Origin of the sequence: Glacieibacterium arshaanense (assembly GCF_004681125.1) — a bacterium.
GTDB lineage: Bacteria > Pseudomonadota > Alphaproteobacteria > Sphingomonadales > Sphingomonadaceae > Polymorphobacter_A > Polymorphobacter_A arshaanense.
The window spans coordinates 171,574-396,357 of the sequence record NZ_SIHO01000002.1 but is presented as its reverse complement, the minus strand read 5'-3'; the positions used below and the strand labels follow the sequence as shown (position 1 = coordinate 396,357).

The 224,784-nt window shown below is 65.9% G+C and carries 213 protein-coding genes, 2 tRNA genes and 1 pseudogene (2 of these 216 cut by a window edge); 86 read left to right on the top strand and 130 right to left on the bottom strand.

Annotated features, from left to right (window positions below):
* On the bottom strand, window positions 1–186 hold the 5' end (the start) of the coding sequence (locus EUV02_RS08095; protein WP_135245739.1) for a hypothetical protein. 282 nt of this gene lie to the left of the window's left edge; 186 of the gene's 468 nt are visible here — the first part of the coding sequence; the start codon lies at window positions 184–186; the stop codon falls past the left edge of the window.
* Window positions 187–360: 174 nt separating this feature from the next.
* On the opposite strand from EUV02_RS08095, the gene EUV02_RS08090 reads away from it, so the two are divergent.
* Window positions 361–1,683, top strand: a complete 1,323-nt coding sequence (locus tag EUV02_RS08090) for an MmgE/PrpD family protein (protein ID WP_135245738.1) — start codon at window positions 361–363, stop codon at window positions 1,681–1,683.
* A 1-nt stretch (window position 1,684) separates the two neighbouring features.
* Window positions 1,685–2,989: an amidase gene (locus tag EUV02_RS08085; protein WP_135245737.1), complete on the top strand. Its 1,305-nt coding sequence runs from the start codon at window positions 1,685–1,687 to the stop codon at window positions 2,987–2,989.
* Window positions 2,990–3,161: 172 nt separating this feature from the next.
* Here EUV02_RS08085 and EUV02_RS08080 read toward each other — a convergent pair whose 3' ends face one another.
* Genes EUV02_RS08080 through argB form a run of 7 tightly spaced genes read right to left on the bottom strand, consistent with a single transcriptional unit; the run spans window position 3,162 to window position 9,443 of the window.
* A complete protein-coding gene (locus EUV02_RS08080; RefSeq protein ID WP_135245736.1) occupies window positions 3,162–4,232 on the bottom strand; it encodes a DUF2235 domain-containing protein in 1,071 nt (356 codons plus the stop codon).
* A 20-nt stretch (window positions 4,233–4,252) separates the two neighbouring features.
* Window positions 4,253–4,750 (bottom strand): NUDIX hydrolase, encoded by a 498-nt coding sequence (locus EUV02_RS08075; RefSeq protein ID WP_135245735.1) that lies wholly within the window; start codon window positions 4,748–4,750, stop codon window positions 4,253–4,255.
* The gene (locus EUV02_RS08070) at window positions 4,747–5,952 is read right to left on the bottom strand and encodes an acyl-CoA dehydrogenase family protein (RefSeq protein WP_135245734.1); all 1,206 of its coding nucleotides are present in this window, start codon (window positions 5,950–5,952) and stop codon (window positions 4,747–4,749) included. The genes EUV02_RS08075 and EUV02_RS08070 overlap by 4 nt, the downstream gene beginning before the upstream one ends.
* A gap of 9 nt (window positions 5,953–5,961) precedes the next feature.
* Complete coding sequence (locus EUV02_RS08065; RefSeq protein WP_135245733.1) at window positions 5,962–6,990, bottom strand: phosphotransferase family protein; 1,029 nt, start codon at window positions 6,988–6,990, stop codon at window positions 5,962–5,964.
* The gene (locus EUV02_RS08060; RefSeq protein WP_135245732.1) at window positions 6,987–7,487 is read right to left on the bottom strand and encodes a GNAT family N-acetyltransferase; all 501 of its coding nucleotides are present in this window, start codon (window positions 7,485–7,487) and stop codon (window positions 6,987–6,989) included. Before EUV02_RS08060 ends, EUV02_RS08065 begins: the two co-directional genes overlap by 4 nt.
* Window positions 7,484–8,560, bottom strand: coding sequence for an acyltransferase family protein (locus EUV02_RS08055; RefSeq protein ID WP_166430560.1), 1,077 nt, complete (start codon window positions 8,558–8,560; stop codon window positions 7,484–7,486). The genes EUV02_RS08060 and EUV02_RS08055 overlap by 4 nt, the downstream gene beginning before the upstream one ends.
* Window positions 8,547–9,443 (bottom strand): acetylglutamate kinase, encoded by an 897-nt coding sequence (gene argB, locus EUV02_RS08050; RefSeq protein WP_135245730.1) that lies wholly within the window; start codon window positions 9,441–9,443, stop codon window positions 8,547–8,549. Before argB ends, EUV02_RS08055 begins: the two co-directional genes overlap by 14 nt.
* A 27-nt stretch (window positions 9,444–9,470) precedes the next feature.
* On the opposite strand from argB, the gene EUV02_RS08045 reads away from it, so the two are divergent.
* Complete coding sequence (locus EUV02_RS08045) at window positions 9,471–9,893, top strand: DUF3052 family protein (protein WP_135245729.1); 423 nt, start codon at window positions 9,471–9,473, stop codon at window positions 9,891–9,893.
* Here EUV02_RS08045 and EUV02_RS08040 read toward each other — a convergent pair.
* The 5 genes from EUV02_RS08040 to EUV02_RS08020 all read right to left on the bottom strand — a co-directional run bounded on the left by EUV02_RS08040 (window position 9,865) and on the right by EUV02_RS08020 (window position 12,767).
* Window positions 9,865–10,329 (bottom strand): hypothetical protein, encoded by a 465-nt coding sequence (locus EUV02_RS08040; protein WP_135245728.1) that lies wholly within the window; start codon window positions 10,327–10,329, stop codon window positions 9,865–9,867. The genes EUV02_RS08045 and EUV02_RS08040 overlap by 29 nt on opposite strands.
* Complete coding sequence (locus EUV02_RS08035) at window positions 10,329–10,724, bottom strand: hypothetical protein (RefSeq protein ID WP_135245727.1); 396 nt, start codon at window positions 10,722–10,724, stop codon at window positions 10,329–10,331. The genes EUV02_RS08040 and EUV02_RS08035 overlap by 1 nt, the downstream gene beginning before the upstream one ends.
* The gene (locus tag EUV02_RS08030) at window positions 10,721–11,590 is read right to left on the bottom strand and encodes a 3-hydroxybutyryl-CoA dehydrogenase (RefSeq protein ID WP_243445826.1); all 870 of its coding nucleotides are present in this window, start codon (window positions 11,588–11,590) and stop codon (window positions 10,721–10,723) included. Before EUV02_RS08030 ends, EUV02_RS08035 begins: the two co-directional genes overlap by 4 nt.
* Window positions 11,591–11,686: 96 nt before the next feature.
* The gene (locus tag EUV02_RS08025; RefSeq protein WP_135245725.1) at window positions 11,687–12,001 is read right to left on the bottom strand and encodes an alkylphosphonate utilization protein; all 315 of its coding nucleotides are present in this window, start codon (window positions 11,999–12,001) and stop codon (window positions 11,687–11,689) included.
* A 67-nt stretch (window positions 12,002–12,068) separates the two neighbouring features.
* Complete coding sequence (locus tag EUV02_RS08020) at window positions 12,069–12,767, bottom strand: Crp/Fnr family transcriptional regulator (protein WP_135245724.1); 699 nt, start codon at window positions 12,765–12,767, stop codon at window positions 12,069–12,071.
* A 108-nt stretch (window positions 12,768–12,875) separates the two neighbouring features.
* Here EUV02_RS08020 and EUV02_RS08015 point away from each other — a divergent pair, with 108 nt between their 5' ends.
* Window positions 12,876–13,814 carry a transporter gene (locus tag EUV02_RS08015; protein ID WP_135245723.1) on the top strand — a complete coding sequence of 313 codons (939 nt, stop codon included), beginning with the start codon at window positions 12,876–12,878 and terminating at the stop codon, window positions 13,812–13,814.
* A gap of 682 nt (window positions 13,815–14,496) precedes the next feature.
* Here the strand turns inward: EUV02_RS08015 and EUV02_RS08010 are convergent.
* Window positions 14,497–19,233, bottom strand: coding sequence for an NAD-glutamate dehydrogenase (locus EUV02_RS08010; RefSeq protein WP_135245722.1), 4,737 nt, complete (start codon window positions 19,231–19,233; stop codon window positions 14,497–14,499).
* Window positions 19,234–19,404: 171 nt separating this feature from the next.
* Window positions 19,405–20,034, bottom strand: coding sequence for a hypothetical protein (locus EUV02_RS08005; protein ID WP_135245721.1), 630 nt, complete (start codon window positions 20,032–20,034; stop codon window positions 19,405–19,407).
* A gap of 107 nt (window positions 20,035–20,141) precedes the next feature.
* Here EUV02_RS08005 and EUV02_RS08000 point away from each other — a divergent pair.
* Window positions 20,142–20,217 (top strand) — tRNA-Thr (locus tag EUV02_RS08000).
* Between the two features lie 93 nt (window positions 20,218–20,310).
* Here the strand turns inward: EUV02_RS08000 and EUV02_RS07995 are convergent.
* Entirely contained in the window at window positions 20,311–20,784 is a 474-nt protein-coding gene (locus tag EUV02_RS07995; RefSeq protein ID WP_135245720.1) for a TspO/MBR family protein, read from the bottom strand.
* A gap of 54 nt (window positions 20,785–20,838) precedes the next feature.
* Here EUV02_RS07995 and EUV02_RS07990 point away from each other — a divergent pair, with 54 nt between their 5' ends.
* Genes EUV02_RS07990 through EUV02_RS16015 form a run of 4 tightly spaced genes read left to right on the top strand, consistent with a single transcriptional unit; the run spans window position 20,839 to window position 24,552 of the window.
* The gene (locus EUV02_RS07990) at window positions 20,839–21,798 is read left to right on the top strand and encodes a magnesium chelatase ATPase subunit I (protein WP_424022183.1); all 960 of its coding nucleotides are present in this window, start codon (window positions 20,839–20,841) and stop codon (window positions 21,796–21,798) included.
* A complete protein-coding gene (locus tag EUV02_RS07985) occupies window positions 21,795–23,552 on the top strand; it encodes a magnesium chelatase subunit D (protein ID WP_135245718.1) in 1,758 nt (585 codons plus the stop codon). Before EUV02_RS07990 ends, EUV02_RS07985 begins: the two co-directional genes overlap by 4 nt.
* Entirely contained in the window at window positions 23,549–24,424 is an 876-nt protein-coding gene (bchO, locus tag EUV02_RS07980) for an alpha/beta fold hydrolase BchO (RefSeq protein WP_135245717.1), read from the top strand. Before EUV02_RS07985 ends, bchO begins: the two co-directional genes overlap by 4 nt.
* Complete coding sequence (locus tag EUV02_RS16015) at window positions 24,421–24,552, top strand: hypothetical protein (RefSeq protein ID WP_279379510.1); 132 nt, start codon at window positions 24,421–24,423, stop codon at window positions 24,550–24,552. Before bchO ends, EUV02_RS16015 begins: the two co-directional genes overlap by 4 nt.
* Window positions 24,553–24,558: 6 nt before the next feature.
* Here EUV02_RS16015 and EUV02_RS07975 read toward each other — a convergent pair whose 3' ends face one another.
* The gene (locus EUV02_RS07975; RefSeq protein ID WP_341533706.1) at window positions 24,559–25,491 is read right to left on the bottom strand and encodes a hydratase; all 933 of its coding nucleotides are present in this window, start codon (window positions 25,489–25,491) and stop codon (window positions 24,559–24,561) included.
* Complete coding sequence (gene crtD, locus EUV02_RS07970; protein WP_135245716.1) at window positions 25,392–26,945, bottom strand: 1-hydroxycarotenoid 3,4-desaturase CrtD; 1,554 nt, start codon at window positions 26,943–26,945, stop codon at window positions 25,392–25,394. Before crtD ends, EUV02_RS07975 begins: the two co-directional genes overlap by 100 nt.
* Window positions 26,946–27,004: 59 nt before the next feature.
* On the opposite strand from crtD, the gene EUV02_RS07965 reads away from it, so the two are divergent.
* From EUV02_RS07965 to EUV02_RS07915, 11 genes are all read left to right on the top strand, one after another.
* Window positions 27,005–28,129: a methyltransferase gene (locus tag EUV02_RS07965; RefSeq protein WP_135245715.1), complete on the top strand. Its 1,125-nt coding sequence runs from the start codon at window positions 27,005–27,007 to the stop codon at window positions 28,127–28,129.
* Between the two features lie 95 nt (window positions 28,130–28,224).
* Entirely contained in the window at window positions 28,225–29,151 is a 927-nt protein-coding gene (gene bchC, locus EUV02_RS07960; RefSeq protein ID WP_135245714.1) for a chlorophyll synthesis pathway protein BchC, read from the top strand.
* Window positions 29,148–30,131: a chlorophyllide a reductase iron protein subunit X gene (locus EUV02_RS07955; protein ID WP_135245713.1), complete on the top strand. Its 984-nt coding sequence runs from the start codon at window positions 29,148–29,150 to the stop codon at window positions 30,129–30,131. Before bchC ends, EUV02_RS07955 begins: the two co-directional genes overlap by 4 nt.
* Window positions 30,132–30,229: 98 nt before the next feature.
* On the top strand, window positions 30,230–31,666 hold the full coding sequence (gene bchY, locus EUV02_RS07950) for a chlorophyllide a reductase subunit Y (RefSeq protein ID WP_135246448.1): 1,437 nt from the start codon (window positions 30,230–30,232) through the stop codon (window positions 31,664–31,666).
* Window positions 31,663–33,108 (top strand): chlorophyllide a reductase subunit Z, encoded by a 1,446-nt coding sequence (gene bchZ, locus EUV02_RS07945; RefSeq protein ID WP_135245712.1) that lies wholly within the window; start codon window positions 31,663–31,665, stop codon window positions 33,106–33,108. The genes bchY and bchZ overlap by 4 nt, the downstream gene beginning before the upstream one ends.
* A 139-nt stretch (window positions 33,109–33,247) precedes the next feature.
* Complete coding sequence (gene pufB / locus EUV02_RS07940; RefSeq protein WP_135245711.1) at window positions 33,248–33,403, top strand: light-harvesting antenna LH1, beta subunit; 156 nt, start codon at window positions 33,248–33,250, stop codon at window positions 33,401–33,403.
* Window positions 33,404–33,448: 45 nt separating this feature from the next.
* The gene (pufA, locus tag EUV02_RS07935; RefSeq protein WP_135245710.1) at window positions 33,449–33,628 is read left to right on the top strand and encodes a light-harvesting antenna LH1, alpha subunit; all 180 of its coding nucleotides are present in this window, start codon (window positions 33,449–33,451) and stop codon (window positions 33,626–33,628) included.
* Between the two features lie 128 nt (window positions 33,629–33,756).
* Complete coding sequence (gene pufL / locus EUV02_RS07930; protein WP_135245709.1) at window positions 33,757–34,581, top strand: photosynthetic reaction center subunit L; 825 nt, start codon at window positions 33,757–33,759, stop codon at window positions 34,579–34,581.
* Window positions 34,582–34,596: 15 nt separating this feature from the next.
* On the top strand, window positions 34,597–35,571 hold the full coding sequence (gene pufM / locus EUV02_RS07925) for a photosynthetic reaction center subunit M (protein WP_135245708.1): 975 nt from the start codon (window positions 34,597–34,599) through the stop codon (window positions 35,569–35,571).
* Window positions 35,568–36,689 carry a photosynthetic reaction center cytochrome PufC gene (pufC, locus tag EUV02_RS07920; protein WP_135245707.1) on the top strand — a complete coding sequence of 374 codons (1,122 nt, stop codon included), beginning with the start codon at window positions 35,568–35,570 and terminating at the stop codon, window positions 36,687–36,689. The genes pufM and pufC overlap by 4 nt, the downstream gene beginning before the upstream one ends.
* Window positions 36,690–36,746: 57 nt before the next feature.
* Window positions 36,747–38,000, top strand: a complete 1,254-nt coding sequence (locus EUV02_RS07915) for a DUF3422 family protein (RefSeq protein WP_135245706.1) — start codon at window positions 36,747–36,749, stop codon at window positions 37,998–38,000.
* Window positions 38,001–38,111: 111 nt separating this feature from the next.
* On the opposite strand, the gene hemA is transcribed toward EUV02_RS07915, so the two are convergent.
* The 14 genes from hemA to bchF are packed head-to-tail and all read right to left on the bottom strand — an operon-like array spanning window position 38,112 to window position 53,446.
* Window positions 38,112–39,332: a 5-aminolevulinate synthase gene (hemA, locus tag EUV02_RS07910; protein WP_135245705.1), complete on the bottom strand. Its 1,221-nt coding sequence runs from the start codon at window positions 39,330–39,332 to the stop codon at window positions 38,112–38,114.
* Window positions 39,333–39,349: 17 nt separating this feature from the next.
* The gene (gene puhE, locus EUV02_RS07905) at window positions 39,350–40,132 is read right to left on the bottom strand and encodes a putative photosynthetic complex assembly protein PuhE (protein WP_135245704.1); all 783 of its coding nucleotides are present in this window, start codon (window positions 40,130–40,132) and stop codon (window positions 39,350–39,352) included.
* The gene (acsF, locus tag EUV02_RS07900) at window positions 40,129–41,199 is read right to left on the bottom strand and encodes a magnesium-protoporphyrin IX monomethyl ester (oxidative) cyclase (protein WP_135245703.1); all 1,071 of its coding nucleotides are present in this window, start codon (window positions 41,197–41,199) and stop codon (window positions 40,129–40,131) included. Before acsF ends, puhE begins: the two co-directional genes overlap by 4 nt.
* Window positions 41,196–41,492, bottom strand: coding sequence for a hypothetical protein (locus tag EUV02_RS07895; protein WP_135245702.1), 297 nt, complete (start codon window positions 41,490–41,492; stop codon window positions 41,196–41,198). The genes acsF and EUV02_RS07895 overlap by 4 nt, the downstream gene beginning before the upstream one ends.
* Complete coding sequence (gene puhC, locus EUV02_RS07890; protein WP_135245701.1) at window positions 41,489–41,974, bottom strand: photosynthetic complex assembly protein PuhC; 486 nt, start codon at window positions 41,972–41,974, stop codon at window positions 41,489–41,491. The genes EUV02_RS07895 and puhC overlap by 4 nt, the downstream gene beginning before the upstream one ends.
* Window positions 41,971–42,624, bottom strand: coding sequence for a photosynthetic complex putative assembly protein PuhB (gene puhB / locus EUV02_RS07885; protein WP_135245700.1), 654 nt, complete (start codon window positions 42,622–42,624; stop codon window positions 41,971–41,973). The genes puhC and puhB overlap by 4 nt, the downstream gene beginning before the upstream one ends.
* Window positions 42,621–43,388: a photosynthetic reaction center subunit H gene (puhA, locus tag EUV02_RS07880; RefSeq protein WP_135245699.1), complete on the bottom strand. Its 768-nt coding sequence runs from the start codon at window positions 43,386–43,388 to the stop codon at window positions 42,621–42,623. The genes puhB and puhA overlap by 4 nt, the downstream gene beginning before the upstream one ends.
* An 11-nt stretch (window positions 43,389–43,399) precedes the next feature.
* Window positions 43,400–44,905 (bottom strand): BCD family MFS transporter, encoded by a 1,506-nt coding sequence (locus EUV02_RS07875; protein WP_135245698.1) that lies wholly within the window; start codon window positions 44,903–44,905, stop codon window positions 43,400–43,402.
* The gene (gene bchM, locus EUV02_RS07870; protein ID WP_135245697.1) at window positions 44,902–45,588 is read right to left on the bottom strand and encodes a magnesium protoporphyrin IX methyltransferase; all 687 of its coding nucleotides are present in this window, start codon (window positions 45,586–45,588) and stop codon (window positions 44,902–44,904) included. The genes EUV02_RS07875 and bchM overlap by 4 nt, the downstream gene beginning before the upstream one ends.
* 1 nt (window position 45,589) lies before the next feature.
* Window positions 45,590–46,486: a ferredoxin:protochlorophyllide reductase (ATP-dependent) iron-sulfur ATP-binding protein gene (gene bchL, locus EUV02_RS07865; protein WP_135245696.1), complete on the bottom strand. Its 897-nt coding sequence runs from the start codon at window positions 46,484–46,486 to the stop codon at window positions 45,590–45,592.
* An 11-nt stretch (window positions 46,487–46,497) separates the two neighbouring features.
* Window positions 46,498–50,175 carry a magnesium chelatase subunit H gene (locus EUV02_RS07860; protein WP_135245695.1) on the bottom strand — a complete coding sequence of 1,226 codons (3,678 nt, stop codon included), beginning with the start codon at window positions 50,173–50,175 and terminating at the stop codon, window positions 46,498–46,500.
* On the bottom strand, window positions 50,165–51,736 hold the full coding sequence (gene bchB, locus EUV02_RS07855; protein ID WP_135245694.1) for a ferredoxin:protochlorophyllide reductase (ATP-dependent) subunit B: 1,572 nt from the start codon (window positions 51,734–51,736) through the stop codon (window positions 50,165–50,167). Before bchB ends, EUV02_RS07860 begins: the two co-directional genes overlap by 11 nt.
* A 4-nt stretch (window positions 51,737–51,740) precedes the next feature.
* Window positions 51,741–53,036 carry a ferredoxin:protochlorophyllide reductase (ATP-dependent) subunit N gene (locus EUV02_RS07850; RefSeq protein ID WP_135245693.1) on the bottom strand — a complete coding sequence of 432 codons (1,296 nt, stop codon included), beginning with the start codon at window positions 53,034–53,036 and terminating at the stop codon, window positions 51,741–51,743.
* Window positions 53,033–53,446, bottom strand: coding sequence for a 2-vinyl bacteriochlorophyllide hydratase (bchF, locus tag EUV02_RS07845; protein WP_424022182.1), 414 nt, complete (start codon window positions 53,444–53,446; stop codon window positions 53,033–53,035). The genes EUV02_RS07850 and bchF overlap by 4 nt, the downstream gene beginning before the upstream one ends.
* A gap of 332 nt (window positions 53,447–53,778) precedes the next feature.
* Here bchF and EUV02_RS07840 point away from each other — a divergent pair, with 332 nt between their 5' ends.
* From EUV02_RS07840 to EUV02_RS07810, 7 genes are all read left to right on the top strand, one after another.
* Window positions 53,779–54,684: a cobalamin B12-binding domain-containing protein gene (locus EUV02_RS07840; protein WP_135245691.1), complete on the top strand. Its 906-nt coding sequence runs from the start codon at window positions 53,779–53,781 to the stop codon at window positions 54,682–54,684.
* A 27-nt stretch (window positions 54,685–54,711) separates the two neighbouring features.
* The gene (gene ppsR / locus EUV02_RS07835; RefSeq protein ID WP_135245690.1) at window positions 54,712–56,142 is read left to right on the top strand and encodes a transcriptional regulator PpsR; all 1,431 of its coding nucleotides are present in this window, start codon (window positions 54,712–54,714) and stop codon (window positions 56,140–56,142) included.
* A gap of 68 nt (window positions 56,143–56,210) precedes the next feature.
* Window positions 56,211–57,119, top strand: a complete 909-nt coding sequence (chlG, locus tag EUV02_RS07830) for a chlorophyll synthase ChlG (protein ID WP_135245689.1) — start codon at window positions 56,211–56,213, stop codon at window positions 57,117–57,119.
* Window positions 57,116–58,441 (top strand): BCD family MFS transporter, encoded by a 1,326-nt coding sequence (locus tag EUV02_RS07825; protein WP_135245688.1) that lies wholly within the window; start codon window positions 57,116–57,118, stop codon window positions 58,439–58,441. Before chlG ends, EUV02_RS07825 begins: the two co-directional genes overlap by 4 nt.
* Window positions 58,438–59,622 (top strand): geranylgeranyl diphosphate reductase, encoded by a 1,185-nt coding sequence (locus EUV02_RS07820; protein ID WP_135245687.1) that lies wholly within the window; start codon window positions 58,438–58,440, stop codon window positions 59,620–59,622. Before EUV02_RS07825 ends, EUV02_RS07820 begins: the two co-directional genes overlap by 4 nt.
* Window positions 59,623–59,627: 5 nt before the next feature.
* Window positions 59,628–60,110 carry a TspO/MBR family protein gene (locus EUV02_RS07815; RefSeq protein ID WP_135245686.1) on the top strand — a complete coding sequence of 161 codons (483 nt, stop codon included), beginning with the start codon at window positions 59,628–59,630 and terminating at the stop codon, window positions 60,108–60,110.
* The gene (locus EUV02_RS07810) at window positions 60,094–60,390 is read left to right on the top strand and encodes a hypothetical protein (protein WP_243445824.1); all 297 of its coding nucleotides are present in this window, start codon (window positions 60,094–60,096) and stop codon (window positions 60,388–60,390) included. The genes EUV02_RS07815 and EUV02_RS07810 overlap by 17 nt, the downstream gene beginning before the upstream one ends.
* A 34-nt stretch (window positions 60,391–60,424) precedes the next feature.
* On the opposite strand, the gene EUV02_RS07805 is transcribed toward EUV02_RS07810, so the two are convergent.
* From EUV02_RS07805 to EUV02_RS07785, 5 genes are all read right to left on the bottom strand, one after another.
* Window positions 60,425–61,018, bottom strand: coding sequence for a c-type cytochrome (locus EUV02_RS07805; protein ID WP_135245684.1), 594 nt, complete (start codon window positions 61,016–61,018; stop codon window positions 60,425–60,427).
* A gap of 119 nt (window positions 61,019–61,137) precedes the next feature.
* A complete protein-coding gene (locus EUV02_RS07800) occupies window positions 61,138–65,586 on the bottom strand; it encodes a hypothetical protein (RefSeq protein ID WP_135245683.1) in 4,449 nt (1,482 codons plus the stop codon).
* A gap of 144 nt (window positions 65,587–65,730) precedes the next feature.
* On the bottom strand, window positions 65,731–66,369 hold the full coding sequence (locus EUV02_RS07795; RefSeq protein WP_135245682.1) for a response regulator transcription factor: 639 nt from the start codon (window positions 66,367–66,369) through the stop codon (window positions 65,731–65,733).
* Window positions 66,359–67,549, bottom strand: a complete 1,191-nt coding sequence (locus tag EUV02_RS07790) for a sensor histidine kinase (protein WP_243445823.1) — start codon at window positions 67,547–67,549, stop codon at window positions 66,359–66,361. Before EUV02_RS07790 ends, EUV02_RS07795 begins: the two co-directional genes overlap by 11 nt.
* A gap of 32 nt (window positions 67,550–67,581) precedes the next feature.
* On the bottom strand, window positions 67,582–68,394 hold the full coding sequence (locus EUV02_RS07785; RefSeq protein WP_135245681.1) for a universal stress protein: 813 nt from the start codon (window positions 68,392–68,394) through the stop codon (window positions 67,582–67,584).
* Window positions 68,395–68,518: 124 nt separating this feature from the next.
* Between EUV02_RS07785 and EUV02_RS07780 the strand changes: the two genes are divergently transcribed.
* The gene (locus EUV02_RS07780) at window positions 68,519–69,007 is read left to right on the top strand and encodes a CinA family protein (protein WP_135245680.1); all 489 of its coding nucleotides are present in this window, start codon (window positions 68,519–68,521) and stop codon (window positions 69,005–69,007) included.
* An 87-nt stretch (window positions 69,008–69,094) separates the two neighbouring features.
* On the opposite strand, the gene EUV02_RS07775 is transcribed toward EUV02_RS07780, so the two are convergent.
* The 7 genes from EUV02_RS07775 to rpmF form a co-directional block, all read right to left on the bottom strand.
* The gene (locus EUV02_RS07775; protein WP_135245679.1) at window positions 69,095–69,490 is read right to left on the bottom strand and encodes an MAPEG family protein; all 396 of its coding nucleotides are present in this window, start codon (window positions 69,488–69,490) and stop codon (window positions 69,095–69,097) included.
* A gap of 39 nt (window positions 69,491–69,529) precedes the next feature.
* Window positions 69,530–70,261 (bottom strand): ParA family protein, encoded by a 732-nt coding sequence (locus EUV02_RS07770; protein ID WP_135245678.1) that lies wholly within the window; start codon window positions 70,259–70,261, stop codon window positions 69,530–69,532.
* 32 nt (window positions 70,262–70,293) lie between these two features.
* Complete coding sequence (locus tag EUV02_RS07765; protein WP_135245677.1) at window positions 70,294–70,761, bottom strand: MerR family transcriptional regulator; 468 nt, start codon at window positions 70,759–70,761, stop codon at window positions 70,294–70,296.
* Between the two features lie 10 nt (window positions 70,762–70,771).
* Window positions 70,772–71,098, bottom strand: coding sequence for an integration host factor subunit alpha (locus EUV02_RS07760; protein ID WP_135245676.1), 327 nt, complete (start codon window positions 71,096–71,098; stop codon window positions 70,772–70,774).
* A 43-nt stretch (window positions 71,099–71,141) separates the two neighbouring features.
* On the bottom strand, window positions 71,142–72,113 hold the full coding sequence (locus EUV02_RS07755; RefSeq protein WP_135246446.1) for a beta-ketoacyl-ACP synthase III: 972 nt from the start codon (window positions 72,111–72,113) through the stop codon (window positions 71,142–71,144).
* A 2-nt stretch (window positions 72,114–72,115) separates the two neighbouring features.
* The gene (plsX, locus tag EUV02_RS07750; protein WP_135245675.1) at window positions 72,116–73,195 is read right to left on the bottom strand and encodes a phosphate acyltransferase PlsX; all 1,080 of its coding nucleotides are present in this window, start codon (window positions 73,193–73,195) and stop codon (window positions 72,116–72,118) included.
* A 91-nt stretch (window positions 73,196–73,286) separates the two neighbouring features.
* Window positions 73,287–73,466: a 50S ribosomal protein L32 gene (rpmF, locus tag EUV02_RS07745; protein WP_135245674.1), complete on the bottom strand. Its 180-nt coding sequence runs from the start codon at window positions 73,464–73,466 to the stop codon at window positions 73,287–73,289.
* 241 nt (window positions 73,467–73,707) lie between these two features.
* Between rpmF and EUV02_RS07740 the strand changes: the two genes are divergently transcribed.
* Entirely contained in the window at window positions 73,708–74,091 is a 384-nt protein-coding gene (locus tag EUV02_RS07740) for an MAPEG family protein (protein ID WP_135245673.1), read from the top strand.
* Window positions 74,092–74,094: 3 nt separating this feature from the next.
* On the opposite strand, the gene EUV02_RS07735 is transcribed toward EUV02_RS07740, so the two are convergent.
* Together EUV02_RS07735 and EUV02_RS07730 are read right to left on the bottom strand one after the other, a co-directional pair.
* Window positions 74,095–74,757, bottom strand: coding sequence for an MBL fold metallo-hydrolase (locus EUV02_RS07735; protein ID WP_135245672.1), 663 nt, complete (start codon window positions 74,755–74,757; stop codon window positions 74,095–74,097).
* A 618-nt stretch (window positions 74,758–75,375) separates the two neighbouring features.
* The gene (locus EUV02_RS07730) at window positions 75,376–76,683 is read right to left on the bottom strand and encodes a metal-dependent hydrolase family protein (protein WP_135245671.1); all 1,308 of its coding nucleotides are present in this window, start codon (window positions 76,681–76,683) and stop codon (window positions 75,376–75,378) included.
* Window positions 76,684–76,797: 114 nt separating this feature from the next.
* Between EUV02_RS07730 and EUV02_RS07725 the strand changes: the two genes are divergently transcribed.
* From EUV02_RS07725 to EUV02_RS07705, 5 genes are all read left to right on the top strand, one after another.
* Complete coding sequence (locus EUV02_RS07725; protein ID WP_166430559.1) at window positions 76,798–78,885, top strand: toll/interleukin-1 receptor domain-containing protein; 2,088 nt, start codon at window positions 76,798–76,800, stop codon at window positions 78,883–78,885.
* 130 nt (window positions 78,886–79,015) lie between these two features.
* Window positions 79,016–79,597: a hypothetical protein gene (locus EUV02_RS07720; protein WP_135245669.1), complete on the top strand. Its 582-nt coding sequence runs from the start codon at window positions 79,016–79,018 to the stop codon at window positions 79,595–79,597.
* 74 nt (window positions 79,598–79,671) lie between these two features.
* Window positions 79,672–81,420 carry an aminodeoxychorismate synthase component I gene (gene pabB, locus EUV02_RS07715; RefSeq protein ID WP_207790143.1) on the top strand — a complete coding sequence of 583 codons (1,749 nt, stop codon included), beginning with the start codon at window positions 79,672–79,674 and terminating at the stop codon, window positions 81,418–81,420.
* 31 nt (window positions 81,421–81,451) lie between these two features.
* Complete coding sequence (locus EUV02_RS07710; protein ID WP_135245668.1) at window positions 81,452–82,654, top strand: pyridoxal phosphate-dependent aminotransferase; 1,203 nt, start codon at window positions 81,452–81,454, stop codon at window positions 82,652–82,654.
* A gap of 140 nt (window positions 82,655–82,794) precedes the next feature.
* Window positions 82,795–84,729, top strand: coding sequence for an alpha/beta hydrolase family protein (locus tag EUV02_RS07705; RefSeq protein WP_135245667.1), 1,935 nt, complete (start codon window positions 82,795–82,797; stop codon window positions 84,727–84,729).
* A gap of 10 nt (window positions 84,730–84,739) precedes the next feature.
* On the opposite strand, the gene EUV02_RS07700 is transcribed toward EUV02_RS07705, so the two are convergent.
* The 5 genes from EUV02_RS07700 to EUV02_RS07680 all read right to left on the bottom strand — a co-directional run bounded on the left by EUV02_RS07700 (window position 84,740) and on the right by EUV02_RS07680 (window position 92,777).
* Window positions 84,740–85,867: a lipase family protein gene (locus tag EUV02_RS07700; RefSeq protein WP_135245666.1), complete on the bottom strand. Its 1,128-nt coding sequence runs from the start codon at window positions 85,865–85,867 to the stop codon at window positions 84,740–84,742.
* Window positions 85,868–85,958: 91 nt separating this feature from the next.
* Window positions 85,959–87,035 (bottom strand): sensor histidine kinase, encoded by a 1,077-nt coding sequence (locus EUV02_RS07695; RefSeq protein ID WP_135245665.1) that lies wholly within the window; start codon window positions 87,033–87,035, stop codon window positions 85,959–85,961.
* Between the two features lie 149 nt (window positions 87,036–87,184).
* Window positions 87,185–88,435, bottom strand: a complete 1,251-nt coding sequence (locus EUV02_RS07690; protein WP_243445822.1) for a DUF445 domain-containing protein — start codon at window positions 88,433–88,435, stop codon at window positions 87,185–87,187.
* 52 nt (window positions 88,436–88,487) lie between these two features.
* Window positions 88,488–91,586 (bottom strand): efflux RND transporter permease subunit, encoded by a 3,099-nt coding sequence (locus EUV02_RS07685; protein ID WP_135245664.1) that lies wholly within the window; start codon window positions 91,584–91,586, stop codon window positions 88,488–88,490.
* A 21-nt stretch (window positions 91,587–91,607) separates the two neighbouring features.
* The gene (locus tag EUV02_RS07680; protein WP_135245663.1) at window positions 91,608–92,777 is read right to left on the bottom strand and encodes an efflux RND transporter periplasmic adaptor subunit; all 1,170 of its coding nucleotides are present in this window, start codon (window positions 92,775–92,777) and stop codon (window positions 91,608–91,610) included.
* A 241-nt stretch (window positions 92,778–93,018) separates the two neighbouring features.
* On the opposite strand from EUV02_RS07680, the gene EUV02_RS07675 reads away from it, so the two are divergent.
* The 3 genes from EUV02_RS07675 to EUV02_RS07665 all read left to right on the top strand — a co-directional run bounded on the left by EUV02_RS07675 (window position 93,019) and on the right by EUV02_RS07665 (window position 95,035).
* The gene (locus EUV02_RS07675) at window positions 93,019–93,261 is read left to right on the top strand and encodes a GlsB/YeaQ/YmgE family stress response membrane protein (protein ID WP_135245662.1); all 243 of its coding nucleotides are present in this window, start codon (window positions 93,019–93,021) and stop codon (window positions 93,259–93,261) included.
* Between the two features lie 82 nt (window positions 93,262–93,343).
* On the top strand, window positions 93,344–94,048 hold the full coding sequence (locus EUV02_RS07670; RefSeq protein ID WP_135245661.1) for an SIMPL domain-containing protein: 705 nt from the start codon (window positions 93,344–93,346) through the stop codon (window positions 94,046–94,048).
* An 18-nt stretch (window positions 94,049–94,066) separates the two neighbouring features.
* Window positions 94,067–95,035, top strand: a complete 969-nt coding sequence (locus EUV02_RS07665) for an MBL fold metallo-hydrolase (protein WP_135245660.1) — start codon at window positions 94,067–94,069, stop codon at window positions 95,033–95,035.
* On the opposite strand, the gene EUV02_RS07660 is transcribed toward EUV02_RS07665, so the two are convergent.
* The gene (locus EUV02_RS07660) at window positions 95,032–95,808 is read right to left on the bottom strand and encodes an SDR family NAD(P)-dependent oxidoreductase (RefSeq protein WP_135245659.1); all 777 of its coding nucleotides are present in this window, start codon (window positions 95,806–95,808) and stop codon (window positions 95,032–95,034) included. The two genes, EUV02_RS07665 and EUV02_RS07660, sit on opposite strands and share 4 nt — an antisense overlap.
* A 131-nt stretch (window positions 95,809–95,939) precedes the next feature.
* Here EUV02_RS07660 and EUV02_RS07655 point away from each other — a divergent pair, with 131 nt between their 5' ends.
* Window positions 95,940–97,151: an MFS transporter gene (locus EUV02_RS07655; RefSeq protein ID WP_166430558.1), complete on the top strand. Its 1,212-nt coding sequence runs from the start codon at window positions 95,940–95,942 to the stop codon at window positions 97,149–97,151.
* Window positions 97,152–97,259: 108 nt separating this feature from the next.
* Here EUV02_RS07655 and EUV02_RS07650 read toward each other — a convergent pair whose 3' ends face one another.
* From EUV02_RS07650 to EUV02_RS07615, 9 genes are all read right to left on the bottom strand, one after another.
* Window positions 97,260–98,030, bottom strand: a complete 771-nt coding sequence (locus EUV02_RS07650) for a proteasome-type protease (protein WP_135245657.1) — start codon at window positions 98,028–98,030, stop codon at window positions 97,260–97,262.
* Window positions 98,031–98,103: 73 nt separating this feature from the next.
* Window positions 98,104–98,934 carry a transglutaminase family protein gene (locus EUV02_RS07645; RefSeq protein WP_135245656.1) on the bottom strand — a complete coding sequence of 277 codons (831 nt, stop codon included), beginning with the start codon at window positions 98,932–98,934 and terminating at the stop codon, window positions 98,104–98,106.
* 25 nt (window positions 98,935–98,959) lie between these two features.
* Window positions 98,960–99,901, bottom strand: a complete 942-nt coding sequence (locus EUV02_RS07640; RefSeq protein ID WP_135245655.1) for an alpha-E domain-containing protein — start codon at window positions 99,899–99,901, stop codon at window positions 98,960–98,962.
* Between the two features lie 12 nt (window positions 99,902–99,913).
* A complete protein-coding gene (locus EUV02_RS07635) occupies window positions 99,914–101,332 on the bottom strand; it encodes a circularly permuted type 2 ATP-grasp protein (RefSeq protein ID WP_135246443.1) in 1,419 nt (472 codons plus the stop codon).
* A 136-nt stretch (window positions 101,333–101,468) separates the two neighbouring features.
* Window positions 101,469–102,698, bottom strand: coding sequence for a DUF6600 domain-containing protein (locus EUV02_RS07630; protein ID WP_135245654.1), 1,230 nt, complete (start codon window positions 102,696–102,698; stop codon window positions 101,469–101,471).
* Between the two features lie 63 nt (window positions 102,699–102,761).
* Window positions 102,762–105,842, bottom strand: a complete 3,081-nt coding sequence (locus tag EUV02_RS07625) for an efflux RND transporter permease subunit (RefSeq protein ID WP_135245653.1) — start codon at window positions 105,840–105,842, stop codon at window positions 102,762–102,764.
* Complete coding sequence (locus tag EUV02_RS07620; RefSeq protein WP_135245652.1) at window positions 105,839–107,044, bottom strand: efflux RND transporter periplasmic adaptor subunit; 1,206 nt, start codon at window positions 107,042–107,044, stop codon at window positions 105,839–105,841. The genes EUV02_RS07625 and EUV02_RS07620 overlap by 4 nt, the downstream gene beginning before the upstream one ends.
* A gap of 169 nt (window positions 107,045–107,213) precedes the next feature.
* Window positions 107,214–107,381, bottom strand: coding sequence for a hypothetical protein (locus tag EUV02_RS15640; RefSeq protein WP_166430557.1), 168 nt, complete (start codon window positions 107,379–107,381; stop codon window positions 107,214–107,216).
* 158 nt (window positions 107,382–107,539) lie between these two features.
* Window positions 107,540–108,124, bottom strand: a complete 585-nt coding sequence (locus EUV02_RS07615; protein ID WP_135245651.1) for a hypothetical protein — start codon at window positions 108,122–108,124, stop codon at window positions 107,540–107,542.
* Window positions 108,125–108,232: 108 nt separating this feature from the next.
* Between EUV02_RS07615 and EUV02_RS07610 the strand changes: the two genes are divergently transcribed.
* On the top strand, window positions 108,233–109,030 hold the full coding sequence (locus EUV02_RS07610) for a DUF1295 domain-containing protein (protein WP_135245650.1): 798 nt from the start codon (window positions 108,233–108,235) through the stop codon (window positions 109,028–109,030).
* Between the two features lie 98 nt (window positions 109,031–109,128).
* Here the strand turns inward: EUV02_RS07610 and EUV02_RS07605 are convergent, their stop codons facing one another.
* From EUV02_RS07605 to EUV02_RS07590, 4 genes are all read right to left on the bottom strand, one after another.
* Window positions 109,129–110,301, bottom strand: coding sequence for an alanine racemase (locus EUV02_RS07605; RefSeq protein ID WP_207790142.1), 1,173 nt, complete (start codon window positions 110,299–110,301; stop codon window positions 109,129–109,131).
* Window positions 110,302–110,401: 100 nt separating this feature from the next.
* The gene (locus EUV02_RS07600; protein WP_135245648.1) at window positions 110,402–111,808 is read right to left on the bottom strand and encodes a D-arabinono-1,4-lactone oxidase; all 1,407 of its coding nucleotides are present in this window, start codon (window positions 111,806–111,808) and stop codon (window positions 110,402–110,404) included.
* A complete protein-coding gene (locus tag EUV02_RS07595) occupies window positions 111,805–112,137 on the bottom strand; it encodes a c-type cytochrome (protein ID WP_207790141.1) in 333 nt (110 codons plus the stop codon). Before EUV02_RS07595 ends, EUV02_RS07600 begins: the two co-directional genes overlap by 4 nt.
* 5 nt (window positions 112,138–112,142) lie before the next feature.
* Window positions 112,143–112,511: a DUF427 domain-containing protein gene (locus EUV02_RS07590; RefSeq protein WP_207790140.1), complete on the bottom strand. Its 369-nt coding sequence runs from the start codon at window positions 112,509–112,511 to the stop codon at window positions 112,143–112,145.
* 123 nt (window positions 112,512–112,634) lie between these two features.
* Here EUV02_RS07590 and msrB point away from each other — a divergent pair, with 123 nt between their 5' ends.
* Complete coding sequence (gene msrB, locus EUV02_RS07585) at window positions 112,635–113,045, top strand: peptide-methionine (R)-S-oxide reductase MsrB (RefSeq protein ID WP_135245646.1); 411 nt, start codon at window positions 112,635–112,637, stop codon at window positions 113,043–113,045.
* A 135-nt stretch (window positions 113,046–113,180) separates the two neighbouring features.
* Here msrB and EUV02_RS07580 read toward each other — a convergent pair whose 3' ends face one another.
* The 9 genes from EUV02_RS07580 to EUV02_RS07540 all read right to left on the bottom strand — a co-directional run bounded on the left by EUV02_RS07580 (window position 113,181) and on the right by EUV02_RS07540 (window position 124,204).
* Window positions 113,181–114,902 carry a DUF4153 domain-containing protein gene (locus EUV02_RS07580; RefSeq protein WP_135245645.1) on the bottom strand — a complete coding sequence of 574 codons (1,722 nt, stop codon included), beginning with the start codon at window positions 114,900–114,902 and terminating at the stop codon, window positions 113,181–113,183.
* A 60-nt stretch (window positions 114,903–114,962) separates the two neighbouring features.
* On the bottom strand, window positions 114,963–116,609 hold the full coding sequence (locus EUV02_RS07575) for an amidohydrolase (protein ID WP_135245644.1): 1,647 nt from the start codon (window positions 116,607–116,609) through the stop codon (window positions 114,963–114,965).
* 64 nt (window positions 116,610–116,673) lie between these two features.
* Complete coding sequence (locus tag EUV02_RS07570; RefSeq protein ID WP_135245643.1) at window positions 116,674–116,949, bottom strand: hypothetical protein; 276 nt, start codon at window positions 116,947–116,949, stop codon at window positions 116,674–116,676.
* 239 nt (window positions 116,950–117,188) lie between these two features.
* Window positions 117,189–119,117, bottom strand: coding sequence for an amidohydrolase (locus EUV02_RS07565; RefSeq protein ID WP_135245642.1), 1,929 nt, complete (start codon window positions 119,115–119,117; stop codon window positions 117,189–117,191).
* Between the two features lie 244 nt (window positions 119,118–119,361).
* Window positions 119,362–120,093 (bottom strand): GlsB/YeaQ/YmgE family stress response membrane protein, encoded by a 732-nt coding sequence (locus tag EUV02_RS07560; protein WP_135245641.1) that lies wholly within the window; start codon window positions 120,091–120,093, stop codon window positions 119,362–119,364.
* 1 nt (window position 120,094) lies between these two features.
* Window positions 120,095–121,309 carry a toxic anion resistance protein gene (locus EUV02_RS07555; protein ID WP_135245640.1) on the bottom strand — a complete coding sequence of 405 codons (1,215 nt, stop codon included), beginning with the start codon at window positions 121,307–121,309 and terminating at the stop codon, window positions 120,095–120,097.
* A gap of 149 nt (window positions 121,310–121,458) precedes the next feature.
* The gene (locus tag EUV02_RS07550; protein ID WP_135245639.1) at window positions 121,459–122,040 is read right to left on the bottom strand and encodes a TetR/AcrR family transcriptional regulator; all 582 of its coding nucleotides are present in this window, start codon (window positions 122,038–122,040) and stop codon (window positions 121,459–121,461) included.
* Window positions 122,041–122,106: 66 nt separating this feature from the next.
* Complete coding sequence (locus tag EUV02_RS07545; RefSeq protein WP_135245638.1) at window positions 122,107–123,777, bottom strand: sulfatase-like hydrolase/transferase; 1,671 nt, start codon at window positions 123,775–123,777, stop codon at window positions 122,107–122,109.
* A gap of 49 nt (window positions 123,778–123,826) precedes the next feature.
* Window positions 123,827–124,204, bottom strand: coding sequence for a DUF4345 family protein (locus tag EUV02_RS07540; RefSeq protein ID WP_135245637.1), 378 nt, complete (start codon window positions 124,202–124,204; stop codon window positions 123,827–123,829).
* 114 nt (window positions 124,205–124,318) lie between these two features.
* Here EUV02_RS07540 and EUV02_RS07535 point away from each other — a divergent pair, with 114 nt between their 5' ends.
* From EUV02_RS07535 to EUV02_RS07525, 3 genes are read left to right on the top strand one after another with little or no spacing between them, the layout of a single operon-like run.
* Window positions 124,319–124,621 (top strand): SCP2 sterol-binding domain-containing protein, encoded by a 303-nt coding sequence (locus EUV02_RS07535; RefSeq protein WP_135245636.1) that lies wholly within the window; start codon window positions 124,319–124,321, stop codon window positions 124,619–124,621.
* Window positions 124,622–124,647: 26 nt separating this feature from the next.
* Window positions 124,648–124,929, top strand: a complete 282-nt coding sequence (locus EUV02_RS07530; protein WP_135245635.1) for a hypothetical protein — start codon at window positions 124,648–124,650, stop codon at window positions 124,927–124,929.
* 4 nt (window positions 124,930–124,933) lie between these two features.
* The gene (locus EUV02_RS07525; RefSeq protein WP_135245634.1) at window positions 124,934–126,022 is read left to right on the top strand and encodes an MBL fold metallo-hydrolase; all 1,089 of its coding nucleotides are present in this window, start codon (window positions 124,934–124,936) and stop codon (window positions 126,020–126,022) included.
* Between the two features lie 96 nt (window positions 126,023–126,118).
* Here EUV02_RS07525 and EUV02_RS07520 read toward each other — a convergent pair whose 3' ends face one another.
* The 6 genes from EUV02_RS07520 to EUV02_RS07495 are packed head-to-tail and all read right to left on the bottom strand — an operon-like array spanning window position 126,119 to window position 131,439.
* Entirely contained in the window at window positions 126,119–126,772 is a 654-nt protein-coding gene (locus EUV02_RS07520) for a 2-hydroxychromene-2-carboxylate isomerase (RefSeq protein WP_135245633.1), read from the bottom strand.
* Window positions 126,769–127,923 (bottom strand): glutathione S-transferase C-terminal domain-containing protein, encoded by a 1,155-nt coding sequence (locus EUV02_RS07515; RefSeq protein ID WP_135245632.1) that lies wholly within the window; start codon window positions 127,921–127,923, stop codon window positions 126,769–126,771. Before EUV02_RS07515 ends, EUV02_RS07520 begins: the two co-directional genes overlap by 4 nt.
* Window positions 127,923–128,765 carry an enoyl-CoA hydratase-related protein gene (locus EUV02_RS07510; RefSeq protein ID WP_135245631.1) on the bottom strand — a complete coding sequence of 281 codons (843 nt, stop codon included), beginning with the start codon at window positions 128,763–128,765 and terminating at the stop codon, window positions 127,923–127,925. The genes EUV02_RS07515 and EUV02_RS07510 overlap by 1 nt, the downstream gene beginning before the upstream one ends.
* Window positions 128,762–129,778 (bottom strand): glutathione S-transferase N-terminal domain-containing protein, encoded by a 1,017-nt coding sequence (locus EUV02_RS07505; protein WP_243445821.1) that lies wholly within the window; start codon window positions 129,776–129,778, stop codon window positions 128,762–128,764. Before EUV02_RS07505 ends, EUV02_RS07510 begins: the two co-directional genes overlap by 4 nt.
* A 20-nt stretch (window positions 129,779–129,798) precedes the next feature.
* The gene (locus EUV02_RS07500; RefSeq protein ID WP_135245629.1) at window positions 129,799–130,770 is read right to left on the bottom strand and encodes an NAD(P)H-dependent flavin oxidoreductase; all 972 of its coding nucleotides are present in this window, start codon (window positions 130,768–130,770) and stop codon (window positions 129,799–129,801) included.
* Window positions 130,771–130,803: 33 nt separating this feature from the next.
* Window positions 130,804–131,439 carry a hypothetical protein gene (locus EUV02_RS07495; protein WP_166430556.1) on the bottom strand — a complete coding sequence of 212 codons (636 nt, stop codon included), beginning with the start codon at window positions 131,437–131,439 and terminating at the stop codon, window positions 130,804–130,806.
* Between the two features lie 131 nt (window positions 131,440–131,570).
* Between EUV02_RS07495 and EUV02_RS07490 the strand changes: the two genes are divergently transcribed.
* Both EUV02_RS07490 and EUV02_RS07485 read left to right on the top strand, forming a co-directional pair.
* Window positions 131,571–133,958, top strand: a complete 2,388-nt coding sequence (locus EUV02_RS07490) for an arylsulfatase (protein WP_166430555.1) — start codon at window positions 131,571–131,573, stop codon at window positions 133,956–133,958.
* Entirely contained in the window at window positions 133,958–134,947 is a 990-nt protein-coding gene (locus EUV02_RS07485) for an alpha/beta fold hydrolase (RefSeq protein ID WP_135245626.1), read from the top strand. The genes EUV02_RS07490 and EUV02_RS07485 overlap by 1 nt, the downstream gene beginning before the upstream one ends.
* A gap of 135 nt (window positions 134,948–135,082) precedes the next feature.
* Here the strand turns inward: EUV02_RS07485 and ppc are convergent, their stop codons facing one another.
* The gene (gene ppc / locus EUV02_RS07480) at window positions 135,083–137,776 is read right to left on the bottom strand and encodes a phosphoenolpyruvate carboxylase (protein ID WP_135245625.1); all 2,694 of its coding nucleotides are present in this window, start codon (window positions 137,774–137,776) and stop codon (window positions 135,083–135,085) included.
* A 358-nt stretch (window positions 137,777–138,134) separates the two neighbouring features.
* Here ppc and EUV02_RS07475 point away from each other — a divergent pair, with 358 nt between their 5' ends.
* Together EUV02_RS07475 and EUV02_RS07470 are read left to right on the top strand one after the other, a co-directional pair.
* Entirely contained in the window at window positions 138,135–139,103 is a 969-nt protein-coding gene (locus EUV02_RS07475) for a helix-turn-helix domain-containing protein (RefSeq protein ID WP_135245624.1), read from the top strand.
* A gap of 4 nt (window positions 139,104–139,107) precedes the next feature.
* Window positions 139,108–140,856, top strand: a complete 1,749-nt coding sequence (locus EUV02_RS07470) for a DUF885 domain-containing protein (RefSeq protein WP_135245623.1) — start codon at window positions 139,108–139,110, stop codon at window positions 140,854–140,856.
* Between the two features lie 54 nt (window positions 140,857–140,910).
* Here EUV02_RS07470 and EUV02_RS07465 read toward each other — a convergent pair whose 3' ends face one another.
* The gene (locus EUV02_RS07465; RefSeq protein WP_135245622.1) at window positions 140,911–141,357 is read right to left on the bottom strand and encodes an NfeD family protein; all 447 of its coding nucleotides are present in this window, start codon (window positions 141,355–141,357) and stop codon (window positions 140,911–140,913) included.
* Window positions 141,357–142,355 (bottom strand): SPFH domain-containing protein, encoded by a 999-nt coding sequence (locus EUV02_RS07460; RefSeq protein ID WP_424022181.1) that lies wholly within the window; start codon window positions 142,353–142,355, stop codon window positions 141,357–141,359. The genes EUV02_RS07465 and EUV02_RS07460 overlap by 1 nt, the downstream gene beginning before the upstream one ends.
* A 78-nt stretch (window positions 142,356–142,433) precedes the next feature.
* On the opposite strand from EUV02_RS07460, the gene EUV02_RS07455 reads away from it, so the two are divergent.
* Window positions 142,434–143,285, top strand: a complete 852-nt coding sequence (locus tag EUV02_RS07455; protein WP_135245621.1) for an HpcH/HpaI aldolase/citrate lyase family protein — start codon at window positions 142,434–142,436, stop codon at window positions 143,283–143,285.
* Between the two features lie 12 nt (window positions 143,286–143,297).
* Entirely contained in the window at window positions 143,298–143,693 is a 396-nt protein-coding gene (locus EUV02_RS07450; protein ID WP_135245620.1) for a globin, read from the top strand.
* Window positions 143,694–143,698: 5 nt separating this feature from the next.
* Here EUV02_RS07450 and EUV02_RS07445 read toward each other — a convergent pair whose 3' ends face one another.
* The 3 genes from EUV02_RS07445 to EUV02_RS07435 are packed head-to-tail and all read right to left on the bottom strand — an operon-like array spanning window position 143,699 to window position 146,274.
* Window positions 143,699–144,862, bottom strand: coding sequence for a dipeptidase (locus EUV02_RS07445; protein ID WP_207790139.1), 1,164 nt, complete (start codon window positions 144,860–144,862; stop codon window positions 143,699–143,701).
* Between the two features lie 12 nt (window positions 144,863–144,874).
* On the bottom strand, window positions 144,875–145,372 hold the full coding sequence (locus EUV02_RS07440; protein ID WP_135246439.1) for a dihydrofolate reductase: 498 nt from the start codon (window positions 145,370–145,372) through the stop codon (window positions 144,875–144,877).
* The gene (locus EUV02_RS07435; RefSeq protein WP_135245619.1) at window positions 145,372–146,274 is read right to left on the bottom strand and encodes a thymidylate synthase; all 903 of its coding nucleotides are present in this window, start codon (window positions 146,272–146,274) and stop codon (window positions 145,372–145,374) included. The genes EUV02_RS07440 and EUV02_RS07435 overlap by 1 nt, the downstream gene beginning before the upstream one ends.
* Before the next feature lie 73 nt (window positions 146,275–146,347).
* Between EUV02_RS07435 and EUV02_RS07430 the strand changes: the two genes are divergently transcribed.
* From EUV02_RS07430 to EUV02_RS07415, 5 genes and pseudogenes are all read left to right on the top strand, one after another.
* Window positions 146,348–146,977: an acyl-homoserine-lactone synthase gene (locus EUV02_RS07430; RefSeq protein ID WP_135245618.1), complete on the top strand. Its 630-nt coding sequence runs from the start codon at window positions 146,348–146,350 to the stop codon at window positions 146,975–146,977.
* A gap of 154 nt (window positions 146,978–147,131) precedes the next feature.
* A complete protein-coding gene (locus EUV02_RS15915) occupies window positions 147,132–147,368 on the top strand; it encodes a hypothetical protein (RefSeq protein WP_243445820.1) in 237 nt (78 codons plus the stop codon).
* Window positions 147,369–147,380: 12 nt separating this feature from the next.
* Window positions 147,381–148,547, top strand: a pseudogene (locus EUV02_RS07425) (glycosyl transferase family protein); the annotation flags it as partial.
* Window positions 148,544–149,392, top strand: coding sequence for a hypothetical protein (locus tag EUV02_RS07420; RefSeq protein WP_135245617.1), 849 nt, complete (start codon window positions 148,544–148,546; stop codon window positions 149,390–149,392). The pseudogene EUV02_RS07425 and the gene EUV02_RS07420, both read left to right, overlap by 4 nt.
* Entirely contained in the window at window positions 149,359–149,763 is a 405-nt protein-coding gene (locus EUV02_RS07415; RefSeq protein WP_135245616.1) for a hypothetical protein, read from the top strand. The genes EUV02_RS07420 and EUV02_RS07415 overlap by 34 nt, the downstream gene beginning before the upstream one ends.
* Here the strand turns inward: EUV02_RS07415 and EUV02_RS07410 are convergent, their stop codons facing one another.
* The 3 genes from EUV02_RS07410 to EUV02_RS07400 all read right to left on the bottom strand — a co-directional run bounded on the left by EUV02_RS07410 (window position 149,764) and on the right by EUV02_RS07400 (window position 154,230).
* On the bottom strand, window positions 149,764–150,462 hold the full coding sequence (locus tag EUV02_RS07410; protein ID WP_135245615.1) for a MerR family transcriptional regulator: 699 nt from the start codon (window positions 150,460–150,462) through the stop codon (window positions 149,764–149,766).
* Window positions 150,463–150,518: 56 nt separating this feature from the next.
* Entirely contained in the window at window positions 150,519–151,280 is a 762-nt protein-coding gene (locus tag EUV02_RS07405; protein ID WP_135245614.1) for a DUF3313 family protein, read from the bottom strand.
* Window positions 151,281–151,341: 61 nt separating this feature from the next.
* On the bottom strand, window positions 151,342–154,230 hold the full coding sequence (locus EUV02_RS07400; RefSeq protein ID WP_243445818.1) for a M16 family metallopeptidase: 2,889 nt from the start codon (window positions 154,228–154,230) through the stop codon (window positions 151,342–151,344).
* 104 nt (window positions 154,231–154,334) lie between these two features.
* Between EUV02_RS07400 and EUV02_RS07395 the strand changes: the two genes are divergently transcribed.
* Window positions 154,335–155,987 carry a M28 family metallopeptidase gene (locus EUV02_RS07395; RefSeq protein ID WP_135245613.1) on the top strand — a complete coding sequence of 551 codons (1,653 nt, stop codon included), beginning with the start codon at window positions 154,335–154,337 and terminating at the stop codon, window positions 155,985–155,987.
* A gap of 96 nt (window positions 155,988–156,083) precedes the next feature.
* Here the strand turns inward: EUV02_RS07395 and EUV02_RS07390 are convergent, their stop codons facing one another.
* The gene (locus tag EUV02_RS07390) at window positions 156,084–157,175 is read right to left on the bottom strand and encodes a PQQ-dependent sugar dehydrogenase (RefSeq protein ID WP_135245612.1); all 1,092 of its coding nucleotides are present in this window, start codon (window positions 157,173–157,175) and stop codon (window positions 156,084–156,086) included.
* 81 nt (window positions 157,176–157,256) lie between these two features.
* On the opposite strand from EUV02_RS07390, the gene EUV02_RS07385 reads away from it, so the two are divergent.
* The 3 genes from EUV02_RS07385 to EUV02_RS07375 all read left to right on the top strand — a co-directional run bounded on the left by EUV02_RS07385 (window position 157,257) and on the right by EUV02_RS07375 (window position 162,302).
* On the top strand, window positions 157,257–157,694 hold the full coding sequence (locus EUV02_RS07385) for a hypothetical protein (RefSeq protein ID WP_135245611.1): 438 nt from the start codon (window positions 157,257–157,259) through the stop codon (window positions 157,692–157,694).
* A 55-nt stretch (window positions 157,695–157,749) separates the two neighbouring features.
* Window positions 157,750–160,326: an ATP-dependent chaperone ClpB gene (gene clpB, locus EUV02_RS07380; RefSeq protein ID WP_135245610.1), complete on the top strand. Its 2,577-nt coding sequence runs from the start codon at window positions 157,750–157,752 to the stop codon at window positions 160,324–160,326.
* A gap of 167 nt (window positions 160,327–160,493) precedes the next feature.
* Window positions 160,494–162,302, top strand: a complete 1,809-nt coding sequence (locus tag EUV02_RS07375; RefSeq protein ID WP_166430554.1) for a putative 2OG-Fe(II) oxygenase — start codon at window positions 160,494–160,496, stop codon at window positions 162,300–162,302.
* Between the two features lie 866 nt (window positions 162,303–163,168).
* On the opposite strand, the gene EUV02_RS07370 is transcribed toward EUV02_RS07375, so the two are convergent.
* The 5 genes from EUV02_RS07370 to xseA all read right to left on the bottom strand — a co-directional run bounded on the left by EUV02_RS07370 (window position 163,169) and on the right by xseA (window position 170,223).
* Window positions 163,169–166,102 carry a TonB-dependent receptor domain-containing protein gene (locus EUV02_RS07370; protein WP_243445817.1) on the bottom strand — a complete coding sequence of 978 codons (2,934 nt, stop codon included), beginning with the start codon at window positions 166,100–166,102 and terminating at the stop codon, window positions 163,169–163,171.
* Window positions 166,103–166,414: 312 nt separating this feature from the next.
* The gene (locus EUV02_RS07365) at window positions 166,415–167,716 is read right to left on the bottom strand and encodes an aspartyl/asparaginyl beta-hydroxylase domain-containing protein (RefSeq protein WP_135245607.1); all 1,302 of its coding nucleotides are present in this window, start codon (window positions 167,714–167,716) and stop codon (window positions 166,415–166,417) included.
* A complete protein-coding gene (locus tag EUV02_RS07360; RefSeq protein ID WP_243445816.1) occupies window positions 167,713–168,561 on the bottom strand; it encodes a M23 family metallopeptidase in 849 nt (282 codons plus the stop codon). The genes EUV02_RS07365 and EUV02_RS07360 overlap by 4 nt, the downstream gene beginning before the upstream one ends.
* Window positions 168,561–168,782 (bottom strand): DUF2093 domain-containing protein, encoded by a 222-nt coding sequence (locus tag EUV02_RS07355; protein ID WP_207790138.1) that lies wholly within the window; start codon window positions 168,780–168,782, stop codon window positions 168,561–168,563. Before EUV02_RS07355 ends, EUV02_RS07360 begins: the two co-directional genes overlap by 1 nt.
* A 10-nt stretch (window positions 168,783–168,792) precedes the next feature.
* Window positions 168,793–170,223, bottom strand: coding sequence for an exodeoxyribonuclease VII large subunit (gene xseA, locus EUV02_RS07350; RefSeq protein ID WP_135245606.1), 1,431 nt, complete (start codon window positions 170,221–170,223; stop codon window positions 168,793–168,795).
* Between the two features lie 96 nt (window positions 170,224–170,319).
* Here xseA and purD point away from each other — a divergent pair, with 96 nt between their 5' ends.
* The 4 genes from purD (at window position 170,320) to EUV02_RS07330 (ending at window position 174,802) form a co-directional block, all read left to right on the top strand.
* Window positions 170,320–171,585 (top strand): phosphoribosylamine--glycine ligase, encoded by a 1,266-nt coding sequence (purD, locus tag EUV02_RS07345; protein ID WP_135245605.1) that lies wholly within the window; start codon window positions 170,320–170,322, stop codon window positions 171,583–171,585.
* Entirely contained in the window at window positions 171,582–172,658 is a 1,077-nt protein-coding gene (locus EUV02_RS07340; protein ID WP_135245604.1) for a phosphotransferase, read from the top strand. Before purD ends, EUV02_RS07340 begins: the two co-directional genes overlap by 4 nt.
* A 70-nt stretch (window positions 172,659–172,728) precedes the next feature.
* Entirely contained in the window at window positions 172,729–174,426 is a 1,698-nt protein-coding gene (locus tag EUV02_RS07335; protein ID WP_135245603.1) for a M20/M25/M40 family metallo-hydrolase, read from the top strand.
* A 10-nt stretch (window positions 174,427–174,436) separates the two neighbouring features.
* Window positions 174,437–174,802 carry a hypothetical protein gene (locus EUV02_RS07330; protein ID WP_135245602.1) on the top strand — a complete coding sequence of 122 codons (366 nt, stop codon included), beginning with the start codon at window positions 174,437–174,439 and terminating at the stop codon, window positions 174,800–174,802.
* A gap of 50 nt (window positions 174,803–174,852) precedes the next feature.
* Here EUV02_RS07330 and EUV02_RS07325 read toward each other — a convergent pair whose 3' ends face one another.
* Both EUV02_RS07325 and EUV02_RS07320 read right to left on the bottom strand, forming a co-directional pair.
* Window positions 174,853–175,632, bottom strand: a complete 780-nt coding sequence (locus tag EUV02_RS07325) for a DODA-type extradiol aromatic ring-opening family dioxygenase (protein ID WP_135245601.1) — start codon at window positions 175,630–175,632, stop codon at window positions 174,853–174,855.
* Window positions 175,629–176,945: a hemolysin family protein gene (locus tag EUV02_RS07320; protein WP_135245600.1), complete on the bottom strand. Its 1,317-nt coding sequence runs from the start codon at window positions 176,943–176,945 to the stop codon at window positions 175,629–175,631. The genes EUV02_RS07325 and EUV02_RS07320 overlap by 4 nt, the downstream gene beginning before the upstream one ends.
* Before the next feature lie 209 nt (window positions 176,946–177,154).
* Between EUV02_RS07320 and EUV02_RS07315 the strand changes: the two genes are divergently transcribed.
* The gene (locus EUV02_RS07315; RefSeq protein WP_243445815.1) at window positions 177,155–177,838 is read left to right on the top strand and encodes a YiaD family glycine zipper/OmpA-like lipoprotein; all 684 of its coding nucleotides are present in this window, start codon (window positions 177,155–177,157) and stop codon (window positions 177,836–177,838) included.
* A 137-nt stretch (window positions 177,839–177,975) separates the two neighbouring features.
* Here the strand turns inward: EUV02_RS07315 and pheT are convergent, their stop codons facing one another.
* From pheT to rpmI, 4 genes are all read right to left on the bottom strand, one after another.
* Complete coding sequence (pheT, locus tag EUV02_RS07310; RefSeq protein ID WP_135245599.1) at window positions 177,976–180,366, bottom strand: phenylalanine--tRNA ligase subunit beta; 2,391 nt, start codon at window positions 180,364–180,366, stop codon at window positions 177,976–177,978.
* Complete coding sequence (gene pheS / locus EUV02_RS07305) at window positions 180,363–181,436, bottom strand: phenylalanine--tRNA ligase subunit alpha (protein WP_135245598.1); 1,074 nt, start codon at window positions 181,434–181,436, stop codon at window positions 180,363–180,365. The genes pheT and pheS overlap by 4 nt, the downstream gene beginning before the upstream one ends.
* Before the next feature lie 129 nt (window positions 181,437–181,565).
* Window positions 181,566–181,946, bottom strand: a complete 381-nt coding sequence (rplT, locus tag EUV02_RS07300; RefSeq protein WP_135245597.1) for a 50S ribosomal protein L20 — start codon at window positions 181,944–181,946, stop codon at window positions 181,566–181,568.
* A gap of 12 nt (window positions 181,947–181,958) precedes the next feature.
* Window positions 181,959–182,165, bottom strand: a complete 207-nt coding sequence (gene rpmI / locus EUV02_RS07295) for a 50S ribosomal protein L35 (RefSeq protein WP_135245596.1) — start codon at window positions 182,163–182,165, stop codon at window positions 181,959–181,961.
* Between the two features lie 193 nt (window positions 182,166–182,358).
* Here rpmI and EUV02_RS07290 point away from each other — a divergent pair, with 193 nt between their 5' ends.
* Complete coding sequence (locus EUV02_RS07290; protein ID WP_166430553.1) at window positions 182,359–184,323, top strand: AsmA family protein; 1,965 nt, start codon at window positions 182,359–182,361, stop codon at window positions 184,321–184,323.
* Here EUV02_RS07290 and EUV02_RS07285 read toward each other — a convergent pair.
* Window positions 184,320–184,910 carry a YqgE/AlgH family protein gene (locus EUV02_RS07285; RefSeq protein WP_424022180.1) on the bottom strand — a complete coding sequence of 197 codons (591 nt, stop codon included), beginning with the start codon at window positions 184,908–184,910 and terminating at the stop codon, window positions 184,320–184,322. The genes EUV02_RS07290 and EUV02_RS07285 overlap by 4 nt on opposite strands.
* An 81-nt stretch (window positions 184,911–184,991) precedes the next feature.
* Here EUV02_RS07285 and EUV02_RS07280 point away from each other — a divergent pair, with 81 nt between their 5' ends.
* Window positions 184,992–185,477: a peroxiredoxin gene (locus tag EUV02_RS07280; RefSeq protein WP_135245594.1), complete on the top strand. Its 486-nt coding sequence runs from the start codon at window positions 184,992–184,994 to the stop codon at window positions 185,475–185,477.
* A gap of 141 nt (window positions 185,478–185,618) precedes the next feature.
* On the opposite strand, the gene EUV02_RS07275 is transcribed toward EUV02_RS07280, so the two are convergent.
* The 5 genes from EUV02_RS07275 to EUV02_RS07255 form a co-directional block, all read right to left on the bottom strand.
* Complete coding sequence (locus EUV02_RS07275; protein ID WP_135245593.1) at window positions 185,619–187,463, bottom strand: M2 family metallopeptidase; 1,845 nt, start codon at window positions 187,461–187,463, stop codon at window positions 185,619–185,621.
* Window positions 187,464–187,521: 58 nt separating this feature from the next.
* Entirely contained in the window at window positions 187,522–188,358 is an 837-nt protein-coding gene (locus tag EUV02_RS07270; protein WP_166430552.1) for a PEPxxWA-CTERM sorting domain-containing protein, read from the bottom strand.
* A gap of 90 nt (window positions 188,359–188,448) precedes the next feature.
* The gene (locus tag EUV02_RS07265) at window positions 188,449–189,222 is read right to left on the bottom strand and encodes an alpha/beta fold hydrolase (protein ID WP_135245591.1); all 774 of its coding nucleotides are present in this window, start codon (window positions 189,220–189,222) and stop codon (window positions 188,449–188,451) included.
* A complete protein-coding gene (locus EUV02_RS07260; protein ID WP_135245590.1) occupies window positions 189,219–189,656 on the bottom strand; it encodes a GFA family protein in 438 nt (145 codons plus the stop codon). Before EUV02_RS07260 ends, EUV02_RS07265 begins: the two co-directional genes overlap by 4 nt.
* Entirely contained in the window at window positions 189,653–190,681 is a 1,029-nt protein-coding gene (locus tag EUV02_RS07255; RefSeq protein ID WP_135245589.1) for an aspartate-semialdehyde dehydrogenase, read from the bottom strand. Before EUV02_RS07255 ends, EUV02_RS07260 begins: the two co-directional genes overlap by 4 nt.
* Before the next feature lie 274 nt (window positions 190,682–190,955).
* Between EUV02_RS07255 and EUV02_RS07250 the strand changes: the two genes are divergently transcribed.
* Entirely contained in the window at window positions 190,956–191,450 is a 495-nt protein-coding gene (locus EUV02_RS07250; protein ID WP_135245588.1) for a hypothetical protein, read from the top strand.
* Here EUV02_RS07250 and leuB read toward each other — a convergent pair.
* The 4 genes from leuB to leuC all read right to left on the bottom strand — a co-directional run bounded on the left by leuB (window position 191,447) and on the right by leuC (window position 195,031).
* Window positions 191,447–192,520: a 3-isopropylmalate dehydrogenase gene (gene leuB, locus EUV02_RS07245; RefSeq protein WP_135245587.1), complete on the bottom strand. Its 1,074-nt coding sequence runs from the start codon at window positions 192,518–192,520 to the stop codon at window positions 191,447–191,449. The genes EUV02_RS07250 and leuB overlap by 4 nt on opposite strands.
* Window positions 192,521–192,539: 19 nt before the next feature.
* A complete protein-coding gene (leuD, locus tag EUV02_RS07240; protein WP_135245586.1) occupies window positions 192,540–193,142 on the bottom strand; it encodes a 3-isopropylmalate dehydratase small subunit in 603 nt (200 codons plus the stop codon).
* Between the two features lie 35 nt (window positions 193,143–193,177).
* Window positions 193,178–193,525 (bottom strand): hypothetical protein, encoded by a 348-nt coding sequence (locus EUV02_RS07235; RefSeq protein WP_135245585.1) that lies wholly within the window; start codon window positions 193,523–193,525, stop codon window positions 193,178–193,180.
* A gap of 93 nt (window positions 193,526–193,618) precedes the next feature.
* Window positions 193,619–195,031, bottom strand: coding sequence for a 3-isopropylmalate dehydratase large subunit (gene leuC / locus EUV02_RS07230; protein WP_135245584.1), 1,413 nt, complete (start codon window positions 195,029–195,031; stop codon window positions 193,619–193,621).
* A gap of 196 nt (window positions 195,032–195,227) precedes the next feature.
* Here leuC and EUV02_RS07225 point away from each other — a divergent pair, with 196 nt between their 5' ends.
* Complete coding sequence (locus EUV02_RS07225) at window positions 195,228–196,049, top strand: bestrophin-like domain (protein WP_135245583.1); 822 nt, start codon at window positions 195,228–195,230, stop codon at window positions 196,047–196,049.
* Between the two features lie 132 nt (window positions 196,050–196,181).
* Here EUV02_RS07225 and ruvB read toward each other — a convergent pair whose 3' ends face one another.
* Window positions 196,182–197,216, bottom strand: coding sequence for a Holliday junction branch migration DNA helicase RuvB (gene ruvB, locus EUV02_RS07220; RefSeq protein WP_135245582.1), 1,035 nt, complete (start codon window positions 197,214–197,216; stop codon window positions 196,182–196,184).
* A gap of 290 nt (window positions 197,217–197,506) precedes the next feature.
* On the opposite strand from ruvB, the gene EUV02_RS07215 reads away from it, so the two are divergent.
* Window positions 197,507–197,582 (top strand) — tRNA-Lys (locus EUV02_RS07215).
* Window positions 197,583–197,631: 49 nt separating this feature from the next.
* On the opposite strand, the gene ruvA is transcribed toward EUV02_RS07215, so the two are convergent.
* The 7 genes from ruvA to EUV02_RS07180 form a co-directional block, all read right to left on the bottom strand.
* Window positions 197,632–198,231, bottom strand: a complete 600-nt coding sequence (gene ruvA, locus EUV02_RS07210) for a Holliday junction branch migration protein RuvA (RefSeq protein ID WP_135245581.1) — start codon at window positions 198,229–198,231, stop codon at window positions 197,632–197,634.
* A complete protein-coding gene (ruvC, locus tag EUV02_RS07205; protein WP_135245580.1) occupies window positions 198,228–198,725 on the bottom strand; it encodes a crossover junction endodeoxyribonuclease RuvC in 498 nt (165 codons plus the stop codon). The genes ruvA and ruvC overlap by 4 nt, the downstream gene beginning before the upstream one ends.
* A 3-nt stretch (window positions 198,726–198,728) precedes the next feature.
* Window positions 198,729–199,472, bottom strand: a complete 744-nt coding sequence (locus tag EUV02_RS07200) for a YebC/PmpR family DNA-binding transcriptional regulator (protein WP_135245579.1) — start codon at window positions 199,470–199,472, stop codon at window positions 198,729–198,731.
* A gap of 75 nt (window positions 199,473–199,547) precedes the next feature.
* A complete protein-coding gene (locus tag EUV02_RS07195) occupies window positions 199,548–200,333 on the bottom strand; it encodes an FAD binding domain-containing protein (protein WP_135245578.1) in 786 nt (261 codons plus the stop codon).
* Window positions 200,326–200,805, bottom strand: a complete 480-nt coding sequence (locus EUV02_RS07190; RefSeq protein WP_135245577.1) for a (2Fe-2S)-binding protein — start codon at window positions 200,803–200,805, stop codon at window positions 200,326–200,328. Before EUV02_RS07190 ends, EUV02_RS07195 begins: the two co-directional genes overlap by 8 nt.
* 54 nt (window positions 200,806–200,859) lie before the next feature.
* On the bottom strand, window positions 200,860–201,105 hold the full coding sequence (locus EUV02_RS07185; protein WP_135245576.1) for a DUF2312 domain-containing protein: 246 nt from the start codon (window positions 201,103–201,105) through the stop codon (window positions 200,860–200,862).
* A gap of 98 nt (window positions 201,106–201,203) precedes the next feature.
* Window positions 201,204–201,359: a YdcH family protein gene (locus EUV02_RS07180; protein WP_243445814.1), complete on the bottom strand. Its 156-nt coding sequence runs from the start codon at window positions 201,357–201,359 to the stop codon at window positions 201,204–201,206.
* A 242-nt stretch (window positions 201,360–201,601) separates the two neighbouring features.
* Between EUV02_RS07180 and EUV02_RS07175 the strand changes: the two genes are divergently transcribed.
* Both EUV02_RS07175 and EUV02_RS07170 read left to right on the top strand, forming a co-directional pair.
* Window positions 201,602–201,799 (top strand): YdcH family protein, encoded by a 198-nt coding sequence (locus EUV02_RS07175; protein WP_135245574.1) that lies wholly within the window; start codon window positions 201,602–201,604, stop codon window positions 201,797–201,799.
* 97 nt (window positions 201,800–201,896) lie between these two features.
* A complete protein-coding gene (locus EUV02_RS07170) occupies window positions 201,897–202,475 on the top strand; it encodes a tetratricopeptide repeat protein (protein ID WP_135245573.1) in 579 nt (192 codons plus the stop codon).
* A gap of 68 nt (window positions 202,476–202,543) precedes the next feature.
* Here the strand turns inward: EUV02_RS07170 and EUV02_RS07165 are convergent, their stop codons facing one another.
* Window positions 202,544–203,032 carry an Hsp20 family protein gene (locus EUV02_RS07165; RefSeq protein ID WP_135245572.1) on the bottom strand — a complete coding sequence of 163 codons (489 nt, stop codon included), beginning with the start codon at window positions 203,030–203,032 and terminating at the stop codon, window positions 202,544–202,546.
* A gap of 182 nt (window positions 203,033–203,214) precedes the next feature.
* On the opposite strand from EUV02_RS07165, the gene EUV02_RS07160 reads away from it, so the two are divergent.
* Genes EUV02_RS07160 through EUV02_RS07150 form a run of 3 tightly spaced genes read left to right on the top strand, consistent with a single transcriptional unit; the run spans window position 203,215 to window position 204,427 of the window.
* On the top strand, window positions 203,215–203,610 hold the full coding sequence (locus EUV02_RS07160; RefSeq protein WP_166430551.1) for a DUF1465 family protein: 396 nt from the start codon (window positions 203,215–203,217) through the stop codon (window positions 203,608–203,610).
* Complete coding sequence (locus tag EUV02_RS07155) at window positions 203,607–204,017, top strand: VOC family protein (protein WP_135245570.1); 411 nt, start codon at window positions 203,607–203,609, stop codon at window positions 204,015–204,017. The genes EUV02_RS07160 and EUV02_RS07155 overlap by 4 nt, the downstream gene beginning before the upstream one ends.
* Before the next feature lie 11 nt (window positions 204,018–204,028).
* Window positions 204,029–204,427, top strand: a complete 399-nt coding sequence (locus tag EUV02_RS07150) for a DUF2147 domain-containing protein (RefSeq protein ID WP_135245569.1) — start codon at window positions 204,029–204,031, stop codon at window positions 204,425–204,427.
* A gap of 36 nt (window positions 204,428–204,463) precedes the next feature.
* On the opposite strand, the gene EUV02_RS07145 is transcribed toward EUV02_RS07150, so the two are convergent.
* Entirely contained in the window at window positions 204,464–205,495 is a 1,032-nt protein-coding gene (locus tag EUV02_RS07145) for an AraC family transcriptional regulator (RefSeq protein WP_135245568.1), read from the bottom strand.
* 89 nt (window positions 205,496–205,584) lie between these two features.
* Here EUV02_RS07145 and EUV02_RS07140 point away from each other — a divergent pair, with 89 nt between their 5' ends.
* The gene (locus EUV02_RS07140; protein WP_135245567.1) at window positions 205,585–206,433 is read left to right on the top strand and encodes a TauD/TfdA dioxygenase family protein; all 849 of its coding nucleotides are present in this window, start codon (window positions 205,585–205,587) and stop codon (window positions 206,431–206,433) included.
* A gap of 22 nt (window positions 206,434–206,455) precedes the next feature.
* Window positions 206,456–207,307, top strand: coding sequence for an alpha/beta fold hydrolase (locus tag EUV02_RS07135; RefSeq protein ID WP_135245566.1), 852 nt, complete (start codon window positions 206,456–206,458; stop codon window positions 207,305–207,307).
* 50 nt (window positions 207,308–207,357) lie between these two features.
* On the opposite strand, the gene EUV02_RS07130 is transcribed toward EUV02_RS07135, so the two are convergent.
* A complete protein-coding gene (locus tag EUV02_RS07130) occupies window positions 207,358–208,500 on the bottom strand; it encodes an acyl-CoA dehydrogenase family protein (RefSeq protein WP_135245565.1) in 1,143 nt (380 codons plus the stop codon).
* A 177-nt stretch (window positions 208,501–208,677) separates the two neighbouring features.
* Between EUV02_RS07130 and EUV02_RS07125 the strand changes: the two genes are divergently transcribed.
* The 3 genes from EUV02_RS07125 to EUV02_RS07115 all read left to right on the top strand — a co-directional run bounded on the left by EUV02_RS07125 (window position 208,678) and on the right by EUV02_RS07115 (window position 211,904).
* Window positions 208,678–209,805, top strand: coding sequence for an acyl-CoA dehydrogenase family protein (locus EUV02_RS07125; protein WP_135245564.1), 1,128 nt, complete (start codon window positions 208,678–208,680; stop codon window positions 209,803–209,805).
* Window positions 209,806–209,818: 13 nt separating this feature from the next.
* Window positions 209,819–211,075 carry an acyl-CoA dehydrogenase family protein gene (locus EUV02_RS07120; protein WP_135245563.1) on the top strand — a complete coding sequence of 419 codons (1,257 nt, stop codon included), beginning with the start codon at window positions 209,819–209,821 and terminating at the stop codon, window positions 211,073–211,075.
* Window positions 211,076–211,256: 181 nt separating this feature from the next.
* Window positions 211,257–211,904 (top strand): PEPxxWA-CTERM sorting domain-containing protein, encoded by a 648-nt coding sequence (locus EUV02_RS07115; protein WP_166430550.1) that lies wholly within the window; start codon window positions 211,257–211,259, stop codon window positions 211,902–211,904.
* 54 nt (window positions 211,905–211,958) lie between these two features.
* On the opposite strand, the gene accC is transcribed toward EUV02_RS07115, so the two are convergent.
* The 3 genes from accC to aroQ are packed head-to-tail and all read right to left on the bottom strand — an operon-like array spanning window position 211,959 to window position 214,309.
* On the bottom strand, window positions 211,959–213,338 hold the full coding sequence (accC, locus tag EUV02_RS07110; RefSeq protein WP_243445813.1) for an acetyl-CoA carboxylase biotin carboxylase subunit: 1,380 nt from the start codon (window positions 213,336–213,338) through the stop codon (window positions 211,959–211,961).
* Window positions 213,338–213,817 carry an acetyl-CoA carboxylase biotin carboxyl carrier protein gene (accB, locus tag EUV02_RS07105; RefSeq protein ID WP_243445812.1) on the bottom strand — a complete coding sequence of 160 codons (480 nt, stop codon included), beginning with the start codon at window positions 213,815–213,817 and terminating at the stop codon, window positions 213,338–213,340. The genes accC and accB overlap by 1 nt, the downstream gene beginning before the upstream one ends.
* Before the next feature lie 48 nt (window positions 213,818–213,865).
* Window positions 213,866–214,309 (bottom strand): type II 3-dehydroquinate dehydratase, encoded by a 444-nt coding sequence (aroQ, locus tag EUV02_RS07100; RefSeq protein ID WP_135246431.1) that lies wholly within the window; start codon window positions 214,307–214,309, stop codon window positions 213,866–213,868.
* Window positions 214,310–214,384: 75 nt separating this feature from the next.
* Between aroQ and thiS the strand changes: the two genes are divergently transcribed.
* Window positions 214,385–215,362 carry a sulfur carrier protein ThiS gene (thiS, locus tag EUV02_RS07095; protein WP_135245561.1) on the top strand — a complete coding sequence of 326 codons (978 nt, stop codon included), beginning with the start codon at window positions 214,385–214,387 and terminating at the stop codon, window positions 215,360–215,362.
* A gap of 30 nt (window positions 215,363–215,392) precedes the next feature.
* Window positions 215,393–215,854: a hypothetical protein gene (locus tag EUV02_RS07090; protein ID WP_135245560.1), complete on the top strand. Its 462-nt coding sequence runs from the start codon at window positions 215,393–215,395 to the stop codon at window positions 215,852–215,854.
* On the opposite strand, the gene panD is transcribed toward EUV02_RS07090, so the two are convergent.
* A complete protein-coding gene (gene panD / locus EUV02_RS07085; protein ID WP_243445811.1) occupies window positions 215,851–216,204 on the bottom strand; it encodes an aspartate 1-decarboxylase in 354 nt (117 codons plus the stop codon). The two genes, EUV02_RS07090 and panD, sit on opposite strands and share 4 nt — an antisense overlap.
* Before the next feature lie 243 nt (window positions 216,205–216,447).
* Here panD and EUV02_RS07080 point away from each other — a divergent pair, with 243 nt between their 5' ends.
* From EUV02_RS07080 to EUV02_RS07065, 4 genes are read left to right on the top strand one after another with little or no spacing between them, the layout of a single operon-like run.
* Window positions 216,448–217,257, top strand: coding sequence for a DUF6662 family protein (locus EUV02_RS07080; protein ID WP_135245558.1), 810 nt, complete (start codon window positions 216,448–216,450; stop codon window positions 217,255–217,257).
* Between the two features lie 14 nt (window positions 217,258–217,271).
* Window positions 217,272–217,814, top strand: coding sequence for an FMN-binding protein (locus EUV02_RS07075; RefSeq protein WP_135245557.1), 543 nt, complete (start codon window positions 217,272–217,274; stop codon window positions 217,812–217,814).
* Window positions 217,811–218,560 carry an FAD:protein FMN transferase gene (locus EUV02_RS07070; RefSeq protein WP_166430549.1) on the top strand — a complete coding sequence of 250 codons (750 nt, stop codon included), beginning with the start codon at window positions 217,811–217,813 and terminating at the stop codon, window positions 218,558–218,560. Before EUV02_RS07075 ends, EUV02_RS07070 begins: the two co-directional genes overlap by 4 nt.
* On the top strand, window positions 218,557–219,078 hold the full coding sequence (locus EUV02_RS07065) for a DUF4405 domain-containing protein (RefSeq protein ID WP_135245555.1): 522 nt from the start codon (window positions 218,557–218,559) through the stop codon (window positions 219,076–219,078). Before EUV02_RS07070 ends, EUV02_RS07065 begins: the two co-directional genes overlap by 4 nt.
* On the opposite strand, the gene EUV02_RS07060 is transcribed toward EUV02_RS07065, so the two are convergent.
* Genes EUV02_RS07060 through EUV02_RS07045 form a run of 4 tightly spaced genes read right to left on the bottom strand, consistent with a single transcriptional unit; the run spans window position 218,981 to window position 222,694 of the window.
* On the bottom strand, window positions 218,981–219,505 hold the full coding sequence (locus tag EUV02_RS07060; protein ID WP_135245554.1) for an RNA pyrophosphohydrolase: 525 nt from the start codon (window positions 219,503–219,505) through the stop codon (window positions 218,981–218,983). The two genes, EUV02_RS07065 and EUV02_RS07060, sit on opposite strands and share 98 nt — an antisense overlap.
* Window positions 219,502–220,134, bottom strand: a complete 633-nt coding sequence (locus EUV02_RS07055) for a hypothetical protein (protein WP_135245553.1) — start codon at window positions 220,132–220,134, stop codon at window positions 219,502–219,504. Before EUV02_RS07055 ends, EUV02_RS07060 begins: the two co-directional genes overlap by 4 nt.
* On the bottom strand, window positions 220,131–221,078 hold the full coding sequence (locus EUV02_RS07050; RefSeq protein ID WP_135245552.1) for an alpha/beta hydrolase: 948 nt from the start codon (window positions 221,076–221,078) through the stop codon (window positions 220,131–220,133). Before EUV02_RS07050 ends, EUV02_RS07055 begins: the two co-directional genes overlap by 4 nt.
* Window positions 221,079–221,104: 26 nt before the next feature.
* Entirely contained in the window at window positions 221,105–222,694 is a 1,590-nt protein-coding gene (locus EUV02_RS07045; protein ID WP_135245551.1) for a S10 family peptidase, read from the bottom strand.
* A 175-nt stretch (window positions 222,695–222,869) separates the two neighbouring features.
* On the opposite strand from EUV02_RS07045, the gene EUV02_RS07040 reads away from it, so the two are divergent.
* Together EUV02_RS07040 and EUV02_RS07035 are read left to right on the top strand one after the other, a co-directional pair.
* Window positions 222,870–224,747 (top strand): 2-oxoacid:acceptor oxidoreductase subunit alpha, encoded by a 1,878-nt coding sequence (locus EUV02_RS07040; RefSeq protein ID WP_243445810.1) that lies wholly within the window; start codon window positions 222,870–222,872, stop codon window positions 224,745–224,747.
* A gap of 4 nt (window positions 224,748–224,751) precedes the next feature.
* Window positions 224,752–224,784, top strand: the start of a protein-coding gene (locus tag EUV02_RS07035; protein ID WP_135245549.1) for a 2-oxoacid:ferredoxin oxidoreductase subunit beta. 1,011 nt of this gene lie beyond the right edge of the window; 33 of the gene's 1,044 nt are visible here — the first part of the coding sequence; its start codon is at window positions 224,752–224,754; its stop codon lies off the right edge, out of view.

The following is a 224,784-nucleotide window of genomic DNA, read 5'->3' as shown; positions in this document are numbered from 1 at the left end:
CGAACGCACGCGCGGCTGCGTCGTGTCGGTGGGTGCAGGCTTGAGCATGGTCGGCGCGGTGGATGCCGGTGTCGCGCTGGCGGGCGCGCGGTCGAGCGGCTGCGCCGCCAGATCCGACGGGCTCGGCGGCGGCGCCGGCTGCGCGGCGACGGGCACCGGCAGTGCCGCCAGCAGCCACAAACCCAATAAAACTCGACGCATCGCACCACTCCAGCCGCTTGCTTTGGCGCACCCTAGCAGAGACATAGCGCCGGGGTCAGTGGATAATTCGCCACTGTCCGCCAGAATCCGCAGCGCAGCTGCCACTGTCGGCATTCGCGGCTTGACCGACGGCGTGCCGCTGTCGGACAAATTGCCGCCATGACACCAACGCAGTCGATCCTCGCCTTTGCCGCCGCAGCACACACGCTGCCCCCCGAAATCGCCGCTGCCGCGACGGCGCTGCTCGGCGACACGCTGGCGGTCGGTGCTGCCGGGTCAAGCGCGCCGGGGGCCGACGGGGTTTATGCTGCCGCACAGCTGTGGGGGGCGGGTGATGACGCGCCGCTGCTCGGCCGCGCCGGCCGGCTGCCCGCGCCGGCGGCGGCGTTCGCCAACGGCTTCCAGATCCACAGCCTCGAATGGGATGCGGTCCACGAAGTCGCGGTGGTGCACGCGATGTCGGTGGTGACCGCGGCCCTGCACGCGGTGTGCGCGCGGGCTGCGGCGCGCGGCGCGCCGGTGGCACCTGACCGCGCGTTGGTGGCGCTGGCGGTGGGTGTCGATATCGCCTGCGGGCTCGGGCTCGCCGCGACCGAGGGCATGCGGTTTTTCCGCCCGGCGACCGCGGGGCTGATCGGCGCGGCGCTGGCGTGCGCGCGCGTCGCCGGCACGCCGCCCGCGGCGTTCGCCGATGTGCTCGGGCTGGCGGTTTCGCAGGCGAGCGGCACGATGCAGGCGCATGTCGAAGGCTCGCAGGCGCTGCCGTTGCAGATTGCCGCCGCCGCACGTGCGGCAGTGACCGCCGTTGATCTGGCAAACGCCGGGCTGACCGGGCCGCACGACGCGCTCGAGGGGCCGTTCGGCTATTTCAAGCTGTTCGAAGGCGGTGTCATCGAACGCTACAGCGCCAGCATCGGCAGCGGCTGGCGCATCGGCGAAGTCAGCATCAAGCCCTGGCCGTCAGGGCGCGCCGCGCATGCGACGCTCGGCGTGCTGGCAGCGATGATCCGCGATGCCGGGGTGACGGCAGCGCAGGTCCACGAGGTGCAGGCGCATGTGCCGCCGCTGGTGGGCCGGATGATCGGCCGGCCGTGGGTGCCGCAAATGACGCCGGCCTATGCGCGGCTGTGCCTGCCGCTGCTGGCGGCGCTGATGCTGAGCGAAGGCCGCATCGATCCGCGGCGCTTCGAGGCCGCGACCTTCACCGACGCCAATCTGCGCGCCATCGGCGACCGCGTGCGCGTCATCGAAGTCGCGGGCGACGCCAATGCGCTGTCACCGCAACGCATCGTCGTGATGCTCAGCGATGGCCGCGTGCTCGACCGCCAGGTGCCGGCAACGCCGGGCCACCCCGCCAACCCGCTGCCCGCCGCCGACCAGGCGGCGAAGCTGCGGTTCGCGCTGTCGCTGGCGGTCGGCCCGGTCGATCCGCGCATCCGCGACAACCCGCTGGCGTGGCTGGTCGACCAGGGGGAACGATAGCATGGCGCTGCACACGCTTTCGGTCGCCGGCGTGCGCGGGGCCGATGCCGTCGCGGTCACCGAGGCCTACCTCGGCCGCATCGCGCGGTTCAACGGCGAACTCAACGCGTTCACCATGGTCGATGCGGCGGGGGCGCGTGCCGCCGCAGCGCAATCGGCGCGGCGGATTGCGGCGGGCGATGCGCGCGCACTCGAAGGCGTGCCGATCGGCATCAAGGCCAATATCGATATTGCCGGTTTCGCCACCACCGCCGGTGTCGAAGCGCGGCGGGGCGCCGTAGCGACGGCCGATGCGCCGGTTGTCACGCGGCTGCGCGAAGCGGGCGCGGTGATCCTCGGACATCTCAACATGCACGAGGCGGCGATGGGCGCTACGTCCGACAATGCCGCGTTCGGGCGCGTCAACAACCCGCACAATCCGGGCCATACGCCGGGCGGATCGAGCGGCGGTTCGGGTTCGGCGGTGGCGGCGGGCCTGTGCCTCGCCGCACTGGGCACCGACACGCTGGGATCGATCCGCATTCCGGCGGCGTACAACGGCGTCTACGGGCTTAAGCCGACGCACGGGTTGGTGTCCGATGACGGCGTTGTGCCGATGTGCCGCCGGCTCGACAGCGTCGGGCCATTGGCGCGCTCGGTTGCCGATCTCGGCGCGGTGATGCGCGTGCTGGCACCGATCGGTGAGGCAGCGCCGCTCAGCCGCGTCGCGACGCTGTCGGTGATCGACGATTTCGCCCGGACCGACGTAGCGGTGCGGTCGGCCTATTTGCTGGCGCACGACCTGATCGAAGGGCTGGGCCTGAGCGTGACGCGTTATGATGCTAGCGACGTCGATCTTCGGACTGCGCTAACGGCCGGATTTATCGAATCGGCGCGCGAAGTCGGGGAATTCTACGCCGCAGATTATGCGCGGGATGATGGCGGCCTGTCGCCCGAACTTCGCGGCTATATTGCCCAGGGTCGGGCGGCGACGCCCGACGCGCTGGCCGCCGGCAATGCCGCGATGGCAAAGGCGGCGGCGCGGTTGCACGCGGTGTTGCAGATGGCCGACGTCATCCTGATGCCTACCGAGCCGCAGCCGGCGTTTGCGCATGGCCCCGCACCCGTCGGCCAGGCGCTGTTCACCGGACTTGCCAATCTTGCCGGCCTGCCGGCGCTGGCGTTGCCGGCGGGCTGGAGCGCCGAGGGCATGCCGGTCAGCGTGCAACTGGTCGGCCGCGCCGGCTCAGAAGCCAGTCTGCTCGCGCTGGCGGCGAAGCTTGACCAGGTGCTGCGCGGCTACAGCCCGCCGCCCGCCTATAGTTGAAAGCCGGTCAGCTCGGCTTGATCATGCCCTTTGTCGACGGGTTGGCGGCGATGGTCTTGACCTTCTTCGCCTTGGGTTTTTTGGTTTCCTTGTTGCTTTTCATCTGACCCTTGGCCATCGCGCGTCTCCTGTCGGTTGATTGTCGATTGTAGCGCGTATCGCGCGTTGGGGGTCAATTTTCGCCATAGACGCGGTAATCGGCGGGCAAATTCACCGGCGCATAGCCGATGCCGGCGTTCAGCCGCGCCGCAACGCTGGCATGCACCACCGCACCCGGCGCGATGTAGCGCGGCTCGCCGAGCGGCAGGAACAGCGCCTTGTGGCCGTCGGGGGGTCGCCGGCCCCATTTCGGGATGATTTCGGGAATCAGATTGACCAGCCCGTGGATGCGGTTGTGCAGCGGTGCCAGCGGATCGGGCTGCCCCGGCAGCGCCGCGCGCCGCGCCGGATCGACCAGCAGGCCATGCACCACCGCCTCGTCGAGCATCCAATCGAGCGCAATCCGGCTCAACCCCGACGCCTCGGGCGGGTAGCTGCCGCCGATGTCGCAATGGCCGCCGGCAAACCAGACCTGTGCAACATCCTGCCCGGGCAATGCGTGCCACAAATTGGTGCGGAAGAACCGGCGCTTTTCATCGATGGAAACCGCGTGGCGAACGACATCGACCTTGTCGTTGTTCAACGTGAAGGGCAGCGACACGCCGCTGACCTCCGGCGGCCAAAGCTCGACGGCGAACACCGATTTGACGGTGTCCCACAGCCCGAGGAAATTGATCCGCGCGTCGCGGTGGCAGAAGGTCTGCGCGAACGATTCGGCCAGTTCGGCATTGTCGGGGTCGGCATAGAGCTTGATGGCATAGGGCAGCAGGTTGGCGCGCAGCGGGTCGAGGATGCCGATCTTGGCGACCATCCCGGCGAGTGCGCGCACGATATAGGCGCCGCGGCTGAAGCCGAACAGCATCAGCCGGTCGCCGGGCTGATACGCCGCCATCAACAATGAATAGGCGTTGCCGATCTTGTCATAGATGCCGAGCCCGATGCCGAGATCGAACAGCTTGAGCACTTCACTTTCGCCGAGCAGACTGTGCGTCGGCTTGCCCTGAGTGCCGACGCCGGGGTCGTAATAGACATGCTGCGCGTCGCCCCGGCCGACCGCGACCGTCGCCAGCCGCAGCACATTGGTGGCGTTGACCTGGATCTGGTCACCCGTCCCGTCGATACAAATGACGATGGTCTTCGCCATGGCACCCCCATGGCGCGAGGCTAGACCAGTCCGAGCCCGACAACCAGCCGGCAATCGATGACGCAGCCGCGCTGGCGTTGCGCCGCGAGCCAATCGGGGAGGTCGGACAGGGCCACGACATGCACGGATATGGCCTCTTCGGGCGTGCCGCCGCCGGTGCCAGTGCGCGTCAGGCCGGTGGCGCGGAACAGCCGGAAGCTCTCGCTCGACATGCCCGGCGACGTGGCGAATTCGCCAAGGTCTTCCCAGTGCGCCGCCTCGAACCCGGTTTCCTCGTGCAGCTCGCGCGCCGCGCTGGCAGCTTCGCCCTCGCCCGCGACTTCATCGCCGACCAGCCCGGCGGGCAGTTCGATGCACGGACGCCCGAACGGCACGCGAAACTGTTCGACCAGCACGATTTCGCGTGCATCGGTCACTGCGAGGATGACCGCCGCGCCGATGCTGCGCGTGCGCGCGGCATATTCCCAAGTGCCCTCGCGGTGCACCTCAAGGAATTTGCCGCGCCACTGTAGCGTCATGCAACCATCGCCGTGCCGTGGCGCATCAAGGTGCGCGCGATGGCGAATTTGTGGACTTCGGTCGGGCCGTCATACAGGCGGAACGGCCGCATATCGCGGAAGATCATCTCCACCACCGTCTCGTCGGTGACGCCGATGCCGCCGAGGATCTGCACGCAGCGGTCGGTGACCTTGAACAGCTCCTCCGACACGAAGCACTTGACGATCGAGCTCTGGTGGCGGGCGCTGAAGCCCTTCGGCGCCTCACCCTTGTCCATCATCCAGCAGGCGTTCCACACCGCGAGGCGGCAGGTCTGCAGCGCGATTTCATTGTCGGCCAGCATGAAGCCGACGCCCTGGTGCTCGCCGAGCGGCTTGCCGAACGCGGTGCGGGTGCGGGCGTGGTCGATGGCGATGCTGTGCGCGCGCGTCGCGGCACCGATCCAGCGCATGCAGTGCGTCAGCCGTGCCGGCGCGAGGCGCATCTGCGCGTACTGGAAGGCGTTGCCGACTTCACCGAGCAGCTGGTCGGGCCCGAGGCGCAGGTTATTGAACTTCACCACCGCATGGCCTTCGACATAGTTGCGGTCCATCGAGTTCATCACGCGCTCGATCTCGATCCCCGGCGTGTTGCCGTCGCACAGGAACAAGGTCGGGCCGTCGGGGCCGTGCGGGTTCGGCGCAACGCGCGCCATGATGATCCAGGTCTTGGCGCCATTGGCCCCGGTGATCAGCCACTTGCGGCCGTTGATGACATAGTCGTTGCCGTTGAACACCGCTTCGGTGCTGAGCTGCGCGGGGTCGGAACCGGCGCCGTCGGGCTCGGTCATCGCGAACACCGAACGCTGGTGGCCGTCGACCACCGGCTGCAGGAATTCCTTGATCTGGTCGGGACGCGCGATCTTCGACAGGATCAGCATGTTGCCTTCGTCGGGCGCGGCGCAGTTCATCGCTACCGGGCCGAGCGTCGACCAGCCGGCGGCTTCGAGCGCCACGGCGTGGCCGATGTGGTCAAGCCCCATGCCGCCGAGTTCACGCGGCACCTGGATCGACAGCAGCCCGGCCTTGCGCGCCTTGGCGATCATTTCCTGGCGCAGCTCATCGGTCGGACCGTGCTGCGTCAGGCGCGGGTCGCGTTCATAGGGGACGATTTCGTCGATGACGAACTGGCGGATCTTGTCGCGCAAAGCCGCCAGATCAGCGGGGATTTCAAAGTCGATCATCGTTCGTCCTCACAAGGTTGCAGCGACATGGCCCAGAATCGCCAGCGCCAGTTTTTCAAAATCCAAATAGCGGTTGCCGTGCACGGCACCCGCCTGCCAGCGTCGATAAAGCTGCATCCACGCCACCGCCAGCCGGAAACGTGCCAGCGCCAGATGAAAATCGAGCGGCACCGGCGCCCGCCCGCTGGCGGCAAAATAGGCGGCGGCAACTTCGGCGCGCGTCGGGAAGCCGGGTTCGAGCGACGGGACTTGCGCCAGCGCGTGCAACGCCTGCGGGTCGCCGGGCTCGATCCAGTACGACAGCAGCACGCCGAGATCGAACAGTGGATCGCCGAGCGTCGCCATGTCCCAGTCGATGACGGCTTTCGCTTCGAGCGTGGCCGAATCGACGAGCATGTTGTCGAACTTGAAGTCACTGTGGATCAGTGATGCAGGCGCATCGGCCGGCAGGTTGGCGCGCAGCCATGCAACGATGTGCGCGACGCTGGCGGGCGCATCGCCGTCGGGCCAGACGGCAGCGGCACGGCGCGCCCAGCCTTCGACCTGACGGCCGAGGAAACCCGTCGGCTTGCCCAGCCCTTCGAGTCCGACGCTGGCCGGGTCGAGCCCATGCAGCGCGGCCATCGCGGCGATCAGCGCGCTGGTCAGCCTTGCGGGGGCGTCGGCGGGCAGTCCGGCAGGCAGGCTACCACCGATGGCGATGCCGGGGCGGTATTCGATGAGCTGGAACGGCGCGCCGAGTACCGCCACATCCTCGCAGAACGCGATGCCGCGCGGTGCCAAGGGGAAGCCGGCGTTGAGTCGCGACAGCACGCGCCATTCGCGTGCCATGTCGTTGGCGCCCTCGGCAGCCGGCCCCGGCGGCGGGCGGCGCAGCACCGCGGGGGCACCGTCGAGGCTCACCAGATAGTTGAGGTTGGCGAGCCCGCCGGCGAACTGGCGCGGCGGCGTATCAAGGTCGAGCCGGTGCCCCGCCGCACCCAGCCAATCGGCCAGGCGCGGCCAATCCTGCGGGATGGTGGCATCACGGAAACTCATAGGTTGAGCCGCATGGCGCAACGCCATTCAGGTTTCAACCCGGCCTGGGCCTCGTGGCGCAAAATAGCGCGCAGCCAGGCCGGCGTGGTTTCCGGCGTCAGCATGGCAAAGCCGTTGCGTGCATAGAAGGGTGCGTTCCACGGCAGCGTGCGGTCGGTGGTCAGCGTCAGGCTCGCCAGTCCGCGCCCGCGCGCGCCGGCAATCGCTGCCGCCAGCAGCGCGCTCCCGATGCCGCGCCGTTGTGCGATCGCCGCCACCGACAGCTCGAGAATGTGGAGGTCGTCGCGGCTGGCTTCGGCGAGCAACAGCCCGTTGCACCGCCCGGCGTCGTCGCTGACCCACAGTGTCGCATCGGCGCAAGCCGCTTCGAAATCGGCGAGCGGCGTCGGCGGGTGGTCGGCGGCGAAATCCATGTGCGTGCCGCGAAACAGCTCGCCCGCCGACAGTTGGATATCGGCAAGAAACGGCAGGTCGGCGCGACGTGCGAGGCGGATCATCTCCCCAGACCCAGCCGGACGGTCAACCAGCGCCGCGCCGGACTGTCGAACCAGCGGCTGAGCGGCCGGCACAGCGCAATCAGCAGCACCAGCAGCACGAGCAACGGCGCTGACGGCACCGCCTCGCCGTCGAGGCCGTGCTTGGCAGCGAGCGCCGCGACCAGCGCCATCAACGGGCCGTGGACAGCGTAAAGCGGGTAGGAAATCTCCCCCAGCCAGTCGAACAGCGGAGCCGTCGCGGGCACCTCGGCCGCATTGACGCCGAGCACCAGCAGCACCGGCAACACCAGCAGCACGACGGCGACATCGCGTGCCGCCTCATACGGCAGGCCTTCGGCCGGCATCGCCATCACCGCGATGATGACCGCCAGGATCACCCACACCGGCACGCGCCAGCGCAGCAGCACGCCATCGCGGAAGCGCCGATAGACCAGTACGCCGAGCGGGAACGAGAACGCCACGCGCGCGCTGGCGACGCCGAAACCGTCCCAGGCCCAACCACGCTCCATGCTCTGCTGCTGCTGCGTCGATACCAGCAGCGCCACGGCGGCGACGCCGAGAATCAGCAGCAGCACGCGTGTCGACAGCCAGCGGTGGATCAGCACGAAGCCAAGGTTGGCGATCAGTTCGAACAGCAGCGACCATGCCGGATCGTTGAGCGGATACAGCGTGCCATGGTCATCGACGGGCTCGCCGCCGGGCATCGGCATCGGCAGCATCAGCAGCGCGAACACCAGCGCCAGCCGGAAACCGGCGGCGCTCCAGCTGGTATCGAGGCCGGTCGCCACCATCGCCACCGACACCAAGGTGCCGAGCAGATAGAGCGGATAGAGCCGGATGAAGCGCATCGCCATGAAGCGCCTCGCGCCGAGCCCGGCGGCAATGCGCTGGTCATAGGCGTGGGCGATGACGAAGCCACTCAATGCGAAGAACATGTCGACGGCAAGATAGCCGCTCGGCAGCCAGCTCGTCCCGGCAACTTTCGCCCAGTGCATCAGCGCGACGCCGATCGCGGCCACGCCGCGCATGGCGTCGAGGCTGCGGAACCGTGTTACGCGGCTACGCGTGGACAAGCGTGCCCACACCCGCGCGGGTGAAGATTTCGAGCAGCATGGCGTGCGGGATGCGGCCATCGAGGATGACCGCGGCGTCGACACCGCCTTGCACCGCGCCGACGCAGGTTTCGATCTTGGGGATCATGCCGCCGGAAATCGTGCCGTCGGCGACCAGCGTCTCGATCATCGGCGGCGTCAGGTCGGTGAGCAAGACACCGTCCTTGCCGAGCACGCCGGCGACATCGGTGAGCAGGAACAACCGCGCCGCGCCGATCGCGGCGGCAATCGCGCCCGCCATCGTGTCGGCGTTGATGTTGTAGGTGTGGCCGTCGGCGCCGACGCCGACGGGGGCAATGACCGGCACGATGTTGGCGGCGGTCAGCACGTCGATGACGGTGCGGTCGATGGTTTCGGGTTCGCCGACAAAGCCCAGATCGACGACCTGTTCGATCAGGCTGTCAGGATCGCGCTTGGTGCGCGTCACCTTGGTGGCGGTGACGAGGTTGGCGTCCTTGCCCGAAATACCAACCGCCTTGCCGCCCGCTGCATTGATCCAGGCGACGAGTTCCTTGTTGATCGCGCCCGACAGCACCATTTCGGCGACTTCGGCAGTCGCGGCGTCGGTGACGCGCAGCCCGTCGATGAACTCGCTCTTGATCTCGAGGCGCTTGAGCATCGCACCGATCTGCGGGCCGCCGCCGTGCACAACGACGGGGTTGATACCGACCGCCTTCAACAGCACGATATCTTCGGCGAAATCGCGTGCCAGTTCGGGGTCGCCCATCGCATGGCCGCCGTATTTGACGACAAACGTCTTGCCGGCATAGCGTTGCAGATACGGCAACGCCTCGATCAGCGTCTCGGTCTTGACCAGCAGGTCGGGGTGCGGGGCATTGCTCATGCACCCCCTATAGGGCGGGAGACGGAGATGGCAATCACTAGCGCGCCCGCCCCCGCGGGCTATTCGGGCATGCCGCTGCGCCGCAAACTCGGGGTCGCGTCGGGCCAGCGCACGCTGCGCCATGCCATGCCCGCCGGCGTCGCGGCGGAGATCGACGACGGCGCGCCGCCGCCTGACGGCGCCCCGCCGTGGGACATGGTGCATTTGTTTTGCGACCGTCGCGTCGAGCTTGAGACGCTGCTGGTGCGGCTGCGCGGCGAGCTCGCGCCCAAGGGCATGATCTGGGTGTCATGGCCCAAAAAGGCGTCGAAAGTCCCGACCGACATCACCGAAGACACCATCCGCGCGATCGCGCTGCCGCTGGGGTTTGTCGACGTGAAGGTCTGTGCGGTCGACGCCGTGTGGTCGGGGCTGAAGTTGGTTATCCGCGTGTCGGAACGTCAAGGCTGAGCGTCAGGCTGTTGCCCACCGCCACCGCCTGCCACGCTGCAGTAAGCGCCGCCAACCGGGCGCGTATGGCCGCCAGCGCCGCAGCGTCAAGGTCGAGCGGCTGGTCGCCGCGCGCGTCGCAGGTCAGCCGGTACAGGTCGAGAAATTCGGCATCGGGCGTCGGCGCCCCCGCCCAGGCTTCGGCCTGCACGGTTTCGACGAGCCGCTCGACGGCACGCGCGTGCGGGTCATCGGCGGCACCGAAGTCCGCACCGCCGCCCGCCGCGAGATTGCCGAGGAACCCCACGCCGACAACTTCAGCCTCGACGGCAAAATGCACCATGTCGTGCGGGATGATGCCCTGCTTGGGGCAGTCGATGCTTTCGGTCGTGCCGTCGGCGCGGCGCAGTTCAAGCCGGTCGAACTTGCCGGCGCCCTTGGTGAAAACCAGCTGCATCAGCGCCACCAGATCAGCGTCAGCCCGGCCGTGAACACGAAGTCATAGACGGCGCAGAACGGAATATACCAGCGCGGCATCTGCGTATCGACAAGGCGGTGGTGCGCGGCGTCCCACAGCCCGTGCGCGACGAACGCCGCCGGAATTGCCCAGGGCGTGACGAGCAGCCCGAGCGCGCCCGCCGCGAAAAACAACATGCCGACGACGCATTCGATACCGATGTTGCGCCCCCGACCGTCGCGCAGCGCAAAGCCGATATAGATCGCGCCGACCGCCGATACGGCCAGCGCCGCCAGCACCACCGATGTTGCATGCGTCACCAGCAGGTGCAGCGGCAGCGTCGCCAGCGCCAGCACCGCGCCGATCGTCCCCGCCGTGGCCGGGCGAAAATTCACCGCGTCGGCACCGGCGCTTCGCCGCTGTAGTCGTAGAAACCGCGGCCCGATTTGCGGCCGAGCCAGCCGGCTTCGACGTACTTCACCAGCAGCGGTGCCGGACGATACTTCGAATCGCCGGTCGTTGCCTGCATGACCTGCAGGATGCTGAACAGCGTATCGAGCCCGACGAAATCGGCGAGCGCCAGCGGTCCCATCGGGTGGTTGGCGCCGAGCTTCATGCCCATGTCGATATCGACAACCGAGCCCAGCCCGTCACCAAGCGCGAAGATCGCCTCGTTGAGCATCGGGCACAGGATGCGGTTGACGATGAACGCCGGCCGGTCTTCGGATTCGATGCCGGTCTTGCCGAGCGCCGCCACGAAACGGTGCATCGCGGCAGTAGTTTCGGCGCTGGTGGCGAGGCCGGGGATGATTTCGATGAGTTGCATCACCGGCACCGGGTTGAAGAAGTGCAGCCCGGTGAAGCGGTCGGGACGGTCGGTCGCCGCCGCCAGCCGGGTAATCGAAATCGACGAGGTGTTGGTGGCGAGCAAGGTTTCGGCACGCAGCTTGGGCGACAGTTCGGCGAAGATCTTGACCTTGATGGCCTCGTTCTCGGTCGCCGCCTCGATGACCAGATCGGCCGCGACGAACGCCGCGGTGTCGGTGGTCAACGTGATGCGCGCCAGAATCGCCGCAATCGTCGCCTCGTCGATGGTGCCCTTGGTCAGCCCCCGCGCCAGATTTTTGGCGATGGTCGCCTTGGCGGCCTCGGTGCGGTCGCTCGACACATCCGACAAAATGACCTTGTAGCCCGATGCAGCCGCGACATGCGCGATGCCGTTGCCCATCAAACCCGCACCGATAACGCCGATTGTCTGCACGCCTAGCTCTCCTGAATGACTGGCGTCACTCCTAGGCAAGCGCGGCCCGCGCGGCAACTGCTGCATTGCAGCAAAGTTGCCAAAACGTTCGGGTCACTAGCGCTTCTTGACGAACTCGGCGCGCAGCACCAACCCCTTGATGCCTTCGTAGCGGCAGTCGATTTCCTGGTCGTCACCGGTCAGCCGGATCGACTTGATGACGGTGCCGCGGCGCAGCGTCTGCCCGGCGCCCTTGACGGTGAGGTCCTTGATCAGCGTCACGCTGTCACCGTCCGCCAGCAGATTGCCGACCGAATCGCGCACTTCGACCTGGCCCGCGGTCGACGCCTTGGCCGCAGCTTCAGCACCGCTGATCCACTCGCCGCTGGCTTCGTCATAGACGAAATCATCATCGCCGGGCTGGTCGCTCATCATCTTCTCCAGCGCCAGCAACGGCGCGCCGCCTCCCTAGCGCATCGCAGGCGGTGCCTGCAAAGACTCAGTCGGCTTCGGCGGCCTTGCGCAGGCGCTTGGCGTCGAGAATCGCGATGCGGCCGTAGCGTGTATCGATCAGCCCCTCGGCCTCCAACCCGCGCACCACCTTGCCGACGGTGTTGCGGCTGAAGGCGCAGGCGCCGGCGAGGTGCTCCTGCGTGCAGATGAAGGCGTCAGGCGGCGAAAGGCGGTAGCGCCGGTGTCGCCAGCCGCCAAGGCGCAGGATTGTCGCCGCAACGCGGCGCCGGCTGTCGCCGATCAGCATGTCGGCATGCGCGCCGACCGCCATGACGAACTGATCCGATATCACCAGCGCGATCTGCTCCCAGTCGCCGGGGTGCGCTGCCAGCCGGGCGCGCAGCGCCTGCAGCCGCACAGCGCCGCACAAAGAATCGGTGGTTGCAACTGCCGAGCCGATGTAGACGCCGCCGAGTAGCGGCGCATGGCCCCACCAGCCACCGGGCAGGCCGAAAAATGCCGTGCCGACATCGGCCATGCCGATTCCGGTGACGAAGTGCACCTGGCCGTCGCCGACGCAGTAAACGGCGCCATCGGCATCGCCGGCGTGTGTCAGCCCCTCGCCCGGGGCATAGACGCGCCACTGGGTGTTGGCGACCATCCAATCGCGGAACGCCGGCGCGCAGCCGCCCAGCCAGCCGGTAGTGGAAATCAGGGTGCTGGCGGCTTGTTCGCGACTCGTCATTTCAGGGTTTATGGCAATGTCCGGTGGCCGCGACAATTGAACAATTCTTGTCAGTAGTTGGCGCCGCACCTCGTTAGGAATCGCGTACAAACTCAGGGGAATTCTGCAATGCGTCGATGGATGAAGATGGTGGCGCTCGCCACGCTGGCGGGTATCGCAGTGCCGGCGCTGGCGATTGATGACGGGCCGCGCGCCTATTTCCCGCTGCCGGTCGGCAGCAACAATTTCAACCTGATCGGCATTTTCGAGGATTCGAACAGCTCGCTCGACCCGTCGACGGCGATCAAGGGCCTCGACGGCAGCGTCGACGTCGGCGTGCTGCAATACACCCGTACCGTCGCCATCGGCGGCAATGCCGCGGGCCTCGTCGTGGCGATGCCGTTTGGCCGCGTTAAGGGCCAGGTGACGCTCGGCGGCCCGTTCGGCAACACGTTGGTGCGTTCGGGCGAAAGCAGCGGCCTCGGCGACCTGACGGTGATGGGGGTGTTCGGCGTTATCGGTTCACCGGCGCTGACCAAGGCGCAATATGTCCAGTACAAGCCGGGGTTCTCGCTCGGCGTGCTGGCGCAGGCGACGGCGCCGACGGGCGAATATGACGACACCAAGCTGCTCAACCTCGGTACCAACCGCTGGGCGTTCCGGCTCGGCATGCCGTTCGGCTGGATGCTCGGCGGCTCGTATCTGTCACCGAAGCTGACGACGATCGAAGTCGTCCCGAGCGTCATTATGTACACTCCCAATGACGCGCCGTTCCGCGCCGGCCGGCGCACGCAATCGGCGCTGTTCCGCATGGAGGGGCATCTGACGCACAACTTCAACCGCGCGCTCTGGGCCTCGCTCGACGGCGGCGTCAACAGCGGCGGCGCCACCACCACCGACGGCGTCGCCGACAACAACAACAAACAATGGCTCGGGCTCGGCGTCTCTGTCGGGCTCAACCTGTCACCGGCGTTCGGCGTGGTCGCAACCTATGGCGGCCCGGTGACCGGCAATGCCAGCGCGCCCGAAGGCAGCGGCTTCCGCATCAACCTGCGCGGGACGTTCTAGGGATAAGGAAATCGCCCTAAGCGCGATTTCACTTGACATAACGAACCGAACCGGTTAGTGATACTCTCAAGGCGGCGAGGAATGGGAGTTCCTCGTCCAACCTGTCCGGAACCATGATCGCCACTTGCTTGGCCGGACGTGACGCATCACCGCCGCGCTTTTTAGCCCCGCGCTCTGTTAGATCGGGAACTTCAGCTCCAAGTGTTCCAAGGAGGACACCTCTACCCTAGTGCTAAACTTTGTACTGAAACCAGTGCTGACCCTAGTGCTAGCGGCCTAAGATACCGCACAAACGTCCTCCGACCCCGGCTATCCCGATCAGCGTCACAAAGCCTGCCTCTTCCCGATGACCCAGCAACCCTCCCAAGGACGCCGTCATCGGGAAGAGGATAAATCTCCACCGTGGCGGTGGGGGTCAGTACCCAAGGACGATGGACCGGGGCGGGGATATCCGCTGGCCGGAAATTCGTCGTGTCTGTGCGCCTTGCCTTAGACCGGTTCAACACCACCAAACCCCGCTCATCCCGAGCGAAGTCGAGGGACAAACCCACCGCTGGGCGTGTCCCTCGACTTCGCTCGGGATGAGCGCGGTGGAGTTTGGTTCAAGGATGCACGCGTTGAGAAGGCGCACCCCAAAAATCGGGTGCAGGGCCAAGGCCCTGCCCGCCGGAGGCCCTTTATCCTACCCCGCCAGCACCGCGCGTGCCTGACTGGCGACATGCGCGAGCATTGCCGTCGTCACCGCACCGCTATGGCGCGCGCGCGATACCAGCGCACAGACGCGATTGGCGCGGGCGTGGTTGGCGGCGAGCCAGGTGTTGACCTCTGCCACCGGATCGCCGCCGGGCTTGACGATGCGGCGCATCAGGTCGAGCCGCAGCTGTTCGAAGTCGCGCACCAGCCCGGCCTTGAGCAGCCGTTCCCACGGGTCGTTGGGGGCGAGCAGCAGCGCGGCACCCTTGGCCCAGTCGAGCCCGAGCGTTTCACCGAGGTGCGTATAGCCCATGGCGACCTGTGCCTCGTCGCCGCCGAGGTCGGCGGCGAGCAAGCCGATGCCGACCGAGCCGTCGAGCGCGTGCATGCGCACCAGCCGGTCGGCGACGTCGCGCGGCGCGCCGGCGCGGTTGAGCGTCGCGGCGAACCAGTCGATCTGCGCCTGCGGTTCGGGGCGCAGCAGCTGCGCGATGCGTTCGCCGAGCCGGTCGAGGCCGGGCTTGAGGCGGCTGACCAGTGCTGACGGATCGCCGACGCCGGCGCCGACACGCAGCAGGTCGGCCATTTGCGCGCGCATGGCCTCGATCGCATAGCTGTGGAGTTCGAGCTGGACCGGGCCGGGCACTTCGGCGCTGTCGATGGCGTCCCACAGATCGCGGAAGTCGAACAGTTCGCGCCCGGCGACGAACGCGCCGCCGACATCCGCCAGGCTGACGCCGAGTTCTTCGGCGAGTTCGAACGGCAAGGTCAGCCCGCCGCGGTTGATCAGTTCGTTGGTCAGCTTGGTGGCGACGAGTTCGCGGCGCAGCCGGTGGGTCTCGATTGCCGCCGGGAACCGCGCCGCCATCGCATCTGGGAAGGCCCCCATCAGATCGGGCAGCAGCAGCGCATCGTCGCACACCGGGCTGACGACCAGCGCGTCGTAAACCGCCATCTTGGCATAGGCCATGATGACCGCCAGCTCAGGGCGTTCGAGGCCGTCGCCGGCCCGGCCGCGTTGGACGAGGACATCGTCACTGGCGAGGCCTTCGAGGCTGCGATTGAGTTCGGCGGCGCTGGTCTCGAGCGTCTGGATCAGCCGGATGTAGCGCGGAATCGCGGCTGCACCGCCGCGTTCGGCAATCGATAGCGCCTGCGTCTGCATGATGTTGTCGTGGAGTACGAGTTCGGCGACTTCGTCGGTCATCTCGACGAGCAGCGCGTTGCGCGCCTCCTCGGTCAGTCGGCCGGCGGCGACCTCGCTGCCGAGCGCGATCTTGATGTTGACCTCGTTGTCCGAGCAATCGACGCCGGCGCTGTTGTCGATGAAATCGGTGTTAATGCGGCCGCCGTGTTCGGCGAACTCGATGCGCCCGGCCTGCGTCAGCCCGAGGTTGGCGCCTTCGCCAACGACCTTGGCGCCGAGCTGGTCGCCGGTGACGCGATGCGCGTCATTGGCGCGATCGCCGACATCGACGTTGCTTTCGAAATTGGCGCGGACATAGGTGCCGATGCCGCCGAACCAGAACAGGTCGACCTTGGCCTTGAGGATGGCGACGATCAGCTCGGTCGGTGACAGCGCATCGGCGGTGATGTTGAGGCTGAGCCGGATTTCGGGGGTCAGCGGGATCGACTTCTGGCTGCGCGGGAAGACGCCGCCACCCTTTGAAATGACCTTGCGGTCATAGTCGTCCCATGACGAGCGCGGCAGCGCGAACAGCCGCTGGCGTTCGGCAAAGGCCTTCTTCACATCGGGTTCGGGATCGAAGAAGAAGTGGCGGTGGTCGAACGCCGCGACCAGCTTCATCGATTTCGACAGCAGCATGCCGTTGCCGAACACGTCGCCCGACATGTCGCCGCAGCCGGCGACACGCACCGGTGCGGTCTGCACATCGACACCGAGTTCGCGGAAGTGGCGCTGCACCGAAATCCACGCGCCGCGTGCGGTGATCGCCATCGCCTTGTGGTCATAGCCTACGCGCCCGCCGCTGGCGAAGGCGTCGCCGAGCCAGAAGCCGCGGCCGTCATCATGCGCGAGGCTGATGGCATTGGCGGTGTCGGAGAAGGTCGCGGTGCCCTTGTCGGCGGCGACGACCAGATAAGGGTCGGGCGCGTCATGGCAGACGACATCGTCGGGCGGAATGTTGGCGCCGGCGGCATCGAGGTTGTCGGTCAGCGACAGCAAGGCGCGGATGAAGATCGAATAGGCCTCGATGCCTTCGGCGGCATAGGCCTCGCGGTTCGACGGCGCCGGCAGTTGTTTGGGGTAGAAGCCACCCTTGGCGCCGGTGGGCACGATGACGGTGTTCTTGACCTTCTGCGCCTTGACCAGCCCGAGCACTTCGGTGCGGAAGTCGTCGCGGCGGTCGGACCAGCGTAGCCCGCCACGCGCGATCGGCCCGCCGCGCAGGTGGATGCCTTCGACGCGCGGGGAATAGACCCAGATTTCGCGGTACGGCACCGGCGGCGGCAGGTTGGGAACTTCGTGGCTGTCGAGCTTGAAGGCCAGCGCTTCGGGACCGCCGGGGACGAAGGCATTGGTGCGCAGCGTCGCATCGATGACCGACTGGTAGAGGCGCAGGATCGTGTCGTCGTCGATTGCGGTGACATTGGCCAGCCCGGCGTCGATGCGTTCGGCGGCAGCGGCGATTGCGGTCGCGCGGTCATCGACATCGAGCTCGAACTTGGCGCGGAACAGCGCGACGATGTCATCGGTGACCGCCGGATAGCGGCGCAGCGCATCGACGACGGTGGTCAGCCCGTAGGCGACGCCGGTCTGGCGCAGGTAGCGGAAATAGGCGCGTAGCCAGCCCGCGGTTTCGGCGCCGAGCCCGCAGCCGATGACCAGCGCGTTGAACGCGTCATTCTCCTGCTGGCCGAGCAGCACATGGCGCAGTGCCGGCTCGACGCGGGCGCGCAACACGTCGAGGTCGAGCGTCGCCGCCTCGCCCTGCACTTCAAGCAGGAAGTCGTGGATCCAGCCGAGGCGTCCGCCATCGAGGTCGAACGGGAACTCCTCGATAACACGCAGCCCGAAGTTTTCGAGCACCGGCACCGCGTCCGACAATGCGATGATCTGGCCGAGCCGGTAGATCTTGAGCCGCAGCGCGCGCGGCGCGTCACCAGCACGGCGATAAAGCAGCACTTCGCGGCCGGTGCTGTCCTCGAGCCGCGACAGCGCCAGCAGGTCGGTCGCCGCATCGGCCGCGCTATATTGCGCGCGGTAGCTCGGCGAGAACGCCTTGCCGTGCGTCAGCGTCAGGCGTGCCGCCCGCGCGGGACCGGCGACTTCGGCGAGCGCGGCTTCGATATGTTCATCCCAGCCGCGCACCATCGCATCGAGGCGGGCATCCAATGCGGCCTCGTCGAGCGTGACGTCGCCGCCCGGCGTGCCGATGATGTAGTGGACGCGCGCCAGGCCCTCGGCGCGCAGTTCGACTTCATAGCGCGTCAGCTTGCCGCCGAAGGTTTCGGTGAGCATGGCGCCGACGCGTTCGCGGACGCCGCTGGTATAGGCATCGCGCGGCACATAGACGAGCACCGAGACAAAGCGCCCATAAGCATCGGCGCGCGCGAACAGCTTGGGCCGCGGCCGGTCGAGCAGCGACAGCAGGCCGAGCGCCATCGACTTCAATCGCTCGGGACTGGCTTCGAACAGTTCCTCGCGCGGGAAGGCTTCGAGGACATGGACGAGCGCCTTGCCGGTATGGCCCTTGGCATCGAACCCCAGCGCGTCGATGACCTCGGCGACCTTGCGGCGCAGCAGCGGCACCATGCGCGGCGAGGTGGCGAGCGCCGAGCTGGTGAACAGCCCGATAAAGCGCGTCTCGGTGACCGCGCGGCCCTGGCGGTCATAGCCCTTGACCGAAATCATGTCGAAATTGACGTGGCGGTGCACCGTCGAAACTGCGCCGGTCTTGCTGACAAGCATCGGCTCGGGTGAGTCGAGGAACTTCTGCACCGGCGCCGGCAATGCGTCATCGCCCCACACCGCGAACTTCGGGTTGCGCAGCAAGCCAAGTCCTTCGACTTCACCGCCGTCGAGATCGGTGCGCGACACGCCGAGCAGCGTGAAGTTGTCGGCGGCGAGCCAATCGAGGAACGCCGTGGTTTCGGCGGCAGCGTGCGGCGCGACGGGCGGCGGATTGTCGGCCAGCGCCCGCGTCGCCGCCTTGAGCGCCGCGAGCATGTCGGCCCAATCGTTGACCGCAACGCGTACATCGGCGAGCACGCCGTGCAGCGTTTCAACGAGCGCGAGCCGCGCCTTGGCGCTGACGCGTTCGAGTTCGATGTAGATCAGCGACTCGCGCGCTTCGCCGAGGGCAGGCGCATTGGCATCGGCGGCGGAGATGGTGAGCAACCGACCCTTGTCGTCACGACGTACGGTGACGATCGGATGCAGCAGCCGGTCGATGCCGAGGCCGGCGCTGGTAATGGCCGCCGACACCGAATCCACGAGAAACGGCATATCATCATTGACGATCGCCAGCCCGAGGCGACGGCGACCACCCTGGCTGTCGATGGGGTCGAGCGAGATAGCCGGCGTGCCGGGGCTACGCTTGGCGGCGAGCGTCGCGACCTGCGCGACGATGCGGTCGGCGGCGGCAGCATCGATACTGTCGGCCTCGCCGGGCAGCGCCGTGGCAAACAGCAGATCGGCAAACAGCCGTCGGTTGGCGTTCTCGCCTGCCGGGGCTGGCGTATCGTCGCCTGCTCGTGCCGCCATTGCCTTGCTCCTCGCTTTCGCCGGATCCGTCACCGCTTATGCGTCGGGCGCGGCAATAGGACAATGCTATTGCTGTGCGCAAGCAATGATGGATTCTGCGAATTTTGTGTCGATTTTGGAGGGTTTGTCCACATTTTCGCATGGAATCAGCCCGTGGATTTGAAAAATTCGTCAGTTTTCGCGCACAGACTCCGGAATTGCCGACAAATGCCTGGAGTCACCGCGCAGTGCAAAATTGACCTCGCGCCGCAGACTTTCGGATGCCGCGCGGTCAAGCAGCTGCTTCCAGTTGAGCACGCCATGGACATAACCGAGCCCGCCCGCGTCGTCGGCCAGCGGCAGCAGCACGCCGCGCGTCAGCAGGCAGGCGCTGGTACTGCCGGCAAGCGCGGCATCGACCGGCACGACGGCGCGCCACAGCCGCATCAGCTCGCAGCTATCGAGCAGCAGTGCCGCCAACCCACCGTCGCAGCTGCTCGCCAAATAGCCCGGCGTAATGCCGAACGCCGCTGTCACCGCGGCACCGGCGAATAGCACATCGACGCGGTCGCCGCGCCGCAGGTCGAGCAGCAATGCATGCTCGGCAAATGCGCCTGCGGCGCCGGTCGCCATGTCGTGGTGACCGGGCATCGTGGCGTGCGGCGCCCGTGCCAACCGCCACTGCGCTTCGGCGCGCTGTGCCATGCGACGGTCATCGTCGCCGCCGAACACCGGCGGCAGATCGAAGCGCACGTCGTCGGCAGGCAGCGCATCACGAGCACTGCGCACCGCCTTGCCACGATTGACGCTGTCCTGACGCATGTCGCTGGTCCCTTTGACCGTCCCGCACAAATAACGACACGACCACAGCCCACTTGCGCCGCACGCCGCTTGTATATCGCGGGAGTCGCTGCTATTGCCCCCGCACCGCCGCTTTAGCTCAGCCGGTAGAGCACATCATTCGTAATGATGGGGTCAGGTGTTCGAGTCACCTAAGCGGCACCACTCCCCCCGAAACATTGTTGGACAATGCAGCCATCGAGGGGAAAGTTGCGCCCGGATCAAGTCCCCGCGGTAGCGCGCTGCGCCAAATTCTCGTCAGGCAAATGGGCGGTTCAAGCGCACAATTGCGCTGTTGAGCCATGAGGCGAAGCTGACCCATAGCAGGTACGGCATGATCAACAGGCTGGCCTGTTGCGAAATCGGCCATAGGCCCACGACCAGCGCGACCAGCGAAGCCCATAAGAAAACCACTTCGATCAGCGCCCAGTCCGGCCGGCGCAAGCGAAAGAACAGCGGGCTCCAGAGTGCATGGAATACGGCGTTGGTCGCGAACAGGATGACGACCGTCGTTCGTGCCGCGGGACCGGGCGCAGCCTCCCAGGCGACAACCGCCGACCAAGCGGCGAGACCGAGAATGATCGTCCAGGCGGGCCCGAACAGCCAGTTCGGCGGTTGCAGCGCCGGCTTGCGCAAATTCCGGTACCAGTCGCCGATCGGCGTCATCAGTCCGCCAAACCCGCCAAGAAATATCGCGACAGCGGCGGCGATGATGATCGGGGGCCAGTTCAACTGAAATGTCCATCTTGTGGCGTGTCCAACTCATGTTACAGATTATCCGTGCGCATGTCCTTTCCCTTTTCCGCGATCGTCGGCCAGGACGAGATGAAACTGGCGCTGCTAATTGCCGCGGTGGACGCACGGATTGGTGGCGTCATGGTGTTCGGCGACCGCGGCACGGGTAAATCAACCGCGGTGCGGGCACTTGCCGCGCTGCTGCCGTCGGTTCCGGCAGCTCACGCCGGCTATCAGGACGGCACGGCGCGCAAGGGGCAGGTGCCGGTGCCTTTCGTCGACCTGCCCTTGGGCGCGACCGAAGACCGCGTGGTGGGCGCGCTCGACCTCGAACGAGCGCTGGGGTCAGGGATCAAGGCCTTCGAGCCGGGGTTGCTGGCGCGCGCCAATGGCGGCTTTCTCTACATCGATGAAGTCAACCTCCTCGAGGATCATATCGTTGACCTGCTGCTCGATGTTGCGGCTTCGGGCGAGAATGTCGTCGAGCGCGAGGGACTGAGCATTCGTCACCCCGCCCGCTTTGTGCTGGTCGGCAGCGGCAACCCCGAGGAAGGCGAGCTGCGCCCGCAGTTGCTCGACCGCTTCGGGCTTTCGGTCGAGGTGAGGACGCCGCAAGACCTGACGCAGCGTGTCGAGATTCTGAAGCGCTGCGATGCCTTCGAGCGCGATCCCGCTGCGTTCACCGAAATCTGGCGACGGTCGCAGCGCAAGACACAGAATCGCATCGCGCACGGGCGGGCGATGCTTTCCGGCGTGACGATCCCCGACGCGGTGCTGGCGTACGCTTCGCGGCTGTGCATGGCGGTGGGGGCCGATGGCCTGCGCGGCGAGCTGACACTGATGCGATCGGCGCGGGCGCTTGCGGCGCTCGACGGCGTCGAGAACGTCGGCACGGTACATGTCCGGCAAGTGGCGCCGCTGGCGCTGCGCCACCGCCTGCGGCGCAACGTGCTCGACGAGACCGGGTCGACTGCGCGGATCGAGCGGGCGCTGGAGGAATTGGCGGCGTGAACAGCGCGGGCGACGTTGCGCCCGATGCCTTTCAGGATGCGCTGATTGCCGCGCGGCTGTGCGCCATCGATCCCGAACTCGGCGGCATCGTGCTACGTGGCGGCGGCGAGTTGCGCGACGCGGTCATTGCAGAGTTGCGCACGGGGTTGCCCACGTCGGCGCCGGTACGGCGCTTGCCGTCACACATTGATGATGAGCGGCTGCTGGGCGGCATCGATCTGACCGCGACGTTGGCGCAGGGCAAGCGGGTGACGCGGGCCGGGCTGTTCGCCGAAGCCGACGGCGGGATCATCATCGTGCCGATGGCGGAGCGGCTGTCCGACGCGACTGTCGGCAGGATCACGGCAGTGATGGATGCCGGCACGGCCGCTACCGAGCGCGACGGGGTTGCCGCGCGCTACGGCGCGCGCTTTCTAACGGTGGCGTTCGATGATGGCATCGAACCCGAGGAACGCGCGCCGGCCGCACTGATCGAGCGGGTTGCGTTCTGGATCGACCTGACGGCATCGCGTGCGCTGTCGCTGCACGGCGGTGATTGGGCACTGGATCCACCAGCGACCGAAGCGCTGCTCGCGATACAGCGATTTTACGGCGGCACGCCCGCGGTCCAGGCCCCGGACGAAATAGTATCGGCGCTCGCCACCACCGCAGCGGCACTGGGGATCGACTCAGCGCGTGCGCCGCTGTTCGCGCTACGCGCCGCGCGCGCGAGTGCCCGGCTTGCCGGACGCACGACGGTCGCCGATGAAGACGTCTTGTTGGCCGCGCGACTTGTGCTGGCGCCGCGGGCGACGCGCCTGCCGATGGCACCGGCAGAGCCGGAGGCCGACTCGACGCCCCCGCCACCGCAGGACAGCGACGCGGGCGAAGACGAAAATGGCGAGCAAGCGCCGCTCGAGGATTTGGTACTTGCCGCCGCGCTGGCGTCGCTGCCCAAGGATGTTCTCGCCCGGATAGCCGCAGGCACCGTCCGGCGCGGGAGGCCAAACAATGTGCGCGGCGCCGGTGCGCGCCAAAAGTCCGGCGTGCGCGGCCGGCCGATGGGGGCACGTGCCGGCATGCCCGGCGGTGGACAGCGCCTGAGTCTGATCGATACGTTGCGCTCCGCGGCACCCTGGCAAAAATTGCGCGGCACTGACGGACGCATTGCGGTCCGCCGCGACGATCTCCGCGTCCGCCGCTTCGAGACGCGCGCCGAGGCGTTGACGATTTTTGCCGTCGACGCTTCCGGATCGTCGGCGCTGGCGCGGCTCGCCGAGGCCAAAGGTGCGGTCGAACTGCTGCTTGCCGAGGCCTATGTCAAGCGCGCGCAGGTGGCGCTGATCGCGTTTCGCGGCACGTTGGCCGAGGTGCTGCTGCCGCCGACGCGGTCGCTGGCGCGCGCGCGGCGGTCGCTGGCTGAGCTGCCGGGCGGTGGTGGTACGCCGTTGGCGGCGGGGCTCAACGCCGCGCGCGAGCTTGCCGAGGCGGCACGCGCGCGCGGCCAGACGCCGTTCATTGTCGTATTGACCGACGGCCGCGCCAATATCGCCGCCGATGGCGGTAGCGTTCGCGCCGCCGCCGAGGCGGACGCGAAAGAGGCGGCTAAGGCCATCGGCACCGCCGGAATTGCCGCAGCGTTCGTCGATATTTCGGCGCGGCCCCGTCCCGAGGGCGCGGCGCTCGCGGCCGCTATGCGCGCGCGCTATCTGCCGTTGCCGCGGGCCGACGCGACGACGATGCATGCCGCAGTCAGTGCGGCGCAGCGTGCATGACGGCGCCGCGCTGGTCGGTCGAAGGCAAAGGCTGGCCGAACAGCGCGCATAGTCGGTTCGTCGAGTCCGGCAGGCTGCGCTGGCATGTCCAGGTCATGGGGGCGGGGCCGGCGCTGCTGCTGCTGCATGGCACCGGCGCCGCGACGCACAGCTGGCGCGCGCTGGCGCCGTTGCTCGCCGAGCATTTCACCGTGGTTGCGGTCGACCTGCCCGGCCACGGCTTCACTTCGTGGCGGCCTGCCGACGGCATGTCGATGCCGGCGATGGCGCGGACGGTCGGCAACCTGCTGCGTCGGTTGGAGATCGCGCCGGATGCCATTGTCGGTCATTCGGCGGGTGCGGCAATCGCGTGTCGCATGGTGCTCGACGGACAGGCGACCCCCGACGCGATCATCGGGCTGAGTGCTGCGCTGCTGCCGTTTCCGGGGCTCGGCGCGAAGCTGTTTCCGTCGCTCGCCCGGCTGTTGTTCGTCAACCCGCTGGCGCCGCATTTCCTCGCCCGTCTGGCGCGGACGCGCGGCGAAACTGCGCAGTTTTTGCTGCGCAGCACGGGGTCGCGCATCGATGACGCGGGCGTTGCATTTTATCAACGCCTGTTCGCGACTTCGGGCCATTGCGCGGGGGCGATCACTATGATGGCCAACTGGGATCTCGACGCGTTAGCGCGCGACCTGCCGCTACTGCAGACGCGGATGCTGCTTGTCCACGGCAGCGCGGATGCGGCGATCCCCATTTCGAGCGCGCGCAGCGCTGCGGCGCTCGTCGGCGATGGGCGGTTGACGGCGCTCGTGGGACTCGGCCACCTTGCCCATGAGGAGAAACCGGAGGTGGTCGTCGAAGCGATCAGGGAGTTTGTAGGAGGACGCGGATGAGTAACCAGTATCTCAGCCTGTTCGACATGGCGATTGGCGGTGTGCCGGTGCTGATCTTTTGCATCTGGCAGCTGATTTCGGTCAACCGCGAGATCAAGAAGGACAAGAAGCCGCCCGACGCGCCCTGAGCCGCTTCACCAAAGCGCGCGCGGCATCCGGTAGGGCAGCATCGACTGGACTACCGGCGAGCGAAACCGGCCGAGCGACAGGCTTTCGTGGACCGCCCGCGTGTTCTCGCCAAACAACCGCGTCGATAGTGCCGTTCGCGCATAAAATGGCGCGTCGATCCAGGTCTTGATCACCTGCGGCGCATGCCCAGCATCGGCTCGGGTCCGGCGCTTGACCAGCCAGCCGGTGCGGGGAAGTGCGGCGGGCGCCGGTTGCATGACATCATGCCAGCGCCCTTGCCGGTCGAAGCGCAGCGCGAGTTCGAACGGTGTCCCGTCGCGACGCCGACCTTCGTAGAGCACCGCGACATCATTCTTCAGATGCGCGCGCGACCAGTGCCAGTCGTCGAAGCCGTCCTCGAGCGGCTCATCGCCGAAGTTCGAATCGAAATAGCCGTCACCGCGCCAGCTTGTGCCTGGATGCGTCATCGACACTTCGACATGCGCGCGCGGCGCGACTGGGTGCCAGCGATGCCGTCCGGCAGGATCGAGCGCGAACGCCGTCGTACCGATCATCTCCGGGGTCACGCGCACCGACCCGCGCACCCGGTACGGCAGCGGCGCCGAAATCTCGTCGATATCGATGACCAGCGTATCGCCGTCCCAGCGCATAGCACTGGGGCCGACGGCGAAATGGTCGGCGCCACGATCGACGCGCCGCGAAGGTCGCTCGGTCATCGCCCACGCCGAGCCGCGCGGGCCCGTCAACGCGACGTTGATCGCACAGTGGTTCTCCGGATGCCCGCGCCCGCTCCATTTGTAGTAGGGCGAAAAAACGCTGCCGATGAACGCAATGATCGTCAGCCCATGGGCGCCGTCGGCGCTGGTTGCGTCGATATACCACCACGCATACCCGTTGGGCGCGACCGCAACATCGAAGCGCGGTCCCTGAGCAGGCATTCGGCGGCTCGTTGGCCGGAAAGCGCCGCCATCGGCACGCCCGCGCCGGGGTGTGTGCTCCCGCCCGCGCAATAGAGCCCAGGGATCCGTGTCCGGCTGCCCTGGCGGCGGAAGGAGGCCGCCCACCCGTGCGAGGCCGGTCCATAAAGGGCTCCACCCGTCGAGGGAAACATCGCCTCGAAGTCGTGCGGCGTCGTTAGCACCATCGAAGGCGCCAGATCGAGCGAAAGCCCCGCCCGCGAAACGCTGTCCAACATTCGCAACCTGCATGTGTCGATCTCCGCTGGGGTGAAGGCGGCGCCGTCGCCAACAGGCGGCGCATTGACGATGATCTGAAGGCGTTCCTGGCCGTCGGGCGCAGTGTCGGCGGCGTCGCGGTCCTGCGCGCAGACATAGACACTTGGCGCGTTTGCAAGCCGTCCGGCGCCAAGCGCGGCGAACTCTGCCGGATAGTCATCCGAAAAGAACACATTGTGGCGCGCCAGCGGGAAACCGGTTGCCGTGGCACGTGCCGTCCAGACCATCGCGCCGAGCGAGCGACGGTGCGGCGCCACCGGCGACGTCGCGCGCCGGGCAGCATCACCGTAGCCGCCTGCGCCGATGGCGGCGGGATCGGCGTTGCACACAACCGAAGCAGCAGTGATGCGTTCGCCGCTGCGCAGCTTCACGCCGACCGCACGGCCGTGTTCGATGAGGATTTTGTCAACGGGCGCATCGTAGCGGAAGCGCACGCCGTTACGTTGTCCCACCGCCTCGAGCGCCCGCGCCAGCCGGTGCATGCCGCCATCGATCAGCCACACGCCGCTGGCTTCGACATGCGCGATCAGCATCAGCGTTGCCGGGCACTGAAATGGCGAGGAGCCGCAGTAGGTGGCGTAGCGACCGAACAACTGGCGCAGCCGCGGATCGCGGAAATAGCCGCCGAGCGCGCGCCATAGCGAGGTATAGGGGCGCAGCGTGCAATAGTCCGCAAAGCCGGCGGCGCCCATGCGCCAGCCGAGGCGCAGCGGGTCGGCCTTGGTATCGCGCAGGAATGGCCGGTCGAGCGCGTCGAACAGCCGCTTCGCTTCAAGCCGAAATGCGCGGTAGCCGCGCGCTTCGGCAGCGCCGGCGAAGGCGCCGATTGCCGCTTCGCTGGCGGTCGGATCGGCGAACAGGTCGAGCCGGGCGTCACCCCAGGCATGGCGCGCCAGCGTGGTCGCGGGCCGCATCGTGACATGCGCATCGAGCGAGTCACCGCACGCCGCAAAAATCTCCTCGAACACCCCGCGCATTGTGAACACCGTCGGCCCGCCATCGATCGCGGCATCATCGACCATGACGGCCCGCAGCTTGCCGCCCGGGCCGCCGGCCGCTTCGAGCACCGTCACGTCGCAACCACGCGCTGCGAGGCAGGCGGCACTTACCAGTCCACCGACGCCAGCCCCGATAACGATCACGCGGTCGTCTGGCATACGCCAGCATCCTCCAGCCAATTGACGTGACGCTAACATGTGTCCACACGTCTTGACACATGATTTCGTCCAACCGCGAAGAATTGGGGTGGCGCGGGCGCTGGGTCGCCTGGCGCAACGCCGTGCTCGCATCGCCGCGCTTCCAGCAGTTCGCCGCGCGCTTCCCGCTGACGCGGCCGATCGCGCGGCGCCGGGCGCGAGCATTGTTCGATCTCGTCGCCGGCTTCACTTACTCGCAGATCCTTGCCGCCTGCATCAAAACCGGCCTGCTCGACGTGCTCGCCGAGGGGCCGACCAGCACAGATGCGGTGGCGACGCGAATCGACCTGCCCGTCGCCGGCGCTGAACGCCTGTTGCGCGCCGCGGCCGCGCTGGGGCTGGCCGAGCGGCTGGGAACGGCGTGGGTGCTCGGCAGCGACGGCGCGGCACTGCGCGGCAATCGCGGCATCGCCGAAATGGTGGCGCATCACGACTTGCTCTATGCCGATCTTGCCGATCCGGTCGCGCTTTTGCGCCGTGGCGGGGGCGGCGGGCAATTGTCGGCACTTTGGCACTATGCCGAATCGGCAGGCACCGGCGATGGTGCCGCGGTCGCCGCGTATTCGGCGCTGATGGCGGCGTCGCAGCCGCTGATCGCCGCGCAGGCAATCGACGCCTACCGCTTTGACCGGCATCGCCGGTTGCTCGATGTAGGCGGCGGCGAGGGTGCATTTCTGGAAGCGGTGGCAGCGCGCGTCCCCGGCCTCGAGCTGGCGCTGTTCGATTTGCCGGCGGTGGGGGAGCGCGCGCGGGGGCGATTCGAATTGGCGGGACTGACCCCGCGCACCAGCGTGTATGGCGGCAACTTTCTCGCCGACCCGCTGCCGCAGGGCTTTGATATCATCTCGCTGGTGCGCGTCCTGCACGATCATGACGATGCGCCGGCACTGGCGCTGCTGCGCAATATCCGCGCCGCACTGGCCCCTGGCGGGGTACTGTTCATAACCGAGCCGATGGCGCTGACACCAGGCGCCGAACCGGCCGGCGACGCCTATTTCGGCTTTTATCTGCTGGCGATGGGGTCAGGGCGGCCGCGCAGCCCGGCAGAGATTCGGACGATGCTCAAGGCCGCCGGGTTTGCCCGTTCACGCCTTCTCCCCACGGCGATGCCGCTGACGACAAGGGCAATCATCGCGAATTGCTGACCTGAATGTCCAATCTATTTGACATTCAAACATGTCCATATAAAACTACACTTGCGATGAGGCTTATGCAGGGCCTCGAGCAGGGGAATGAGCCTATGAACGCAATGGCGGTCATACTCGAAGCGCCGGAAAGGATCGCGTTGCGGTCGCTTGTGCTCAACCCGATGACTGCTGATGACGTCTGCGTTGAAATCGACTGGAGCGGCGTTTCCTCAGGCACCGAAAAATTGCTGTGGACCGGTCGGATGCCGGACTTCCCCGGCATGGGCTACCCGCTGGTGCCAGGGTACGAGTCGGTCGGCCGTATTGTTGACGCCGGGTCGGACGCCCGCGCCCGGATTGGTGAATGGGTCTTTGTGCCCGGCGCGAACTGCTACCAGACGGCGCGCGGCCTGTTCGGTGGCACCGCGCGCACCGTGATAATTACAGCGGCGCGCGCTGTGCCGATTGCCGAATCGCTGGGACGCGATGGCATCCTGACCGCGCTCGCGGCGACCGCGCATCATGCTGTTTCCGGCGGCGCCGCACCCGACCTGATTATCGGCCACGGCATCCTCGGGCGGCTGTTGGCTCGGCTCGTGGTCGCGCGCGGCGCACCGCCGCCGACGGTCTGGGAGACCAATCCGGCGCGGCGCGATGCCAGCGGCTACAGTGTGATCGATCCAGAGGCTGACGACCGCCGCGATTATCACACGATCTGCGACGCGAGCGGTGCGGCTGACGTGCTCGACATATTGATCCCGCGGCTTGGCAAGGGCGGAGAGATCGTCCTCGCCGGCTTCTACGACCGGCTGTCTTTTGCCTTTCCGCCGGCCTTTATGCGCGAGGCGCGCCTGCGCATCGCCGCCGAATTCACCCCCGCTGACACCGCCGCCATCATCGCACTGACCGACACCGGTGCGCTCCGGCTCGACGGATTGATCAGCCACGCCCGCCCTGCCGCAGAGGCCGAGATCGCCTACCCCCAGGCGTTTACCGACCCTGATTGCCTGAAGATGGTCCTTGATTGGAGACAAATATGAGCATGCTCGATCCCGGACCGCTGCGCGACGAAGCGCATCAGGAACCTGATCCCGTCCACAGCGGCCCGGTGACCAAGGAAACCCAGATCATCGCGATCTACGGCAAGGGCGGCAGCGGCAAATCGTTCGCGCTCGCCAACCTCAGCTATATGATGGCGCAGCAGGGCAAGCGCGTGCTGCTGATCGGCTGCGATCCCAAAAGCGATACGACGTCGCTGCTGTTCGGCGGCAAGTCGACGCCCACGATCATCGAAACCAGCTCGAAGAAGAAGCTCGCGGGCGAGGAGATCGGCATCGAGGACGTGTGTTTCCAGCGCGACGGTGTCTTCGCGATGGAGCTCGGCGGGCCGGAAGTCGGTCGTGGCTGCGGCGGACGCGGCATCATTCACGGCTTCGAAACGCTCGAAAAGCTGGGGTTCCATGAATGGGGCTTCGACTATGTTCTGCTCGACTTCCTCGGCGACGTGGTGTGCGGCGGCTTCGGCCTGCCGATCGCGCGCGACATGTGCCAGAAGGTCATCGTCGTCGCCTCGAACGACCTGCAGTCGCTGTATGTCGCGAACAACGTCTGCAAGGCGGTCGAATATTTCCGCAAAATGGGCGGCAATGTCGGCGTCGCCGGCATGATCCTCAACAAGGATGATGGCACCGGCGAAGCCCAGGCGTTCGCCGAAGCCGTCGGCATACCGGTGCTGACCGCAATCCCGGCGAACGATGACATCCGCAAGAAGAGCGCCAACTACCAGATTATCGGCAAACCCGGCGGCCAATGGGCATCGCTGTTCGAGCAGCTTGCGATCAACGTCGCCGAAGCCCCGCCGCTGCGGCCGACTCCGCTCGATCAGGATGGGTTGCTCAACCTGTTCAGCGCCGACGTCACCGGTGCAGACTTCGCGCTACGGCCGGCAACGCAGGCCGATATGCGCGGTGCACCCTATGTCGCCAAGCCCAGCCTCGAAATCGTCTACGACGCGGTCTGATCGTGGATCTCGAAACTCCACCGCGTGATCGCGATCACATCGACCTCAGCCCGGCACCGGTTGCTGCCGTCGAAGGCGGCTGCGGTTCGAGCGGCTTAATGCGCGATGCGGCCGCGAAAGCCGGCAAATCCGAAATCCTCGATCGCTATGCTGCGGACTACCCACGCGGCCCGCACGACCAGCCGCAATCGATGTGCCCGGCGTTCGGCAGCTTGCGCGTCGGCCTGCGGATGCGCCGCACCGCAACTGTGCTCTCCGGCTCGGCGTGCTGCGTCTACGGGCTGACCTTTACGTCGCACTTCTACGGCGCCAAGCGCAGCGTCGGCTATGTGCCTTTCAGCTCCGAAACGCTCGTCACCGGCAAACTGTTCGAGGACATCAAGGAAGCGGTCGCAGGCCTCGCCGATCCGGCGCTGTACGACACCATCATCGTCACCAACCTGTGCGTGCCGACGGCATCGGGCGTGCCGCTGCAGCTGCTGCCCGACGCGATCAACGGCGTCCGCGTCATCGGCATCGACGTGCCCGGCTTCGGCGTGCCGACACATGCCGAGGCGAAGGATGTGCTGGCGGGCGCCATGCTCGCCTATGCCCGCCGCGAGGCCGAACAAGGCCCGGTCGCCGCACCGCGCGAGCGGTCGGACCGGCCGACGGTGACACTGCTTGGCGAGATGTTCCCCGCCGATCCGCCGGGTATCGGCCTGATGCTCGAGCCGCTTGGGCTGGCTGCCGGCCCGGTCGTCCCGACGCGCGAGTGGCGCGAGCTTTATCAGGCGCTTGATTGCGCCGTCGTCGGTGCGATCCACCCGTTCTACACCGCCAGCGTCCGCGAATTCGAGGCCGCCGGCCGCGCGGTCGTCGGATCGGCCCCGGTCGGAGCCGACGGCACGGCGGCGTGGCTCGATGCGATCGGGGCGGCGTGCGGCATCGCGCAGGACAAGGTCGATACGGCCAAGAACCGCTTCGTCCCGGCCATCCGCGGCGCGCTCGCCGCGAAGCCCATATCGGGCCGGATTACCGTTTCGGGCTATGAAGGCTCCGAGCTGCTGGTGGCACGGCTGCTGATCGAAAGCGGTGCCGACGTGCCGTATGTCGGCACTGCCTGCCCGCGCTCCAAATGGTCCGACCCGGACCGCGAGTGGCTCGAAGCGCATGGCGCCCGGGTGCAATATCGCGCCAGCCTCGAGGACGATATCGCGGCCGTCGAGGAGTTCGGCCCGCAGCTCGCGATCGGCACCACCCCGGTGGTCCAGCACGCCAAGCAAAAGGCCATCCCGGCGCTGTATTTCACCAACCTGATTTCGGCGCGGCCGCTGATGGGGCCGGCAGGCGCCGGCAGCCTCGCGATGGTGGTCAACGCGGCGCTCGCCAACCAGCATCGTTTCGACAAGATGACGGCGTTCTTCGAAGGCGTCGGCAAGGATGCGACCGCCGGTGTCTGGGAGAACACACCCGTCGACCGGCCCGACTTCAAGGCCAAGTTCGCCGCCCGGCGCATTGCCGCCGCGAAGGCCGAAGCGAGTATCGGCTCATGACGCTGATCATCGATCACGATCGCGCCGGCGGCTATTGGGGCGCGGTCTATGCGTTCACCGCGATCAAGGGCCTGCAGGTCATCATCGACGGCCCGGTCGGCTGCGAAAATTTGCCGGTCACTTCGGTACTGCACTACACCGATGGCCTGCCGCCGCACGAACTGCCGATCGTCGTCACCGGCCTCGGCGAGCAGGAGCTCGGCCGCGACGGCACCGAAGGCGCTATGAAGCGCGCGTGGAAGACGCTCGATCCCGATTTGCCGTGCGTGGTCGTCACCGGCTCGATTGCCGAAATGATCGGCGGCGGCGTCACGCCCGAAGGCACCAATATTGCGCGCTTCCTGCCGCGCACGATCGACGAGGACCAGTGGCAATCGGGCGACCGCGCGCTGACCTGGCTGTGGACGCAGTTCGGGCCGAAGAAGGTACCGCCGGTCAAGGCACCGCGCCCGGGCGAAAAGCCGCGGGTCAACATCATCGGACCGATGTACGGCGCGTTCAACATGCCGTCCGACCTCGCCGAAATTCGCCGGCTGATCGAAGGCATCGGCGCCGAGGTCGGGATGGTCTTTCCGCTCGGTAGTCACCTCGCCGATGTCGGAAAACTCGCCAACGCGCAGGTCAATGTCTGCATGTACCGCGAATTCGGCCGTGGGCTGTGCGAGGCGCTCGAGCGGCCATATCTGCAGGCGCCAATCGGGCTTGAATCGACGACTCTATTCCTGCGCAAGCTTGGCGAGCTGATCGGTCTCGACCCGGAACCATTCATCGAGCGCGAGAAGCATACGACCATCAAGCCGCTTTGGGATCTTTGGCGCTCGGTGACCCAGGATTTTTTCGGCACCGCCAGCTTCGGCATCGTCGCTACCGACACCTATGCGCGCGGCATCCGCAATTTCCTCGAAACCGACATGGGGCTGCCCTGCAACTTCGCGGTCTCGCGGTGTGCGGGGACCAAGTCCGACAACCAGACGATCAAGGATATGATCGCCGACAACCCGCCACTGGTGCTGTTCGGCAGCTTCAACGAACGGATGTACATGGCCGAAGCCGGCGGACGTGGCGTCTATATTCCCGCCAGCTTCCCCGGCGCGGTTATCCGCCGCCACACCGGTACGCCGTTCATGGGCTATAGCGGCGCGACCTACCTCGTCCAAGAAGTCTGCAACGCGCTGTTCGACGCGCTTTTCCACATCTTGCCGCTCGCCGGCCAGCTCGACAAGACAGAGGCAACCCCGGCGCGCATCGAGCGTGAAGTCATGTGGAATGATGAGGCCAAGGCCGAACTCGACGCTGTCGTCGAGCGCGCGCCAGTGCTGGTGCGCATTTCGATGGCTAAGCGCATCCGCGACGCCGCCGAGCGCGCCGCGCGCCGCGCCGGCGAGCCTTCCGTCACGTCCGAGCGCCTGGCGCTCGCCATTTCCGAAAGCCGCTCGGCATGAGCGCGCCACGCCTTTCCCGCACGATCCTCGCCGATCCACTGCGGGCACCAGAATCCCCCCGGGCAACCTGCCCGGGTGGATGCAACCGGGGAGCGCGTTTCACGCTCCTGCCCCTGTCGGGAACTATGGAGACGTAGAAATGAATGATCCAAATGAAAGGTTGGGGCCAGGGAGTTATCTGACCCCTGAAGAAGCCAAAGAATTTCACAAGCTGTTTATCAGCAGCTTCCTGATTTTCACAGTCGTGGCAATCGTTGCCCACTTCCTGGTGTGGAACTGGCGGCCCTGGTTCTGACCAGGCCACGGTAACATTTGACTGTAGAAAAGAAGGGACCACGACATGTGGAGAATTTGGCTGATTTTTGACCCGCGTCGAGCGCTGGTCGCATTGTTCATCTTCCTGTTTGTGCTGGCACTGTTGATTCATTTCATCCTGCTCAGCACGGATCGGTTCAACTGGCTTGATGGTCCGCATACGCCCGCAGTAGCGGGCTCCACTGCGACACCAGCGGGCAGCTAACCGGACAATGCCACCGCGTTAGCGCGCGAAATGCGGTGGACGGGGCCGGAACACAGGCCCGACCCCGTCCACCGAATACGACCCAACAGCAACGATCTGCGGCGCACGCCGTGGAACGGAGACATGCCATGGCACTGCTTAGTTTCGAGCGAAAATATCGGGTAAGAGGCGGCACCCTGATCGGTGGCGACTTGTTCGATTTCTGGGTCGGTCCGTTCTACGTCGGCTTTTTCGGTGTCACCACAGCGATCTTCGCGTCTCTGGGCACGGCGCTGATATTCTACGCCGCTTCGCTGGGGCGCACTTGGAACCCGTGGCTCATCAGCATCGCACCGCCGGACATCAGCTACGGCCTTGGCTTCGCGCCATTGCGCGAAGGCGGGTTCTGGCAAGTCATTACGATCTGCGCAATTGGCGCCTTTGTCTCATGGGCACTGCGCGAAGTGGAAATCTGTCGAAAGCTCGGCATCGGCTACCATGTGCCATTCGCCTATGGCTTCGCGATCTTCGCCTATGTCTCGCTAGTAGTGATCCGCCCGGTCTTGCTGGGCGCCTGGGGTTTCGGTTTTCCATACGGCATATTCAGCCATCTCGATTGGGTGTCGAACACCGGCTACCAATATCTGCATTTCCACTACAATCCAGCGCACATGCTGGCCGTGAGCTTCTTTTTCACCACCGGCGGCGCACTGGCATTCCACGGCGCACTTGTGCTGTCGTCGGTTAATCCGGCTCCGGGCGAAGCCGTCAAGTCGCCCGAATATGAAGACGCCTTTTTCCGCGACTCGATCGGCTATTCGATCGGGACACTCGGTATTCACCGGCTGGGGCTTTTCCTGGCGCTGTCTGCGGGTTTCTGGAGCGCAGTCTGCATCATCATCTCGGGGCCGCTGTGGACACGCGGCTGGCCCGAATGGTGGACGTGGTGGCTCAACCTGCCCATCTGGTCTTAAGGGGGGATCGGCGCGATGGCACGCTATCAGAACATGTTCACCCAAATCCAGCTGCGCGGGCCGCTGGAGGCCGGGCCACCGCTGCGCGACAGCAGTTTCACGCGCACTGGCGAGGGCTTCTACAGCTACTGGCTCGGCAAGCTTGGCGCGGCGCAGGTCGGACCGGTCTATCTCGGCACGCTGGGCATGGCCTCGCTGATTTTCGCCTTCCTCAGCTTCGAGATCATCGGGCTCAACATGTGGGCGAGTGTCAACTGGGATCCGATCCAGTTCGTCCGTCAACTGCCATGGCTCGCGCTTGAGCCGCCGGGGCCGCAATGGGGCTTCAAGCTGTTCGTGCCGTTGGCCCAAGGCGGCTGGTGGCAGATCGCCGGCTTCTGCATGACGGTGTCGCTGCTACTCTGGTGGTTGCGAACTTTCCGTCGGGCGCGCGCGCTCGGCATGGGCACGCATGTCGCCTGGGCTTTTGCCGCGGCTATCCTGTTGATCCTGACGCTCGGCTTCATCCGGCCGATGCTGATGGGCAGCTGGGCCGAAGCGGTGCCGTTCGGCATCTTCCCGCACCTTGACTGGACGGCGGCATTCTCGATCCGCTACGGCAACCTCTTCTATAATCCGTTCCACTGCCTTTCGATCGCCTTCCTCTACGGATCGACTCTGCTATTCGCGATGCACGGCGCGACGATCCTTGCGGTCGGTCGCTACGGCGGCGAGCGCGAGATTGAGCAGATCACCGATCGCGGCACTGCGTCCGAGCGCGCCGCTCTGTTCTGGCGCTGGACGATGGGCTTCAACGCGACGATGGAATCGATCCATCGCTGGGCCTGGTGGTTTGCGGTGCTGACGCCGCTGACCGGTGCAATTGGTATCCTGCTGACGGGTACTGTCGTCGACAACTGGTATCTGTGGGCAGTGATGCATGGCTATGCACCGAGCTATCCGGGTACCGGTGTCATTGATCCCGCAACGCTTCCGGGAGCGCCCCAATGAACCAGTTTCCGACTAGGATCGGCGTATTCGCAGTTGTGGGCCTGAGTGCCGCGCTGCTCGGCGGCTGCGAGTTCGGGCCAAAACAAACAACGCAAACCGGCCACCGCGGCACCGGCATGGATCAGATCGTCGCGGTCAACTACAGGGCGAAACAGGCAGCAATCCCGCCCGAGCCGTATCCGCTGCCGCCGGACGGTGGCCCTACGGCTGCCGAAAGCTATCAAAACGTCAAGGTGCTCGGCAACGTCAGCAAGGAGCGCTTCGATCACCTGATGGCAGAGATGAGCCAATGGGTGGCGCCCGAGACCGAAGGCTGCAACTATTGCCATAATCCCGAAAACCTGGCGTCCGACGAGAAATACACCAAGGTCGTGGCGCGTCGCATGCTGCAGATGACGCAGACGATCAATGCGCAATGGTCACCTCATGTGAAGCAGACCGGCGTGACCTGCTACACCTGCCACCGCGGCCAGCCCGTGCCGGCAAACAAATGGGCGATGGCTGACGCGATGCCCGCATCCATGTCGATCCTCGGCAACAAGCGCGGGCAGAATTCCCCCAGCCCCGAGGTCGGCTTCACGTCGCTGCCCTATGATCCGTTCACACAGTTCCTGGTGGTGCCGCAGCAGATCAGGGTGGCGGGCAGCGACCCGTTTCCGCAACCGAACCATGTTGTCTCGATCAAGGACACCGAGATGACCTATGCGCTGATGATGCATATGAGTTCGGCATTGGGCGTGAACTGCACCTTCTGTCACAACACCCAGTCGTTCCGCGCCTGGAACCTGAGCACGCCACCGCGCGGCACGGCCTATTACGGCATACGGATGGTCCGCGACATCAACGAGACCTATCTCGCGTCGCTGCAGAACGTATTCCCTAACAATCGAAAGGGGCCGCATGGCGATGTCTACAAGGTCAATTGCACCACCTGCCATCAGGGCGTGTCGAAGCCGCTGGGCGGCGTCAGCATGATAGCGCAGGCACCGGCGCTCAAGGGGCCGACGTTGGCGCCAGCTGCAGCTGCTTCGCCGGTCACGGCTGCCGCAGCGACAGACGCAGTGGCTGCGGAGCAAACCCCGTTGGGCGAGCCGGCGGTCATGACCGCACAGCAGTGACCATGTCCGTGCCGCTGGCGGCGCGGAACCGGCGGGCATCGATGCTGGTGGACGCAGATGCAGCTGCGTAGCCATCCGCTTCGCGCGGCGCTTTCGGCGGAGATGCACATCCGCCGCTTGCCGCGCTTTGCCGCACCGTGCCGGCTTGTGCAATTCGTGACGCTGCTCGACGGGGCCGCAGCCAGTCTGGCATACGCTCATATCGAAACGCTTGTCGCCACGGCACAGCAAGTCGTGCCATTTTCGACCAAATATGGCGTAGCGATGTTGGGCGGCATCAGCCTGGTGTGGGAACGCCACACCGAATTTGCGACCTATACCCTGCTGCGCCCCGGCGCCTTCGACACGCCGTTCGATCCCGGGCTGTTCGAACCCGTGCTGTCCGCTGTGCTGGAAAACATGCCGGGCGAGATCGTCCGCGCGACACAGATTGCGCTGGTCGCCTCTAACGATGCAGCGCCAATCACTGCAGACCTCGATCGCTGGTTCGAGCCCGAAGCGACAATCGTCTGCGACGTCGCGAGCGACACCGCGCGGATCGTCTCCGACTTCAAGCTACACGAAGACGGATTCGGGCGGTTGCTGGTGCAGGATCGCGGGCTAGCGCGTGATGAACCGGCGCAGCTGATGATGCGACTTCAGGAACTCGGCAACTACCGCAACATGGCGCTGCTTGGCTTGCCGCTGGCGCAGCAGCTGACGCCGGCGGTTACCGAACTCGAGGCGCGCTTGGCCGAACTGACGCACGCCGTCTCCGAGCGACGCTCCGAGGATGACCAGCTGCTGGATGAGCTGACGTTCTTGTCGGCCGAGCTCGCCCGTATTGTCGCGCAGACACGCTACCGAATGAGCGCAACGCGCGCCTATGCGCAGATCTGTTCGGACCGGCTTGCCAGCCTGCATGTCAGCGCCGTGCGCGGCTATCAGACCCTGGTCGACTTCACCGAGCGCCGGCTGGTCCCCGCGGTACGCACCTGCGACTCATTTTCAGCGCGGCTCGAGGATTTGTCGCAGCGCGCCGCCTGGACGAGCGAGCTTCTGCGCACCCGGATCGACATCGCGCTGGCCAAGCAGAACCGTGACCTGCTGGCGTCGATGGATCGTCGCACCAGTCTGCAGCTACGCCTGCAGCAAACCGTCGAAGGGCTGTCAGTGGCCGCGATCAGCTACTATCTGGTCGGGCTCGTGCGCTATCTGTTCGATGCGGTACCGGGACTCAACCATGAAATCGCCATGGCGGTTGCGGTGCCGGTGGTACTCGCCAGCGTGGCGCTGGTGCTTTGGCGGCTGCGCCGTCACGTCGCCGACTGAACTGCCCGTCGCCGATTGTCGGGGGTTGCGCCCGGTTTCGCGCTGAAATTGCCTATCACAACTTGGCCGGCACCGGCCATTCGCGGTGCCCGGCCATATCCTGCCGATGACCTAGGCCGCCAGCGACCGCCGTGCGAGCTCGCACTGCGACCAGATTTCCGACAGTGCCGTCACGAGTCGATCAATGTCCGCGTCGGTATGTACCGGCGACGGCGTCAGCCGCAGGCGCTCAGTGCCGACCGGCACGGTCGGATAGTTGATCGGCTGGACGTAGATGCCGTGATTTTCAAGCAGCCAGTCGCTGATGCGTTTGCACTTGTGCGCATCGCCGACCATCACCGGGATGATGTGGCTGGGATTATCCAGAGTTGGAATGCCGATCGCGTCGAGGCGGCGGCGGACTTGCGCGACGCGATCCTGCTGTCTCGCGCGCTCAACCCCGCTCTCTTTCAAATGGCGGATGCTGGCGGTAGCGCCGGCCGCCAGCGCCGGCGGCAGAGCCGTCGTGAAGATGAATCCGCTGGCGAAGCTGCGGACGAAATCGCATAGCGCCGCCGACGCCGCGATATAGCCGCCCATCACCCCAAATGCCTTACCCAGCGTCCCTTCGATGACCGTCACGCGGTCCATCAGGCCGTCGCGTTCGGCAACGCCGCCACCGCGCGCGCCGTACAGCCCGACACCATGAACTTCGTCGAGATACGACATGGCGCCATGCTTTTCGCAAACATCGATAATCTCGCCGATCGGCGCAATGTCGCCGTCCATCGAATAGACGCTTTCGAACGCGACCAGCTTGGGCCGCGCCGGATCGAGCGCTGCCAGGCGGCGATCGAGATCTTCGGGCGAGTTGTGCGCGAACTTCTGCACCTCGGCGCGGCTGTGCCGGATGCCTTCGATCATCGAGGCGTGATTGAGCGCGTCCGACAGGATGACGCAGCCGGGCAGGCGCGCGCCGAGCGTGCCGAGCGCCGCCCAGTTCGAGACATAGCCCGAGGTGAACAGCAGCGCGGCTTCCTTGTTGTGAAGGTCGGCAAGCTCCGCCTCAAGCACGACGTGACTGTGCGTCGTGCCCGAGATGTTGCGCGTGCCGCCGGCACCGGCGCCGCAGCGGTCGAGCATGTCGTGCATCGCGCCGATGACTTTGGGGTGCTGGCCCATGCCGAGATAGTCGTTAGAACACCAGACGGTCACCGACCGCCGGCCCTCGTCGACGACTTGCTCGGCGGCAGGGAAGGCACCGGCGCGGCGCTCGAGCTCGGCGAAAATCCGGTAACGACCATCGTTTTTGAGCGTGGCCAGTTCGGACTCGAAAAATGCCTCGTAGTTCATGCTATCTTCCCCGTTGGCTAATCGATGAGGGCGGCTTTTTCCGCCTTGGTTGAGGATGCAGAAGCCCAGCGCCACATTTTCGCGTCGCGCAGCGGCAGGACCAGGAACAGATGCTCGATGACGCCGAGTACGGCGAGACCCGCGAGCAACGTCGCGCCCGCCGAAGCGCCGCTGCCGGCGGGTGCGGCTTCGGCAGCGGTCCAGGCCCAGACAGCGATTCCGCTGCCCAGCAGGATCGAGACCGGAAACAGCGCGTTGCACCGCGCCTTGCGGAAATAGGTCTTGAGGTAGGCGAGATGCTCCGGGAACACTTCGTCGCTCAGGTTCGGCACGCCGAAGTACAGATTGAACTTCGCCGACAGCCGCAGCACGAACAGCAGCAGGAAGGTCAGTGGTGCGACCTGGTTCGGTTGGCCCCATGTGACGGCGAACAGGATAAGGGCTGTCGCCGCGATGGCGAGTTCATGATGGATGACCGTCGCGGTCGCTGCACTGAAACGCTGCCAGCCGGCCGCGCCGGGCGGACAGGGTTGCTTGTTCGGCCCCGCGACCTTGCCCATCAGGAAGCTCATCTCGTGCCAGCCCCAGATCACGATGCCGGCGGCAAACGCTGCATAGGCGCCGTTGATGCTGGTGTCGCCGGCCTTGGCCCAGACGAGCACCGTTGCCGCCATCGCGGCAAAACCCGCCAGCGTCAGGCTCGAGGCATAAGTGTCGCGCGGCCGGCTATCGAGCCAGACCACGGCGCCGGTGCCGATGAACCACATCAGCAGCGCGAAAAGGAGCGGCGGAATGGTCACCAGACCGGTGCCAGCCGTACCGCTGCGGGGGCGACGTTGCGCTTGACCGGCGTCAGGTACAGTCGCGCGAAGTTGACCGCGGCGGCCGCGACGAGACCGATGCGCTTGACGCCGCCCATCAGGCCGCCCTGCGCCTTCGCGGCGTCAATCGACCCCGAAATCAGCCGCATCCGCTCCAGACCGGCAGCGAACTGCGGGGCATCGGTGTCGAGCACGACCGGGAACACCTGGCGCGTGATTTCAGAGCAGATCGCAAAGACCCGATGGTCATAGGTCGTCGGGTCCATGCCTAGCGCCTTGTGGAACGCCGGGCGGTTGTGATCGCGCACATACATCGTCGCGTAGACGGCGACGAGGAAGAAGCGGATCCACAGCTTGTTGACGCCGGTGAGCAGCTTCGTGTCGGATCGCAGCAGCACTGCGAATGCCTCGCCGTGGCGGTACTCGTCGTTGCACCATTCCTCAAACCAGTTGAAAATCGGGTGGAAGCGCAGTTCCGGATGCTGCGCGAGATGGCGGAAGATCGTGATGTAGCGCGAATAGCCAATCTTCTCGCTGAGATACGTCGCATAGAAAATGAACTTCGGGCGGAAATAGGTGTATTTCTTGGTGCGCGTCAGAAAGCCGAGATCGACGCCGATGCCGGCATCCTTGAGTGTCTCGTTGATGAAACCGGCGTGGCGGCTTTCGTCGCGGCTCATCAGCTTGAAGAGCTGCTTGACGTCCGGATTGGTCGCCCGCTTGGCGATTTCGGCATAAAGGATACAGCCCGAAAATTCCGAAGTCAGCGAGCTGACCAGAAAGTCGATGAACTCTTCGCGCAGTTCTTCGGGCAGGCTCTCGATCACGCCTTCAAAGGCTTGCGTGCGCTTGAAATGGCGCTTGTTGGGATCATTGACCATCTCGGCAATCAGCGCGTCCCAATCGGCGCGCACCGCCGATACGTCGATCCGATCCATCGCGGCGAAATCGGTGGTGTAGAAGCGCGGCGACAGTATTGTCTCCGCACGGGCGATGCTCATGGTGTCGCCGGCGGTGTCACGGCTAATCGGTGTAATCGCGTTCATGGCATGGTCCGATCGCTAAAGCTGACTTCATAGAGTTCGGTCATTTTGAAATGGCCGGCGAACTTTGTCCAAAGCCGTTCGAGCGCGCCCGCGCGCTCGACGGTTGCAGTCCGCTCGACGACCCGGCGCTCGCCGAAACCGACGCTGATCGGGCTGCCATGTACACGCACCCTGTCGCCCGGCCCGATGGCGATGCCGCCGGCCAGTTCGACATGCGCACAGAGGTTCGCATCGCTGTGCTCGACCTCGACAGTGCAGGTCGTATCAAACGAGGTGCGGCGCAGCGCGATCATTCGGTCGGCCCCTTCTCGTCGAGCAGTGCGGCAAACGCGGCGCGGTTGGTTGATCCGAACGCGGTGAGTTCAATCGCCCGCCCGGTGGCATTGTCGGTCAGCGAGAGTTCGCCGTCCTGCCACAGCGTCAGGTTGAACGATGGGCCATCACCGATGCCGTGGCTGCGCCGCTCGCGCGCCAGCCCGCGCATTACGCCGCGTATGAAGCCGGTCGTTTGCCCCGGCGCGATGACCGATGCGGTCACGCCCTTGTCGGCATCCTCAATCAGCACGGCGCCGTCGGCGCGATCGATGAAGCGCAGCTCGCGCGACTTGACCGGCGCGATATGCGCCTGCTCGCGCATCGCGACTGGCGACGCAGCGGGCGGAATATTGGCGATGCGCACGACAGTCGTGACCGTCAGCGCGAACAGCACGAGTGCACCCGCGGTAATCAATGTCCCGCGCGGCAGCATGTCGCCGTGGCTGTGCGCGCTGCTCATGCCGCCGCTGCCGTGCTGAACACCGATGCCAGCGCCGGGGATGTGTCGGCAATGGCGATCCGGCCATGCGGATTGGCGGCCAGGCAGGTGCGCGCGATCAGCGCCGCCACGCCGATCGCATCAGGCACCGCGCGCAGCATCGGTTGCGGGGTGACGACCTTCCACGGTCGGGCATGCGGCCACAGCGCGAGATAGCCGAGCTTCTGCGGACCGGTGATGGTCAGCGGCACGTCGCCCGTGCCGTCTGGGTTGGTAGCGAGATCAACCGTGCCGACGAGGCCGAGCGGCAGATTGATGCATTTGGGCAGCGCAACGCCCAGACGCAGCACGATGCGGCGATTGGTCAGCGTGTAGATGGTCGTGCGCGCCGATGCCCAGGCGAGCAGATGCAGCAAGCCCACGCCGAGTGCGCCGACAAGCAATGTCATCGCGACACCGGCAAGGTCGCCCGCCGCATGGATACCGCCGCCGGCCAGCGCCGCGACCAGCGCCCAGACCGCGAGCAGCGCGAAGTAACCGGCGACCAGACGGGTATGGAACGCCGAGCGTGCCAGCGCGCGCCAGTCGGGTGATCCCTGCCACACGATGCGCTCGCCGGCCGGCGGGATGCCGGGCAGCCCGGGGATCGGCTCGTTCTCATATTCGGTCATAGGAATGGCTCCTGACGTGCCGGCGTGGCGTAGAGGTAGCCGCCGCCGAAATAGGCCTGAACGCGCTCTTCTTCGTACAGCGTGATCTGGTTGGGGGCCTCGAGCCGCGGCGCACCGGCGAACTGGCCGGCGAGCAGCGCGTCGACAACGACCTTGCGTTGGCGGCGATCGACCTTGGCCATCATCATCGGCGCCAGCACAGCGCCGTCGGCCACCCCGAGCTGAATGTAGCGCACCAGCCGGTCGGCGGTGTCAATCCACAAGTCGGTCACCTTGCCGGCAACAGCCCCGTCGGCACCGACGACCGGCCAGCCCGCCATGTCGGTATCGCCCCGCGCAATCGAGTAGCCCGCCGCGCCGCTGAGCGGAACGATGCGCGGATGCCCTTCCATATCGAGGTCGGGACGCTTGGCGCGGTTTGCCCAGGCCGCAGGCCCGATGCCGTCGGCCAGCGGGTTGCCGGTCGGCGCATAGGGCGCGCCGCCGAAGCGCTCAGTGCGGCGCGCGGCAATGTTGACCGGCTCGCGACCCTGGGTCGGTGCAGAGACCGTGCCGTGCCCGAACGGCAGCAGGAAATATTTGGTCGACGCCGTGCTGAGCACACCGCCGGGCGTATCGAGCCGTCCGGAGGTCTCGTCTTCGAGCGGGTAGCCCTCGCGTCGATCCTCGCGGCGAAGGTAGAAAATCAGGCCGATGAAGAACAGCACGAATGCGTTGAAGACCAGAAGCGCAACGTCGATGTGCGGGGTGATTTGAGGGTGCATGGTCGTCCCTTTCAGATCGGAAATTCGCTGAGGCCAAAACGCGTGTTTGTGGATACCGGTGTTGTCGTGCCGCGCTGGACGAGTGGGCCGAGCGCGACGAGCGTGCCCAGCAGCAGCAGGATTTCAATGCCATAGACAAAGGCGTAGCCGGTGCCCGGACCGGCCAGCGTCGACCCGAAGCCGCCGTTGACCGCCGTCGTCGACACCAGATCACGGACGAACGCGCCGAGCGCAATCGCCAGCCCGGCACACGTCGCCTGCACGGCACCCCAGGCCCCGAGCGCGAGGCCCGAGCGCGCGCCAGTCGAGGTATCGTCGGCAATCGCCATCGCCGCGGTGAGCGTACCGACCGAAAACAGTCCGCCGCCGAGCCCGATCAGCGTTGCGCCGACCCGCAACAGAGGCACCGACTGCAGCGGTCCGGCAAACAGCACGCTGAGGAACGCCACGATGCCGATGACGCCGCCGGTGCCGGCTAGCCGGTGCGGCTCGCCGCCATCGTCGAGGCGCCGCGCGGCGAAGGTGAAGCCCGCCAGCATGCCAAGCGCCCACAAGGCGGTCAGCGATGTCGTGGCGCCCACCGAAAGGCCAAGGACCTGGCCACCATAGGGTTCGAGCAGCACATCTTGCATGCTGAACGCCGCAGCCCCGAGCCCGACGGCGACGAGCAGACGCATCGTCCTGGGCCGTGCGATGAACAGCCCCCAGACCTCGCGGAACGCGGATTGAACCTCGCGCGCCGCGGTCGCGGCGCGGTTGCGCGCTTCCTGCTTCCACAGCGCAATGATGTTGAGCACCATCGTCAGCGCTGCCGCACCCTGAACGACTTGCACTAGCTTGGTCGGGGTGAAATCAGCGAGCAACCGGCCGATGATGATCGCGCTGATCATCGTGCCGACGAGCAGCATGACATAGAGCAGCGCCACCACACGCGGCCGGGCATGATCGGGCGCGAGGTCGGTCGCAAGCGCCAGCCCCGCGGTCTGCGTCGTGTGCATGCCCGCCCCCACCAGCAGGAAGCCCGCTGCGGCGCCGGCCTGGCCAACGACCATTGGGCCGGTGCCGCCGCCCGACATGATCAGCAGCGCAAACGGCAGGATCGCGAGTCCGCCGAACTGCAATAGCGTGCCGAACCAGATATAGGGCACGCGCTTCCAGCCGAGCAGCGAGGTATGATGGTCCGACTTGAAGCCGATGAGCGCACGCAGCGGCGCAAACAACAGCGGCAGCGACACCATCAGCGCGACCAGACTGGCCGACATGCCGAGCTCGATGATCATTACGCGGTTGAGCGTACCCGTCAGCAGCACCGCCGCCATACCCACCGACACCTGGAACAGCGACAGCCGCAGAATCCGCGCGAGTGGCAGGTCGTCGGTTGCCGCATCCGCGAACGGTAGGAAACGTGTGCCGAGGCGGCTCCAGAAAGCGCCGCTGCCCAGGCGGCCCGTGGCGGCAACGCCGTCACGGCGGCCGCGCGGCGCCAACGATGCTTTCAAGGCCGCCAGTTCATTCACCCGGCCAACACCTCGAGCGCGTGGCTGGTGTAGAAGCTTGCGGAAACACGGCGGTCGCGGCCAAGGCGCGCTTGCGGCAGCGCCGCCTCGATCGAGGTGCGCAGGTGGCGGTCGCGTACCGGCACAATCGTCGGCGAGCGGTCACTGCGCGGAAACAGTCGCCCAAGCCCAAGCATCGCCATCAGCAACGGCGTCTGCGGCGCGAAAGTGAAGGCAAGCGAGCCGCGCGTATTAGCCGCGAGTTGTCCGAGCACCGCGACAATATCCGACGGCTTGTAGTGGATGAGCGAGTCCATCGCGACGACGTGATCGAAGCTTCCGAGCCCAGGATCGAGCATGTCCCCGACCCGCCAGTCGATATCGAGCCCGGACGGTGCGCGGTCGCGCGCGATCCGGACGAGGCTGCCCGCTATATCGATGGCGACCACCGTGGCACCGCGCTGCGCCGCCTCGACCGCGAGCGCGCCGGTGCCGCAACCGGCATCGAGCAAGCGCAATCCGGTCATGTCGGCGGGCAGCCACGACAGCAGCGTATCGCGCATTTCGGTGCGGCCGGCGCGGACGGTGGCGCGGATGCCGCTGACCGGTGCGTCGGAGGTCAGTTGTTCCCACGCCCGCGCCGCAGTGCGGTCGAAATAGGTTTCGAGATTACCCCGAAATTGCGCGTAGGTCGCCGTCGTCATCTTATTCGAACCCCAGGAATTCAAAGATGTCGCGGTCCTTCATCGGCTGTGCGTCGAGCGGATCGCAACCCGCCCAGAGCAGCGCGGCAAGGCGCTTGTATTCGTCGCAAGCGGCTGCGACCTCGGGGGTCTGTTCCATTTCGAACAAGGTGCACTTCTTCAGCCGACTGCGGCGGATCGCATCGAGATCGGGGAAATGTGCGAGCGTCTTGAGCCCGGTCGCGGAATTGAAACGGTCGATCTCGTCGGTTGCAGCCGAACGGTTGGCGATGACACCCGCCATCCGCACATCATAGTTCTTCGACTTCGCCTTGATCGCCGCGACAATGCGGTTCATCGCGAAGATGCTGTCGAAATCGTTCGATGCGACCACCACGGCGCGCTCGGCATGCTGCAATGGCGCTGCGAACCCGCCGCACACCACATCGCCAAGCACGTCGAATAACACGACATCGGTTTCTTCGAGCAGGTGATGCTGCTTGAGCAGCTTGACGGTCTGGCCGACGACATAGCCGCCGCAGCCGGTGCCCGCCGGCGGACCACCCGCCTCGACGCACATCACGCCGTTATAGCCTTCGAACATGTAATCTTCGGGCCGCAGTTCCTCGGCGTGGAACTCGACAGTTTCGAGCACATCGATCACCGTCGGCATCAGCTTCTTGGTCAGCGTGAAAGTGCTGTCGTGCTTAGGGTCGCAGCCGATCTGTAGCACGCGCTTGCCGAGCAGCGAGAAGGCGGCGCTGAGGTTCGACGAGGTTGTCGACTTGCCGATGCCGCCCTTGCCATACACGGCGAACACCTTCGCCGTGCCGATCCGGTCGTTGGGATCGAGCCCGACCTGCACCGAGCCGTCGCCGTCGAGACCGGCCATGTTGCGAGGAGGATCAAGCAGCGCCATCATCGTTTCCTTTATGCCGCCACCGCGACGACACCCTCGAGACGATCCTCGAGTTCATCGCTGGCGGCATGGAGTGCGGCGAGCGTCGCCGCGTCGGGTTGCCAGTAATTGCGGTCGCTAGCCTCGATCAGCCGGTTGGCGACACGTGCCGCCGCGCGCGGATTGAGCGCGGCGATGCGCTCGCGCATCTCGGGATCGAGGACATAGGTTTCGCCGATGCGCTGATAGACCCAGGCATCGACTTCGCCGGTCGTCGCCGACCAGCCCATCGTGGTGGTGACGCTGCCTTCGATCTGGCGGACGCCTTCATAGCCGTGGCGCAGCAGGCCTTCGGTCCAGACCGGATTGAGGATACGCGTGCGTGTTTCGAGCGCGACTTGTTCCTGCAGGCTCCGCACCTTGCCCGCTCCCTGCGTCTGGTCGCCGATATAGACCGGTGCGGCGGTGCCTTTGGCACGGGTGACCGCACGGCTGATGCCGCCCAGCGCATCGACATATTGATCGATCGCGGTTATTCCGAGCTCGACGCTCTCGAGGTTCTGATATGCGCAGTCGACGGTCTTGAGCGCCGACGCCAGCAGCGCCGCCTGCCGCACCGGCGTGCCCTTGACGCCGTAGGCATAGCCCTTCTGCCGCTCGAAGCTGTCGGCCAATTCGTCGGGGTCCGTCCAGGCGCCGTTGTCGATCATCAAGTTGACGTTGGCGCCATAGGCACCTTCGGCATTCGAGAAGACGCGCAACGCAGCGGTTTCAATGCCGCAGCTGTGCTCGGCGTTGTGCGCCAACGTGTGGCGGCGAATGAAGTTCATCTCGACGGGCTCGTCGGCCTCGCTCGCGAGCAACGCGGCCTCGGCCATCATGCGCGTCTGCAGCGGCAGCAGGTCGCGGAACACGCCCGACAACGTGACGACGACGTCGATGCGGGGGCGGCCGAGTTCTTCGAGGCTGATCAGTTCGGCACCGGCGAGGCGGTTGTAGCTGTCGAAGCGCGGCCGTGCGCCCATCAGCGCCATCGCCTGCGCGATCTGAGCACCTTCGCTCTTCAGATTGTCGGTGCCCCACAGCACCATCGCCACGGTTTCGGGGATATGCCCCGAGTCAGCAAGGCTGCGGTCGATCAGCCGCTGCGCCTGCGCGGCCCCATCCCTGACGGCAAAGGCCGACGGCAGCCGGAACGGATCGAAGCCATGGATGTTGCGGCCGGTCGGCAGGATTTCGGGGTTGCGCAGCAGGTCACCGCCGGTGACGGGCGCGATATATTGGCCATTCAGCGCGCGGACGATGCCGTCGATCTCGGCGTTGGTCGACAGCGCAGTGTTGAGCGACGCCATGTCCCGGAGCAGCGGCGTATCGAGCTTGGCCGTGCCGTTGACAATTGCCGCGACCGTTGCCGCCGACAAGGCTTCGCCGCGTGCGCTCGCCGAGGCGGTGATCATTTCGGCGCGTTCATCAGGCGTCGCGGCAGCGCCGGCGACGTGCAGCCCTTGCGGAATGAGCTCGCGTTCGATTTCGTAGAGCCGTGCTCCCAGCGCGGCGATGTCGCTGCCATCGAGATCAAGCGCGGCGGCTTGATCGCCGATGAGTTCGGCAAGATCGCGGCATTCGTCGCTGCCCGGCTCGGCGACGCGCCAACGGTCGACCGACGCCTTGAGGTCGGCAAGGCCTTTGTAGACGCCCGAATTGGTCAGCGCCGGCGTCAGGTAGCTGATCAGCGTGGCGCCCGCGCGCCGCTTAGCCAGTACGCCTTCGGACGGGTTGCTCGCGGCATAGAGATAGATGTTGGGCAGGTCGCCGATCAGTCGGTCGGGCCAGCACTGCGCGGTCAGGCCGGTCTGCTTGCCGGGCATAAACTCTAGGCTGCCGTGCGTGCCGAAATGCAGCACGGCATGCGCGCGGAAATCTTCCTTGAGCCAGCGGTAGAAGGCGGCAAAGGCATGCGTCGGGGCGTAGCGACCCTCGAACAGCAGCCGCATCGGATCACCCTCATAGCCGATGGCGGGCTGGATGCCGACGAAGACGTTGCCGAACTGAGCGCCGAGGATGTGGACCGAGGCGCCGTCGGCTTGCAGCTTGCCGGGGGCCGGGCCCCAGGCGACTTCGATTTCCCGCAGCCATGTCTCGCGCTGGACGATCGTGTCGGCACTGACACGCGTGTGGACATTTGCATCGGCACCGTAGCGTGCCGCATTGCCGCCGAGGATGCGCTCGCGCAATGCGTCGACCGAGGCGGGCACCTCGACGGTATAGCCTTCGCGGGCGAGCCGCACGAGCGTGGCGTGAAGCGATTCGAATACCGCGAGGAATTGCGCGGTGCCGGCGGCCCCGGCGTTCGGGGGGAAGTTGAACAGCACCGCGGCAATGCGCTTCTCGGCGTTTTCGGCGCGACGCAGCTCGATGAGCTTGAGCACCCGCGCGGCGAGCATGTCGGCACGTTCACCGCAGCTCTGCATCGCCCGAACCTGGTCCGACGCTGCGAAGGTGCAGCCACGACCGCAGCCGGTGCATGCCGCGGCAGAGCCATCCGAGCGGCCGCCGAACACCATCGGCACGGTGCCGCCATCGAGTTCGGGAATCGCGATCATCATCGTCGATTCGAGCGGCAACAGTCCCTGGCGGTTCGCGCCCCAGGCCTGCAGCGTCTGGAACTCCACCGGGTGCGCGGCGATGTACGGCCGGTCGAGCTTGGTCAGCATCGCTTCGGCGGCGGCGGTATCGTTGTAGGCCGGGCCGCCGACGAGGCTGAAACCGGTCAGATTGACGACCGCATCGACGGTGGCGACGCCGTCCTTCATGAACAGGGCCTCGATTGCCGGGCGGCCATCGAGCCCGCCGGCAAATGCCGGGATCACGTTGAGCCCGCGTGCTTCCAGTGCAGCAATCACGCCGTCATAATGGCCTGCATCCTTGGCGAGCACATAAGAGCGCAGCATCAGCAGGCCGACGGTGCCCTGTGCATTACGCTGGCGCGGCAGGTCCTTGACGCCGTGCGCCATCCGCTGCGGCAAGGCCGGGTGATAGACGCCGACTTCGGGATAGTCGCGCGGCAGCGTCGCCTTCATCGTGCCGCGCAGCGCCCGGCGCGCGCCATCGGCATAGCGGTCAACGAGCGCGCGGATCATGTCGACGACATTGTCGTCTGATGCGGCGAGCCAGTATTGCATCGTCAGGAAATAGGCGCGCACGTCCTGCGCCGTGCCCGGCACGTATTTGAGCAGCTTCGGCAGCCGCCGCAGCACCGCCATTTGCCCCGCGCCCGAGCTGGTGCCGGCCTTGTTGGTGCCGCGCAGTTTCTTGATGATCGACAGCAGCCCGCTGGCGGGCTTGTCCATCCGGTAGTCGCCCATGCGCGTCAGCTTGACGACATCGCCCGCCGACATCAGGCCGATCATCGCGTCACATTCATTCTGCCGCGCCACTAGTTGCGGCAGCACGGCGCGGATGTGATCCTCGAGGAACAGCATCGTCATCAGGATGATGTCGCCGCGAGCTATGTCGGCGCGCGCCGCCTCAAGCGTTTCGGGCTTTTCTTCCCAGTCGGCAGCAGCATGGAAGCCGATCGTCACACCGGGGTAAACGCGCGCGAACTGTTCCTGCGCGCGCATCACCGCACCCGACAGATGATTGTCGAGCGTGATGATGACCACGCGCACCGGGATGTGCCCGGCGGGGGATGCTGCACTAGCGGGCATAATGCGCCTTCGCTTCGTAGAGCGTGTCGAGCGTGATCGCGGCGATGCCCTGCTCGGTGGCATAGCGCTCGGTGTTCCGCCGTGCCTTGCCGCGCACGAAGAACGGGATTTTGAGCAGTTCCTTTTCGGCATCGGCAGACCAGCCGGCGGGGGCAACTTCAATAATATGGGATGGCGCGGCGGGCATCGCGTCGGGCGCAGCATCGGCAATCGGCTGCCGGTCGGGCAGGGCGGCCGATCCGTGCCCGAGGTGCGAGGCACCCGCCGAATCGCTGAATTCGAAATCGTCGCGGAACATCGTCAGCAGATGCTCCTCGAGCCCCATCACCAGCGGATGGACCCAGGTATCGAACAGCACGTTCGCGCCCTCGAAACCCATCTGCGGCGAATAGCGCGCCGGGAAATCCTGCACATGGACGGGCGCCGAAATGACCGCGCACGGGATGCGCAAGCGCTTGGCGATATGGCGCTCCATCTGCGTGCCGAGCACCAGTTCAGGCTGCAGCGCCTGGATAGCTTCCTCGACCGCGAGATAGTCGTCGGTGATCAGTGGTTCAAGGCCATACAGCTTCGCCGCATCGCGGATCTCGCGCGCGAATTCGCGGTTATAGCAGCCCAGCCCGACCACTTCGAAACCCAGCTCGTCACGCGCCACGCGCGCGGCAGCGACGGTATGCGTCGCGTCGCCGAAGATGAAGACACGCTTGGCGGTAAGATAGGTCGAGTCGACCGAGCGGCTCCACCACGGCAGGCGCGAGGTGTCGAGTGCGGCGGCAGCATCGACGCCTGCCAGCGCCGCGACCTCGGCAATGAAATCGAGCGTCGCGCCGTGACCGATCGGGATCGTCCGCACCGTCTTCTGGCCGAAGCTCTTCTCGAGCCAGCGGCACGTCGTATCGGCGATTTCGGGATAGAGGCAGATATTGAAGTCCGCCGCACCAAGGCGCTTGAGGTCGGCGGGGCTGGCGCCGAGCGGGGCGACAACATTGACATCGACGCCCAGCGTGCCGAGCAGGCGGGTGATCTCGACGATATCGTCGCGGTGACGGAAACCGAGCGCCGTGGGCCCGAGTAGATTTGCCAGCGGGCGGCGCCCGTCGCGCGGAGCGGGCTTGGCTTCCCGGTCGGCGAGCGTCCGGACCAGCTGGTACAAGGTCTCGGCAGCGCCCCAATTCTCCTTGCGCTGGTAGCTCGGCAATTCAAGTGCAACGACCGGCACCGGCAGGCGCATCGCCTCGACGAGTCCGGCCGGATCGTCCTGGATCAGCTCGGCAGTACACGAGGCGCCGACCAGCATCGCCTGCGGTTGGAACCGCTCGAAGGCATCGCGCGCCGCAGACTGGAACAGCTGCGCGGTATCCTTGCCCAGATCGCGCGCCTGGAATGTGGTGTAGGTGACTGGCGGGCGCTTGCCGCGCCGCTCGATCATCGTGAACAGCAGATCGGCATAGGTATCGCCCTGCGGCGCGTGCAGCACATAGTGCACGCCTTCCATCGCCGTCGCGACCCGCATGGCCCCGACATGCGGTGGCCCTTCATAGGTCCAGACGGTCAGCTGCATGGCGCTAGACCTTCAGCACGTCGCGCCGCCGCAGCGGCCGCGCAAAAAGTTCGGCAAGGTCGCCCGCCTGGTCGAAACCGTGCACTGGCGAGAACACCAATTCGATCGCCCATTTGGTCGTCAGACCTTCGGCTTCAAGCGGGTTGGCGAGGCCGAGACCGCACACAGTGAGGTCGGGCTTGGCCGCACGCACGCGATCGAGCTGCCTGTCGACGTCCTGCCCTTCGCTGATAACCGTCGCGGCGGGCAACAGCGCGAGATCCTGCGCGAGGTTGCGGCGGTGCAGATAGGGCGTGCCGACTTCGATCGGCACCATGCCCAGTTCCTGCGTGAGGAACCGCGCCAACGGGACTTCGAGCTGCGAATCGGGCATGAAGAAAATGCTCTTGCCGCCGAGGCGTTCGCGGCAGTGTTCAATAGCGCGCTTGGCCCGTTCGCGACCCGGCGCGATGACCGAGCGGAAATGCATCTCGTCGATGCCGAACGCGACCGCTGCGGCATGCAGCCAGCTGGTCGTGCCCTCGGCGCCGAACGGGAACATCGCGTCAAGACGTACCGCGCCACGATCTTCGAGGCAGCGTGCCGTCTCGCCCAGAAACGGTTGGGCGAGCAGGAAGCGGGTGTTGGTGCCGACCGGCGGCATGTCCGCGGCGCGACGTGCGGGCAGGCAGCGCACCGTGGTGATGCCAAGCTGCGCGAACAGACGGAGAAACTGGTCTTCGACCACGTCCGGTAGCGCACCGACGATCATCAATTCGGGCGCAGCACCGGGTGCAGCATCGCGCAGCACGGGCACCAGCGCCGCGAGACAGGCGTCCTCGCCCTCGGTGAACGTCGTCTCAATGCCGCTCCCCGAATAATTCAGGACCTTGGTGGCGCCGGCGTGCTTGACCGACAGCCGTGCTGCGGCGCGCGACAGATCGAGCTTGATGACCTCTGAGGGGCACGACCCGACGAGGAACAGCAGCTTGATGTCGGGCCGCCGCGCGAGCAGCCGATCGACGACGCGGTCGAGCTCCTCGTTGCAATCGGCCATGCCGGCGAGGTCGCGCTCCTCGATGATCGCGGTGCCGAAGCGCGGCTCGGCAAACACCATCACGCCGGCGGCAGATTGCAGCAAATGCGCGCAGGTGCGCGAGCCGACAACGAGGAAGAAAGCGTCCTGCACCTTGCGGTGCAGCCAGATGATGCCCGTCAGGCCGCAAAACACCTCGCGTTGTCCGCGCTCGCGCAGAACTTCGCCGCGAATCGCCGGGGCAGCATCGCACCCCAGCGTCGCGGCGGAGACCGGTGCGTTCATGCTGTCACCACCATGCGCGCGGGTGCCGATTGCAGCCGCGCGGCGCGCAGTTTGAGCAGGAACTGCGTGGCGTTGATCGCATAGGTGGCATAGGCAACCAGCGCGAGCAGCATGCGTTCGCGCACGGTGCCATAGTCGCCGATCAGCATGACAAGATAGGCCGTGTGCAGCGACAGCACGAGCATGCTGAACACGTCCTCCCAGAAGAAGGCGGGCACAAACAGCCACTTGCCGAAGACGATTTTTTCCCAGATCGATCCAGTGATCATGATCGCATACAGCGCACAGGTCTTGACCACGATCGAGATCGTTGCCGCCGCAGCGCCGGTGCCGGTGATCAGATAATTGAGTACCAGTGCCAGGCTGATCAGAAAAATCAGGAACTGCACCGGCGCCAGAATTCCCTGCACCAGCGTCCAGCGTGACGAGTCGCGGCGTAGACGTTGTTCAGGCGTGTAAAGCGGGGCGGTGCCGCCACTTTGTAGCTCTGCGAAGGAAGGGTCGTTCGACCGCATCGCTGTCCCGCCTGCCCATTTCAACCAGGAGCAAGACTAGGCCGAGGCCCGCAGAAGTGTCAATAAAATATGACATCCAAAAAATTTGACACTTGCCGCAGCGCAGCATCGGATTGCTGTTGCCAGCGTCATCAAACAGACATACGCTGCGACTCGCCGGACAAATAAAAAGCCGACGCCGGCGCTTCGAATGCGAGGTTTATCAGCTAGGGTGGGGGATCCGGCTAATGGCGTCCATGCATCAGGCTACGGGCTACGTACAATCGTTTCCGAGCGATCGGCTGGACCGCAATATGGCGGTGAACCTGCAGCGGCTCGCTGCGCTGCGTGTCATTGTCGACACTGAATACGCGCAATCGCTGTCGTCGCTGATCGAAACCGAAATCATTCCCCGTTTAATGGTTGCCCACACCGCGACAGCACTTACAGCCGATATCGTCGCGACCGACCCGGGCATTGATGCGCTCGAAATCGAGGCCTTTGCGCCTATGGTCATGGCCGTCGAAGCCGATGTGCTGCTCGCGCATGTCGAGTCGATTCTGGCGCGCGGTGTCTCGCTCGAAACCCTGATGGTCGACTTCTTGGCGCCGACGGCGCGGCTGCTCGGTGAATTCTGGGAGGCCGATCGCTGCGATTTCGTCGATGTAACGATGGGATTGTGGCGCATGCAGGAAGTGGTGCACGAAATCGCCACGCAGCGTCAGGCCGAGCGCGCGTCGACAGGCGGCGGGCGCAGCGCGTTGTTCGTCACGATGCCGGGCGACCAGCATAGCTTCGGCACAGTTGTCATCGAGGAACTGTTTCGTCGTGATGGCTGGGTGACCGACCGCCTGAGCGAAGTCGAGTCGGCCGATCTGATGAAACGCGTCGCTAGTGACTGGTTCGACCTAATCGGATTGACGGTCAGTTGCGACTGCCATATGGCGGACCTCGCCTCGGTAATCGTTGCTCTGAGGAGCGTGTCGCGTAATGCGCGTGTCTGCGTAATGGTGGGTGGCAGGATTTTCAGCGCGGATCCAGATCTGGCTGCGCAGGTCGGGGCGGATGGTACGGCGCGGGATGCAAAGCTGGCGCTCAAAGTGGCTGTGGACCTCGTCCGCGAACGCGAAGCGGGGGCCGCAGCTTTGTCGTAACCTTGATGGGGAGCATGTCGCTCGTCGATGAACAAGCTGTCCGCCCCGTCCCGGAACACGGCTTTCAAAGTGCCCGGCGCAATGCCCGGTACATTGTCCGCAGATGTAGCTGCGGATCTGCTCGCCGCAGTCGGCGATGTGACTTTCATTCTTTCGGCAGACGGCACCATTCTCGACGCTGCGGTGTCGCAAGGCGATCTCGCCAATCACGGCTTTACCGACTGGGTCGGTGACCCATGGATCGACACGATGACGCCCGACAGCCGGCCCAAGGTCGTCGAAATGCTGGCCGATGCCACGTCCGGCGTGCCGACACGCTGGCGTCAGGTCAATCATCCCGCCGCCGGTGGCGATGTACCGGTGCGCTATCTGGTGATGGGGCTCGGCGACCATGACCGGTTGATTGCCATCGGCCGCGATATGCGCGGTGCAGCCGCGATCCAGCAGCGCCTGCTGCAGACGCAGCAGTCGCTGGAACGCGACTATATCCGCTTGCGCCAGGCCGAAACGCGCTACCGCCTGTTGTTCGACATGACATCTGAGCCGGTGCTGGTCGTGGATGCCGGGACGCGCCGGATCCGTGAAGCCAATCCGGCAGCGCACCGCCTGCTCGAGGCTACCGAGGGCGCGTTGATCGGCACGGCCATCGATACAATCGTCGATCCGAAGCATCGCGACGATCTGGTGGCTCATCTCGGCGCCGCTGAAATTGCCGACGATCTCGCGCCGCTGAAACTGGCGCTGCGCGACCGGCACGGTGACGCCAGCATTTCGGCACGGTTGTTCCGCCAGGCGCGGACGCCGCTGCTGATCGTTCGCATCGAACCCGCCAGGGCCGCGGCGGCCGACAGCCAATTGGACGCCACGCTCGACGCCGTCATCGAGCGGATGCCCGACGCTTTCGTGCTGGTCGATCGCGATCTGAATGTGCTCGCGGCGAATGCCGCCTTCGTTGAATTGACTACCATGCCGTCGATCGACCGCGTCATTGGCGAACGGCTTGGCAGCTGGCTCGGGCGCCCCGGCATCGATCTCGAACTCATTGTCGGGCAGCTGCGCGAACACGGCGCGGTGCGCAATGTCGCGACGATCCTGCGCGGCGCCGCCGGCGCACAGGAAGAAGTCGAGATTTCGGGCGTCGTCGCGCCGATGGGCAGCAGCGAATGCTATGGCTTCACCATCCGCAATGTCGGGCGCCGGCTGCGCGGTGTACCGGCGACGACGCGCGACGTCCCGCGCTCGGTCGATCAATTGACCGAACTGGTCGGCCGCATGTCGCTCAAGGAAATCGTCCGCGAAAGTACCGACCTGATCGAGCGGCTCTGCATCGAGGCGGCGCTGGTCTACACCTCGGACAACCGCGCATCGGCAGCTGAAATTCTGGGTGTCAGCCGCCAGAGCCTCTATTCGAAGATGCACCGTCACGGCGTCGGCAACCTATCCGCCGAAGACAGCTAGACCGACCCACCGCTCCAGCATGTCAATTTTGTTTGACGCCATGGTGCGTCAAGCATAGGTTTCGGGCCATGGATCGGTTGACCGCCCCGGGTATCGCGACTCAGCTTCCCGCGCCTCGGGATATCCTCGAACTGCTAAAGCCGGTCACCTGGTTTCCCCCAATGTGGGCCTTCATGTGCGGCGTTGTTTCGTCGGGCGTCGCGGTTGCAGATCGCTGGCCGTTTCTGATCGCCGGCGTGTTGCTCACCGGGCCATTGGTCTGCGGGACCAGCCAGGCGGTCAACGACTGGTTCGACCGTCACGTCGATGCGATCAACGAGCCAAACCGACCGATTCCCTCTGGTCGAATTGCGGGACGTTGGGGCCTGAGGATTGCCATCATCGGCACATTGCTCTCGTTGCTGGTGGCGTGGATGACAGGACCATGGGTGCTCGCCGCCACGGTTCTGGGGCTGCTCTGTGCCTGGGGCTATAGCGCCCCACCGTTCCGCTTCAAGACGAGCGGCATTTGGGGCCCGGCGGTCGTCGCGTTGACCTATGAAGGGCTGACCTGGTTCACCGGCGCCAGCGTCATGGCCGGCGCGCTGCCCGCGGTCCATGTCCTTATCATTCTCGCGCTCTACAGCTTCGGCGCGCACGGCATCATGACGCTAAATGACTTCAAGGCGGTCGAAGGCGATCGCGCCACCGGCCTGCGGTCGCTGCCCGTCCTGCTCGGCGTCGACCGCGCTGCGCGGCTCGCCTGCGTTGTGATGGCAGCGCCGCAAATTGTGGTCGTCGTGCTGCTCGCCCTATGGGGCCACCGTCTTGCCGCCGGAATCGTGCTGGCGTTGCTCATCGGCCAGCTCGCACTGATGCCGCGATTGCTCCGCGACCCGCGTGCACACACCCCCTGGTACAACGCCACCGGCACGACACTCTATGTGTTCGGCATGCTGGCTGCGGCGCTCGGGCTCGGCGGCGTGGTCGGGCTATGACCCCGGCGCCGCTCGGCTGGCTCGGCATCGTCCGGCTCGGGCTCGTGCAGAGCGCAATCGGCGCCATCGTCATGCTGGCGACATCGCTGCTCAACCGCGTGATGGTTGTCGAATATGGCCTCCCCGCCTCGCTGCCGGCGGGGCTGGTCGCGTGGCACTATGCAGTGCAGCTGTCGCGGCCGGTCTGGGGCTATGGATCGGATCGCGGGCGGCGGCGCACACCGTGGATAATCTTCGGGATGGGCACGCTGGCGCTCGGCGCGTTGCTGGCAATTGACGCGGTCAGCCTGCTCGCCGCACGCTCGCCCTGGGGGTATCTACTGGCGATTATCGCATTTTCGATGATCGGCGCCGGTGTCGGTGCAGCGGGCACCTCGCTGCTGGCGCTGCTCGCCACACGCGTTGCGCCCGAGCGGCGCGCTGCGGCGGCGTCAATCACCTGGGTCATGATGATTTCCGGGATCGTCGTGACCGCGGGTGTCGCCGGTTCATTGATCGATCCCTTCTCGCTACAACGGCTGGCGGTCGTCGCTTCGGGGGTTGCCGGCGTGGCGTTCGTCATATCGATGCTCGCCGTCTGGGGCATGGAGGGCGCGACGCAATCGACTCCAGCAGCTTCGCTACCTGCCGAACCAGCCCCGGCGTTCGGCACTGCCTTGCGCGAGATGTGGGCCGACGACGAGGCGCGCCGGTTCACCATCTTCGTCTTCCTATCGATGCTCGCCTATTCGATGCAGGACCTCATCCTCGAACCGTTCGCCGGGCTACTGTTCGGCTTTACCCCCGGACAGTCGACGCAATTGTCAGGCATGCAGCATGGCGGCGTACTGGCGGGGATGATCCTCGTCGGCGTCGGCGGCAGCGCGTTTGGCGGTCGTAGTTCCTCCGGCATGCGGCGCTGGATCGTCGGCGGCTGCATCGGCTCCGCACTGGCGCTGGCCGGCCTCGCGCTGGCGGCGCGCGTCGGTCCGGGCTGGCCACTGGCTGCCAACATTGCCGTGCTCGGCTTCGCCAACGGCGTGTTCGCGGTTGCGGCGATCGGCGCGATGATGGGGCTCGCCGGTGCCGGTGGCGGTGGTCGCGAAGGTATCCGTCTCGGGATATGGGGCGCGGCGCAAGCCATCGCCTTCGGGCTGGGCGGCTTGATCGGCGCGGTCGGCGTTGATGCGGGGCGCGCCATTACCGGATCGACGCCGCAGACGTTTACCGTCGTATTCGGTGTCGAGGCGCTGCTCTTCCTCGTCGCGGCCACGCTGGCGTTGCGCGCGCCGGCGAACGCCGCCCAAAGCGTCGCCGGCATCATGGATGCCAAGCCGACATGACCCAGCCGACATATGACTGCGTCGTGGTCGGCGGCGGGCCGGCGGGCGCTACCGCCGCCACCGTGCTCGCCGACGCCGGGCGGCACGTCATGTTGCTCGATCGCGGCGGCCGCATCAAACCGTGCGGCGGCGCCATCCCGCCGCGGCTGATGCGCGACTTCGCCATCCCCGACCATCTGATCGCCGGGCGTGTCGTCGCGGCCCGGATGATCGCCCCGTCGGATACCGAAGTCGACATGGCGGTGGGCGACGGCTTTGTCGGCATGGTCGATCGCGAGGTTTTCGACGAATGGCTGCGGGTGCGTGCCGCACGTGGCGGCGCCGAACGCCGCACCGGCACATTCGACCGGATCGAGCGCGATGACGATGGCTGTGCAGTCGTCGTCTATGCCGATACGCGCGACGGGCCCGAACATCGCATTCGTACGCGCTGCATCATCGGCGCGGACGGCGCCAACTCGCGTGTCGCGCGCAGTACGTTCAGCGATGCCGAACGCATGCCGTGCGTATTCGCCTATCACGAGGTGATCCGCTCGCCGGCTGTCAGCGATACCAGCTTCGACCGGGCGCGGTGCGATGTCTATTATCAGCAAGCCCTTTCGCCCGATTTCTATGCGTGGATCTTCCCGCACGGTGATACCGCGAGCATCGGCGTCGGCAGCGCGCAGAAGGGCTTTGCGCTGCGCGAGGCGGTCGGCCGGCTGCGCGCCCGCGAAGGGCTCGCGGCGTGCGAGACCATCCGCCGCGAGGGCGCGCCGATACCGCTGCGGCCGCTGCGCAAATGGGACAATGACCGCGATGTCATCGTCACCGGCGATGCCGCCGGCGTTGTCGCGCCGGCATCGGGCGAGGGCATCTACTATGCGATGGTGGCGGGTCAGGAAGCGGCGCATGCTACGGCGCGCTTCCTCGCCACAGGCAACCCCAGGTCACTACGTCAGGCGCGCCGCGCCTTCATGCGCGCGCACGGCCGGGTGTTCTGGGCGCTTGGGATCATGCAGCATTTCTGGTACCGCAATGATCGACGCCGCGAACGGTTTGTAGCAATGTGCGAGGATCGTGACGTGCAGAACCTCATCTGGCCAGCCTATATGAACAAGCAGCTGGTCTACGCCAAGCCGCTGGCCTATCTGCGCATTTTCCTGAAGGACATGCGCCATTTGCTGCAAACGGCGGGTTGACCGGCATGAACCGCGCCTGGCTGTTTCCGATCATCATCGCCGGCATTGCGGCGTTGATCGTCGCCGTGATCGGCATGACGATTGCCGAGTTCGGACCCTGGTATCACGGCCTTGTGAAGCCGCGCTGGGCGCCCTCTGACCCAGCCTATAGCGCGGCATGGACTGCTGTTTACAGCATCACGGCGCTCGCCGGCGTGACCGGCTGGCTCGCGATGCCGACATGGCGCGAACGCGAATGGCTGCTCGGCCTGTTGTGCCTCACCGGCTTCCTCAATATCATGTGGAGCCTGTTGTTCTTCCAGTTCCACCGGCCCGACTGGGCGCTGATGGTCATGCTGACGCTGTGGCTTTCGATCTTCGGGCTTTTGCTGATCGTCTGGCGCCGCACGATGGTCGGTGCGGTGCTGCTACTGCCCTATCTGTTGTGGGTCACCTTCGCCGGCTATCTCAACCAGGCGATTGTCCATCTGAATGGACCCTTCGCGTGACGGCCGGGAAATGACCTGGCTGTTCGCTAAAGGTCATGCTGTCGATATCGTACTGCTGGTAATGGCTATCGAGTTGAGCTGGCTGGTCCGCAAATATGACTGGCGCATTTCGGACGCCTGCCTGCGCTTGGCCCCCGGTGCGCTGATGTTGCTGGCGCTGCGCGCGGCGCTGACCGGTCAGGATTGGCGCTGGATTGCGTTGCCGCTGATCCTGTCGTTCCCGGTCCACCTCATCGATCTCGCAAGGTCGACATCACGGCTGTCAAAGGACGAAAAATAGCCCGTCAGTCGCTGCCGCCGGGCCGGCAAGTCGATCAGGAATGGGCCTGAAGATAGGCGATCACGTCCGCACGCTTCTGCGGATCGTCGAACCCAGCAAACGTCATCTTGGTTCCCGGTACAACGCGCTGCGGCTTTTCAAGATACTGGAACAACTTTTCAGGCGTCCAAGTGATCCCGCTGCCCTTGTTGGCATTGGAATATTTGAAATCGGGCACGGTTCCGGCCTTGCGCCCAATGATGCCATGCAACGACGGACCGATCTTGTTGACGCCAGCGTCGAGCGAGTGGCACGTCTGGCAAGTGATGAAGTCGACCTTACCCTTGGCGGCGTCGCCGGTGTAGCTCGCCAGTTTCACGCCGGTGATCGTGTCAGTATTGTCGGCGGCGGGTGCAGCCGGTGCCGCCGCTGCGCGGGCAGCTGCCGGCGCCGCAGCTTCCGGCACCAGTGCGGCCGAGACTACGGTGGTCGTGGTGGTAGCCGCCGGGGCACCCCCCGTATCGGCCGTGGTCTCTTCCTTCTTGGAACATGCCGTCAGCGCCAGCGCAGAAACCGCGATGCACAGTGCGAACCGGCCAACGCGTTTCGTCGATCCTGATCCAATTATTTCGCTGTTCTCCCTGGCCATCCCCTTTTAGCCAGGTCATATTTGTCCTTTTGTTGGTGACTGTCCAATATCTAATACGCTCCAGAAGAGCGGAACGCGCACACATGAGCAGCCTCGAAACCGCGCGGCCGACAGCGCGATCAGCTTTGCTTGCGACCGCCGCCGAAGGTGGCGAGCAGCGCCGGGCCGACACCGAGGATGACCGGGAACACTGTCGTAAAGCTTTCACCTGCCATCAGCGCCAACCCTGCCAGCAGGATGATCGCGCCCGGCAGCATGATTGCCAGTGGCAGCGCCGCCTTGTCCCAGCTGCTCTTGCCCTGCTCCATGCGCCACATCGCCATCGCTTCGGGGCGTTCGGCCTGACGTACGAACGCCGCAAAGCTGGCATTAATCAGCCGCGGCTCGGGATCGAGCACCACCAGCCCGCGGCGGATCAGCGAGCGCAGCGCCAGCGCGGCGCTGATATTGACGACGCGACCGCGCGCCAGATTATCGAGGATGACGCGCTCGGCGCGCGACGAGGCCACCCACAGGTGCTGGTAATGTTCGATCAGCGTGCCGCGCAGATAGTCGATCGCCGCCTCGCGCGTCGCCGGCCGCACCGACTGCGCCCAGTCCCAAACCGGCCGCGCGTAGAGCCGGCCATATTGGACGGTGCTGATCGGATAGGTCACGGAGAACAGCTTTTTCCAGGTCGCGGCGCTCGGCACGCGGCGCGGGTCGATCAGCGAATTGAGGACGACTTCGGGCAGGTAATGCGCCTCGCGCATCAGCTGGATGATACCGTCAGCCAGACTTTCGCCGGCGTGCGTGGTGTCGGCGATGTGCGCGAGCTGTTTGCGGCAGCGCCGTTCGACGCGGGCGTTCCAGGTGAACTTCGCCGTCGGCCGGAAGACGACGGTGGTGAAATCCTCGAATAACCGGCTCCAGCGCAGCTGCTGCTGGCGCGAAATCAATGGTACACCGGGCGCGGTCGCGGTCTCGCTTTGCTCGCGCTCATAAGCTTGCAGCACGCGGTCGAGCGGAGACAGGTCGGTCAGCACGACAACGCGCCCTTCGGCGACGCCGGAGTCCGAGCGCCGCTGGCGGTCGATCAACAGCGACATGTCTTCGAGCATCGACAGCGCCGCCTCGCCCAGCGCGCCATCGCGCAGCGCGATCTCGAGCCCGATGACGACAACCGTGCCGCCGCCAAGCAGGCGTTCGCGGTGGCCGCTGTAGCCCGATGCCGCTGCAGCCCTTTGCGCCTCGGTCTGGCCGACATCGAGCGCGTCGTTGGGGCCAAGAAGTTCAAGCTGCAGCGCCAGCGGCCCGTTGAGCACCACCGTGCGTTCGGGTAGTTCAAGCCGGCGGTCACGGCGCGACAGCCGCGGATAGGTCACCGCCTCAAGCGGCGTGCCGAAGCCGAACAGCGACCGCACCAGCGCATGGATGCTGTGGCGCAGGACAAACACCAGCACGCTCAGCGCAATCAGGCTGCCGATGACGCCGGGCCACCACAGCCCTTTGAGCGACAGCGGCGGGCGCCGGTTGCTATCGACGAGCCCAACGCGCGCATTGTCATCGACGCAGTAGACCGAAGTCGGCTCGAGCGTGCCGACGCAGCCGGCAACATCGACCGGGCGGCCGAGATTGGCCCAGTCGTGCAACAACCCGCTGAGCCCGGGCTTGAGCCGGTTCGGCGTCGGCTTCGCCGCCATCGCCAGACCCGGCAGGCCGGCGCGCTGCAGCGCCGCGAGTACCTCGGCATCGGGTTTTGCCCACGCCGCATTGACGGCATCGACAACCCCTGCGAGCGGCGGGTCGGGCAGCATGATGGACTTTAGCGCCGCGCGTGTCGCAATACGATTTTCTTCCCAGGCGGCCTCAAGGTGCACAATTTCATCGTTGTTCGCGCCGACGCGGGTTTCGCGCGCCGCGTCGCTCCACATCGCCAGCATCGGGAGCGCGCCAAAGCTCAGAAACAGCGCGACGATGAGCAGGCGGTGGCCGCGCTCGTCCGTCGGCATCAGCACGCCCGCCGGCCCGGGGCCACCTGCATGGCCGATGTGCCGCCAGGCAATGGCCGACGCCACGATCGGCATCAGCACTGCAAGCCACACCTTGTAGACTTCGATCTGGGTGGCCGGCACGATGATGATCAGCAGCGCCGCCGCCAGCGCCCCGTAGATTTCCAGCGCCGCACGCCGCGCCAGCGGGCCGACGCCGGGGCGCGGCCATAGCCACAGCCAGCTGCGCTTGCGCCACACCAGCCACGCCACGCCCATCACGAACGCCCCGACCAGCGCCAGACCGAACCAGCCGATCGCGGCGAAGCTGGCGGTTGCGGCCAGTTGCGCATCGACATCGCGCAGCGGCCGGTGAACGATCAGCACCCACGGCGTACCCTTCAGCCCACGCGCCACGAACTGCTGCGGCCGCCCTTCGAAGACCGCATCGAAACTCTGCGATTCGGCGGAATCGTCGACGCCGGTCAGCACGCCGCGCAGCCGCTCGCGGACCGTGGGATGCTTGGCATCGCGCGTGTCGATGCTCGCCGCCCGCGCCGCGCGTTCGATGGCGTCGATCGGCGCACCCGAACTGAACGCCGAGCCCAGCCCGTCGATGGCGATGCGGTGGGTATTCGAGCCCGCGACATAGGGCAGCCGCTTGTCGGACGCGTCGACAATGATGAATTCGACCGATGACGGAAGCACCGGCGCCAGGAAGCTGCGCGGCACCATCGTCTGCAGCATGATGCCACGGCGCAGCTTGTCATCCTTGATGCCGACGCCGGTGTTATCGAATGGCACCGCGATCGCGACTTTGTTGCCGCCATCAGATGACGAGCGGACGGCTTCGATGGTGTAATCGGACGCAAACTTGAAACCTTTGGGCGCGTTGAAGCGCGTGGCGTCAAAGTTGCCATGACTGACCCCGGCGAGTGCCGCGCGGAAATACTGGCGTTCGCCGATGCCAAGCCGGGTGATGCTGCCCTTGCAGCGATTCATGATTGTCGACGAGCCGACGAAACGGTTGCCCTTGGCATCCGATAGCGACAGGCTTTCGCGCAGCGGCCAGACCCAAGGGCCGCTGCCGCCCATGCCGGGCAATACCAGCCATTCGGTCGATGCCGTCGGCGGCACCGGGGTATTCGACCGGGCTTCGGTGCCGGAATTGCGGGGCTGCTTGGCCGCCGGCACCGCTGCTGCGGACGGCGGGCTGTCGGTGCATATCAGCGTCGCGCCGGCAGCGGGCGCCGCGCGCGGCTTGTCAGCAGCAGGCCAGATCGCCGCGGGCGTGTTGGTCAGCGCCAGCATGCTGGCAAACTCGATTTCGAACTGCCCTGCCATTTCCTGTGCGAGGCTTTCCAGCCGGGTCTGCGACCGGGCGTGCGACAGCAACGAGTTCCACACCAGCACCACCGCGAGCACCGCCAGTGCAAACGCTGCGACAATTCCGAAGATCGCCGCAATGACTTCGAGCGGCGTCATATGCCCTGCCGGGCCGAGGAAGCGCAGCTTCATCACCGGCACCAGCGCCACCGCCAGCGTCAGGAAAATGGCGGCGAGCGTCAGCAGGTCGGGCGACAGGCTCAGCGACCGCGCATAAGTGCCGCCGTCGGGCGCCAACCCGACAATCAGGCAGCCCTTGAGATCGCTCTTGTCGCTCGACTTGACGGCGCAGTTCGACGCCCAGGGTGCCGGGAAATTGAGCGGGCGCATGTACATGACATAGGATTCACCGGCGATGCTGACCGACACCGGCTCGGCATTGCCGCGCAGTGTCGGCGGCTGCGCAGCTTTCGAATCGCCGCCGCCGATGTCCTTGCCGCTGACCACGCGGGCGCTGGTCAGCAGCAGCGCACCAAGGTCGGCGTCATCGGCGATGATGTCCTTGACCGATGAAACCGGCAGCTTCTTGCCGCCCAGCGAGGCGACCACAAGGCCATCCTTGTCGACGACGAACACCGTCTCGAAATCCGGGGCACTGTCGGACAGCTTGGCAATGCCTTCGAGCGACAGATCGGCACTATATTGCAGCAGGCTTTCGTCGGGCAGGTCGACTCCTGACATATTCTCACCGGTCACGGTTTGAAGCAGCACTTTGTCAGTCGTCACGTTGCCGACGTCGAGTTCGGCAGCAACGAGGTCGCGTAACGGGATTTCGCCATAAACTGAAAGCTTGTTGTCGGTCGATTGGACACCGGCATACGGGTCGGGATCGCAGCTCGCCGGTTCCACCACTTCGCCCTTGGCGTCCTTCTCGGGTTCCTTGGGACAGGTCCGTACGCCATAGCGAATCTTGAACTCGCCAAGGTCGGGATGCGCGTAGTTGACCACGCCTAGTGCGCCGCGATCCTCCGAAAGCGCCGATGCGTGCTTGAGCTTGCCCGGCACGAAGTTCGACCGCGCCATCATTTCGATCTGTTTGGGCCAGCCTTCAACGGCGCGACCGACAATTTCGAGTTCGCGGTAGTTGCGCAGATGCTCGGCGGTAGCCCAGTCGCGGCCGCGCAGCAGCACCATCACCGCCAACGCCAGCACAAGGCCCGTCACTGCGAGCAGGACCAGCCGGATCCAGCCGCGGGCGCTGCTAGACGCCACGCGGCGCCCCGTCGCTGTACGATCGTAGCCGCTCTATTGTCCTGGCTTGCACGCGCATGTGCCCGGTCCCCACCATCGCGCGCCCCGGCGCTGGCGGAAGTCTAGCCGAGTTTCGGAGCAACGCCAAATGACAGCGGTGCGGGCCTATTCGGTGGACGGCGGGGCGCCGGTGCCGATCATCCGCGCCATAAAGGCAATGCGTAGCGCGTCCGACAGGCTGTGCGCTTCCAGCTTGAGCATCAGATTGGCGCGGTGGATTTCGACGGTGCGCGGGCTGATGCCGAGTGCATAGGCGATCGCCTTATTGGGTTGGCCGTCGACCAGCCCGTCGAGCACGTCGCGTTCGCGCGCCGTCAGCACGTTGAGCAGCACCCGCGCGCGTTCGGCCATCTGGTGGACTTCGGCCGCTTCGCCGTGGTGCTTGCACGCGATTTCGAGCGATTCGAGCAGTCGGGCCTTTTCGAACGGCTTTTCGATGAAATCGACTGCGCCGGCCTTCATCGCGCGCACTGCCAGTCCGACATCGCCGTGGCCGGTGATGATGATGACCGGCAATGCCAGCCCGCGTTCGCGCATTGCTGCCTGCACCTGTAGTCCGTCCATCCCGGTCATCCGGATGTCGAGCAGCACGCAGCCCATCGGCAGTCCGGGGGCGGCGCGCAGGAACGCCTCGCCCGATTCAAAGCTTTCGATGGCAAAGCCGGCGGTGCGCAGCATGAACGAAATCGAACGCCGCACCGCAGCTTCGTCATCGACCAGATAGATCTGCCGTTCAGTTGCCATCGCTGCCCTCCAGCGCACCTGCCATCAGCGTGAAATGGAATGCCGAACCGCCATTGTCGCCAGGCTGATACCAGATGCGGCCGCCGTGCGCCTCGACGATCGTGCGGCAGATCGACAACCCCAGCCCCATGCCTTCGGCTTTCGAACTCTGGAAGGGTTCGAACAGATGTCGAGCCGCCTCGGCACCCGGGCCGCTGCCGTCATCTTCTACCACCAGCTCAACCATTTCGCCTTCACACGGCTGTGCGGTGATACGGATGCGCTTGCGCGGCGTGTTGCCTCCAGCTTCGATGGCGTTGCGGAGCAGGTTGAACAGCACCTGCTGGATCTGGATGCGATCGACCAGCACCGATACTGGCGCACTGCCGAAATCGACCTGGATATCGACTTCGCCGTTGCCATTGCCGATCAGTGCCAGCGCCTGTGCCTCCGCGACCAGCTTGCCGAGCGGTTCGATGCGCTTTTCGGATTCGCCGCGCGCGATGAACTCGCGCAGCCGGCGGACAATCTGCCCGGCGCGGATCGACTGCCCCGCCGCCTCGGTCACCGCCTCGTGGATCAGCGCCTGGATGGCCGCGTCGCTGGTCTTGGCACCGGGCTGGGCGATCAGGTCGCGCGCCGCCTCGAGATAGTTGGCAATCGCGGTCAGCGGCTGGTTGAGTTCGTGCGCCAATGCTGCGGCCAGTGATCCCATCGCGCTGATTCGTGAAATGCGGCTGAGTTCAGCCTGCAGGTCCTGCAACCGCCGCGCCGCCGCCTGCCGCTCGGTCAGGTCGCGGACGAAGCCGGTGAAGACGCGGCCTTCAGGCGTCGCCGCCTCGCCGATCGACAGCTCGATCGGGAAGGTGGAGCCGTCACGGTGACGCGCGATCAGCACGCGGCCGATGCCGATGATACGCGGCACCCCCGATTCCAGATAGCGGGCCATATAAGCGTCATGTTTTTCGCGGTCGGGCGACGGCATCAGCAGGTCGACATTCCGCCCGCGCACTTCGGCCTCGCTGTAACCGAACAGCCGCTCGGCAGCAGCGCTGAACGACAGGATATGCCCCGCCGCATCGATAACCACCATCGCGTCGGGCACCGTCGACAGAATCGAACGCCAATAGGCATCGCTGGCCCCGAAGGTCAGCGCCGAGGCTTCGGGCGCGGTGGCGCCGGGGTCGGACTTGGCTTGCACGCATATAATGTGGGCCGGTGCGGCCCCCGGCGTCAATGCGCGAGCAGCAGCGGCAGATGGCTGGTCCGGATCAGGTCGCGCGTCACACCGCCCAAAATCGTCTCGCGCAGCCGCGAGTGACCATAGGCACCGAGCACCATGTAGGCGGCATCAAGTTCGACCGCGGCATGCAGCAGCGCGACATCGACCTTGCGGCCCTTCGCCGGCCATTCGTGCAGTTCGGAGGCGATGCCGTGGCGGGACAGATACGCCGACGCTTCGGTCGACGGCAGCCCGCGCGTGTCATCGCTGACTTCGACAATATGCACCATGCCGGCGTGGCGCAGCAGCGGCAGGCTGAGCCGCAGTGCATTCGCCGCCTCGCCCGAGCCGTTCCACGCCAGCATCGCATTGCCGGTGACATCGAAGCCCTTGGCTTTGGCACCGACGCTGAGCACCGGCGCGCGCGCATGGATCGCGACATCGCCACCAATGCCAAGCGGCGGGCGTTCGGCATCGCCGCCGGTATGCGGCTGGCTGAGCACGACGACATCCATCAGCCGCGACTGGTCGATCAGCGTCTGGATGACGTTGCCGTCGAACTTGCGCCAATCCCAGCTCACGCCCTCGCGCGCCAGTTGCGCCTCGATCCGCGTGCGCGCCTCGCGCTCGAGCGCCCGGATCGCATCGACAGCATCGGCAAAGGCGTAGACGCCGCCGAACGGGTCGCCGCCAGAGTAATACTCGAACGGCGTGACCTGCACGCAGCTGATGTGGCCGCTGCTGGCGCGCGCCAGATCAAGTGCAACTTGCAGCCGGGCTTCCTGACCGGCATCGTCGTGGATATGTACAAGTATCGACTTCATTATGTCCGTCCCCGCCTGCGACCGAATCGCTGCTTGTAAGGTCGCCGCCCTATTCTAGAAGAGCTCGACCGCCAGGTAATTACGCAACATTACGGATGGCGGCGCAAGCAACAGGATACGCACCATGGAACGACTCCGAAAATCTGCCGAAGCCGTCGCGGCTGCGTTGCGCGCCCGCAAGGCCACCGTTGCGGTCGCCGAATCGGCGAGCGGCGGGCTGATTTCGGCGGCGCTGCTGATGGTGCCGGGCGCCTCGGCGTTCTACCTCGGCGGCGGCGTCATCTACACGCCGCGCGCCCGCCACCGCCTGCTCGGCCTGCGCCGCGAAGACGTCCGCGGCCTCAAATCCGCCAGCGAACCCTATGCCGCCTGCCTCGCCACCACCGTCCGCGCGCAGTTCAAGGCCGACTGGGGTGTCAGCGAAACCGGCGCCGCCGGACCGACCGGCAACCCCTATGGCGACGCCGCCGGCCATAGCTGCATTGCGGTGGCCAGCCGCACCGGCTGCGTCGAAATGACGCTCGAAACCGGCCGGCCCGAACGGCTCGATAACATGGTGGCGTTCGCAGACGCGGCGCTGCAGCTGCTGTTAGCAGAGATCGAGAAGAGCTGAGCAGAGCCTCCGGCGGGCAGGGACGCGTCCCTGCACCCAATAATAGGGTGCAGGGGCTTAGCCCTTGCCCGCCGGAGGCCCTTAAACTCAGGCGGTCAGCACCGCGAAAGCAATCATGGCGAGACCGAGCGTGGCGACCATCCAGACCAGCGAGCGGATCTGCTTGACGCCGAAGGCATAGAGCGGAACGTAAAGGACCCGGCCCCAGAAATAGAGCTGCGCGCCGAGCACCGTGGTGCTGGTGTGGACGCCCGCGGCATGCGCGATCAGCACGAAGCCGATGAACAGCGGCAGCGTTTCGAACAGATTGTCCTGCGCGCGCTTGAGGCGCTCGGCCTCCGGCTTGAGCGGCGGCATTTTTTCATCACGCGCGCCGGTGTTCCATTTCAGCCCGTACTGGCCGGTGCGCGCGAAATCGAACAGCAGAATCTGGACGAACGCTAGGACAAGTGTCCAGGCCAGCAGTGTCAGTTCGGTCGTCATGGTCATTTCCCCAAATGAATTGCGTTGCGTGGTTTCTGTTTAGCCGAGCAACCGGCGTTCGACTTGTGTCCACAGTTCGCCAAAGGCGCGTGCTGCTGCCGATTTGGGCGCGGTAGCCCCCAGCGGCGCCTGCACGACGGCCATCTGCTCGATGGCGCTGGCATAGGGTATGGCGACAAGGTCGGGTGTCGCATCAACGGTGCTGCGGTGCAGTGCCTTGCGGCGGTCGACCATCGAATAGACGCCGATCAGCGGCGGCGCCTTGCCGGCGTGGTGCTTGGCGAGATGCGCCGCGAGCTGGTCGCGGGCGCGCAGCGACAGCGGCGACGGCAGCATCGGCACCACCAGGCAGTCGACGGCGCGGAACAGTTGCTCGGCGAGTTCGGTCAGCCCCGGGGGCGCGTCGATGATGATGCGGTCATAGTCATCCGACAGGCTGCGCAGCAGCTTGCGGATGCGCTTGGCCTTGTCATCGGCGGCGAGCTGGCGTTCGAGATGGCGCAGCGACTTGTCGGCGGCGAGCACATCGAGGTTGGCATAGTCGGTCGACTGGATAAGCCCGTCGAGCGCCGCGTCGCGTGCGATCAGCTTGCGTGCCGAGGCCCCCGCCAGCGGCCGCAAGCGCAGCGTATAGGTCGCCGCTCCCTGCGGATCGAGGTCCCACAGCAACGTCCGGCGCGCGCCGACGGTGGCGGCGGCATAGGCGAGGTTGACCGCCGTCGCGGTCTTGCCGACGCCGCCCTTGATGCTGAAAACCGCGACCGATTTCATGCCGCGCGAGACCTTGGCGCGGACTGTGTCATTCAGGCCGCGCGCGCCTCGGCCAGCGCACCGGCAAGGCGGTCGCGAATCGCATAGAGTGCCGAGATATCGAGCGCCGGCGTGGCGGCCGTTGCGGTCGTCGCCAGCGGCAATTCGGGGGCTTGCGCGTAGGGCTCAGCGGCCAATGCGGCAGCCGCCAGCGGCGCAGCAGGCGCGGCGGCCGCAGCCCCGGCCTCGAGACCGGTAATGCCCTTGTCGGCGATCAGCTTGAGCACGCCCTTGATGGTGTAGCCGTCGGTGTAGAGCAGCTTGTTGATCGCCTTGAGCAGCACGACATCGGCGGGCCGGTAATAGCGCCGGTTGCCGCCGCGCTTGAGCGGCTTCAGCGCCGGAAAGCGTGTTTCCCAGAAGCGCAGCACATGCTGCGGCACGCCGAGTTCTTCGGAAACCTCGCCGATGGTACGGAACGCGCCGGGCGCCTTGGCCACGGCCTTGTCGGAAACGGTCATCGCACCCCGGCTACTTGCGGTTGATCTGCTCGCGCAGCAATTGGCTCGGCCGGAAGGTCAGCACGGTGCGCGGTGCAATCGGCACTTCGACCCCGGTCTTGGGATTGCGCCCGACGCGCGCGCCCTTGCGGCGCAGCACAAAGCTGCCGAACGATGAAATCTTGACGTTTTCGCCGGCAATCAGCCGGTCGCCAACTTGGTCGAGCACCGATTCGACAAGCCCGGCGCATTCCGCGCGCGATAGCCCGATCGCCGCATGAACGGCGTCGGCGAGTTCGGCCCGTGTCAAAGTCGCCGAGTCGGCGGAAATTCCTGCAGCGTTTCCCGTATCAGCCATGCCCATTCGCTCCCCACCCAAGCTTTCCGGCGCACAAATGCCGCTAAAAACGAACTGCAGCTGCCCCCCAGGTAAAGCCACCGCCCATTGCTTCCAATAGCAACAAATCGCCGGACTTAATACGTCCGTCTCGCACCGCAGAGTCAAGCGCCAATGGCACAGAGGCTGCCGAAGTATTGGCGTGTTGGTCAACAGTGACGACAACGCGCTCGATCGGCAGGCCAAGCTTTTTCGCCGTGCCTTCCAGAATCCGCAGATTGGCCTGGTGCGGGACAACCCAGGCGACGTCGTCGGCGCTGACGCCGGCCGCCGCGAGCGTTTCGGTCATCACGCTGGCGAGATTGTTGACGGCGTGGCGGAACACCTCGCGGCCCTTCATGCGTAGCTTTCCGACGGTGCCCGTCGAGCCCGGCCCGCCATCGACATAAAGCAGGCTGTTGTAGCGGCCATCCGAATGCAACCGGTGCGCGAGAATACCTCGGTCAGCCGAGGTGCCGGTACCGGTCTGCGCGCGCAGCACGACTGCGCCGGCGCCGTCGCCGAACAGCACGCAGGTCGTGCGGTCTTCCCAGTCGAGTAGCCGGCTGAAGGTTTCGGCACCAATGACCAGCGCGGTGTTGGCGGCACCGGTGACGATCATCGCATCGGCAACGCTGAGCGCATACAGGAAGCCCGAACACACCGCCGCGACGTCGAACGCGACACCGTCGACCATGCCGAGCTTGTGCTGGATGACCGTCGCGCACGACGGGAAAGTCTGGTCGGGTGTCGCAGTCGCGACGATGATGAGGTCGACTTCGGCGGCAGTGATGCCGGCTGCAGTCAGCGCACGCTGCGCGGCCGCGGTGCCGAGGTCCGAGGTGAATTCATCGGCGGCGGCGATGTGGCGCTTGGCGATGCCGGTGCGCTCGACAATCCAGGCATCCGACGTATCGACGCGCGCCGCGAGCTCTTCGTTCGACAGGATGGTTGTCGGCAAATAGCTGCCGGTGCCGATGACGCAGGCCCGGCGCATGCTCAAGCGTCGCCCGCGGGCAGGTCGTCGCCGGCTTCGCCTTCGGGCGTAAGCACCGGACGATGCGCGCGGAAATTATCAAGGTCGTCCGAAATGCGCCGCGCGATGTCGCCGACAATCAGGTCATGCGCGACGCCGATGGCATTGGCGAAACCGCGCGCCGAAGCACTGCCATGGCTTTTGACCACCAGCCCGTTGAGGCCGAGGAACACCGCGCCGTTGTGCGTATCGGGGTCGATATGGCCGCGCAGCGCCCGCAGCGCCCCGCGCGAAAACAGATAGCCGAGCTTGGTCAGCCACGACGTGCGGAACGCATCCGCCAGCAGCCCGGTGACCAGCCGCGCGGTGCCTTCGATCGACTTCAATGCGATATTGCCCGAAAAGCCGTCGGTCACCACGACATCGATATCGCCCTTGCCGATGCCGTCGCCTTCGACAAAGCCCTCGAAGCTCATCGGCAGTTCAACGCCGCGCAGCAGTGCGGCGGCGTCCTTCAATTCGTCGGTGCCCTTGAGTTCCTCGACACCGATGTTGAGCAAGGCGACGCGCGGCTTGGGCAGCGCCAGCACGGTGCGCGCGAACGCTGCACCCATCACCGCGAACTGCACGAGATTTTCGGCGTCGCATTCGGTGTTGGCGCCCAGATCAAGCATGATCATGTCGGCCTTCGACGTCGGCAGCAGTGCCGCCAGTGCCGGGCGGTCAATGCCCTCCATCGTCCGCAGCGTCAGCTTGGCCATGGCCATCAGTGCGCCGGTATTGCCCGCCGATACGGTGGCATCGGCCTCGCCGGCCTTGACCGCCGAAATCGCCAGACCCATCGAGGTGTCGCGGCCGCGGCGGATGACCTGGCTCGGCTTGTCGGTGCCGAGCACCTGCTGGTCGGTATGGACGATGACGCTGTCGGCGGCGATGCGCGGCGCCTTGGCCAGCGCGGCGCGAATCGCGGCCTCGGGGCCATACAGCCGGAAGCGCAGCTTCGGGTAACGTTCGCGCGCGATTTCGGCGGCAGCAATCACCAGCGACAGGCCGGTATCGCCGCCCATCACATCAAGCGCGATGACGGGATTGGCTGTGCTCATCGGGCAGCGGCCATTACAGTCTTGGGAAATGCATCAGAGCGGCCCTGCGGCGTCGCGGTCATGTGCGCGCGTGCCCGGGCTGCTGCTGCGATCAGGCCTTGCTCTCGACGACTTCACGGCCGTTATAGTGGCCGCAAGCACCGCACATGTTGTGCGGCATCTTGAGTTCACCGCAGTTCGGGCATTCCTGGAATGCCGACGCGGTGAGCGCGTGGTGGCTGCGACGCATGTTGCGGCGCGAGGGCGAAGTCTTGCGTTTCGGAACGGCCATGCGGCACCTGTCTTCTTTGTCTGGTATGAAACCGGCAGACGACGGACAAGCGCCATCGCTGCGACTCCAAGGGTATGTCGAGCGCGGCAACATAGTGATTTCGGCCCGGCTTGCAAGCCAAAGCTTGTACCGCTGCCGGAATCATCGCGCCCCCCGTTGCCAGCCCGGTTTTCCGGCGAAACTTGCACTGGCGCCCAAGCTGCGCCACGAAGGGCGCAACACTTTGAGGGGAGCCCGATCAATGCCCATGCAAACCACGCTACTGACCGCCGGCCTGCTCGGGCTGATCTTCATCGCGCTCAGCGTGCGCGTCATCATGGTGCGCGGCTCGACAAAGGTCATGCTCGGCGACGGCGGCGACCAGACTTTGCTCAGCCGCATCCGCAGTCACGCCAACTTCGCCGAATATGTGCCGATCCTGCTGATCCTGCTCGGGCTGGTCGAATACATCAACGGCACCAACACGCTGGTGCAGGCCGCCGGCGCCACCATCGTCGTCGCGCGGCTGTGCCACGCCCTCGGCATGGCGCGCCCGGCACCCAATGTGTTCCGCATGGTCGGTATGCTCGGCACCTTCGTGCCGCTGGTGGCGCTTTCGGCCTGGGCCGTATTCCTGGCGATCTAGGCCCTACGCCAGCGCCGCATCCGCGACATAGGCGTTGGTCTGCCGCTCGGTACCGAACGTCGACATCGGGCCATGCCCCGGCACGAACGCCGTCGCATTGCCCAGCGGCCACAGCCGCGAGGTGATCGAAGTGATCAGCTGGTTGTAATCGCCCTTGGGAAAATCGGTGCGGCCGATCGAGCCCTGGAACAGCACATCGCCGACCATCGCCAGATGCGACGGCGCATGATGAAAAATCACATGGCCCGGTGTGTGGCCCGGGCAGTGATAGACGTCGAGCACCAGCTCACCCACCGTCACCTGATCGCCGTCGACCAGCCAGCGGTCGGGCGTGAACGCCGTCGCGCCGGCAAGGCCGTACTTGGCACCAGTGCCGGGCGCCTGGTCGATCCAGAACTTATCGTCCCGGTGCGGCCCCTCGATCGGCACGCCGAGCTGCTCGGCGAGCACCCCGGTCAGCCCGCAATGGTCGATATGGCCATGCGTCACCAGCAGCTTCTCGATAGTCACGCCATGCTGCGCCGCCACCGCCATCAGCTTTTCAAGGTCACCGCCAGGGTCGACAAACGCCCCGCGCATGGTCTTCGTGCACCAGAACAATGTGCAGTTCTGCTGGAGCGCCGTCACCGGAACGATGACCGCCTGGAGCGGGGGCTTGGTTGTCATACCGCAGATGTGGCGGCTCGGGCGGCGTGGTGCAAGAGGGAAGTGTGCAGGGCCTCCGGCGGGCAGGGCCTTGGCCCTGCACCCGTGTGTTGGGGTGCAGCCACGACGAATTTCCGGCCAGCGGATATCCCCGCCCCGGTCCATCGTCCTTGGGTACTGACCCCCACCGCCACGGTGGAGATAATCCTCTTCCCGATGACGGCGGCCTTGGGAGGGTTGCTGGGCCATCGGGAAGAGGCAGGCTTTGTGACGCTGATCGGGATAGCCGGGGTCGGAGGACGGGCGGATTCTTACGCCGCTAGTACTGTTTCAGTACTGTATGTCAGCACTAGGCTTCGTACAGGGTAGAAAGTGTCCTCCTGGAAACACTTGGAGCTGAAGTTCCCGATCTAACAGAGCGCGGGGCTAAAAAGCGCGGCGGTGAGACGTCACGCCCGGGAACGCAAGTGGCGATCGTGAGCCCGGACAGGTTGGACGAGGAACTCCCATTCCCCGTCGCCTTGAGAGCAACACTAACCGATTCGGTTCAATATGTCAAGTGAAATCGCGTTACCGGCGTATCACCGTAATAGCCTCACTGGAAAATTGAGGAATCAAGCCAGACCTGCCGCCACGTCGTCACTGCCCCTTCACCACCTTGCCGCCCTTCATCACGAAGCCGACCGATTTGAGCACCGTCACATCCGCCAGCGGATCGCCGGTGACGGCGATGATGTCGGCGACCTTGCCGGGTTCGAGGCTGCCGACATCCTTGTTGACGCCGAGCAGCGTCGCGGCGCCGGTGGTGGCGGCGACGATGGCGGCGCTGGCGGGCATGCCGTGCTTGACCATCAGCTCGAACTCGTCGGCGTTGCGGCCGTGTTTGGAGACGCCGGCATCGGTGCCGAACGCGATGTTGACGCCGGCGGGATAGGCGATTTCGAGGCTCTTGCCCGTCACCTTGAGCCGCCACTGGACCTTTTCATACACCGCCGGCGGATAGGCGTTGGGGTCGGCTTTCAGGCGTTCGATATAGCCGTTGACCGTTGACAGCGTCGGCACGTACCAGGCGCCGCTGGCCTTGAACAATTTGATGCTTTCGGCGTCGATCATCGTGCCATGCTCGATCGAGTCGGCGCCTGCCGCGAGCGCCATGTTGATGCCGTCGGTGCCGTGGGCGTGGACGGCGATCTTCTTGCCGTACAAATGCGCGGTATCGACCAGCGCCTTGACCTCGTCTGGGTAGATCTGCTTGCCGACGCCGGCGCCGATGACGCTGTTGACGCCCCCGGTGGTGGCAATCTTGATCACATCGACACCGCGGCGGATCTGCAGGCGCACCGCCTTGCGGCAGGCGTCGGCGCCGTCGCACAGATTGTCCTGCTGGACGACCGGCCAGAATTCTTCCGCCAGCCCCAGCGTCGCGTCCATATGGCCGCTGGTCGTCGAGATCGAATTGCCGGCGTCAATAATGCGCGGCCCGACCACCCAGCCCGCCGCAACTGCATCGCGCAGCGCCAGCGTGATGCCGTCCGCGCCGCCCAAATTGCGCACCGTGGTGAACCCCGCCATCAGCGTCTTGCGGCCGTTGACTTCGGCGCGGAACGCCCGCGTCGCGACGCTGTCGGTGACGCCTTCGACCAGCCCCGCCGTGCCGCCGGCATCCGATTCGAGATGGACATGGCTGTCGATGAGGCCGGGCAGCACGAAGCTGGTTTCAAGGTTGATCACCGTCGCCCCCGCCGGTGCCGCGGTGAAGCCGTCGGTGACGCTGACGATACGGCCGCCCTGCACAGTGACCGTCGACGGCCCGCGCGCCGGCTTGCCCGGCTGATCGAGCAATCGTCCGGCGTGGATGACGGTAAGCGGCGCAGCGGTTTGCGCGACAATCGGCGCCCCGAGCAGCGTCGTGCCGAGCAATGTGACGGCAATGGCGAATTTGGTCATGGCGAGCCCCCTGGGTGAATGCTGCCAGCCTAGCGGCGCCGTTGCGGCTTGTCACCGCAACCCAACGCTGGCGGTGCGCTTTCGTTACGGCGGTATTCGTGGCATATTGGCCGCGTGGCATCGACCTTATCCAGCGCCGCCGAAGGGGCGACCGGCGCGGCGGCGGCGCACGTTGCCGCCGGCCCATGGCGCTACGCCGCATTCCTGAGCTACAGCCATTCGGACAAGCGCGCCGCGGCGCGGCTGCACGACTTCCTCGAAAGCTATCGCATCCCGCGCGACCTCGTCGGGCGCGAAACCGCGCGCGGCATTGTGCCCGAGCGGCTGCGCCCGATCTTCCGCGACCGCGAAGACCTCGCGGCCGCCGACGACCTGAGCCGCGAAATTGATACCGCGCTCGGCGAATCGCGCGCACTGATCGTGCTGTGTTCGCCGCATGCCGCGGTGTCGCGCTGGACCAACATTGAAATCGAACGCTTCCGGCAGCTGCACGGCGATACCGGCATCTTTGCCGCCATCATCGCCGGCGAGCCGTTCGCCAGCGACCACCCGGCCCGCGCTGCCGATGAATGCTTCCCGCCTGCATTGCGCCAGCGTCCGACGCCAGACGGTCCGGTCCGCGCCGAACCCGTCGGCGCCGATCTGCGCCGTGAGGCGGACGGCGAGCACGCCGGGCGGCTCAAGCTGGTCGCCGGCATGCTCGGCGTACCGCTCGACGAGCTGGTGCACCGCGATGCACGCCGGCGCCACCGCCGAACGCTGGCGCTGGTGGTGGCGTTGCTCGTCGGCCTCGCACTGACCAGTGCACTGGCGTTGTTCGCGCTGCAGGCGCGCAACGAAGCGGTACGACAGCGCGCCGAAGCCGAAGGGCTGATCGAGTTCATGGTGACCGACTTGCGCCGCAAGCTCGAACCTATGGGGCGGCTGGGGGCGATGGACACGCTGGGTGACCGCGCGCTGGCGTTCTACCAGCGCCAGGACGTCGCCTCGCTCGATCCCGATTCGCTCGGTCGGCGCGCGCGCGTGGTGCGGCTGATCGGCGAAATCCAGGACCAGCGCGGCAACCTCGATACCGCGCTCGACAATTTCGAGACCGCCGCCGCCACCACCGCCGAGCTTCTGGCGCGCAGTCCCGACAATCCCGATCGCATCTTCGATCATGCGCAAAGCGTGTTTTGGGTGGGCTATATCGCCTATCGGCGCGGCAATTTCGAACGCGCCGAAACCGCGTTCCAGACCTATCTCAAACTGGCGCAGCGGCTGGTGGCGCAAGCGCCCGGCAACCTCGGCTATCGCGCCGAGCTCGGCTATGCCCAATCAAATTTGGCGACGCTGCGCTATGCCGAGGGGCAAAACGCCATCGCTGCCGAGCTGTTCGAAAGCGCGCTGGCGATTTCGCGCGAATTGGCGGCCGACACTCCCGATGAAGAGAGCGCGCAGCTCGATTATGCGCAGTCACTGGCATGGCTCGCCGATTCCAAGGAGCGGCTTGGCGCGCTCGATACTGCCGCTGCCGAACGCACGCAGGAGGCGGCGATTCTCGATGCAATGCTGCGCCGCAACGGCGAAAACCGCTCGGCACAGCTGGCGCTGGTAACATCGCGCCGCGCGCAGTCGCGAATTGCGCTGGCGCGCGGCGATACGGCGGCCGCCATCCGCCACGGCACCGGCGCAGTGGCGCTGTCGCGCGAACTGACCCAGGCCGATCCGGCGAACGCCGACTGGATGGCAGCGGCGGCGGCGACACTGCTGCAACTCGGCGATGCCGAGCTGGCGGCCGGCCATGTCGATGCGGCGCGGGCCGCGCTGATCGCGGCAGCGCAGCCGCTGAGCAAGCTCAACGCCCGCGATCGTAGCGTCGCCAAGTGGCAGATGCTGCGCGTGCGCGAACAACTGCTGCGCGCCGGCATCTTCGCGCGCGACGGTGCACCGGCGCAATCGCTGGCGGTGGCCAATGCCGCGCTGACGGCGCTCGGCGCGCTGACCGCCGCGGGCCGCGATGAGAGCGAGGTGCGCTGGCTGCGCAGCCGCGCGCTGCTGCTGGCGGCAAACGCGCGGCAGGCACTGGGCGATACGGCGGGCGCGGCGCATGACTTCGCGGTCGTGGCGCGCATCCGCACGCCCGCGGGGACCACCGAAGAACCGCGCATCGCGACCCTGCGCGCCGAAGCCGCCGCAGCTCAGCGCCATACAATGAAATAGGGCCGTCGTTCGGACAGAACTCGAACCGAATATTCATCGCCGTGAAAATTGTGTCGGTGCAAATGCCAAATCATGATAGAATACGGCGTATCTGCATAGTTGAGCGTGTCTATAGTGGGGGGAATGATCGATGACTAAACTATCGCTTTTTGTGCAAATCCCGCGGCTTTCGGATTCACCGTCGGTCTGCACTTTGATGGTGCAGCCGGCATCCACATCGGCTCCAACGCCCGGCGCTGCTTTGACAAAAGTGGAGCTGAATGGCGACATTCTGCAGACCGTAAAACAGTCATCGGGCTATGACGGGACGGTGATTACCTTTTTCTTGGCCGACCTGCGCTATACATTTGATACCATTAATCCGATTCAGATTTCCCAAAATGCACCCACCAATTGCAATCCGCCGGCAATTTCGACTTTTCCAGGTGGAATCCCGCAGCCGACCAATGTTTCACCGACAAGTTTCAAGCTTACCCTGCCGAGCACGGCGACGGTGGGCTCGAACGAATATTACTATTGGCTACAGGTGCACGGACCCGGCGGGACGAAATGGCTCCACCCGAAGATTCGCAACGATACGATTGCGATCATGCCGAACCGCCACCCGATCCTCCACTATTTTGCCGAACATCCGCTGATCGGGCTGAGCGCGATTGCGGCGGCGGTGCTGGCGGCGATGGCGTTCGGCTTCTTCATCGGGCGCAAAAGCTAGCGAAGCGCCGGCGGGCGTCGCGCTTGGGCGCCGCCCCCCGCGACAGCGCGCCCATGGCGCGCTATTAGCGGGCGATGGTAGAGTTTGACCCGACCCAGCCGTTCGTGCTGCTCGATGACGCCCGCGAACGCGGGGCGCGGGCGCGGTTGTTTACCGGGCTGGAAACGGTCATTCGCGCCGATAGCGCCGCCGAAGTCATGCCGGCGCTGGCGCAGTTGCGCGGCGATTCGGGGAATTTCGCCGGCTTCATCGGCTTCGAAGCGGGCTATGCGCTTGAGCCCAAACTCGCGCACCGCGCGCGCGTGCCCGAAGACGGCCTGCCGCTACTATGGTTCGGGCGGTTTGCGCAGGTCGCGCGTATCGGCGCCGAAACGCTCGACGGCTGGCTGGCGGTCGCGGGCGGCGCGCAGGTCGGCCATGTCGAACCGGGCATCAGCGAGGCCCAGCACGCAGTGATGATCGACCGGATCGCTACACTGATTGCGGCGGGCGACATCTACCAGGCCAATGCGACGTTTCAGGCGCAGCTTGCCGTTGGCGGCCATCCGCTGGCGCTGTACCGACGACTGCGTGGTGCGCAGGCAGCGCCCTATGGCGCACTGATTTATACCGGCACGCGCTGGATTTTGAGCTTTTCGCCGGAGCTGTTTTTCACGCTGCAGGACGGCCGGTTGAAGGCCAAGCCGATGAAGGGCACCGCACCGCGCGGCCCGACGTGCGCGCGCGACGATGCCGCTGCGACTGCGCTGGCCGCCGACATCAAGAACCGCGCCGAAAATCTGATGATCGTCGACCTGCTGCGCAACGACCTGTCGCGCGTTGCGCTGGCGGGCAGCGTCGCGGTGCCCGAATTGTTCAAAGTCGAACGCTATCCCACCGTGCTGCAGATGACCTCGACCGTCACCGCGCAGGCAGCGGTGGGCATCACCCCCGTCGATGTATTGACCGCGCTGTTCCCGTGCGGATCGGTCACTGGCGCACCCAAAATCCGCGCGATGGAGGTCATCGCCGACGTCGAGGCGACCCCGCGCGGCCTCTACACCGGCAGCATCGGCTATATCTCGGGCGACGAGGCGGCGTTCAATGTCGCAATCCGCACGCTCATTCTTGACGGCAATCACGCGCGCCTCGGCCTCGGCTCGGGCATCGTCGCCGACAGCACGGCAGCCGCCGAGTGGCAGGAATGTCTCGACAAGGCGGCGTTCGTGCGGCGCACCAGCCAGCGCGCCGATGTCATCGAAACGCTGCGCTGGGAACCCGGTACTGGACTGCTGCGCCGCGACCGGCATCTGGCGCGCGCGGCGGAAACGCTCGCGTATCTGGGCTATGCGGCGGACTTCGATGCCATCGGTGCGGCGCTTGATGCCGTGACATTCGACGGTCCGGCGCGCGTTCGCCTCCTAATCGCCGCGTCGGGCGCGTTCGCGGTGCAGGTCGATGCCGCGCCGCCGCGCATGGCCGAACCGGTGCGCGTCGCGCTTGCCCCTCTGCCCGTCGCGCCGACCGACTGGCGGCTGTTTCACAAAACCACCGACCGCGCCTTCTACGACGACGCCCGCCGCGCGTCCGGCGCATTCGAAGTGCTGTTCGTCCGTCCTGACGGCCACATCACCGAAGGCAGCTTCACCAACGTCTTCGTCGAACGCGACGGCGTACTGCTGACGCCGCGTGGGGCCGAAGGCCTGTTACCGGGCATTCTGCGCGCCGAATTGCTCGATTCAGGGCGTGCCGTCGAGGCTGACCTCACTATCGGCGACCTCGAACACGGTTTTCTTGTCGGAAATGCGCTGCGCGGGTTGATACCGGCCCGCTTGGGGGACTAGAACGCCCGCGCATCCACCGGAGTCCTCCCCCATGTCGTTCCTGTCCGCCGCCATCAACCGCATCCAGCCGTCGCCGACGATCGCCGTCACCAACAAGGCGGCGCAGCTGAAGCGCGAAGGCCGCGACATCATCGGGCTGGGCGCCGGCGAGCCCGATTTCGACACCCCCGACTTCGTCAAGGAAGCCGCGATCAAGGCGATCCGCGATGGCCAGACCAAATACACGCAGGTCGATGGCACCCCCGAACTCAAAGCCGCGGTGCAGGCCAAGTTCAAGCGCGACAACAACCTCGACTACGGCATCGACCAGATCACCGTGAACGTAGGCGGCAAGCAGACGATTTTCAACGCGCTGATGGCGACGCTCGATGTCGGTGACGAAGTCGTCATCCCGGCGCCGTACTGGGTGAGCTATCCCGATATCGTGCTGCTGACCGGCGCGACGCCGGTGATCGTGCCGTGCGGCATCGACGCCGGTTTCAAGCTGTCGCCGGCTGCATTGGACGCCGCGATTACGCCGAAGACCAAGTGGCTCATCCTCAACTCGCCGTCGAACCCGACGGGCGCGGCATATAGCGCGGCGGAACTCAAGGCACTTGCGGACGTGCTGCTGCGCCACCCGCAGGTCCATATCCTGACCGACGACATGTACGAACACATCGTCTACGGCGACTTCAAATTCGCCACCATCGCCTCGGTCGAACCAGCACTCTACGACCGCACGCTGACCGTCAACGGCGCGTCGAAGGCCTATGCGATGACCGGCTGGCGCATTGGTTTCGCCGGCGGCCCGGCGCCGCTGATCAAGGCGATTTCAAAGATCCAGTCGCAGTCGACATCGAACCCCTGCTCGATCGCGCAGGCCGCCTGCGTTGCGGCGCTGAACGGCGACCAGAGCTTCCTGGCCGCGCGCAACGCCGCATTCGAAGTCCGCCGTGACCTGGTGGTCGCCATGCTCAACCAGACACCCGGCCTCATCTGCCCGCGTCCCGAAGGCGCCTTCTACGTCTATCCCGATTGCAGCGGGCTGATCGGCAAGACCACGCCGCAGGGCAGCGTGCTAAAGGATGACGAAGCCGTCGCCGGCTATTTCCTCGAAGCCGAGGGCGTCGCGGTCGTCCACGGGGCCGCGTTCGGCGGCTCGCCGGCGTTCCGCATCAGCTATGCGACCGCGGATGCGTTGCTCGTCGAAGCCTGCACGCGCATCCAGCGCGCGGTCGGCAATCTGCGCTGACGCAATGCGGTAAACCGCAGCACTTTTCGGCCCCGGCCTTACTGCCAAAACGGACCCATCTGCATTTGCGGACGGCTTGGCCGGCGCGATAGCCTTTGCGGTGTCGCACGGGGGGTGCGGGCCGCAGGGGGTTGTTGGCGATGGCGTGGCGAGGCGTGCTGGCGGTGCTGGCGGCAGCGGGTGTAACAGCGGTGCCGGTGCACGGCGCACCCCTATCGGCCTATGGCGCGCTGCCCGGAATCGATCTGGTCAGCATTGCGCCCAGCGGCAACCGCGTCGGCATGGTCGGCGTCGTCGGCGATGCCCGCAATCTGGTCGTTCTCGATCGCGCCGAACAACCGGTGATGCTGTCGCCACTGGGTGACTTCAAGGTGCGCGGTGTCGATTTCGCCGATGATTCGCATGTGCTGGTGTCGCTTTCGAACACGCAAAAGCTGGGCTGGGACTTTGCGACCGACAAGTTCGAGGCGACGCAGGTCGTTGTCCTCAACACCGAGACGAAAAAGTCGCTGATCGTCTTTCAGGGCAAGGAATACAGCTTCGGCGGCGTATTCGACAGCTATGGCACCGCCACGGTGGACGGCAAGCTGAGCGGCTTCTTCAGCACCATCACCACCGAACGCACGCTCGGCTACGGTGAACGCGCCTGGACCGACAGCGTGCCCGACCTTTACCGCGTCGATCTCGATAGCGGGCGAACCAAGCTGTTGTCGAACGCCGGGCCGGCGTGGCGCGACTGGCTGGTTGACAGCGAAGGCAATGTCCTTGTTGCGCGCGATATCACGCGCGACACCGGCGCCTGGACGCTGCGCAATCCAGACAGCGGCCGCGAGCTGGCCAAGGGAACCGATCCGCAGGGCAAGGGCGGGCTGGTGTCGCTCGGCCGCACGCCGCGCACCGTGGTGCTGTCTACACGTGTGGGCGATGCCGAACACGAATGGGCGGAAATCAATGTCGATAGCGGTGCCAGCGAGCAGCTGCTCGACGACGTCGCGGTTTCCGAGGTGATCACCGCCACCGGCACGCGGCTGCTGATCGGCTATGTGGCCTCCGGCGATGCCCAGGCCGCCACTTTCTTCGACAAGCGCCGCGAAGCGCGCATGCGCGGCACCGTCAAGGCCTTCCCGGGACTGCGTGTCACCTATGTCGATGCCGACAGCGCCTTCGACCGCATCATCGTCCACACCGACGGCCCCGACGATTCGGGAACCTATTGGCGCGTCGATATTCCTACCGGCAGCGCCGACGAGCTCGGACACGATTACCCGACGATCAAGGCCGCAGACATCGGGCCGGTGTCGATGTTCGATTATCGCGCCGGTGACGGGCTAGACCTGCATGGCGTGCTGACACTGCCGCGCGGGCGGACGCCGAAGGGGCTGCCGCTGATCGTGCTGCCGCACGGCGGGCCGGCAGCGCGTGACTATCCCCAGTTCGACTGGTGGGCACAGGCACTGGCATCGCGCGGCTATGCCGTCTTCCAGCCAAATTTCCGCGGCTCGACAGGATATGGCGCCAAATTCCGCGCCGCCGGCTACGGACAATGGGGCAAGCTGATGCAGACCGACGTGTCCGACGGCGTCGCGGCGCTGGCGGCGCGCGGCATCATCGACCCGAAGCGCGTCTGCATCATGGGTGCAAGCTACGGCGGCTATGCGGCGCTCGCCGGCGTAACGCTGCAGCAGGGGCTATACCGGTGCGCCGTCGCGGTAGCGGGCGTGTCGGACCTCAAGATGATGTTCGCCGATGAGGTCGGCGCCACCGGCGACCGCACTCAGCGCCGCGCCTGGAAGTCCGAATTCGGCGCCGGTACCGATCTGGCGGCGGTGTCACCGGCCTATGCGGCGGCGCGCAGCGATGCGCCGGTTCTGCTCATCCACGGCCGCGACGATACCGTGGTGCCCTATGCGCAGAGCGAACGCATGGCGGCGCAACTGCGCGCCGCCGGCAAGCCGGTCGAACTGGTGACGCTCGCCGGTGAGGACCATTGGCTGTCGATCGGCACGACGCGCGTGCAGATGCTCGAAGCGGCGGTGGCGTTCGTCGAAAAGCACAACCCGCCCGGCGGGCACTAGCGCCGACGCGTCAGGGCAGCTTGCCGCAATCGCTCGGGGCGGGCTTGCCGGCGAAGCGGTCGGCCATCCAGGGCACGGCTTGCGCTGCCGACTTTTGCGCCGCGTCATTGTGGTTGCCGTCGGGCAGCCGCAGGTAATGCACCGTCGTGCCCGCCGCGCAGGCCTTTTGCGCATAGTCGTGCGTGACCGCGGGGGCGACGACGGGGTCGGTGTCTTCCTGCACGATCATGATCGGCACGGTGTAGCCGCGCGGTGACAGCGAGTTGCGCGTCATCAGTTCGCCCCACGGCGCGTCGGCGGACAGGTCGACACCCTTCATCGCCGCGATCATTTCCGCCAAGCCGATTTCGGTCGAGATCTTCGGCTTGCCGAGGTCGGTGCAGTTGTTCTGCGCCAGCCGGTGGATCAGGCCCTGCGTCGCCGGTGTCGCGAACACGGCGAGCGGCGCGTTGTAGAACGCCGACCAGCTATCGGCAGTGTAGGCGGTCAGGAAGGCGCGGATGGCGGCGTTCGAGCCGCCGGTGAGATTGGCCTTGAGGTCGGTCGGCGGCGCGGCAGCGGCGGCGCCCATCAGCTTGAGTTCGGGCGCGTAGGTCGGCGCGACGTGCGCGGTCCACAGCGACGCGTGCGCGCCCTGGCTTTCGCCCCAGGTCACGAAGCGCGCGCTGGGGCTCGCGCCGCTGACGCCCTTCGCGGCGCGGATTGCATCGAGCACCGAATGCGCGGTGCTGACGCCGGCGAGATACGGGTGCGGCCCGGGGTTGCCCAGTCCTTGGTAGTCCGACGCAACCACGAGGTAGCCGCGCGCCATCATGTCGGGCAGCCCGGCAATCGAGTCGAACAAGGTCGGCCACGGCGCGCATTTTTCGGCGACACCGTAGGTGCCGTGCGCCCAGGCGACGATGTCGCGGCCGCCCGCGGGTGCGGCGCCCGGCGGCACGATGACGGTGCCGGTGATTTGCTTGGGCGCGCCGAATTCGTCCTGCGACGTGTAGCGGATACGGTAGGCGGTGCCGCCTGCCGGCGCGCCGGGCAATGGTGTCGCCTCGAGCAAGGTACCGACCGACTGCGCGGTGGCGGGCAGCGCGCCCAGCATCGACAACGCACACGCAACGACAAACCGAACCGGCAATTTCATTTGAGGCCCCCTTATCTGCGCAAAAACTATCGCGCCGTGGGCGACATTCAAGCAAAATATATGGGAGCGCGCCGGTCGCCCCGGCGACGGATCAGGCTAAAGCGCTGCCCGACAGCTGCTCTGGCTGGCCTTCATCGCCATCGGTCGCCAGCGCCACCAGCAGCTGGCATTGCACGCCCTGCGGCCGGAACAGGATGCGCGCGCGCTGGCCATTGTTGCCGAAGGCGCGCTCGATCAACCGGGTGCCGAAGCCGCGATGGTGCGGCACTTGCACCAACGGCCCGTCGGTTTCGCACCAATCGACCGCGAGCATAGGCGCTTCAGCGCCATCGACCAGTCGCCAGCTAATATCGACGCGGCCCTGCGGCAATGACAGCGCGCCATATTTCGTCGCGTTGGTGGCGAGTTCATGCAAGGCCAACGACAGCGACACGACGGCATAGGCGCTGATGTCGACGTCCGGCCCGGCAATGTGGATACGGCCTTCATTGACCGGCCCATGCGGGCCGAGCGCTTCGCCGACGACACTGGCGATATCGGCGCCCGCCCAATGGTCGCCGGCAAGCATGTCGTTGGCGCGTGCCATCGCCATGATCCGCGCTTCGAAGCCCTGCCACGCGGTTGCATCGCTGGCTTCGTTACGTAGCGTCTGGCGCGCAATCGCCATGACCGCGGTCAGCGAGTTTTTGACACGGTGGTTCATCTCGGCAAGCAGCAGCTGGCGCTGCGCTTCGGCAGCCTTTTCGGCGGTGATATCGCGGCTGATGCCGCAAATGCCGATGACGTTGCCGCCGGCATCGCGCATCGGCGTCTTGGCGCTCTGGAATACCCGCGGCCCAACTGGGCCGGTCAGCACTTCCTCGACGCTTTCACCGATGCCGGTCGCCATGATGCGCGCGTCGGCCGCTACAAACTTGGCAGCCTCGACCGGATCGTCATGCCATTCAATGTCCGAACGGCCGCGGATTTCGTCCCAGCTCCGGCCGATATTGGCGAGCACGGCGGCGTTGGCGAACATCATCCGGCTGCCAAGGTCCTTGGCATAGATCATGTCGGGGGTAGCGTCGCCGATGCGCACCAGCAAGGCGCGGTTGAAGCCCGCCTCGTCCTGCCTCGCCTTAAATTCGGCAGCGTCAGTCAATGTCGCAACATGCGCCATTTCGGCCATTCCTTCCCTGCTCGATCACCTGGTGCAAGGATGCCATCACCTACATTGCCCGCGCATGACTGGCGCGTTTGGCGGCACAAATGCAACATCGCCCGGTCGCAGAGTCGGGTCATCCTGTCGCACTTGGCTCGCAATCGCAATAAGCGCTGTCAGCCGATGGCTTGCGACACCGTGTAGATCGCCAGCCCGACCAGCCCGCCGATCAGCGTGCCGTTGATGCGGATATACTGCAGGTCGCGGCCGACGGCGCTTTCGAGCTTGTCGGTGACGGTGCGCGCGTCCCAGCCGCGGATGGTGTCGCTGATCAGCGCGACGATGGCATCGCCATAGTCGTTGACCAGCCCGACGCCGGCGCGACGCGCATAGACGTTGACCGCGTGGCGCAGCGCTGGATCGGCCTCCAGCCGTTCGCCGAACTTGCGCATCGTCTCGCCGAAGCCGCCGCCGAGCGTCGCCTCGGGGTTGTTGATGGCGTTGACCAGTGCTGCCCGCGCATTGCCCCACAGCCCGTCGAGCCAGTCGCCGAGCGCCGGATTGTCGAGCAGGTCGAGCTTGATCGCCTCGACCTTGGCCTGGACGCGCGGCAGGTGGCGCAGGTCGAACGCGAAATCGCGCAGGCCTTCGGTGATCTTGATGCGCAGGGGGTGTTCGGGGCTGGCAGCTACTTCGATAAGTAGCCGGCGCAGTGCATCGACAATCGAATCCGCCAGCCGGTCATCGACCGAGGCGAGGCGCAGCAGCCACGAAGTACGATCGGTGACGAGGTCGCGGATCGTCGATTCCTCGGCATCGAGCGTGCGCGCTGCCCATTGGATCGCGACATCGACGACGGGCTCGTGGCGCTTGCCGTCGATTGCCGCCTCGACGACGCCCGCCAGCACCGGCGACAATTCCATCGCGCGCAGCTTCTTCGACGCGGCTTCGCGCACCATCTTGCCGATCGCTGCATGGTCGAGTGCATCGATCAGCCGCGTCGCCAGTTGCGGCAGACCGGTGCGGCGGCCGCCGGGGGCGCGCGGCGCCGTCAGCCAGCGCGCTGCGGCGCCGGCAATGTCGACCGATTCGAGCCGGCGCGCCACGACCAGCGGGGTCAGGAAGTTCGACCGGATGAAGTCGGCGAGCGCGTCGCCGATGCGGTCCTTGTTGCGCGGGATGATCGCGGTGTGCGGGATCGGCACCCCGAGCGGGTGGCGGAACAGCGCGGTGACCGCGAACCAGTCGGCGATGCCGCCGACCATCGAGGCTTCGGCAAACGCCCGCAGATAGGGGATCGCCGGATGCGCATCGACAAAGTGGCTGGCCGTCACGAACACCGCCGCCATGAACACCAGCAGCAACGTCGCAAACAGCCGCATGCGCAGAAACGGCGTTTCGGGATAGCGGAAGGGTGTCAGCGCCATGGCGCGTTACATGCCTGCTGCGGGGATGCGCGGCAACCCCGGCGCGTGCACGTCACTCGGCAGGCGCGGGCTTGGGCGGTGCGTGCGGGTCGGGCGCGTGCTTCGACGCCTTGGCGCTGCCGTTGGTGAGCAACCGGCTGAGCCGCGGCCCGAGCCAGTTTTCGACCCCGACCGCAAGGCTGAAGCTGGCCGGCACGATAAGCAAAGTCAGCGCCGTCGACACCGTCAGGCCGCCAATGACCGTGATGCCCATCGGCGCGCGCCAACTGCCGTCGCCGCCGAGCGACAGCGCCACCGGCATCATGCCCGCGACCATCGCCACAGTGGTCATGACGATCGGCTGGACGCGCTTGTGGCCGGCCTCCAGAATGGCTTCCTTGCGTTCGACGCCCTTGCTCATTTCCTCGATCGCCATGTCGACGAGCAGAATCGAGTTCTTGGCGACGATGCCGAACAACATCAGGATGCCGATGAACACCGGCATCGACACGGCGTTGCCGGTCAGATGCAGCGCAATTGCCCCGCCGAGCGGCGCCAGCAGCAGCGAACCCATGTTGACGAACGGCGGCAGCACGCGACGGTACAGCAGCACGAGCACCGCGAACACCAGCAGCACGCCGGCGACGACGGCGACCATGAAGTTGACGAACAGTTCGGCCTGCCACTTCTGCTGGCCAAGCTTGACGACTTCGACACCCGCCGGGAGGTTCTTGAGCGTCGGCAGCGCGTCGATCTTCGGCTGAACATCGCCAGTGACGAGGCCAGGCGCGAGGTCGGCGCCGATGACGACACGGCGCTGCTGGTTGAAACGGCGCAATTCGGTCGCACCCGCGCCGAAGCCGATATCGGCAACAACTTTGAGCGGCACCGATTTGCCACTGGCAGTCGGCACCGGCAGGTTTTCGATCGTCGACAGCGTCCGCCGCGATTCCTCGCTCAGCGATACGCGGATCGGGATCTGGCGATCCGACAGCGAGAATTTCGCGACGTTCTGGTCGATGTCGCCGATCGTCGCGATGCGGATCGTCTGGCTCAGCGCCGCGGTCGTCACGCCGAGTTCGGCGGCGAGGTCGAAGCGCGGCTTGATGGTGATTTCAGGACGCTGGAGGTCACCCTCGATGCGCGGCTGGCGCAGGCCTTGGATGCCCTTCATTTCGCGGACGACTTGCAGCGCGGTCTTTTCGAGCAGCGCCGGGTCGTCACCCGCCAGCATCGTCGACAGGTCGCGGCCGCCGGGGCCACCGCCGCCGTTCTGCGACTGGAAGGTGACGCGCGCGTCGGGGATTTCCTGCAGCTTCGGCGCCATCGCGCGCTCGAATTCGACACTGGTTGTCGGCCGGTTCTTGTTGAGCGTCAGATAGATGTCCGATTCACCGATGTTGACGTCGGCAAATGCAGCAGCCACCACCGGCGAGGCGCGCAGGATTGCCGAGACCTTTTCGGCCACCGCCTCGTTTTGCGCGAGTGTCGAACCCGGCGGCAATATGATGTGGACCTGGCTATAGTCGGTGTCGACCGTCGGCTGGAACGTCACCGGCAGCGTCGCATAGCCGAAGACCGTCGCCACCAGCGCCACCGCGCCAATGGCCATGGTCTTCCAGCGGTTGTCGAGCGTCCAGTGCAGCAGCTTCATGTACCAGCGGATCCAGGCGCTGTCGCCGTGCGCGGCCTGGCCATGGTCCTTGAGGAAATGCGCCGCGAGCATCGGCGTGATCAGCCGCGCGACGGCAAGGCTGAGCAGCACCGACACGACGACGGTGCCGCCGAAGTTCTTGAAGAATTGCCCGCTGATGCCGGGCATCAACGCGACGGGCAGGAACACCGCGACGATCGCCATCGTGGTCGCCACGACCGCGAGGCCGATTTCATCGGCGGCTTCCATCGCCGCCTGGTATGGCGTCTTGCCCATGCGCATGTGGCGCACGATGTTTTCGATTTCGACGATGGCGTCATCGACAAGCACACCCGCGACCAGGCTGAGCGCCAGCAGGCTCAGCGTGTTGAGCGAGAAGCCCATCAAATCCATGAAGAAGAACGCCGGGATCGCCGACAGCGGGATCGCCATGGCCGAAATCGCCGTGGCGCGCCAGTCGCGCAGGAACAGGAACACAACGACCACCGCGAGCACGGCGCCTTCGACCATCGCCATGATCGCCGACTTGTATTGCTCCTTGGTGTATTCGACGCTGGTGTAGAGCTGCGTGAACTTGATCTTGGGGTTTTCCTTGGCGATCTGGTCGAGCATCTTCATCGCGCCGTCATAGACGCTGACGTCGGACGAGCCCTTGGTCTTGGTCAATGAGAAGCTCAGCACCTGCCGGCCGTTCATCAGCGCGACGCTGCGCTGTTCGGCATAGAGGTCGCGCACCGTGGCAATGTCCGATAGCCGCAGCGTCCGGCCGCCGCTGGCGGCAATCTGCGTCTGGCCCAGCCCGTACGCGGTATCGGCATTGCCGACGACGCGGATATTCTGTTCGGAACCGGCGATTTCGGTGCGGCCACCGGCAGCGTTGAGGTTGGTCTGGCGCAGCTGCGCGTTGACCTCGCTCGCGGTCAGGCCGTACGCCTCGAGCCGCGACGGATCGAGAATGACGCGGATTTCTCGGCTGACGCCGCCGCCGCGCCCGACGCGCGCCATGCCGGGCACGCCAAGCAATTTCTTGGCAACGGTATTATCGACGAACCAGCTCAGTTCCTCGAGCGTCATGTCAGTCGATTCGACCGAGATATAGGCCAGCGGGCCGTTCGAAAAATCGACGCGCGTCACCTGCGGCTCGAGGATGCCATTCGGCAATTCGCTGCGGATGTTCGAAATCGCGTCGCGCACATCGTTGACGCCGCGGTCGACCGGCGTGCCGATGGCGAACTGCACATTGGTCTGCGACCGGCCTTCGCCGACCCAGGAGGTGATTTCATCGACGCCGTTGATGCTGCGCACCGCGGCTTCGACGCGCTGCGTGACCTGCGTCTCCATTTCGGTCGGCGCGGCACCCGGCTGGATGACGGTGATCGTCGCCGCCGGGAACGCGATGTCCGGCATGTCGTTGATGCTCATGTTGCGGAAGCTGACGAGACCCGCCAGCGTCAGCAGCACGAACAGCACGATCGGCGGAACCGGATTGCGGATCGACCAGCTGGAGATATTGCGCATAGGTCTGCCTCTGTCCGGCTATCAGCGCTTCGGGGCCGCAACCGGCGTGATCTTCTCGCCGGGATGCAGGAACGCAGCGGCGTTGAGCACGACGCGCTCGCTGCCCGTCAGCCCGCCGTTGATGCTGACACCGGCGTCGCTGACGGCACCGGTCTTGATGCCGCGCCGTGCCACGACGTTGTCGGGGCCGACGATCAGCACATAGCTGCCCTGCGAGTCAGCCTGCACCGCCGACTGCGGCAGCACCGGCTGCGTCGCTTCACCGGCGGCAATGTCGGCAGTGGCAAAGGCGCCGACGCGCAGGCCCGGCGAATACGGCAGTGCGATGCGCGCGATGCCCTGCCGCGACGTGACATCGATGACAGGGTCAAGCAACCAGACCTTGCCCTTGTAGCTGTTGTCGGCGCCGATCGGGATGACGCTGGCGGGCATGCCGACCTTCAGGCGCTCCATGTCCTGTTCGGTGACAGCGGCGCGAAGTTCGAGCACGCCACCTTCGGCGATGCGGAACAGCGGCGGCGAACCGGCACCGACGACCTGCCCGGCTTCGACCGAGCGCGCCAATACCAGACCGGCGGCCGGCGCGCGGACATCGAGGCGGCCAAGGCGCGCCTGCATTTCATTCGCCTGCGCGGTGGCGACGGCGACACGCGCCTGCGCGGCGTCACGCGCCGCGGTCTTGCGGTCGATATCGGCCTTCGAAATGAAACCCTTGCTGACCAGCGCCTGCGCGCGATCGAGCTCGGCCTGTGCCAGCGCCGCATCGGCACGCGCGCTGCGCGCACCCGCCTGCATCTGCGCCAGCTGCTGGGTTTGTACCGCGCTATCGATCGTCGCCAGCACCTGGCCGGCGCGCACGAACTGGCCGGCGTCGACGAGCACCGAGGTCACGCGACCGCCTTCGCCCTGCACGCCGACAGGCATGTCGCGACGGGCCGCAATGCTGCCGGTACCGCGCACGGTGGTTTCAACCATCGTGGTGCCCGGCACGCTGACCGTCACCACGGGCGCAGACTGCGGCGGCGGCGGCGGCGCATCCTTCTGGCCATAGAAAATCCACACGCCGACGCCGACCGCGACCGCGAGCAAGGCGCCGAACGCCGGCTTACTCCAGCGGCCAAGCCGCTCGGCAAGGCCCTGTGGTGCGTCCAAGACGCTCGAATCGCCGGGAGCCGGGACTTTGCTGTGCATATTCATGGCCGAATCGTCATCCTGGGGAGGTAGTCGGTGTATTATAGTAGTAACGCACTTCGCGCAAGTGCGATATAGCGCATAATTGTGGCACTGCGAAGGCTATGGTGTGCCACCGCAGTTTGTCGCACCTGCGTCGTGCCGGGGCCGTGCTGGCGCCGCCATCCAAAGCCGTGTAGATTGGCAAGTGTCGGGCGTTTTCAAGGGGAAGTGCGCCTGACCTTGTGGGAGGTTTTCGCTTATGGGTTGGATTGCAGCAGCCATTATCGGGCTTATCGCCGGCGCTATTGCCAAGGCCATCATGCCGGGCCGCGACCCCGGCGGCTGGATCGTCACGATGCTGATCGGCATCGCCGGCGCGGTGCTGATGACCTGGATCGGCCAGGCACTTGGCTTCTACGCGCCCAATGAAAAGGCCGGCTTCATCGCCGCGATCATCGGCGCCATTGTCCTGCTTGGCGGCTACCGGCTGATTAAGCGCTAGGCCGCGCGCAGCATTTCGTTCAGCCGCGCGCAATTTGGCGCGCGCTAGCGTCGCTGCGTTCAACAGTCTTGGGAGTATCCGCATGAAGACCCGCCACCTCGCCGCGATTTTTGCCGCCGCCGTCGCCAGCCTGCCCGCGCAGGCGCAGACCGTCGCCGCGCCAACCGTGACGCTGAGCGTCGAGGGCCGCGTTTCGCAGGCCCCAGACATCGTCGATATTTCGGGCGGCGTCGTCACTAGCGCGCCGACCGCTGCTGCCGCACTCGCCGATAATGCCACCCGGATGACCGCGGTGGTCGCCGCCGTCCGCAAGGCCGGCATCGCCGACCGCGACATCCAGACCAGCGGGCTCAGTCTGCAGCCGCAATACAAATACGGCGACAACCAGCCGCCGGTGCTGACCGGCTATCAGGCGAACAACACCATCAGCATCCGCGTCCGCAAGATCGACGACGCCGGCAAGCTGATCGACACGCTGGTCGCACAGGGCGCCAACCAGATTTCGGGCCCGACGTTCGGCATCGACAAGGCCGACGCCGCGCTCGACAGCGCCCGCGCGCAGGCGGTCGCCACCGGCCGCACGCGTGCCGACCTCTACGCCAAGGCCGCCGGCCTGCGTGTCCGCCGGCTGGTGTCGATCAGCGAAGGCGGCGCCGTCGAGCCCGGCCCGCGCCCGATGGTGATGATGGCACGCGCCGACAAGATTGGTGCCGCACCGCCGACGCCGGTCGCCCCCGGTGAAGTCGAACTGAGTATCACCGTGCAGATGGTTTACGAACTCGAATAATACCGAACGGGGGGAAAGATGTCGTATGCGCGCGGGCTGGTTGAAACCGGCAAAGGACTGTTTGCCTGGCTGCAACCCGATGGCAGCTGGGGCTGGTCGAACGCCGGGCTGATCGTCGACGGCGACCAGTCGCTGCTCGTCGATACGCTGTTCGATGTGCCGCTGACCGCCGAAATGCTGGCGGCGATGCGCGATGCCACCGGACTTGGCGGCGCCGACATCACCTGCCTCGTCAACACCCACGCCAACGGCGACCACACGCACGGCAACTGCCTGTGTTCGAATGCCGAAATCATCGCGTCCGCCGCCTCGGCACGCGAAATGGAGGGCTTCGGTGCCCACCAGATGGCGGCGATGAAGGCGGCCGGCGCCAGCGGGGCGCTCGGCGTCGCGGGGCGCTATTTCGCCGATATCTTCGCGCCGTTCGAATTCGCCGGCATCGAGGAACGTGCGCCGACGCGGACGTTTTCGGGGCAGCTCGACATCAAGGTCGGCGACCGCGACGTGAGCCTGATCGAAGTTGGCCCGGCGCACACCGCCGGCGACGTGCTGGTGCATGTGCCCGACGCGCGCACGGTATTCACCGGCGACATCCTGTTCATCGAAGGCACGCCGATCATGTGGGCCGGCCCCGTCGGCAACTGGATCAAGGCGTGCGAGCGGATTCTGGCGATGGATGTCGATACCATCGTGCCGGGCCACGGCCCGCTGACCGACAAGGCCGGGGTGCGCGCCGTCGCCAACTATCTCGAACATATCAACCGCGAAGCCCGTGCCCGCTACGACGCCGGCATGGACGCCGAAACCGCCGCACGCGACATCGCGGCGTCAGGCGGCCTCGGCCGCTTCGCCGGCTGGAGCGACGCCGAGCGCATCGTTGTCAACGTCGATACACTCTACCGCGAATTCAGCGGCGACAAGACGCCGCCCGACGCACTGGCGCTGTTCGACCGCATGGGGCGATTCTACTACGACCGGCGCGGCTAGACCGCGCTCACCCCGCCGTCGATGACGATGCTCTGGCCGGTGATGAATGCGCCGGCCTTGGTCGCCAGCAGCACTGCCATGCCGGCGATTTCATCAGGCTCGCCGATGCGCTGCAGTGGCGCGCGGCTGGTGCTGCCCTTCAGAATGTCGGGGTTTTCCCACAGCGCCTTGGCGAAGTCGGTCTTGACCAGCCCGGGGCAGATGGCGTTGACGCGGACGTTCGCCGGGCCATATTCGGCCGCCAGATTGCGCGCCAGTTGCATGTCCGCGGCCTTCGAAATGCAATAGGCGCCGATGACCGTCGAGCCCTTGAGCCCGCCGACCGACGAAATGATGGTGATGCTGCCCGATTTGCGCGCCGTCATCGCCGGCGCCACCATCGAAATCAGCCAATGGTTGGCGACGATGTTGTTCTGCAGGATTTTCGTGAACTGTTCGTCGGCAATGCCCGCCGCCGGGCCGAAATAGGGGTTCGACGCCGCGTTGCAGACCAGAGCGTCGATCTTGCCGAACTTGGCGATGGTGGTGTCGACCAGCCGCTGCAGATCGGCCTTCGACGCGATGTTGGCGGGGATGGCGAACGCCGCATCGCGGCCCACCGCCGCGTTGATTTCAGCGACCGCGGCGTCGCAGGCATCCTGCTTGCGCGAGCTGACGATGACAGTGGCGCCATGTTCGGCCATGCGGTGCGCGATGGCCTTGCCGATGCCGCGCGAGCTGCCGGTGATGACCGCGACCTGTCCGGTCATGTCGAAAAGTGCTGGAATGGTCATGTCGGATACTCCCCAATGTGATTTCGCGCCGGTTATGACAGCGGCGAATCAGCCTGTCACGCCTGCACATAGGCGGCAGCGCCTGCAATGCGACGGATGACATCGCCGACGCCACGCGCCATGGTAGCGGCGTGATCCGCGGGGCCAAATCCATTCCACCGACAACCGGCGATGCCGCGCTGCGCGTCACGCTGGTCGCGTGCCTGTTCTACGCGGCGTTCGGGGCGTTCCTGCAATGGTTCCCGGTCTGGCTGATCGACGCGCGCGGCTTCACCGGCGGCCAGCTCGGCCTCGCCATCGCCTGGGCCGGCATCGGCCGCATCTTCGTCGGCCCGCTGACCAGCGCCTGGGCCGAAGGCCGCCGCGACCGCCGCGCGCCGCTGCTGCTGCTCGCCGCGCTGACGATGGCCGGGCTGCTGGCGCTCGGCATGGGGCCCGCGTTCGGGATTTCGTTCGCGCTGGCGTTCGGGCTGGAAATCAGCTTCTGGGGCATCATCGCGTTTCTGGAGGCAGCGCTGCTGCGCCTTACCAACGCCACCACCCGCCCGCGCTACGGCGTCGCGCGCGGCCTCGCCAGCCTGGCGTTCGTCGCCGGGAACATCGGCGTCGGCATCCTCATCGATCACTTTGGCAACTGGGCCGTCTGGGTGTGGCTGGCGCTGACCATCTGGGGGCTGATCGCCGCTACCACCGCGCTCCCCGCCGAGCCGGTGCGGCGTGCCGTTGGCGTAAACTACAGCGCCCGCCTGTCGAGCGGCCTCGCCATGCTGCGCGTCCCCGATTTCGCGCTGCTGATCTTCGGCTGCGGGCTCATCCAGGCCGCGCACCAGTACTACTACATCTTCGGCACCAAGCTGTGGATCGCCGCCACCGGCATGTCGTCGGCGATGGCCGGCTGGCTGTTCGCGCTCGGTGTGATCGCCGAAGCTGGCCTGCTGATGGGCTTCGCCACCTGGCTCGAACGCTACCGGCCCGCGACGCTGATGATCGCCGGCGGCATCGGCGCGCTACTGCGCTGGACGCTGATGGCGCAAGACCCCGGCATCCCGCTGCTGGCGCTGTTGCAACTCCTCCACGCCGCCAGCTTCGCGCTGACCTTCCTCGGCGCCATGCGCGGCATCCAGTCGATGTGGGGCCACCAGCGCACCCCCACCGCACAGATGATGTTCATGGCGCTCGCCACCGCGCCGGCACAGGCGCTCGCCAGCTACGCGAGCGGGTTGTTGTATGAAGCCGGTTGGGGCGCACGCGGTTATCTGGCGATGGCCGGGTTTGCCGGCGCGGGGTTGGTGCTGGTGACGGTCTTGTGGTGGCGGGGAAGAGCCTCCGGCGGGCAGGCCTGAGGCCTGCACACATAAATTTGGCCGGTTGACCAATCGCCGGCGTCGGATATTCGGCACCGCCCCAAACATATGGGTGCAGGGGCAAGCCCCTGCCCGCCGGAGGCCCTGTTAAACCAATGACCCCTGAATCGGGTCTTCGCCATACGGCGGCAACGGGATCGCCGCCGCCGCAGCGCGCAATGCGCTCGACCAGCGCTCATTGAGTTCGCGGTAGTAGGCGTCTTCGCCGGTGATGCGGTGGTCGAGTTCGGGTGCCGAGACGCCGCTGCGCACGGTGACGAGGTCGATCGGCAGCCCGACCGCGAGGTTCGAGCGCATTGTCGAGCTGAACGAGATCAGCGCCACCTTGACGGCTTCGGCGAGCGGCGTGTCGAAGCGGATCATGCGGTCGAGGATGGGCTTGCCGTATTTGCGTTCGCCGATCTGCAGGTACGGCGTGTCCGACTGGCATTCGATGAAATTGCCTTCGCCGTAGATCAGGAACAGCCGTGGCTTGCGGCCGCCGATGCTGCCGCCGAACAGCAGCGACACACTAGTGGCGACTTCATCGTCGGCCATGCCGGCATCGATGACCTTTTTCGATTCGCGCAGCGCGTCGCCGATCAGCTGCGCGGCGCGGAACAGGCTGGGCACGGTGTCGAGTGTTTCGCGGGTTTCTTCGTTGTCGCCGGTAATGATCCGGCCTTCGAGGACGCGATTGATCGTCGCCTGCGTCACCGACAGGTTGCCGGCGCTGGAGATGACCATGACGCGGTCGGGCGCGGTGTCCATGATGCGCAGCTTGCGGTAGGTCGAGATGTTGTCGACCCCGGCGTTGGTGCGCGTATCGGCCATCATCACCAGGCCTTCGGCGACCAGCATGCCGACACAATAGGTCATGGTCTGAATATCCCCGTCAGTCTTGTTGTTGTGCGGTGCGCGCTGGCCGTGCTGCGGTGAGGTCACCACCGCTTCATTGCGACTGGCTTTGCGACTGCCCCGAGGCCACGTCAATGGCGCTGACCGACACTTCCATCGTTTCGTCACCGCCACCACGCCGTGCACCGCGCACCGGCGCCGCCGCGAGATAGTCATGCCCGACAGCGATGCGGACATAGGCTTCGGTCACCGAAATGCCGTTGGTCGGGTCAAAGCCGACCCAGCCGAGCGTGTCGTCCCAGGCCTCGACCCAGGCGTGGCCGGCGGGTTCGATGACGCTGCTGTCCTGTTGGACAAAGTGCCCCGAGACATAGCGCGCCGGAATCTCCAGATGCCGCGCGCAGGCGAGGAAGATGTGGCTGAAATCCTGGCAGACGCCGCGCTTCAGTCCGAACGCCGTCACCGCATCGGTGCCGGTACCGGTGGCTTCGGCGTCGAAGGTCATCGCGCCGTGGATGCCGGTGAGCATCGCGTGCAGTGTCGACAAAGTATCGTCGCGTCGGTGTTCGGCGGCGAAGCCGCGCAGCGCCGCATCGGGCGCGCTCAGCGGCGTCGTCCGCCGGTACAGCAGCGGCTGCATCGGTTCGATGCTGCCGCGCACGACGCCGTGGTTTTCGAACGTCGAAACTTCGCCGGTGACACGCAGCGTCAACGAATCGAGCGCGCGCTCGGCGTAGAAGATGTGCGTGATGTTGCCGTAAACGTCGAAGCCCGAACGCAGGCTGCCATCGGCATCGACTTCGAGCCGCCACGACAGGATGTGCTGGTCCTCGGTGGCGCGCGGCTGGACGCGCAGCAGCTGCACGACGTGGCTGGCGGGCAGCGCGTAGTCGTAGCGCGTCGTATAGTCGATGCGGATGCGCATGGGGTCGCCTGTTAACGTGTGGGGGCTAAAACAGATACTGTTCGGCGATGGCGTTGCCGAGACGGTTGTTTTCGCTGATGAAATTGCCGAGAAACTCGTGCAGGCCGTTACCAAATATGCGGTCGATGCTGGCACCTTCGAGCTGCCCCAGCCCATGCGCCGCGAGCCGGTGCGCCGGACCGCGGCGGCCGTGGCCGGCGGCCAACTGGTCGAGCCGGCGCAGGATTTCCTGATAGCAACTTGTCAGGCTGCGCGGGATCTGCGTGTTGAGGATCAGCAAGTCGGCGACCTTGAGTGGCTGCACGGCGTCGCGATAGACCCAGCGATACGCGGTGAGCGCCGACACGGTGCGCAGGATCGTCGTCCACTGGAAATAGTCGAGCCCGCCGCCGACGCTTTCGCCGTGCGGCAACAGCAAATGATACTTCACGTCGAGCAGCCGCGCGGTGTTGTCGGCGCGTTCGATCGCCGCGCCAAGCTGGATGAACCAATAGGCATCGCCGCGCAGCATCGTCCGGTGCGCGGCACCGTCGAACACCAGCATCGCCACCTTGACGGTATCGATCAGCTGCACGAGCTGCTCGCGGCTTTCGAGACGGGTGCCAAATTTCTGGACATCGAGCCAGGCGCCGTTGATCGCTTCCCACGCCTCGAGCGTCAGTGCGGTGCGGACGCTGCGCGCATTGGCGCGGGCGCGTTCAAGGCAGACGCGGATCGAGCTGGGGTTTTCGCTGTCGACGGTCAGGAAGGCGCTGACGCCCTGCTCGTCACCAGGGCGGCCGAGTTCTTCGTGCAGCGGCTTCATCCACGCCGCCGCCAGCGCGCTGTCCCAGGCGTTGCCGGCGCCACCATAGCTCGACGGCAGCGCCGCCAGCCGCAGCGTCGCCTCGATCAGCCGCGTCAGATATTCGGCGCGCTCGAGATAGCGCCCGACCCAATACAGGCTTCCTGCGGTCCGTGACAGCATCAGAGCACCCGATCAGTCATCGAGCACCCATGTATCTTTAGTGCCGCCGCCCTGGCTGCTGTTAACCACCAGCGACCCCGACTCCAGCGCCACGCGCGTGAGTCCGCCGGGGACAATCTGCACGCCGTTGGTCCCGGTCAAAACGAACGGTCGCAAGTCGACGTGGCGCGGCGCGACGCCGCTGTCGCACAGCGTCGGGCAGGTCGACAGTGCCAGCGTCGGCTGGGCGATGAACTTTTCGGGCGCGGCGCGGAGTTTTGCGGCGAACGCCTCGATCGTCGCGCGCGGCGCGTGCGGGCCCACCAGCATCCCGTAGCCGCCCGAGCCATCGACTTCCTTGACCACCAGTTCGGGCAGATGGTCGAGCACATAGGCCAGTGCTTCGGGTTCGCGGCAGCGGTGCGTCGGGACGTTCGACAGCAGCGGCTCCTCGCCGGTGTAGAATTTCACGATTTCGGGCATGTAGCTGTAGATCGCCTTGTCGTCGGCGACGCCGGTGCCGACCGCGTTCGCCAGCGTGACATTGCCCGCGGCATAGGCACTCATCAGCCCCGGCACGCCGAGCATCGACGCCGGATTGAACGCCAGCGGATCGAGGAAATCATCATCGAGCCGCCGGTAGATGACATCGACGCGCTGCGGGCCTTCGGTGGTGCGCATGTAGACGACGTCGTCGCGCACGAATAGGTCGTTGCCCTCGACGAGTTCGATGCCGAGCTTGTCGGCGAGGAAGCTGTGCTCATAGAACGCGCTGTTGTGCTGGCCGGGCGTCAGCAGCACGCTGTTCGGCTCGTCACCGGCACCCGGCGGCGCCACCGAATGCAGCGTTTCGAGCAGCTTTTCGGGGTAGGCCTCGACCGGTGCGACGTGCAGGTTGGCGAACAGCTCGGGCACCAGCTTGAGCATGACCTCGCGGTTTTCGAGCATGTACGACACGCCCGACGGCGTCCGCGCATTGTCTTCGAGCACGAAGAACTGGTTGGCATCGGTGCGCACCAGGTCGATGCCGGCAATCTGTACCCAGATGTCGCCGACCGGACGCTTGCCGATCTGGCTCATCGCGAACGCCGGGTTGAGTAGCACCAGTTCAGGTGGCACCAGTCCGGCGCGCAGAATTTCCTGCTTGCCGTAGATGTCGGCGAGGAAGGCGTTGAGCGCCCCGACGCGCTGCTTGAGGCCGGCTTCGAGGGCGGTCCATTCCTCCCGCGCGAGAATCCGTGGCACGATATCGAACGGGATCAGCCGCTCGGCGGCATCGGGGTCGCCGTAGACGGCAAAGGTGATGCCGATGCGGCGGAAGAACAGTTCCGCCTGGCGCCGGCGGGTTTCCATCAGCTCACGCGGGGAGCCTTCGAGCCAGTGGCGCAACGGCTGGTAGGCCGGACGCACGGTCCGCGCTGCAGCAAGCTCGGCGGCTTCAAAACCGAACATTTCGTCAAAGGCCAATGGTTGCGGCAATCAATACCCCCGAGGTTGTTGGCGCCATATTGTGCAGTGCGAAAGAAACGCGCAAGCCCCTTTGCGGCAAGCGCCGCAAATGAGGTAGCACGAGCCCAACTACCGAAGGCTATTCGGGTTCCTTGGCGGGAGCTTCGCGTGCGGGCGCCTTTTGCGGCGGTGGCGGTGGCGGGAGACTGCGCTGCGGTGGCGGTGCGGGCGCTGCGGCCACCGGTGGTGCTACGGGCATGGCTGGTGGCGCCGTCATCTGCGGTGCCGGGCGCGTGCCCTGCCCGCCGCCCTGCGGCTGTCCTCCGCCTAATCCACCGTGTCCGCCGCCATGGCTTTGACCGTTGTTGTTGCTTTGTCCGCCGTTGTAGCCCGGCGCACCACCGCGCGGCGGCTGACCATCATCCTGCGGCGGCGGCGCGGTGTTCTGGCCATAGGGATTGCGCGGCGGCCGATTGCCGCCTTGGCCGTTGCCTTGGGGGTAGGGCTGCGCGTTGGGCTGGCCGCCGCCCTGCCCATAGCCCGGGGGATAATAGGGGTTGCCCGGCCGGGTCCCGGGGTTGGCGCTGCCGCCCTGCTGCTGGCCGTAGCCGTTGTGTGTTTGGCCATAGCCACCTTGTGGCTGCCCGTGACCGCCGTTCGGCGGAGTGCCCTGCTGGCCGCCGCCCTGTGGTCGGCCCTGATAGCTGCCGCCTTGGCCGCCCTGATAATTGCCGCCGTGGTGACCCGGCTGCGCCGGCCGTGTCGCGTTCCACTGGTCACGGTCGCGGTCACGCGGGACGCGCGGCCGGTTCGAATAGGGCGCATAGATCGACCCGCGCGGCACATAGACCCAGCTCGGCGCATACCATTGGTCATAGCCCCAGCTGTCATAGGCAAAGCCGAGCGCCGCGCCGTAGCCGATCATCGGCGGCAGCGGTGCCCAGCCGGCGGTGTCGCTGCCGTCGCGCCACGCCACCCATGCCGGCGCCCATTGCGTGCCCGGCACCCACAGCCAGCCGAGCTGGTTGTCATAGCCCCAGCGGCCATAGTGATCGGTCGCCCAGCTCCACGGCTCGTCGCCCAGCCAGGTGCGACCGTAGTTGGGGTCATCGAGCCAGCGCCCGACGGTGTATGGCTGCCAGCCGGGGGCGACCTGCGGCTGCCAGACCAGCCCCCATTGCGGCGATTGTAGCCACTGGCCGAACGGCGCCAGCGCGTTCTGGAACTGGTCGACCGAGGTGATGTTGCCGGGTCCATAGGGAGGCGCATTGGCGACGGGTGTCGAGATATAGCCCTGCGCGCCGTAATCCACGCACCCGGCCAGCGCGGCCAACAATCCCGAAACCAACAACAAACGCGGTGCAATCATTCCAAGCCCTCCAGTGGCCAGCGAAGACTGCGCCCGCACCGCTTGCGGCACGATGAATGGCGTTTACTCGGCGAAAACCTTTTCGCGGCGCGCCAAAGCCCAGGCGCGGCGGCGTTGCGCAATGCCTTCGAGCGCGAGGAACATCACCGGCGTGATGAACAGCGTCAGGAACTGGCTGAACAGCAACCCGCCGAGCACCGCGACACCCAGCGGCTGGCGCAGTTCGGCGCCTGCCCCCAGCCCGAGCGCCAGTGGCAGCGCGCCGGCGATCGCGGCAGCCGTCGTCATCATGATCGGCCGGAAACGCTGGCGGCAGGCTTCGCGGATCGCCTTTTCGGGCGACCAGTCATTGTCACGCATGCCGCTCAGAGCGAAGTCGATCATCATGATGGCGTTCTTCTTGACGATGCCTATGAGCAGCACGACGCCGATGATGCCGATGACATCGAGCGGCATATTGAACACCCATAGCGCCAGCAGCGCACCGATACCCGCTGCGGGCAACCCCGACAAAATCGTGATCGGGTGGATGAAGCTTTCGTAGAGCACGCCGAGCACGATGTAGATGACCAGCACGGCGGCGAGGAACAGCCAGCCCATGCCCTTGTTTGATTCCTCGAACGCCTGCGCATTGCCCTGGAACGACCCCGAAATCGTCGACGGCGCCTGCAGGTCGGCGAGCGCAGCTTCAATCTTGGTCTGCGCGGCGCTCAGCGGCACGCCTTTCGACAGGTTGAAGCCGATGGTGACGGCGGGCAACTGGCTTTGGTGACTGACCGACAGCGGCACGCCTTCGATGACGGTGCGTGTCACCGCCGACATCGGCACGACGGCGCCGGTGTTGCCGCGCACGTACAGCGCGGCGATGGTGTCAGGGGTCATCTGCAGCTTGGGGTCGATCTCGAGGATGACTTCATAGCTGTCGACATCGGTGTAGATCGTCGAAATCTGCCGCGTGCCGAAACTCGAATACAGTGTGTCGCGGATCGCCTGCACCGGCACGCCGAGGCGGCTGGCAGCATCGCGGTCGATTTCGACACGCGCCTGCCGCGCCCCGCGCTGGAAGTCGGAAGTCACGTCCTCGAACCCCGGTGTCGCGCGCAGCGCCGCTTCGAACAGCGGCGCCAGCTTGTACAGCGCCTCCTGATCGACCGACGCCAGCGTGTACTGGAAGTTGCTCGGGCTCGAACGCCCGCCCAGCGTCAGGTTCTGCGGGATATTGGGGAACGCCGAAATGCCCGGAATGCTGTTGAGCTTCTTGCGCAGCCGCGCCTGCACGACATCCGCGCTGTCGCGTTCGGACCGCGGTGACATCTGCGCGAACAGACGCCCCGAATTGCCGCCGAAGACAATCGAATTGACGCGGATGATCGCCGGATCGTCGAGCAGGATCTTGGCAATCTTGTCCTGCTTGGCGAGCAGCGTCGAATAGGACGCATCGGGCGCGACTTCGGTGCCGACGAACATCACGCCGGTATCTTCGGTCGGGAAAAAGCCCTTGGGAATGGCGGTAAAGCCCCAGATCGCCACGGCGAGCGAGGTGGCGGTGAAGATCAGCACCGCCTTGCGGTGGCGCAGCGTCGAATCGAGCGCGCGCGCATAGGCACGGCCGGCACGGTCGAACATCCGCGTCGACCAGCGCGCGACGCGCCCCGGCTTTTCGTGGCCGTTCTTGAGCAGCCGTGCAGCCATCATCGGCGTCAAGGTCAGCGAGACGATAGCCGACACGCCGATGGCAATCGTCAGCACCAGCGCGAATTCGCGGAACAAGCGCCCGACAATGCCGCTCATGAACAGCAGCGGGATGAACACCGCGACAAGGCTCACCGAGATCGACACGACGGTGAAGGCGATTTCGTTGGTGCCGGCAATCGCTGCTGGCCGTGGCCGCTCGCCCTTTTCGACACGCCGCACGATGTTTTCGAGCACGACGATGGCGTCATCGACCACAAACCCCGTCGCCAAGGTCAGCGCCAGCAGGCTGAGGTTGTCGAGGCTGAACCCCAGCGCATACATGCCGGCGAAGGTGCCGATGGCCGCGACCGGCAACACCACCGCCGGAATCAGCGTCGCGCGCGCATCGCCGAGCGCCAGATAGATGACAAGGATGACCAGCAGCGCGGTGCCGATCAGCGTCATCTGCGCATCATGCACCGAATGACGGATCGACTGCGAACGGTCGACGAGCACGTCGAGCTCGGTGTTCGGCGGCAGCCCCTCGCGGATGCTTGGCAGTAGCGCGACGACGCTGTCGACCAGCGCCACGACGTTCGAGCCGGGCTGGCGCTTGATGCCGAAGGTGATCGAGGTTTCGCCGTTGAACTTGGTGCCGCCGCGCAGATTCTCGATCGAATCGAGGCTTGTCGCGACATCCGAAACGCGGATCGGCAAGCCGTTCTTGTAGCCGATGATGACGTTGGCGAAGTCGCTGGCGCGCTTCATCGTGCCGGTGGCGTCAAGGATATAGCTGCGCGGCCCCTCGGCGATCACGCCGACCGCCGAATTGCTGTTCGCCGCCGAAATCGCGGTGCGGATGTCTTCGGGCGTCAACCCGCGCACCGCGAGCGCCTGCGGATCGAACTGGATGCGCACCGCATATTTGCGCGCGCCATACACCTCGACGCGCGAAATCCCCGGCAGTGTCGAAATGCGCGGGATGATCGTCGTATCGGCAATCGTCTGCAGGTCGGACAGCGAGCGCGTCGGGTCGCGCAGCGCCAGAATTAGTACCGACTGGTCGGCGGGGTTGGTTTTTTCAAAGCTCGGCGGCGACGGCATTTCCTGCGGCAACCGGCGTGCGACCGCCGACAGCGCGGTCTGCACGTCGAGCGCCGCCGCATCGATATTGCGGTTGAGGTTGAACTGCACCGTCACCTGCGTGTTGCCCGTCGAGCTGACCGAAGTGATCTGCTCGATGCCGGCGATGCTGGTCAGCTGGCGCTCGATCGGCGTCGCCACCGCACTCGCCATCGTCGACGGATTGGCGCCGGGCAGATTGGCCTGGATCTGGATCGTCGGGAAATCGACCTGCGGCAGCGCCGCAACCGGCAGCTGGCGATAGGCGAACAGCCCGGCGAGCACGATCGCGATGGTCAGCAGGACCGTGGCGATAGGACGCTCGACCGCGGCGCGCACGAAGTTCACGCCGGCCGCTGCTGCTTGGCGTCGCCGGACTTGCCTTCGCCGGGCTTGCCACCCGTCTGTTTTCCGGCCCGCGTCTTGACCTTGCCGCCGGCCTTGAGCTTGGCGAGCGCGTCGGTGACGACTTGCGCGCCGGGCTGCAGCCCCGAAGCGATATAGGCATAGCCGTCGTTGCGGCCGGCGATGGTAACCTTGGTCAGCACCGCCTTGCTGTCGGCGCCGATGGTCCAGACATAGCTGAAGTCCTGGCCGTTCTGGATCGCCGATTCGGGCAGGCGGATCAGTCGCGTCGGCAGCGCCAGCGGCACGTCAAGTTCGACCAGCGCGCCGGGCCACAGCTCGTCGTTGGCGTTGACGAATTCGGCCTTGGCAGCAATCGAGCCATTGAGCGGATCGACGTTGTTGTCGAGGAACACCAGCTTGCCGTTGGCGACGACGCCACCGGTCTGGCCTTCTTCGGTGCCAGCGGTGCCGCGGCCATGCGCGCTGACCGCGACAGCGCCCGCAGCATAGCGGTCGCGCAGCGCCTGGATACGGTCGGGCGGCACGGCAAAGCGCACGGTAATCGGCGACAGCTGGTTGATCGTCACCAGCGGCGCGGTGTCATTGGCCTTGACCGTCGCACCGAGCTTGAAGCCGATTTCGCCGGTGCGGCCCGACACGGGGGCGTTGATGCTGAGGTACGACAACCCGGTTTCGGCCGCCGACAAAGCGCCGCGCGCGCCACCAATGCCTGCGCGCGCGCTTTCCGCTGCCGCACGCTTCTGATCGATGGTGGCACCTGAAATAAACCCGGATTTGACCAGCGCCTGGGCGCGCTTGTAATCGGCCTCGGCCTGCACAGCGGCAGCATTGGCACTGGCGAGCGCCGCACGCGCCTGCGCAACACTGGCACGCTGCGCACGGTCATCGAGCCGGAACAGCGGCTGGCCGGCACGGACATTGCTGCCTTCCTTGAACAGCACCGCGGTAATCTGGCCATCGACACGCGACCGCACCGCCACCGATTGCAGCGGCGTCACCGTGCCGAGCACCGTCAGCCGCGGCACATAATCGGCGAGCTGCGCGGTTTCGGCCGACACCATCATCGGCGGCTTGGGCTTGTTCGCGGCGTCATCGCGCCCGCACGCCGCCAGCGCCAGCAGCAGCGTGCCACACAGCGCAATTCGCGTTTGCGACAGGAAGCTTCTCGTCTTCGAATTCATTGCAGGGCTTTGTCTATTCCGGAATTTTCAAAGGCGTCGCATGCCCCTCGCACAGCAAAGGCCCGACTGCACATGAATTTTTCATTTACCGTCACAAAGCCGACGCGAAAATGTCACGCCCGTGCTGCGTCGCACCAAATTCCGGCCCCAGTAGACGACGCCGTTGCGGCTAGTGACTCACCCCCGGTGGCGGCAAACGGCGGCGCACCAATGCGACAACCACCACGCACAGCAGCAACGGCAACCACGCCGGCACGCCGAGCAGCGACACCCCGGGATTGAACCAGAGGAGCAGCAGCGCAGCGAGCGCAATGAAGCAGAGCAGCGAAAATCGCATGGGGGGCCTCGATCAACATTTCATATCGCGGCGCCAATCTGACCCCGTTAGCGAGCGCGATAGATCGCCAATGCCCGAAACTTGTGAAGTTTTGATGAATGAAAACACCGGCAATTGGCTGACAACACGCCAATATTTTAAATTTGGTGCGTTGCGGGTTAACGCTTCTTCTCCGGCACCGCTGCGCCGTCGCGGACCAGGTCGGTGCCGCTGCGCAGCGTCCACACCGCCTGCGGTGTCTTCGGCTGAACCTCGCTGCGCGTCGTCAGCGTGTTGCCGTCGCGCGTCTGCGTGACGCGGATCAGCGCCGGCTGGTCATTGTCGGTGCCGTCGCGGGTATAGACAATCGACCAGTGCAGCCCGTCGTCATAGCGCGCAATCTGCGCTGCCGAAGTCTCGCTCGATACCGGCTTGCCGCGACGGAATGACGCGGTGGTGACGTTCGCGGTCGCAGCATCGAACAGCGAAACATCGGTGATGGTGACGATGCCGGTCTTCGGGCCATCGGCAAATCGGTTGATGCTGATCACCGTTGCGCCGTCGGGCAGCGCGACGACTTCGCTGACCATCGGCAGCTTCTCCTGCGCGTTGCTGGTGTAGTCGCGGTAGCTCAGCGTCCCCGTCCAGCGGCCACCCAGCCCGCCAACCAGCGCGGCGGCATCGGGCGCGGCCAACGCCGGTGACAACGCCAGAGCGATGCCGGCAAACAGTGCGGCAGCGTGGAAAAATGCGACTGGTTTCATGTCTGGGGCCTTTCGGTTTGCCGGGCGCGCCGGATAAGGTATGTCATTGCGATGCAAGGACGCGGGCCGCTTGTCAGGGCTCCACGCGCCGCAGGGGGAGACTGATTGATGACCGGAATCGCATCGCTGCTATTGACCAACTTTGCCGTCGCCTTCGCGCTGTTCGTGGTGCTGTGGCTGGTCGGCATCATGCGCCGCGACCCGAGCCATGTCGATGCTTTCTGGGCGTTCGGCATGGTGCTGCTGGCGTGGACGACGCTGTTCCAGCTCGGCGAAACCACACCGCGCCGCCTGCTGCTCGTCGGGCTGTGCACGGCCTGGGGCCTGCGGCTGGGCGGCTATCTGCTGTGGCGGGTCACTAAGCACGGCGCCGACCCGCGCTACGTCAAGATGATGAGCAAAGCCGAAAGCCAGCGCGGCTGGGGCTTCGCCAAGGCATCGTTCATCATGGTGTTCGCGCTGCAGGCGCCGCTGCTGTGGATCGTCTGCCTGCCTGTCCAGCTCGGCCAGGTCAGCGCCGAGCCACTCGCCATCGGCGCGCTCGGCTGGCTTGGCGCCGCACTCGCCGTCATCGGCATCCTGTTCGAAACCATCGGCGACGCGCAGCTGACGGCGTTCAAGGCCAACCCCGCCAACAAGGGCAAGGTCATGGACAAGGGCCTGTGGCGCTACACCCGCCACCCCAACTATTTCGGCGACGCCTGCACCTGGTGGGGCCTGTTCCTGATCGCCGCAGAGACCATGCCCGGCCTGTGGGCGCTGCCCGGGCCGGTGCTGCTCACTTATCTGCTGACCAAATGGAGCGGCGTGCCGACCACCGAAGGCAAGCTGCGCCGCTCGCGCCCCGGCTATGAGGATTATGTGCGGCGCACGTCGGGTTTTGTGCCGATGCCGCCCAGGGCCTGAGAGAAAGGGCCTCCGGCGGGCAGGCCTGACGCCTGCACCCATTTGAAGCGCGCCAGAATGTCGGGTGCAGGGGCTAGCCCCTGCCCGCCGGAGGCCCTTCAAGCCGATATCTGGAACGTCGGCCAGCGCTCGGTGATCTCGCCGTTGTCGTAGACCAGCAGGTCGCCGAACTGCAGCAGCACCGCTTCGCTCTGCGTCGGGCGCAGGTAGACGAAATCGTCGGGGGCGAGGTGGACCTTGTTACTCGCGGTGAGCAGTTCCTGGTTCGACGAGCGGCCGTAGAGCTTCGAATAGTCGAGCCCGGCGGGATAGTCGGGCTTCGCCAGCCAGTGCCCGCCGTGGATGAAAAACGCCTGTTGCACGCCCGGGTCGAACAGCGCGAACAGCCCGGTCAGCTTTTCGAGGCTCGGCACCTGGACGCGGTCGAGCGCCTTGAGCACCGGCGTCGCGATGAACGCGGCGGGCACATGGTGCGCCAGCGTGTCGAGGTCGAAATCGGTGGGTTTGACGAACGCCGAGCCAATCGACACTTCGTTCGCCGCGGTTTCGGACGCGTGCAGCGCATAGGTCGGGCTGCCGGCGCTGTTGTAGGTGAAACGTGCGGGGTCACCGGGGCGCTTGGCCTCGAGCACGCCCTGCGCGTCGCGATACGCCTTGAGCATCCGCGCGAACGCACGGCTGCGGTCGGGAACCTTGGCGATGTGCGGGTCATAGCCCATCAGCCCGGTGACTTCGACGTTCGGCAAGGTCGCGGCGAGGTCGAGCACCTCCGCCAGCCTCGCCGCGTCGCCAAACCCGCCACGATGCAGCCCGACATCGATTTCGAGGTTGGCGCGCAGCGGCACGCCCGCCGCCGCGGTCAGCGCCGCATATTGCTTGAGGCGCGTCGGCGTATCGATCAGCCACTGCGGATTCAGCCGGCTGCTGCGGTAATATTCCGCCGCAGCGACCGCGGTCAGCGGCTTGCCCATCAGCACATCGGCCTGCGGAGTTTTCGCGGCGATCTCAGCCAGCATCGGCGTGTTGAACACCATGTAGCGGTTGGTGCCGCTACCTTGGGCGACGGCTTCGATCAGGTCGTGGCTCGGCAGCGACTTGACCACGACGCGCGTGCCCAGCCCGCTGCCCGCGAGCTTGGCCTTGACCGCCGCGATGTTGGCGTTGAGCCGGGCGCGGTCGATGACCAGCACCGGCGCGCCGACGCCGGCGCGCTTCAACGCTGCGGAAAGGCCATCGAAATAGCCGCTATCGATAGGTGCAGGCTCAGCCATGCGATTGGCCACCGCGACGCCGACGGCCGCCGTCGCCGCCACCCCGCCGCCAATCAACACGCTGCGTCGCGCCCATCCCTTTTTCTCCGGTTTTGCTGGTTCAGACACCGAACACCTTGCGTAGATACGGGTTGAGCAGCCGCCCCTGCGGATCGAGCGCGGCGCGCAGTTTCGCGGCGTCATCGAAGCGCGGGTAGAGCTGGCGGAAGTCCGCCGCGCCCAATGAGTTGAGCTTGCCCCAGTGCGGCCGGCCACCGTGCTTGCGCAGGATCGGCTCGATCAGTTCGAACAGGAACGCATAATCGTCCTTGTACCAGGCGTGCACCGCGATCGAGCCGCTTTCGCGCTGGTAGAATGGCGACAGCATCGCGTCATCGCGGGCGATGATGCGCGCTTCGATCGGGAAGAACACGTCGGGCCGGCGTGTTTCGATGGTAGTGATGACTTCGCGCAGCGCATCGATCTGCGCGTCGAGCGGCAGGTGATATTCCATCTCGTTGAACGGCACGCCGCGCACATTCGACAGCAGCTTCCAGCCTTCATCGACGGCGATTTCGGGCGGCGCATCCGCCGTCAGCCCCGACAGCAGCTTGCGCCGCAGCCATGGCGACCAGCCGAGCAGATCGCGTGCCTGGCGCAGCTGCTTGACGCCTTCGTCATCGTGGTCGACCCCGCGCGGCTTGACTGGCTCGCTGGTCTCGTCGTGGGTAATCAATATGCCGCGCCCGGTGAACGGGATCAGGTAGAATTCGGCGTTGCGGTGCGCGGTGCGAAGCGTCGGCCAGTCCGCCATCAACTTGTCGGCGTCGATCATGGTGACGCTTTTCTTGACGCGCGTCAGCGGCTTGTTCGCCAGCGTCATCCGCGTGACGATGCCGAACGCGCCGAGGTTGACGCGCGCCGCGTCGAACAGCTCGGGCTGCTTGTCGCGGCTCAGCGTCAGCGGCACGCCGTCGGCGGTCATCAGCGTCAGGTCGAGCAGCTTGCCGTGGATCGCCGTCAGCCCGTGGCCTGTGCCATGCGTGCCGGTAGCAATCGCACCGGCCAGCGTCTGCTTGTTGATGTCGGGCAGGTTGGGCATTTCCTGGCCGATGGCGGCGAGGCTGGCGCCCAACTCCCCCAGCCGCGTGCCAGCGCGGACTTCGGCGGTCACCGCGGCGGCGTCATGGCCGACCAGCCCGGTCATGCGGTCGAGCGTCAGCAGCGTGCCGTCGGTCGGCACCAGCGCGGTAAAGCTGTGCCCGGCACCCACCGCGCGGATCGGCGCGGGTGCCGAGGCCAGCAGCGCGGCGAGTTCGACTTCGTCGGCGGGCGCGGCGCGCGTCGCCGGATAACTGTGCTGGTTCCCCGACCAGTTGCGCCAGACCATATGACCCTGTGCGTCGGTCGCGGGCGGTGGCGGCGGCCCGGCCTTTTCCTGCAGCGCATGGTTGATGCCGACACCGGCGGCGACCGCGCCGACACCGACAACCGCCGCACCCGTCAATACGGCCCGCCGTGTCGTCATTGATGTGCCTCGCTCATGAACTTGGTCAGCGCCTTGAAATCATCGGGCGTGCAGGCGAAGCACTGGCCGCCCGCCGGCATCGCGTTCTTGCCCGAAATGACACTGGCGAGCAGCACGTCGGGCCCCTGCGCCAGCCGCGGTGCCCAAGCCTCTGCGTCCCCAACGAGCGGCGCACCGGTGGCGGGATCGGCATGGCAGGTCTTGCACGACTGGGTGTAGAGCCCCGCCAGCCGGGCATCGCCGGGCATGGCCTTGGCGGCGAACGCCGCCTTTTCGGCCGGCGTCGGCGCGGGGGCCGAGCATCCCGCGAGCAGTGCCAGCAATAACAAGGCCCTCACGCCAGCGACCCACCGCGCAGGTCAGGCTTGCCCGAGACAATGCTGTCGACACGGTCGGGGTAGAACGCCACATGCCCGGCAATCGCCGCGACTTCGGGCAGCGGGTTTTCGTAGCTCCACAGCGCGTTTTCGGCGCGGCGGTCGTGGATGACGATGCTGAAATGCACCGCGTCGCCCTTGTGCGGGCAGTGCGTGACATGGCCGGTCGGTGCGCACAGATCGAGGTCGACATCGGCGCGCGGGATATAGACCACCGGCGGCAAGTCACCTTCGACAAGCACCAAGGAGCGGATGCTTTCGGCGATGACATGCCCGGCGAAACTGACGCGGACATAGTTTGGATTGGGCGTGATGGTGATGGTCACAAAACAGACTCGCGGGTTGCGGTGGGACAGGCTGGCGCGCATGATAGCGAAGCCGGAAAACCGCGCAGCAAGATATTTCGCTTACGCTGTAACCGTAGCGCCCACCCGACCGAAAGACCCGTCATGAGCGAAACATTCCCGATCCAGAAAACCGATGCCGAGTGGCGCGCGCTGCTCGATCCCGACCAGTACGCCGTGCTGCGCGGCCACGGCACCGAGCGCCCCGGCACCTGCGCGCTCAACTATGAAAAGCGCAACGGCAGCTATGCCTGCGCCGGCTGCGGCAACGCGCTGTTCGCCACCGCGACCAAGTTCGAAAGCGGCACCGGCTGGCCCAGTTTCGGCGCGCCGATCGCCGGCTCGGTCGGGCTGACCGTCGACCGCTCGCACGGCATGGTCCGAACCGAAGTGCATTGCAGCCAGTGCGGCGGCCACCTCGGCCATGTCTTCCCCGACGGGCCGCCACCTACGGGGGAGCGCTACTGCATGAACGGTGTGGCGATGACGTTCACGCCGCAGGGCGGCGAGAACTAAGTCCCAATTTGCCGACGGCAAATTGGGACTTAGGGCGAGACTCGCCCCAGGCCGGCCGGCGGGGCGGGCGGAAACCCCGCCCGAACCCGTCCGACGCGCGGGCTTTGCCCGCGCCGCTAACTTACCTGCCCCCGCTCACTCGAACGGCTCCCCCACCGGCTCACCGCCCACAAACACCTGCCGACGTTCCACGGTCCGGATCTCCACCTGACCCGCGGCAAGCGCCGCGGCCTGCTGTGCATTGCGCTTGTCAATCTCAGCCACGGGTTCAGATTGGAAGCCCGTCGTCTCGTTCCATGCGCCAGCATATTCGCGCAACAGCCGCGCTTCCACCCGCTCGGCGCCCGCCCAAAGCCTGCCGACCAGCACCGCGCGGGTCGCACCGGGTTCATAGAACAGCACGCAGCGCGCGGTCTTGGTGCAGCCGGCATAGTCCGAAACCGACTGCCGCAGCGAGGCGGGCAATGGCACGGTCTGTGGCTTGATCACTAACCGCTCCTCGATACCGATCGCCGCCACCTGCTGGCGCTGCACATCATAGCGCGCATTGCGGTCGGCCTTCGCCGCCACGGCCGCCGCCGCGCGGATTTCCGGTGTCTTGCCTTCGGTCACCAGCCGCTTCACCGCCGCTTCACCCGGTGCACCGAAATCGAAGCGCAGCGCCGTCCAGTCGAACTTGTCCGCCGGCGTGCGGCCATTCGCCAGCCGCGCCAGCTGGTCGCGTGTCGATATCGCGCCGAAGTTGACCAGCGGTGTCGACAGCAGCAGCGCCACCCCGCACAGCCCTACCGCCAGCCGCAGATTGGCGATGCGCACCCGCACCGGCCAGCCACTGCGCGCGCGCAGCAGCGCCAGCAGATAGCCCAGCCCGTAAGCCTTGGCGAAAGCGATGAACACCAGCGCCCATAGCCGGTCGGGGGTAAGGCCGTACTGGTTGATGCGCAGCCCCGTCGACACCGCGGCAATGGCCGACAGCGGTAGCATCGCGAGTGCCAGCACGACCGCCGACCAGCGCAGCAGCGCCAGCCGCGACACATCCACGGGTCGGTCGCCGATGACGGCGTTGATCAGCAGCAGCGCGCCGATGATGCAGCTGAGCAGGATCGGCGTCGTCGATTTGGTCGCCTGCCACAGCGGCGCGAGGCCGGTGAACGGCAACGCCAGCAGGAACAGCAGCAGCCCGGCGGCGAGCACCGGCGCCAGCACCGACAGGATCGTCATCACCACGCGCTGCAAGGTGCTGATCACCGCCGACCGGTCGCGCAGCAACCCGACCGCACCGCCGAACGCACCGCCGACCAGCACCGCGCCGAACTGATCATTGCGCAGCAGCTTTTCGAGCGCATCGATGCCGATCAGGTTGAACAGCGCCGACAGCAGGAACATCAGCAACCAGACGATGCCGACGAACAGCAGCGCTGCCAGAAACAGCAGCACGTTGGTCCAGGCGTGGTCATGGACGGCAGGATAGGCCATGGCGAACCGCCCGGCACCCGGCGCGCGCGCATCGCGCCACGCCTGGAACAGCGGCGCGGCAATCGCCACCGTCAGCGCTGCGCAGACCAGCCGCCAGGTGTCGGAATAGCCCCAGCCGCCGTTCCAATAGACTACCGCCGCGATGACGGTACCGGCAGCGGCCGCGAACGCCGCACTCCAGTGCAGCCGCGTGCGCTCGATGACAAAGCCAAACGCCACGCCGCTGACCGCGAGCAACGTCGCCAGCGCTAGCTGGACATTCCCGGCCGGCGGCCCGCCCGGCGCGACCGCGACAAGCTGCTGCACCGCCAGCGCCACCAGCGCGCCCATGACGCCAAGCAGCAGCGACCGCAGCGGCCAGGCGTCAGTGGTTTCGGGCATCGCGGTAGCTCCCGGTTGCGTGCGCCGCATCATGTCGCAGCGTTGGTCGTTGCGCTAGAGCTAGTCGCGGTAGAACACCGGCTTGCCTGCCAGCCAGGTTTCCTCGACCAAAGTCCCACGAATGGCCGCCGGCGGGCCGGTGAAGATGTCGCGGTCGATGATGATAAAATCGGCCCATTTGCCCGGCGTCAGCGTGCCCGCGAAGCTATCCTCGAAATTGGCATAGGCGGCCCCCGTGGTGAATGCCGCGAACGCCTGTTCGATGGTCATCTTTTCGCCCGGGATCCAGCCGCCCGGTGGTGCATTGTCGGCGCCTTGGCGGGTCACCGCCGCATGGAGCCCATAGAACGGGTTGGGCGATTCGACCGGGAAGTCCGAGCCGCCGGCATAGCGCGCGCCCGACTTGAGCAGCGTCGCCCAGGCATAGGCGCCCTTGAGGCGCTCGGCGCCGATGCGCGCCTCGGCCATGTTCATGTCCGACGTCGCGTGCGTCGGCTGCATGCTGGCGATGACATTCAGCGACGCGAAGCGCGACAGGTCGGGCAGCGCCACCACCTGCGCGTGTTCGATGCGCGGCCGCAGCGCGGCGCGTTGTGCCGGCGTCAGTCGCGCGAAGCTGTCGAGCACCTGCGCGTTGGCGGCATCTCCAATGGCGTGGACATTGGGCTGGAAACCGCGCGCCGCCGCACTGGCGACGTTGGCGTCCATTTGCGCCTGCGTGCTGAAAAGCAGCCCATTGTTTCCCGGCGCATCGCTATAGGGCGCCAGCAGTGCCGCGCCGCGCGAGCCGAGCGCACCATCGGCGTAAAGCTTGACCGACATCAGCGCCAGCCGGTCGGTACCGCTCCATTTGATCGGGCCGTCCGGTGCAATTTTGGCGAGCGCCTCCATGCCGCCGGCCATCGCGTAGATGCGCGCGGTCAGCTTGCCATCGCGGTCGAACGCCTGCAGCCGCGCGAAGCCGCCCTGCGACACGCCGGCATCGCCGACCCCGGTCAGCCCGACCGAGGCCATGATGAACAGCGCCTTAGCCAGCGCGGCGTCGTCTTCAGCAGGCGTCGCCGGCGGGATGACGGCCTCGACAAGGTCGGTGGCAGCGTCGACAAGCACGCCGGTCGGGTTGCCTGCCGCACCGCGTTCGATGCGGCCACCGGCGGGATCGGCGGTTTTGGCGGTGATGCCCGCCGCCGCCAGCGCCTTCGAATTGAGCCAGATGGCATGGCCGTCGACGCGACGCAGCGCCACCGGCCGGTCGGGTACCACCGCGTCGAGCTCAGCCGCCGTCGGAAAGCGCCCAAGCTTCCAGATTTCCTGGTTCCAGCCGCCGCCCTGCAGCCAAGCACGTTGCGGGTTCGCCGCGGCATAGGCCTTGAGCGCCGCCTGCGCCGCCGCCAGCGTCGGCGTGGCCGTCAGGTCGAGCGCCAGCGCCTGCGCGCCGAGGTGTTCGACATGGCCATGCGCGTCAATCAGACCGGGCAGCAGCGTGCGGGTGTGGACATCGATGCGCTTGTCACCGGCCCCCAGCGGCGGCAGCGGCGCGCCCCTGGGCAAAGTCGCGCTGACCCGCCCGTCATCGTCGATCAGCAGCGTCGCGAAGCGCTGCAGCTTGCCCGCTGTATCCAGCGTGTAGCCATTGGCGTTGACGATCTGCGTTGCGGCATCGGCAGGCACCGCGCCCAGCAGAAGAATCGCTAAAAGTCGCTTCATGGCCAGCCCCCGTTTCGAACAGACGGGCACCATATACCGGGTCCTGTCGCGCTGTCGCGCGGTATCAAAAACGGATTCGGGTGGTCAGATTGAGCGCCGGGCCGCTGCTCGACAGCGACCCGCCACCGGGCTGCGCGTAGCCAGCCTTGCGCCACGTCACTTCGGTGCCGAGCACCCACCACGGCTGCACCGTCAGCAATACATTGCGAAACAGCGTCTGGTTGCGACCCGTGCTGCCGGGCGCGACGCTGGCCAGCTTCATCGACGGCAGCATGCTGCCCGACCTCACGCCGAAGCCACGCCGGCCGAACAGGACATCAGCCGCGCCGGTGTCGAACATGGCGGGCGCTGCGGGCTCACCGACGTTAGCGGGAGGGGGAAGATGTGGCGGGTTTGCGCCCGCCACATCCCCCGGAGTGCCAGCGGGGCTCGAAGCCGGCACTGCAACTGTTTTGGCCAACACCGCGAATTGGCGCTGCAGCCCTAAGATCAGCGGCCCCTGCGCGTCAGGCACTGCCTGTGCCCGGGCGCCGGTACCGGCGAGCACTGTCGCCAGCGCCAGTATCGCTGCGCCCCGCATCAGGGCCGCAGTGCGGCGGCTTGCAGCATGCCCAGGGTTTGCCGCGCCGTCGGTGACAGCGGCGCCGACGGTGCCGGCGTATGGGCATCGTCATTGTCCACAAGTTCGCTGTCTTGCGTCGCTGCTGCCTGCTGGCCAGTGGCGACATAGACCGTCTTGCCCTCCTTGATTGTCTCGACAACCTTGATCGACTTGATCGTCGTCGGCGCTACCTTGAGCGGGTTGCTTTCGAGAATGACCAGATCGGCAAGCTTGCCGACTTCAAGCGTCCCCTTGGTCTTTTCTTCCTTGATCTGGAACGCCGCGAAGCTGGTCACGGCGCGCAGGCCGTCATAGGGAGACACGCGTTCATCAGGCCCGATCACGCGGCCGCTCGCCGCGATGCGGTTGACCCCGGCATCGACGACTTCAAGGATCGACGGCGACGGCGTCACCGGCGCATCATGCGAAAAGGTGAACGGCAGGCCGGCACGGCGGAAGGTTTCGGCGGGGGCTGCGTGCGCGGCGCGTTCTGCACCCCACAGTTTGTCAGCGAGGTCGCCGGCTTTGGCAATCGACGGCGTCAGGAAGCTCGGTATCGCACCGTATTGGCGCATCTTTGCGATTTGGTCGGGGCGTAGCACGGTGGCGTGGATGAACACCGGGCGGTGGTCGCGCATGCCATATTTCGCCACCGCCTTGGCAATGGCGCTGAGTGCCTGGTCGGCGGCGGCATCGCCGTTCATGTGCATGTTTATTTGCAGGTTCGACGTCCAGAAGCGGTCGAATGCCGCGTCGAGCACGGCGTCGGGGATCTGCCGGTAGCCGCTGTAGCTGCCAGTCTTGCCGGGCGGGTTGACCGTGAACGGCTGGGTAAACCACGCTGTATCGAGGCTGCCGTCGAGCCAGAACTTGATGCCGCCAAGCCGCACGCGGTTGATGTAGCGCTTGTCGAGATCCGGCCGGGCGGCGAGCAGCTGTTGCGCACTGCTGCGCGCGACCCCGGCTTGGTCGAAGATTTCATCCTGGCGGCTGACCATCGCATTCGCCGAAGCCGGCGCGTAGGTGTCCGCGACATCCTTTGCCGAGGCGAGCAGCGCGTCGGTGACCGAATCCTTGGCACAGACATACAGGTCGATGGGCAGCAGGTTCTTGTCGATGGCATTGCGGACAATCGCGATGTCATCATTGCCCAGCCCGAGTCCGCAATCCTGCGCGGTGGTCTGGCCCATGCTCGCCCACAGCCGCGCGCCGCCAGTGATGACGTCGTCGGCAAGCTTGCCTGTGAAGGGCGGGCGCTTGGCGCGCACTAGGTTGAGCGCGGTTTCTTCCATCGGGCCGGCAAGCGACTTGCCATCGCTGTCACGTGCGAACACGCCGCCTTCGGGGTTGGGCGTTGCTGCCGTCACGCCGGCTGCTGCAAAGGCTGCGGCGTTGGCAGCACCCAGGTGTCCCGAGTTGTCGACGATCAAGACCGGGCGGCCCGGCGCCACAGTGTCGAGCTCTGCCGCCGTCGGGGTGCGGCCTTCACGCAGCTTGATCGCCGAATAGCCGAAGCCGACAATCCAGGCGTCGGCAGGCGTCTTGGCCGCCTGGACCTTCAAACGCGCCAGCACCTCTGCGACGTCGACGGTGCCTACCAAATCGGCATCAACAAGATTCTTGCCGAAATAGACCATATGTCCGTGGGTATCGATGAAGCCCGGCAGCAACGTGTGCCCGCCGAGGTTGACGACACGCGTCGACTTGCCGCGCGGGGCCCCCTTGAGTGTACCCGCATAGACGATCTTGCCGCCGCCGACGGCCAGCGCTTCGACATAGGCCGGTTTGGTACCTGCCATCGTCAGGATGTCGCCGCCGGTATAGATGGTCGTTGCGGTTGGCGCAGCGGCGTTGGCCACGCTACCCAAACTCGCCAGTGCCATCGCGGCGGCGGTGATCACCTTCATGCCAAAGCTCTCCACGGGGGCCTCGGCGATCTCAAGCCGCCGCCGTCACCCGCACCCATTCAACCAAATGTCAGGCAATAACCGTGCCAAATTTGGTGAAGTGGCGACTGCGGATGAGTCCCGAGATGGACACGCAGAATCAGCGTCGGACAGGGCGGGGCTGGCGTTGAATTTTGCAAAGCGAAGTTTGCAAAAGGCGAATTTCTTTGCGTTCCGCAAATCGGCTGGCGGGCGGCGGTGGCGTCTATTTGATCTCTTCGTTGCCGTAGCGACTTTCGAGGAAGCGTCCCTGAATCAGGAACGCGTTGCGGTCGCCTTCGGCCAGTTGTTCGGAGACGCGCGCCAGCTCGCTGTCGACGACATTGAGTCCGTCGATCAGCCGCTTTTCGATGTTGCTGCCATCGGGTGCCGCGACCTTGCGCTGCGCCACCGGCACCTTGGTATAGCGGTCAACGAGTTCGGGCAGATGCTGGCCGAGCAAGCGGTTCAAATCGGCCGCCACCGGATCATTCGCCGGCAGCGCTGCCAGCTGCGGTTCGAGCACCGCGAGCCGCGCCGAAATCGAATCGATCTGCGGCGCCGCAAGTGCCGGCAGTGCACGGCGGCGGCGGTCGAGCCAGGCGTCGGTCATTGCCGGCAGCTTCGCCGGGGCACTGCGCACGATGGTTGTCGCATCAGGCGCCGGCGGGCGCGGATAGATGCCGAGCAACACCAGAGCTCCGATGGTCGCCATGATGATCGCGAGCAGCACCGACGTGCCGATGCCGCCGGCAACCAGACCCCAGGCGATGCTGCCGACGATCACCGCAGCGACCAGCATGAGCATCCGCGTCAGCTTCGATGCCGCATCGCGGATGGCGCGCTGGCGGCGCCGCGATGCCGCCTGCACCTGCGCGGCGCGCGACACCGGGCCGACCGGCAATGCGCGGCGGCGCGCGTCCTGACGGCGCGCCTCTTCGGTCGCGTCGAATGCCATCTTAGCCGGCGAGCGCGGTGAACGGCGATTCGGACGCGGGCAGCGCCTTGGCGGTCGCGGCACCTTCGGCCCGCGCGATATAGCCGCGGCTCTTTTCGACTTCGGACGACAGCGTGCCGATGGTGGTCTTCATCGAATCGAGCGCCTTGAGCTTGAACGTGTCGATCGCATCCATCGTGTCATAGACGTTCTGGAACGCGCGCTGCAGCGTCTCGACCGGAATCGTCGAGCTGGCAGCGGCCTCGTGGATCTTGCCGGTCTGCGTCTTGAGCAGGTCGCCGGTCGAATCGATCATGCCGGCGGTGGTCTTGTTGAGCGCGCCGATCTGTTCGAGCACGAGGCGTTGGTTGGTCAGCGCCTGCGCGACGGTGACCGCGGTGCGCAGCGCCGACACGGTGGTGGTCGAAGCGCGGTCGACGCCCTTGACCAGTTCGACGTTGTTCTTCTTGACGAGGTCGAGCGCCAGATAGCCCTGCACGCTGACCGCCATCTGCGTCAGCAGGTCGGTGGTACGCTGGCGCACGTAGAAAAGCGCGCTTTCGCGGATCGCCTTTGCCTTCGCCGGCTCATTGTATTCGAGCTCGTCGGCCTTGGCTTCGAGCGCGGTATCGAGCGTCTTCGAGATGTGGATCATCTGCTCGAGCTTGCCCATCGTCGCCCACAGATTGGCGCGTTCCTGGTCGATGGCGGCATTGTCGTGGAGCAGCTCGTCCTTGCCCGAGGCGAGACGCGTCAGGATCGTCGAGATATGGCTCTGCGCCGACTTGTAGCCGTCGAAATACTGGCGGATCTTGCTGCCGCGCGGGATGATGCCGAACAGCTTTTTCGGCTGGAACATGTCCTGGCGCTTGCCGGGGTCGAGGTCCTCAATGGTGCGGCGCAGTTCGGTCAGATTGGCGCCGATGCCGGTGTCCGAATCGATGGCGCGCACCGGCCGGTCGAGGAAGCGGTTGCTGTGGCCCGCGGCTTCCTTGATCTCGGCGGCACCCAAATTGGTCAGTCGGTCGACTTCCGCACCGAACTCGGGCGAGTTGGCGTCCTTCGACACCAGCGTCTCGACATAGGCCGCGACATTGGCCTCGAGCTTGCTCGTTTGTTCGGGCTTCAACGGCACCAGACCGGCAGCCTTGCCGGGCGCGACCACCGCGACGGGGGTCGGCGGCGTCAGCACGATGGTGGGTTCGGCGGTTGCGGTAGCAGTCGGATCACTGGCCATTTCAGGCAAACTCCTTGGGGCAATAGCCTAGACTAGCAAAAGACCGGGCATGATGCGAGGTCTGGTGTGTTGTCATTACCATACACTTAGGAAGCCGGCGCGCAAGTTCAAGCACACCGCATGGCAATTTGGCGCTGCCAAAAGGCGTTTCAGCCCAGCAGTCGCGCCAGCGTGACGTCGACAACGCGGCGTGTCGCTACGGCGTCGAGGCCCTGGGTGTGGCGCAGCCGGTTCCAGCCCTCGAAACTCAGGATCATATCGAGCGCTTCGAGGCGGTCGGCGTCGAGCGCTTCGGCAGGCACCACATATTGCAGCCGCATGCGCAGGAAACGGTCGAGCTTTTCGATATCGTCCTGCAGCGCCGGCGAGCGCAGCCGGTAGCCATCGGCGGCGCGGCGGTACGGCGCGATGCTTTCGAACACCGAAAACCGCCGGTCGATCAGTTCGACGAGCTTGCCGCGCCAGTCGGGGCTGGTGAACGGCAGCTTCGCCGCCTGCATGAATTCGCTTTCGAGCCGTAGCGACATCTCGCGATACAGGCTCTCCATATCGTTGAAATGCCGGAAAACGCTACGGATGCCGACCTTGGCGGTCGCGGCAACTTCCTCCGCATTGGGTGTCGTCTTGCCGGCCAGCACCAGTTCGAGCAGCGCATCGACAATCCGGGCGCGACTGCGTTCGGAACGCCGGTGGCGACCATCAAGTGTTTCGGGTTTAAGCACTTCTGACATGACACATCCTTGGCTGGACGCGCCGCCTAGCTTGTCGCTGGCGCCGCGTCCACCCCACATTATGCCCTAGTTCGACCAGTAGATATAATCCTCATTCGGCTTGGCCGGGAAAGACAACGCCCGGTCGACGGGAATGGCGCTTTGCGTCAGACTGGGCCACATCGGCGGCTTCTGCTGGGCGTCCTGCGCGCGTTGCAGTGCGTTGAGTTCGGCGACCTTGGCGGGGTTACTGGCCGCCAGATTGACCCGTTCGGTCGGATCGACGGCGAGGTTGAACAGAAAGTCGCGACGCGGCAGGTCGAGGTGCTGGAGCTTCCAGCCGCCCGACTGGACGACGCGGTAGTCGCCCGAGCGCCAGAACAGCGCCTTGTGCGGCTCGCCGCTCGCCTTGCCCTGCGCCCAGGGCAACAGATTGACGCCGTCGATCGGCCGGTCGGCGGGTAGCGCGGCGCCGCCGGCGGCGGCCGCCGTGCTGAACAGGTCGAACGTCGACACTGGCACCGGCGAGGTCGAACCCGCGGCAATCTGCGCCGGCCAGCGGATACCGAACGGCACGCGGATGCCGCCTTCGAAGAAGGTGATTTTCCAGCCGCGATACGGGTGATTGATGTCGGGCAGGCCGATATAGTGCGGGCCGCCATTGTCGCTGGTGAACACCACCATAGTATTGTTGTCGAGGCCCTGAGCCTTGAGCTCGGCCATGACGCGCCCGATACCACGGTCGAGCGCCACCAGCATCGCGCCGTAGACGCGCTTGCGGTGACCCTCGGGGGTACTGTCATCGATCGCGGTCAGCGCATCATAGTCGGACTTCTTCGCCTGCAACGGCGTGTGCGGTGCATTATAGGCCAGATACATGAAGAACGGCCGGTTGCGATTGGCCTTGATGGCATCGACCGCCTGCGTCGTCAGATAGTCGGTCATATATTCGTTCGGCGCGAAGCGCTTGCCGCCATTGTACTGCACGCTGAACGGCAAATTGGCCCACAGGAACTTGTCGATCGGGTCGAAATCCTGCTTCGAATTGACGACATCGGGGGCATCCTTGGGCAGGTACATCTGCCCGCCGATGATGAAGCCCAGCGACTCGTCGAAGCCCTGCTCCTCGGGCCGCATGCCCTTGCCGCCACCGAGATGCCATTTACCGAGGTGGACGGTGTGATAGTCGCGCGCCTTGAGCAGCTCGGCGATGGTGATTTCGGAGGCCGGCACGCCCTGGTCGTCTTGCGGCGGCTGTCTGTCGACATTTTCTTCGTGGAAGATCGTCGGGTGGCCCATGTCGTTGGGGAACTTCGAAATGTAGCGCGCCATCGGCGTGCCGGTCGAGGTGAACTCGAAGCCGAAGCGCGTCGGGTAGCGGCCGGTCATCAGCGCGGCGCGCGTCGGTGAACAGGTCGCATTGCCGGCATAGCCGTTGGTGAACTGCACGCCCTGGCGCAGCAGCGCATCGATATTGGGAGTCGGCACCGCACCATTCGCCAGGCCGCCGCCGTTGACCGTGATGTCATTGAAGCCGAGGTCATCGGCGAGGATGTAGATGATGTTCGGCGCGCGCGCGTCGGGCGCGACCGTCGCGGTCGCAGGGCCCTGCTGCCACGGCACCGGATGGTTTGGCTCGACCTTCGGCGCGAGCAAGCCCGGCAGGTGCAGGAACAAATAGTCACGCGCCAGATAGGCGGCACCGCCGACCACGACGAGACCGACTGCTGTCGTGGCCAGCAGCTTCTTGAGCTTCATTTGGCGCCCTTTCGTTCGGGACATATTGTCGCGGCGTGCCGCGTGCGGATCAACGCGCCGGCAGCGTCCGGAAGCCGGTGACGACGATGAGCATCATCACGATTTCGGCCACGATCGGCTCGACCGAGCCGGGGACGACGCCGTCGACCATGAAGCTGACGAGGCGGCCGAAAATGGCGCACGCCAGCAGCGCAATCGGCACCAGCAGCGGCCAGCGCACCGACTTCCACGCCGCATAGAGCGCGAACAGCGCACCGCTGACGAAAAAGCCGAACATGTCGGCACGCAGTGTCGCGTGGCCGAGCAGCGACAACGGCGCCAGCGCGAAGTTCGCGGCGGCCTCGACCGGCCGCAGCAGGAACAGCGTCCCGACGAAAAGCATGAACAGCGCCTGGGCGGCAATTGCCAGCCGGATGAAAATTTGCATAAGTCCCCTCACTCCCCGATTTTATGAATATGACATTACATGTGTCGTTAGATTTGACAAGGGGCGAATGACGCGGCAATGGTGCCGCAAAATCAACCTAGGGAAGGATAATCCATGACTCTCGACGAAATCACCGCCGGTATGGCCGAACGCGTTGCTGCTAAGGGCGGCATCAAGGGCAAGGTCGTCAAGTTCAACTTCGGCGATGACGGCTGCGTGCGCATCGATGCCAAGGCCGATCCGGCTGTCGTCGACAACGCCAACTCGGACGCCGATTGCACCGTCAAGATCTCGAAGTCGGACTTCATCGACATGTCGACGGGCAAGCTCGACAGCATGAGCGCGTTCATGACCGGCAAGCTCAAGATCGAAGGCGACATGGGCATCGCCATGCAGCTCGGCACGATCCTCAGCTAAGCCAAACCGTACCACGGAGTATAATCATGTTCTGCAAGATCGCCGTGACCGGCATCCTCGCCGCTGCCGCAATTTCGGCGCCGGCATTCGCCGATGCCAAGTCGGCGGCCAGCTGCGCTGCCGGCCTCAATAAGGACGCGCAGCTGATCTACAACACGACGGCGCCCAAGGTCACGCCGACCACCAATCTGCAGGACACCATCAAGTCGACTACGCGCGGACTGGTCATGGGTGGCCAGATCGATCGCGCCAATGCCAAGCCGGCGGCTGAAGCTGCCGGCCAGTGCCTCGCCCAGCTGAAGGGCTAATTATATGCGCACCGTCACCAAGGTCATCGCCTCAGTTGCGGCGTTGGCCGTGGTGGCGGGCGCAGTTGCCTACAGCCAGCGCGGCGCCATCGCCCAGCGCATGTTCGTTCGCGGCGTCACCGCCGCGATGGCGACCGACCCCATCAAGCAATTGCCCGACGGGCTCCACGTCATCCTGTGCGGCGCCGGTTCGCCGCTGCCCGATCCGACACGCGCCGGGCCGTGCGTTGCGGTCGTTGCCGGCCAGCGGCTGTTCGTCGTCGATGTCGGTGACGGCGCGGTCCGCAAGCTGGGCATGATGGGCATCAACGCCAGCCGCGCCGAAGCGGTGCTGCTGACGCATTTCCATTCGGACCATATCGACGGCCTTGGCGGCTTCATGCTCCAGCATTGGGGCGGCGGCGCGTCGAAGGCCCCGCTGCCGGTGCACGGCCCGCAGGGTGTCGAGCAAGTCGTCGCCGGTTTCAACGAAGCCTATAAGCTCGATAGTGGCTACCGCATCGCCCACCACGGCCCCGGCGTCATGCCGCCGTCGGGCATCGGCGGCGTCGCGCTGCCGTTCCAGATCACCCAGGGCGGGCCGTCGGCGGTGCTGATCGATACCCCCGACCTCAAGGTGACCGCGTTCCCGGTCGACCATGCACCGGTCGAGCCGGCGGTCGGCTACAAGTTCGTCTACAAGGGCCGCACCGTCGTCATTAGCGGCGACAACAAGCCGTCGAAGCGCGTCGAGGCGGAAGCCAAGGGCGCCGATTTGCTGGTCCACGAGGCGCTGTCTCCCGAACTCGTCAAGATTCAGGAAACCGCCGCGCTCAAGGGTGGCCGCATCAACCTCGCGCATGTTTTTGCCGACATTCCGGGCTACCACACCTCGCCCACCGCCGCCGCGGCCATCGCACAGGCGGCCGGCGTCAAGATGCTGCTGCTCGATCACATCGTCCCGGGGCTGCCGTTCAAGGCGCTCGAAATCCCGTTCGTCGGTGATGCGCGCAGCAAGTTCTCGGGGCCGCTACAGGTCGGCCATGACGGCGACCGCGTCAGCCTGCCGGCGAACAGCGACAAGATCGAAACCGGCAGCGCGCTGCGCTTCTGATCAGGGCCTCCGGCGGGCAGGGCCTTGGGCCCTGCACCCGATCGAAGCGCGCCTAACAATTGGGTGCAGGGCCCAAGGCCCTGCCCGCCGGAGGCTCTACCCCCGCTTCTGCATGCCCTTGAGCTTCAACCGCCATTCAAGCTGGTCATACCGGTCCTGACCGAAGAACGGCTCGCCATCAACCGCCATCATCGGCACGCCGTAGTGGCCCGCCTCGCGCTGTGCGACCTGGCTGGCTTCAATGATGCCGTCGAGGCGTTCGGCGTCGCGCGCGGCGATAACGTCCATCGCGGCCAGGTCGAGCCCGGCGCGCGCTGCGGCGTTCGCCAGATGATCGCCCTCATGCCAGCCGATGACGCTGCCGTCCCAGATGACCTTGCTGACCTCGTCGAGGAACGCCAGGCCCTTGCCCATTTCGGTCGCCACTTGGCCCAACCGGGTCAGCCGGTGGATGTAGGGCTGTTCCTTGGGATATTTGCGCGTCGCAAAATCCATCACCACCGGATCGGGGCGCGGCCAATGGAACGGCAGGCCGAGAAACGCTGCGGTGCGGTAGGTATCCTTGGCGAGATAGGTGAACCACAGCGGGTCGGAATTGTCGAAGAACTCGGGCTGGCGCACCGCGATCGGGTAGACGACGCGGACGTTGCACTTGACGTCATAGTCGCGCTCCATCGCCACCAGCCGGCTGGTGACCAAGTACGAATACGGCGAACGGAACGACCAGAACAGGTCATAGTTCAAGGTCATTGCGCGTCTCCCCAGACTTCAAGATTATTGTCACGTTCGACGCGTCGTGCCGGCCGGCAGGCGAGTAGCGGCGTCAGGCCGGTGCGCGCGAACAGCGCATCGAGCCGCGCCCGCGCCGCCGCGTCGAGCGCGTCGGCGGCATCAAGGATGCGTTGCAGCAGGTACAGCCGGTACGGAAACACCCCGACCGTCAACCGCTGGCCGCGCCAGTCGAAACTGGTTTCGCCCATGACGCGAACGTTGGGTTTGACCGTCACCAGCGCGCCGGCCGTTACCGGATTGGCGGCGAGCCAGTCGTTGGCGAACGCCGTCATCGCGACGATTTCGGGCAGATAGTCCTCGGCGACATAGGCCAGCACATGCGCGAGGCTGTCGGGGATAGCGTCATCGGCGAACAGCGCCTCGCTGAAATCGCCATATTCGGCGGCGTCATGGTCGGGGGCGTTCATGCGCTCGGTCCAGCGCCAGACGCGCCAAGCCCTGGCCTTCATCAGCGCCGTCGGGTGCGGGTCGCGCCCCAGATGTGCATAAAGCGCGGCAATCAGCCCATAGTCTCCGATCGTCGGGCGGCCGCCGAGCAGATAGGGGCTGTGTTCGAGATGCGCATCGAAACGCGAGAGGAAATCGAGGTAGCTCGCTTCAATGGCCGGTGCGGTCTCCGGATTGACGCCGAATATCATCGTTGCCTTGCGCATGCGCTTCGAGGTCATGGCGATCTGCTCGGCCTGCGCCTGCGCGTCGGCCAGCGGCAACAGCGAGCCGGCAAAATCGCGCGCGCGGAACGCCTCATTGTCGCTATCGAAGTTCCAGCGATAGTGCATGGCCGGGCGCAACAGGCCCTCGCCGCCGAACAGTTCGAACAGCAGCGCAACGACGCGCTGGACGCCAGCGGGCGGCAGCGCCGGAAACCGCGAGGGGCCAAGCCCCTCGAAATGGTCGATGATGGCGCTGCCGTCCTGCACCAGATGACCGCCGGGCAGCTTGACCACCGGGATGATCCAGCGGCCGATGGCGGGTACGACGCTCTCGCGGAATTCGGGCATGCCGACGGCGCGTTCGACATAATCGATGCGCTGCTTGCGGAAATACGACCGCACCTTGCCGGTATAGAGCGACCCCGACATGCCGTAGAGGATGGGCAGGTCGGTCATCAGTTGCCCTTGAACGCCGGGGCGCGCTTGTCGCGCAGACTGGTGATGCCTTCGCGGAAATCCTGCGTTTGCGTCGCGCGGTCCTGCTCGAGGTCCGACGCGACAAAGCCCTGATCGTAGCAATCGTCTTGCGCCGTCCAGATCTGCGCCTTGATCGCGGCGAGCGAGCGCGGTGCCGAGTTGGCGACGATGTTGGCGGCGTACGCCGCAACATGCGGCATCAGTGCGTCATCATCGAGCACGGCGTTGACGATGCCCAAGCGCTCAGCCTCGGCGCCATCGAAGCGCCGCGCGCTGTAGAGCAGGTCGGCCGAACGCGCGGTACCGATCAACCGGCTGAGCAACCACGCGGCGTTCTTTTCGCCGGGGATGCCGAGCCGCGCGAAGGTCGCGTTGAACAGCGCCGAGCGCGCGGCAAAGCGGATGTCGCAGTGCAGTGACAGGATGAAGCCCCAGCCGAATACCGGTCCGTTGATCGCGGCAATCGTCGGCTTGCGCGAGGTGATCAGGCCATTCCAGCCGCCTGCAAAGAAGCGGCTCATGTCGGGGCCGATGTCGTCACCCCATTGCGGTGCGGGACGCGGCGCTGTCGGCGGCGGCGCACCGACGCCCTTGCCGCCGACACCGCTGCCGATGACCGCAAGGTCGAGCCCGGCGCAGAAGCCGCGACCGGCACCGGTGATGACGATGACGCGCACCGCCGGGTCGGCTGCGGCCGCATCGACATGCGCGAAGAACTGCCCGAGCATGGGCGGGGTTAGGGCGTTGAGCTTGTCAGGGCGGTTAAAGGTGATCGTCGCGACGCCGTCGGCGACGGCGTAGAGCATGTCGTTATCGCTCATGTGAAAAGCCTTTCGCAGCCGGTGCCAGCCAGCAGTGCATCGACGGTGGCACGCGCCTCGGCGGGCAGTGCATCGCGTTGTGCGCGCAGCGCCATCAGGCACTTGCCGTGATAGGGGAAAGTCGGCTGCGCCCAGCGCTGGCCGTCGATTGTCGTTTCAAAGTCCGCCGCCTGCGCCATCAGCGCCGCGCCGTTGGCGAGCAACACCGGCACATAGGTCCGGCCGATTTCGTTCAGCAGCGCCTTGAGCGTCGGTTGCGGCGCCTTGAGGTCGAGCCAGTCGCCGGGCTCGAGCCCCGACAAATCCTCGACGATATCGACCCAGGTGTAGACGCGCGGCGCCGTGGCCAGCGTCAGCGCCATCGGCGTCGGATCGAAATGCGTCAGCGCCGTCAACTGGCCGAAGAAGGCGAAGTCACCAGACCCAGGGCGTTCGCCGAGCAGGTAGGCATGCGCTTCGAGGTGCGCTGAAAACAGCTTCAGGAAGCGTTCGTAGCTGGCTTCGATCACCGGCGCGGTCACCGCGTTCGAGCCGACGACATAGAGCCGCGAAATCTGCCGCTCGCTGATGAACTTGCTCATCGTCGCAAGCTCGGCCTCGGAGCGCTTCATGCCGGTCCAGCGCGGCAGGATTTCACCGGCACGCGCGATATCGTCGGCATAATGCCAGCGGTAATGGAACATCGCCTTGGTCAGCCATTCATCGCCATAATCTTCGAGCAGCGCATCGATGAACGCCAGCGCCGGGTCGGCCGGGATGATCGGCCGATCCGGATACTCGCGCTCGAACCGCCGGATCAGCGGTGTCGAGTCGGTCACCGCCTGCACGACGCCATCGGCATCGGGCAGGAAGAACGTCGGCAGCAGCGGCACCTTGGGGCGCGGCAAGCCTTCAGGCGGGCCGCCCGACCCGCCCATCAGCAACCGGTACGGGATATGCCGGTAGCGCAAGACGGCGAGCATCTTGCGCGTGTACGGCGACCCCGGCACGCCCATAAGCTTGAGGGGGGCCAAGATGCTCGCCGCAGCCATGACTAGAGGAACCCCGGCAGGCGCTTGCGGATAATCGCTTCGGCTTCGGCCATCATGCCGTCGATCAGTTCCTTGCAGGTCGGGATGTCGTGGATCAGCCCGACGACCATGCCGCACGACCAGGCGCCGGCGTCCATGTCGCCGTCCATCATGATCTTCGGATAGACGCCCGCGACTTCGGCGATGATGTCTTCGAACTTGATGTTGGCGCCGAGTTCCTTTTCCTTGGCGATCAGGCGTTCGACGGCGGGGTTGGTGAGCACGCGCTCGGTGTTGCGCAGCGGCCGCATCACCAGCCGCGTGTCGAGTTCGGTGGCGCGTAGGATCGCTTGCTTCACATTCTCATGCACCGGCGCTTCTTTGGTGGCGATGAAGCGCGTCCCCATGTTGACGCCTTCGGCGCCGAGCGCGAGTGCGGCCACCAGCTGCTTACCGTTGGCGACGCCACCCGAAGCAACAAACGGAATCTTGAGCTCTTCGGCAGCGCGTGGCAGCAGGATCCAGTTCGGCACGTCATCTTCGCCGGGGTGGCCGCCGCATTCGAAACCGTCAACCGACACTGCGTCGCAGCCGATAGCTTCGGCCTTCAGGCTGTGCCGGACGGCGGTGCATTTGTGGATGACCTTGATGCCGGCTTCTTTCAGCGCCGGCAGCCACTTGACCGGATTGTTGCCGGCGGTTTCGACAGCCTTGACGCCGCCGTCGATGATCGCCTTGACGTAGCCGGGATAGTCGGGCGTCGCGAGGCCGGGCAGGAAGGTCAGATTCACGCCGAACGGCTTGTCGGTCATGTCGCGGCAGCGGGCGATTTCCTTCGCAAGGTCTTCGGGCGTGCGCTGCGTCAGGCCGGTGATGATGCCCAAACCGCCTGCGTTCGACACGGCGGCCGCCATTTCGGCAAAGCCGACAAAATGCATGCCGCCCTGGATAATCGGGTGCTCGATGCCGAACAGTTCGGTAATACGCGTCTTCATGGTCAATCTCCCCAGAATGAGTCGGTGCGGGCCTTAGTGGCTGAATGTCAGTTGCATCAGCGCCGCGCCGAGCGCAATCGCCAAACCGACCCACAGCCGCGGGCCGACAAACAGTCGCAGCATCGGCGACGTCGGGAACGAGAAGGTCAGCGGCGTCGACGCAATCTTGTACGGATGGATCGCCGCGAAGCGTGGATCGAGTACCAGCGCCGCCATGTCGCGGCGCGAGCGGTAGCGCATCAGCCCGACGATGCTCCAGCCCGGATCGGCCGGAACGCCCGGCCCCCAGGCATCGACATAGCCGCCCGCGGGCCGCGCGACATAGGCCGGGTGGCCGCCGCGCGCGAACAGCGCCTTGATGAACGGCTTCGAATAGCGCTGCAGCAGCACGCGGCCATCGGTCATGGCGCCGGTCACCGGATCGGCGGCCTCGCGCGCAATCTTGACCAGGTTGAGCATGACGAATTCGCGGCCGTCGTCGTTGTCCAGAAAGCTGCGGATGGTGTCGCGCAACTCGGCATTGTTGGCGCTTTCGTGGTCGGTCGCGGCGCGCGCGGTGAGCGCCGTCATGAACGCTTCGACCTCGGCGGGCTTCATCGGCCCACGCCAATTATCATACCACAGCCTGAACAGCAGATAGAGCGCCAGCGCCCCGAGCCAGATCATCATTTGCGCGCCTTCCCCGTCTGCTGCCACTTGCCATTGCGGCTTATTGACACTATTAATGTCAATAATAACCCGTGCCTGTCAATGGCCGATTGCACGCCGCTGCGCCGCACCGCTTCAAGGGGAGTATGACCATGGACGAACCCACCAAGAAAACCGGCCTTGATCGTCGATCGCTGCTCACCGGCGCTGCCATCGGTGCGGTTGGTGCCGGCGCGGTGGCGGTCGGTGTCGGCAAACTGCAGGCAACCCGCGCCAAGCTCGTCACCCCCGAAGCCGTCGAAGGCGGCCCGGCGCAGATCGGCGAGACCTTCGCCGACTCGCGCCCGTCATACACCGGCGAAGCCAAGGCCCCGGCGGGCGCGCCGAACATCATCGTCGTCATCATGGACGATGTCGGTTTTGCCGATCTCGGCTGCTACGGCGGCGAAATCGCCACGCCGGCGCTCGATGCGCTGGCGGGCTCGGGCGTCCGCTATTCGAAATTCCGCACCTGCGCGATGTGCTCGCCGACGCGCGCCGCATTGCTGACCGGGCTCAACCACCACAGCGCCGGCATGGGCTGGCTCGCCGACATCGACAGCGGCTATCCCGGCTACCGCGGCGAAGTGCCGACCGAAGTCGCGATGCTGCCCGAAGTGCTGCGCGGCGCCGGTTATGCGACCTTCCTCGCCGGCAAATGGCATCTGCTCAACGCTGCCAACACCGGCATCGCCGGGCCGTTCACCAACTGGCCGACATCGCGCGGTTTCGACCGCGCCTATTGGTACCAAGGACATTCGAGCGACTATTTCAAACCCGGCGAGCTGTTCGACGGCAACGCCCCCGTCGATACGCCGCAGGACAGCGATTATTACCTCAGCGACGACCTGACGACGCGCGCGATGACCTATGTCCGCACGCAGACCGCGGTCGCGCCCGACAAGCCGTTCTACCTGCAACTGGCGTTTTCGGCGGCGCACTCGCCGCTGCAGGTGCGCGCCAGCGACAGCGCCAAATATGCCGGCAAATATGATGCCGGCTGGGACGTGGTGCGCGCGGCAAGACTGGAACGGCAGAAAAAGCTCGGCGTCGTCCCCGCCGACACCAAGCTGCCGCCGCTGTCGTTCGGCGCCAAGCCCTGGGCCGAGTTGACGCCGGTCGAGCAAAAGGCCTTCGCACGCTACATGGAAGTCTATGCGGCGACGATTTCGGCGCTCGATGCCAATGTCGGACGGCTGGTGGCGACGCTCGAGGAACTCGGCATCCGCGACAACACGATGATCGTCGTCATGTCGGACAACGGCGGCTCGCCCGAAGGCACCGATGACGGCACCCCCAATGTCTTTGCCTCCGCCTATGGCCGGCCGGTGCCGGTGGCGCAGGCCGCCGCGATGCACGACATCATGGGCACGGATGCGACCTTCCCGCACTATCCGCGCGGCTGGGCCTGCGTGTCGAACACGCCTTTCCGGCTGTACAAGCAATATGCCCACCTCGGCGGCGTGTCGGACCCGCTGATCGTGAGCTGGCCCAAGCGCGTCACCGCCAAGGGCGCAGTGCGCACGCAGTTCGTCCATGTCGTCGATCTGTATCCGACGGTGCTCGAAGCCGCCGGTGTCGCGCGCCCCGCCGCATGGCAGGGCAAGAAGCTCAAGCCGCTCGAAGGCGCCAGCATCGTGCCGACGTTCGCCAATGCCACGGCCCCGACGCGCACGTCGCAATATTACGAACTCGGCGGCAACCGCGCGTATGAGGACGGCAAGTGGCGGCTGGTGACGCGCCACACGCGCGGCAGCAGCTTCGACAGCGACAAATGGGAACTTTACGACACCTCGCACGAAATCAACGAGCTGACCGACCTCGCTGCCGCCAACCCCGACATGGTCAAGGCGATGCTCGCCAAATGGGAGGCAGCCGCGCGCAAATACCAAGTCTATCCGCTCGATGACCGCGCATTGATCATCAAACTGTCGCAGGACAAGTTGCGGAGTGCCCGCAAGCAATGGGACATCCGCCCGCCCATCGACCGCCTCGGCCATGACGCCTCGCCTGCGGTCTGCGGCGCCAGCCATGTCATCGAGCTCGATATCGAGCGGCCGAAAGGTGGCGGCAACGGCGTGCTGCTGGCGCATGGCTCGCACCACGCCGGCTATGTGCTGTGGATCGACAACGGCCGGCTTATTTACGAAACTGCGCTGCTGCCGTTCCGCGAATCGATCGTCGCCGATAGGCTGCTCCCCGAAGGCCGGATGAAGCTGCGCTACGTCCAGAAGATGACGGCGCGGCCTTTCGACGGCAGCGGCAGCCTGTTCATCAACGGCACGCAGGTCGCGACGCACACCTTCGAACGCTGCCTGCTGGCGCCAGGCTATGACCCGTTCAGCGTCGGGTCCGATGTCGGCAACCAGGTGTCGGCGGGCTACACCGGCCCGAACCCGTTCGCCGGCAAGATCCACCGCGTGCTGATCGACATCGATACCAGCCCGATCGGGCCGATCGACACGATGAACTTCCTCAAGGCGACAGGGAACATGGGCTGATGCCGGTGACCGCTGCCGGCGTCGAATATCTGCGCACCCCCGACGCCAATTTCGCCGGGCTCGACGGTTATGACTTCGCGCCGAACTACCTCGAAATCGACGGGTTGCGGATGCACTATGTCGACGCCGGAACCAGGGACGGCCCTGTCGCGCTGCTGATGCACGGCATGCCGACGTGGAGTTTCCTCAACCGCCACATCATCAAGCGGCTGAGGGCAGCGGGCTGGCGCTGCATCGCCGCCGACCATTTCGGCTTCGGGCGCTCGGACAAGCCCGTCGATGACGGCTGGTACAGCATCGCGCGCCACATCGCCGCGCACCGCACGCTCATCGAAACGCTGAATCTCACCGACGTCACGCTGTTCGTGCAGGACTGGGGCGGGCCGATCGGGCTGGCGCAGGCCGTCGCGATGCCCGACCGCTTCAAACGGCTGGTGGTGATGAACACCTGGCTGCACCACGACGGCTACAGCTACACCAAGGGCCTGCGCGACTGGAACGCCGGCTGGCAACCGGGCGGCTTCTTCGGCCGCAACGTGCCCGACACCTTCGACCTCGGCAGCTTCATGCTGCTGCCGACCGCCCACGCCAAACCCGCCGACCTGATGGCGCTCGTGGCAAACGGCACGCCGATCCCGACCGATGCCGCGGGCGAAGCCGTGCGCGCCGGCTACGCCGCCCCCTACGTCGGGCTGGGCCGCGCCGGCCACGCCGGACCGCGCCGCTTCCCGCTCAGCCTGCCGTTCGACAATCCTGAAGGCGGCAACGCCGCAGCCCAAGCGCGCGACTTCGCCGCACTGGCGCATTGGCAAAAACCCATCGACTTCATCTGGGGCGGCGGCGACGACGTCTTCACCGAAGACTGGGGCCGCACCTGGGCCGCGCAGTTCCCGCAAGCCAGCTTCACGCTGTTGCCGGGCGCCGGGCACTTCCCGCAGGAGACGCGCGGGGCGGAGATTGCCGGATGGTTCTTGGAGTTGGTGGGTTAAGGACCTCCGGCGGGCAGGGCCTTGGCCCTGCACCCATATGTTGGGTCGGTGCCATCATATCCAGCGCCGGTTCATTTGGCGCCGGGCCAATTCATGGGTGCAGGGCCAAGGCCCTGCCCGCCAGAGGCCCTTCCCCTACCCGCTATTCCGTAGCCCTGCCGCAATCCCGTTGATCGTTAGGTGAATCCCCTCGGCAATACGCGGGTCTTCGTCACCGCCGCGCCGTCGACGGATCAGTTCGATCTGCAGTTCGTTGAGCGGGTCGATATAGGGCATGCGCAGCTTGACCGAGCGTGCGGTGGCCGGCTGGTTCGCCAGCAGCTCGGTCTGGCCGGTGAGCAGCAGCAACTGGTCGCGCGTGGTTTCCCAGCCTGACCGGATGCGGCAGAAGATGCGGTCGCGGAGTGCCGCGTCGGGGACCAGCGTCGCGTAGCGCGCGGCGACGCCGATGTCCGATTTTGCCAGCACCATTTCGAGGTTCGACAGCGTCGTAGCAAGGAACGGCCACGCTGCAACCATCTCGGCGAGCAGACCCCGGTCGGCGAAGTCGGCGAACGCTTGGCCCGTGCCGTACCAGCCGGGCAGCATGATGCGCGCCTGCGCCCAGCTGAACACCCAGGGGATGGCGCGCAGGTCCTCGATGCGGTCGGACTGCGTGCGGGAGGCGGGGCGCGAGCCGATTTTAAGGCCGGCAATTTCGGTGATCGGCGTGGCGGCGCGGAAGAAAGTATTGAACCCCGGCGTTTCATAGACGAGGTCGCGGTAGTGGCGGCAGGCGTCGGCGCTGATTCCCGCCATGGCGTCACGGAAGCGTGCGAACTCTGCGGGTGGCAGTTCGGGGGGCGCGAGGCTGGCGAGCAGCGTCGCGGCGGTCATTGCTTCCAGCCCGCGTGCGGCGACCGCCGGCGAGCCATATTTGGAGGCGATGACCTCGCCCTGTTCGGTGATGCGGATGCGGCCGCCGACCGAGCCTGCCGGCTGCGCGCGAATGGCCTCGAATGCCGAGCCGCCGCCGCGCCCGACGGCGCCGCCGCGGCCGTGGAACAGCTGCAACCGCACGCCGCGTGCGCCGAACACCTCGACCAGCGCGAGCGCGCCTTCGTGCAGCGACCAGTTCGACGTCAGATAGCCGCCGTCCTTGTTGCTGTCGGAGTAGCCGATCATCACTTCCTGGTAGCCGCGCGTCGCGACCAGCGCACGGACGCGTGGCCGGTCGAGGAAGTCGGCCATGACCTGCGGCGCGGCGACAAGATCGGCGATGGTTTCGAACAGCGGCACGGCCATGATCGGGCACACCGGCTGCTCGCCGGGGACGAACAACCCGACCTCCTTGAGCAGCAGATAGACTTCGAGGAGGTTGGCGACGCCGGTGGTTTTCGAGACGATATAGGCGCGGATGACATGCGGCCCGAAGCGCGCGTGCGCCGCTGCCGCCGCCCGCAGGATCGCGACTTCGCCGAGCGTTTCGTCGCTGTAGCTGAGGTAAGGACTGAGCAGCAGCCGCGTGTGGCCAAGTTCGCGCGCCAGCAGCGCGATGCGCGCGTCCTCGTCGAGAGCTTCATAATCGGCCTCGACGCCGGCGTGCCGCAGTAACTCCGCGACAACGCGGGCATGGACATCGGCGTTCTGGCGCAGGTCGAGTGTCGCGAGGTGGAAGCCGAAGCAGGCGACTGCCGCGCACAGGTTTTCCAACCGCCCTGCGCGCAGCACGCTGCCCGGCGCGCCCAGCGAGTCTGCAACGATGCGGAGGTCAGCGAGTAGTTCGTCGGCGCGGGCATAGGGTGCGCCCGGCACCGCAGCCACGCGGGTCGGCGGCTTGCCGGCGAGCGCCGCATAGGTCGCGGCGGTGCGCGCATAAATGCCGGTCAGCGCGCGGCGATAGGGCTCGTCGGCGCGCGACGGGGCGGCATCGCCCGATGCGTCGGCGAGCGCGCGCAGCGCCGGTGACGCGGGCGCCAGCGTTGCCGACAGCGACAACTCGGCACCGAGCGCGTTGAGTTCGTCGAGATAGTGACCGAGCGCCACCACTGCCTGCTTTGCCAGCGCCGCCTCGAGCGTCGCGGCGTTGACATTGGGGTTGCCGTCGCGGTCGCCGCCGATCCAGCTCCCCGGTCGCAGGAACGGCGGCAGTGGCGCGCCGAGCAGGCGTTCCCAGCGCGCGTGCAATCGCGGCAGTTCGGGGATGAAGCTGCGGACGAAATACGACAGCGCGTTATCGATTTCGTCGGTGACGACGGGGCGCACGGCGCGCAGCGGCTGCGTCTGCCACAGGATGCTGATTTCGCGCAGCAGCTGGGCTTCGACTTCGGATGCATCGGCGGCAGGAACGGCGCGCGCCATCAGCAGCGCCTCGATCGCCGCCTCGCGGTCGATCATACTCTTACGCCGCACCTCGGTCGGATGCGCGGTCAGCACCGGCGCGATCAGCGCGCGGTCGAGCAGTGCGGTGACCGCGGCAGTATCGATACCAGCAGCGGCAAGTTCGGCGACCGCCCCCGCCAGCGTCGCATCGGCGCGGGCATCGAGCGCGCTGCCGCGATCTTCGGCGAGATTGGCGAGCAGCGAGAACAGCAGGAAGCCGCGGATGAAGCGCAGGCTATCGCCGAGGTCGAGCTGGTCAAGCGCTTGCGCCAGCGTCGCCTCTGCCTGCGCGCCGGGCGTGCGGTGCACGGCGACCGAGGCCTGGCGGATCGCTTCAATGCGTTCGAACACCGCAATACCGTCGGTTTCGCGGATGACATCGCCGAGCAGCCGCCCGAGGTAGCGCAGGTCGCCGCGGTCAGGCTTGGCCCCCAGGTTCGATGGGCTCGCATTGGATGATCTGGGCATGGCGGCTCCCCGGTTCGCAACCGCAGCATAACCGCGTTTTTTGCAAACACGAACTGCGCGCGCGCACCGCTGGCATGAATACGTATGACCCCCGACAAAAGTCAGCCCGGACCTTGTGGGTCCGGGCTGAAAGTTGGGTCGTATCACTGCAAAACACATGCAGCAGCCGAGACGGACCATCGTGTCGGCCGCAAGATGCGCGCCGGGAACTCCGCGCCGCAACTGCGACGCATCAATGCGTGGAACACCGTGCACCGAACAGGTGCAGCGACGCGCAGCAAAATGCGCGGGGTTGCATGCAACGGTTGCACCCGTAACAAAATCTGGTCATAAGTTGTTGCGCTGAAGGGGGAAAGCCATGCCAAATAGCGATGCAACCGGCGGTTTTACCGCACGGCTCGAACTCATCCTGAAGGCGCTGTCGCTAACCCGCGGTCGCCTTGCCGCCGAGCTCGGCGTCGACAAATCGCTCGTCGGGCGCTGGGTGTCCGGGGCGGTCAAACCGTCGGCGCTCAACCTCGAACGGCTGACGGCGTTTGTCGCCAAGCGTCAGCCCGGGTTCACGCTGCTCGACTGGGACCGCGACCTTGATGCACTGGCGGAGAAGTTCGGCGTCGCCCCGCCCGGCCCGCCGGCGCCCGAAACACTGCCCATCGACGGTCTGCTGCCGGAATCGATGGTACGCGAATCGGCGGTCACCACGCAGCTGCGCGGCTGGGCCTATGAAGGCTTCTGGCGCACGACGCGCGCCTCGGCCGAAGTGCCCGGCAGCTTTTTCCACGACTATGTGATGATGCGGCGCAACGGCGAATCGATGCTCGAAATCCGCATGGGGGTATTCGCGCTGCGGCTGCAGGGCTGGGCGATCATGCTGCAGAACAAGATTTTCGCGGTGTCGACCGACCCCAACACCGGCACCTTCTCGTTCTCGATCCTCAGCGGCGTGGCGCGCCAGCGTGCCGATGTGCTCGACGGCATCTCGCTCGCCTGCCTGCGCGACGCCGGCGGCACCCCAATTGCATTCGCGACACTAATGGAGCGCATCGGCGCGCTGAGCGATGACCGCGACGCGGATGACGCGCGCTTCGAAGAAATCTGCCAGGGCGGCCCCTCGGTCGCCACCGCCGATGAAGTGCCGCCGCGTTTCCAGAAGCACCTGCTGCGCAACGCCGGCGCCGATGCTCTGGCGGCCGGTGGCGCGCCGATCCTGATGATACCCTTTGCACAATCGCTGTCGCGCGGGCCATTGTTCAAACTGATCGAGGACGCCGATGCCGCCGGCGGGGTGCCGTCGGTGGATACAGCGACGCACGCAACGGGGGACTGACCACATGAAATTGACCAAGGGCCTGGCGCTGGCGCTGCTGCTGGCCACCGCTTCGCCGACGCTGGCTGACGCTGCGACCGATGCGGCGTTCAAGGACATCTACAGCCGCGAATGGACGTGGCGGATGGACCAGTTCGACTATGACGAGGACAGCGCCGCCGGCCGCACCACCCTGCCCGATGTCGACGTCAAGACACAGGCCGCGCGGCTGGCCTATTGGCAGAATGTCATGGCGCAGCTTGATGCGCTCGATGCCAAAAAGCTGTCTCCCGCCGCCGCGGTCAACTACGGCGTCTATCGCAACCAGATAGCCACGCTGATCGCGTCGCAGCAGTACCGCGACTATGAAATGCCGCTCAATTCGGACAGCAGCTTCTGGGGCGACCTCGCCTCCACCGGCAACGCGCCGTTCAAGACCGCCAAGCAATACCGCAACTGGATCGCCCAGATGAACGCGGTGCCGCGCTATTTCGACCAGCAGACCGACAACATGAAGCTCGGGCTGGCGCGCGGCTTTACGCCGCCCAAGGTGACACTGCAGGGCCGCGATTCGAGCGTCGCGTCGGTGGCACAGGCCAAACGTGCCGAAGACACCGTCTATTACAAGCCGTTCGTCAAAATGCCGGCGTCGATCGCGCCCGCCGAACAGGCGCAGCTCCGCGCCGAAGCCGTCAAGGCGATCAACGACAACGTCATCCCGGCGCACGCCAAACTGCTGACCTATCTGAAGAACGATTACATCCCGAACGCCCGCGTACCGCTCGCCGCGTACAGCCTGCCCGACGGCAAGGCTTTTTATCAGTCGAAGATCGCCGAATTCACCACGCTCGACCTGACCCCCGAACAGATCCACCAGATCGGCCTCGATGAAGTCGCGAAGATCCGCGCGCAGATGCAGCAGGTGATGACGCAGACCGGCTTCAAGGGCGATTTCCCGGCGTTCCTGCACTTCCTGCGTACCGATCCGCAATTCTACACCACCGACCCGCAGGACCTGCTCAACCGCGCCGCCTGGATCGCCAAGCAGTTCGATGGCAAGGCCTCGACCTACTTCGGCCACAACCCGCGCGGCCGCTTCACCATCCGCCCGGTGCCTGCCGACATCGCGCCGTTCTACACCGCCGGCCGCGGCGGCACCGGCACCTATTTGCTCAATACCTATGACCTGCCGTCGCGGTCGCTCTATGCGCTGCGCGCGCTGACGCTGCACGAATCGGCGCCCGGCCATTCGTGGCAGATGTCGCTGGCGCAGGAAAACAAGGACATGCCCGACTTCCGCCGCAAGGTGTACATCTCGGCGTTCGGCGAAGGCTGGGCGCTCTATGCCGAAAAGCTCGGCGTCGAAATGGGCATGTACGAAACGCCGTACGACACCTTCGGCATGCTGAGCTACCAGATGTGGCGCGCCGCGCGGCTGGTCGTCGATACCGGCATCCATTCAAAGGGCTGGACGCGCGAACAGGCGCAGGCGTTCCTGCGCGACAACACCGCGCTGTCGAACCACGAAATCGAAACCGAAGTCGATCGCTACATCGGCTGGCCCGCCCAGGCACTCGCCTACTACCTCGGCGAAATGAGCATCGAAAAAAGCCGCGCCAAGGCCGAAGCCGCACTCGGCCCGAAGTTCAACATCCGCGCCTTCCATGACACCGTGCTCGCAATGGGCTCGGTACCGCTGCCGGTACTGGAGGCGCGCGTCGACGAGTTTATCGCCAGCGGCGGCGTTGGACCGTATCCGGAGGAAGAGAAGTAAGGGCATGCCGCGCGGGCAGGGCTGAGCCCTGCACCGGATAGTTTGAACGGACGCCTAGACCGCTTCGACCTTCAACGTCGCGCCGTCTACGTGGACGACCTTCGCCGCATCGCCCACCGCGAGGTTTGGTCCCGTCGCTGCCCAGGGGCTGTCGCCGACCTGCACGCGGCCCTTGCCGTGGACGAAGGCTTCGACGACCACGACGGTCGTGCCGACCAAGCGCTCGGCGCGGCGATTGAGGCCGGATTCGGGGGCGCGGTCGGGGCGGCGGCCGAAATATTTGCGTGCGGTGACGATGGCGACGACCGACAGCGCGACGAACAGCACAATCTGGATCTGCCAGCCGATCGGCAACAACAGCGCCAGTAGCGCGGTCACCACTGCGGCGCCAGCCAGCCAGATCATGAACGCGCCCGGCGTCAACATTTCGAGACCGGCGAGCAACGCCGCGGCGATCAGCCAGCTCCACGGGCTGAGCAGCCAGTCGGGCAGGCCGCCCATCACTGTGCCTCGTCTTCGGTGAACGGGTTGGCGCGCGGCGTGCGCGTCGGCTTGGGCGGTGTCGGCACGACTACGGGTGCGTCGCCTGTCGGGCGCACCGCCTTGACCAGCTCGCCGATGCCACCGAGGCTGCCGACGAGCGCGCTGGCTTCGAACGGCATGAAGATCGTCTTGGCGTTGGGCGAGGTGGCGAACGCGGTCATCGCCTCGACGTATTTCTGCGCGACGAAATAATTGATGGCCTGGGCGCTGCCGCCTTCGATGGCGGTCGAGACCAGTTCGGTCGCTTTGGCTTCGGCCTGCGCCGAGCGTTCGCGGGCTTCGGCATCGCGGAACGCGGCTTCGCGGCGGCCTTCGGCTTGCAGGATCTGGCCCTGTTTGGCGCCCTCTGCCCGCAAAATCTCGCTGGCGCGCATGCCTTCGGCCTCCAGAATATTGGCGCGCTTTTCGCGTTCGGCCTTCATCTGCCGGCCCATGGCATTGACGATGTCGGCGGGCGGGCGGATGTCCTTGAGCTCGACGCGGGTGATCTTGATGCCCCAGGGTTCGGTCGCGGCATCGACGACGGTAAGCAGCTTGGCGTTGATCGCGTCGCGCTTCGACAGCGTCTCGTCGAGGTCCATCGAGCCCATCACGGTGCGCAGGTTCGTCGTGGTCAGGTTGACGATCGCAGAGAACAGGTCGCTGACTTCATATGCTGCCTTCGCCGCATCAAGCACCTGATAGAACACCACACCATCGACCGAGACGATGGCATTGTCCTTGGTGATGATTTCCTGGCCGGGGATTTCGAGCACCTGCTCCATCATGTTGATCTTGCGGCCGATGCGATCGACGAACGGGATGATCAGCGTGAAGCCGGGGCGCAACGTCATCGTGAAGCGGCCGAAGCGTTCGAGCGTGTATTCATAGCCCTGCCGTACGGTGACGACCGCCTGCGACACCGCGAACACCGCGACCACCAGCAACACGACGAAGAAGATACTGCCGGCCATCATCACGCAAACTCCCGATACCTGTGCTTGGCATCATGCCACATAAATGGCACTGGCATGAGCAAATTGCGAGAGGTGGCCATGTCCGAAATTCTGCGACCGCGCCGTTCGGTGCTGTACCTGCCCGCCGCCAACCCACGCGCCATCGCCAAGGCGCGGACGGTCGATGCCGACTGCATCATCCTCGACCTTGAGGACGCCGTCGCGCCCGACGCCAAGGTTGAGGCACGCGCCGCAGCGGTCGCCGCGGTGGCCGAAGGCGACTGGGGCCACCGCGAGGTGCTGATCCGCGTCAACAGCCTGAACACCGTCTGGAGCATCGACGATTTCGCCGCCGTCGCCGCCAGCCACGCTGCCGGCATTGTCGTGCCCAAGGTCGATTCGGCGCGCGAGGCCGAGGAAGCGGTGGCGCGTAGCCACGGCAAGCCGGTGTGGGCGATGATCGAAACCCCGCGCGCCATCTTCGACGCTGCCGATATCGCCGCAGTAGATGGTGTCACCGCACTGCTTGCCGGCATGGCCGACCTGACCAAGGACCTGCGCGCCAAGCCGACGCCCGACCGGCTGGCGCTGGTGTTCGCGCTGAGCACGATCGTCATGGCGGCGCGGGCGGCGGAGATTCAGGCGTTCGACGGCGTCTTCACCGACATCGCCGACGAAGCTGGGCTAGAAGCCGAAGCCTTGCAAGGCGCGCAATTCGGCTTCGACGGCAAGACGCTGATCCACCCGAGCCAGATCGCTACCGCTAACCGGCTGTTCGCCCCCGATGCCGCCGAAATCGAGCATGCGCGCGGGCTGATCGCGGCGTTCGAGGCGGGGCAAGCCGCGGGCAAGGGCGTCACCACCTTCGGCGGCAAGATGATCGAACTGTTGCATGTCGGCGTCGCGCGACGGACATTGGCGGTGGCCGACGCGATAGCAGCGCGCGGCTGAAGGGGACCGATCATGTTCGACAGTGCCGCGATTCAATCAAGCCTGGAAACCGTGCTGGCGCGCGTGCCCGACCCGGTGCCGCTGGTTTACGAGCGGCTCTATGCCGACCATCCCGACACGGTTGCGCTGTTCTTCCTCGACCGCGACGGCCGGCGCCGCGAGCACATGCTGTCGGTAACATTCGAGACGCTGCTCGACTTCATCGGCGACAAGCATTTTTCGGTGAACATGCTGCACTGCGAGCGCATCAACCACGCCGAACTCGGCGTTCCGCCCGAAATCTACACGCGGTTTTTCTGGGTGGTGCGCGATGCGTTTCGCGACCAGTTGGGGGCGGAATGGACGCCGGCATATGAAACGGCGTGGAACGGATTGCTCGATGAGCTCGAAGTCGTCGTCCACGCCTGACTGCGCTATTGCGGCACCGTCCCTGCCCTCAGGATGCGGATGACATTACCGCCCATCACCGCCGCGATTTCAGCATCACTGAACCCGGCATCGAGTAGCGCTTGCGTCACCGCCGCCAATTCGGCGGTATCGAAACCGGTGGTTGTGCCACCGTCGAAATCCGACCCCAGCCCGACATATTGCACGCCGACGAGGTCGCGGACGTGCTTGATCGCCGCTGCGGTTGCCGCCGGCGTCGGCTTGCATACCGCCGCGTCCCAATAGCCGATGCCGATGACGCCGCCGTTCGCGGCGAGCGCGCGCAGCTGGTCGTCGGACAGGTTGCGCGTCGTGTTGCACGTCGCCTTGACGCCGCCGTGGCTGACCACCACCGGCCGCGTCGCGATCGCCAGCGTCTCGGCGAACGCCGCCGGGCTGGCGTGCGCGAGATCGACGATCATGCCGCGCCGCTCCATTTCGGGGACGACCTGGCGCCCGAGCGGCGTCAGCCCGTATTTCTTGAGCCCGTGCATCGAACCGGCGACATCATTGTCGAAGAAGTGCGCCAGTCCGGCCATGCGGAAGCCGGCGTCATGTAGCGTGCCGACATTGGCGAGCTTGCCTTCAAGGTCCTGAAGCCCCTCGATCGACAACAGCGCACCGGTGACCTGCTTGCCCGCCGAACGGTCGGCGAGCACGCGGTCGATATCGGCGCCCGAGCGCACGATGCGCAAGCGGCCATCGCTGCCGGCTTCGGCGCGACGCAGCTTCTCGGCGTGCCACAGCGAGCGTTCGAGCAGCGAGTTCCACGTCTTGACCGGTTGCAACTGCGCCACCGCCAGCAAGGTGATATTGTCGGTGTCGGCGCTGTTCGCCTCGTAATTCTGGCCCTTGGGGGTCTTGGTGACGCTCGAGAACACCTGTAGCGCGACATTACCCGATTCAAGTCGCGGCAGATCGACATGGCCGCGCTTGGCAAGCGCGTCGACATCGCGCTTCCACAGCAGCGTATCCGAATGCATGTCGGCAATGACCAGCGACTTGTGCAGCGCTGCAGCCTGCGCCGAAACCGGCCACGGCGCGGTGCGCTCGACCTTGTTCATGCCGCGCTCGACGATCCCGGGCCCGAGCGCGAAAAACGCCACGGCGGCCACCGCGACCAACGCCAGCAGCCACTTCAAAATCCGCATTCTCGCCTCCCCTTAAGTGCGCCGTTCCAGCGTCACGAAACTATAGCCCGGTGTGTCACCCGCCGCGTCATGGTCTTCGCGCGTCGTTTCGGCCCATACCGCCGGATCGAAAGGCGGCAGGACGGTATCGCCCGCTGGTGCTGCATGGACTTCGGTTAGATGGATACGGCGCGCCGAGGGCAGCGCCTCCTCAAACACCGCAACGCCGCCGATGACCATGATCTCGTCGGCACGCGCGCGCGGATCGAGCCCGGCGGCGGCAATCGCCTCGGCAAGGTTGGGCACGACGGTGACGCCCGCCGCCGTCCATTCGGGGTCGCGCGTCATCACGATATTGTGACGCCCCGGCAGCGGCTTGCCGATCGAGTCGTAGGTGCGGCGTCCCATGATAATCGGCTTGCCCACCGTCAGCGCCTTGAAGTGCTTGAGGTCGGCCGAGATATGCCACGGCAGTCCGCCGTCGGCACCGATGACGCCGTTCGTTGCGCGTGCGACGATCAGGCTGAGGATCACACCGACACCGGCGCCGCGATATGTGGGTGCGGGTCATAGCCGGTGAGTTCGAAGTCTTCGGGGCGGTAGTCAAGAATCGACTCTGGCCGCCGTGTCAGCGCCAGCTTCGGGAACGCCCGTGGCGCGCGCGACAGCTGTTCCTCGACCAGATGCGCGTGGTCGAGATAGACGTGGCAATCGGCGCCCATCCACACCAGCTCGCCGGGTTCGAGATCGCAATGCTGTGCAATCATCCGGATCAGCAGCGCTGCTTCGAAAATGTTGAAGGGGAAACCCAGCCCGAGGTCGCACGACCGCTGGTAGAGCGTGCCCGACAGCCGACCATTGGCGACGAAATACTGGTAGGTCATGTGGCACGGCGGCAGCGCCATTTGGTCGAGCTGCGCGACATTCCAGCCGGTGAAGATGTGCCGCCGCGACGCCGGATTGGCCTTGATGCCGGCAATCAGCGCGGCAATCTGGTCGACGCCGTCGGGGCTGCCGTCGGGCCAGTGTCGCCACTGGAAACCATAGACCGGGCCGAGATCGCCCCACTTTGCCGCGAAATCAGCGTCCTCGATGATGCGCGCTTCGAACGCGTCGCGGGACAGCGGTGCGTTTGCGGCGTTGTATTTGGCCAGCGGCCAGTCGGTCCAGATGTGGACGCCCTGCGCGACCAGCGGGCGGATGTTGGTGTCGCCCGACAGAAACCAGATCAGCTCCTTGACCGCGCTCTTCCAGAAAATCTTCTTGGTGGTCAGCAGCGGCACGCTGCCGTCGCTGAGGTCGAAGCGCATTACTTCGCCGAACAGCGCGCGCGTGCCGGTGCCGGTGCGATCGCTGCGTTCGACGCCGGTCTCCCAGGCTCGCCGCATCAGCGACAGATATTGTGCTTCGGGATGGGGGAGCGCGTCAGCCATTACCCCCTATCAGGGATATACCCGCACCAAATCAAGCGCCGCATAACGGTCCCAACGCAAAGGGACCCAATCCATGGCAACCGTCGTCACCCACAGCAACCGCCGCAGCCACGCTGCCTGCCTCGCCGGCATGCATGCAGACCGCAAGCGCGTGTTCATCGATACGCTGCACTGGGACCTGTCCGTGGTCGATGGCCGCTACGAAATGGACGAGTATGACACCGAGGAGGCGATTTACCTCGTCGTCCAGGATCCGACTTCCGGCGACCATCTCGGCTCGGTGCGGATCGTGCCGACGACCGGCCCGCACTTGCTCGGCGACAAGTTCGCCTTCCTGTGTGAAGGTCCGGTGCCGACCGGGCTCGATGTCTGGGAAATCACCCGACTGTGCACCGCGCCCGGCCTGCCGCGCGAGACCGCATCGCTGGTCCGCCAGCAGCTGGCCTTGTCGCTGGTCGAGTTCGCGCTGGTCGCCGGCATCAGCCGCTACACGATGATGACGCACATGGCGCTGCTGGCTGGCGTACTCGCCACCGGCTGGGATTGCGAGCCGCTGGGGATGCCTGCCGATGTGGGCGGCGACATGGTCGGCGCGCTGCTCGTCACGATCACCCCTGCGACGCTGGCCAAGCTGCGCAGCCAATGGAGTTTCAGTCAGCCGGTGCTCCGGCTCGACCTCAACGAATCGAGGCTGGCGGCATAACGGTGTTTTGACCCTGCACCGCTGTCACCAGCTCCGAGGGTGCCTCGGCTACGACGTCTCACGCATACGGCCCTCCCCGTCTGCTGAATCAACGTCGTATCGAGGCACCCAGTCCTTTTCCGCGGACGCGCCCCCGGTCATGACGAGGCCGTAGATGATCCAGTCCGGCCTTGTCGCTGCCACCGTCCTGCACTTGTTCACGCGTGAGTGGCTGGCGATTGCGGCGTTCGGCATCGCAGTGTCGAGCCTCGACGACCTCGTTATCGACACGCTGTTCTTCGGGCGCTGGAGCTGGCGCCGCCACTTCATCTACCGCCGCTATGACCGCGCCTGCGCCGAGGATCTGGTGCGCGCCGACCCCGGCTGGATGGCGATCTTCGTGCCGGCCTGAGACGAAGCCGCGGTCATCGGCACGATGCTCGCCGACCTGACCGCACGGCTCGACTATCCGCACTACCGGGTGTTCGTCGGCGTCTATCCCAATGACGCGGCGACCCTTGACGCGGTCGCCGGCGTCGGCGACGACCGCATCGCGCCCGTGGTGTGCCGGCTGCCGGGCCCGACGACCAAGGCCGACTGCCTCAACCATCTCTGGTGCGCGTTGCTGGCGGACGAAATCGCCGCCGGCCGGCGCTACAAGGGTATCGTGCTGCACGACGCCGAAGACGTCGTCCACGCGCTCGAACTGTCGGTCTATGACCATCTGCTGGGGTCGCGGCTGGCGATGGTGCAGCTGCCGGTGGTGCCGCTGGTCGACCGCGACTCGCGCTGGGTGGCGGGCCATTACCTCGACGAATTCGCCGAACTCCACACCAAGGATATCGTCGTGCGCGAAACGCTGGGGGCGGCGGTACCGAGCGCCGGGGTGGCGTGCGCCATCGACCGCGACATGCTGGCGCGCATCGCCGCGCTGGCGCCCGACGGCAGCGCCGAGCCGTTCGACGCGACCTGCCTGACCGAGGACTATGAGCTCGGCATCAAGATCAAACGGCTCGGCGGCCGCGGCGCGATGGTGCGCATTCGCTGCCGCGCCACCGGCGAGATCGTTGCGACGCGCGAGCATTTCCCGGCGACGCTCGACACCGCGCTGCGCCAGAAAGCCCGCTGGCTGCTTGGCATTGCACTGTCGGGCTGGGACCGCATCGGCTGGCACGGCGGGCTGACCGACCGCTTCATGCTGGTGCGCGACCGCAAGGCGATCGTCGCTGCGTTGCTGACGCTGGCGGGTTATGCCGCGGTGCTGCTGGTGTCGGCGGATACGGCGGTGCGCTACATCTGGCCGCAACTTACGCGGCAGGCACCGCTGGTGGCGCCGGGGTCGCTGCTCGAACTACTGCTGGCATTCAACGTCTTCGTGCTCGGCTGGCGACTGCTGATGCGGGCGCTTTACACAGGCAACGCGCATGGTGCGCGCGAAGGGCTTCGGGCGATCTCGCGGGCGCTGATCGGCAATGTCATCAACGTCGCCGCCGCACTGCGCGCTTGCCGGCGCTATCTGCGCATCGCGCAGGGGCGCAAGGCCAATTACTGGGACAAGACCGCGCACCGCTTCCCGCAAGCCGCCGAATGAACGGCCCGGCGCGCACGGTGTCGTTCGCGCCGCTCGCGTCGATCAAGCCGCTGCGTGCAGTGCTGGTGCTGGCGCTGCTCGATACGCTGTGGGTCGGCGCGCGTGCCACGGTGCTGGTCGACGATTTCCACGCCGCGATCGCGGCGCTGCAGACGCATACGGTCCGGCTGTTTCGCCCGCCGCCGCCGGCATTGCCCGCTGTGGTGCCGGTCGCAGTAGCACCGCATATGTCGCCAGCCGAACCCGCCGTGCCGGCCGAACGCGCGGTTGATTTCGCGTCGGTGGTCGATGCCGTTACGGACGCGCAGACCGCCGCCGCGCCGCCGCAAGCCCAGGGTTTCGGCAACATCAACCGCATGGTGTCGCAGGTCGTTGGCCTCAACGAGACCGGCTTCATGCTGGCATCCTATCACCCGCCGCGACGGCCACCGGGGCCGGGCGATGTCGCGCAACAGGCCTACGACAGCCTGGCGACCGGCGACCGGCGCGCAGCGGCGCAGGGCTTTGATACCGCCGCCGCGCTGGCCCCCGATGACTCGCGCGCGGCCGCCTGGAGCCGCGAGGCGGCCCGGCTGGGCCGGCGCTGGTCGGGGTCGGCGTACATCTTCGCGCGCGGTGCCGGGCCACCGGGGTTTGCCAGCGCGGCGCTGCTCGGCGGCGGGCAATCGGGGGCGACTCTCGCGTTCACGCCGTCACCGCTGGCGGCGCGGCCGCTGGCGCTGACGCTGCGCGGCGCGGCGCGGTCGCACATGACGGCATCGGCATCGATGACAATAGCGCGCAAGGCGCACTGGGGCTGCGCTGGCAGTTCATGCCGGGGCTGGCGCTGGCGGGCGAATGGCTGATGTCGAGCGGCACATCTGCGCCGTCGGGCTGGACGGCGCGGCTGAGCGGCGGCGCGTCGGGGCGCACGCGCGGGCTCGACTGGAACGGCTACGCCGAAGCCGGCGCCGTCAACGCCAACCCCTATGCCGCCGGCCAGGCCTTCGCCGGCTGGCGGCTGCCGGCGCACGGCGTCCGTGTGCAGGCCGGCGCCGGCGTCTGGGGCGCCGTGCAGGTTGACGGCAATACCGTCGACCGGCTCGACATCGGACCGAGCCTGCGGCTGCACGCCGGGACGCTGCCGGTCGATCTGATTGTCGATTACCGCTGGCGCGTCGCCGGCAACGCCAGCCCCGGCAGCGGTGTCGCCGTCACGCTGGCGGGCTATTTCTGATCAGGCGTTGTCGTTGGCGACGCGGCGCCGGACTTCGAGTTTGCGCAGGATGGCGCGCGTGCGCATCAGGCTGAGCAACTCGTTGATCGAGGCGATGCCGCGCTCGGCCATGTCGAGCGCTTCGGCTTCATCGACGCGACCGGCGGTGTGTTCGAAGAAGAAGCGCATTTCCTGCGCCGTCACCCACTCGACGAAATCGTTGTAGATCGGCATCATGCCGTCGCGGAAGTTGTGGCTATCGGTAAAGCCCGTTTCCCGCAATTCGTCGAGGACGCGCAGAATGGCGGCATCGCGCGCCGTCACCGTATCCTGGGCATCGACATCGATGAAACCCGATTCAACAAGTTCGGCGATTTCCTCACGCGAATGACCGAGTCCGGCAACTACGGTGTCCACCGGGATCCGTGCGGCGTCAGCATCGAGCCGCGCACGCAACATTGAATCGAGCTGCGGGAACGCCGCGGGTGCGAGCCAGCGCTCGCCGTCTTCGGCATCGAGCAGCGTCTTGATCACCGCCAGCGGCAGGAAGCGTTCATCCTGCAGCCGCTTGATGGCCTTCAGCCGTGCGACATGGTCGTCGTTATACGACGCCGAGTTGCGGCTGGCGCGATCGGGTTCGGGCAGCAGCCCTTCGCGGATATAGTAACGGATCGTCTCGCGCCCGACGCCCGTCCGCTTTTCAAGTTCACGCATACGCATGGGCAGCGCCTAGCACGAGATGCGGAGCCTGAGTACGCGAAAAAGTGCCTTTGCTGCTATTTTGATGTCGGCTTCGGCGGGGTCGCGGGTGCGGCTGTCGGCACCGCTGTCGGCGCCGCAGCACCGGGCGCTGGGCCATCGGGGCTTTCGCCGGCAGCTTCGCGCGCATGCTCGAGGCCGCGGCGGATCATGTTCGCCCATTGATCGATGACATAGTCGGCGGCCTGCAGATTGCCCGGGCCGGTCGACCACGACACGCCGCCGCCATCTTCCTCGCCGCCGGCAGCATCATAGATGCGCGCGATCAGCTTGTTGGTCATCGAGTCATAGACTTCGAGATATAGCGTCATCGACCCCGGCGACGACACGAACGACGTCACCCCCGGCTGCATCGTGTCGGGCGCGGTGATGTCGAGATCGACGATCGCCGGCCGCAGCACCATTACGTCGGGGCCGGTCATCGTGCTTTGCTGGAAGCCGCCCTTCTGGCTCATCACCTTGGCGAACTGCTGCTTGAACGCGGTCGCGAGTTCGGACGTCGTCTGGTCCATCCACTGCTTGCTGACCGAGAACGGCACCTGCTCGTTCTGCTCGTCCATATAGCCTTTCTTGAACTCGACGAAGCAATCGACGAGCGCATAGCGGTCATATTTGGCGAGGTTGGCGCCGGGCGCCAGATAGACCGCCGACAGCTTGGTGTTGGGCTGCAGCACCAGCCCGTCGGGTGTTGTCTGCGGCAGCTTTGACGCCAACACCGGCGTCGCGAGCAGCGTCGCAGCCAGCGCCGCCACCAGCCAAGGTCGTACCATCCGTGTCATCTGTTTTGCCCTCTACCCAATTCTGGCCATGATAGTCCGCGTGGCGTGCCGGTCAATGCGCCTAGGGCGCTTTGCGCACCTCGACCGGCAGCTTGAGCTTCGCCAGCTGCGGTTCGACGAGCTTGCGGTCACCCACCACGATCCATACCATCGCGCCGTCGGTCAGCTGCAATGCCGCGCGGTTGAGGTCGGCAGTGGTCAGCGCCTGGTAGCGCGCCGCGAGCGTCGCCTGATAGTCGTCGGGGCGGCCGAACACCGCGTTGCGCTCGATCGAGGTCAGCACCGCGCCGGCGTTTTCGAACTCGCCGGGCAGCGAGCGGACGCCGTTTTCGACGACCTTGTCGCGCTCTGCCGCGTCAATCGGCCGCGTCGTGCCGAATGCCTTCATGTCGGCGGCAATCGCCGCCAGCGCATCGCCGGTACGGTCGGTCTGCACGGGCGCGAACAGCAGGAACGGCAGTTGCTGCTGGACCAGCGAGGCGAGGCTCTGGACACCGTACGCCCAGCCCTTGGCTTCGCGGATGTTGAGGTTGAGCCGCGATGTAGACAGCCCCCCGAGCAGGTCGTTCGCCGCGACCAGCGGGAAGGCGGCGGTGCCGTTATCATCGCGGCCCTTCAGGCCAAGTACCTTGCCGCCGAGAATCAGCGACTGCGGTGACCCGGGCCGGTCGATCAGCACGATGCGTGCAGCCGTTGGCGCCTTGACGCTGGTGAAGCTCTTGGTGCCGCGCGCCGCCGCCGCATCGAGCTTCCAGTCGCCGAACGCGGTTTCGAGCAACGGCACGATCTGCGCCAGCGTCGTATCGCCCACCACGAACAGCGCCGCATTATCGGGCCGGATCCAGCGCGCGTGGAACGCCTGGAGGTCGCCGCGAGTCACCGCGGTCACGCCCGCCGTCGTGCCGGTGCCTGTGAACGGCACACCGTAGGGGTGGTCGGGCCCATAGATGATCGGCGGCAGTTCACGCAACGCGAGGGCCTGCGGGCTGGTCATTTCGGCCTTGATGCCCGCTAGCGCCTGACCACGCACGCGCAGCAGCTCGGCGTCGTCGAACTTCGGATTGCGTGCAATGTCGGCGAACAGATCGAGCGACGCCGCGAGGTTCGGGGTCAGCGTATCGAGCACGAGGCGCGTGCGGTCGATGCCCGCGGTCGCCGAGATGTTGGCGCCGAGCCGCTCCTCTTCCTCGCCGATGGCGGGGCCGGTGCGGCGCGTCGTGCCTTCGTCCAGCAGCCCGAGCATCAGGCTCTGCGTGCCGGGCTTGGCGCGGTCATCGGCCGAAATACCGGCGTCGAACGCCAGCATGACCTTGACCACCGGCAGTTCGGGGCGCCGCGCCAGCGTCACCTTGATGCCGTTGCTCAGCGTCGCGCGCTCGACGGCGGGGAAGGCCAGCGCCGGTGTCGCGCCGACCTTGGGCAGTGCCGAACGGTCGATCGGCGGCGACAGCGCGCCCGTCGGCGGCTGCGCGGGAATGGCCGCTGACGCCAGCTTCGGCGCGACCTTGTCGACTGCGAGGTCGCGGTCGGTGCGCTTGCCCGGCAGAACGGTGAGTTCGAAGCTGCCGCCGCTGAGCCATTTGCGGGCTGCTGCTGCGACGGCTTCGGGGGTGGCATTGGCGTAACGCGCCAGCTCGGTGCGGTAGAAATCGGGGTCGCCGGTATACAGTTCGCCTTCGGCCAGCGTCGACGCCTGGCCACTGGCGGCCTCCAAGCTGCGCACCGTGCCGGCCACCGCGCGCGTCGCGACGCGCTGGACCTCGTCGGCGGTCGGACCGGTCTTGAGGAAATCGTTCAGCACCGCGTCGAAGCGCGCCGCGACCTTGGCCGGATCGGCGCCGGGTTTGACGTCGATCTCGAACTCCAGAATTGACACTTTCTCATACGCCTGCACGCCGCCGCTGACGCCGACCGCGAGCTGATCGCGGCGCACCAGTTCATTGTACGCGCGCGACGAACTGCCGCCGGCAATGATGGTCGCGGCGACATCGAGCAGCGGCGTCACCGCATCGGCGCGGCCGGGCACGGCAAACGCGCGGGTGATGCGCGCGTTGCCGACGGCGTCGTACATCGTCTCGCGCTTGATACCGGTGGTGCGCGGAACCGGCGCTTCGTAACGCGCCGGCGTCGGGCCGGGCGGAATGTCGCCGAAATACTTCATCACCAGCGGCTTGGCGGTGGCGGCGTCGATGTCGCCCGACAGCACCAGCACGGCGTTGTTCGGGCCGTAGTTCGCCTTGAACCAGGCGTGGACGTCGGCGACGCTCGCGGCATTCAGGTCGGCCATGCTGCCGATGGCTTCGTGGCGGTATGGGTGGCCGGCGGGGAACAGCCCCTCCAGTATCGCATATTCCGAAAGACCGTAGGGGGCATTGTCGCCCTGGCGCTTTTCGTTCTGCACAACCGAGCGCTGCGCATCGAGCTTGGCCTGCGTCACCGCGCCGAGCAAATGCCCCATGCGGTCCGATTCGAGGAACAGCGCGAGGTCGAGCGCAGAGGTCGGCACGGTTTCGTAATAGTTGGTGCGGTCGAACCACGTCGAGCCATTGGCGTCGGTGGCACCGATGCTTTCCAACGGCTCGAAGAACAGCGCGTCATGGTTTTCGGAGCCGTAATACATAAGATGCTCGAACAGATGCGCGAAGCCGGTCTTGCCGAGCGGCTCGTCCTTCGAACCGATATGATACCAGACGCTGACCGCCACCACCGGCGCCTTGCGGTCGGTATGGACCACGACGCGCAGCCCGTTGGGCAGCGTGAAGCTTTCATGCTTGAGCGCTACCGAGGCGGCGAGTTCGGACAGTGGCGCAGGCGCGAACGCCGTCTGCGGCGCGGCGGCGGTGGTCTTGGCGGCGCTCGCCGGCGCGGCCTGCACGGGCAGCACAGGCGCCAGCACCAGCGCCATTGCCGCAAAACCTGCCCGACACACCTCACGCAACATCTGGCGCATTCGTCACTCCTGCCGCAACTTGACTATTCCAGTGCCATAGCTGTGTCGCTACCGTTGCACCAGATGTCGCCGGGGGCGGCGCGGCGTATGGTTTCGGAGCGACGATGAATTATTTGACACGTGCGGGTCTGGGCGGGATGGCCGCACTGTTGTTGTCGGGCGCCGTGTTCGCCGCACCGGCTGCGCCGCCACCGGGGAGCATTACCGCGGCCGAATTGCAGGCGACGGTGACCTTCCTCGCCGATGACCTGCTCGAAGGCCGGCAGATCGGCCGGCGCGGCCACGCCATCGCGATGCGCTACGTCGCCGCGCAGTTCAAGGCGATGGGGCTGGAGCCCGCCGGCACGCAGGGCTTTTACCAGCCGATCAGTTTCGAAGAACGCAGCTTCGCCTCCGACCGTGAAACGCTGACGCTGACGCGCGGCGACAAGACGTCGGTGTTCGTCAACGGTGTCGATCTGTCAGTCGGGCCGGGCAATGTCGTCGGCCCCGAAACCATCAGCGCGCCGCTGGTGTTCGTCGGCTTCGGGCTGGCGTCGAAGGAACTCGGCATCGACGATTATGCCGGACTCGACGTGCGCGGCAAGATCGTCGTCGCGCTCGCCGGCGCCCCCAAGTCGCTCAACAGCGAAATCGCCGCGCATCTGGCCCGCGGCAAAAGCGGCGAGGCGGCCGCACTCGGCGCCGTCGGGATGATCACCGTGCGCACCATCGCACAGGCCGAACGCGGCCCCTGGTCGAAAACCGCGAGCACCGCGCGGCTGCAGCGCCGCAACTTCGTCAACCCCGATGGCAGCGCCGGCGGCGACGCCGGCAGCCTGAAGTTTTCAGCCAATGTCGATGACGCCGCCGCCGCGCAACTGTTCGCCGGCAGCGCGATGAGCTTTGCCGCGGTGCAGGCCGCTGCCGATACCGGCGCGCCGCACGGCTTCGCGCTGACCGGCACCGCCAAGCTCGACCGCAGCAACGCCGTCACCACCATCACTAGCGCCAATCTGCTGGCGCGGCTGCCCGGCAGCGACCCGGCGCTGACCGACCAGCTCGTGCTGCTATCGGCGCACCTTGATCACCTCGGGATGCGCACCGGAGAAGGCGATACCATCTACAACGGCGCGCTCGACAATGCCTCGGGCGTGGCGACGTTGCTGGCGGTGGCGCGCAGCTTCGCCGCCGAGAAAAAGCCCCCCAAGCGCTCGCTGCTGTTCCTCGTCACCACCGGCGAGGAAGGCGGGCTGATGGGGTCGAGCTATTTCGCGCGCTACCCCACCGTCGGCATCGAACGCATCGTGTCGGAGGTCAACATCGACATGCCGATCCTGACCTGCGACTTCGCCGATGTCATTGCCTATGGCGCCAACCGCTCGACCATGGGCCCGATGGTCGCCGCCGCCGCCAAAAAACAGGGGCTGGGGCTGATGGCCGACCCGCAGCCGAGCGAGGCATTGTTCACGCGGTCGGACCATTACCCGCTCGTCCGCGCCGGCGTACCCGCCGTCTATCTGCGCACCGGCTGGCACGACACCCAGGGCGGCATGACCTGCCGCGACGCCGAAAGCCTGTTCCGCCGCACCCACTACCACGAACCCAGCGACGACCTGTCGCAACCGATCGACTGGAACGTCGCGGTCAAATTCGCGCGCATCAACGCCGAAATCAGCCGCACCATCGCCAACGCCCACGATGCGCCGCGCTGGTATTCGGGCGACTATTTCGGCGAGGTGTTCGCACCGGCGGCGGTCAAGGCCAAGCGTGAGTAGTAAAGGGCCTCCGGCGGGCAGGCCTGAGGCCTGCACCCGATTGAAGAGCGCCTAACAAATGGGTGCAGGCCTCAGGCCTGCCCGCCGGAGGCTCTTCTACTTCGGCGTTACGCGCAGCACCTTGCCCTCATCCTCGTCAGTCGAAATCCAGATCGCCCCATCGGGCGCGACGCGGACATCGCGGACGCGTTCGGTGATTTCGGGGAAGATGCGCGACTGGCCGATGACCTTGCCGTTGGCGTCCATGTCGATGCGTTTGACCTGCGGGATGGCGAGGGCGCCGGTGAGCAGGTCGCCTTGCCAGTCCTTGAACATCGCGCCGCGGTAGACGGCGAGCCCCGACGGGCCGATCGACGGCACCCAGACGACGATAGCGTCCTTCATGCCGGGGTAGGTTTTGTACGGCGAGATGGTCGCGCCGGAATAGTCGAGGCCTTTGGTGGCGACTGGCCAGCCGTAGTTGCTGCCGCGGGCGATGATGTTGATCTCGTCGCCGCCTTGCGGGCCGTGCTCGCTTTCATAGACGCGCCCCGTGACGGGATCGACGGCGAGGCCCTGTTCGTTGCGGTGGCCGTAGCTCCACGTCGCCTTGCTGGCGCCGGGTTTGTTCACGAACGGGTTGTCGGCGGGGATGGCGCCGGTGTCGGTGATGCGGATGACCTTGCCGAGGCCCGATTCGAGCTTTTGTGCCTGTTCGCGGAAGTCAAAGCCGTCGCCGACCGTCATCAGCAGCGTGCCGTCGGGCAGGAATGCCATGCGGCCGCCGTAGTGCACCGGCGTGTTTTTGGTCGGGCTGACGGTGAAGATGACCTTCACATCGGTCAGCGCGCTGCCGACAAGTTTGGCGCGCGCGATGTGCGTGGCGTTGGCCGATGGCGTGCCAGCGGCGTACGACAGGTAGATCAGGCCGTTGTCAGTGAACTTCGGGTGCAGCACGACATCGAACAGCCCGCCCTGGCTCTTTTCATAGACTTTGGGGACGCCGCTGATGCTGCCCAGCTTGCCCTTGTCGAGCACGCGCAGGCGGCCGGCGCGTTCGGCAATGAGCACGCGGCCATCGGGAAGGAATGCCATGCTCCACGGATGGTTGAGCCCCGTCGCCATCGGCGTGATCGTGTAGTCTGCGGCGATTGCGGGCGCCGCGACCATCGTCACCGCTGCGATTGCTGCCAAAAACTGCTTTTTCATGCCCATCTCCCGGTTGCCAACACCTATCGCGGTATCAGACCATATGTGTAAAGATGCTGGCGCAACAATGGGGACTTGTCGATGCGGATCGTTCGAATTCTGGTCAGCTGGCTGATTGCCGTTATCGTCACGACTGTCGGGATCAGCATCATCCACAGCCTGCGGATCCAGAACGGCCTCGCCGAACTTGGCGTGGCACTGCCGCTCGGGCTGCGGCTGTCGACTATCGGCCGCGACTTCGTGGGGCTTGCGCCGACGCTCGGCCCGGTGGTGGCGATTGCGCTGGCCATCGGTTTCGCGATTGCGGCGTTCCTGCGCCCGCGGCTGCCGTCGCTGGCGTGGATCGCCTATCCGCTAGCAGGCGCAGCGGCAATCGTGACGGCACTGGTCGCCATGAAGTTTTCGTACAACATCACGCCGATTGCCGGCGCACGTGGCCCGCTCGGGCTGCCGCTGTTCGCGCTCGTCGGTGCGGTCGGCGGCTGGATTTTCGCATGGAGACTCAAAACACGCGCCTGACCCTTGTGTTGCCGAATAGCAACACCATATCGGGCGGGACAGGAGATAGCCGCCCATGAATATCGAAAAGTTTACCGACCGCGCCAAGGGCTTTCTGCAATCGGCGCAGACCGTTGCCATCCGTAACGACAACCAGCGCGTCGCCCCCGAGCATCTGCTCAAGGCACTGCTCGAGGATGAGGAAGGCATGGCCTCGAACCTCATCCGCGCCGCCGGCGGCCGTCCAGAAACCGCCATGCAGGCGACCGATCTGGCCATCGCCAAGATCGCCAAGGTGACCGGCGCCGGCGCGCAGAATCTGCAGTGGGACAACGACACCGTCCGCATCCTCGACAATGCCGAACAGATCGCCACCAAGGCCGGCGACAGCTTCGTGCCCGTCGAGCGCGTGCTGATGGCGATTGCGCTCGCCACCACCACGGCGGCGGGCAAGGCGCTCGCCGATGCCGGCGTCACTGCCGTTGGCCTCAACAGCGCCATCGACAGCGTCCGCAAGGGCCGCACCGCCGACAGCGCCAACGCCGAAGCCGGCTTTGACGCGCTGAAGAAATATGCGCGCGATCTGACGCAGGCAGCGCGTGACGGCAAGCTCGACCCGGTCATCGGCCGCGACGAGGAAATCCGCCGCACCATCCAGGTGCTGGCACGCCGCACCAAGAACAACCCGGTGCTGATCGGTGAACCCGGCGTCGGCAAGACCGCCATCGTCGAAGGCCTCGCTTTGCGCATCGCCAATGGCGACGTGCCTGATGGCCTCAAGGACAAACGGCTGATGTCGCTCGACATGGGCTCGCTGATCGCTGGCGCCAAGTACCGCGGCGAGTTCGAAGAGCGGCTGAAGGCCGTGCTCGACGAAGTTACCGCCGACGGCGCCAATGTGCTGCTGTTCATTGACGAAATGCACCAGCTGGTTGGCGCGGGCAAAAGCGAAGGCGCGATGGACGCGTCGAACCTTTTGAAGCCGGCATTGGCACGCGGCGAATTGCACTGCATCGGTGCGACGACGCTCGACGAATACCGCAAGCATGTCGAAAAGGACCCGGCGCTCGAACGCCGTTTCCAGCCGGTGTTCGTCGGTGAACCCACCGTCGAGGACACCATCTCGATCCTGCGCGGGCTCAAGGAAAAGTACGAACTCCACCACGGCGTCCGCATCACCGACGGCGCGATTGTGGCGGCCGCGACCTTGTCGAACCGCTACATCGCCGACCGCTTCCTGCCCGACAAGGCGATCGACCTGATGGACGAAGCGGCGTCGCGTCTGCGCATGGAAGTCGAATCGAAGCCCGAGGAAATCGAGAACCTCGACCGCCGCGTCATGCAGCTCAAGATCGAGCGCGAGGCGTTGAAGCGCGAGACCGATCAGGCGTCGAAAGACCGGCTGGCGGCGCTCGAAGCCGAACTGTCGAACCTTGAGCAGCAGTCTGCCGAGCTCACTGCCAAATGGCAGGGCGAGAAGGACAAGCTCGCGGGTGCGACGAAGATCAAGGAACAGCTCGATGCCGCACGGCTCGAAGTCGAACAGGCGCAGCGGTCGGGCAACTATGCCCGCGCCGGCGAACTGACTTATGGTGCCATCCCCGACCTCGAACGCCAACTGGCCGAGGCCGAGGAAGCCACGTCGAGCGCGATGCTCAAGGAGGAAGTCACCTCCGAAGATATCGCCGGCGTCGTGTCGCGCTGGACCGGCGTGCCTGTCGACCGCATGTTGGAGGGCGAACGCGAAAAGCTGATGAACATGGAGGTCGACCTCGGCCGCAAGGTCGTCGGCCAGAACGAGGCGATCAAGGCGGTGTCGGCCGCGGTCCGCCGTGCCCGCGCCGGCTTGCAGGACCCCAACCGGCCGCTCGGCAGCTTCCTGTTCCTCGGGCCCACGGGCGTCGGCAAGACCGAGTTGACCAAGGCGCTGGCGCAGTTCCTGTTCGACGACCCGCACGCGATGGTGCGCATCGACATGAGCGAGTTCATGGAGAAGCACGCCGTCAGCCGCCTCGTCGGCGCGCCTCCGGGCTATGTCGGCTATGAGGAAGGCGGCGTTCTGACCGAAGCCGTGCGGCGCCGGCCGTATCAGGTCGTGCTATTCGACGAAGTCGAAAAGGCCCACCCCGATGTCTTCAACATCCTGTTGCAGGTGCTCGATGACGGGCGGCTGACCGACGGCCAGGGGCGCACGGTGGACTTCACCAACACGCTGATCATCCTGACGTCGAACCTCGGCTCGCAGTACATCGCCGGCCTGCGCGACGATCAGAATGTCGAGGAAGTCGAAGACCAGGTCATGGAAGTCGTGCGCGGGCATTTCCGCCCCGAATTCCTCAATCGCCTCGACGAGATCATCCTGTTCCACCGTCTCGGCATCGAGCATATGGGGCCGATCGTCGACATCCAGGTCGACCGCGTCGCCGCGATGCTCAAGGACCGCAAGATCGTCCTTGAACTCACCGACGGCGCGCGGCGCTGGCTCGGCCGTGTCGGCTACGACCCGGTCTATGGCGCGCGGCCGCTGAAGCGCACGGTGCAGAAGCATCTGCAGGACCCGCTCGCCGACATGATCCTGCGCGGGCAGATCCCCGATGGATCGACGGTGCGGGTGGAAGAGGGCGACGGGAAGTTGTTGCTCGAAGTGGTCTAAGGGCCTCCGGCAGGCAGGGACTAGTCCCTGCACCCGATACTTGGGGCGGTGCATCATAGCTGATGCGCCGCCCCAAACTTATGGGTGCAGGGCCTGAGGCCCAGCCCGCCGGAGGCTCTGCTCTCCCCCCGTTGCACTCGTCCGGTTTCCGCCCTACTCCGGTCGGCATGACGCTCGACCCGAACCAAAGCCTCGCGCAGGCCTATGCGCTGTTGCAACGCGGTGATGTGCGCGGCGCGCGCGGGCTGGTGGCCGGGGTGCTGCGGAGTTATCCGACGGCGCCGTCGGCGCTCAGCCTGATGGCGCTGGTCGAATTGACCGGGCTGCAGCGCCAGGGCGGCGATGCCAAGCCGGCGCTGGCGGCGTTTGCGGCCGCCATCAAGGTGGCGCCGCGCGATCCGCAATTGTTCAACAATCTCGGTAACTTGCACAAGACGCTGGGCGCGACCGACGACGCGCTCGCGGCGTATCGCAAGGCGATTTCGCTCAACCCCAATTTCGCCGATGCGCACGCCAACTACGGCATCGTTGCGCAGACTGCCGGGCTTTACGAGGACGCGCTGCCGGCGTTGCAAAAGGCCGCGACGCTGGCGCCGACAATGGCGCGGGCGTGGAGTTCGCTCGGGCTGTGCCTGCGTGAACTGGGGCAGCATGACGTGGCCGCCGAAGCGCTCGACCGGGCGCTGGCGCTCGATGCCAAGTCGCCGATTGCGCTGCGGGGCCGGGCGATTGTCGAGGCCGAACGCGGCGGACCGGAGGCGGCATCGCTGTATCACCGGGCGGCGCAGGCCTTGCCCGATGATCTGGAGGTTGCATTGGGCGCCGCGGTGGCGCGGCATGAGTCGGGCGACAGCGCCGGCGCGGTCGCGGCGCTCGCGGCAAAGGTTGCGGCGCATCCCGACTGGACGGCGGGGCATGAGGCGTTGGCGAAGCTGCGTTTCCAGGTTGGTGAAGCCGACAGTTTTACAAGCAGTTACGACGATGCACTGGCGCAGCGGCCGGGCGACAAGGCGTTGTGGCTCGGCGTTATGCGGACGCTGGCGCAGTCGCGGCGCTGGGAAGATCTGGCGGCGCGCGCCAAGGCGGCAAGCGCTGCGGCGGGTGCCGATCCGCTGTTCGATCTGGCGGCGGCGATGGCCGCGAGCGAGTTGGGCGACAAGGCCGGTGCGGCGTTCGAGGGGCTCGAGCCGGCGCTCGGCAAGGAGCGATTTTTCGCCACCGCCTGGGCGCGGCATTTGCTGCGGGCGCGGGAACCCAAGCGCGCGGCGGCGGTCATCGAGCCGTGGACCGGCAGCGGTGCAGCGTCGGACCAATTGGCCTGGGCGCTACTGGCGACGGCGTGGCGGATGGACGGCGACGCGCGCTACGACTGGCTCGCCGATACTGCGACACTGACCCGCGCCGTGGCGCTCGATATCAGTGCCGATGAAATGGCCGCGACCGCCGATGTGTTGCGCAAGTTGCACAAGGCGCGCGAGCATCCGTTCGACCAGACGTTGCGCGGTGGCACGCAGACCGAAGGCACGCTGTTCCTGCGCTCCGATCCGGCGATTGTGCGGCTGCGGCTGGCAATCGAGGAGGGCATCCGTACCTATATCGACGGGCTGCCGCCGGTGGATAGCGCGCACCCGCTGCTCGGGCGTCCGCGCGGCGGATTCCGTTTTACCGGGTCATGGTCGGTGCGGCTGCGCGCCGGCGGCACGCACGTCAACCACGTCCATCCCGAAGGCTGGCTGAGTTCGGCGTGCTATGTCGCGCTACCGGCGGGCGCTATGGGCGGGCCGAAGCATGCCGGCTGGCTGTCGCTGGGCATGCCGCCGGTCGAGCTCGACCTCGGGCTGCCGGCGCTGGCGATGATCGAGCCCAAGGTCGGGACGCTGGCGCTGTTCCCGTCGTATATGTGGCACGGCACCGAGCCGTTCGATGACGGCGAGCGGATGACGGTGGCGTTCGACGTGGTGCCCGACGCGGGCTGAGACACGCCCCTCGCTTCGGTGCGCTCCGCTGCTTCGCGTGGGGCATGAGCGGGGTTTGCGTTGTCGAGCCGTTCATCGATGATCCGCACGCACGACGAAATTCCGGCCAGCGGATATCCCCGCCCCGGTCCATCGTCCTCGCAATCTGTTCCCCCGCCGCCACGGTGGGGGAAATCCTCTTCCCGGTAACGGCATCCCTGGAAGTTTGCTGGGTTACCGGGAAGAGGCAGGCTTTGTGACGTTGATCGTGATAGCCGGTTGCGGAGGACGACGGCTTCCATAGCCGAACGCGTATATTACGCTGTAGTTCACGCGTTTTTTGGACGCATTTAGTGCAGACGTAAGTGCCCTCCTTGGAACACTTGGAGCTGAAGTTCCCGATCTAACAGAGCGCGGGGCTGAAAAGCGCGGCGGTGAGACGTCACGCCCGGGAACGCAAGTGGCGATCGTGAGCCCGGACAGGTTGGGTGGAGAATATCCAGTTCTCCACCGCCTTGAGAGCATCACTAACCGATTAGGTTCCTTAAGTCAAGTGAAATCGCGCATTCGTCCCCTCTCCCCGGTGGGGAGAGGGCGACTCGCGCGCTAGCGCGGCGGGGTGAGGGGGTACTTCGCCCGAGGCGGTAGCGCCCACGCCCCTAACCAACGACCGCTGAACCCCCTCACCCGGGCCGGCCCGCGACGTAGGTCGCATCCGCTCCGGGCCGTCTCTCGCCTCTCCCCAACGGGGAGAGGGCGCGTCCCTCGACTGCGCTCGGCATGAGCGGCGTGGGTTTGTGCGTGCCGGCTGCGATACCGTCGCGCATGGGCACAAAAAAGGGGCGGCAGGTTTCCCTGCCGCCCCGATTTTTGGTGCAATCTTCGACTTAGAAGGTTGCCGATGCGCCGATGAAGAAGCGGCGGCCGTACGGATCGTAGGTCGACGGATAACCGTTGGCCTGCTGGTTGTTGCCGTCGGCGATGATCGGCTGACCCTTGTTGAAGAGGTTGTCGATACCGAGCAGGAACGAGAAGTTCTTCGACACGTTCCACGAACCCGAGAGGTCGAAGTAGCTCGCCGCACCGAGGTGGGTCGTCGAGACGACACCGGCGGTGCCATCGTCGTCGGTGCCACCGATGTAGCGCCACAGCAGCGAGGTGGTGAGCGGACCGGTTGCCCAGGTCACGCGCGCCGAACCGCGCCACGTGCTGTACGGATCGCCGCAGGTAGCGCCGAACAGACCGGCGCAGTCATAGCGCAGGCTCGGGATGACCGAAATCGGGTTGTTTTCCCAGCTGATCAGGTAGGTACCCGACAGGCGGAAAGTGAACTTCGATTCGTTGGCAAAGCCGAAGTTGGCGTTCATGCCGTACTGCAGGTTGAAGTCGACGCCGGTGGTCGAAATCTGACCAGCGTTGGCGTTGACGTTCTGCAGACCGTCGACTTCGAAGGTCGTCGGGTCACGCGGGATGAGCGCGCAATAGGCAGTGTCGTACGGGGTGAAGTTGTTGCCCGAGTCACCGAAGCAAGCATCACGCACGTTGGTGGCACCGGGGCCAGCCGCCAAAATCGCGCTGTTGATGTCGATCGAGTAGTAATCAACGGTCAGCGACAGGGCCGGGATCTGGCTCGGAACGATGGCGACGCCAGCGGTCCAGGTGTTCGACGTTTCCGCTTCGAGCTGCGGGTTACCACCGAAGATCGCGCGGATCTGGGCGTTACCCGAACCGAACGCAGTGCCAACCACATTGGCAGGAACGCCATTGTTGATGCAGCTCTGCTTCAGAGTTGCGTTGGTCTGCGCCACTGCCTGGGTGCAATAGTCGGTGAAGCCCGGGAAGCCTTCCGACTGGCCGAGGTAGAGTGCCGAAATCGACGGCGCGCGCAGTGCGTGCTGGTACTGACCGCGGATGGTCAGGCCCTTGATCGGCGCCCACTGGCCACCGAGCGAGTAGGTGGAAGCGTTGCCTACGTTGTTGCTATACATCGAATAACGGTAAGCGCCGTTGAGTTCGAGGTTATAGAAACCGGGCTTGTCGGCGACGACCGGCAGGTTGATTTCGGCGAACAGGTCGGTCACCGAGTAGCTGCCGACGGTCTGCGTACCGCCGTTGAAGCCGACGACGTCACCCGACGACAGCGCCGTATCCGGGTTGAAATCGCCGAATTCCGAACGCCATTCGACACCGAACGCGATACCGACCGGGGCTGCGCCCCAACCGAAGTCGAACAGGTTGCCGTTGGTGATCGCCGCGTTGGCGACCTGTTCTTCGATCGTCGTGCCGTTCTGCGTGCTGATCGAGATGTAGTCAGCAGCGGCCGGGCTGATGTTGCCGGCACCGTAGATGTTGAGCGGCGCGCAAGCAGCACCGGCTGCCGGAGCGCCGGGGGCGCAAGCGACAGTACCGAGCGTCGTGCCGGTGGTGTTGAGGGCGGCTGCGAAGCGCGAGCGCGAAACGTTACCCGCCTGGGCTTCGTTGTTCGTGGTGCGCGCGAAGGTGTAGTAGCCGTCATAGCGCCAGTCGCCGGCGATCTCGCCGCGCATACCGACGAGGACGCGGTAGGCATCGCGGTTGTTCTTCGAGATACGCGGACCGACTTCGTTCAGACGACGGCCGATGGCGAGCGTGACGTAGCCGTCCTTCGGGGCATCGACGAGACCGTTGCTGGTGACGGTGTTGGTCTGCGCGGCGTCGGCAGCCAGGAAGTTCGCCTGGGTCGAGCCAGCAAAGAACGGGCTGTTGACCGGTACGCGGAAGTTGCCGCTGATCGGGGTCGCCGCGAGCTGCGTGTTGACCTGGTTGTTGACGAACGCCAGTTCGGTATAGGCTTCGGCGTGTTCGTTGATTTCATACTTGGCGAAGCCGCCCATGAACCAACGTTCCTGCGGAACCTGCAGATAGTTGGCCGGTGCGAAGTTGAACGCATCGGTCGCGCCGCAATAGGTGCGGAACGAACCATCGGTGTTGAACAGGTTGTTGCGGGTCGAAGCACCGGTAGCGCAACCCGGGGTCGGCGAAGCCTTGCTCTGGTTGACCTGGAAGCGGGTGCCCGGAACCGAGCCCGAACCACCGAGGAAGGTGCCGCCCGAACCGTCATCGCTGAGCGTGTACGACGTTGCCGAACGGTCAGCCTGGAAGATCGGGTCGCGCTGGGCGTAGCTGCCGTAAACGGTGACGTTGCCCTTGCCGTTGGCAAAGTTGGTACCGATGGTGGCCGAAACGTTGAACGTCGCGCCGTCACCCTGCTGGGTCAGACGGTAGCCGGCATCAACCTGCATGCCTTCGAATTCGTCGTTGAGGACGAAGTTGACGACGCCGGCGATAGCATCCGAACCGTAAACGGCGCCGCGGCCGCCGGTCAGCACGTCGGCGCGCTTCACGAGGCTGGCGGGGATGGTGTTCAAGTCGACGATCTGCGTGACGTCATAGCTCATCCAGCGACGGCCATTGACGAGAACCAGCGTACGGGCAGCACCGAGACCACGAAGGTCGGCGGTTGCGGCGCCATCGCCGGGGTTGTTCGAAGCGCCGGTCAGGCTGGGAACGATCTGCGGAAGGTCATACAGAACTTCTTCGACGTTCACGGCACCCGACAGCTGGAATTCCTGCTGGCCCAGCACCTGGATGGGGCTGGCGGTGTTGAGGTCAGGGCGCGCGATGCGCGAGCCGGTGACAATGATCGACTCACCGGTGTCGACGTCGGTCGCGGCAACTTCCTGCGCGAACGACGGGGTCGACATGATGCCGATGGCGAGGACGATCGACGCAGCACTGGTCTTCAGTGCAGCGCGCGAAAGCGATGCGGTTTTATTGATCAAGTCCCTGATCCTTCTATAATTGTTGTTCGAGACTGCATCCCGTTCGGTCATCCAGCGAATCACGAAAGCAGGTGAACCTGCTGCCCTGTTTCCCCTTCCCGGCTGACCCTCCGGAGGTGCAAAACCCCAGCCACTAATGGGCTTAAGGCTAGGTTCACCAAATCCCGACCGCCGTGTAAAGCGTTGTGGTGCGGTGCAGCGCGGGGTTTTTGGTGTGTGTGACGGTTTGGCAACAGTTACTTCGAGCGCAGTCACGGCAATTTGTCAGCCGCCGCGCAGCGACGTGCGGACACGCGAACCGCGTCGCGCAACCTAGCCTTCGAAACTGCCCGTGCTGCCGCTGCGGGCATCGATGGCGGCGAACAGTGCGCGGCACAGGTCGCGCTCCGCCAGCGTCAGGCAAGGGTTCCAGACATCGATGATGAGCAAGGCACGCAGTTCGTCGCCGTCGTTCCAGGCTTCGTGTTCGATGGTATCATCGAAGGCGAAGGCCTCGCCGATGTTCCACGGGCGGCTGGTGCCGCCGACACGGAAGCCACAGGCCGGCGGCACGATCAGCGGCAGATGGACGATGGTGCGGATGTTGGTGACGCCGGTGTGCGGCGGAATATGCGTGCGCGGCCGCAACAATGAAAAGAACGCGGCGGGCCCGCGCCCCGGTGCATCGAGCAGCGGCAGGCTGTCGAGCAGCGCCGCGGTTTGCGGGCAGCGCGCGCGGTTGTCAGCCTGCGGGACGCCGTCGCGCGACAGGAAGAAGGCGCTCCAGCGCACCGAGTTGTTGAGCTCCTCCCACTGATTGAGCGGGGTGCCGGGCGCGTTGGCGACGTACGGCGCGAAGCCGTCAATGTTGCCGTCGGGGCCGGGTGCGGCGAGCAGCGCGGCGAGTTCGGCCTGGATGACCGGCGTCGCGGCTTCGAAGCGTTCGAGCCAGTCGAAGTTGCTGCGGTCGAAGAATTCGATGGCGGGCAGAAACGGGAAGTGCAGCCCCGTCGGTTCGGGATGATAGACGCGTTGCCGGCCGAGCAGGACATCGACGGCGCGGTCGAAGCGGCGGGTGTCGGCAGTTGCGGGAAGCGCAGCGCGCGCCGCGTCGAGCGTCGGATCGAGTGCCTGCGCCAGCCCTTGCGCCTGCGCGGCAACGAAGTCGCGGGCATGGTCGACCGCCTGTGCCAGTGGCGCCGGCAGTTCGGCGTCGGGCGGCGAGGCCTTGAGCAGCCCGGTATAGGCGGCGGCGGCACCTGCCGCGTCGCCGCGACGTTCGAGCAACTGACCCTTCGCGAGCAGCGCGCGCAGCATATAAGGGTCGCGCGTCAGGCAGGCATCGAGCGCCAGCAGCTCGGCTTCAGAGTCGCCGGTGGCGCGGTGCGCGGTCGATAGGTTGTACCACAGCGGCGAGGCTTCGGGGTCGGCCGCTGCGGCGCGTTCGAGCAGCGCCACGGCGCGCACTGCGTCACCGCCGTGCAGCGCGCGCAGGCCGAGGCTGTTGAGGATGCGCGGGTTGGCGGGGTCAAGTTTGAGCGCCGCCTCCAGATGCGCGAACGCGGTGTCGCGCTGGCCGGCGGCCATGGCGGCGTCGGCGGCGGCCAGCAGGCGCGCGACTTCGTGGGCGGTCATGGCTTTGGATCCGTTGCCGGTTTGGGCGTTGACGACTTGGGTTGGGCGGCCAGCAATAGCGCCGGGTCGAGCCGCGTTGCCACCCAGTTGAGCCCCCAGTGCAGGTGCGGGCCCGAGGCACGGCCGGTGCCACCGACGAGGCCCAGCGCCTCGCCTTGTCGCACGCGCTGGCCGACTTTGACGTCGATGCGCGACAAATGCAGGAACGCCGACACCAGCCCGTAGCCATGGTCGAGCAGCACAAGGTTGCCCTCGAGCGTGAACGGGCCTTGCGCCAGCCGGACGATGCCGTCGGCGGGGGCGACCACGGGCGCACCGGCGGGGGCGGCGATGTCGAGTCCGGCGTGCGGGTTGCCGGGGACGCCGGCGAGGATGCGCTGCGAGCCATAGACGCCGCTGATGCGGCCTTGCGCGGGCTTGATGAAGACTTGCTGCCAGCCATCGACATCGGTGGTGAGGCCGGCGCGGGCGGCGGTGATGGCGGCGAGTTCGGCGGGGCGGCGGGCTTCGAACTCGGCGTCGGGCACCGGCACCTTAGCGACGCCGGGGAGCGACTGGATGTTGTAGGTACGCGCTTCGATGGTCAGCGGCGCGGTGACGACGCCTTGCGGTGTGGTCGCGGACAATGTCGCAGCGGTGGCGTCACGGCCGAAACCGATGATGAAGCTGCCGTCGGGCGCGACGGCGACGGGTTTGCCGTCAAGCGTCAGCCCGGTGGTGCCGGCGGGGACGTGGCCGCGCACCAGCGCGCCTTGCTGGAGCGGCGGGGTGGCGGGGCCATGCAGGTCGAACGGCTGGGCGCTCGCCAGCGCTGCGGCGACGGCCAGAACCGCAAGCGCCGGCATCAGATCTTGCCGAGGTCGCGCATCTCCGAATGGCGCTTCACTGCGGCTTCGGCGTTGACATAGGCTTCCTGGAACTCGGCCGACCAGTAGCGCAGATTGGCGAGCGGGATCGGTGTGCCGGTGACGGCGCACACGACATAGTCGCCCGGTGCAACGACGTGGAACGAGCCTGACAGATAGCGCAGGCGGGCGGGGCGGCCATTGGCGGTGGTGTTCAACATGGCGTGACCCTTACAATAATCTGCCCTGAAGCGGAACGCCCGTTGTGACGTCGAGCTTGCCGTCGGCAAAGGTCAGTACCAGCGCGTCATGCTGGCGCGCCTGTTCGGCAGCGGTGACGAGTTTGCCGGCCTTGTCGGTGACTACTGCATAGCCGCGCGCCAGCACGCCGAGCGGCGACAGCGAGTCGAGCAATCGACTGGCGGCTTCGAGGCGCGCCTGCGCGCGGGCGTGCTGCGCGGTCAGCAGATGCGGGCGCAGGCGCGCCGCGCTGGCGGTGAGCGTTTGCGCGTCGCGGGTGGTGACGCTGCGCGCGGCGGTCTGCAGCTGCGTCGTCGCGCGCGTCAGGTCGGCGGCAGCGCTGTCGCGGCGCTGGCGCAGCAATGCGGGGCGCAGTTGTGCGCGCGTCAGCCGTGTCGCCCAATGCTGCGCGGTGGCACGCAGCCCGCGCGGAAGTCGTTCGGCGAGGTCGTCGAAGCGTTGCTGGCGCAGTCCGAGCAGGTTGCGCAAGCTCGGCTGGCGTGCAGCAACGGCGTTCAGCCGTTCACGGCGCAGGTCGAGCAGGCGCAGCGCCGCACGGTCGGCGCGCAGCCCCAGCCCGGTCAACGTCAACCGCAGTTCGGCGAGCACCGGGACCGCGCGCTCGGCGGCGGCGGTCGGGGTCGGGGCGCGGTGGTCGCTGGCGAAATCGACGAGCGTTGTGTCGGTTTCATGGCCGACCGCGGTGATGATCGGGATGCGGCTGTTGGCGACGGCGCGCACGGTGACTTCTTCGTTGAACGCCCACAGGTCCTCGATCGAGCCGCCGCCGCGTGCAACGATGAGCAAGTCAGGGCGCGGAATCGGCCCGCCGCGCGGCAAGGCGTTGAACCCGGCAATGGCGGCGGCCACCTGCCCTGCGGCTGCATCGCCCTGCACCAGCACCGGCCACACCAGCACCGGACGCGGGAAGCGGTCGGCGAGGCGGTGGAGGATGTCGCGGATGACGGCGCCGGTCGGCGAGGTGATGACGCCGATGACGCGCGGGATATACGGCAGCGCGCGCTTGCGGTCGGCATCGAACAGCCCTTCGGCTGCGAGCTTGGCCTTGCGCGCTTCCAATTGCGCGAGCAGCGCGCCGACGCCGGCGGGCTCCATGCGTTCGATGACGATCTGGTATTTCGAGCGGCCGGGATAGGTCGTCAGCTTGCCGGTGGCGATGACCTCGAGCCCGTCTTCGGGGCGGAACGGCAAGGCGCCGGCGACGCCCTTCCACATGACGCCGTCGATGACCGCGGCGTCATCCTTGAGGCTGAGATAGACGTGTCCCGATGCGGCGCGCTTGAAGCCGGAGATTTCGCCGCGCACGCGGACATGGCCGTAGCTGTCCTCGACCGTGCGCTTGAGCGCATGCGCAAGCTCGCTGACCGAATATTCGGGGGTGTTGATCGCGGGCGCATCCATAGCGCCGTCTTACCCCAGCCATTTCACCGCGCAAGCGGCTTGCGGTCGCGCGCGACGCCGCGCTACAGCGATGCGGCTTGGAAAAGGGTTGATGCGTTGAACGTTCTGGTCATCGGCGGCGGCGGGCGCGAACATGCGCTGGCGTGGAAGTTGCGGCAGTCGCCGCGCGTCGAACGGTTGTTCGCAGCTCCGGGCAACGCCGGAATCGCGCGCGAAGCCGAATGTGTGGCGCTCGATGTTACCGACCATGCCGCCGTCATCGGCTTTTGCACGGCCAACGCCATTGAACTGGTGGTCATCGGCCCCGAAGGCCCGCTTGTTGACGGTCTCGGCGACAGCTTGCGCGCCGCCGGCGTGCGCGCCTTTGGTCCGTCAGCCGCCGCTGCACAGCTCGAAGGCTCGAAGGGCTTCACCAAGGATTTGTGCGCCAAGGCCGGCATTCCGACCGCTGCCTATAGGCGCTTCGATGATACCGCCGACGCCCGCGCCTATGTCGCCGCGCACGCGTTGCCGGTGGTCATCAAGGCCGACGGGCTGGCAGCCGGCAAGGGCGTCGTCATCGCCGAAAGCCATGCCGAGGCGGCTGCCGCGCTTGATGCGCTGGCGGGCGGGCCTGCGGTCATCGAAGAATGCATGACCGGCCCCGAAGCCAGCTTCTTCGTGCTCACCGACGGCACCCATGCGCTGCCACTGGCGAGCGCGCAGGACCACAAGCGCGTCGGCGACGGCGATACCGGCCCCAACACCGGCGGCATGGGCGCCTATTCACCCGCCGCGGTGTTGACCCCCGAACTTGCGGCGCGGGCGTTGAATGAAATCGTCAAGCCGACGATCGCGGCGATGGCAGCGGCGGGCACGCCGTTCCAGGGCGTGCTCTACGCCGGGCTGATGCTGACGCCGACGGGGCCGAAGCTCATCGAATATAATGCGCGCTTCGGCGACCCCGAGTGTCAGGTACTGATGGCGCGGCTGGACAGCGACCTGCTCGACCTGTTGATTGCGACCTGCGACGGCACGCTCGCCACGGCGGCGCCGGTGTGGAGCGATGATGCCGCGCTGGTCGTCGTGATGGCGGCCGAAGGCTATCCGGGCACGCCGACCAAAGGCACCGAAATTCGCGGCGTCGATGCGGCCGAAGCTACCGGCGCGGTGGTGTTTCACGCCGGCACGGTGCGCGGCGCCGACGGCGTGCTGCGCGCCGACGCCGGCCGCGTGCTCGGTGTCACGGCGCGCGGGAAAACGGTTTCGGATGCCGCGGTTGCGGCCTATGCGGCGGTCGACAGGATTGACTGGCCGGGCGGCTTTTGCCGTCGCGATATTGGCAAGCAGGCGATAGCTGCAGAGAAAATGGGGACGATATGACGACACCGACACGCCAGGAGCAATTTTCGGGCACCGATGCGGTCCGCGACGCGCACAAGTTCGACGAAGCGAAGCTCGCCGCGTGGATGGAAGCCAATGTCGAGGGCTATGCCGGACCGCTTGTCGTCGAACAGTTCAAGGGCGGCCAGTCGAACCCGACCTACAAGCTGCTGACGCCGAAGCAGAACTATGTGATGCGCCGCAAGCCACCGGGCGTGCTGCTGCCGAGCGCGCATGCGGTGGACCGTGAATACAAGGTCATCACCGCGCTGCACAACGCCGGCTTCCCCGCCGCCAAGACCTTCGGGCTGTGCACCGACGAAACCGTCATCGGCACCTGGTTCTACATCATGGACTGCGTCGACGGCCGCGTCATCTGGGACACGACCTTCCCCAGCGAACCCAAGGAAAAGCGCGCGGCATACTTCGATGCGATGAACGCCACGATCGCGCAGCTCCACATGATGGATTATCAGGCGATCGGCCTCGGCGATTTCGGCAAGCCGGGCAATTATTTCGCCCGCCAGATTGGCCGTTGGTCGAAGCAATATGTCGAGGACACCGGCGCCGGCCATTACGGCCCGATGGATCGGCTGGTCGAATGGCTGCCGACCGCGATTCCCGAAGGCGAGGAAGTCAGCATCGTCCACGGCGACTATCGCTGCGACAACATGATTTTCCACCCCACAGAGCCCAAGGTGCTGGCGGTGCTCGACTGGGAGCTGTCGACGCTCGGCCATCCGCTGGCGGATTTCTCCTACCATCTGATGATGTACCGCATGCCGGCTGTCGGCACGACGGGGCTGGCCGGTAACGACCTCAAAGCGATGGGCATTCCGACCGAGGATGAATATGTCGCTGCCTATTGCCGCCGCACCGGCCGCAATGGCATCCCCAACCTCGATTTCTACGTCGCCTACAACATGTTCCGGCTGGCGGCGATCATCCACGGCATCAAGGGCCGCGTCGTGCGCGGCACCGCTTCGAACGCGCATGCGGTCGCTTCCGCCGCGACGTTCGAGCCGCTGGCGGATGCAGCATGGGCACAGGCCTTGAAGGCCGGCGCCAGGTAGCAACAAGGCCGATTCCCAAGCCGCGCAAACGCGCCTAAGCTTCGCGCAAACAAGCGGGGAGGCGCGGAACATGCGTTGGCTGGCATTTGTGACGGCGCTGCTGGCGGCAGCGATCATCGGCTACGGCGCCATGCAACCACTGCGCGTGGCGCCGGCATCGGCGCCCGCAACCGCATTCTCCGCCGAACGCGCGATGGTCGATATTCGCGCGATGGCCGAGCGCCCACACCCGACGGGTTCCGCCGACAATGTCCGCGTCCGCGCGCTGCTTGCGGCGCGGCTGCATGCGCTGGGCTTCGAGGTGCGCGAGATGGCTGTCCCGGTCAGCGACGAGGCTAAGCGACGCCTTGCCAAGTTGCAGTTGGCAGCGCCCAAAAGCGCAGTCAATCTGATCGCGGTGCGGCCAGCGGGAGATACCGCAGCGCCACTGGTTGCGCTGATGGCGCATTATGACAGCGTGCCCGGTTCACCGGGTGCCGCCGATGACGCGTCAGGCGTTGCCGCTGCGCTTGAGATCGCCCGTGCGACCGCGAACGATCCCGTCAGGCGCGGACTGGCGATCATATTCACCGATGCCGAGGAACTCGGGCTCGACGGCGCGCGCGGCTTCTTTGCCGGCGACCCGCTGGTCCGCCGCCTCGGCATGATCGTCAATATGGAAACCCGCGGTGGTGGCGGCCGCGCGATGATGTTCGAAACCATCGGCCCCAACGGCAAGATGATCGACGTGCTGCGTGCGCATGTCCGCATGCCCAAGGCCAATTCGCTGTCGGTGCGCATTTACCAGATGCTGCCCAACAACACCGACCTGACGATGGCCAAGCCGACGTCGATTCCGGGCTATAACTATGCCTTCCTGGGCAACGCCGCGCTCTACCACTCGCCGCTGGCGACGCCCGAGAACCTCGACGCGCGCTCGGTACAGGACATGGGCGCACAGGCGCTCGACCTGACGCGCGCGCTGTTGACTGCGCCGGCGCTACCTGCGGCCGCGCCCGATGCGGTATTCTCGGATGTGCTCGGCGGCTTCGTTATCGCCTATCCGGTGTGGGTGGGCTGGGTCGTGCTCGGCGCAGCGCTGGCGCTGATCATCTTGGCGGCGCGGCGTACAGCGCGCGGCTGGCACGTCCGCGATATCGTCGCCGGATTGCTCGCCGGGCTGCTGGCGGTGGTGGTGGCGGGCGCGCTGCTCTATGTCTTCAACCTGTGGTCGGGTGCCGATGGCCCCACCAACTATTATGACCGGCTGGCGGCGCTTCCGCGCATCGAGCTTGCCGCGCTGCTGCTCTGTTTTGCCGGGCTGGCGGCAGTGCTCGTCGCCTTGCAGCACCCGCGCGAGCGCCAGGGCGGCTGGATCGGGCTGGCGCTGCTCAACGGTATCATCGCGGTCGCTATCCAGGTGTTGATCCCCGCCGCCGGGCCGTTGTTCGCATGGCCGCTGCTGCTGGCGGCGATCGCGATGGTGGTCGCGGCGTATGTGCCGATTTTCGGCACCATCGCAGCACTTGCGGTGGCGGCGCTCGGCCTGGCGATGGTGGCAGACTTCGGCCATTTCCTGTTGCTCGGCATTGGTATCACGACGCCCTCGGCGGTCGCCGTGCTGTTACCAATTGCCTTGCTGTTGCTTTGGCCGCTACGCCCGCCGCTTGGCCGCCGCAGCGCCTGGACCATTGTTTTGGTGCTGGTGATTGCCGCCGGCGCACTAGGCGCCTGGATACGTTTCGATCCCGTGGCGCCAAGCGTCGCCACCTACAGCAGCTTTCAATGAGGGTGCGACCATGACAGGTTGGCGACTGGCATTTTTTGCGGCGGCGCTGTTCAACTTCGCCGTCGGCCTGCCGATGGTGATAGCGCCGAACCTCGTCGCCGGCGGGCTTGGCATGGCGGCGGCGGACGCGCTGCCGGTGCGGCTGCTCGGCTGGATGATCACGACTTTCGGCATCGGCTACGCCATGGTCGGCATCGAGCCCCGCAAGCACCGCGGCATCGCGCTGCTCGGCATCATCGGCAAAGGCGGCGTCATCGTACTGACGTGGTGGCTGGCGTGGCGCGGCCTGGTGGCGCGCGATGTCGCGCTATTGGCCGGCGGCGACCTGTTCTTCGTCGGGGTATTCATCGCCTTCCTGCGCCGCACGCGCATTTAAGCGCCTTCGGCGGGCAGGGGCGAGCTCCTGCCCGCCGAAGGCCCTTCAATTCACTCGAAAGCGTAAGCGTCCATCCGCAAAATGCCAAAGGTCGTGCTGCGGTGGATGCGTCGTCCCTGCCCGCCGGCGCCGAGTGCCACGTGCAGCGGCAGCAGATGCTCCTCGGTCGGGTGGTTGTGGACGGCTTCGGGTGCCAGCCGGCGATAATCGAGCAGGTCGTCGGTGCGGCCGCCGAGGATGGCGTCGTCCATCCAGTCGGCAAAGCCGGTGACCCAGCCGGGTTCGGGAGAGTTCATCTGCAGCCGCGTTTTGCGGAATTCACTGAGGTCGTGGGTGAAGCTGCCGCTGCCGATGATCAGCACACCTTCGTCGCGCAGCGGTGCCAGCGCGCGGCCGAGTGCATAGTGATGCACCGCGCCTAGCTGCGTCTGCACCGCCAGTTGCGTCACCGGAATCTTTGCATCCGGCCACGCCAGCATCAGCGGCACCCAGGCGCCGTGATCGAGCCCGCGTGACGCGCTGGTCGCGGCGCTGATGCCCGCGACAGCGAGCAATTCGACAACGCGCGCCGCGAGCGCTGGTGCGCCTGGTGCTGGGTACTGCAACCGGTACAGCGCTTCGGGAAAGCCGCCGAAATCATGGATAGTGTCGGGATATTCGACGGTGCTGACGGAGGGCACAGGGGTTTCCCAGTGCGCCGAGATCATCAGGATGGCGCGCGGTGGCTCTGGCAGCAACGAGGGCAGCGTCTTGAGGAAGTCGTGCGCGGGCACATCGTCGATCACCAGCGTCGGGGCGCCATGCGAAACAAATAGCGCCGGCAGTGTCATGGCCGGCGCAGTGCGGCTTTGATTGACGAGGCGAGGATCTTGTCGATCTTGCGGCCGTCCATATCCATGATCTCGAAGCGCCAGCGGCCGTGGTCGAACGACTCGCCGGTTTCGGGGAGGTGGCGGATGTGATCGAGGACGAAGCCCGCGACGGTTTGATAGTCGCGGCTGTCGGGCAGATCGAAACCCAGCCGCTCTGCCATTTCATCGGCAGGTAGCGATCCCGAAAACAGCCAGCTGCCGTCATCGCGTTCGACCGCCGGCGGGTCATTGGCGTCATCGACATCCGACCGGAACGCCCCGGCAATTGCAGCGAGCAGGTCGGCGGGTGTCACGATGCCTTCGAAATGGCCATATTCGTCGTGGACCAGCGCCATCGGGATTGCTGCATCGCGCAAGGAGGCCAGCGCATCCATCGCGTCGAGCTGGTCGGGAATGACCGGCGCCACCGTCGCCAGCGCGCGCAGATCAAGCGGCCGGCCTTCGATCAGCGCGGTGACGACATCGCGCGCCTGCAGCACGCCGATGATGTCATCGACCGAGCCTTGCGCCACCGGCAGCCGCGTGTGCGGGGTCTTGGCAAGTGCGGCGCGGGTTTCTTCGTCGGTAGCATCGGCGTCGAGCCAGTCGACCTGGTTGCGCGGCGTCATCACACCGCGCACCGGCCGGTCGGCAAGGCGCATGACGCCCGATATCATCGCACGCTCGGATTCCTCGATGACGCCCGCGGTCTCGGCCTCGGCGACCACCGAGCGCAGTTCCTCTTCGGTCACGACATGGTTGGCATCGCGGCGCTGCCCGAGCAGCCGGAACACCGCCTTCGAGCTCCAGTCGAGCGCCCAGGCGAACGGCGTCGCCAGCTTGGTCATCCAGTCCATGAACGGCGCCACTGCGCAGGCAATCGGCTCGGGCGAGCGCAGCGCGAACTGCTTGGGCACCAGCTCGCCGATGATCAGCGAGACATAGGTGGTGAGCAGGATGACCAACCCAAAGCCCAGATCATGCGCGGTCTTGGGCGGCAGCGACAGCCAGACCTGCAGCCGGATGGCGACGGGCTCGGCGAGCCGCTCGCCCGAAAACGCGCCATTGAGGATCGACACCAAGGTGATGCCGATTTGCGCCGATGACAGGAAGCGCGCCGGGTCTTCGCCCAGCCGCAGCGCGGTCGCGGCGCCGCGTTTGCCCGCCGACGCCAGCCCGCGCAACCGTGGCCGGCGCGATGAGACGATGGCGAGCTCGGACATCGCCAGAAACCCGTTGAGAACGACCAAAGCGAGGATTATCGCGGCGTCGATCCAGGGAAAGGGTTGCATTGGCGCAGGAATGAGTTGATCCAGAGGTGAAGCCGGAACGCGGGCTGCGCTCGGCGTCGGGAAGCCATAGATGAACAATCCGCAGCGCCGACGCAAGGATCGTTCATCGCGGATGCAGGATCGCGGCGCTAGCCAGACCTCCACATGCTGGTGTATTGCGTGCCCGAAACCATGACATCAACACTGTTTTTATTGGGGAAATCCAGATCATGACGATTTTCAAGCAAGCCATCATGGCCACCGCCTGCGCCAGCCTGCTGCTCGGCACTGCCGGTTGCGTCACTGATCCGACGACCGGCCAGCAATCGATGACGCGCGGTGGCAAGGGCGCGGTAGCCGGTGCCGCGGGCGGCGCGCTGCTCGGCGGGCTGATCGGCGGCAACGCCACCGGCGCCCTCGTCGGCGGCGCGATCGGCATGCTCGCGGGCGGCGCGGCGGGCAGCTACATGGACAAGCAGGAACGGGCGCTGCGCGCACAGACCGCCGGCACCGGCATCGAAGTCCAGCGCCAGGGCGACGTCATCAAGCTCGAAATGCCCGCCGCGGTCACCTTCGACTTCAACTCGGCGGTGCTGCACCCCGAATTCATGCCGTCGCTCAACAAGGTCGCGCAGACGCTGGCGCAGTATCAATCGACCTATGTCAACGTCAACGGCTTCACCGATTCGGTCGGCAGCGACGCCGTCAACATGCGACTGTCGCAGCAGCGCGCCGATGCCGTGGCAAACTACCTCAAGGGCAACGGCGTCAACCCGGCGCGCATCACCTCGACCGGCTTCGGCCCTGCCAACCCCGTCGCCTCGAACGCCACCGATATCGGCCGCGCGCAGAACCGTCGCGTCGAAATCAAGCTGACGCCGATGACCGAGGGTAGCACCAAGCCGACGAACTGAGGTTAGACGCCTCCGGCGGGCAGGGCCTTGGCCCTGCACCCGTCAGTTTGCGTGGGTGCGTCAATCCCGGCGTCGGCTGATTGGGCACCGTCCCAACTCATGGGTGCAGGGCCTAAGGCCCTGCCCGCCGGAGGCCTTCAGCCGCGCAGCGTCGCCCCGACAGCCTTGCCCGCCGCCGCAATGACACTCGCTGAAATCGCGTCGATTTCGGCATCGGTGAAGCTGGCGGCGCCGGGCTGCAGCGTCACGGTCAACGCCATGCTGATCTGGCCTTCGGGCACGCCGGCGCCGGTGAAGCGGTCGAATAGCCGGACGTCGGTGATGGCTGTCTTGTCGGCACCGCGCACCGCGCGCAGTAGCGCATCGGCGGGCGTGTCTGCGGCAACGAGGAACGCGAAGTCGCGTTTGACCGCCTGCAATGCCGGCGGCGTGAACGCGCCGCGCGAGCGCTTGGGCGATTTGGGCTGCGGAATCGCGTCGAGGAATAGCTCGGCGACCGCGACGCTGCCCTTGAGGTCGAGCTCGGCGGCGACGCGCGGGTGCAGTTCGCCAAAGCTGGCGAGGATGGCCTTGGGCCCGAGCCCGAGGCGACCGCTGCGACCGGGATGGTACCAACCGTCGACGGGCGGCAGCACCATCAGCCGGTCGACCGGCGCGCCGGCGGCGGCCAGTGCGGCGAGCGCCTCGGCCTTGGCGTCATAGGCGTCGAAGCCCGTGGCCGCGCCGGTCGCCCAGTCGCGTCCGCGCTTTTCACCTGCGAGCAGCAGTGCGGCGGTCAGATGTTCGCCGCCGGTCAGATAGCGGCGGCCGAGTTCGAACAGTCGGACGCTGGTGGCGCCACGGTCGGCGTTGCGCTTTGCTGCTGCGGCGAGGCCGGCGAGCAGCGACGGGCGCATCGTAGCGAGATCGGCGGAGATCGGGTTTTCGAGCGTCCAGTCGCTGCCGCCGAACAGTGCGGCGGTGGCGGGTGGCAGGAAGCTCCACGTCACCGCCTCGTTCAGCCCGCGCGCGGCCATGGCGCGACGGGTGCGGCGTTCAAGCAACTGCTGCGGTGTCGCGGTCGGTCGGGCAACACCCGGCGCGCGCGGCAGCGGCGTCGAGGGTACATGCGCGTAGCCGTGGATGCGGACGACTTCCTCGACAATGTCGGCCTCGCCATCGATGTCACGGCGCCAGCTGGGGACACCAATCTGCCAGACATCGCCCGTGGTCACGGTGAAGCCCAGCCGCGTCAGGATGGCGGCCTGTGCGGCTTCATCGACTTCGACGCCGGCGAGGCCGAGCGTGCGCGCTGGACGATACGCCACGGTCTTGGCGGCAACCGGCGGTGTGCCGGCGCGGCTGATTTCGCTCGCCGTGCCGCCGCACAGCGCACGCACGAGATGCGTGGCGATGGCGAGGCCGTCATCGAGAAAGCCCGGATCGACGCCGCGTTCGAAGCGCGTGCGGGCATCGCTGGTCAGCATCAGCTTCTGGCCGGTCCGCGCGATCGATGCCGGATCGAAATAGGCGCATTCGATCAGCACGTCAGTGGTGGTGTCCGAACAGCCCGACTCCATGCCGCCCATGATGCCGCCGATATCATGGACGGCATGGTCATCGGCGATGACTGTCATTGTTGGGTCGACCGTGTAGGTCTTGCCGTTCAAGGCCTGCACCTGTTCGCCGGCACGCGCCTTGCGCGCGACCAGCGGCCCCGACAGCTTGGCAACGTCATAGACGTGCAGCGGCCGGCCGAGGTCGAACATGATGAAATTGGTGATATCGACCAGTGCCGAAATCGGCTTTTGCCCGATGGCGCGCAGCTTTGCCTGCATCCACGGATGCGACGGCCCGTTGCGGACGCCGCTGACGGTGCAGCCGAGGAAGGCGGGGCAGCCTTCGGGGTCATCGGTGCGGATGGCGGGTCCGGCGCCGGTGCGCGGCACATCCAGTGTATCGATGCGATAGGCTTCGGTGAGCGGCTTGAGCGTGCCGAGCCCGGCTGCCGCGAGGTCGCGCGCGATGCCACGCACGCCCATGCAGTCCTGGCGGTTCGGCGTCACGCTGACGTCGATGACGGGGTCGTCGATGCCGGCCCAGGCGGCGTAGTTGCTGCCGACGGGGGCATCGGCGGGCAGTTCGATGATGCCGTCGTGATCATCGCCGAGTTCGAGCTCGCGCGTCGAACACATCATGCCGTTCGATTCGACGCCACGGATGCTGGCGACCTTGAGCACCATGCCGTTCGCCGGCACCGTTGCACCGGGCATGCCGAAGACGCCGAGCAGACCGGCGCGGGCGTTGGGGGCGCCGCAAACAACCTGCAACGGGCCGTCACCGGCATCGACTGTCAGCACCTGCAGCTTGTCGGCCTGCGGGTGCGGTGCTGCGGTCAGCACGCGCGCGATGCGGAACGCCGACAGTTTTGCGGCGGGGTTTTCGACACCTTCGACTTCGAGCCCGCAGCGCGTCAGTCCCGCGCAGATCTCGTCGAGCGACGCGGTGGTTTCGAGGTGCTCCTTGAGCCAGCTCAGGGTGAACTTCATGCGCCGACTCCGCCGCTCAGGGTGGGCACGTCGAGCGCGCGGAAGCCGTAGTGGTTCAGCCAGCGCAGGTCGGCATCGAAGAAGGCGCGCAAGTCGTTCATCCCGTATTTGAGCATGGCGAGGCGGTCGATGCCGACACCGAACGCGAAGCCCTGCCAGACTTCAGGGTCGAGACCGCAATTGGCGATGACGCGCGGGTGCACCATGCCGCCGCCGAGGATTTCGAGCCAGCTTTCGCTGCCGCCGATGCTCAGCGTGCCGCCGCTCCATGAACAGCCAACATCGATTTCGACCGACGGCTCGGTGAACGGGAAGAAGCTCGGGCGGAACTGCAACGTCACGTCATCGACTTCGAAGAACGCCTTGACCATCGTCTCGAGCGTCCAGCGCAGGTGGCCCATGGTGATGTCGCGGTCGATGACCAAGCCTTCGACCTGGTGGAACATCGGCGTGTGCGTCGCGTCCGAATCGGAGCGATAGACGCGGCCCGGCGCGATGATGCGGATCGGCGGTTCCTGCGTCATCATCGTGCGGATCTGCACCGGCGAGGTATGGGTGCGCAGCAGCATGCGCTTTTCGGAGCCGGCCTGATCGGGGAAATAGAAGGTGTCGTGCATCGCGCGCGCCGGATGTTCGGGCGGGATGTTGAGCGCGGTGAAATTGTGCCAGTCGTCCTCGATCTCCGGCCCGCCAGCGACCGCGAAGCCGAGATCGGCGAAGATTTCGGCGAGTTCGTCCATGACCTGCGAAATCGGGTGGATGCTGCCGCGCGGCGCATCGGCGACGGGCAGCGTCATGTCGAGCTTTTCATTCGCCAGCTTGGCATCGAGCGCTGCGGTTTCGAGCACCGCCTTGCGCGCCGCCAGCGCCGCCGTCACCGCCTCGCGCAGGCCGTTGAGCAAAGGTCCCTGGACCTGGCGTTCGTCGGGCGACATGCCGCCGAGCGTCTTGAGCAAGGCGGTAACGCTGCCCGACTTGCCGAGTGCGCCGACGCGCACGGCTTCGAGCGCATCAAGGCTGGTGGCAGCGTCGATGGCGCTGAGCAGGTCGGCTTGCAGGGTATCGGTCATGGAAACTCGCTCGGTTGCTGCCACGCCCGCAAAGCATGGCGGCGGAGGTTTAGGGGAGCGCGCCTCAAAACGAAAGAGGCGCGGGAAGCTGAATGCCGCCCGCGCCCCAATTCGTTGATGCTGAAAGCTTTAAGCGGTGGCAACCGCGGGCTTGGCATCGAGCGCGGCTTGCGCCTGCGCGGCGATGGCGCGGAACACTTCGGGCTCGTGCATCGCGATGTCGGCCAGAACCTTGCGGTCGAGTTCGACATTGGCGAGCTTGAGCCCGTGCATAAAGACGCCGTAAGTCAGGCCGACTTCACGCACCGCTGCGTTGATGCGCTGGATCCACAGTGCGCGGAAGTTGCGCTTGTTGACCTTGCGATCGCGGTACGCGTACTGGCCGGCCTTTTCGACGGCCTGCCGCGCGATGCGGATGGTGTTCTTGCGACGGCCATAATAGCCCTTCGCCTGTTCCAGAACCCGCTTGTGACGGGCGTGCGAGGTCGTCCCGCGTTTGACACGTGCCATGTGCGGTCTCCCTTACTTGCGCAGGCCGTAGGGTGCCCAAAGCTTGATCGTCCGGGCATCTGCCTCGGAGATCACTTCGGTCCCGCGGTTCTGGCGAATATACTTTGCATTGTGGCTGATCAGGCGGTGGCGCTTGCCAACGACACCGTGCTTGACCTTGCCGGTTGCGGTGATCTTGAAGCGTTTCTTCACACCGCTCTTGGTCTTGAGCTTGGGCATTTTCGTCTCCTATGGACGCATCATTGAACAGCCACGGCAGCCCATTCAGCCGGGCCGTTCGGTCATGCGAAGCGTGGGCCTATAGCCGCATGCCCGGCATTGCGCAACCTTGCAGGGCAACAAGCGGCAAATTTGCCCGTTCGCCGAAACTATGGGTCCGGAACCTTCAGCTTGTGCCACAGGTTCAGCCGACATGGATGCCACCCCGACCATTTCACCGCGCGCGACGACGCGGCTGACCCCGCTGCGCATCCTTGGCGGAGTCGCATTGGTGCTGCTCGCGCTGTGCGTTGCTGCCTATGCCTATCTGTATGTGACCCGCGGCCGCTTCCTGAAAGGCCCATTCGTCCGTGTTGCCACCGAGATGTCGGGCCGCGCGGTGACCATCGACGGCGATTTTCAGCTCTACCTCGACCCGCATATCCGCTTCGTCGCCGAAGGCCTGCGCGTCGCCAACCCCGGCTGGGCGCACGATCCGGCGCTGGTGACGACGCGGCACATCGACCTGTCGATGAATTTCTGGTCGGCGCTGTTCGGCAACCGGGCGATTCGCAGCGTCATTATCGATGGCGGGGCATTCGGCCTCGAGCGCGACAAGCGTGGTCGCAACAGCTGGAGCTTCGACAGCACCGCGCCGCTCGACATCCCGCCGATCGATGTTGCGACCGTCACCGGTACCGGCGTCCACTACCGCGACGACCTGCGCCGCATCGATGTCAAACTCAGGCTCGGCGACATTGCCGCGACAGACAAGCGCATCGAACGGCCATTGACGTTCACCGGCAGCGGCACCGCCATGGGCGCGCCGTTCAAGGTTACAGGCGCGCTGACGACGCCGCAGACGACGATCACCGGCGGCCGCACCGGGCTCGACCTCCACGTCACCGTCGCCGACACGAAAGTCGATGTCACCGGCACGCTGCCCGGCGCGACCAGGCTCGACGGTGCCGACCTGCGCTTGGTCGCCGCAGGGCGCAACCTGCAAACGCCGTTCGCGCTAATCGGCATTACCGTGCCGCAGACGCGGCCGTACCGAATCAGTGCGGCACTGACCAAATCCGGCGACGAATTCCGCTTCACGCGCATCGGCGGCAAGTTCGGCGACAGCGACATCGCCGGCAAGCTGACGATCCGGCGTCCGGAGGGCCGGCTGCGGATTGATGGTGCGCTGTCGAGCAAGGTGCTCGACATCCTCGATATCGGGCCGTGGCTTGGCTATTCGCCTGAACGACTCGATGCGATGGGCGGCAAGGGCGCGGTGACCGTCGTGGCCGGGCGGCCGCGCGTGCTTCCCGATACGCCGCTCGCGATCGACGGCTTGCGCGACTATGACGCACACTTGACCTATACGGCGGCGCGGCTGCGGACTGGCACGGCGGTGATCACCGGAATCGACGCTGATGTGACGCTCGATCACAGCCTGTTGCGGTTGGCGCCGGTGGCATTCAACCTCGCCGGCGGACGCATGGTGTTCGCCGTTTTGCTCAACGCCCGCGTCAAGCCGGTCGTCACCGACTATGACGTGCTGATCGGTCCGCTTCCGCTCGGCCGGCTGCTGTCATCGTTCGATGTCGTGAACAGTGGAACGACCGCGACGGTGCACGGACGCATCAAGCTGCGCGGCACCGGCGATACCGTTCGCAAGTCGCTAGGCACCGCAACGGGGCGCGTGGCGCTGGTCTTCCCGACCGGCACCTTGTGGGTGCGCAATGTCGAACTCGCCAAGCTCGACTTGCAGAATTATTTGTTCGCGGTGTTCGGCCGGAAGCTCAAGCACCCGACCGAAATCCGCTGCGGACTGATCGCATTCACCATGGTCAATGGTATCGGTACTGCCGATCCGATCCTTTTCGATACCAAGCGCGCCGTGTTCCGCGGCACCGGCCAGATCAACGTCCGCGACGAGACGATGGCGCTGTCAGTCCAAGGCGATTCAAAAGAATTCAGCCTGTTTTCGGGCCAGTCGCCGATTGCCATCAGCGGGTCGTTCGTAGCGCCCAGAGTCAATCCGATTTCGGGCAAACTGATCGGTCGCGCCGCCGCCGCAGTGGCGCTCGGCGTCGCCTTGACGCCGGTGGCCGCCATCCTCGCCTTTGTCGATCTCGGCGATGGGAAGGACACCGATTGCGCGCCGGTGCTCGCGGCGCGGCACGGCTAGGCGCGACCGACGGTCGGGCTGAGCATCTGCGCGTTGATGCCGATCGCGGCATAGGCCGCCGTCCAGCGCTTGTCGGGGCGGGTTTCCCAAAGCAGCGCATCGTCGGCGGGTGCGGCCTGCCAGCCGTGACGCAGCATTTCACCGTCAAGTTGCCCTGCACCCCAGCCGGTGTAGCCGACTGCCATCAGCCAGTTCTTGGGTCCGTGGCCTGCGGCTATATCGTTGAGGATGTCGAGCGTCGAGGTCAGCCCCCAGCGCAGCGGACCGGTGCCCGCGGACACCGCGATAGTGCTCTGGCCCTCGTAGTCGGCGCTGTGCAGCACGAAGCCGCGCCCGGGTTCGACCGGGCCGCCGCCGAAAACCGGCGCCGGTGGTGTGACACCCGGATCGATGTCGAGCTGCGCCATCAGGTCGCGCGCCGTGATGCCCTCCAGTGGCTGGTTGACCATGATGCCGAGCGCGCCGTCACCGTCGTGCACGCACATCGCGATGACCGCGCGTTCGAAGCGCGGGTCGCCGATGCCGGGCAGCGACAGCAGCAGCTGGCCGACAAGATAAGGGGGGTCCAGGGTGCGACTATCGGTCATAAAGGCATGATAGCCGTGTGTGCTGGACGCCGCCAGCGGCCACCGCTATTCAAGTCGCACAATCCAAGAGGGAGAAAGTCCATGACCGTTGCTGTTGGCGATGCCGTGCCGAGCGCCGTGCTGATGAAGATGACCGAAGCCGGCCCCGCGCCGGTGACCACCGAAGCGCTGTTCGGCGGGCGTACCGTGGCGCTGTTTTCGGTGCCAGGCGCCTTCACCCCGACATGTTCGGCCAAGCACCTGCCCGGCTACATCACCCACGCCGGCGAGATCAAGGCGCGCGGCATCGACGAAATCGTCTGCATTTCGGTCAATGACGTGTTCGTCATGGGCGCCTGGGGCAAGAACGCCGATGTCGGCGACAACGTCACGATGCTGGCCGACGGCAACGGCGACTTCGTCAAGGCGCTCGGGCTGACGATGGACGGTTCGAAGTTCGGCATGGGCCTGCGCGGCCAGCGTTTCTCGATGCTGGTCAAGGACGGCAAGGTGGTCGAGCTCAATGTTGAAGAGCCGGGCGCGTTCAAGGTGTCTTCGGCTGAGCATTTGCTTGAGCAGCTGAAGTAGGCAGGGAGCGGGCGCGGGCAAAGCCCGCGCCGTCGGACGGGTTCAGCGGCTTGATCGCCGCTGCCCCGCCGGCCGGCAGCGCGCGAGTCCGCGCGTAAGACTAAATTTGCCGTGCAGATTTCGGCTTACGCGCTGGCAGCGCTAGCTGCTCCACCCGCACTGCTGCCCCTTGTTCTGCTCCTTGAGCCAGACCTGCAGCGGCGCGAAATACGCCAGCACCGCGCCGGCATCCATCTCGCGGCTGCCGGTGAACTTTTCCAGCGCATCGGGCCACGGCTTCGACGAGCCCATTTCGAGCATGGCGTTGAGCTTCGCGCCGACTTCCTTGTTGCCATAGATGTTGCAGCGGTGCAGCGGGCCCGTCCAGCCGGCCTGCTTGCAGGCGGCTTGATAGAACTGGAACTGCAACACCCGCGCCAGGAAGTAGCGCGCATAGGGCACGCTCGCCGCGACATGATACTTGGCGCCGGGATCGAAATCGGCTTCCGAACGCGCCACCGGCGGCATGATGCCCTGATACTGTTCGCGCAGGTCGTTCCATGAGGCGTTATAGGCGGTCGGCGGGGTCGCGCCCGAGAACACGCCCCAGCGCCATTTGTCGACGACATAGGTCCACGGCATGCCGGGCACCTTTTCGAGCGCCTGACGCAGCAGCAGTCCGATATCCTTTGACGCGTCGGGCACCTTGGCCGGATCGAGCAGGCCGATCTTGACCAGATAATCCGGCGTTACCGACAGTGCGACGAAATCGCCGATCGCTTCGTGGAAGCCGTCATTGGCGCCGCCGCGATAGAACAGCGGCTGCTTGTTGTAGGCGCGCTGGTAATAGTTGTGGCCGAGTTCGTGGTGGATCGTCACGAAGTCGGTCGAGTTGACCTTCGTGCACATCTTGATGCGCAGATCGTCGACGTTATCGACGTCCCAGGCGCTGGCGTGGCAGATGACTTCACGGTCGGCGGGCTTGGTGATCTGCGAGCGTTCCCAGAACGTCGCGGGCAGCGGCGCAAAGCCCAGCGACGAGTAGAAGCCCTCGCCGGTCTTGACCATCTTGACCGGGTCATAGCCCTTGGCCTTGAGCAGCTCGCCGGTATCATAGCCGATGGTGCCGGCGCCCGGCGGTGCGACGACATCATAGATGCCGCTCCAGTCCTGCGCCCACATGTTGCCGAGCAGGTCGGCACGGATCGGGCCGGTCTTTTTCTGCACCGCATCGCCGTATTTCTTGTTGAGCTGGGTGCGCGTGAAGCAGTGCAGTTCGGTGTAGAGCGGCATCAGCTGGTTCAGCAGCTTGTTCTGCATCGCCGCGAACGCGTCGGGGTCCATGTCATAACCGGCGCGCCACATCGCGCCGACATCCTTGTAGCCGAGGTCGCGCGCGCCCTGGTTGGCGATTTCGACCATGCGCACGAAATCGGGGCGCATCGGTGCGCCGACCTTGTGCCATGACGTCCAGATTTCCTGCGTCAGTGCCGGATCGCGCGTCGTTTCCATCAGCGCTTCAAGGTCGTTGCCGCCGGTCGCCTTGCCCTGGAACGTGCCCTTGCCCTTGCCATAGGTCGATTTCATCCGCGTCGACAGCGTCGACAGCTCATCGGCGACACCAGGCGTATCGGGCGCCGGCAAGGTCAGCCCGAGCTTGAGGCCGTCGAGCTGGCGGCGGGTGTCATAGCTCAGGCCGGGGGTGTTGTTGAATGTCGCGGCCTTTTTCGCCAGCCGCACCGCCATTTCGGTGCCCTGCGCGTCGACCTTCGACGCCAGCCAGTCGGTATCATCGGTGATGTAGGTGGCATTGACCCAGGCAATGCGCGCCGCGGTGTCGCTGTAGCGCTGCACTTCGGCAGTCGCGTCGGCGATGAACTTGTCGGCTTCGGCAGCCGTCGGGACTGCGGCCTTGGCCGTTGGCGCGGCGCCAGCAGGTGCCAGCCCGGCGGTCGATGCCAGACCTAGCGCTATACCCAGCGCCAAGGTTGAGACGATGGTTTTCATTCAAACAAACTCCCCGCATTGATGCTTGAACGCACATCAACGCGGGGAGGTGTTTTGGTCAAGCCGTCTTGCGACGACGTGCCCGGATTGCCCCGCCGGCGAGACCGAATCCGGCCAGCATCTGCGCCCAGACTGCCGGTTCGGGCACGCCGGGTGCAGCGTTGTTATAGTCGAAACCGCTGTTCGAGGTGATGACCGCCGCGTTGGTGACATTCTGGCCGCCACTGGTCACCACAGACTGCAACCCCAGCCAGCGTGCGGTGTGGCTGAAGTCGACATAGGCGCTGCCGGCACCTGGGCCGAACAGGAAGACGCTGGCATCGGCAGTCCAGCCGGCGCTGAGCAGCATCACCTGGCCGCTGACATAGTTGCGGTGAAAAGTCAGGATTTGATCGACCTGCATAAGCCCCAACCCATAGTCGGTGAGGCTCCATTGATCGAAGCTGTTGCTCTGCGCCGGATTGTACCAGTTGAAGCCCGTCGACGCGGCTGCGCTGGCATTCGATGAAAACAGCGTCCCGGTCAGCCGCAACTGGAAGGTCGCGATACCGCTCTGTCCCGGCGTTCCGGTGTTGATGACTATCTCATCCTCGAACTGGCCGCGCGCCGACGATTGCTGGTTGCCCAACTGCGCCAGATTGGCCGACGCATAGTAGCGCTGCAGGCCGTAGTCGGTGATCGAAAAGGTCGTGCCGGTCGGGCGCGTCGCGCTGGCCGTTGCCGGGCCGGGCGTGGGCGCATCCAGCCGCTGGATGAATTCGAGCGGCGGCGCGCCGCTGCCGTTGTTGACGACATTATAGATATACGCCGACACGAAGGTATTGGCTGCAGCCGGTACGGCCGCGAGCGCGACGACTGCCAGCGGCAGTCCGCGCAAGAAATTGCGAATCTTCATTATTTTCTCCCCCCGACCGATGAATACCCGAGTCCCGACTCGCGTTTTCCTCATCGATCAGCGAAATTCTTCAGTCGATCATGATGATTGTCAATGACGGCTTCGGCTTGGCGCGGTGAGAAAATCCTTAATGGCTGTACCGAGCGCCGGCACCGTCACCGCGCTCATGTGGTTGCCCGGCACTTCGACATAGGTCGCGTGCGGCAGCGTCGCCGCAAGCTCGGGCGCCGAACCATTGTCGGCGTCATCCTTGCCGCAAACGACCAGAATCGGCGTCGCCAGCGCCTTGAGCGTGTCGAGCGGCGTCACCGGCTGCGCGCGCAGGACGTGTGCGACCGCTTCGCCGTCGATCTTGTTGGTCTTCATGAACTGTGCGGCGAACCAGCCGTCGCTGCCGCGTTCGAAACTGTCGGCATTGGCGATGACATGCAGGAACCAGCCGGTGCGCTTGCCCGATTCGACCAGGCCCGCGAGCCCCATCCCCGAAACAATGGCACGGCGCGGCCGCATCCCGCGCGCCAGCAGGCGAATGACGGTGCGTGCACCCATCGAATAGCCGCCGAGGTCGAAAACGGTGAGCCCGAGGTGCGCCACCAGCGCCTCGATGTCCTGCGCCAGCACGTCCGCCGGATAGGCGGCTGCGTCATGCGGTGCGGCGCTGGCGCCATGCGCGCGGAAGTCGGGCATGATGACGCGGAAACCGGCGTCGGCGAGTGTCTTGGCGGTACCGTAGCGCAGCCAGTTGGTTGCGGCGTTGCTGAACAGCCCATGGAGCAGCACCACCGGCCGTCCCGCGCCGAGGTCGGTCCAGGCGATTTCAACGCCATCGAAGCTGGCGAAGCGGTGTGTCGTGGGTTCGCTCATTCGGGGTCGCCCGTGCCACTTTCCCAGCGCGCCACCAGCGGCGGATATTCATCGGCGCGGGTTTCGGGCAGGTCGTCGGGGTGAATCCACGCCGCGTGGCGGCTTTCGACGCCGAAGTGGCTAGTCGGCGCAAACGCCTCGGGAGCGTCAAGCGAGCCCAAAGTCAGGTCGATGCGCGCGCTGTCGGGATAGTCGAAGGTCAGCGGTGTGCCGCACGCCGCGCAATAGCCGCGCCGGCCGAACGGCGACGACATGTAATGCGCGGGTTCGCCGGTGAGTGTCAGGTCCGCCTTGGCGACATTGACGAACGCCGCGGCGACATTGCCGACGGCGCGCTGGCACATCCGGCAATGGCACCAATAGGCCTTGTCGGCCTCGGCGCGCGCGACGTAGCGGACGGCGCCGCACTGGCAGCCGCCCGCGACGTCGATCATGCGGCCTTCTTGAGGTGCCGGCGGCCGAGCAGTTCGGCAATCTGCACCGCGTTCAAGGCCGCGCCCTTGCGGAGGTTGTCGCTGACGCACCACAGGTTGAGGCCGTGCGGCACCGTCGGATCGACGCGCAGGCGGCTGATATAGGTCGCATATTCGCCGACGCATTCGATCGGGGTGACGTAGCCACCGTCCTCGCGCTTGTCGACGAGCATGATGCCGGGCGCCTCGCGCAGGATCGACTGCGCGTGGGCCAGCGAAATCGGCCGTTCGAATTCGATGTTGATCGATTCGCTGTGGCCGACGAACACCGGCACGCGCACGCAGGTCGCGGTGACGTCGATGGCGGGATCGAGAATCTTCTGCGTCTCGACGACCATCTTCCATTCTTCCTTGGTCGAGCCGTCTTCCATGAAGACGTCGATGTGCGGAATGACGTTGAAGGCAATCTGCTTGGTGAACTTCTTCGCGGCCTTGGGGTCGCCGACGAACACCGCGCGGGTCTGCTCGAACAGTTCGTCCATGCCTTCCTTGCCGGCGCCCGACACCGACTGATAGGTCGACACCACAACGCGCTTGATGGTCGCGGCATCGTGCAGCGGCTTCAATGCCACGACCATCTGCGCTGTCGAGCAGTTGGGGTTGGCGATGATGTTGCGCTTGCGGTAGCCGTCGATGGCGTGCGGGTTCACTTCGGGCACGATCAGCGGGATTTCGGGGTCCATCCGGTACAGCGAGCTGTTGTCGATGACCGTGCAGCCGGCGGCCGCCGCGCGCGGCGCGTGAATCTTCGTCGGGCCACTACCCGCCGAAAACAGCGCAATGTCCCAGCCGGTGAAGTCAAAATGGTCGAGATTCTGCACCTTGAGCGTTTTGCCGGTATCGCCGAAATCGATCATGTCGCCCTGGCTGCGCGCCGAAGCCACCGCTGCCAGCTCGGCAATCGGGAACTCGCGCTCGGCAAGGATGTTGAGCATTTCACGTCCGACATTGCCGGTCGCGCCGACAACGACCACTCGATAGGCCACTTTGCTTCTCCAAAGGCGCTGCCGGGTGTGGCAGCGGGGGGTCGCTTTACCCCAAAGTGCGGCGCGCGCCAATGCCGCGCATCATATGCTTCGCACTGACGATGTTGCAGCGCGGCGAATAGAGCGAAATCGGATGCAATTTGGCTCGCACGACTCAGGGCTTTTGCGTCATAATGCCAACCGGTCAGATCGGGGGGTCTAGAACGTGGGTGTCGCTATCGATCCGGGGAATGTTGTCGTCGCGCTGCGACGACAGTTTGAAACCAATTGGCAAATGTTTGCTGTCCGCGGCGTGCTGGCGTTCGCGCTCGTCGTGGTCCTCGTCGTGCGCTTTTACTACGGCTTTCGTATGCTGACGCCGGGCTTTGCCTTGTACGCATTCGCCGATGCCGCCGCGCTGATGATTGCTGCGATCTGGCGGGCACCGTCGAACGGCCGGGCATGGCTGCTCGTGACCGATGCGCTGGTCGGCTTTGCGGCAGGCGCCGCTGTGTTCGCGCGCCCGCTGTTGCCCGAATTTTCACTGGTCATCGTCATCGGGTTGCGGGTCGGCATTGGCGGCGTCTTGCTGCTGATGTCGGCAACACGCCTTGATGGCCACGCCGGACAGCGCGTCATGGTCGCGGCCGGCATGGCTTCGGTGTTGTTTGCCGCAGCGCTGTTCGCGGCACCGCATGCGGGGCTGTCGTGGCGGCTGGCGCTCTACCTGCTGGTCTTTGGCGCCCTGAACTTCGCGCTGGCCTGGCAGTTGCGCTCAAGCCGCCGCTAGCCCGCCAGCGCGGCCAGCACCGCGTCACCCATCGCCACCGTCCCCAGCGTGCCGCCGATATCGCCGGTGCGCGCGCCGCGATCGAGCGCCGTGGCCACCGCCTTTTCGACGCGGTCGGCGAGATCGCCGCGGTCGAGGCTATATCGCAGCGCCAGCGCGAGACTGAGGATCGACGCACACGGGTTGGCGAGGCCCTTGCCGGCGATGTCGGGCGCCGAGCCATGAATCGGCTCGTACAGCCCGGGCATGCCCTTCACGCCGAGTGCCGCCGACGGCAGCATGCCGAGCGAACCGGTCAGCATCGCCGCTTCGTCCGACAGAATGTCGCCGAACAGATTGTCGGTGAGGATGACGTCGAACTGCTTGGGGTATTTGACCAGCTGCATCGCGGTATTGTCGGCGAGCATGTGGCTGAGGTCGATATGCGGATACTCGGCGTCACGCAGCGCCTGGACTTCTTCGCGCCACAACAGCCCCGATTCCATGACGTTCGATTTTTCGGCCGAACAGACGCGGCCCGTGCGCTTGGCCGCGAGCTCGAACGCCACGCGCGCGACGCGGCGGATTTCGCTGCTGGTATAGACCTGCGTATTGACGCCGCGACGTTCGCCGTTGCCGAGATCGCTGATGCCGCGCGGTTCGCCGAAATAGACGCCGCCGGTCAGTTCGCGCACGAACATGATGTCGAGGCCTTCGACGAATTCGCGCTTGAGGCTCGACGCATCGGCAAGCGCGGCAAAGCACAGCGCCGGACGCAGATTGGCGAACACTTCCATGCCGGCACGCAGTGCCAGCAGCCCGGCTTCGGGGCGCTTGTCATACGACTGCTTCGCCCATTGCGGGCCACCGACGGCGCCCATCAGCACGGCGTCCGACGCCTTGGCCAGCGCCAGCGTCTCGGGCGTCAGCGGCACGCCGTCGGCATCGATCGCGGCACCGCCAAAGCGCGCTTCACAGACGCTGACGTCCAAGCCGGCATTGGCATTGAGCCAACCAACAAGGCGACGGCTCTGGGCAGTCACTTCAGGGCCGATTCCGTCACCGGGCAGCAACAGCAGCGTCTTGGTCATTTCAATATCTTTCGCTTGTTCAGGCAGCGCGCTTGGCAGCGCCACCGATCCACGGCTTGTCGGCGGCGAGGCGGTCTTCGAACGACGCGATGGCAGCACCCTGCGCCTCGGTGAGGCCGATCTCGTCGACACCGCCGATCAGGCAGGACTTGCGGAACGGATCGATTTCGAAGCTGAAGCGGTCCTGGAACGGCGTCGTGACCACCTGATTCTCGAGGTCGATGGTAATGTCGTCGGTCGCCGCAACTTCCATCAGCCGGTCGATCTGGTCCTGCGGCAGCGCCACCAGCAGCATGCCGTTCTTGAACGCATTGCCGCTGAAGATATCGGCAAAGCTTGGCGCGATCACCACCTTGAAACCAAGGTCGGCGAGCGCCCAGGGCGCATGTTCACGGCTCGACCCACAGCCGAAATTATCGCCGGCAATCAGGATGGGGGCTTGCCTGTGGCGCGGCGCATCGAAGATGTTGTCGGGGTCTTCGCGCAGCACCGCGAACGCACCCTTGCCCAGCCCCTTGCGGGTCACCGTCTTGAGGAAGCGTGCCGGGATAATAACGTCGGTATCGACGTTTTCGGCACCGAACGGCACGGCAATGCCGGTCAATGTGGTGAAGGCCTGCATGGGTCGACTTCCTGAAGTTTGTGCGGCAACTGCCGTTAGTTGCTACCCGCTGACGGCGCCGGCTTGTCCATGATCATCTTCTGGACTTCGCGGCTTTGATCGGCCCATTGGCGGCGCGTCTGGCAGCGCTTGGTCGAGGCGATGCGCGAACCGGTATTGGTTTCAACCTTGCACACGACCGCATCGGGATCCTTGGGATCGGGCTTGGTCGCTGCCACCTTGATTTCGGGGTTGCCGGGCTTGACGGCGGCGGCAGTGTCGGCGGCGACCGGCACTGCAACCGTTGGCGGCGCGGCAGGCTTGACGACATCCTGCGCCAGTACCGGCGTGGCAAGCATTGTGGCTGCGACGATCAGTGTCAGGTGGCGAACGCTCGGAAACATGATGAACCTCGTACTGGTTTGGTGCGCAATCAGGCTGGGCCCGGCGGAATGTGCTGACAATACCGCAGTGCAGCGAACTGCGCCACTGTCGTTCTAGCGCATCAGGTCGCGGACATCGGTGAGGCGTCCGGTCACTGCCGCCGCCGCGGCCATCGCCGGCGATAGCAGGTGCGTGCGCGCGCCCGGTCCCTGGCGGCCGACGAAGTTGCGGTTCGACGTGCTGGCGCAGCGCTCGCCGGCGGGCACCTTGTCGGGGTTCATGCCGAGGCACATCGAGCAGCCCGGCGCGCGCCAGTCGAACCCGGCGTCGATGAAGATGCGGTCCAGCCCTTCAGCCTCGGCCTGCGCCTTGACCAGCCCCGACCCCGGCACGACCAGCGCCTGCTTGACGTTGGCCGCGACCTTGCGGCCGGCGACCACCGCAGCGGCGGCGCGCAGATCCTCGATGCGGCTGTTGGTGCAGCTGCCGATGAAGATGTTCTGGACTTCAACGTCGGCCATCGCGGTGCCGGGCACCAGTCCCATATAGTCGAGCGCGCGCGCTGCAGCCGCCGCCTTCGACGGGTCGGCGAAGTCTGCCGGTGCGGGCACATTGCCGGTGATCGCCACGACGTCTTCGGGCGACGTGCCCCAGCTGACCAGCGGCGCGATGGCGCTGCCGTCGATGATGACGACGCGGTCGTAGCGCGCGCCAGGGTCGGTCTTCAGTGTTGCCCAATAGGCCAGCGCGGCATCCATATCTGCGCCTTTTGGCGCGCGCGGGCGGCCGGCGACATAGGCGTAGGTCTTGGCATCGGGCGCCACCAGTCCGGCACGCGCGCCGGCCTCGATCGCCATGTTGCACAGCGTCATCCGGCCTTCCATGCTCATCGCTTCGATGACCGGGCCGGTGTATTCGATGACATGGCCGGTGCCGCCGCCAGTGCCGATCTGGCCGCAGATCGCCAGCGCGACGTCCTTGGGGGTCACGCCGAAGCCGAGCTCGCCGGTGACGCGCACTTCCATCGATGCCGATTGCTTGAGCAGCAAGGTTTGGGTGGCAAACACATGTTCGACTTCGGACGTGCCGATGCCGAACGCCAGCGCGCCGAACGCGCCATGCGTCGCGGTGTGGCTGTCGCCGCACACCAGCGTGACGCCCGGCAAAGTGAAGCCCTGCTCCGGCCCGATGACATGGACGATGCCCTGGGCGGCGGCGTTGATCTCGATATGCTCGATGCCGAAGTCGGCGCAATTGGCGGCGAGTGCGGCGACCTGGGCGGCAGATTCAGGATCGGCAATCGGTTCGAAGCGGTGGTTGGTCGGCACATTGTGATCGGGCACCGCCAGCGTCAGGTCGGGGCGGCGGACGGCGCGACCCGCCAGCCGCAGTGCCTCGAACGCCTGCGGCGTCGTGACTTCGTGGATCAGGTGGCGGTCGATCCAAATCAGCGCGGTACCGTCATCGCGCTGGTGGACGACATGGTCGTCCCAGATCTTCTGATACAAGGTGCGCGGCTTGGTCATGGTATGCGGACTCGCGTCGATTCAAGGTGAAAAAGCGTCCATAAGGCGCTACGCCGGTCGCGGCAAACAACAAGGCAATGTGGTCAGTCTTTACAGGTCAAGCGGTGCCGTACATGCGGAACAGCTTGACCGGATTACGACCGCAAGATTTATATAACATACTGAATAATAACGATTACTATTCCGCGGGGTGCATGTGATCAACAGTCTGGTCGATATCATGCCGATCTGGGCGATCGGCGCGCTGCTGCTGACATTGATCGGGCTGGCAACGGCGCTTGGCGGCCGCTTGCGCAATCATATCGCGATCAATCTCGATACATTTCCTGCCACCTCGGCGTCGGTGACGATGCTGTCGCTGCTGATCGGCTTCACCTTTTCGGTGGCGCTCAACCGCTATGACACGCGCCGCGACCTTGTTGTCGAGGAAGCCGGTGCACTGACGATGGTCTGGGAACGCGTCCGGCTCGAGCCCCCCGAAGTCCGCGACCGAATGCAGCCACTCGTCCAGAGATACCTCGCGCAACGCCTCGCCTACTTCCAGAATGGCGTCGTCGTCGACCGCAAGCGCGCCGCCGATGTCGCTGCCGAAGACGTGCAGAACAAGATGTGGGCCATCGTCAACGAACTTGTCACCGACGACACGCGACCGCTGATTACAAGGTCACTGATCGACGGGATGACGCGTGTCGATGATGCCGCCTGGCGTCGCGAATCGGCGGCGCGCGAACATATCCCGCTGCTGGTCATTGATCTGCTGATCCTGTTCTCGCTGATTACCGCCGCCATCATCGGCTATTCGACCGGCCTGCAATCAAAGGTCAACCGGCCGATCAACATCGCCTTCTTCACGCTGCTAACACTCGCCATCCTGATGGTGCTCGATCTCGACCGGCCGCGTTCGGGATTGGTACGCGTCTCGCAGCAACCGATGATCGACCTGCAAGCCGATATGGCCGCCGACGTCGCAGCGCAGCGCGCGCTGGCTGCGGTGCCGCCGACGGAAGTCGTGCAATAGTAAAGAGCCTCCGGCGGGCAGGGCCTTGGCCCTGCACCCATCAATTGAGTCGGTGCATCAATACGCTGCCGTGGCTGCATTTGGCCCATCCGAACAATTGGGTGCAGGCCTCAGGCCTGCCCGCCGGAGGCCCTAATCGTCCTCGTCAAGCAACGGCAGTTGCACCTGCGTCGCGGGTGGTGTCAGCCCGAGGTGTTTCCAGGCGCTGGCATTGAGCATGCGCCCGCGCGCGGTGCGTGCCACCAGCCCCGACTGGATCAGATAGGGTTCGATGACATCCTCGACGGTGTCGCGCGCCTCGCTGAGGCCCGCGGCGAGGGTTTCGATGCCGACCGGCCCGCCGCGATAGATGTCGGCGATCATCATCAGATAGCGCCGGTCCATCGAATCGAGCCCGAGGTTATCGACTTCGAGGCGGTTGAGCGCGGCATCGGCGATCTTCGCGGTGACGGTGGCGTGGCCGGCGACCGCGGCGAAATCGCGGACGCGGCGCAGCAACCGCCCCGAAATGCGCGGGGTGCCGCGGGCGCGCGACGCGATTTCGTGCGCGCCATCATCGGTGAGGTCCATAGCCAGCAACTGGCTGGCGCGGCGTACGACGCTTTCGAGTTCGGGGACGGTGTAGAAAATAAGCCGCAGCGGAATGCCGAAGCGGTCGCGCAGCGGCGTCGTCACCAGCCCGGCGCGGGTGGTGGCGCCAATCAGCGTGAACGGTGGCAGGTCGATGCGCACCGAGCGGGCGGATGGTCCTTCGCCAATCATCAAGTCGAGCGCGCGGTCCTCCATCGCCGGATAGAGGATTTCCTCGACTGCGGGCGACAGCCGGTGGATTTCGTCGATAAACAGCACGTCATGCGGCTCAAGGTTGGTGAGCAGCGCCGCGAGGTCACCCGCCTTGGCGATGACCGGTCCCGAGGTAGCGCGGAAACCGACGCCCATTTCGCGCGCGACAATCTGCGCCAGCGTCGTCTTGCCCAGCCCCGGCGGCCCATGCAGCAGCACATGGTCAAGCGCCTCGCCACGCCCGCGCGCCGCCTCGATGAAGATGCGCAGGTTTTCACGGCTAGCCGCCTGCCCGACGAATTCGTCGAGCGTCTGCGGACGCAGCGCGGCGTCGATGTCTTCGGGGCGGCGCTGCGCGGTGATGGGGCGGTCGTCGGCGTTCATCGATACTGTCTCTACCGGCTGTCGCGGCGCGACGCCATGGCCTGCGGATCGCGCCCGAAGTGAACATTTTACACGTTCTTGAGGCAGGTCACGGAGGCGATTGCAATTTCGCCTTTCCGGCGCTATGCGTGCACCATGCTCAAACGAAAAACCACGCGAACAACGACCGCCCGGTAACGGCGCGCTGCCCGCGCGCCCGTCGCGCCGAGGTAGCTCAGTGGTAGAGCAGCTTTCCTATTCAAAGCAGGTCGTTGGTTCGATTCCAGACCTCTGGCACCACCCAGCCCATTGTGCCCGTAGCTCAATAGGTAGAGCGGGAGATTTTTACCCTCTAGGTCGCGAGTTCGAATCTCGCCGGGCACTCCAAATTTTCGTCGCGAAATCGATTGCTGTCAGGTGACCCTGAACCGATTGCCTAGCGCGCACTCTTCCGCAGCGCCACGCGCAGCAGCTCGTTGACGCTCGCGCCCTCGCCCAACTCCGCCTGCGCCTCAGCGACCGCGCGGCTGGCGTCGACGGGGCGGAAGCCGAGGTTGGCGAGCGCCGACAATGTATCGGCGACGGCGCCCTTGGGGCTGCTGATGGGGGCAGCGATACCGGGGCCGGTGGCGATGGTGCCGGCCTTGTCCTTGAGTTCGTTGATGATGCGCGCGGCGAGTTTGGGGCCGACGCCGTTGGCGCGGGCGACGCTGGCGGCATCCTTGGCGGCGATGGCGTGCTGGACTTCGGCGGGGGACAGCACCGACAGGATGGCGAGCGCGACGCGGCCGCCGACGCCCTGCACCGACAGCAGCAAGCGGAACCAGTCGCGTTCATCCTCGGCGAGGAAGCCGAACAGCTGAATCGCGTCTTCGCGGACCTGGGTTTCAATGTGCAAGGTCGCAGGGCTGCCGGTCGGGCCGAGTGCGCCCAGCGTCTTGCTGCTGGCGTGGACGAGGTAGCCGACGCCGTTCACGTCGATCACCGCGCTGTCGGCGGCGGTCGAGTCGAGCAATCCCCTGAGCTTTGCGATCATGGAAACGACTTGTGCAGCGCCGCCGCGGTTCCGGCAAGATGCGCGTGGGTGATGGCGACGGCGAGCGCATCGGCGGCGTCCTCGCCCGCGACCTTGCAGCCCGGCAGCAGCCGTTCGACCATCGCGCGGATCTGGCGCTTGTCGGCATTGCCGACACCGACGACGGCTTTCTTGACCAGCCGCGTCGCATATTCGGCGACCGGCAGGCCGCTGCGCGCCGCAACGAGCAGCACGACGCCGCGCGCCTGGCCGAGCTTGAGCGTCGATTGCGGGTTGGTGTTGACGAAGACTTCCTCGACCGCCGCACCATCTGGTGTGTGCGCGGCAATCACCGCCATCAGCCCGTCGTGCAGCGCCAGCAGCCGATCGGAAAGCGCATCGGCGGCGCGGCTTTTGACCGCGCCGTTGGCAATGTGCCGCAAGCGGTTGCCCTGCGCCTCGATCACGCCCCAGCCGGTGGTTTGCAGCCCTGGGTCGAGGCCGATGAGGATCACGCCTTAGCCGAGCTTCGCCAGCACGTCTTCGGGGACGTCGTAGTTGCCGTAGACGGTCTGGACATCGTCATCGTCTTCGAGCGCGTCGATGAGGTTCATCAGCGTGCGGGCATTGGCTTCGTCGACCGAGACGTTTTCCTTGGCGCGCCAGTGCAGCTTCGCCGATTCGGGTTCGCCGAGCTTGGCCTGCAGCGCCTTGGCGACTTCGTGGAGTGCGTCCATCGCGGTGTAGACTTCGTGGCCGTCCTCGCTCGACACGACATCGTCGGCACCGGCTTCGAGCGCGGCTTCGAACACCGTGTCGCCGTCGCCGGCCTTGAGTTCATAGGTAATCAAGCCGCAGCGTTCGAAACCGTGGCTGACCGAGCCGCTGGCGCCGAGGTTGCCGCCATTCTTCGAAAAGATCGTGCGGACGTGCGTCGCGGTGCGGTTGCGGTTGTCGGTGAGCGCTTCGACGATGATGGCGACGCCGCCGGGGCCGAAGCCTTCGTAGCGCAACTCTTCGAAGTCATCGCCACCGGGTTCCGCGGCCTTTTTTATGGCGCGGTCAACATTGTCCTTGGGCATCGATTCCTTGCGCGCCGCGAGCACCGCAGTGCGCAGCCGCGGGTTCATCGCCGGATCGGGCAGGCCGGACTTCGCCGCGACGGTGATTTCACGCGCCAGCTTGGAGAAGATTTTCGACCGCTTGGCGTCCTGCGCGCCCTTGCGGTACATGATGTTCTTGAACTTGCTATGGCCGGCCATGGTCGGAAAACGCGCCTTTAAATTGGGGTCGCGCGCTGTTTAGGCCGGTCGGGGGTGTGAAAGCAACCGGCGGCGCTAAACCGCGGCCGCGACCGCCCGACCGAGCATGACACCGGCGAGCGACGCGCGGTAGTCGGCGCTGGCGTGGATATCCGAATTGAGGTCGTCGGCGTCGAGCACCAGGCCCTTGACCGCCGCAACGCTGAACGTGCCGTTCAGTGCCGCTTCGGCGGCTTCCCAGCGGAACACGCCCGGGCCGGCACCGGTGACCGCGACGCGGACACCGTCCGCAAACTTCGCAACGAACACACCGACCACCGCATAGCGCGACGCCGGGTGGCGGAACTTGGCGTAGGCGGCCTTTTCGGGGATGCGGAAGCCGATGCGCGTGATGATTTCGCCGTCGGCCAGCGCGGTGGCGAACATGCCCTGGAAGAAGTCGTCGGCCTTGGTGCTGCCGGCGGTGGTTTCGACGATGCCGTCGAGCGCCAGCACGGCAGCGGGATAGTCGGCGGCGGGGTCATTGTTGGCGACCGAACCACCCAGCGTGCCACGGTTGCGGACCTGCGGGTCACCGATGCCGGACGCGAGCTGCGCCAGCGCGGGCAATGCCGTCGCATCGGTCGCAACCGCAGCGTGGCGCGTCATCGCGCCAATCCAAAGGAGGTCACCCTCCTTGGTGATGCCGGTCAATCCGGCGACCTGCGACAGATCGACCAGCGTGTCGGGCATGCGCAGGCGCGATTTCATGGCGGGCAGCAGCGTGTGACCACCGGCGAGAAGCGCCGCTTCGCCACCGGCGTTGAACGCCACAGTTGCAGCCGCTAACGTCGCGGGGCGTTCGAGGGCGAATTCACGCATTGGACTTGCCCCCCATCGCCTTTGCACCGGCGCCGATGGCGGCGATGATGTTCTGGTAACCGGTGCAGCGGCAGAGATTGCCTTCAAGGTCGTGCGCGATGGTTTCAGCGCTGACGTTCGGGCCGTGGCGGCGGACGATTTCGAGGCCCGCCATCACCATCCCCGGCGTGCAGAAACCGCACTGCAGCCCGTGGTTTTCCTTGAACGCTGCCTGCATCGGGTGAAGCTCGTCACCCTTGGCCAGCCCCTCGATCGTGGTGACCTTGGCGCCGTCGAGCGTCGCCGCAAGCACCGTGCAGGATTTGACGGCGACGCCGTCGATCAGCACGTTGCAGGCGCCGCACTGGCTGGTGTCGCAGCCGATGTGCGTACCGGTCAGGCTCAGCCCATCGCGCAGCAGTTCGACAAGAAGCGTTGCGGGCGACACTTCATGCGTCGCGGCAACACCGTTGATCGTGAGTTTGGTTTGCATGTGCAGACCTTCGCGCAAATGGGCGGGGTTGTGCAAGCCCCAACCGCTGCGGAGCTAGTCCGCCAGCCCGAGCGCCGCCTTGTAGGTTTCCAGCAGCGCTTCGGCTTCCTGCCGCGCGCCCTTGTCCATTTTGCGCAGCGCGACAATCTTGCGCATCGTCTTGGCGTCGAAGCCGGTGCCCTTGGCCTCGGCATAGACGTCCTTGATGTCGTCGGCGATGCCCTTCTTGTCTTCTTCGAGTCGTTCGATTCGCTCGATGAACAGCCGCAGCTGTTCGGCGGAAACATTGTCCGTCGACATGGTCACTCCAGTGCTGATTGCCGCCGGCGCAGGGCGCCGGGTTCAGCGCACCGGTACTGCGCGCCGCGGGCGCTTGCAAGCTACGTTGAGCAGGTGGCTCAGGCCGTCAGCGACATCTCTTCCTTGATCCGCAACTTCTCGCGCTTGAGCCGGGCGACGCGAACCGTATCGGGCATCGGACGCAGCGTTTCCTGGTGCAGCGATGCCTCGATCTGGGCGTGTTTGGCAGAGAGTGCAGCGAGATGGTTGGTCACTAGCTTTCCCTTTCGTGCGAGATGGGCACACCAGATAAAATCACAGGAAATGCGTCTTGTCGCGGCCTAATTTGCGGATTGCGGCCAAGCCCAAGGCTGGTGAGACAAGACGCCGCAAACCACTAGCGCTAGCGGCTCGACACGCGGCACCGCGCTTGCCACTGTGCAGGCGTTGCGCGACTCGGACGCGCAACGTTTTGCGGCAACGGGACGCCCGTCCCCGACCAGCGAGTGGAGCCAGAGTGGACGAAGCCGAACTGCGCGCACGCCTTGAAACTGCCACCGAGGAGCACCGCGATCTCGACGCTGCCATCGAGGCACTGCGATCGATGCCGGGACATGACCAGATACAGATCGCCCGGCTCAAAAAACGCAAGCTGCGGTTGCGCGACGAGATCGCCCAGCTGCACGACCTGCTGGTTCCCGACATCATCGCCTAGGCTGCACGCTGCTGCGTCAACGCCGCATGAAGTTTTGATTACCGGTCACGCGCCAATGTGATATTGTGACGCAATTCTGTGGGAGGAATTGGACATCATGGCAAGGTTTGCGAACGCCCGAAATCTGGCCGTCGCAGCGCTGGTGCTGGCAGCAGCGCCGGCATTTGCTGCAAGCACGGTGATCGGCGGCGGTAACGCGCGCGGCTGCTACGAGGCCGCTGAATTCAACCAGTCGGTCAAGGTCGGGCTGGCGGTGTGCAACGCCGCGATCCAGGAAGATGCGATGTCGACCGAGCAGCGCGCCTCGACCTATGTCAACCGCGGCATCGTCTACATGCACGCGCGCAACCTGACTGCAGCCATCGCCGACTATGACGCGGCGCTCAAGCTCAACAACCAGCTCGCCGAAGCCTATGTCAACAAGGGCATCGCGCTCGTCCACCTCGGCGGCCGCGACAAGGATGCCGTTGCGGCGCTGACCTCGGGGCTGGGCTATAATCCCAGCCGCCCCGAAATCGCCTATTACACGCGCGGCATCGCCTATGAGCTGATCGGCATGACGCGCGAGGCGTACGAGGATTATAAGTCGGCGGTATCGCTGAAACCCGACTGGGCCGAAGCTAGCGCACAGCTGCAGCGCTTCTCGGTGGTGCGCCGGACGACCGCATCGTCATAAGCTGCATATCTTGAACACGAAAAAGGGCCCGGGATTGCTCCCGGGCCCTTTGCGTTGCAGCAGCGCGCTTATTCGGCAGCGAGACGCGTCGCGTCGATCGGCGCAGCTTCGACGGTGACCGTCGGGGCGTTGCCGATCTCGACCTTGCGCGGCTTCTTGTGCTCGGGCACTTCGCGGACGAGGTCGATGTTGAGCAGGCCGTTTTCGTAGCTGGCACCGGTCACCTTGATGGTGTCGGCGAGCTGGAAGCGGCGCTCGAACGCGCGCTTGGCGATGCCGCGATGCAGGAAGACGCGGTCGTTGGCGGCTTCCGGCGCATCGGCGGTGGCGCCGGTGACGATCAGCGTGTTTTCCTGCACGGTCAGGTCGAGCTCGGCCTGCGCGAAGCCGGCGACCGCCATGGCGATCCGGTAGGCACCGTCGCTGACCTTCTCGATGTTGTAGGGCGGGTAGCCGTTGTCGGCGCTGTCGCCGCGGGTGGCAAAATCGACGAGGCGGTTGAGGTTTTCATAACCGACCGACGAACGCAGCAGCGGCGAAAAATCAAAAGCACGCATGGGTAATCCTTTCAAGCAAAGCGATACGCGAGCCGCTCCGCCGGTATGGCCGGAGCGTTTGTCGGCACCCCGAATGGCAGCGCCGACAGCACAGATTTAGGAAGCGCCAAACGCGGTTCAAGGGGGCGACAATGCGTGCAATGATGATTGGTGGCGCGCTTGAAATCGGGCATAGAAGTCCCATGGAAAGCCGCTCTACCAGCCTGAACACAGCCAATCCGGCCGCCGCTTCGGTCGATCCGATTTATGCCGAAGCACTCAAGCTGGCGGATGCCGCACGCGGCTATTTCGACGGCCCCGGCATTGCCGAGCGTGCGCAATTGCCTGAAGCTGCACGCACCGCAACGGCACTCGAATCGCTGCGCATCACCACGCGGCTGATCGCCATCGTGTCATGGGGCCTGCTGCAGCAAGCCATCCGCAACGGCGAGGTCGCCGCGCACGCCGACCGCCGGCTGAGCCTGCCCGACGTCGATGTTGCGCTCGACCTATTGCCGGCGCGGGCACGCGGGCTGGCAGTGGCCAGTCGCGACCTGTTCGCGCGTGCGCACGCCGCTGATATGGCGCTTGCCGCATGAGGCCGCGCTTTCACCTCGCTATCCCCGTCGATGACCTGGCGGCGGCGCGGCGCTTCTACGGCGAGTTGCTCGGCTGCGCCGAAGGCCGGTCGAGTTCGCACTGGGTCGATTTCGATTTCGAAGGCCACCAGCTCGTCGCGCATCTGGCGCCACGCGCGGCGCAAGCGCACAACCCCGTCGACGGCGACGATGTGCCGGTGCCGCATTTCGGGCTGGTGCTGGGCTGGGAAGCCTGGGAAGCACTCGCGGCCAAGCTGACCGCAGCCGGCACGCAGTTCGTCATCGCCCCGCGCATCCGCTTCGCCGGGCAGGTCGGCGAGCAAGCGGTGATGTTCCTCCATGACCCGGCGGGGAACGCCCTGGAGTTCAAGGCGTTCAAGGATATCGGGCAATTGTTCGCTCGCTGACAGGAGTCATCATGCGCCGCTTTGCCATCGCGCTGCTATTTGCCACGCCGGTGCTGGCGGCAGCCCCCACCACACACCGATCCTACGGCGTCTGGCACAACCCCGCGAACAGCGTTCACGTGGCGGCCAAACCGTGCGGCGACAAGATGTGCGGCGTCGTCGTCTGGGCCAACGCCAAGGCCAAGGCGGACGCGGCCAAAGGCGGCAGCCCGCACCTTGTCGGCATGGACCTGTTTCAGGACTTTACGCAGGTCGACGACACCCATTGGAAGGGCAAAGTCTTCGTCCCCGACATCAACAAGACGTTTTCAGGCACGGTGACGGTCGTCAACGACAACACCCTGACCGGCAAGGGCTGCCTGATTGGCGGCATTGGCTGCAAGTCGCAGACCTGGACGCGGGTGAAGTAAGGGCCTCCTGCGGACAGGCCCGAGCCCTTCGCCCAGCTACGCGGCCGCCGCTCGCCAGTCGCTAGGCGTCTTGCCGGTCCAGCGGCGAAAGGCGTCGGTGAAGCTTGCCTGATGGGCGTAGGCCAGCGCGTCGGCGACATCGGCGATGGCCAGCCCGGTGGTTTGCAATAATTCGCACGCCATCGCCCGCCGCGTCGCATCGAGTTCGGTTTGAAACGTCGTGCCTTCGCGCGCCAGATGCCGTGTCAGCGTCCTCAACTCGATGCCGAGCAGCCGCGCCATTGCGCCGGTCGACGGTGCGCCGCGCAGGATCAGCGGCCGCATCGCGCGTTGGACGCGGCGCGTCCATGGTCGTTGCGCCTGTGCCAACTGCGCGCTGGCGTTGCTGCTGATCCGGTTGAAGGTTTCAGGGTCGCCACCCGCGACGGGCGCATCGAGCGCCGCCACCGGCAACACGACACCGGCTTCGGCCTGGTCAAAGCGTAGCGGCGCGCCGAGTGCGACGTCGAACGGCCGTTGGTCGACAGGCGGGCGCAACGGCAGCAGCATCTCGACCGGCACCACCGCGCCCTGCGTCAGTTCGCGGATGACGCTGGCCAGCGCCGCGACCAGCATCGGATAGAGCTGGTCCTGCGCGACGGCATCGCGCTCGTAGATCGCATAGCCGAACACGACGTCATCGCCCGACCGGTGGAGATAGACGGTCGCGCCGCGTGAATTGACCGCCTGGACATCGACTGCGGCGACCATCGCCTGACCCAGCGTCGGTGCGGCACGGAACAGCGCGCCAAGCTGGCCGAGATCGGCGGTGGTAGTGCGCGCACCGAGCAACAGTCCGAACTGCGGATTGCCGGTCAGTTTTGCGCAGCGCGCGAGAATGCGGCTGCACTGGCGGTACGAAATCAGCGCATCGCTGTCGGCGAATGCGGCGGCGGCAACGCCTGTGCCGTTAACAATCGCGTCGAGCGCGACGCCATATTCTGCCGCCAGTGCGGGCAAATGCACGAGCGGGCCGACGCGCTGCAGCGCGTCGAGCGATTGCGACTGGGTTTGCGGACTGTCCGACATTCCTTAATCGTGCGCGAGGTGACGGGTGTATGACAAGCCTGCAGGCACGTTCGCCAAGGACGTCGCCGATGCACGTCGGGGAGAAAATCATGCAGATCGAACGACTGACCTGCGCGCTGGGCGCCGAAATCAGCAACATCAAACTGGCCGAAGCGGCGACCAACGATGATCTTTTCGGCGAAATCCACGCCGCGCTGCTGGCCCACAAGGTGCTGTTCTTCCGTAACCAGCCGCTGACCGATGCGCAGCATGCCGGCGTCGCGCGGCGCTTCGGCCCTCTCGAGGATCATCCACTGACCACCAGCGTCGACGGCGAGCCGGGTATCATCCACATCAACAAGACCCCCGACAACCCGCCCGAACGCTATGAGAACGCCTGGCATACCGATGCCACGTGGCGCGAATGTCCACCGATGGGCGCGGTGCTGCGTTGTGTCGAATGTCCGACCGTCGGCGGCGACACGATGTGGGCGAATATGGAGCTGGCGTACGAACGGCTGCCCGACCACATCAAGGACGACATCGCCACGCTGCGCGCGCGCCACAGCATGGAGGCGACGTTCATGGCGGCCAAGCCGATGGCCGACCGGCTGGCGATGAAGGAGCGCTTCCCCGACCCCGAACACCCGGTGGTGCGCACCCACCCCGAAACCGGCGCCAAAGCGCTGTTCGTCAACGCCTTCGCGACACACTTCACCAACTATCACACCGCCAGCCGAGTGCGCGTCGGGCAGGATTTCACCAACGGCGCCGGCGAGCTGTTGCGCTTCCTGCAATCCCAGGCAGCGATCCCCGAATATCAGCTGCGCTGGCGCTGGACGCCCGACAGCATCGCCATCTGGGACAATCGCTGCACCCAGCACTATGCGGTGATGGACTATCCGCCGTGCAATCGCCGGATGCACCGCGCGACGATCATCGGCGACCGGCCGTTCTGAGCGACCCCGAAGGGAACCCGCCATGCCTGACCGCTTTGAACACCACCGCGCCGACCTAGGCGATGTCGAACTCCATTATGTGACGGCGGGTAGCGGCGCGCCGGTCGTGCTGCTGCACGGCTGGCCACAGACCTGGTTCATGTGGCGCGACGTCATCCCGGCGCTCGCGGCCCGCTACAGCGTCATTGCGCCCGACCTGCGTGGCCTGGGTGACAGCAGCCGGCCCGAGGGGGGCTATGACAAGAAGACCGTGGCGCAGGATATCGCCAAGCTGATGACGGTGCTGGGCCATGAACGCTTTTTTGTCGTCGCGCACGACTGGGGCGGGCCGGTGGCCTATGCGCTCGCGGCGCAGTTTCCCGACCGCGTCCGCGCCATGGCGATTTTCGATGCGCCGGTGCTCGGCGACGGCGGGCCGGTCGAACATCACAACCGCTGGCACTTCGGCTTCCACGCGCTGCCCGGCCTGCCCGAAGCGCTGACGCAGGGGCGCGAGGACATTTATCTGCGCTTCTTCTACCGCTTCGGTGGGGCGCATCCTGATGCGATACCCGAGGTCGCGCAGGCGGAATATGTCCGCGCCTATGCCCAGCCGGGCGCAATGCGCGCGGGGTTCGAATACTATCGCGCCGTGCCGACCGACATCGCCGACAACACCGCTTTCCGGCAACAGGCGCTGCTGACGATGCCGATCCTGGCCTATGGCGGCGACCCGGCGACGCGCGGGCGCGGCCAGAGCGCACTCGAATCATGGCGGCGCGTCGCAACGCATGTCGAGGGCGGCACCGCGGAAAATTGCGGTCACTGGATTCCCGAGGAGCGCCCCGACTTCGTCGCGCGCGAAGTGTTGGCTTTCTTCGCGGCCGGCAGATAGGCCGCCGGACGCTATTGCCCCTCCCGCGAACGGGAGGGGTCAACGTCGCGTCAGATTTCGCGGCTGACGATTTCCTTCATGATTTCGCTGGTGCCGCCGAAGATGCGGGTGACGCGGGCGTCGCGCCACAGGCGGGCGACGGGGTATTCGTTCATGTAGCCGGCGCCGCCGTGGAGCTGGAGCGCCATGTCGCAGATTTCCCACTGCAGTTCGGTGTGCCAGAGCTTGGCGGCGGCGCCTTCGGCCGGCGTCAGTTCACCGGCGAGGTGGCGCTTGATGCAATAGTCGAGGTGGGCCCAGCCGACTTGCAGCTTGGTCTTGAGGTCGGCGAGCTGGAAGCGGGTGTTCTGGAAATCGAAGATGGTCTTGCCGAAGGCCTTGCGGTCCTTGGTGAACTTGACGGCTTCGTCAAACGCGCGCTGCGCGCCGGCCTGCGCCGAGACGGCGATCGACAGGCGTTCCTGCGGCAACTGGCTCATCAGATAGGCGAAACCCTTGCCTTCTTCGCCGAGGCAGTTGGTGATCGGCACGCGAACGTCGTTGAAGAACAGCTCCGACGTGTCGGCGCTGTGCTGGCCGATCTTGTCGAGGTTGCGGCCGCGCGCGAAGCCGTCGCGGTCGCTTTCAACGAGAATCAGCGACATGCCCTTGGCGCCCAACGTCGGGTCGGTCTTGGCGACGAGGATGATCAGGTCGGCGTTCTGGCCATTGGTGATGTAAGTCTTCGAGCCGTTGATCAGGTAGTGGTTGCCGTCGCGGCGGGCAGTGGTCTTGATGCCCTGCAAGTCGCTGCCGGTGCCGGGTTCGGTCATTGCGATAGCGGTGATGACTTCGCCCGAGATCATCTTGGGCAGCCATTTGGCCTTTTGTTCGGGCGAGCCGTAGTTGACTATATAGTCGCAGACGATGTCCGACTGCAGCGTGATGCCGGCCGACGAGCCGGCATAGGCGAGTTCTTCATCGATGACGGCGTTGAAGCCGAAGTCGAGGCCGAGGCCACCAAGTTCTTCGGGCACCGTCGGGCACAGCAGCCCGGCATCGCCGCAGGCGCGCCAGAAGTTGCGATCGACAATGCCTTCGGCTTCGTGGCGGTCGAGGTGCGGGATCAGTTCGCGTTCGAACAATTTGCGGACGGTGTCGCGGAAGGCGATGTGGTTTTCGTCGTAAGCGGTGCGCGCGGCAGTATCGAGCATGGCTGAATCTCCCAAGAATGCGGTCAACAAAAGTTGCGCCGTCGATGCGCGAGGTTGACGCGCACGTCAACCACTGTCTTATATGTGCCGTCGCGCCGGTGCTTGGGGATCTGCACGGCCGCGACGCCGCGAATGCAATAATCGGCCGCAACAGGCCGCAAGCGAGCAGGATCAGCCATGAACTTTGAATTTTCCGAAGAACAGGCGCAGATGCGCACCGAGGCGCGGCGCTTTCTGGAGGCCAAATGCCCACCCAAGGCGGTGCGCGCGGTGCTTGAAGGCAAGGCCCCGTTCGACCGCGCGCTGTGGCAGGGCCTCGCCGAAATGGGCTTTCTCGGCATCGCGATTCCCGAAGAATTCGGCGGGCTCGGTGCGGGCTATCTCGAACTGTGCGTCGTTGCCGAAGAGCTCGGCCGCGTCATTGCGCCGGTGCCGTTTTCGTCGTCGGTGTTCCTCGCCACCGAATTCCTGCTGATGGCTGGCAGCCCGGCGCAAAAGGCGGCCTGGTTGCCCAAGCTGGTGGCGGGTGAAGCCATCGGCACCTTCGCGTTCGCCGAAGGCACCGGCACGACAACGCCACGCAGCATCAAGACGCAAGCTGCCGGCGGCACGCTGAGCGGCGTCAAGCTGCCCGTCGCCGACGGTGATATCGCCGATTTCGCGATTGTCGCGGCGCGCACCGGCAGCGGCAGTGACGAACGCGCGATTTCGCTGTTTATCGTCGACCTCAACGCCGCCGGCGTGACGCGCGAGTCGGTCGCCACCATCGACCCGACGCGTAGCCACGCCAAGCTGACGTTCAATGGCGCCGCCGCCGAGCCGCTGGGCACTGCCGGCGAAGGCTGGGCGACCATTCAGGCGGTGTACGACCGCGCCGCGGTGCTGACCGCGTTCGAACAGGTCGGCGGCGCCGACCGCGCGCTCGAAATGGCGCGCGACTATGCGCTCGAGCGCATGGCGTTCGGCCGGCCGATCGGCTCGTTCCAGGCGATCAAGCATATGCTTGCCGACATGTATGTGTCGGCGACGCTGGCGCGCTCGAACAGCTATTACGGTGCCTGGGCGCTTTCGACGGGTGCGGCGGAGCTGCCCGAAGCCGCGGCCACCGCGCGTGTCTCGGCGACGCAGGCGTTCCAGCATTGCGCCAAAAACGACATTCAGGTGCATGGCGGCATGGGCTTCACCTGGGAGTTCGATTGCCACCTCTATTACCGCCGCGCGAACCTGCTCGCGCTCAACCTCGGCAGCCTGTCGCAATGGGAAGACAAGCTGATCGATCGCCTGCAAACCAAAAACGCCGCCTGACGGGAGAGACACCATGAATTTTGACGATACCCCGCAGGAAGCTGCGTTCCGCGCCACCGTTCGCACCTGGCTTGACGCCAATGCGCCCAAGCACCTCGAGGCGCAGCTGCGCACCGCCGGTTTCGCCAGTGGCGGCGTCACCAGCGAAGACCCGATGGCTGCGGCCCGGGCGTGGCAGAAGAAGAAGTACGACGCCGGCTATGCCTGCCTGCACTGGCCCAAGGAATATGGCGGCGGCGGTTTCAGCCCGATCGAGCGCGTCATCTGGGGGCAGGAAGAAGGCCCCTATGCGGCGCTTGGCGGCCTGTTCACCATCGGCCACGGCATGTGCTGCCCGACGCTGATGGCGTGGGCGAGCGAAGACCAGAAGCGCGACTTGCTGCCGCAGGCAGCAGCGGGCGAGCAGGTCTGGTGCCAGCTTTTCTCCGAACCCGCTTCGGGGTCCGACCTTGCAGGCCTGCGCACCCGTGCCGAGCCGGCGAATGACGGCAGCGGCGACTGGATCATCAACGGCCAGAAGATCTGGACGAGTGGTGCCCAGCACTCCGACTGGGGGCTGCTGATCACGCGCACCGACCCGGGCGTCGCCAAGCACAAGGGGTTGACGATGTTCTTCCTCGATATGCGTTCGCCGGGTGTCGAGGTGCGGCCGATCAAGCAGGCCAATGGCCAGTCAGGCTTCAACGAAGTCTATTTCACCGACGTTCGCATTCCTGACGCGCAGCGCCTCGGCGCGGTCGGCCAGGGCTGGGAAGTGTCGCTGACGACGCTGATGAACGAGCGGCTGTCGATCGGTTCGGGCATGCCGACGGGTTTTCCGGAACTGTTCGACCTCGCCTGCCGTCTTGAAACGCCCGACGGCCCGGCAATCAACGACCGCAACGTGCGCTCGAAGCTGGCCACCTGGGCGGTGCGCACCTCAGGCCTCAAGTACACCGGCATGCGCGCGATTTCGGCACTGTCGCGCGGCGAGACCCCGGGGCCGGAAAACTCGATCGGCAAGCTGGTCGCTGGTGCGACGATGCAGGACATCGCCGCATTCGCGCTCGACCTGCAGGGCGAGGCCGGCATTCTGGTCGACCCCGAAGTGACGGCCGCCAATGGCCGTTTCCAGGCCATGCTGCTGCGTTCACCGGCAACGCGCATCGAAGGCGGCTCGGACGAAATCCTGCGCAACATCATCGCCGAGCGCGTGCTCGGGCTGCCGGGTGACATCCGCGTCGACAAGACGGTGCCGTTCAACCAGATCCCGACCAGCGGCAAGCGCTGATCGGGCAACCCGCGAATCTGTCAATATTAGTTACACTTTCGTTGAGTTCGTTTCAGTCAACGCCTTGAATCTGTTGACATCCGATGATTGGCCCAAGTCTTGCATGGTTAATCTCAGTTGTTTTCAGCGTTGGTAAGAATGCGCCGCTTTGCTGCGGCACGAACTCAATAGGGAGAACAAAGTGAAGCAATTTCTGTTTGGCAGCGTGCTTGCGCTAGGCGCGGCCTTGGCCACGCCGGCGCAGGCCGCGTCGTATGTTGTCGACCTTACTGGCAATGTCGCCGGCTTTTCCAATTTCCAGCAGGATTTTGGGGGGTTGCACTTCAACAGCTATTTTCTGTCGCTGAGCGGGCTCGATTCGAGCAACGCGATCACCGTCGATCAAGGTGACGACATCTTCGCGACGGTAACGCTCGATGCCTTGTATACCATTCCGGCATCGCAGGTGCGGACCGACCTGCTGCTGTATTTCTTCGGCAGCGGCTTCTCGGGCGGGCCGACTGCCGTCAATGGTGCATTCAACTTCTATGATGGTACGACGCTGGTAGGTTCGTACGGCTACAGCAGCTCGACATCGAGCCAGCTGGCGAGCTTTGCTGTGTTGTTCCCGCCGGACAATGGCGCCTTCAGCTTTGATTCGTTCACCACCTCCGTCAACATCACCTTGCTCGACGCGCCGGCGACACTCGACCAGGCAGCGTTCAGCTATTCGCTGGTCAGCGACATCCGCGCGGTGCCCGAGCCCGCGTCATGGGCGCTGATGATCGGCGGCTTCACGCTGGTCGGCACCGCGCTTCGCCGCCGCCGCAGCGCTGCCGCGACGGTTTAGTCAGCGACCGTCAGCGAAGTGCAATCCCTCGCCCCCATGGGGCGGGGGATTTGCTTATTCGGGCTCCGCGGCGCGTGCCGCCAGCCAGCGTTCGAGCCACTTGATCGAATAGTCGCCGGCGATGAAATCGGGGGCTTCGATCAGTGCCTGATGCAGCGGAATCGTCGTTTTCGGCCCGTGGATGACATATTCCTCGAGCGCGCGATGCAACCGGGCGATGGCGTCTTCGCGCGTCGCGCCATAGACGATCAGCTTGGAGATCAGGCTGTCGTAATAGGGCGGGATGCGGTAGCCGTCGTACAGCGCGCTATCGACGCGGACGTGCAGTCCGCCGGGCGCGTGATAGTCGGTGACGCGGCCGGGTGACGGCGCGAATGTCGCCGGGTCTTCGGCGTTTATCCGGCATTCGATGGCATGGCCTTCGAAGCGAATCTGATCCTGGGTGACCGACAGCGGCAGGCCCGAAGCGACGCGGATCTGTTCGCGCACCAGATCGATACCGGTGATGGCTTCGGTGACCGGGTGTTCGACCTGCAGCCGGGTGTTCATTTCGATGAAGTAGAACTCGCCGTTTTCGTAGAGGAACTCGAACGTGCCGGCACCGCGATAGCCGAGTTTGGCGACCGCCTGCCGCACGACTTCGCCCATGCGCTTGCGCTGTTCGGGGCTGATTGCCGGGCTTGGGGCTTCTTCGAGCACCTTCTGGTGTCGGCGCTGGAGCGAACAATCGCGTTCGCCGAGGTGGATCGCGCCACCCTGACCGTCGCCAAAAATCTGGAACTCAATATGGCGCGGCTCGGACAGGTATTTTTCGATGTAGACGGTGTCGTCGCCGAACGCCGCCTTGGCTTCGGCACGGGCCTGCGCCATCAGCGGCCCCATCGATTCGGCGTCAGGCACGACCTTCATGCCGCGGCCGCCGCCGCCCGATGCGGCCTTGACCAGCACCGGATAGCCAATCTTGTCGGCAATTGCGATGCCTTCGGCGGCACCTTCGACCGGTCCGTCGGACCCTGGCACCAGCGGCAGGCCAAGTGCGGCTGCGGTGCGCTTGGCTTCGATCTTGTCGCCCATGCGGCGGATATGGTCGGCCGTCGGGCCAATCCAGACGATATTATGCTCCTCGACGATTTCGGCGAAGCGCGCGTTCTCGCTGAGGAAACCATAGCCGGGGTGGATGGCGTCGGCCTGGGCGATTTCAGCGGCCGAAATGATGTTGGGGACGTTGAGATAGCTGTCGGTCGCCGACGGCGGCCCGATGCAAATGGCTTCGTCGGCGAGGCGCACGTGCATTGCATCGGCATCGGCGGTCGAATGCACGGCGACGGTCTTGATGCCGAGTTCGCGGCAGGCGCGATGGATGCGCAGCGCGATTTCGCCGCGGTTGGCGATCAGAATCTTGCCGATGTGGCGCGGAGCCTTGGGGTCGGCCACTATTCGATCACCACCAGCGGCTGGTCATATTCGACCGGCGCCTCATTGCTGACTAGGATCTGCGCGACCTTGCCGGCCTTGGTCGCGGTGATCGTGTTCATGACCTTCATGGCTTCGATGATCAGCAGTGTGTCGCCGACCTTGACGCTGGCGCCAACGCTGACAAATGGCGCCGCACCGGGCTCGGGCGTCAGATAGGCAGTGCCGACAATCGGCGACTTGACGAGGCCGGGGTGTTTGCGGACGTCATCGACGACAGCTTCGGCAGGGGCTGCGGCAACGGGTGCGGCCGGGGCGGCATAGGCGACAGGCGCTGCGGCAACGGCGCCAGTCATCTGGCGCGCAACGCGGATGCGGCGTTCGCCGTCCTGAACCTCGATTTCGCTCAGATGCGTCGAATCGAGCAGAGCCGCGAGCTCACGGACGAGCTTGGTATCGACTTGCATGGCATTGGATGCGGGGGATTTTGCTGCCGTCATCTTGGTTCCCGTAACTCTGGTGGCCGAAAGGGCTGGGGGGCCTATGTGTCAGAACGTCGCGGCGGCGTCCAGCGCCAGCCGGTAACCCTGCGGTCCGAAGCCGCAGATGACCCCTGCGGCGACCGGACTGATGAAGCTGTGGTGGCGGAACGCCTCGCGCGCATGCGGGTTCGAGATATGGACCTCGATGACCGGCACGGTAATCGACTTGATCGCGTCGTGCAGCGCCACCGACGTGTGTGTCAGCCCGCCCGCATTGAGGATGACGGCACGGACGCCACGCGATGCCGCCTCATGCAGCCAGTCGATGAGATGGCCTTCATGATTCGACTGGCGCAGGTCGATGGTCAGCCCGAGCTCGCCGGCGCGGTCTTCGAGCATCATCGCAATGTCATCGAGCGTGTCGAGTCCGTAGACCTCGGGCTCGCGCGTGCCGAGGAGATTGAGGTTGGGGCCGTTCAGGACGAGCACCAGATTGGCCGCGTCGGTCATGTTTGCCCCCGATAGAATATGGACGATGTGGTCGCAGCCCTTATATGTGGCGCTCACGCGATTGGAAAGTTTTGCATGATCGAAGTCAGCATCAACGGCGAACCGCGCAAGCTGGCAGCGGGCATGACGGTGGCGGGCCTGCTTGCCGAGCTGGCGTTGCCGGGCGACAAGGTGGCAGTTGAACGCAACCTCGAGATCGTGCCGCGCTCGACATTCGCGCAAGTCGCGCTGGCGCAGGGCGACAGGCTCGAGATCGTGCATTTCGTCGGCGGTGGTCAGGACGATGGCGACGGCTGGGAAGTCGCAGGCCGCCAGTTCAAGTCGCGGCTGATCGTCGGCACCGGCAAGTACAAGGATTATGCGACCAACGCCGCCGCCGTAACCGCGTCGGGGGCCGAAATCGTCACGGTGGCGGTGCGCCGCGTCAATGTCACCGATCGCGGTGCGCCGATGCTCACCGATTTCATCGACCCGAAGAAGTTCACCTACCTGCCCAACACCGCCGGCTGCTTCACCGCCGATGACGCGATCCGCACGCTGCGGCTGGCGCGCGAGGCCGGTGGCTGGAACCTCGTCAAGCTCGAGGTACTGGGCGAGGCGCGGACTCTGTATCCCGACATGGCTGAAACGCTCAAGGCCACCGAAGTGCTGGTCAAGGAGGGCTTCGACGTCATGGTCTATTGCGCCGACGACCCTATCGCCGCGAAGAAGCTCGAAGACCTCGGCGCCTGCGCGATCATGCCGCTGGGCTCGCTGATCGGTTCGGGCCTGGGCATTCAGAATCCGGTGACCATCCGCATGATCATCGAAGGTGCCAAGGTGCCGGTACTGGTCGATGCCGGTGTCGGCACGGCATCGGATGCGGCAGCCGCGATGGAGCTCGGCTGCGCCGGCGTGCTGATGAACACCGCGATTGCCGAAGCCAAGGACCCGTTGCTGATGGCGCGCGCGATGAAGCTGGCAGTCGAAAGCGGCCGGCTGGCGTATCGCGCCGGGCGCATGGCCAAGCGCCGCTATGCCGATCCGAGCTCGCCGCTCGCCGGGCTGATCTAGGCGCGCTTGGTGGGGGGCTGGCTGGCGACAATGGCAGGCTTGACCTTCGCCGAGCTGGAGAATGTTCAGGCCGTCGGCATCGACCTGTTTCTGGCGACGGCCGTGGTGCAGGTGGTCGTCTCGGCAGCCATTTCGGCGCTACGCCTGCGCACCTCGATGATTGCGTCGCGCCACGGCGATCCTGCGGCGATTGCCACCGCCAGCGCGCTACACGCCGAAACCATCAAGTTCGAACGCGAGTTCAACCGCGTCAACCGCCGCCTCATCGGCTTTATCGGGCTGCTGCTGGTGTTTGCGGTCGGCGGGCTGGCGCTGACGACGATCTGGCAGCACCGCGTCGCCGGTGTCGCCGGCACGCTGGCGGTCATCGGCTTCTATCTGGTGCTGCCAATTGCGATCATCACTGCCGCAATGGCGCGTGCCTGGGGCCCGTTCCACCGCATTGACACCGCAGTCCGCGCCGTCGAACGCACCGCCAACGACGACAGCTAGGCGGTCGCGCCGGCTTCCTCGACGAGCGAGCGCACGAAGGCGTTATTGGCATCGACCAGTATGACCTTGGGTGTGACCGGCTTGTCGGTCAGCTCGAAGCCCATGACGATGATCTGGTGGCCCTTGCCGATCAGGTGCGCCGCGGCGCCGTTCATGCACATCGCGCCCGACCCGCGCTTGCCTTCGATGACATAGGTGTCGAGCCGCGCGCCGTTGGTGTTCGACACCACCAGCACCTTTTCACCGACCCACAGCCCGACGCGGTCGAGCAGATCGGCATCGATGGTGATCGACCCGACATACGCCAGATTCGCCTCGGTGACGGTGGCGTTGTGGATTTTAGAACGCATCAGAAATCGCATCGACAGGTCCCTTGGTCGCAGGCGCACGGCTCTAGCGGTTTGGCTGTGGCAGGTCCAGCGAGGTCGGGCCCGGTCTCACCGTATTCAATAATAATTCGCAATAGCGTTGCATTTGAGAATTGTTCGCATTAGTGATCGCGCCACGATAACAAGCGATCAGGGAATTTGAAGTTGATTGGATTGCGGCACACACTGGCGATCGCGGCAGCGGCGGGCATCACGGCAACGAGTATGGCAGCGCGTCCTGCCCATGCGGGCGAGGCGCTGTTCGGTTATCTCTACACTGCCGAGGTCATGCCCGCAGGTGCTATCGAGGTCGAACAATGGGTGACCGACAAGATCGGTCAGGAAAACGGCCATTTCAACGAACTGCAATTGCGCACCGAGATCGAGTTCGGCGTCACCGACCGCTTTCAGGTCGCCGGCTATCTCAACACCAAATACGAAAACGAGACCGCCGCGCCGGGCGATGCAGGTCTGAAATTCGACGGCTTTTCGTTCGAGGCAATCTGGCAGCTGAAGAACCCGTACAAGGACAGCTTCGGGCTGGCGCTATATGCCGAGCCGAGCATCGCCCCCGACGAAACCGAGTTCGAATTCAAGGTTCTGGCGCAGAAGAACCTGATGGATGGCCGGCTGGTGCTGGCCGCGAACGCTGTCGCCGAGTGGGTGGTCGAACAGCAGGACAATCTGACTGACCCGCTGACCGGACACGTCATCGCCGCCGGCGGCACCGAGAAGATTTCCGAACTGCAAATGCTGCTCGGCGCTTCGTACCGCGTCGCGCCGAACTGGTTCATCGGCGCCGAATATCGCTATGTCACCGAGTTCGAGGGGCTGGGCTTCGACGAACGCATCGAAAGCGCCAACTATATCGGCCCGACGGTGCACTTCGCCAAGGGCAAATGGTTCGCGACGCTGACCTGGTTGACGCGCTTCGGCGCCAATGACTATGGCCCGCAACCATTGGTGCCGCCGGGCGCCTTCGAACCCGACGTGACGACCAACGGTTTGCGGCTTAAGGTTGGCGTCTCGTTCTGAGCAAGGCGTAAACGATGAAACTGACCCGCCACTGGGCGTTGCTCGCGCTGGCGCCGGTGGCGCTGGTCGAAACGCGCGTGGTCGCCAAGGACTATCTGACGGTCGAGGCCGCGCAGAAGCTGCTGTTTGCCGGCGCCGACCGTTTTACGCCGCTGCCGGTCAAGCTCGATGATGCGCAGGTCGCGCGCATCAAGGCGTTGTCGGGCAAGGTCCAGCGCAACCGGACGCCAGCCATCTGGCGCGCGCAAGCCGGCGGCAAGACGCTCGGACTGGTGATTGTCGACGAGGTGCTCGGCAAGCATGAAAACATCACTTACGCGGTCGGTGTTTCGCCCGACGGCAAGGTCGTCGGCGTCGAAATCCTGAGCTACCGCGAGGCCTATGGCGGCGAGGTGCGATCGCCCGCCTGGCGCGCGCAGTTCGACGGCAAGACGCTGGCGAGTCCGTTCAAGCTCGACGGCGATATCGCCAATATCTCAGGCGCGACGCTATCGTGCCGCAACCTGACCGACGGCGTCCGGCGGCTGCTGGCACTGGCGGCGGTGGTGCCGGCGTGATCACCCGCGCCCAGCCGTGGCTTGGCACGCTGGTCGAAATCAGCGCCGACAGCGACGCCGCGATCGACGCGGGCTTTGCCGCGATCGCCCGCGTGCACCGCGCGCTCAATGCGCATGACCGGGGTAGCGAACTGTCGCACGCCAATCGCAACGCGCCCCACCAGCCGGTGCGGCTGTCGCGCATGGCAGCGGCAGTCATCGGCCGCGCGCAATTCTGGGCGGCGCGCAGTGACGGCGCGTTCGACGCCAGCGCCGGGCATTGGCGCGCGGTGCAGCTGACCGGCCGTACATTGCGCTATGCGGTGCCGCTCGCACTTGACCTGTCGGGCATTGCCAAGGGTTTCGCCGTCGACCGCGCGGTGGTGGCATTGCGGCGCACCGGCACCCGGCATGGACTGGTCAACGCCGGCGGCGACATGCGCGGTTTCGGTGCGGCATGGCCTGTGAGTCTGGTACGTCCCGACCGCGCCCCGGTGGCGAAAATCACGCTGCACGACGCATCCTTGGCCACCAGCGCACTGCGACCCGACGGCAGCGACGACCATTTGCGCGGGCTAGCGCGCGGCATCGTATCCGCCAGCGTCGAGTGCCGCCGCGCCATCGACGCCGATGCGCTGGCCAAGATCGTTGCGGGCGGCGGTCCGCGTGTCGCGGCCTGCCTCGATACGGTCGGCGCCGTGGCGCTGGTGATCGGCGCCGGCGGCGAATTGACACAAATCGGCAACCCCGACAGGCTTGCTGCATGACGCACCAGCCGCGGTTCAATCCCCGATTCGAACAACGTCTGCCGCGCTGGCACGCGCGCGGCATTTATGCCGGCTTCGTATTCCTGCTGGCGAGCGGTCTGGGCTGGCTGTGGCTGCACAATTTCGTCAGCGTCGCGGGCCCCTTTGGGCAGACACCGCATCCCGCCGAGCCAGTTGTCGTCAAGCTGCACGGCATCATCGCCTATGCGTTTCTATTACTGCTGGGGGCTTTGATCCCCGTTCATCTGCGGCTTGGCTGGGCTGGCAAACGTAGCCTCGTCACCGGACTGCTGACCGCGGGCGCGATGGTACTGCTCGCGGTGACCGGGCTGGGGTTATACTATGCCGGCGGCGAGGAACTGCGCGGGCTCGCCAGCCTGAGCCATTGGCTGATCGGGCTGGCGGCAGCGCTGGCGCTGGTCAGTCACGCGATCCGCGGCCGCCAGCGCCATTCGCGCGGGCTGCCGCGACCAATGGCACCAGTTCGCCGAGCACCGCGGCGTATAGATCCCGTTTGAACGGCACGATCAGGCTGGCCAACTCATCGATCGGCGACCAGCGCCAGCTGCGGAATTCGGGGTGGTGCGTGGCGATGTTGACGTCGGCGTCGGTGCCGGTGAAGCGCATCGCGAACCATTTCTGGCATTGGCCGCAATATTTGCCCTTCCAGATCGTGCCGACCAGATCATCGGGCAGATCGTAATAGTGCCAGTCGGCGGTCTGCGCGATCAGCACCGCCTTGGTGATGCCGGTTTCTTCCTCAAGCTCGCGAAACGCCGTCGCCAGCGGGTCCTCGCCGGGGTCGATACCGCCTTGCGGCATCTGCCACGCCTCGAGCGACGAGTCGAGACGCTGGCCGACAAAGACATGGTCATCATCGTTAAGCAGCATCACCCCGACGCCGGGGCGATAGGGCAGGCCGGATTTATGGACTTTGCCGGTCATTGGGGCGTGCATTCGGGCATGGTTTCTCCTGGGGCGCAGGTAACGCCGGGGTCGAGTTTGGCAAGTTCTTCCTGAACGCGGGTCGCAAAGCCGCTGGTGCCGGCGCCGCGCTGCGCGAACTGCACGGTCCATACAGTTTGAGTATCGCGGAACATCGCAATGGCGGCGCGTTCGGCGGTTGGTGCACCTTCGACGCCGCAACCGATCAGCAGCGCCCGGTAGCCGAGCACGGGCCGTGCCACCGCACCGAGGTCGGCAAAGACCCGGCCCTCGCACTGGCCGCGATTGAACAGTGTGTCGGCGAGTTCGGCATCGCTGAGATGCGCCGCCCCCGCACCGACCGCACCGGTCACCGTCACCATCCGCGTCCAGCGTTCGACGGTTTCGCCATCGGGGACATATTCCATGATGAAACGGCCCCCGACTTCCTTCGTATAGGCAGGCAGCATCGGGCGCGGCAGAGCGAAGGTCACCGTACGGCTATAGACCTGTTGCACCGCACCGACGCTATCGACGGGCTGCTGCGCCCAAAGATCGCGCATCATCGCCGCATTGCCGTCGAGCGGCGCGGCCTGCGCGGTCAGGACCGCCGGCCACGCCAACAGCAATGCGGCGAGCAGCCGTTTCACGCCGCCGACGCCTCCATCGCAGCACGCAGGTCGGCAATCCCGCGCTTCAGGTCAGCCGCGATGCTGGGCAGTGCCGCGCGCAGGTTGAACGCGCCGTGGACGACGCCGGCGAGTTCGCGGAAGGTTACCGATACGCCGGCCTCAGCCAGCTTGGCAGCATAGGCGCGGCCCTGGTCGCGTAGCGGGTCGAGGCCGCAGGTCATGACGACCGCCGGCGGCTGCCCCGCAAGACTGGTGGCGCGAAGCGGCGAAGCGAGGACATCGTGGCGCTGGGTGGCGGTCGGGGCGTAGGTCACTTCGAACCAGCGCATCACCGCTTTGGTCAGCACATAGTCATCGGCGAATTCGTCGAGCGAGGCCCAGTCTTCGACCATGTCGACGGCCGGATAGATCAGCCACTGCGCCTTGAACGGCACCGGCAGCTGGCCGGCGAGCGCCTGCGCGACCACCGCACTGAGATTGCCGCCGGCGCTATCACCCGCGACCGCGACGCCGGTAACCTTCTCGCCGAGTTCAGCCGGCGAGCCTGCGACCCAGCGCGTGGCAGCGATGCAATCATCGGCTGCGGCGGGGAATATGGCTTCCGGAGCCATCCGGTAGTCGATGGCCACCACGGTCAGGCCGCTGGCGCGCGCGATTTCAGCGGCGAGCCCGTCATGGCTTTCAAGATCACCGATGACCCAGCCGCCGCCGTGGAAATAGACCAGCACATCACCCGACTTCGGCTTGTGGTTGCGGTAGAGCCGTGCCGGAATGGCGCCCGCCGGGCCGGGAATAGCGATGTCGCGGACTTCGGCAATATCGCCGCGCGGCAGATCGAGCATCGAGCCCATCGCGCGGTACATTTCGCGCCCGGCAACCGCGCCAAGATCGGCAATCGACGGGCCGGGTGCGGCCTTCATCTGGTCAAGCAGCGCCTGCACATCGGGACGTACGTAGGTCATTTCAGTCTCCCCAGGGTATCGCGACTTCAGAGGCCGCTGGTTGCATCGTCATAGAACGCCGCCAGATCGGTGTGGAGCTGGTGCAGCGAGTCGGGATTGAGATAGATCATGTGCCCCGAAGGATAATAGCGAAAGCTGACATTGGCAGCCTGCGCGGGCTCAAGCAGCAGGTGTGCGACATCATATTCAGTGGCGAAGAATGGCGTAGCAAGGTCGTAATAGCCGTTCAGCGCCAGAACCTTGAGATAGGGATTGGTGCGCATCGCCGCCGACAAATCCGGGCCAACGTTGGGTGTGGTCTGCGGATAGGGCGCGCCGGGCGCCTTGTGCTCCCAGTCCCAATCGAAGTCCTTGTCGCCGTCGGGACCATCGGCCGAGGTCAGATAGGCCAGTTCGCTGCGGTAGCCGAGATCGCGGCTGATATAGTCGCCAAATGCGGCGGTATAGGCGCCGGTGATCGCGGTGCCGGCGGCGTCATATTCGGGAAATTCGCCCGCCGCATCGACATCGACGCCGGTGTAGCGCGTGTCGAGGCGGCCGACGGTGGTGCGCTGATCGCGCAGCAGCTCCTTTTCGTAACGGAAGAGGTCGACGCGTAGGTTGGCGCGCTTGATATAGTCTGCCGAGATTCCGGTCAGCGCCGCCATCTTGTTCGCCACGGCGTCGCGTTCGGCCGGCGTTATCAGCGCGCCCTTCGCGAGCGCTGCCGCATAGGGCCCCATCGCGAAAGCGCGCGCCTGTGCCACGGCTTCGTCGACGGTTGCTGGCCGGTCGGCCATGCGGTTGTGGTACCAGGCGGTGGCGACATAGGTCGGCAGCAGCGTGATGAAGAAGGTGTCATAGCCCGATTGTTCGACGCCGTAGTTGAGGATCGTCGACAGCAGCACGACGCCGTTCAACGCCATGCCGCGCTCGCCGAGCTGGTACGCCAGCCCCGAAGCGCGCAGCGTGCCATAGGATTCGCCGAGCAGGAACTTCGGGCTGTTCCAGCGCTGCGTCTTGGTGACGTAACGGGTGATGGCACGCGCGAACGCATCGATGTCCTGATCGACGCCCCAAAAATCCGCGCCTTTGGCCTCGCCGACCGGGCGCGAATAGCCGGTGCCGATGGCATCGATGAACACCAGATCGGTCTTGTCGAGCAGTGTGTCGCGGTTGGCACCGAACGCCGGCGGGCCCGGGCGCACCGTCGCGGGCATGCTGGTCTGGACGCGCATCGGCCCGAATGACCCCATGTGCAGCCAGATCGACGACGATCCGGGGCCGCCATTAAACAGGAACGTCACGGGTCGCTTGCCCGGCGCGGCACCGTCGAGCGTGTAGGCGACATAGAAGACGCTGGCGGTTGGCTTGGCATGATTGTCGCGGATGGTGAGCGTGCCCGCGGTTGCGGTGTAATCGAGCTTGCGGCCGTTGACGTTGACGCTGTGCCGCGTCACCGACTTGGCTTCATCAAGTGGCGGCCGAGCCCAGGCTGCGGCAACGGCATCGGCATTGGCTTCGTCAAACTTGGCCTTGGCGCTGGCCGGATCGGGTGTCGCTTCAGCGTCTGCGGGCGGCTCGGCGGCGCGAAGAGCCATGGGCAACAGCAAGATCAGCAAGAGCAGGTGGCGCATGGTTCCCCCCGGGATCGACCGGTGCAGCGTTACAGCATCACGCGCCAAAGCACAGCCTCGATATGTCGCGAGGGTGCTTGGTCGCGCCATACATTTTCTGCTTGGCCGCCGGCGGGGTGCGGGCGTAGGGAAACTGCAACGAAATGGCCTTGGGGATGTATCCGTGGCGACTGCCTTGAAAGACAATTTTGAATCGAGTGCGCGGCTCAGCAATCACCCCGATGCCGTGGTGGTGCGTTTTGCCGGTGATAGCGGCGACGGCATGCAGCTGACGGGTGGCCAGTTCACCCTGTCGAGCGCGCTCGCCGGCAACGATTTTTCGACTTTCCCCGACTTTCCCGCCGAAATCCGCGCCCCACAGGGCACGACGTTCGGCGTGTCGGCATTCCAGGTCAATTTCGGGTCAAGCGACATCGAAACCGCCGGCGACCAGCCCGATGTGCTCATTGCGATGAACCCCGCCGCACTCAAAACCAACGTCGGCGACCTGCGCCCCGGCGGGTTGGTCATCGCCGACACCGGCGAGTTCGGCCAACGCAACCTCGCCAAGGCCGGTTATACGGTCAGCCCGATCGACGACAACAGCCTCGCACGCTGGCAGGTGCTGGCGTTCGACATCAGCGCGCTGACGCTCGAAGCCGTCAAGCCGTTCGGGCTCGGCAACAAGGAAGCGCTGCGTTGCAAGAACATGTGGACGCTGGGGCTGTCGCTTTGGATGTTCGACCGCGACCGTGCGCCGCTGATCGCCTGGCTGCAGGACAAGTTCGCCAAGAACCCGGTGCTGGCGGACGCCAACATCGCCGCGCTCAACGCCGGGCATGCTTACGGCGAAACCGCCGAAATCGGCGGGCCGCTACGCCAGTGGACGGTTGACGCCGCCAGCGTCGAGCCCGGCTATTACCGCACTATCACCGGCGGTGAGTCGCTGTCGCTGGGGCTGGTCGCGGGCGCCCGACTGGCCGGGCTGGACCTTTTCCTCGGCTCCTATCCGATCACCCCGGCTTCGCCGATCCTGCACGCGCTGGCGCGGTTGAAGGAATTCGGTGTCACCAGCTTCCAGGCCGAAGATGAAATCGCCGCCATCGGCGCCGCCATCGGCGCGAGCTACGCCGGGCAATTGGGCGTGACCTCGTCGAGCGGCCCCGGCATTGCCTTGAAGGGCGAGGCGATCGGGCTGGCGATCATCACCGAGCTGCCGCTGGTTATCGTCAATTCGCAGCGCGGCGGACCATCGACCGGGCTGCCGACCAAGACCGAGCAGAGCGACCTGTATCAGGCGATCTACGGCCGCAACGGCGACGCGCCGCTGGTTGTGCTGTCGACGTCGTCACCGACCGATTGCTTCGATGTGGCGATCGAGGCGGTGCGGCTGGCGACGCAGTTCATGACACCCGTCATGCTGCTCACCGATGGCTATATCGCTAACGCCGCGCAGCCGTGGCTGGTCCCCGACATGGACGATTACGAACCGTTCCCGGTGGTCTTCCACACCGAAGCCCCGGCTGAGGGCAAGTTCAACCCGTACCAGCGCGACGCCGAAACCCTGAAGCGGGTCTGGGTCAAGCCCGGTACGCCAGGGCTGACGCACCGCATCGGCGGCATCGAAAAGGGCTTCGATACCGGCAACATCAACTACGAAGCCGCCAACCATCAAAAGATGACCGATACGCGTGCCAATAAGATTCTCGGCATTGCCAACCACATCCCTGATCAGGACATCGATCAGGGCGCGGCAGGCGGCAAGCTCGTCGTTGTCGGCTGGGGATCGACCTATGGCCCAATCCGCAAGGCCGTCGAAGCGGCACGCGCGCGCGGGCTCGATGTCAGCCATATCCACATCCGCTACCTGTGGCCGCTGCCAAAGAATCTCGGCGATTTGCTCAAGAGCTTCGACAAGATTTTGGTGCCCGAAATGAACACCGGACAGCTCAAGACCGTGTTGCGCGACCAGTATCTGGTCGATGCCAAGCCGCTCAACAAGGTCAGCGGGCAACCGTTCAAGATTGCCGAAATCGAAGCGGCGATCGACGCGGAACTGGCAAGGAAGGGTTGAACCGATGAACGACATGACCGCAATTGCCATCCCCGAC

Excerpts from the sequence above, each read along its gene's own strand:
- EUV02_RS08090 (WP_135245738.1), top strand. The coding sequence starts at position 361 with ATGACACCAACGCAGTCGATCCTCGCCTTTGCCGCCGCAGCACACACG.
- EUV02_RS08085 (WP_135245737.1), top strand. The coding sequence starts at position 1,685 with ATGGCGCTGCACACGCTTTCGGTCGCCGGCGTGCGCGGGGCCGATGCC.
- EUV02_RS08080 (WP_135245736.1), bottom strand. The coding sequence starts at position 4,232 with ATGGCGAAGACCATCGTCATTTGTATCGACGGGACGGGTGACCAGATC.
- EUV02_RS08075 (WP_135245735.1), bottom strand. The coding sequence starts at position 4,750 with ATGACGCTACAGTGGCGCGGCAAATTCCTTGAGGTGCACCGCGAGGGC.
- EUV02_RS08070 (WP_135245734.1), bottom strand. The coding sequence starts at position 5,952 with ATGATCGACTTTGAAATCCCCGCTGATCTGGCGGCTTTGCGCGACAAG.
- EUV02_RS08065 (WP_135245733.1), bottom strand. The coding sequence starts at position 6,990 with ATGAGTTTCCGTGATGCCACCATCCCGCAGGATTGGCCGCGCCTGGCC.
- EUV02_RS08060 (WP_135245732.1), bottom strand. The coding sequence starts at position 7,487 with ATGATCCGCCTCGCACGTCGCGCCGACCTGCCGTTTCTTGCCGATATC.
- argB (WP_135245730.1), bottom strand. The coding sequence starts at position 9,443 with ATGAGCAATGCCCCGCACCCCGACCTGCTGGTCAAGACCGAGACGCTG.
- EUV02_RS08045 (WP_135245729.1), top strand. The coding sequence starts at position 9,471 with ATGGCAATCACTAGCGCGCCCGCCCCCGCGGGCTATTCGGGCATGCCG.
- EUV02_RS08040 (WP_135245728.1), bottom strand. The coding sequence starts at position 10,329 with ATGCAGCTGGTTTTCACCAAGGGCGCCGGCAAGTTCGACCGGCTTGAA.
- EUV02_RS08025 (WP_135245725.1), bottom strand. The coding sequence starts at position 12,001 with ATGAGCGACCAGCCCGGCGATGATGATTTCGTCTATGACGAAGCCAGC.
- EUV02_RS08020 (WP_135245724.1), bottom strand. The coding sequence starts at position 12,767 with ATGACGAGTCGCGAACAAGCCGCCAGCACCCTGATTTCCACTACCGGC.
- EUV02_RS08015 (WP_135245723.1), top strand. The coding sequence starts at position 12,876 with ATGCGTCGATGGATGAAGATGGTGGCGCTCGCCACGCTGGCGGGTATC.
- EUV02_RS08010 (WP_135245722.1), bottom strand. The coding sequence starts at position 19,233 with ATGGCGGCACGAGCAGGCGACGATACGCCAGCCCCGGCAGGCGAGAAC.
- EUV02_RS08005 (WP_135245721.1), bottom strand. The coding sequence starts at position 20,034 with ATGCGTCAGGACAGCGTCAATCGTGGCAAGGCGGTGCGCAGTGCTCGT.
- EUV02_RS07990 (WP_424022183.1), top strand. The coding sequence starts at position 20,839 with ATGTCCTTTCCCTTTTCCGCGATCGTCGGCCAGGACGAGATGAAACTG.
- bchO (WP_135245717.1), top strand. The coding sequence starts at position 23,549 with ATGACGGCGCCGCGCTGGTCGGTCGAAGGCAAAGGCTGGCCGAACAGC.
- EUV02_RS16015 (WP_279379510.1), top strand. The coding sequence starts at position 24,421 with ATGAGTAACCAGTATCTCAGCCTGTTCGACATGGCGATTGGCGGTGTG.
- EUV02_RS07975 (WP_341533706.1), bottom strand. The coding sequence starts at position 25,491 with ATGCCTGCTCAGGGACCGCGCTTCGATGTTGCGGTCGCGCCCAACGGG.
- crtD (WP_135245716.1), bottom strand. The coding sequence starts at position 26,945 with ATGCCAGACGACCGCGTGATCGTTATCGGGGCTGGCGTCGGTGGACTG.
- EUV02_RS07965 (WP_135245715.1), top strand. The coding sequence starts at position 27,005 with ATGATTTCGTCCAACCGCGAAGAATTGGGGTGGCGCGGGCGCTGGGTC.
- bchC (WP_135245714.1), top strand. The coding sequence starts at position 28,225 with ATGAACGCAATGGCGGTCATACTCGAAGCGCCGGAAAGGATCGCGTTG.
- EUV02_RS07955 (WP_135245713.1), top strand. The coding sequence starts at position 29,148 with ATGAGCATGCTCGATCCCGGACCGCTGCGCGACGAAGCGCATCAGGAA.
- bchY (WP_135246448.1), top strand. The coding sequence starts at position 30,230 with ATGCGCGATGCGGCCGCGAAAGCCGGCAAATCCGAAATCCTCGATCGC.
- bchZ (WP_135245712.1), top strand. The coding sequence starts at position 31,663 with ATGACGCTGATCATCGATCACGATCGCGCCGGCGGCTATTGGGGCGCG.
- pufB (WP_135245711.1), top strand. The coding sequence starts at position 33,248 with ATGAATGATCCAAATGAAAGGTTGGGGCCAGGGAGTTATCTGACCCCT.
- pufA (WP_135245710.1), top strand. The coding sequence starts at position 33,449 with ATGTGGAGAATTTGGCTGATTTTTGACCCGCGTCGAGCGCTGGTCGCA.
- pufL (WP_135245709.1), top strand. The coding sequence starts at position 33,757 with ATGGCACTGCTTAGTTTCGAGCGAAAATATCGGGTAAGAGGCGGCACC.
- pufM (WP_135245708.1), top strand. The coding sequence starts at position 34,597 with ATGGCACGCTATCAGAACATGTTCACCCAAATCCAGCTGCGCGGGCCG.
- pufC (WP_135245707.1), top strand. The coding sequence starts at position 35,568 with ATGAACCAGTTTCCGACTAGGATCGGCGTATTCGCAGTTGTGGGCCTG.
- EUV02_RS07915 (WP_135245706.1), top strand. The coding sequence starts at position 36,747 with ATGCAGCTGCGTAGCCATCCGCTTCGCGCGGCGCTTTCGGCGGAGATG.
- hemA (WP_135245705.1), bottom strand. The coding sequence starts at position 39,332 with ATGAACTACGAGGCATTTTTCGAGTCCGAACTGGCCACGCTCAAAAAC.
- acsF (WP_135245703.1), bottom strand. The coding sequence starts at position 41,199 with ATGAACGCGATTACACCGATTAGCCGTGACACCGCCGGCGACACCATG.
- EUV02_RS07895 (WP_135245702.1), bottom strand. The coding sequence starts at position 41,492 with ATGATCGCGCTGCGCCGCACCTCGTTTGATACGACCTGCACTGTCGAG.
- puhC (WP_135245701.1), bottom strand. The coding sequence starts at position 41,974 with ATGAGCAGCGCGCACAGCCACGGCGACATGCTGCCGCGCGGGACATTG.
- puhB (WP_135245700.1), bottom strand. The coding sequence starts at position 42,624 with ATGACCGAATATGAGAACGAGCCGATCCCCGGGCTGCCCGGCATCCCG.
- puhA (WP_135245699.1), bottom strand. The coding sequence starts at position 43,388 with ATGCACCCTCAAATCACCCCGCACATCGACGTTGCGCTTCTGGTCTTC.
- bchM (WP_135245697.1), bottom strand. The coding sequence starts at position 45,588 with ATGACGACGGCGACCTACGCGCAATTTCGGGGTAATCTCGAAACCTAT.
- bchL (WP_135245696.1), bottom strand. The coding sequence starts at position 46,486 with ATGGCGCTGCTTGATCCTCCTCGCAACATGGCCGGTCTCGACGGCGAC.
- EUV02_RS07860 (WP_135245695.1), bottom strand. The coding sequence starts at position 50,175 with ATGCCCGCTAGTGCAGCATCCCCCGCCGGGCACATCCCGGTGCGCGTG.
- bchB (WP_135245694.1), bottom strand. The coding sequence starts at position 51,736 with ATGCAGCTGACCGTCTGGACCTATGAAGGGCCACCGCATGTCGGGGCC.
- EUV02_RS07850 (WP_135245693.1), bottom strand. The coding sequence starts at position 53,036 with ATGAACGCACCGGTCTCCGCCGCGACGCTGGGGTGCGATGCTGCCCCG.
- EUV02_RS07840 (WP_135245691.1), top strand. The coding sequence starts at position 53,779 with ATGGCGTCCATGCATCAGGCTACGGGCTACGTACAATCGTTTCCGAGC.
- ppsR (WP_135245690.1), top strand. The coding sequence starts at position 54,712 with ATGAACAAGCTGTCCGCCCCGTCCCGGAACACGGCTTTCAAAGTGCCC.
- chlG (WP_135245689.1), top strand. The coding sequence starts at position 56,211 with ATGGATCGGTTGACCGCCCCGGGTATCGCGACTCAGCTTCCCGCGCCT.
- EUV02_RS07825 (WP_135245688.1), top strand. The coding sequence starts at position 57,116 with ATGACCCCGGCGCCGCTCGGCTGGCTCGGCATCGTCCGGCTCGGGCTC.
- EUV02_RS07820 (WP_135245687.1), top strand. The coding sequence starts at position 58,438 with ATGACCCAGCCGACATATGACTGCGTCGTGGTCGGCGGCGGGCCGGCG.
- EUV02_RS07815 (WP_135245686.1), top strand. The coding sequence starts at position 59,628 with ATGAACCGCGCCTGGCTGTTTCCGATCATCATCGCCGGCATTGCGGCG.
- EUV02_RS07810 (WP_243445824.1), top strand. The coding sequence starts at position 60,094 with ATGGACCCTTCGCGTGACGGCCGGGAAATGACCTGGCTGTTCGCTAAA.
- EUV02_RS07805 (WP_135245684.1), bottom strand. The coding sequence starts at position 61,018 with ATGGCCAGGGAGAACAGCGAAATAATTGGATCAGGATCGACGAAACGC.
- EUV02_RS07795 (WP_135245682.1), bottom strand. The coding sequence starts at position 66,369 with ATGGCAACTGAACGGCAGATCTATCTGGTCGATGACGAAGCTGCGGTG.
- EUV02_RS07785 (WP_135245681.1), bottom strand. The coding sequence starts at position 68,394 with ATGAAGTCGATACTTGTACATATCCACGACGATGCCGGTCAGGAAGCC.
- EUV02_RS07780 (WP_135245680.1), top strand. The coding sequence starts at position 68,519 with ATGGAACGACTCCGAAAATCTGCCGAAGCCGTCGCGGCTGCGTTGCGC.
- EUV02_RS07775 (WP_135245679.1), bottom strand. The coding sequence starts at position 69,490 with ATGACGACCGAACTGACACTGCTGGCCTGGACACTTGTCCTAGCGTTC.
- EUV02_RS07770 (WP_135245678.1), bottom strand. The coding sequence starts at position 70,261 with ATGAAATCGGTCGCGGTTTTCAGCATCAAGGGCGGCGTCGGCAAGACC.
- EUV02_RS07765 (WP_135245677.1), bottom strand. The coding sequence starts at position 70,761 with ATGACCGTTTCCGACAAGGCCGTGGCCAAGGCGCCCGGCGCGTTCCGT.
- EUV02_RS07760 (WP_135245676.1), bottom strand. The coding sequence starts at position 71,098 with ATGGCTGATACGGGAAACGCTGCAGGAATTTCCGCCGACTCGGCGACT.
- EUV02_RS07755 (WP_135246446.1), bottom strand. The coding sequence starts at position 72,113 with ATGCGCCGGGCCTGCGTCATCGGCACCGGCAGCTATTTGCCGACAACC.
- plsX (WP_135245675.1), bottom strand. The coding sequence starts at position 73,195 with ATGAGCACAGCCAATCCCGTCATCGCGCTTGATGTGATGGGCGGCGAT.
- rpmF (WP_135245674.1), bottom strand. The coding sequence starts at position 73,466 with ATGGCCGTTCCGAAACGCAAGACTTCGCCCTCGCGCCGCAACATGCGT.
- EUV02_RS07740 (WP_135245673.1), top strand. The coding sequence starts at position 73,708 with ATGCCCATGCAAACCACGCTACTGACCGCCGGCCTGCTCGGGCTGATC.
- EUV02_RS07735 (WP_135245672.1), bottom strand. The coding sequence starts at position 74,757 with ATGACAACCAAGCCCCCGCTCCAGGCGGTCATCGTTCCGGTGACGGCG.
- EUV02_RS07730 (WP_135245671.1), bottom strand. The coding sequence starts at position 76,683 with ATGACCAAATTCGCCATTGCCGTCACATTGCTCGGCACGACGCTGCTC.
- EUV02_RS07720 (WP_135245669.1), top strand. The coding sequence starts at position 79,016 with ATGACTAAACTATCGCTTTTTGTGCAAATCCCGCGGCTTTCGGATTCA.
- pabB (WP_207790143.1), top strand. The coding sequence starts at position 79,672 with ATGGTAGAGTTTGACCCGACCCAGCCGTTCGTGCTGCTCGATGACGCC.
- EUV02_RS07710 (WP_135245668.1), top strand. The coding sequence starts at position 81,452 with ATGTCGTTCCTGTCCGCCGCCATCAACCGCATCCAGCCGTCGCCGACG.
- EUV02_RS07705 (WP_135245667.1), top strand. The coding sequence starts at position 82,795 with ATGGCGTGGCGAGGCGTGCTGGCGGTGCTGGCGGCAGCGGGTGTAACA.
- EUV02_RS07700 (WP_135245666.1), bottom strand. The coding sequence starts at position 85,867 with ATGAAATTGCCGGTTCGGTTTGTCGTTGCGTGTGCGTTGTCGATGCTG.
- EUV02_RS07695 (WP_135245665.1), bottom strand. The coding sequence starts at position 87,035 with ATGGCCGAAATGGCGCATGTTGCGACATTGACTGACGCTGCCGAATTT.
- EUV02_RS07690 (WP_243445822.1), bottom strand. The coding sequence starts at position 88,435 with ATGGCGCTGACACCCTTCCGCTATCCCGAAACGCCGTTTCTGCGCATG.
- EUV02_RS07685 (WP_135245664.1), bottom strand. The coding sequence starts at position 91,586 with ATGCGCAATATCTCCAGCTGGTCGATCCGCAATCCGGTTCCGCCGATC.
- EUV02_RS07680 (WP_135245663.1), bottom strand. The coding sequence starts at position 92,777 with ATGCACAGCAAAGTCCCGGCTCCCGGCGATTCGAGCGTCTTGGACGCA.
- EUV02_RS07675 (WP_135245662.1), top strand. The coding sequence starts at position 93,019 with ATGGGTTGGATTGCAGCAGCCATTATCGGGCTTATCGCCGGCGCTATT.
- EUV02_RS07670 (WP_135245661.1), top strand. The coding sequence starts at position 93,344 with ATGAAGACCCGCCACCTCGCCGCGATTTTTGCCGCCGCCGTCGCCAGC.
- EUV02_RS07665 (WP_135245660.1), top strand. The coding sequence starts at position 94,067 with ATGTCGTATGCGCGCGGGCTGGTTGAAACCGGCAAAGGACTGTTTGCC.
- EUV02_RS07660 (WP_135245659.1), bottom strand. The coding sequence starts at position 95,808 with ATGACCATTCCAGCACTTTTCGACATGACCGGACAGGTCGCGGTCATC.
- EUV02_RS07650 (WP_135245657.1), bottom strand. The coding sequence starts at position 98,030 with ATGACCTATTGTGTCGGCATGCTGGTCGCCGAAGGCCTGGTGATGATG.
- EUV02_RS07645 (WP_135245656.1), bottom strand. The coding sequence starts at position 98,934 with ATGCGCATCCGCATCGACTATACGACGCGCTACGACTACGCGCTGCCC.
- EUV02_RS07640 (WP_135245655.1), bottom strand. The coding sequence starts at position 99,901 with ATGCTGTCACGGACCGCAGGAAGCCTGTATTGGGTCGGGCGCTATCTC.
- EUV02_RS07635 (WP_135246443.1), bottom strand. The coding sequence starts at position 101,332 with ATGTTCGGTTTTGAAGCCGCCGAGCTTGCTGCAGCGCGGACCGTGCGT.
- EUV02_RS07630 (WP_135245654.1), bottom strand. The coding sequence starts at position 102,698 with ATGATTGCACCGCGTTTGTTGTTGGTTTCGGGATTGTTGGCCGCGCTG.
- EUV02_RS07620 (WP_135245652.1), bottom strand. The coding sequence starts at position 107,044 with ATGAATTCGAAGACGAGAAGCTTCCTGTCGCAAACGCGAATTGCGCTG.
- EUV02_RS15640 (WP_166430557.1), bottom strand. The coding sequence starts at position 107,381 with ATGCGATTTTCGCTGCTCTGCTTCATTGCGCTCGCTGCGCTGCTGCTC.
- EUV02_RS07615 (WP_135245651.1), bottom strand. The coding sequence starts at position 108,124 with ATGAAACCAGTCGCATTTTTCCACGCTGCCGCACTGTTTGCCGGCATC.
- EUV02_RS07610 (WP_135245650.1), top strand. The coding sequence starts at position 108,233 with ATGACCGGAATCGCATCGCTGCTATTGACCAACTTTGCCGTCGCCTTC.
- EUV02_RS07605 (WP_207790142.1), bottom strand. The coding sequence starts at position 110,301 with ATGGCTGAGCCTGCACCTATCGATAGCGGCTATTTCGATGGCCTTTCC.
- EUV02_RS07600 (WP_135245648.1), bottom strand. The coding sequence starts at position 111,808 with ATGACGACACGGCGGGCCGTATTGACGGGTGCGGCGGTTGTCGGTGTC.
- msrB (WP_135245646.1), top strand. The coding sequence starts at position 112,635 with ATGAGCGAAACATTCCCGATCCAGAAAACCGATGCCGAGTGGCGCGCG.
- EUV02_RS07580 (WP_135245645.1), bottom strand. The coding sequence starts at position 114,902 with ATGCCCGAAACCACTGACGCCTGGCCGCTGCGGTCGCTGCTGCTTGGC.
- EUV02_RS07575 (WP_135245644.1), bottom strand. The coding sequence starts at position 116,609 with ATGAAGCGACTTTTAGCGATTCTTCTGCTGGGCGCGGTGCCTGCCGAT.
- EUV02_RS07570 (WP_135245643.1), bottom strand. The coding sequence starts at position 116,949 with ATGTTCGACACCGGCGCGGCTGATGTCCTGTTCGGCCGGCGTGGCTTC.
- EUV02_RS07565 (WP_135245642.1), bottom strand. The coding sequence starts at position 119,117 with ATGAAGGTGATCACCGCCGCCGCGATGGCACTGGCGAGTTTGGGTAGC.
- EUV02_RS07560 (WP_135245641.1), bottom strand. The coding sequence starts at position 120,093 with ATGGCATTCGACGCGACCGAAGAGGCGCGCCGTCAGGACGCGCGCCGC.
- EUV02_RS07555 (WP_135245640.1), bottom strand. The coding sequence starts at position 121,309 with ATGGCCAGTGATCCGACTGCTACCGCAACCGCCGAACCCACCATCGTG.
- EUV02_RS07550 (WP_135245639.1), bottom strand. The coding sequence starts at position 122,040 with ATGTCAGAAGTGCTTAAACCCGAAACACTTGATGGTCGCCACCGGCGT.
- EUV02_RS07545 (WP_135245638.1), bottom strand. The coding sequence starts at position 123,777 with ATGAAGCTCAAGAAGCTGCTGGCCACGACAGCAGTCGGTCTCGTCGTG.
- EUV02_RS07540 (WP_135245637.1), bottom strand. The coding sequence starts at position 124,204 with ATGCAAATTTTCATCCGGCTGGCAATTGCCGCCCAGGCGCTGTTCATG.
- EUV02_RS07535 (WP_135245636.1), top strand. The coding sequence starts at position 124,319 with ATGACTCTCGACGAAATCACCGCCGGTATGGCCGAACGCGTTGCTGCT.
- EUV02_RS07530 (WP_135245635.1), top strand. The coding sequence starts at position 124,648 with ATGTTCTGCAAGATCGCCGTGACCGGCATCCTCGCCGCTGCCGCAATT.
- EUV02_RS07525 (WP_135245634.1), top strand. The coding sequence starts at position 124,934 with ATGCGCACCGTCACCAAGGTCATCGCCTCAGTTGCGGCGTTGGCCGTG.
- EUV02_RS07520 (WP_135245633.1), bottom strand. The coding sequence starts at position 126,772 with ATGACCTTGAACTATGACCTGTTCTGGTCGTTCCGTTCGCCGTATTCG.
- EUV02_RS07515 (WP_135245632.1), bottom strand. The coding sequence starts at position 127,923 with ATGACCGACCTGCCCATCCTCTACGGCATGTCGGGGTCGCTCTATACC.
- EUV02_RS07510 (WP_135245631.1), bottom strand. The coding sequence starts at position 128,765 with ATGAGCGATAACGACATGCTCTACGCCGTCGCCGACGGCGTCGCGACG.
- EUV02_RS07500 (WP_135245629.1), bottom strand. The coding sequence starts at position 130,770 with ATGAAGACGCGTATTACCGAACTGTTCGGCATCGAGCACCCGATTATC.
- EUV02_RS07495 (WP_166430556.1), bottom strand. The coding sequence starts at position 131,439 with ATGATGATCTGGCTCGGGGCGCTGGCGCTCTATCTGCTGTTCAGGCTG.
- EUV02_RS07490 (WP_166430555.1), top strand. The coding sequence starts at position 131,571 with ATGGACGAACCCACCAAGAAAACCGGCCTTGATCGTCGATCGCTGCTC.
- EUV02_RS07485 (WP_135245626.1), top strand. The coding sequence starts at position 133,958 with ATGCCGGTGACCGCTGCCGGCGTCGAATATCTGCGCACCCCCGACGCC.
- ppc (WP_135245625.1), bottom strand. The coding sequence starts at position 137,776 with ATGCCCAGATCATCCAATGCGAGCCCATCGAACCTGGGGGCCAAGCCT.
- EUV02_RS07475 (WP_135245624.1), top strand. The coding sequence starts at position 138,135 with ATGCCAAATAGCGATGCAACCGGCGGTTTTACCGCACGGCTCGAACTC.
- EUV02_RS07470 (WP_135245623.1), top strand. The coding sequence starts at position 139,108 with ATGAAATTGACCAAGGGCCTGGCGCTGGCGCTGCTGCTGGCCACCGCT.
- EUV02_RS07465 (WP_135245622.1), bottom strand. The coding sequence starts at position 141,357 with ATGGGCGGCCTGCCCGACTGGCTGCTCAGCCCGTGGAGCTGGCTGATC.
- EUV02_RS07460 (WP_424022181.1), bottom strand. The coding sequence starts at position 142,355 with ATGATGGCCGGCAGTATCTTCTTCGTCGTGTTGCTGGTGGTCGCGGTG.
- EUV02_RS07455 (WP_135245621.1), top strand. The coding sequence starts at position 142,434 with ATGTCCGAAATTCTGCGACCGCGCCGTTCGGTGCTGTACCTGCCCGCC.
- EUV02_RS07450 (WP_135245620.1), top strand. The coding sequence starts at position 143,298 with ATGTTCGACAGTGCCGCGATTCAATCAAGCCTGGAAACCGTGCTGGCG.
- EUV02_RS07445 (WP_207790139.1), bottom strand. The coding sequence starts at position 144,862 with ATGCGGATTTTGAAGTGGCTGCTGGCGTTGGTCGCGGTGGCCGCCGTG.
- EUV02_RS07435 (WP_135245619.1), bottom strand. The coding sequence starts at position 146,274 with ATGGCTGACGCGCTCCCCCATCCCGAAGCACAATATCTGTCGCTGATG.
- EUV02_RS07430 (WP_135245618.1), top strand. The coding sequence starts at position 146,348 with ATGGCAACCGTCGTCACCCACAGCAACCGCCGCAGCCACGCTGCCTGC.
- EUV02_RS15915 (WP_243445820.1), top strand. The coding sequence starts at position 147,132 with ATGATCCAGTCCGGCCTTGTCGCTGCCACCGTCCTGCACTTGTTCACG.
- EUV02_RS07420 (WP_135245617.1), top strand. The coding sequence starts at position 148,544 with ATGAACGGCCCGGCGCGCACGGTGTCGTTCGCGCCGCTCGCGTCGATC.
- EUV02_RS07415 (WP_135245616.1), top strand. The coding sequence starts at position 149,359 with ATGCCGGGGCTGGCGCTGGCGGGCGAATGGCTGATGTCGAGCGGCACA.
- EUV02_RS07410 (WP_135245615.1), bottom strand. The coding sequence starts at position 150,462 with ATGCGTATGCGTGAACTTGAAAAGCGGACGGGCGTCGGGCGCGAGACG.
- EUV02_RS07405 (WP_135245614.1), bottom strand. The coding sequence starts at position 151,280 with ATGACACGGATGGTACGACCTTGGCTGGTGGCGGCGCTGGCTGCGACG.
- EUV02_RS07400 (WP_243445818.1), bottom strand. The coding sequence starts at position 154,230 with ATGCGCCAGATGTTGCGTGAGGTGTGTCGGGCAGGTTTTGCGGCAATG.
- EUV02_RS07395 (WP_135245613.1), top strand. The coding sequence starts at position 154,335 with ATGAATTATTTGACACGTGCGGGTCTGGGCGGGATGGCCGCACTGTTG.
- EUV02_RS07390 (WP_135245612.1), bottom strand. The coding sequence starts at position 157,175 with ATGAAAAAGCAGTTTTTGGCAGCAATCGCAGCGGTGACGATGGTCGCG.
- EUV02_RS07385 (WP_135245611.1), top strand. The coding sequence starts at position 157,257 with ATGCGGATCGTTCGAATTCTGGTCAGCTGGCTGATTGCCGTTATCGTC.
- clpB (WP_135245610.1), top strand. The coding sequence starts at position 157,750 with ATGAATATCGAAAAGTTTACCGACCGCGCCAAGGGCTTTCTGCAATCG.
- EUV02_RS07375 (WP_166430554.1), top strand. The coding sequence starts at position 160,494 with ATGACGCTCGACCCGAACCAAAGCCTCGCGCAGGCCTATGCGCTGTTG.
- EUV02_RS07365 (WP_135245607.1), bottom strand. The coding sequence starts at position 167,716 with ATGACCGCCCACGAAGTCGCGCGCCTGCTGGCCGCCGCCGACGCCGCC.
- EUV02_RS07360 (WP_243445816.1), bottom strand. The coding sequence starts at position 168,561 with ATGCCGGCGCTTGCGGTTCTGGCCGTCGCCGCAGCGCTGGCGAGCGCC.
- EUV02_RS07355 (WP_207790138.1), bottom strand. The coding sequence starts at position 168,782 with ATGTTGAACACCACCGCCAATGGCCGCCCCGCCCGCCTGCGCTATCTG.
- xseA (WP_135245606.1), bottom strand. The coding sequence starts at position 170,223 with ATGGATGCGCCCGCGATCAACACCCCCGAATATTCGGTCAGCGAGCTT.
- EUV02_RS07340 (WP_135245604.1), top strand. The coding sequence starts at position 171,582 with ATGACGACACCGACACGCCAGGAGCAATTTTCGGGCACCGATGCGGTC.
- EUV02_RS07335 (WP_135245603.1), top strand. The coding sequence starts at position 172,729 with ATGCGTTGGCTGGCATTTGTGACGGCGCTGCTGGCGGCAGCGATCATC.
- EUV02_RS07330 (WP_135245602.1), top strand. The coding sequence starts at position 174,437 with ATGACAGGTTGGCGACTGGCATTTTTTGCGGCGGCGCTGTTCAACTTC.
- EUV02_RS07325 (WP_135245601.1), bottom strand. The coding sequence starts at position 175,632 with ATGACACTGCCGGCGCTATTTGTTTCGCATGGCGCCCCGACGCTGGTG.
- EUV02_RS07320 (WP_135245600.1), bottom strand. The coding sequence starts at position 176,945 with ATGCAACCCTTTCCCTGGATCGACGCCGCGATAATCCTCGCTTTGGTC.
- EUV02_RS07315 (WP_243445815.1), top strand. The coding sequence starts at position 177,155 with ATGACGATTTTCAAGCAAGCCATCATGGCCACCGCCTGCGCCAGCCTG.
- pheT (WP_135245599.1), bottom strand. The coding sequence starts at position 180,366 with ATGAAGTTCACCCTGAGCTGGCTCAAGGAGCACCTCGAAACCACCGCG.
- pheS (WP_135245598.1), bottom strand. The coding sequence starts at position 181,436 with ATGACCGATACCCTGCAAGCCGACCTGCTCAGCGCCATCGACGCTGCC.
- rplT (WP_135245597.1), bottom strand. The coding sequence starts at position 181,946 with ATGGCACGTGTCAAACGCGGGACGACCTCGCACGCCCGTCACAAGCGG.
- rpmI (WP_135245596.1), bottom strand. The coding sequence starts at position 182,165 with ATGCCCAAGCTCAAGACCAAGAGCGGTGTGAAGAAACGCTTCAAGATC.
- EUV02_RS07290 (WP_166430553.1), top strand. The coding sequence starts at position 182,359 with ATGGATGCCACCCCGACCATTTCACCGCGCGCGACGACGCGGCTGACC.
- EUV02_RS07285 (WP_424022180.1), bottom strand. The coding sequence starts at position 184,910 with ATGACCGATAGTCGCACCCTGGACCCCCCTTATCTTGTCGGCCAGCTG.
- EUV02_RS07280 (WP_135245594.1), top strand. The coding sequence starts at position 184,992 with ATGACCGTTGCTGTTGGCGATGCCGTGCCGAGCGCCGTGCTGATGAAG.
- EUV02_RS07275 (WP_135245593.1), bottom strand. The coding sequence starts at position 187,463 with ATGAAAACCATCGTCTCAACCTTGGCGCTGGGTATAGCGCTAGGTCTG.
- EUV02_RS07270 (WP_166430552.1), bottom strand. The coding sequence starts at position 188,358 with ATGAAGATTCGCAATTTCTTGCGCGGACTGCCGCTGGCAGTCGTCGCG.
- EUV02_RS07265 (WP_135245591.1), bottom strand. The coding sequence starts at position 189,222 with ATGAGCGAACCCACGACACACCGCTTCGCCAGCTTCGATGGCGTTGAA.
- EUV02_RS07260 (WP_135245590.1), bottom strand. The coding sequence starts at position 189,656 with ATGATCGACGTCGCGGGCGGCTGCCAGTGCGGCGCCGTCCGCTACGTC.
- EUV02_RS07250 (WP_135245588.1), top strand. The coding sequence starts at position 190,956 with ATGTTTGCTGTCCGCGGCGTGCTGGCGTTCGCGCTCGTCGTGGTCCTC.
- leuB (WP_135245587.1), bottom strand. The coding sequence starts at position 192,520 with ATGACCAAGACGCTGCTGTTGCTGCCCGGTGACGGAATCGGCCCTGAA.
- leuD (WP_135245586.1), bottom strand. The coding sequence starts at position 193,142 with ATGCAGGCCTTCACCACATTGACCGGCATTGCCGTGCCGTTCGGTGCC.
- EUV02_RS07235 (WP_135245585.1), bottom strand. The coding sequence starts at position 193,525 with ATGTTTCCGAGCGTTCGCCACCTGACACTGATCGTCGCAGCCACAATG.
- leuC (WP_135245584.1), bottom strand. The coding sequence starts at position 195,031 with ATGACCAAGCCGCGCACCTTGTATCAGAAGATCTGGGACGACCATGTC.
- ruvB (WP_135245582.1), bottom strand. The coding sequence starts at position 197,216 with ATGAACGCCGACGACCGCCCCATCACCGCGCAGCGCCGCCCCGAAGAC.
- ruvA (WP_135245581.1), bottom strand. The coding sequence starts at position 198,231 with ATGATCGCAAAGCTCAGGGGATTGCTCGACTCGACCGCCGCCGACAGC.
- EUV02_RS07200 (WP_135245579.1), bottom strand. The coding sequence starts at position 199,472 with ATGGCCGGCCATAGCAAGTTCAAGAACATCATGTACCGCAAGGGCGCG.
- EUV02_RS07195 (WP_135245578.1), bottom strand. The coding sequence starts at position 200,333 with ATGCGTGAATTCGCCCTCGAACGCCCCGCGACGTTAGCGGCTGCAACT.
- EUV02_RS07190 (WP_135245577.1), bottom strand. The coding sequence starts at position 200,805 with ATGCAAACCAAACTCACGATCAACGGTGTTGCCGCGACGCATGAAGTG.
- EUV02_RS07185 (WP_135245576.1), bottom strand. The coding sequence starts at position 201,105 with ATGTCGACGGACAATGTTTCCGCCGAACAGCTGCGGCTGTTCATCGAG.
- EUV02_RS07170 (WP_135245573.1), top strand. The coding sequence starts at position 201,897 with ATGGCAAGGTTTGCGAACGCCCGAAATCTGGCCGTCGCAGCGCTGGTG.
- EUV02_RS07165 (WP_135245572.1), bottom strand. The coding sequence starts at position 203,032 with ATGCGTGCTTTTGATTTTTCGCCGCTGCTGCGTTCGTCGGTCGGTTAT.
- EUV02_RS07160 (WP_166430551.1), top strand. The coding sequence starts at position 203,215 with ATGGAAAGCCGCTCTACCAGCCTGAACACAGCCAATCCGGCCGCCGCT.
- EUV02_RS07155 (WP_135245570.1), top strand. The coding sequence starts at position 203,607 with ATGAGGCCGCGCTTTCACCTCGCTATCCCCGTCGATGACCTGGCGGCG.
- EUV02_RS07150 (WP_135245569.1), top strand. The coding sequence starts at position 204,029 with ATGCGCCGCTTTGCCATCGCGCTGCTATTTGCCACGCCGGTGCTGGCG.
- EUV02_RS07145 (WP_135245568.1), bottom strand. The coding sequence starts at position 205,495 with ATGTCGGACAGTCCGCAAACCCAGTCGCAATCGCTCGACGCGCTGCAG.
- EUV02_RS07140 (WP_135245567.1), top strand. The coding sequence starts at position 205,585 with ATGCAGATCGAACGACTGACCTGCGCGCTGGGCGCCGAAATCAGCAAC.
- EUV02_RS07135 (WP_135245566.1), top strand. The coding sequence starts at position 206,456 with ATGCCTGACCGCTTTGAACACCACCGCGCCGACCTAGGCGATGTCGAA.
- EUV02_RS07130 (WP_135245565.1), bottom strand. The coding sequence starts at position 208,500 with ATGCTCGATACTGCCGCGCGCACCGCTTACGACGAAAACCACATCGCC.
- EUV02_RS07125 (WP_135245564.1), top strand. The coding sequence starts at position 208,678 with ATGAACTTTGAATTTTCCGAAGAACAGGCGCAGATGCGCACCGAGGCG.
- EUV02_RS07120 (WP_135245563.1), top strand. The coding sequence starts at position 209,819 with ATGAATTTTGACGATACCCCGCAGGAAGCTGCGTTCCGCGCCACCGTT.
- accB (WP_243445812.1), bottom strand. The coding sequence starts at position 213,817 with ATGACGGCAGCAAAATCCCCCGCATCCAATGCCATGCAAGTCGATACC.
- aroQ (WP_135246431.1), bottom strand. The coding sequence starts at position 214,309 with ATGACCGACGCGGCCAATCTGGTGCTCGTCCTGAACGGCCCCAACCTC.
- thiS (WP_135245561.1), top strand. The coding sequence starts at position 214,385 with ATGATCGAAGTCAGCATCAACGGCGAACCGCGCAAGCTGGCAGCGGGC.
- EUV02_RS07090 (WP_135245560.1), top strand. The coding sequence starts at position 215,393 with ATGGCAGGCTTGACCTTCGCCGAGCTGGAGAATGTTCAGGCCGTCGGC.
- panD (WP_243445811.1), bottom strand. The coding sequence starts at position 216,204 with ATGCGTTCTAAAATCCACAACGCCACCGTCACCGAGGCGAATCTGGCG.
- EUV02_RS07080 (WP_135245558.1), top strand. The coding sequence starts at position 216,448 with ATGGCAGCGCGTCCTGCCCATGCGGGCGAGGCGCTGTTCGGTTATCTC.
- EUV02_RS07075 (WP_135245557.1), top strand. The coding sequence starts at position 217,272 with ATGAAACTGACCCGCCACTGGGCGTTGCTCGCGCTGGCGCCGGTGGCG.
- EUV02_RS07065 (WP_135245555.1), top strand. The coding sequence starts at position 218,557 with ATGACGCACCAGCCGCGGTTCAATCCCCGATTCGAACAACGTCTGCCG.
- EUV02_RS07060 (WP_135245554.1), bottom strand. The coding sequence starts at position 219,505 with ATGACCGGCAAAGTCCATAAATCCGGCCTGCCCTATCGCCCCGGCGTC.
- EUV02_RS07050 (WP_135245552.1), bottom strand. The coding sequence starts at position 221,078 with ATGACCTACGTACGTCCCGATGTGCAGGCGCTGCTTGACCAGATGAAG.
- EUV02_RS07045 (WP_135245551.1), bottom strand. The coding sequence starts at position 222,694 with ATGCGCCACCTGCTCTTGCTGATCTTGCTGTTGCCCATGGCTCTTCGC.